This window comes from Microbacterium sp. 22195 (genome assembly GCF_052056515.1).
GTDB lineage: Bacteria > Actinomycetota > Actinomycetes > Actinomycetales > Microbacteriaceae > Microbacterium.
Genome location: NZ_JBQEPE010000004.1, coordinates 111,017 through 316,368, shown reverse-complemented (window position 1 = coordinate 316,368; position 205,352 = coordinate 111,017). Strand labels below are relative to the sequence as shown.

The 205,352-nt window shown below is 69.9% G+C and carries 197 protein-coding genes, 1 tRNA gene and 1 pseudogene (1 of these 199 cut by a window edge); 121 read left to right on the top strand and 78 right to left on the bottom strand.

The genetic code is table 11. From position 1 onward, the window contains the following. Window positions 1–34 precede the first annotated feature (34 nt). The 8 genes from ACTJJ4_RS14135 to mshB all read right to left on the bottom strand — a co-directional run bounded on the left by ACTJJ4_RS14135 (window position 35) and on the right by mshB (window position 11,487). Window positions 35–2,830, bottom strand: coding sequence for a PIG-L family deacetylase (locus tag ACTJJ4_RS14135; RefSeq protein ID WP_440943921.1), 2,796 nt, complete (start codon window positions 2,828–2,830; stop codon window positions 35–37). A gap of 163 nt (window positions 2,831–2,993) precedes the next feature. After that, on the bottom strand, window positions 2,994–3,878 hold the full coding sequence (locus ACTJJ4_RS14130; RefSeq protein WP_440943920.1) for an ROK family protein: 885 nt from the start codon (window positions 3,876–3,878) through the stop codon (window positions 2,994–2,996). A 17-nt stretch (window positions 3,879–3,895) separates the two neighbouring features. Next, complete coding sequence (gene argH / locus ACTJJ4_RS14125) at window positions 3,896–5,401, bottom strand: argininosuccinate lyase (protein ID WP_440943919.1); 1,506 nt, start codon at window positions 5,399–5,401, stop codon at window positions 3,896–3,898. A gap of 57 nt (window positions 5,402–5,458) precedes the next feature. Further along, entirely contained in the window at window positions 5,459–7,201 is a 1,743-nt protein-coding gene (locus tag ACTJJ4_RS14120; RefSeq protein WP_440943918.1) for an ABC transporter permease, read from the bottom strand. Further along, window positions 7,201–8,286, bottom strand: coding sequence for an ABC transporter ATP-binding protein (locus tag ACTJJ4_RS14115; protein ID WP_440943917.1), 1,086 nt, complete (start codon window positions 8,284–8,286; stop codon window positions 7,201–7,203). The genes ACTJJ4_RS14120 and ACTJJ4_RS14115 overlap by 1 nt, the downstream gene beginning before the upstream one ends. An 8-nt stretch (window positions 8,287–8,294) precedes the next feature. Then, window positions 8,295–9,395 (bottom strand): extracellular solute-binding protein, encoded by a 1,101-nt coding sequence (locus ACTJJ4_RS14110; protein ID WP_440943916.1) that lies wholly within the window; start codon window positions 9,393–9,395, stop codon window positions 8,295–8,297. Window positions 9,396–9,466: 71 nt separating this feature from the next. Then, entirely contained in the window at window positions 9,467–10,585 is a 1,119-nt protein-coding gene (locus ACTJJ4_RS14105; RefSeq protein ID WP_440943915.1) for an ROK family protein, read from the bottom strand. Beyond that, the gene (mshB, locus tag ACTJJ4_RS14100; protein WP_440943914.1) at window positions 10,585–11,487 is read right to left on the bottom strand and encodes an N-acetyl-1-D-myo-inositol-2-amino-2-deoxy-alpha-D-glucopyranoside deacetylase; all 903 of its coding nucleotides are present in this window, start codon (window positions 11,485–11,487) and stop codon (window positions 10,585–10,587) included. The genes ACTJJ4_RS14105 and mshB overlap by 1 nt, the downstream gene beginning before the upstream one ends. 144 nt (window positions 11,488–11,631) lie before the next feature. Between mshB and ACTJJ4_RS14095 the strand changes: the two genes are divergently transcribed. The 3 genes from ACTJJ4_RS14095 to ACTJJ4_RS14085 are packed head-to-tail and all read left to right on the top strand — an operon-like array spanning window position 11,632 to window position 14,365. Then, window positions 11,632–12,648 carry a metal ABC transporter solute-binding protein, Zn/Mn family gene (locus tag ACTJJ4_RS14095; protein ID WP_440943913.1) on the top strand — a complete coding sequence of 339 codons (1,017 nt, stop codon included), beginning with the start codon at window positions 11,632–11,634 and terminating at the stop codon, window positions 12,646–12,648. After that, window positions 12,645–13,511 (top strand): metal ABC transporter ATP-binding protein, encoded by an 867-nt coding sequence (locus ACTJJ4_RS14090; RefSeq protein WP_440943912.1) that lies wholly within the window; start codon window positions 12,645–12,647, stop codon window positions 13,509–13,511. Before ACTJJ4_RS14095 ends, ACTJJ4_RS14090 begins: the two co-directional genes overlap by 4 nt. A gap of 5 nt (window positions 13,512–13,516) precedes the next feature. Next, window positions 13,517–14,365 carry a metal ABC transporter permease gene (locus tag ACTJJ4_RS14085; RefSeq protein ID WP_440943929.1) on the top strand — a complete coding sequence of 283 codons (849 nt, stop codon included), beginning with the start codon at window positions 13,517–13,519 and terminating at the stop codon, window positions 14,363–14,365. 25 nt (window positions 14,366–14,390) lie between these two features. Here ACTJJ4_RS14085 and ACTJJ4_RS14080 read toward each other — a convergent pair whose 3' ends face one another. Next, on the bottom strand, window positions 14,391–15,077 hold the full coding sequence (locus ACTJJ4_RS14080; RefSeq protein ID WP_440943911.1) for a DUF899 family protein: 687 nt from the start codon (window positions 15,075–15,077) through the stop codon (window positions 14,391–14,393). Between the two features lie 75 nt (window positions 15,078–15,152). Here ACTJJ4_RS14080 and ACTJJ4_RS14075 point away from each other — a divergent pair, with 75 nt between their 5' ends. From ACTJJ4_RS14075 to ACTJJ4_RS14045, 7 genes are all read left to right on the top strand, one after another. Beyond that, a complete protein-coding gene (locus ACTJJ4_RS14075; RefSeq protein ID WP_440943910.1) occupies window positions 15,153–15,725 on the top strand; it encodes a TetR/AcrR family transcriptional regulator in 573 nt (190 codons plus the stop codon). Between the two features lie 186 nt (window positions 15,726–15,911). Beyond that, window positions 15,912–17,327 carry a DivIVA domain-containing protein gene (locus tag ACTJJ4_RS14070; RefSeq protein ID WP_440943909.1) on the top strand — a complete coding sequence of 472 codons (1,416 nt, stop codon included), beginning with the start codon at window positions 15,912–15,914 and terminating at the stop codon, window positions 17,325–17,327. A 193-nt stretch (window positions 17,328–17,520) separates the two neighbouring features. Then, window positions 17,521–17,946, top strand: coding sequence for a Fur family transcriptional regulator (locus ACTJJ4_RS14065; RefSeq protein ID WP_292704147.1), 426 nt, complete (start codon window positions 17,521–17,523; stop codon window positions 17,944–17,946). Window positions 17,947–17,963: 17 nt separating this feature from the next. Then, window positions 17,964–18,998 carry a permease gene (locus ACTJJ4_RS14060; RefSeq protein WP_440943928.1) on the top strand — a complete coding sequence of 345 codons (1,035 nt, stop codon included), beginning with the start codon at window positions 17,964–17,966 and terminating at the stop codon, window positions 18,996–18,998. A 4-nt stretch (window positions 18,999–19,002) separates the two neighbouring features. Beyond that, entirely contained in the window at window positions 19,003–19,770 is a 768-nt protein-coding gene (locus tag ACTJJ4_RS14055; RefSeq protein WP_440943908.1) for a TIGR03943 family putative permease subunit, read from the top strand. Next, on the top strand, window positions 19,760–21,757 hold the full coding sequence (locus tag ACTJJ4_RS14050; RefSeq protein ID WP_440943907.1) for a hypothetical protein: 1,998 nt from the start codon (window positions 19,760–19,762) through the stop codon (window positions 21,755–21,757). Before ACTJJ4_RS14055 ends, ACTJJ4_RS14050 begins: the two co-directional genes overlap by 11 nt. 32 nt (window positions 21,758–21,789) lie before the next feature. Beyond that, complete coding sequence (locus tag ACTJJ4_RS14045; protein WP_440943906.1) at window positions 21,790–22,494, top strand: DNA-3-methyladenine glycosylase; 705 nt, start codon at window positions 21,790–21,792, stop codon at window positions 22,492–22,494. Between the two features lie 36 nt (window positions 22,495–22,530). Here ACTJJ4_RS14045 and ACTJJ4_RS14040 read toward each other — a convergent pair whose 3' ends face one another. Then, window positions 22,531–23,535, bottom strand: a complete 1,005-nt coding sequence (locus ACTJJ4_RS14040) for a LacI family DNA-binding transcriptional regulator (RefSeq protein ID WP_440943905.1) — start codon at window positions 23,533–23,535, stop codon at window positions 22,531–22,533. Continuing rightward, the gene (locus ACTJJ4_RS14035) at window positions 23,525–24,733 is read right to left on the bottom strand and encodes a Gfo/Idh/MocA family protein (RefSeq protein ID WP_440943904.1); all 1,209 of its coding nucleotides are present in this window, start codon (window positions 24,731–24,733) and stop codon (window positions 23,525–23,527) included. The genes ACTJJ4_RS14040 and ACTJJ4_RS14035 overlap by 11 nt, the downstream gene beginning before the upstream one ends. A gap of 190 nt (window positions 24,734–24,923) precedes the next feature. On the opposite strand from ACTJJ4_RS14035, the gene ACTJJ4_RS14030 reads away from it, so the two are divergent. The 8 genes from ACTJJ4_RS14030 to ACTJJ4_RS13995 all read left to right on the top strand — a co-directional run bounded on the left by ACTJJ4_RS14030 (window position 24,924) and on the right by ACTJJ4_RS13995 (window position 31,570). Next, window positions 24,924–26,186 (top strand): ABC transporter substrate-binding protein, encoded by a 1,263-nt coding sequence (locus tag ACTJJ4_RS14030; RefSeq protein ID WP_440943903.1) that lies wholly within the window; start codon window positions 24,924–24,926, stop codon window positions 26,184–26,186. Beyond that, entirely contained in the window at window positions 26,183–27,112 is a 930-nt protein-coding gene (locus ACTJJ4_RS14025) for a carbohydrate ABC transporter permease (RefSeq protein WP_440943902.1), read from the top strand. The genes ACTJJ4_RS14030 and ACTJJ4_RS14025 overlap by 4 nt, the downstream gene beginning before the upstream one ends. Further along, window positions 27,109–27,993 carry a carbohydrate ABC transporter permease gene (locus tag ACTJJ4_RS14020; protein ID WP_440943901.1) on the top strand — a complete coding sequence of 295 codons (885 nt, stop codon included), beginning with the start codon at window positions 27,109–27,111 and terminating at the stop codon, window positions 27,991–27,993. The genes ACTJJ4_RS14025 and ACTJJ4_RS14020 overlap by 4 nt, the downstream gene beginning before the upstream one ends. A 159-nt stretch (window positions 27,994–28,152) precedes the next feature. After that, entirely contained in the window at window positions 28,153–28,389 is a 237-nt protein-coding gene (gene rpmB / locus ACTJJ4_RS14015; protein WP_285638363.1) for a 50S ribosomal protein L28, read from the top strand. Next, window positions 28,389–28,559 carry a 50S ribosomal protein L33 gene (gene rpmG, locus ACTJJ4_RS14010; protein WP_045250846.1) on the top strand — a complete coding sequence of 57 codons (171 nt, stop codon included), beginning with the start codon at window positions 28,389–28,391 and terminating at the stop codon, window positions 28,557–28,559. Before rpmB ends, rpmG begins: the two co-directional genes overlap by 1 nt. 3 nt (window positions 28,560–28,562) lie before the next feature. Further along, window positions 28,563–28,868: a 30S ribosomal protein S14 gene (rpsN, locus tag ACTJJ4_RS14005; RefSeq protein ID WP_292704185.1), complete on the top strand. Its 306-nt coding sequence runs from the start codon at window positions 28,563–28,565 to the stop codon at window positions 28,866–28,868. A gap of 258 nt (window positions 28,869–29,126) precedes the next feature. Continuing rightward, the gene (locus ACTJJ4_RS14000) at window positions 29,127–29,414 is read left to right on the top strand and encodes an HU family DNA-binding protein (RefSeq protein ID WP_285638350.1); all 288 of its coding nucleotides are present in this window, start codon (window positions 29,127–29,129) and stop codon (window positions 29,412–29,414) included. A 149-nt stretch (window positions 29,415–29,563) separates the two neighbouring features. Then, window positions 29,564–31,570, top strand: a complete 2,007-nt coding sequence (locus tag ACTJJ4_RS13995; RefSeq protein ID WP_440943900.1) for a cytochrome c oxidase assembly protein — start codon at window positions 29,564–29,566, stop codon at window positions 31,568–31,570. A 21-nt stretch (window positions 31,571–31,591) separates the two neighbouring features. Here the strand turns inward: ACTJJ4_RS13995 and ACTJJ4_RS13990 are convergent, their stop codons facing one another. Continuing rightward, window positions 31,592–32,665: a hypothetical protein gene (locus tag ACTJJ4_RS13990; RefSeq protein ID WP_292697173.1), complete on the bottom strand. Its 1,074-nt coding sequence runs from the start codon at window positions 32,663–32,665 to the stop codon at window positions 31,592–31,594. Window positions 32,666–32,735: 70 nt separating this feature from the next. On the opposite strand from ACTJJ4_RS13990, the gene ACTJJ4_RS13985 reads away from it, so the two are divergent. From ACTJJ4_RS13985 to ACTJJ4_RS13960, 6 genes are all read left to right on the top strand, one after another. Continuing rightward, window positions 32,736–34,118 carry an ATP-dependent DNA helicase gene (locus ACTJJ4_RS13985; protein ID WP_440943899.1) on the top strand — a complete coding sequence of 461 codons (1,383 nt, stop codon included), beginning with the start codon at window positions 32,736–32,738 and terminating at the stop codon, window positions 34,116–34,118. A gap of 62 nt (window positions 34,119–34,180) precedes the next feature. Continuing rightward, window positions 34,181–35,464, top strand: a complete 1,284-nt coding sequence (locus tag ACTJJ4_RS13980) for a serine hydrolase domain-containing protein (RefSeq protein ID WP_440943898.1) — start codon at window positions 34,181–34,183, stop codon at window positions 35,462–35,464. A gap of 157 nt (window positions 35,465–35,621) precedes the next feature. Then, window positions 35,622–36,215, top strand: a complete 594-nt coding sequence (locus ACTJJ4_RS13975; RefSeq protein ID WP_440943897.1) for a hypothetical protein — start codon at window positions 35,622–35,624, stop codon at window positions 36,213–36,215. Window positions 36,216–36,343: 128 nt separating this feature from the next. Further along, window positions 36,344–36,913 (top strand): copper resistance CopC family protein, encoded by a 570-nt coding sequence (locus ACTJJ4_RS13970; RefSeq protein ID WP_440943896.1) that lies wholly within the window; start codon window positions 36,344–36,346, stop codon window positions 36,911–36,913. Between the two features lie 113 nt (window positions 36,914–37,026). Continuing rightward, window positions 37,027–38,043 (top strand): magnesium/cobalt transporter CorA, encoded by a 1,017-nt coding sequence (gene corA, locus ACTJJ4_RS13965; protein WP_440943895.1) that lies wholly within the window; start codon window positions 37,027–37,029, stop codon window positions 38,041–38,043. Beyond that, on the top strand, window positions 38,040–39,224 hold the full coding sequence (locus ACTJJ4_RS13960) for a hypothetical protein (protein ID WP_440943894.1): 1,185 nt from the start codon (window positions 38,040–38,042) through the stop codon (window positions 39,222–39,224). The genes corA and ACTJJ4_RS13960 overlap by 4 nt, the downstream gene beginning before the upstream one ends. Before the next feature lie 21 nt (window positions 39,225–39,245). Here ACTJJ4_RS13960 and ACTJJ4_RS13955 read toward each other — a convergent pair whose 3' ends face one another. After that, complete coding sequence (locus ACTJJ4_RS13955) at window positions 39,246–40,313, bottom strand: YeiH family protein (protein WP_440943893.1); 1,068 nt, start codon at window positions 40,311–40,313, stop codon at window positions 39,246–39,248. Between the two features lie 83 nt (window positions 40,314–40,396). Between ACTJJ4_RS13955 and ACTJJ4_RS13950 the strand changes: the two genes are divergently transcribed. The 15 genes from ACTJJ4_RS13950 to ACTJJ4_RS13880 all read left to right on the top strand — a co-directional run bounded on the left by ACTJJ4_RS13950 (window position 40,397) and on the right by ACTJJ4_RS13880 (window position 54,654). Further along, a complete protein-coding gene (locus ACTJJ4_RS13950; RefSeq protein ID WP_440943892.1) occupies window positions 40,397–41,329 on the top strand; it encodes a LysR family transcriptional regulator in 933 nt (310 codons plus the stop codon). 9 nt (window positions 41,330–41,338) lie between these two features. After that, the gene (locus ACTJJ4_RS13945; protein ID WP_440943891.1) at window positions 41,339–42,019 is read left to right on the top strand and encodes a sirohydrochlorin chelatase; all 681 of its coding nucleotides are present in this window, start codon (window positions 41,339–41,341) and stop codon (window positions 42,017–42,019) included. Window positions 42,020–42,175: 156 nt separating this feature from the next. Beyond that, window positions 42,176–43,894, top strand: coding sequence for a nitrite/sulfite reductase (locus tag ACTJJ4_RS13940; protein ID WP_440943890.1), 1,719 nt, complete (start codon window positions 42,176–42,178; stop codon window positions 43,892–43,894). Then, on the top strand, window positions 43,891–44,634 hold the full coding sequence (locus ACTJJ4_RS13935) for a phosphoadenylyl-sulfate reductase (protein ID WP_440943889.1): 744 nt from the start codon (window positions 43,891–43,893) through the stop codon (window positions 44,632–44,634). The genes ACTJJ4_RS13940 and ACTJJ4_RS13935 overlap by 4 nt, the downstream gene beginning before the upstream one ends. Further along, entirely contained in the window at window positions 44,631–45,542 is a 912-nt protein-coding gene (gene cysD, locus ACTJJ4_RS13930; RefSeq protein WP_440943888.1) for a sulfate adenylyltransferase subunit CysD, read from the top strand. The genes ACTJJ4_RS13935 and cysD overlap by 4 nt, the downstream gene beginning before the upstream one ends. Then, window positions 45,542–46,951 (top strand): sulfate adenylyltransferase subunit 1, encoded by a 1,410-nt coding sequence (locus ACTJJ4_RS13925; protein WP_440943887.1) that lies wholly within the window; start codon window positions 45,542–45,544, stop codon window positions 46,949–46,951. The genes cysD and ACTJJ4_RS13925 overlap by 1 nt, the downstream gene beginning before the upstream one ends. A gap of 58 nt (window positions 46,952–47,009) precedes the next feature. Further along, entirely contained in the window at window positions 47,010–48,077 is a 1,068-nt protein-coding gene (locus ACTJJ4_RS13920; protein WP_440943886.1) for an ABC transporter substrate-binding protein, read from the top strand. Beyond that, window positions 48,077–48,937, top strand: coding sequence for an ABC transporter ATP-binding protein (locus tag ACTJJ4_RS13915; protein ID WP_440943885.1), 861 nt, complete (start codon window positions 48,077–48,079; stop codon window positions 48,935–48,937). Before ACTJJ4_RS13920 ends, ACTJJ4_RS13915 begins: the two co-directional genes overlap by 1 nt. Then, window positions 48,927–49,820, top strand: a complete 894-nt coding sequence (locus ACTJJ4_RS13910) for an ABC transporter permease (protein ID WP_440943884.1) — start codon at window positions 48,927–48,929, stop codon at window positions 49,818–49,820. The genes ACTJJ4_RS13915 and ACTJJ4_RS13910 overlap by 11 nt, the downstream gene beginning before the upstream one ends. Then, window positions 49,817–50,614 carry a uroporphyrinogen-III C-methyltransferase gene (gene cobA, locus ACTJJ4_RS13905; RefSeq protein ID WP_440943883.1) on the top strand — a complete coding sequence of 266 codons (798 nt, stop codon included), beginning with the start codon at window positions 49,817–49,819 and terminating at the stop codon, window positions 50,612–50,614. Before ACTJJ4_RS13910 ends, cobA begins: the two co-directional genes overlap by 4 nt. Window positions 50,615–50,629: 15 nt before the next feature. Beyond that, window positions 50,630–52,009, top strand: coding sequence for an FAD-dependent oxidoreductase (locus ACTJJ4_RS13900; RefSeq protein ID WP_440943882.1), 1,380 nt, complete (start codon window positions 50,630–50,632; stop codon window positions 52,007–52,009). Beyond that, window positions 52,006–52,335 (top strand): ferredoxin, encoded by a 330-nt coding sequence (gene fdxA / locus ACTJJ4_RS13895; RefSeq protein WP_440943881.1) that lies wholly within the window; start codon window positions 52,006–52,008, stop codon window positions 52,333–52,335. The genes ACTJJ4_RS13900 and fdxA overlap by 4 nt, the downstream gene beginning before the upstream one ends. After that, window positions 52,328–53,251 carry an NAD(P)/FAD-dependent oxidoreductase gene (locus tag ACTJJ4_RS13890; protein ID WP_440943880.1) on the top strand — a complete coding sequence of 308 codons (924 nt, stop codon included), beginning with the start codon at window positions 52,328–52,330 and terminating at the stop codon, window positions 53,249–53,251. The genes fdxA and ACTJJ4_RS13890 overlap by 8 nt, the downstream gene beginning before the upstream one ends. Window positions 53,252–53,336: 85 nt before the next feature. Next, window positions 53,337–54,113 carry an aspartate dehydrogenase domain-containing protein gene (locus tag ACTJJ4_RS13885; protein ID WP_440943879.1) on the top strand — a complete coding sequence of 259 codons (777 nt, stop codon included), beginning with the start codon at window positions 53,337–53,339 and terminating at the stop codon, window positions 54,111–54,113. A 4-nt stretch (window positions 54,114–54,117) separates the two neighbouring features. After that, window positions 54,118–54,654, top strand: coding sequence for a hypothetical protein (locus ACTJJ4_RS13880; protein WP_440943878.1), 537 nt, complete (start codon window positions 54,118–54,120; stop codon window positions 54,652–54,654). A 12-nt stretch (window positions 54,655–54,666) separates the two neighbouring features. Here the strand turns inward: ACTJJ4_RS13880 and ACTJJ4_RS13875 are convergent, their stop codons facing one another. Then, a complete protein-coding gene (locus ACTJJ4_RS13875) occupies window positions 54,667–55,125 on the bottom strand; it encodes a phage tail protein (RefSeq protein WP_440943877.1) in 459 nt (152 codons plus the stop codon). A gap of 53 nt (window positions 55,126–55,178) precedes the next feature. Here ACTJJ4_RS13875 and ACTJJ4_RS13870 point away from each other — a divergent pair, with 53 nt between their 5' ends. Both ACTJJ4_RS13870 and ACTJJ4_RS13865 read left to right on the top strand, forming a co-directional pair. Next, window positions 55,179–55,820, top strand: a complete 642-nt coding sequence (locus tag ACTJJ4_RS13870; RefSeq protein ID WP_440943876.1) for a LysE family translocator — start codon at window positions 55,179–55,181, stop codon at window positions 55,818–55,820. A gap of 99 nt (window positions 55,821–55,919) precedes the next feature. Further along, window positions 55,920–56,777 (top strand): NmrA family NAD(P)-binding protein, encoded by an 858-nt coding sequence (locus tag ACTJJ4_RS13865; RefSeq protein ID WP_440943875.1) that lies wholly within the window; start codon window positions 55,920–55,922, stop codon window positions 56,775–56,777. A gap of 103 nt (window positions 56,778–56,880) precedes the next feature. Here ACTJJ4_RS13865 and ACTJJ4_RS13860 read toward each other — a convergent pair whose 3' ends face one another. From ACTJJ4_RS13860 to ACTJJ4_RS13845, 4 genes are all read right to left on the bottom strand, one after another. Beyond that, on the bottom strand, window positions 56,881–57,225 hold the full coding sequence (locus ACTJJ4_RS13860) for a winged helix-turn-helix transcriptional regulator (protein ID WP_440943874.1): 345 nt from the start codon (window positions 57,223–57,225) through the stop codon (window positions 56,881–56,883). Window positions 57,226–57,313: 88 nt separating this feature from the next. Next, on the bottom strand, window positions 57,314–57,973 hold the full coding sequence (locus ACTJJ4_RS13855; RefSeq protein ID WP_440943873.1) for a TetR/AcrR family transcriptional regulator: 660 nt from the start codon (window positions 57,971–57,973) through the stop codon (window positions 57,314–57,316). A 33-nt stretch (window positions 57,974–58,006) separates the two neighbouring features. Continuing rightward, on the bottom strand, window positions 58,007–60,448 hold the full coding sequence (locus ACTJJ4_RS13850; protein ID WP_440943872.1) for a beta-glucosidase family protein: 2,442 nt from the start codon (window positions 60,446–60,448) through the stop codon (window positions 58,007–58,009). Between the two features lie 78 nt (window positions 60,449–60,526). Continuing rightward, a complete protein-coding gene (locus ACTJJ4_RS13845; RefSeq protein ID WP_440943871.1) occupies window positions 60,527–61,873 on the bottom strand; it encodes an MFS transporter in 1,347 nt (448 codons plus the stop codon). 172 nt (window positions 61,874–62,045) lie between these two features. Here ACTJJ4_RS13845 and ACTJJ4_RS13840 point away from each other — a divergent pair, with 172 nt between their 5' ends. Beyond that, window positions 62,046–62,795 (top strand): sulfite exporter TauE/SafE family protein, encoded by a 750-nt coding sequence (locus ACTJJ4_RS13840; RefSeq protein ID WP_440943870.1) that lies wholly within the window; start codon window positions 62,046–62,048, stop codon window positions 62,793–62,795. A 28-nt stretch (window positions 62,796–62,823) separates the two neighbouring features. Here ACTJJ4_RS13840 and ACTJJ4_RS13835 read toward each other — a convergent pair. Continuing rightward, window positions 62,824–62,897 (bottom strand) — tRNA-Gly (locus ACTJJ4_RS13835). 293 nt (window positions 62,898–63,190) lie between these two features. Here ACTJJ4_RS13835 and ACTJJ4_RS13830 point away from each other — a divergent pair. Genes ACTJJ4_RS13830 through ACTJJ4_RS13815 form a run of 4 tightly spaced genes read left to right on the top strand, consistent with a single transcriptional unit; the run spans window position 63,191 to window position 66,916 of the window. Beyond that, window positions 63,191–64,135 carry an ABC transporter ATP-binding protein gene (locus ACTJJ4_RS13830; protein WP_440943869.1) on the top strand — a complete coding sequence of 315 codons (945 nt, stop codon included), beginning with the start codon at window positions 63,191–63,193 and terminating at the stop codon, window positions 64,133–64,135. Further along, window positions 64,132–64,941 carry an ABC transporter permease gene (locus ACTJJ4_RS13825; protein ID WP_440943868.1) on the top strand — a complete coding sequence of 270 codons (810 nt, stop codon included), beginning with the start codon at window positions 64,132–64,134 and terminating at the stop codon, window positions 64,939–64,941. Before ACTJJ4_RS13830 ends, ACTJJ4_RS13825 begins: the two co-directional genes overlap by 4 nt. 23 nt (window positions 64,942–64,964) lie before the next feature. After that, on the top strand, window positions 64,965–66,236 hold the full coding sequence (locus ACTJJ4_RS13820) for a sensor histidine kinase (protein WP_440943867.1): 1,272 nt from the start codon (window positions 64,965–64,967) through the stop codon (window positions 66,234–66,236). After that, window positions 66,233–66,916, top strand: coding sequence for a response regulator (locus ACTJJ4_RS13815; protein WP_440943866.1), 684 nt, complete (start codon window positions 66,233–66,235; stop codon window positions 66,914–66,916). Before ACTJJ4_RS13820 ends, ACTJJ4_RS13815 begins: the two co-directional genes overlap by 4 nt. Before the next feature lie 61 nt (window positions 66,917–66,977). On the opposite strand, the gene ACTJJ4_RS13810 is transcribed toward ACTJJ4_RS13815, so the two are convergent. From ACTJJ4_RS13810 to ACTJJ4_RS13790, 5 genes are all read right to left on the bottom strand, one after another. Then, window positions 66,978–68,207, bottom strand: a complete 1,230-nt coding sequence (locus ACTJJ4_RS13810) for a sensor histidine kinase (protein ID WP_440943865.1) — start codon at window positions 68,205–68,207, stop codon at window positions 66,978–66,980. Further along, the gene (locus ACTJJ4_RS13805; protein ID WP_440943864.1) at window positions 68,200–68,910 is read right to left on the bottom strand and encodes a response regulator transcription factor; all 711 of its coding nucleotides are present in this window, start codon (window positions 68,908–68,910) and stop codon (window positions 68,200–68,202) included. Before ACTJJ4_RS13805 ends, ACTJJ4_RS13810 begins: the two co-directional genes overlap by 8 nt. A gap of 50 nt (window positions 68,911–68,960) precedes the next feature. Continuing rightward, window positions 68,961–70,802, bottom strand: a complete 1,842-nt coding sequence (locus ACTJJ4_RS13800) for an Ig-like domain-containing protein (RefSeq protein WP_440943863.1) — start codon at window positions 70,800–70,802, stop codon at window positions 68,961–68,963. 148 nt (window positions 70,803–70,950) lie between these two features. Then, window positions 70,951–71,568, bottom strand: a complete 618-nt coding sequence (locus ACTJJ4_RS13795; protein ID WP_440943862.1) for a signal peptidase I — start codon at window positions 71,566–71,568, stop codon at window positions 70,951–70,953. Window positions 71,569–71,645: 77 nt separating this feature from the next. Continuing rightward, on the bottom strand, window positions 71,646–72,212 hold the full coding sequence (locus ACTJJ4_RS13790) for a TasA family protein (protein WP_440943861.1): 567 nt from the start codon (window positions 72,210–72,212) through the stop codon (window positions 71,646–71,648). A 164-nt stretch (window positions 72,213–72,376) separates the two neighbouring features. Here ACTJJ4_RS13790 and dcd point away from each other — a divergent pair, with 164 nt between their 5' ends. From dcd to ACTJJ4_RS13775, 3 genes are all read left to right on the top strand, one after another. Further along, window positions 72,377–72,982 carry a dCTP deaminase gene (dcd, locus tag ACTJJ4_RS13785; protein WP_440943860.1) on the top strand — a complete coding sequence of 202 codons (606 nt, stop codon included), beginning with the start codon at window positions 72,377–72,379 and terminating at the stop codon, window positions 72,980–72,982. Window position 72,983: 1 nt separating this feature from the next. After that, window positions 72,984–73,652 carry a hypothetical protein gene (locus ACTJJ4_RS13780; protein ID WP_440943859.1) on the top strand — a complete coding sequence of 223 codons (669 nt, stop codon included), beginning with the start codon at window positions 72,984–72,986 and terminating at the stop codon, window positions 73,650–73,652. An 85-nt stretch (window positions 73,653–73,737) separates the two neighbouring features. Then, window positions 73,738–74,937, top strand: a complete 1,200-nt coding sequence (locus tag ACTJJ4_RS13775) for an MFS transporter (protein ID WP_440943858.1) — start codon at window positions 73,738–73,740, stop codon at window positions 74,935–74,937. 192 nt (window positions 74,938–75,129) lie between these two features. Here ACTJJ4_RS13775 and ACTJJ4_RS13770 read toward each other — a convergent pair whose 3' ends face one another. The 3 genes from ACTJJ4_RS13770 to ACTJJ4_RS13760 form a co-directional block, all read right to left on the bottom strand. Next, window positions 75,130–76,002: a helix-turn-helix transcriptional regulator gene (locus ACTJJ4_RS13770; protein WP_440943857.1), complete on the bottom strand. Its 873-nt coding sequence runs from the start codon at window positions 76,000–76,002 to the stop codon at window positions 75,130–75,132. Between the two features lie 41 nt (window positions 76,003–76,043). Beyond that, a complete protein-coding gene (locus ACTJJ4_RS13765) occupies window positions 76,044–76,532 on the bottom strand; it encodes a hypothetical protein (RefSeq protein ID WP_440943856.1) in 489 nt (162 codons plus the stop codon). Window positions 76,533–76,632: 100 nt separating this feature from the next. After that, complete coding sequence (locus tag ACTJJ4_RS13760; RefSeq protein ID WP_440943855.1) at window positions 76,633–77,328, bottom strand: MarR family winged helix-turn-helix transcriptional regulator; 696 nt, start codon at window positions 77,326–77,328, stop codon at window positions 76,633–76,635. Window positions 77,329–77,414: 86 nt separating this feature from the next. Here ACTJJ4_RS13760 and ACTJJ4_RS13755 point away from each other — a divergent pair, with 86 nt between their 5' ends. Further along, on the top strand, window positions 77,415–77,927 hold the full coding sequence (locus ACTJJ4_RS13755) for a MarR family winged helix-turn-helix transcriptional regulator (RefSeq protein WP_440943854.1): 513 nt from the start codon (window positions 77,415–77,417) through the stop codon (window positions 77,925–77,927). Window position 77,928: 1 nt separating this feature from the next. Here the strand turns inward: ACTJJ4_RS13755 and ACTJJ4_RS13750 are convergent, their stop codons facing one another. Continuing rightward, a complete protein-coding gene (locus ACTJJ4_RS13750; RefSeq protein ID WP_440943853.1) occupies window positions 77,929–78,831 on the bottom strand; it encodes an alpha/beta fold hydrolase in 903 nt (300 codons plus the stop codon). A 67-nt stretch (window positions 78,832–78,898) separates the two neighbouring features. On the opposite strand from ACTJJ4_RS13750, the gene ACTJJ4_RS13745 reads away from it, so the two are divergent. Then, window positions 78,899–79,564 carry a TetR/AcrR family transcriptional regulator gene (locus ACTJJ4_RS13745; RefSeq protein ID WP_440943852.1) on the top strand — a complete coding sequence of 222 codons (666 nt, stop codon included), beginning with the start codon at window positions 78,899–78,901 and terminating at the stop codon, window positions 79,562–79,564. A gap of 19 nt (window positions 79,565–79,583) precedes the next feature. On the opposite strand, the gene ACTJJ4_RS13740 is transcribed toward ACTJJ4_RS13745, so the two are convergent. Next, complete coding sequence (locus ACTJJ4_RS13740; protein ID WP_440943851.1) at window positions 79,584–81,011, bottom strand: MFS transporter; 1,428 nt, start codon at window positions 81,009–81,011, stop codon at window positions 79,584–79,586. Window positions 81,012–81,097: 86 nt separating this feature from the next. Next, window positions 81,098–81,949 carry a serine protein kinase RIO gene (locus ACTJJ4_RS13735; RefSeq protein ID WP_440943850.1) on the bottom strand — a complete coding sequence of 284 codons (852 nt, stop codon included), beginning with the start codon at window positions 81,947–81,949 and terminating at the stop codon, window positions 81,098–81,100. Between the two features lie 220 nt (window positions 81,950–82,169). Between ACTJJ4_RS13735 and ACTJJ4_RS13730 the strand changes: the two genes are divergently transcribed. The 8 genes from ACTJJ4_RS13730 (at window position 82,170) to ACTJJ4_RS13695 (ending at window position 88,556) form a co-directional block, all read left to right on the top strand. Next, window positions 82,170–82,775, top strand: a complete 606-nt coding sequence (locus tag ACTJJ4_RS13730) for a GNAT family N-acetyltransferase (protein WP_440943849.1) — start codon at window positions 82,170–82,172, stop codon at window positions 82,773–82,775. A gap of 129 nt (window positions 82,776–82,904) precedes the next feature. Beyond that, complete coding sequence (locus ACTJJ4_RS13725) at window positions 82,905–83,366, top strand: DUF3817 domain-containing protein (protein ID WP_285638283.1); 462 nt, start codon at window positions 82,905–82,907, stop codon at window positions 83,364–83,366. A gap of 93 nt (window positions 83,367–83,459) precedes the next feature. Beyond that, window positions 83,460–83,783, top strand: coding sequence for an NIPSNAP family protein (locus tag ACTJJ4_RS13720; RefSeq protein ID WP_440943848.1), 324 nt, complete (start codon window positions 83,460–83,462; stop codon window positions 83,781–83,783). Between the two features lie 18 nt (window positions 83,784–83,801). Continuing rightward, window positions 83,802–84,434 carry an ATP-dependent endonuclease gene (locus ACTJJ4_RS13715; RefSeq protein WP_440943847.1) on the top strand — a complete coding sequence of 211 codons (633 nt, stop codon included), beginning with the start codon at window positions 83,802–83,804 and terminating at the stop codon, window positions 84,432–84,434. Window positions 84,435–84,595: 161 nt separating this feature from the next. Continuing rightward, window positions 84,596–86,458, top strand: a complete 1,863-nt coding sequence (gene dnaK, locus ACTJJ4_RS13710; protein ID WP_292697110.1) for a molecular chaperone DnaK — start codon at window positions 84,596–84,598, stop codon at window positions 86,456–86,458. Between the two features lie 2 nt (window positions 86,459–86,460). After that, a complete protein-coding gene (gene grpE, locus ACTJJ4_RS13705) occupies window positions 86,461–87,096 on the top strand; it encodes a nucleotide exchange factor GrpE (RefSeq protein WP_440943846.1) in 636 nt (211 codons plus the stop codon). A 7-nt stretch (window positions 87,097–87,103) separates the two neighbouring features. Further along, window positions 87,104–88,087, top strand: a complete 984-nt coding sequence (locus ACTJJ4_RS13700) for a DnaJ C-terminal domain-containing protein (RefSeq protein ID WP_440943845.1) — start codon at window positions 87,104–87,106, stop codon at window positions 88,085–88,087. Window position 88,088: 1 nt separating this feature from the next. Next, the gene (locus ACTJJ4_RS13695; protein WP_440943844.1) at window positions 88,089–88,556 is read left to right on the top strand and encodes a heat shock protein transcriptional repressor HspR; all 468 of its coding nucleotides are present in this window, start codon (window positions 88,089–88,091) and stop codon (window positions 88,554–88,556) included. 245 nt (window positions 88,557–88,801) lie between these two features. Here ACTJJ4_RS13695 and mgtE read toward each other — a convergent pair whose 3' ends face one another. Next, a complete protein-coding gene (gene mgtE, locus ACTJJ4_RS13690) occupies window positions 88,802–90,157 on the bottom strand; it encodes a magnesium transporter (RefSeq protein ID WP_440943843.1) in 1,356 nt (451 codons plus the stop codon). 245 nt (window positions 90,158–90,402) lie between these two features. Between mgtE and ACTJJ4_RS13685 the strand changes: the two genes are divergently transcribed. From ACTJJ4_RS13685 to ACTJJ4_RS13665, 5 genes are all read left to right on the top strand, one after another. Further along, window positions 90,403–91,068: a GntR family transcriptional regulator gene (locus ACTJJ4_RS13685; protein ID WP_440943842.1), complete on the top strand. Its 666-nt coding sequence runs from the start codon at window positions 90,403–90,405 to the stop codon at window positions 91,066–91,068. Between the two features lie 109 nt (window positions 91,069–91,177). Then, window positions 91,178–92,143 (top strand): tripartite tricarboxylate transporter substrate binding protein, encoded by a 966-nt coding sequence (locus tag ACTJJ4_RS13680; protein WP_440943841.1) that lies wholly within the window; start codon window positions 91,178–91,180, stop codon window positions 92,141–92,143. A gap of 53 nt (window positions 92,144–92,196) precedes the next feature. Continuing rightward, the gene (locus tag ACTJJ4_RS13675; RefSeq protein ID WP_440943840.1) at window positions 92,197–92,724 is read left to right on the top strand and encodes a tripartite tricarboxylate transporter TctB family protein; all 528 of its coding nucleotides are present in this window, start codon (window positions 92,197–92,199) and stop codon (window positions 92,722–92,724) included. Further along, entirely contained in the window at window positions 92,721–94,370 is a 1,650-nt protein-coding gene (locus ACTJJ4_RS13670; RefSeq protein ID WP_440943839.1) for a tripartite tricarboxylate transporter permease, read from the top strand. The genes ACTJJ4_RS13675 and ACTJJ4_RS13670 overlap by 4 nt, the downstream gene beginning before the upstream one ends. Further along, window positions 94,367–95,236 carry a dihydrodipicolinate synthase family protein gene (locus ACTJJ4_RS13665; RefSeq protein WP_440943838.1) on the top strand — a complete coding sequence of 290 codons (870 nt, stop codon included), beginning with the start codon at window positions 94,367–94,369 and terminating at the stop codon, window positions 95,234–95,236. The genes ACTJJ4_RS13670 and ACTJJ4_RS13665 overlap by 4 nt, the downstream gene beginning before the upstream one ends. 88 nt (window positions 95,237–95,324) lie before the next feature. On the opposite strand, the gene ACTJJ4_RS13660 is transcribed toward ACTJJ4_RS13665, so the two are convergent. Continuing rightward, window positions 95,325–96,293 carry a hypothetical protein gene (locus tag ACTJJ4_RS13660; RefSeq protein WP_440943837.1) on the bottom strand — a complete coding sequence of 323 codons (969 nt, stop codon included), beginning with the start codon at window positions 96,291–96,293 and terminating at the stop codon, window positions 95,325–95,327. 76 nt (window positions 96,294–96,369) lie between these two features. On the opposite strand from ACTJJ4_RS13660, the gene ACTJJ4_RS13655 reads away from it, so the two are divergent. The 6 genes from ACTJJ4_RS13655 to ACTJJ4_RS13630 all read left to right on the top strand — a co-directional run bounded on the left by ACTJJ4_RS13655 (window position 96,370) and on the right by ACTJJ4_RS13630 (window position 102,697). After that, on the top strand, window positions 96,370–97,521 hold the full coding sequence (locus tag ACTJJ4_RS13655; RefSeq protein WP_440943836.1) for a DUF4185 domain-containing protein: 1,152 nt from the start codon (window positions 96,370–96,372) through the stop codon (window positions 97,519–97,521). A gap of 143 nt (window positions 97,522–97,664) precedes the next feature. Continuing rightward, window positions 97,665–99,038: an ABC transporter substrate-binding protein gene (locus ACTJJ4_RS13650; protein ID WP_440943835.1), complete on the top strand. Its 1,374-nt coding sequence runs from the start codon at window positions 97,665–97,667 to the stop codon at window positions 99,036–99,038. A 69-nt stretch (window positions 99,039–99,107) separates the two neighbouring features. After that, window positions 99,108–100,034 carry a carbohydrate ABC transporter permease gene (locus ACTJJ4_RS13645; protein ID WP_440943834.1) on the top strand — a complete coding sequence of 309 codons (927 nt, stop codon included), beginning with the start codon at window positions 99,108–99,110 and terminating at the stop codon, window positions 100,032–100,034. Beyond that, window positions 100,034–100,933, top strand: a complete 900-nt coding sequence (locus ACTJJ4_RS13640; protein WP_417555254.1) for a carbohydrate ABC transporter permease — start codon at window positions 100,034–100,036, stop codon at window positions 100,931–100,933. The genes ACTJJ4_RS13645 and ACTJJ4_RS13640 overlap by 1 nt, the downstream gene beginning before the upstream one ends. A 98-nt stretch (window positions 100,934–101,031) precedes the next feature. Further along, entirely contained in the window at window positions 101,032–101,559 is a 528-nt protein-coding gene (locus ACTJJ4_RS13635) for a hypothetical protein (RefSeq protein ID WP_440943833.1), read from the top strand. A 28-nt stretch (window positions 101,560–101,587) separates the two neighbouring features. Continuing rightward, on the top strand, window positions 101,588–102,697 hold the full coding sequence (locus tag ACTJJ4_RS13630; protein WP_440943832.1) for a DUF4185 domain-containing protein: 1,110 nt from the start codon (window positions 101,588–101,590) through the stop codon (window positions 102,695–102,697). A 27-nt stretch (window positions 102,698–102,724) separates the two neighbouring features. On the opposite strand, the gene ACTJJ4_RS13625 is transcribed toward ACTJJ4_RS13630, so the two are convergent. From ACTJJ4_RS13625 to ACTJJ4_RS13590, 8 genes are all read right to left on the bottom strand, one after another. Beyond that, the gene (locus tag ACTJJ4_RS13625; RefSeq protein WP_440943831.1) at window positions 102,725–103,174 is read right to left on the bottom strand and encodes a hydrolase; all 450 of its coding nucleotides are present in this window, start codon (window positions 103,172–103,174) and stop codon (window positions 102,725–102,727) included. Continuing rightward, window positions 103,171–103,674 carry an N-acetyltransferase family protein gene (locus ACTJJ4_RS13620; protein WP_440943830.1) on the bottom strand — a complete coding sequence of 168 codons (504 nt, stop codon included), beginning with the start codon at window positions 103,672–103,674 and terminating at the stop codon, window positions 103,171–103,173. Before ACTJJ4_RS13620 ends, ACTJJ4_RS13625 begins: the two co-directional genes overlap by 4 nt. Window positions 103,675–103,678: 4 nt before the next feature. After that, a complete protein-coding gene (locus ACTJJ4_RS13615; protein WP_440943829.1) occupies window positions 103,679–104,224 on the bottom strand; it encodes a hypothetical protein in 546 nt (181 codons plus the stop codon). Further along, the gene (locus ACTJJ4_RS13610; protein ID WP_440943828.1) at window positions 104,217–104,804 is read right to left on the bottom strand and encodes a DUF2441 domain-containing protein; all 588 of its coding nucleotides are present in this window, start codon (window positions 104,802–104,804) and stop codon (window positions 104,217–104,219) included. Before ACTJJ4_RS13610 ends, ACTJJ4_RS13615 begins: the two co-directional genes overlap by 8 nt. A gap of 66 nt (window positions 104,805–104,870) precedes the next feature. Next, window positions 104,871–106,406 carry a DUF4185 domain-containing protein gene (locus ACTJJ4_RS13605; RefSeq protein WP_440943827.1) on the bottom strand — a complete coding sequence of 512 codons (1,536 nt, stop codon included), beginning with the start codon at window positions 106,404–106,406 and terminating at the stop codon, window positions 104,871–104,873. A 53-nt stretch (window positions 106,407–106,459) separates the two neighbouring features. Beyond that, window positions 106,460–107,560 carry a DUF4185 domain-containing protein gene (locus ACTJJ4_RS13600; protein WP_440943826.1) on the bottom strand — a complete coding sequence of 367 codons (1,101 nt, stop codon included), beginning with the start codon at window positions 107,558–107,560 and terminating at the stop codon, window positions 106,460–106,462. A gap of 1 nt (window position 107,561) precedes the next feature. After that, a complete protein-coding gene (locus ACTJJ4_RS13595; RefSeq protein WP_440943825.1) occupies window positions 107,562–108,308 on the bottom strand; it encodes an SDR family oxidoreductase in 747 nt (248 codons plus the stop codon). A 1-nt stretch (window position 108,309) separates the two neighbouring features. Continuing rightward, on the bottom strand, window positions 108,310–109,422 hold the full coding sequence (locus ACTJJ4_RS13590; RefSeq protein ID WP_417555248.1) for a glycoside hydrolase family 172 protein: 1,113 nt from the start codon (window positions 109,420–109,422) through the stop codon (window positions 108,310–108,312). Window positions 109,423–109,541: 119 nt separating this feature from the next. On the opposite strand from ACTJJ4_RS13590, the gene ACTJJ4_RS13585 reads away from it, so the two are divergent. The 4 genes from ACTJJ4_RS13585 to ACTJJ4_RS13570 all read left to right on the top strand — a co-directional run bounded on the left by ACTJJ4_RS13585 (window position 109,542) and on the right by ACTJJ4_RS13570 (window position 116,397). Next, window positions 109,542–110,519 carry a LacI family DNA-binding transcriptional regulator gene (locus tag ACTJJ4_RS13585; RefSeq protein ID WP_440943824.1) on the top strand — a complete coding sequence of 326 codons (978 nt, stop codon included), beginning with the start codon at window positions 109,542–109,544 and terminating at the stop codon, window positions 110,517–110,519. A 132-nt stretch (window positions 110,520–110,651) separates the two neighbouring features. Continuing rightward, window positions 110,652–112,175: an FGGY-family carbohydrate kinase gene (locus ACTJJ4_RS13580; RefSeq protein WP_440943823.1), complete on the top strand. Its 1,524-nt coding sequence runs from the start codon at window positions 110,652–110,654 to the stop codon at window positions 112,173–112,175. Continuing rightward, window positions 112,172–114,739, top strand: a complete 2,568-nt coding sequence (locus ACTJJ4_RS13575) for a GH116 family glycosyl-hydrolase (RefSeq protein WP_440943822.1) — start codon at window positions 112,172–112,174, stop codon at window positions 114,737–114,739. Before ACTJJ4_RS13580 ends, ACTJJ4_RS13575 begins: the two co-directional genes overlap by 4 nt. A gap of 26 nt (window positions 114,740–114,765) precedes the next feature. Further along, on the top strand, window positions 114,766–116,397 hold the full coding sequence (locus ACTJJ4_RS13570) for a fucose isomerase (protein WP_440943821.1): 1,632 nt from the start codon (window positions 114,766–114,768) through the stop codon (window positions 116,395–116,397). A gap of 75 nt (window positions 116,398–116,472) precedes the next feature. On the opposite strand, the gene ACTJJ4_RS13565 is transcribed toward ACTJJ4_RS13570, so the two are convergent. After that, window positions 116,473–117,039 carry a TetR/AcrR family transcriptional regulator gene (locus ACTJJ4_RS13565; RefSeq protein WP_440943820.1) on the bottom strand — a complete coding sequence of 189 codons (567 nt, stop codon included), beginning with the start codon at window positions 117,037–117,039 and terminating at the stop codon, window positions 116,473–116,475. A 71-nt stretch (window positions 117,040–117,110) separates the two neighbouring features. Between ACTJJ4_RS13565 and ACTJJ4_RS13560 the strand changes: the two genes are divergently transcribed. Continuing rightward, window positions 117,111–117,683, top strand: a complete 573-nt coding sequence (locus ACTJJ4_RS13560; protein ID WP_440943819.1) for a dihydrofolate reductase family protein — start codon at window positions 117,111–117,113, stop codon at window positions 117,681–117,683. 1 nt (window position 117,684) lies between these two features. Here the strand turns inward: ACTJJ4_RS13560 and ACTJJ4_RS13555 are convergent, their stop codons facing one another. Beyond that, on the bottom strand, window positions 117,685–118,269 hold the full coding sequence (locus ACTJJ4_RS13555) for a hypothetical protein (protein WP_440943818.1): 585 nt from the start codon (window positions 118,267–118,269) through the stop codon (window positions 117,685–117,687). A gap of 148 nt (window positions 118,270–118,417) precedes the next feature. On the opposite strand from ACTJJ4_RS13555, the gene ACTJJ4_RS13550 reads away from it, so the two are divergent. Then, window positions 118,418–119,596: a glycosyltransferase gene (locus ACTJJ4_RS13550; protein ID WP_281862085.1), complete on the top strand. Its 1,179-nt coding sequence runs from the start codon at window positions 118,418–118,420 to the stop codon at window positions 119,594–119,596. Window positions 119,597–119,695: 99 nt separating this feature from the next. Then, window positions 119,696–120,325 carry a hypothetical protein gene (locus ACTJJ4_RS13545; RefSeq protein ID WP_440943817.1) on the top strand — a complete coding sequence of 210 codons (630 nt, stop codon included), beginning with the start codon at window positions 119,696–119,698 and terminating at the stop codon, window positions 120,323–120,325. On the opposite strand, the gene ACTJJ4_RS13540 is transcribed toward ACTJJ4_RS13545, so the two are convergent. After that, window positions 120,320–120,811, bottom strand: a complete 492-nt coding sequence (locus tag ACTJJ4_RS13540; RefSeq protein WP_440943816.1) for a hypothetical protein — start codon at window positions 120,809–120,811, stop codon at window positions 120,320–120,322. The two genes, ACTJJ4_RS13545 and ACTJJ4_RS13540, sit on opposite strands and share 6 nt — an antisense overlap. 25 nt (window positions 120,812–120,836) lie before the next feature. Next, a complete protein-coding gene (locus tag ACTJJ4_RS13535) occupies window positions 120,837–120,998 on the bottom strand; it encodes a hypothetical protein (RefSeq protein WP_281862080.1) in 162 nt (53 codons plus the stop codon). Between the two features lie 97 nt (window positions 120,999–121,095). On the opposite strand from ACTJJ4_RS13535, the gene ACTJJ4_RS13530 reads away from it, so the two are divergent. After that, a complete protein-coding gene (locus ACTJJ4_RS13530) occupies window positions 121,096–122,076 on the top strand; it encodes a GlxA family transcriptional regulator (protein ID WP_440943815.1) in 981 nt (326 codons plus the stop codon). 145 nt (window positions 122,077–122,221) lie between these two features. On the opposite strand, the gene ACTJJ4_RS13525 is transcribed toward ACTJJ4_RS13530, so the two are convergent. Beyond that, window positions 122,222–122,929 (bottom strand): NRDE family protein, encoded by a 708-nt coding sequence (locus ACTJJ4_RS13525; protein WP_440943814.1) that lies wholly within the window; start codon window positions 122,927–122,929, stop codon window positions 122,222–122,224. Between the two features lie 164 nt (window positions 122,930–123,093). On the opposite strand from ACTJJ4_RS13525, the gene coaBC reads away from it, so the two are divergent. Continuing rightward, entirely contained in the window at window positions 123,094–124,299 is a 1,206-nt protein-coding gene (coaBC, locus tag ACTJJ4_RS13520) for a bifunctional phosphopantothenoylcysteine decarboxylase/phosphopantothenate--cysteine ligase CoaBC (protein WP_440943813.1), read from the top strand. A gap of 2 nt (window positions 124,300–124,301) precedes the next feature. Here the strand turns inward: coaBC and ACTJJ4_RS13515 are convergent, their stop codons facing one another. Then, window positions 124,302–124,868 carry a TetR/AcrR family transcriptional regulator gene (locus ACTJJ4_RS13515; RefSeq protein WP_440943812.1) on the bottom strand — a complete coding sequence of 189 codons (567 nt, stop codon included), beginning with the start codon at window positions 124,866–124,868 and terminating at the stop codon, window positions 124,302–124,304. 9 nt (window positions 124,869–124,877) lie between these two features. Continuing rightward, window positions 124,878–125,483, bottom strand: coding sequence for a hypothetical protein (locus tag ACTJJ4_RS13510; protein ID WP_440943811.1), 606 nt, complete (start codon window positions 125,481–125,483; stop codon window positions 124,878–124,880). Between the two features lie 138 nt (window positions 125,484–125,621). Here ACTJJ4_RS13510 and ACTJJ4_RS13505 point away from each other — a divergent pair, with 138 nt between their 5' ends. After that, on the top strand, window positions 125,622–127,772 hold the full coding sequence (locus ACTJJ4_RS13505) for an ATP-dependent Clp protease ATP-binding subunit (protein ID WP_440943810.1): 2,151 nt from the start codon (window positions 125,622–125,624) through the stop codon (window positions 127,770–127,772). A gap of 25 nt (window positions 127,773–127,797) precedes the next feature. Here the strand turns inward: ACTJJ4_RS13505 and ACTJJ4_RS13500 are convergent, their stop codons facing one another. Together ACTJJ4_RS13500 and ACTJJ4_RS13495 are read right to left on the bottom strand one after the other, a co-directional pair. Then, entirely contained in the window at window positions 127,798–128,862 is a 1,065-nt protein-coding gene (locus ACTJJ4_RS13500; protein WP_440943809.1) for a lipase family protein, read from the bottom strand. Next, window positions 128,814–130,238, bottom strand: coding sequence for a M28 family metallopeptidase (locus ACTJJ4_RS13495; protein ID WP_440943808.1), 1,425 nt, complete (start codon window positions 130,236–130,238; stop codon window positions 128,814–128,816). Before ACTJJ4_RS13495 ends, ACTJJ4_RS13500 begins: the two co-directional genes overlap by 49 nt. A gap of 87 nt (window positions 130,239–130,325) precedes the next feature. Between ACTJJ4_RS13495 and ACTJJ4_RS13490 the strand changes: the two genes are divergently transcribed. After that, window positions 130,326–131,309 (top strand): AsnC family transcriptional regulator, encoded by a 984-nt coding sequence (locus tag ACTJJ4_RS13490; RefSeq protein WP_440943807.1) that lies wholly within the window; start codon window positions 130,326–130,328, stop codon window positions 131,307–131,309. A gap of 34 nt (window positions 131,310–131,343) precedes the next feature. On the opposite strand, the gene ACTJJ4_RS13485 is transcribed toward ACTJJ4_RS13490, so the two are convergent. After that, window positions 131,344–132,657 carry an MFS transporter gene (locus tag ACTJJ4_RS13485; RefSeq protein ID WP_440943806.1) on the bottom strand — a complete coding sequence of 438 codons (1,314 nt, stop codon included), beginning with the start codon at window positions 132,655–132,657 and terminating at the stop codon, window positions 131,344–131,346. A 92-nt stretch (window positions 132,658–132,749) separates the two neighbouring features. Further along, window positions 132,750–134,117 carry a glucose-6-phosphate dehydrogenase gene (locus tag ACTJJ4_RS13480; protein ID WP_440943805.1) on the bottom strand — a complete coding sequence of 456 codons (1,368 nt, stop codon included), beginning with the start codon at window positions 134,115–134,117 and terminating at the stop codon, window positions 132,750–132,752. Between the two features lie 82 nt (window positions 134,118–134,199). Here ACTJJ4_RS13480 and ACTJJ4_RS13475 point away from each other — a divergent pair, with 82 nt between their 5' ends. Next, complete coding sequence (locus tag ACTJJ4_RS13475) at window positions 134,200–135,990, top strand: glycoside hydrolase family 15 protein (protein WP_440943927.1); 1,791 nt, start codon at window positions 134,200–134,202, stop codon at window positions 135,988–135,990. A 114-nt stretch (window positions 135,991–136,104) separates the two neighbouring features. Here ACTJJ4_RS13475 and ACTJJ4_RS13470 read toward each other — a convergent pair whose 3' ends face one another. The 4 genes from ACTJJ4_RS13470 to ACTJJ4_RS13455 form a co-directional block, all read right to left on the bottom strand. Continuing rightward, window positions 136,105–136,692 carry a nitroreductase family protein gene (locus ACTJJ4_RS13470; RefSeq protein ID WP_440943804.1) on the bottom strand — a complete coding sequence of 196 codons (588 nt, stop codon included), beginning with the start codon at window positions 136,690–136,692 and terminating at the stop codon, window positions 136,105–136,107. A 176-nt stretch (window positions 136,693–136,868) separates the two neighbouring features. Then, complete coding sequence (locus ACTJJ4_RS13465; protein ID WP_440943803.1) at window positions 136,869–137,981, bottom strand: ABC transporter permease; 1,113 nt, start codon at window positions 137,979–137,981, stop codon at window positions 136,869–136,871. Next, a complete protein-coding gene (locus ACTJJ4_RS13460) occupies window positions 137,978–138,871 on the bottom strand; it encodes an ABC transporter ATP-binding protein (RefSeq protein WP_440943802.1) in 894 nt (297 codons plus the stop codon). The genes ACTJJ4_RS13465 and ACTJJ4_RS13460 overlap by 4 nt, the downstream gene beginning before the upstream one ends. 122 nt (window positions 138,872–138,993) lie before the next feature. After that, window positions 138,994–140,172 (bottom strand): benzoate/H(+) symporter BenE family transporter, encoded by a 1,179-nt coding sequence (locus ACTJJ4_RS13455; protein WP_440943801.1) that lies wholly within the window; start codon window positions 140,170–140,172, stop codon window positions 138,994–138,996. 132 nt (window positions 140,173–140,304) lie between these two features. On the opposite strand from ACTJJ4_RS13455, the gene ACTJJ4_RS13450 reads away from it, so the two are divergent. Continuing rightward, on the top strand, window positions 140,305–140,868 hold the full coding sequence (locus ACTJJ4_RS13450; protein ID WP_292697001.1) for an NADPH-dependent FMN reductase: 564 nt from the start codon (window positions 140,305–140,307) through the stop codon (window positions 140,866–140,868). 112 nt (window positions 140,869–140,980) lie between these two features. Here the strand turns inward: ACTJJ4_RS13450 and ACTJJ4_RS13445 are convergent, their stop codons facing one another. Together ACTJJ4_RS13445 and ACTJJ4_RS13440 are read right to left on the bottom strand one after the other, a co-directional pair. Next, a complete protein-coding gene (locus ACTJJ4_RS13445; protein WP_440943800.1) occupies window positions 140,981–141,661 on the bottom strand; it encodes a response regulator in 681 nt (226 codons plus the stop codon). A gap of 80 nt (window positions 141,662–141,741) precedes the next feature. Continuing rightward, a pseudogene (locus ACTJJ4_RS13440) lies at window positions 141,742–142,848 on the bottom strand (sensor histidine kinase); the annotation flags it as partial. A gap of 257 nt (window positions 142,849–143,105) precedes the next feature. On the opposite strand from ACTJJ4_RS13440, the gene ACTJJ4_RS13435 reads away from it, so the two are divergent. The 4 genes from ACTJJ4_RS13435 (at window position 143,106) to ACTJJ4_RS13420 (ending at window position 146,219) form a co-directional block, all read left to right on the top strand. Beyond that, window positions 143,106–144,296 (top strand): MFS transporter, encoded by a 1,191-nt coding sequence (locus tag ACTJJ4_RS13435; protein ID WP_440943799.1) that lies wholly within the window; start codon window positions 143,106–143,108, stop codon window positions 144,294–144,296. A gap of 95 nt (window positions 144,297–144,391) precedes the next feature. Continuing rightward, a complete protein-coding gene (locus ACTJJ4_RS13430; RefSeq protein WP_440943798.1) occupies window positions 144,392–144,832 on the top strand; it encodes a VOC family protein in 441 nt (146 codons plus the stop codon). Window position 144,833: 1 nt separating this feature from the next. Continuing rightward, window positions 144,834–145,514: a winged helix-turn-helix transcriptional regulator gene (locus tag ACTJJ4_RS13425; protein ID WP_440943797.1), complete on the top strand. Its 681-nt coding sequence runs from the start codon at window positions 144,834–144,836 to the stop codon at window positions 145,512–145,514. A gap of 81 nt (window positions 145,515–145,595) precedes the next feature. After that, complete coding sequence (locus ACTJJ4_RS13420; protein WP_440943796.1) at window positions 145,596–146,219, top strand: dihydrofolate reductase family protein; 624 nt, start codon at window positions 145,596–145,598, stop codon at window positions 146,217–146,219. A gap of 20 nt (window positions 146,220–146,239) precedes the next feature. Here ACTJJ4_RS13420 and ACTJJ4_RS13415 read toward each other — a convergent pair whose 3' ends face one another. The 6 genes from ACTJJ4_RS13415 to ACTJJ4_RS13390 form a co-directional block, all read right to left on the bottom strand. Then, complete coding sequence (locus tag ACTJJ4_RS13415; protein ID WP_440943795.1) at window positions 146,240–146,641, bottom strand: RidA family protein; 402 nt, start codon at window positions 146,639–146,641, stop codon at window positions 146,240–146,242. 84 nt (window positions 146,642–146,725) lie between these two features. Further along, window positions 146,726–147,682, bottom strand: a complete 957-nt coding sequence (locus ACTJJ4_RS13410; RefSeq protein WP_440943794.1) for a sugar kinase — start codon at window positions 147,680–147,682, stop codon at window positions 146,726–146,728. Beyond that, a complete protein-coding gene (locus ACTJJ4_RS13405; protein WP_440943793.1) occupies window positions 147,679–148,941 on the bottom strand; it encodes an alanine racemase in 1,263 nt (420 codons plus the stop codon). Before ACTJJ4_RS13405 ends, ACTJJ4_RS13410 begins: the two co-directional genes overlap by 4 nt. Before the next feature lie 173 nt (window positions 148,942–149,114). Beyond that, entirely contained in the window at window positions 149,115–149,927 is an 813-nt protein-coding gene (locus tag ACTJJ4_RS13400) for an HAD family hydrolase (RefSeq protein WP_440943792.1), read from the bottom strand. Then, the gene (locus tag ACTJJ4_RS13395; protein ID WP_440943791.1) at window positions 149,924–150,769 is read right to left on the bottom strand and encodes an exodeoxyribonuclease III; all 846 of its coding nucleotides are present in this window, start codon (window positions 150,767–150,769) and stop codon (window positions 149,924–149,926) included. The genes ACTJJ4_RS13400 and ACTJJ4_RS13395 overlap by 4 nt, the downstream gene beginning before the upstream one ends. Before the next feature lie 54 nt (window positions 150,770–150,823). Continuing rightward, window positions 150,824–151,360, bottom strand: coding sequence for a YbhB/YbcL family Raf kinase inhibitor-like protein (locus tag ACTJJ4_RS13390; RefSeq protein ID WP_440943790.1), 537 nt, complete (start codon window positions 151,358–151,360; stop codon window positions 150,824–150,826). Window positions 151,361–151,425: 65 nt separating this feature from the next. On the opposite strand from ACTJJ4_RS13390, the gene pyrE reads away from it, so the two are divergent. Continuing rightward, window positions 151,426–151,986, top strand: coding sequence for an orotate phosphoribosyltransferase (gene pyrE, locus ACTJJ4_RS13385; protein ID WP_440943789.1), 561 nt, complete (start codon window positions 151,426–151,428; stop codon window positions 151,984–151,986). A 146-nt stretch (window positions 151,987–152,132) separates the two neighbouring features. Here the strand turns inward: pyrE and ACTJJ4_RS13380 are convergent, their stop codons facing one another. After that, window positions 152,133–152,702, bottom strand: coding sequence for a YdeI/OmpD-associated family protein (locus ACTJJ4_RS13380; protein ID WP_440943788.1), 570 nt, complete (start codon window positions 152,700–152,702; stop codon window positions 152,133–152,135). A gap of 84 nt (window positions 152,703–152,786) precedes the next feature. Here ACTJJ4_RS13380 and ACTJJ4_RS13375 point away from each other — a divergent pair, with 84 nt between their 5' ends. The 4 genes from ACTJJ4_RS13375 (at window position 152,787) to ACTJJ4_RS13360 (ending at window position 157,093) form a co-directional block, all read left to right on the top strand. Next, on the top strand, window positions 152,787–153,836 hold the full coding sequence (locus ACTJJ4_RS13375; RefSeq protein WP_440943787.1) for a LacI family DNA-binding transcriptional regulator: 1,050 nt from the start codon (window positions 152,787–152,789) through the stop codon (window positions 153,834–153,836). A gap of 89 nt (window positions 153,837–153,925) precedes the next feature. Beyond that, entirely contained in the window at window positions 153,926–155,218 is a 1,293-nt protein-coding gene (locus ACTJJ4_RS13370; RefSeq protein ID WP_440943786.1) for an ABC transporter substrate-binding protein, read from the top strand. A gap of 70 nt (window positions 155,219–155,288) precedes the next feature. Further along, window positions 155,289–156,179, top strand: coding sequence for a carbohydrate ABC transporter permease (locus ACTJJ4_RS13365; protein WP_440943785.1), 891 nt, complete (start codon window positions 155,289–155,291; stop codon window positions 156,177–156,179). Beyond that, a complete protein-coding gene (locus ACTJJ4_RS13360; RefSeq protein ID WP_440943784.1) occupies window positions 156,176–157,093 on the top strand; it encodes a carbohydrate ABC transporter permease in 918 nt (305 codons plus the stop codon). Before ACTJJ4_RS13365 ends, ACTJJ4_RS13360 begins: the two co-directional genes overlap by 4 nt. A 9-nt stretch (window positions 157,094–157,102) precedes the next feature. On the opposite strand, the gene ACTJJ4_RS13355 is transcribed toward ACTJJ4_RS13360, so the two are convergent. Beyond that, window positions 157,103–157,270, bottom strand: a complete 168-nt coding sequence (locus tag ACTJJ4_RS13355) for a hypothetical protein (RefSeq protein WP_285638146.1) — start codon at window positions 157,268–157,270, stop codon at window positions 157,103–157,105. 117 nt (window positions 157,271–157,387) lie between these two features. On the opposite strand from ACTJJ4_RS13355, the gene ACTJJ4_RS13350 reads away from it, so the two are divergent. Then, entirely contained in the window at window positions 157,388–158,770 is a 1,383-nt protein-coding gene (locus ACTJJ4_RS13350; protein ID WP_440943783.1) for an FAD-binding oxidoreductase, read from the top strand. A 61-nt stretch (window positions 158,771–158,831) separates the two neighbouring features. Here the strand turns inward: ACTJJ4_RS13350 and ACTJJ4_RS13345 are convergent, their stop codons facing one another. Beyond that, complete coding sequence (locus ACTJJ4_RS13345; protein WP_440943782.1) at window positions 158,832–159,464, bottom strand: metal-dependent transcriptional regulator; 633 nt, start codon at window positions 159,462–159,464, stop codon at window positions 158,832–158,834. A 1-nt stretch (window position 159,465) separates the two neighbouring features. After that, the gene (locus ACTJJ4_RS13340; RefSeq protein WP_292696963.1) at window positions 159,466–159,792 is read right to left on the bottom strand and encodes a hypothetical protein; all 327 of its coding nucleotides are present in this window, start codon (window positions 159,790–159,792) and stop codon (window positions 159,466–159,468) included. Window positions 159,793–159,955: 163 nt separating this feature from the next. Here ACTJJ4_RS13340 and ACTJJ4_RS13335 point away from each other — a divergent pair, with 163 nt between their 5' ends. Then, window positions 159,956–162,496: a rhamnogalacturonan lyase gene (locus tag ACTJJ4_RS13335; RefSeq protein ID WP_440943926.1), complete on the top strand. Its 2,541-nt coding sequence runs from the start codon at window positions 159,956–159,958 to the stop codon at window positions 162,494–162,496. An 88-nt stretch (window positions 162,497–162,584) separates the two neighbouring features. Here the strand turns inward: ACTJJ4_RS13335 and ACTJJ4_RS13330 are convergent, their stop codons facing one another. Next, window positions 162,585–163,892, bottom strand: a complete 1,308-nt coding sequence (locus ACTJJ4_RS13330) for an Nramp family divalent metal transporter (protein ID WP_440943925.1) — start codon at window positions 163,890–163,892, stop codon at window positions 162,585–162,587. 252 nt (window positions 163,893–164,144) lie between these two features. On the opposite strand from ACTJJ4_RS13330, the gene ACTJJ4_RS13325 reads away from it, so the two are divergent. From ACTJJ4_RS13325 to ACTJJ4_RS13305, 5 genes are all read left to right on the top strand, one after another. Next, complete coding sequence (locus tag ACTJJ4_RS13325) at window positions 164,145–164,783, top strand: TrmH family RNA methyltransferase (RefSeq protein WP_440943781.1); 639 nt, start codon at window positions 164,145–164,147, stop codon at window positions 164,781–164,783. Window positions 164,784–164,874: 91 nt separating this feature from the next. Continuing rightward, window positions 164,875–166,086 (top strand): sensor histidine kinase, encoded by a 1,212-nt coding sequence (locus tag ACTJJ4_RS13320; protein WP_440943780.1) that lies wholly within the window; start codon window positions 164,875–164,877, stop codon window positions 166,084–166,086. Next, window positions 166,083–166,736: a response regulator gene (locus ACTJJ4_RS13315; RefSeq protein ID WP_440943779.1), complete on the top strand. Its 654-nt coding sequence runs from the start codon at window positions 166,083–166,085 to the stop codon at window positions 166,734–166,736. Before ACTJJ4_RS13320 ends, ACTJJ4_RS13315 begins: the two co-directional genes overlap by 4 nt. Before the next feature lie 203 nt (window positions 166,737–166,939). Then, window positions 166,940–168,064 (top strand): hypothetical protein, encoded by a 1,125-nt coding sequence (locus ACTJJ4_RS13310; protein ID WP_440943778.1) that lies wholly within the window; start codon window positions 166,940–166,942, stop codon window positions 168,062–168,064. A gap of 215 nt (window positions 168,065–168,279) precedes the next feature. Continuing rightward, entirely contained in the window at window positions 168,280–169,995 is a 1,716-nt protein-coding gene (locus tag ACTJJ4_RS13305) for an acyl-CoA dehydrogenase (protein ID WP_440943777.1), read from the top strand. A gap of 432 nt (window positions 169,996–170,427) precedes the next feature. On the opposite strand, the gene ACTJJ4_RS13300 is transcribed toward ACTJJ4_RS13305, so the two are convergent. Together ACTJJ4_RS13300 and ACTJJ4_RS13295 are read right to left on the bottom strand one after the other, a co-directional pair. After that, a complete protein-coding gene (locus ACTJJ4_RS13300) occupies window positions 170,428–171,762 on the bottom strand; it encodes an MATE family efflux transporter (protein ID WP_440943776.1) in 1,335 nt (444 codons plus the stop codon). A 355-nt stretch (window positions 171,763–172,117) separates the two neighbouring features. After that, the gene (locus ACTJJ4_RS13295; RefSeq protein WP_440943775.1) at window positions 172,118–173,623 is read right to left on the bottom strand and encodes a DUF222 domain-containing protein; all 1,506 of its coding nucleotides are present in this window, start codon (window positions 173,621–173,623) and stop codon (window positions 172,118–172,120) included. 182 nt (window positions 173,624–173,805) lie between these two features. Between ACTJJ4_RS13295 and ACTJJ4_RS13290 the strand changes: the two genes are divergently transcribed. From ACTJJ4_RS13290 to ACTJJ4_RS13240, 11 genes are all read left to right on the top strand, one after another. Further along, the gene (locus ACTJJ4_RS13290) at window positions 173,806–174,369 is read left to right on the top strand and encodes a DUF1992 domain-containing protein (RefSeq protein WP_440943774.1); all 564 of its coding nucleotides are present in this window, start codon (window positions 173,806–173,808) and stop codon (window positions 174,367–174,369) included. Window positions 174,370–174,734: 365 nt separating this feature from the next. Further along, window positions 174,735–175,145 carry a prepilin-type N-terminal cleavage/methylation domain-containing protein gene (locus ACTJJ4_RS13285; protein ID WP_440943773.1) on the top strand — a complete coding sequence of 137 codons (411 nt, stop codon included), beginning with the start codon at window positions 174,735–174,737 and terminating at the stop codon, window positions 175,143–175,145. 75 nt (window positions 175,146–175,220) lie between these two features. After that, entirely contained in the window at window positions 175,221–175,619 is a 399-nt protein-coding gene (locus tag ACTJJ4_RS13280) for a type IV pilus modification PilV family protein (RefSeq protein WP_285638111.1), read from the top strand. Beyond that, the gene (locus ACTJJ4_RS13275) at window positions 175,616–176,164 is read left to right on the top strand and encodes a type II secretion system protein (protein ID WP_440943772.1); all 549 of its coding nucleotides are present in this window, start codon (window positions 175,616–175,618) and stop codon (window positions 176,162–176,164) included. Before ACTJJ4_RS13280 ends, ACTJJ4_RS13275 begins: the two co-directional genes overlap by 4 nt. Then, window positions 176,155–177,774 (top strand): hypothetical protein, encoded by a 1,620-nt coding sequence (locus ACTJJ4_RS13270; RefSeq protein WP_440943771.1) that lies wholly within the window; start codon window positions 176,155–176,157, stop codon window positions 177,772–177,774. The genes ACTJJ4_RS13275 and ACTJJ4_RS13270 overlap by 10 nt, the downstream gene beginning before the upstream one ends. After that, the gene (locus tag ACTJJ4_RS13265) at window positions 177,771–178,667 is read left to right on the top strand and encodes a prepilin peptidase (protein ID WP_440943770.1); all 897 of its coding nucleotides are present in this window, start codon (window positions 177,771–177,773) and stop codon (window positions 178,665–178,667) included. The genes ACTJJ4_RS13270 and ACTJJ4_RS13265 overlap by 4 nt, the downstream gene beginning before the upstream one ends. A gap of 25 nt (window positions 178,668–178,692) precedes the next feature. Beyond that, complete coding sequence (pilM, locus tag ACTJJ4_RS13260; protein ID WP_440943769.1) at window positions 178,693–179,760, top strand: type IV pilus biogenesis protein PilM; 1,068 nt, start codon at window positions 178,693–178,695, stop codon at window positions 179,758–179,760. After that, window positions 179,760–180,419, top strand: a complete 660-nt coding sequence (locus ACTJJ4_RS13255; protein ID WP_440943768.1) for a PilN domain-containing protein — start codon at window positions 179,760–179,762, stop codon at window positions 180,417–180,419. The genes pilM and ACTJJ4_RS13255 overlap by 1 nt, the downstream gene beginning before the upstream one ends. Further along, window positions 180,419–181,138 (top strand): hypothetical protein, encoded by a 720-nt coding sequence (locus ACTJJ4_RS13250; protein ID WP_440943767.1) that lies wholly within the window; start codon window positions 180,419–180,421, stop codon window positions 181,136–181,138. Before ACTJJ4_RS13255 ends, ACTJJ4_RS13250 begins: the two co-directional genes overlap by 1 nt. Window position 181,139: 1 nt before the next feature. Further along, on the top strand, window positions 181,140–182,273 hold the full coding sequence (locus ACTJJ4_RS13245) for a type IV pilus twitching motility protein PilT (protein WP_440943766.1): 1,134 nt from the start codon (window positions 181,140–181,142) through the stop codon (window positions 182,271–182,273). Next, on the top strand, window positions 182,273–183,511 hold the full coding sequence (locus ACTJJ4_RS13240) for a type II secretion system F family protein (RefSeq protein ID WP_440943765.1): 1,239 nt from the start codon (window positions 182,273–182,275) through the stop codon (window positions 183,509–183,511). Before ACTJJ4_RS13245 ends, ACTJJ4_RS13240 begins: the two co-directional genes overlap by 1 nt. Before the next feature lie 57 nt (window positions 183,512–183,568). Here the strand turns inward: ACTJJ4_RS13240 and ACTJJ4_RS13235 are convergent, their stop codons facing one another. Together ACTJJ4_RS13235 and ACTJJ4_RS13230 are read right to left on the bottom strand one after the other, a co-directional pair. Next, entirely contained in the window at window positions 183,569–185,236 is a 1,668-nt protein-coding gene (locus ACTJJ4_RS13235) for a GspE/PulE family protein (protein WP_440943764.1), read from the bottom strand. Window positions 185,237–185,457: 221 nt separating this feature from the next. Then, window positions 185,458–186,849 (bottom strand): APC family permease, encoded by a 1,392-nt coding sequence (locus ACTJJ4_RS13230; RefSeq protein ID WP_440943763.1) that lies wholly within the window; start codon window positions 186,847–186,849, stop codon window positions 185,458–185,460. Between the two features lie 86 nt (window positions 186,850–186,935). On the opposite strand from ACTJJ4_RS13230, the gene ACTJJ4_RS13225 reads away from it, so the two are divergent. The 3 genes from ACTJJ4_RS13225 (at window position 186,936) to ACTJJ4_RS13215 (ending at window position 190,691) form a co-directional block, all read left to right on the top strand. Next, window positions 186,936–187,571, top strand: a complete 636-nt coding sequence (locus tag ACTJJ4_RS13225; RefSeq protein ID WP_440943762.1) for a TetR/AcrR family transcriptional regulator — start codon at window positions 186,936–186,938, stop codon at window positions 187,569–187,571. A gap of 69 nt (window positions 187,572–187,640) precedes the next feature. Then, complete coding sequence (locus ACTJJ4_RS13220) at window positions 187,641–189,605, top strand: M13 family metallopeptidase (RefSeq protein ID WP_440943761.1); 1,965 nt, start codon at window positions 187,641–187,643, stop codon at window positions 189,603–189,605. Window positions 189,606–189,731: 126 nt separating this feature from the next. Further along, the gene (locus tag ACTJJ4_RS13215; RefSeq protein ID WP_440943760.1) at window positions 189,732–190,691 is read left to right on the top strand and encodes a serine hydrolase; all 960 of its coding nucleotides are present in this window, start codon (window positions 189,732–189,734) and stop codon (window positions 190,689–190,691) included. A 48-nt stretch (window positions 190,692–190,739) separates the two neighbouring features. On the opposite strand, the gene ACTJJ4_RS13210 is transcribed toward ACTJJ4_RS13215, so the two are convergent. Beyond that, the gene (locus ACTJJ4_RS13210) at window positions 190,740–191,264 is read right to left on the bottom strand and encodes a hypothetical protein (RefSeq protein ID WP_440943759.1); all 525 of its coding nucleotides are present in this window, start codon (window positions 191,262–191,264) and stop codon (window positions 190,740–190,742) included. A 183-nt stretch (window positions 191,265–191,447) separates the two neighbouring features. On the opposite strand from ACTJJ4_RS13210, the gene ACTJJ4_RS13205 reads away from it, so the two are divergent. Together ACTJJ4_RS13205 and ACTJJ4_RS13200 are read left to right on the top strand one after the other, a co-directional pair. Next, the gene (locus ACTJJ4_RS13205; RefSeq protein WP_440943758.1) at window positions 191,448–191,834 is read left to right on the top strand and encodes a hypothetical protein; all 387 of its coding nucleotides are present in this window, start codon (window positions 191,448–191,450) and stop codon (window positions 191,832–191,834) included. 295 nt (window positions 191,835–192,129) lie between these two features. Beyond that, window positions 192,130–192,528 carry a hypothetical protein gene (locus tag ACTJJ4_RS13200; RefSeq protein ID WP_440943757.1) on the top strand — a complete coding sequence of 133 codons (399 nt, stop codon included), beginning with the start codon at window positions 192,130–192,132 and terminating at the stop codon, window positions 192,526–192,528. Between the two features lie 13 nt (window positions 192,529–192,541). On the opposite strand, the gene ACTJJ4_RS13195 is transcribed toward ACTJJ4_RS13200, so the two are convergent. After that, a complete protein-coding gene (locus tag ACTJJ4_RS13195; RefSeq protein WP_440943756.1) occupies window positions 192,542–194,011 on the bottom strand; it encodes a peptide MFS transporter in 1,470 nt (489 codons plus the stop codon). Between the two features lie 70 nt (window positions 194,012–194,081). Between ACTJJ4_RS13195 and ACTJJ4_RS13190 the strand changes: the two genes are divergently transcribed. From ACTJJ4_RS13190 to ACTJJ4_RS13180, 3 genes are read left to right on the top strand one after another with little or no spacing between them, the layout of a single operon-like run. Next, a complete protein-coding gene (locus tag ACTJJ4_RS13190) occupies window positions 194,082–195,419 on the top strand; it encodes an alpha-hydroxy-acid oxidizing protein (RefSeq protein ID WP_440943755.1) in 1,338 nt (445 codons plus the stop codon). Window positions 195,420–195,453: 34 nt separating this feature from the next. Next, window positions 195,454–196,065: a hypothetical protein gene (locus ACTJJ4_RS13185; protein WP_440943754.1), complete on the top strand. Its 612-nt coding sequence runs from the start codon at window positions 195,454–195,456 to the stop codon at window positions 196,063–196,065. A 57-nt stretch (window positions 196,066–196,122) separates the two neighbouring features. Continuing rightward, a complete protein-coding gene (locus tag ACTJJ4_RS13180) occupies window positions 196,123–196,812 on the top strand; it encodes a GNAT family N-acetyltransferase (protein WP_440943753.1) in 690 nt (229 codons plus the stop codon). A gap of 3 nt (window positions 196,813–196,815) precedes the next feature. Here the strand turns inward: ACTJJ4_RS13180 and ACTJJ4_RS13175 are convergent, their stop codons facing one another. Continuing rightward, window positions 196,816–197,232, bottom strand: a complete 417-nt coding sequence (locus ACTJJ4_RS13175) for a VOC family protein (protein ID WP_440943752.1) — start codon at window positions 197,230–197,232, stop codon at window positions 196,816–196,818. A gap of 134 nt (window positions 197,233–197,366) precedes the next feature. Between ACTJJ4_RS13175 and ACTJJ4_RS13170 the strand changes: the two genes are divergently transcribed. Both ACTJJ4_RS13170 and ACTJJ4_RS13165 read left to right on the top strand, forming a co-directional pair. Further along, a complete protein-coding gene (locus ACTJJ4_RS13170; protein ID WP_440943751.1) occupies window positions 197,367–198,752 on the top strand; it encodes a glycine--tRNA ligase in 1,386 nt (461 codons plus the stop codon). A 325-nt stretch (window positions 198,753–199,077) separates the two neighbouring features. Continuing rightward, window positions 199,078–199,818, top strand: a complete 741-nt coding sequence (locus tag ACTJJ4_RS13165; protein ID WP_440943750.1) for a hypothetical protein — start codon at window positions 199,078–199,080, stop codon at window positions 199,816–199,818. A 33-nt stretch (window positions 199,819–199,851) separates the two neighbouring features. Here the strand turns inward: ACTJJ4_RS13165 and ACTJJ4_RS13160 are convergent, their stop codons facing one another. The 3 genes from ACTJJ4_RS13160 to ACTJJ4_RS13150 form a co-directional block, all read right to left on the bottom strand. Then, complete coding sequence (locus ACTJJ4_RS13160; protein WP_440943749.1) at window positions 199,852–200,748, bottom strand: RNA polymerase sigma-70 factor; 897 nt, start codon at window positions 200,746–200,748, stop codon at window positions 199,852–199,854. Further along, window positions 200,745–201,338: a carboxymuconolactone decarboxylase family protein gene (locus ACTJJ4_RS13155; protein ID WP_440943748.1), complete on the bottom strand. Its 594-nt coding sequence runs from the start codon at window positions 201,336–201,338 to the stop codon at window positions 200,745–200,747. The genes ACTJJ4_RS13160 and ACTJJ4_RS13155 overlap by 4 nt, the downstream gene beginning before the upstream one ends. A 116-nt stretch (window positions 201,339–201,454) precedes the next feature. Further along, window positions 201,455–204,451, bottom strand: a complete 2,997-nt coding sequence (locus ACTJJ4_RS13150; protein WP_440943747.1) for an alpha-mannosidase — start codon at window positions 204,449–204,451, stop codon at window positions 201,455–201,457. An 88-nt stretch (window positions 204,452–204,539) separates the two neighbouring features. On the opposite strand from ACTJJ4_RS13150, the gene ACTJJ4_RS13145 reads away from it, so the two are divergent. Next, window positions 204,540–205,352: the 5' portion of a LacI family DNA-binding transcriptional regulator gene (locus tag ACTJJ4_RS13145; RefSeq protein ID WP_440943746.1), read on the top strand. The gene runs 213 nt beyond the window's last position; 813 of the gene's 1,026 nt are visible here — the first part of the coding sequence; it begins with the start codon at window positions 204,540–204,542; its stop codon lies off the right edge, out of view.

Below are 205,352 nucleotides of genomic sequence, written 5' to 3'. Positions count from 1 at the left end.
TCCGGGAAGCGGCGCACCTCTCTGCGAGCAGGCCTCAGACCGAGCGGCCGCCCAGCGGGGCCTTGGCCGCGTACACGCCGCTGCCCGACTCGAACGAGACAGCCAGCACCGGCGACGCCTTGGTGCCCACCAGGCTGTCCCCGTTGCCGGTGGCGGCCGTGCGGGCTCCGAAGCGCAGCTCCGCCCGGCCCGACTTCACCTGCGCCTCAGCGCTGCCGACGACCTGCTCGCCGTCCCACAGGAACACCCGGGCCGTGCCGGCGCGGGGCGTCTGCAGTGCGACGGTGACGATGCCGGCCGCGATCGACGACTTCAGCACCTTGAGCGGGTGGTCGGTCGGCGAGAAGCCTCCGAGGGGGACCTGATCGACGGCGGACTGCAGGATGGACTGCGGTGAGCCGACCGAGCGGGCCGCGGTGTCGGGCAGGATCGGCTTCTTCGGCTTCGACCCGGCATCCTGCACGCCGTCGAGGGTGATGATGCCCCAGCGCCACGGGTCGGCGCGCATGCCCGGGAACGTCGACCAGCCGACACGGTTCTGCGCGGCCTTGTTCTGGGTGTCCGAGTCGTTGATCACGACATTGAAGCCGACGTGCTGCGGGTCGAGGTTGTCGGGGAGCACCGCGAACGGGATCTTCACCTCCATGTCGTAGCCGGTGTACTCGGCCGTGGTGGAGGCCATCTTCACCTGGACCTGCATCCCCGGCGCGGTGACGGCGGCCTCGCCCTGCCAGTTGTCGCGGTCGCGGCCGACTCCGGGCGCGCCCGTCATCGAGTCCATCGACGGCATGATGCCGGCGATGAAGGTCTGCGCCGTGTTGCCCGCCGTGCCGCGAGGGTCGATGTAGATCTCGACGGAGTCCGTGCGCCGCTGGCGCTTGTTGTCGGAAGCAGGGAGGATCGTCCCGCGGATGTCGTCGAGGACCGAGATGAACAGGTAGAAGTTCGCGTCGTCGTGCGTGATCCACGTCTTCGCGCTGATCGTCGGGTTCTTGCCGCCCATCGGGCTGCCGTCCCAGATCGTGTCGACGGGGATCGCCTCGCCGGGGTACTCGCCTTCGCGCCGGACGGCGTCGATCACCGGAGCGGATGCCGTGCGCTGCACGGCGTAGGTGGGCACGAGGTTCATGGTGACGGCGCGCTCGGCGCTGCCGGCCTCGCTCGTCGCGGTCACCGTCACCGGCCAGCTGCCCTTGTTGGGGGCGCGGTTGGCGGTGGGGATCGAGGTGTCGGTGTTGGTGACCTCGAAACTGACGGTGGTGGTCGCGCCGGCGGCGAGGCCCGAGTACGACTGCTGCGCCGGCGAGGCGGCGAAGCCTGCGGGCAGCGTCAGCGAGACCGAGCCGGAGCGGCTCTGCGCGGAGAAGTTCTCGACGATCACCTCGAGCGTCCGCGTCCGGCCCTGACCCACGGGGAACAGCTCGGGGACCAGCACGTCGAGGTGCTTCATCCCCAGTCCGGCGGTCCAGGAGCGGAACTTCTGGATCTCCTCGAGCGGACGGATCGTCGCCTCCACGGCTCCCGCGACGCGCAGCTGCGCGAAGGTGGTGCCGCTGGCCCCGCCCGCGGTGAGCGTGGCATCCACCCGCACCTGCGTGCCGGCGACGGCATCCGATCCGGCCGTGAGCCGGAACGTCGCCCGGTGCGACCGGCCCCGGTTCAGCGCCGGCACGTCGACCGCGCCGCCGGCGGACCATCCGGTGGGAGCGCCGAGCGCGAGCCGCCCGGCGGGGAGCTTCGCATCGGCAGGGGCGGTCACCGTCACCTGGATCTCGACGTCCTCTCCGGCGACGACCTCGAACCGCGCGGGGCGCACATCGATCAGCGTGCCGAACGGGAGCCCGCCGTCGATCGGCAGGGCGGCGCCGCGCAGCGCCGCGTCTCCGCCGGAGCGCGGGTCGGCGAGCGGGGAGCGGGAGTGGATGACCGTGAACCACGAGTTCGAGATCTTCGCGGGATCGGTCGTTCCCGGCGCGAACTCGGCCCAGCCCTGCGTCACGTACGCCCACCGGGCGAGGTCGAGCATCTCGGACCAGCGCTTGCCGTTGCGCTGGCTGGGAGTGCCGTTCCAGCAGCCGAACACGACGTCGGAGGCCACGGTCGGGGTGTAGCCCGCGGCGACGCCGCCCTCGCCCGCCGCGCCCGAGCCGTTGGCGCCCGCGCGCAGGATGCGGCGCGGCTGCCACGGCTCGAAGCCCTCGGCGAAGTGCTCCGGATAGCGCTGCGGGTCGCCCGCCGCGAGGTAGGCCTCGACCGCGAACATGGCCGCCTGCTGGTGGTTGCCGTGGTTGCCCTCGACCGCCGACGGGTTCATCGTCACGATGACGTCGGGGCGCGTGGCGCGCACGACGCGCACGATGCGGCTGAGCACCGCGGCGCCGTCCCACACCTGGTACGACAGCGGCGCGCTCGCGGTGTAGTAGAAGTCGAGACCATCCAGATTGAACACGTTCTCGATACCGGCGTAGCCGACCGCCTTGCGCTCCTCGGCCTCGCGCATCATGCCGAGGGGCGGTCCCTCCTCGAGGCCGACCGCGTTGCCGCCGCCCTCGCCGCGGGTCACGGTGATGACGCCGGCCTTCATGCCCAGGTATTCGTTCCACTGGCCGAAGACGCCGAGGTTCCCCGCCTCGTCGTCCGGGTGGGCGCCGATGAAGAGCACGTTGAGCTTGACGGCATCGCGCGGGGCGTCCGCGAGCGCCTGCTCCGCGGCGGTGAGACCCGAGACCTGCGCGCCGGTGAAGGCGGCGGCGATGCCGAAGGCGCCTCCCGCCTTGAACAGGTTCCGACGCGTCAGAGAGAAGCCGGAGACTTCCTGAAGATCGTTCATTGGGGGACCAGACCTTTCACACGGGCGCACCTCGATGTGGCGCTCCATGCCGTCGATGAGAGGGGGAGCAACACTTATTTTCTGAACAGAAATAAGTGTTGCTCCCATTCCACTGGTCGGCGGGCGGGCCGTCAACGGCGGAAAATAAGTCCTGATCGCGGGTCTAACGCGGGCGGTGGCCCTCTCGCGCCAGCATCACGGCGCCGCGCAGCGAGGCATCGGGACCGAAGTCCGACAGCACGAGCTCGGGCGGGTACGGGAGCGCCCTGACGAGGCACTCGGTCAGCGGCTCGAGCAGCGCACCGCCCGCCCGGGTCATCCCGCCGCCGACGGCGATCCGCGACGGGTCGACGGTCAGAGCCGCCGTGACGAGATGCCTGGCGATCTCGTCCACCGCCTCCGCCCACATCCGCGCTGCGGCGTCGGAGTGCGCGGCCTCGGCGACGAGACCGGCCGTGTCGGTGGCCGTGACCTCGGGGGAGGCCGCCACGCGCCCGTCCAGTCCGAGACCCCCGGCGAACTCCTCCAGGGTGAGCGTCGGCCTGCCCCGGTCGCGCACCGGACCCACGATGCCGTAGCCCACCTCGCCCGCGGCGCCGTGCGCGCCGCGCAGAACGGCTCCGCCGATGACGGGGGCGATCGCGATGCCGGTGCCGAGATTGACGTACATGCCCACGTCCACGCCCTGCAGGCGACCCTCACGGCATTCTGCGAGGGCGGCCGCCTTCACGTCGTTCTCGATCGTGAGTGCGGTGACTCCGAACTCGTCGCGCAGCCGCGTGCCCAGCTCGAGATCGGACCAGCCGATCACGTTCGGCGCGAGCTCGACACGATCCTCGAACACGATGCCGGGCGTGGAGACGCCGATCGCCCCGATCGGCCCATGGCGCTCCGCCAGCGCGCGGGCGCAGTCGAAGGCGCGATCGAGCACGCTGTGCGCCTGCTCGCCCCGTGCGATCCGCAGGCGGGCCTCGTCGGATCGCCCCTCCGAGGTCTCCACCCGAAGCGCCACCTTCGTGCCGCCGAAGTCCATCCCGAGGACGTTCATGCCCGGACCCTCCGCGGTCACGCTCGAAGCTCGGACGCCGCCGCGACGAGGTCATCGGACACGGCGTCGAGGTGCGCGCGGACGTCCGAACGCCACCGGCGGAACTCCTGTGCGGTCTCCTGGCGTGCCGCTGCCATCCGGGCCACCTCGCTCGGAGCGGCACCTCCGGTCGACGTGCGCACGGCGACGAAGTTGTCCGCGTCGAGCGCGCGCGCCAGGTCCTCGGGCGTGAGCGAGACGTCGCGTCCGGCCACCTCGGTCGTCACCTCGTGCACGCGGGCCGGGTCGATCGAGCGGATGTCGGTGATGCCGGCGGCATCCGCCTCGCGCACGATGCGGGAGACGATCGTGTGCGCCTGCGTGAACGTCAGGCCGCCGTCGCGCACCAGCGTGTCGGCCAGCTCCGTCGCGTTCGCGAAGGAGGCCAGGGCGCGCTCGCGCATCACCGCCGTGTTCACCTGGATGGTGCCGAGCACTCCGGTGAGCAGCTGCAGCACGTCGGTGAGCGTGTCAACGGCGCGCCACGCGTACGGCTGCAGGTCGTCCTCCGTGTCGACGATGTCACCGAAGGGAGTGTTGTGCATCATCGTCAGGACCGTCGCGGCGCTCGCGGACGCGGCCGACAGCAGCGACCGCGAGTGCTCGATCGAGACGGGATTCCGCTTCTGCGGCATGATCGACGAGATCTGCACGTAGGGGGCGGCCACCCGGTAGAGCCCGAACTCGGCCGTGCACCACGTCAGGAAGTCGACGCAGCTGCGGCCCGTGTCGATGGCCATGAGCTGCAGGGCGATCGCCGAATGCGCGATGTAGTCGGTCGCGGCGACCGCATCGTACGAGTTCTCGACCAGGCCGCGGAAGCCGAGCAGACGCGCCATGTGCTCGCGGTCGATCCCGAAGCCCGTGCCGGTGAGCGCGGCACCGCCCATGGGGGAGTGGTCCAGGCTCTCGTAGGCCTGCTCGACGCGACGGATGTCGCGGCCCAGCACGTCCGCGATCGCGAGGAAGCGATGCCCCAGGATCGACGGCTGCGCGGGCTGGGTGTGGGTGTGCTCCAGCGACAGCGTGTCGGAGTGCTCCGCACCCAGGCGCACGAGCGTCTCGTACAGCTCGCCCGCGGCATCCAGCACCCGCAGCAGCTGGCGGCGCATGACCATGCGGTACAGCGTCATGCCCATGTCGTTGCGACTGCGGGCCGTGTGCAGGCTGCCGGTCACCTCGCCGCCGATGCGCATCATCTCGTGCTCGACGGTGAAGAACAGGTCCTCGAACTGACCGGTGTACTCGCTCGCGGCCAGCGCGTCGAGGTCGAGCTCGTCGATCGAGCGCGCGATCACCGCGGCATCCGCGTCGTTCAGGATCCCCGCCTCGTGCAGCATCACCAGATGCGCACGGTGGATCTCGATCATCGACGGCAGCAGCATCCGCTTCGCCTGGTCGTAGGCGGGACGGAGCACGGCAGTGGTGTAGCTCTCGCCGGGGAAGGTGTCTCCATCGCGCTGGATGATCTCGTCGCGGTTCATTCTTCTTCTCTCTCAGATGGACGGTCGCCGACGTGTCGCCGGCATCCGGGGGATGTGTCAGAGGGCAGGGGCGAGGGCCTGCTTCGCCTCCATGCGGCGGGTGACGATCAGCACGCCGAGCACCAGGAGCACCTGGATCATGCCGTACACCGATCCGGTGCCGATGTTGCCCTGGTAGTTCTCGTTGTTGATCGCGATCGACAGGGGGACCCAGGCCGGCGTGTAGATCAGGATGCTGGCGACGAACTCGCCCACGCCGTCGACGAACGCGAGCAGCGCGCCGGCCATGATGCCGCGTGAGATCAGCGGCAGCACGACCCTCCGGAAGGCGTACCACCAGCTGGCGCCGAGGCTGCGCGCGGCATCCTCGATGTTCGGGTCCAGCTGCGAGAACGACGCGAACGTGGAACGGAAGATCAGCGGGTTGAACCTCACGAAGTAGGCCAGCGGAAGGATGGCGAACGTGCCCACGAGCACCTGGCCGAACGCGAACGGCGAGGGGCTGGAGAACGCGGTGATCAGGTTGATCGCGACGACGGTGCCGGGCAGCGCCCAGGGGAGCATGATCGCGATGTCCAGCGCGAGCTTGCCGCGGAAGTGCATGCGGCTCATCACGTAGGCGGCACCCGCGCCGAGGATCATCGCGCCGCCGACGGCGATCACGCTCATCAGCAGGGAGTTGGTCACCGGTCGCCAGAACTCGGCGCCGTCGAAGAGCTGCGCCCACCACTCGAGGGTGTAGCCCGTGGGCAGCACGCTGCGCAGCCAGCCGCCCTTCGCGGTGAACGAGAGCACCGCGATCATGATGATCGGCAGCACCAGGAACACGGTCGTGGGCACGGCGATGACGAACAGCAGCACCTTCACCGGGGCGGAGGTGACCGTCGAGCGCTTGCGTCCGCCGCCCTTGGACTGCGTGCGGTAGACCTTGCGCTGCTCGTACGAGCGGATGATCGCGAGGAACACGATGGAGATGATCGCGAGCGTGGTGGAGATGATCGATGCCAGGCGCATGTCGCCGTTGGTCTTCGCGATCACGATCTGCTGCGTCATCACGTCGGTGTACTGGAACAGCAGCGGGGCCGTGTACGACGACATCGCCGACATGAAGGTGATCAGCGACCCGGCGACCAGCGCCGGGGTGAGCATCGGCAGCACGACCTTGGCCCACACCCGGGCCCTGCCCGCGCCCATCGACTCGGCCGCCTCCTCCAGGGACGCGTCGGCGTTCGAGAGCGCCGCGGAGACGGTGAGGAAGAAGTAGGGGTACATCGTCATGGCGTGCACGATGAGGACGCCGGCGAGTCCCTGCAGCCAGAACATCTTCTGGTCCATGCCGAACCACTCCTGCATGGCGAACGGGATGCGTCCGCCGACGCCGAAGAGCAGCTTGAACGACCACACGCCCATCAGCGGCGGCAGCGCGATCGGCAGCAGCGCCAGCACCTGGCAGACGCGGCGGCCGGGGAACTCCCACCGCGTGAGCAGGATCGCCACCAGGGTTCCGAGCAGGCCCGCGCACAGCACGGACAGCAGGGACAGCACGATCGACCCGCCGATGGCGGACGTCTGCGTGGGATTCGCGAAGAAGTCGCTCCACGCCTTGAACGAGAAGCCCAGCACCGCGGCCTTGTCCTGGGAGACGCTGCGCCGGGCGGTGGCGATCATGGGCCCGATCACATAGCCGAGCAGCACGACCATCAGCAGGATGAGCGTGAGCACGGTGGACCAGCGGCGCCGGATCCACGGCGGGCGCTTCGACGGGCCGGTGACCCGCTGCGCGTTCGTCAGCGTCGTCATCACTGCTCCGCCGGGACGCAGTACGCGGCATCCGCCGGCAGCACGACGCGCAGGGCGTCGCCGCGCTGCGGCCGGGCGTGGGTGCCGGTCAGGTCGACCTTGATGCGGCCGAGCGGCGTGTCGAGCTCGCAGGACAGCGAGTACCCGACGAAGTCGATGTCGGCGACCGTGCCGGAGACGACGTTGGCCGTCTCTCCGGATGCCGCCGGGCGCAGGCTCTCCGCGCGGACCGTGGCGATCAGGGCGGAGCCGGGCTCGAAGGAGACCCCTGGCGCCGCGTTCTCGACGAGCACCTCCAGCGCGCTGCCGTCGGAGAGCTCGAGAGAGGCGCGCCCGCCGTCCACTCGGCGGACGGTCGCGGGCAGGAGGTTGTTGCGCCCGAGGAACCCAGCGACGAACGCGGTCCGAGGACGGCTGTACACCTCGTCGGGCGTTCCGACCTGGTGCACCACCGCGGTGTTCATCACGGCGATGCGGGTCGACATCGCGAGCGCCTCCGCCTGGTCGTGCGTGACGTAGACCGAGGTGATCCCGGTCTCGGCGTGCAGGTCGCGCAGCGCCCCGCGCATCTCGAGACGCAGCTTGGCGTCGAGGTTGGACATCGGCTCGTCCAGCAGCAGCAGCTGAGGCCGGAAGACGAGCGCCCGGGCGAGCGCGACGCGCTGCTGCTGCCCGCCCGAGAGCTCGTCGACGCGGGCGCCCGCCTGAGCGGACAGCCCCACCTGTGCCAGAACGTCGCTGATGCGACGCGAGGCCTCGGCCTTCTGCACCTTGCGCACGTCGAGTCCGAATCCGACGTTGCGGGTGACGGACATGTGCGGGAACAGCGCGTAGTTCTGGAAGACCAGACCCACGTCGCGCTTGTTCGCCGGCGCGTACGTCACGTCGCGGTCGTCGAAGTGGATCGTGCCGTCGTCGGGCTCCTCGAACCCGGCGATCATCCGCAGCGTCGTCGACTTGCCGCATCCCGACGGCCCGAGCAGGGTGAAGAACTCCCCGTCGGCGATCGTCAGGTCGATGCCGTCGACGACGGTGCCCGAGCGGGCGAACGACTTGCGGAGCTGGTGCAGTGTGACCGAGACCATGCGTCAGATCAGCCCTTGTCCTTGATGTTGTCGGCCCAGTACGTCATCCACTCGTCCTGGTGCTCCGCGAACACGGCCCAGTCGATCTTCATCTCCTTGAGCTTGAAGTCCTTCATCCAGTCCGGCTGGTCGGCCGAGGGGATGTCCATCGCGGGGATCTGGTAGTAGTCCGTGGCGAGCTTGGCCTGCATCTTGGGCTCCATCAGGAAGTCCATGAACGCCTGGGCGGCGGCCTGCTGCTTCTCGTTCTTGATGATGCCGACGCCGTCGACCAGCACCGGAGCGCCCGACTTCGGCATGACGTAGCCCCACGGCCGGTTGTTCTTCAGCGGCTGGATCAGGGCGTCCTGCATGTTCCAGACGGTGACCTGGCCGGTGCCCTGGTCGAGCTGGGTGTACATGTCATCCGGGGTCGCGGCGTAGGACACCGTGTTCGCGTCGATCTTCTTCAGCAGGTCGTAGCCGGCGTCGGGCTTGCTGTCCTTAGCGAACGCCGAGTAGACCATCGAGGCGTAGATCGTGCGCATCGTGCCCGAGGGCATGACGTCGCGGATCACGATCTTGTCCTTCCACTCCGGCTCGGCGAGGTCGGCCCAGTCCTGCGGCGCGGACTTCTCGTCCAGCAGGTCGGAGTTGTAGATGATGACCTCGGGCAGCAGCATCTCGGCGATCCACTGGTTCTTCGGGTCCTTGTACTTCGCGTCGACCGCGTCGCCGTTCTTCGGCTCGTAGGCGGCCAGCAGGCCCTCCTTCGCCGCCTGCTCGAACTGCTGCTGCGTGCCTCCCCAGAGGAAGCCGGCCTGCGGGTTGCCTGCCTCGGCGCGCATGCGGTCGAGGTTGTCCTGGGCGCCGGCGATCACCGTGGTGACCTTGCCCGCGTAGTCGGGGTTGGCCTTCTCGAACTCCGAGACGACCCAGGCGACCTCGTCCTTGTCGCGACCCGTGTAGATCGTCAGGCTCTCGCTGGGCGTGACCTTCGAGCCGCCGTCGGTGGGCGCCTCGCTCTTGGGCGGGGCGACGTCGCCGGCGCAACCGCTCAGCAGCAGGGCTCCGGCGGTGGCGATCGCGGTGACTGCCGCCAGACGGCGGCGTGTGATGTGTGCCTTCATGTTCTTCCTCGTCGAAGTGATGCGGCGGGTGCCGCGGGATGGATGGTGATCGGTGCGGGTGGGATGGATGCTCATAGACCTCCGGCCAGGAGCTGCTGCCAGCAGCGGTTGAGCGCGGCGTCGAGGATGGCATCCGGTTTCGGGTGGGCGGATCGGACGTCCGGGAGGAACGGGAGCTCGCCGCGCAGCGGCTCGAGCATCTCGCGGTGCTCCGCCTCGCGGAACGCCCGGGCATGGCCGCCCAGGAGGATGACGTGCGGGTCGAGCAGGGCCGTGATCACGGCGATCGCGTGCGAGAACGCCGTCAGCACGTCGGCGCGGATGCGCACGGCGGCGGGGTCGCCGGCATCCGCGAGCGCGAGCAGTCGATCCACCGCGGGCTCGGATCCGGTGTGCCCCGCGGCCTCCAGCCGTGCCGCGATGGCGAGGGTGGAGGTGGTGTCCTCGAAGTCTGTGCGGTCGTTCGCGCTCAGCGGCGACAGGCCGATCTCGCCGGCCGCGCCGTGGTCGCCCTCGATCAGGCGCCCCGCGGCGATGATGCCGGCACCGATTCCCCGGGCGCCGAGATAGAGGTAGACGGCGTTGCGGGCCGCGCGACCGTCCAGGGTGCGCCGCTCCGAGGCCATCATGAGGTTCACGTCGTTGTCGATCGTGACGACCACGCCGAACCGCTCCCGCAGCATGGTGCGCAGCGGGACCTCCTCGCTCCAGCCGAGGTCGGGGGCGGCGCTGACGTTCCCGGTCTCCGCGTCGACGACGCCCGGGACGGCGACGCCGATGCCGAGCACGCGCGGCGTGCGAGCGATCAGCTGCGCGACCGTCTCGATGATCGACTCCGGGCTCACCACCCCCGCGATCGGATCGGCGCTGGTCTCCGCGATGATGCCGCCGTGGAGGTTGACGCAGCGGGCCCGCAGCCCCTCGGCCGTGCACGACACCGCCAGCAGGGCGCCGTGGTCGCGGACGACCTCCAGACGCACGGGCGGGCGCCCGATCGCCTGGGCCTGAGCGCCGACCTCGCGCAGGATGCCGTCATCGATCAGCCCTCGCACGAGCCGGGTGATCAGCGAGGAGCTCACTCCGAACTGCTCGACCAGGTCGGAGCGGCTCTTGCGCTGCTCGTGCAGCGCGCCGACCACCCGCGCGCGCTGCGTGCTGCGGTCGTCGAGGGCGAGGGTGGAGCGGGGCATCAGCGGGCCTCCGGTTCCGTGGTCGGCTGCTCAGGGAGCAGCTCGGTCTCGTATCCGGGGGTTCGGCGCCGCCCGCCCTTCACGCGGATGAACCACTCGCGATCCTGGATGCGCATGCCTCGGCCCGAGGCCAGCACCCAGTAGTCGCCCTTGACGGTGAGCTGGGTCCGGTGGCAGGCGAGTGCGGCGGTCTTCGCGGCGAGCTGCGCGGAGACGTCGAACTCGACGTCGATCTCGTCGTCGTCGTGCACGCCGTCGGGGTACTCGGCGGGGTCGGGGTCGACCCAGAGCCCGAGCTCCGCGGCGTGCCCGGCGAGTTCGGTCAGGTCCGCCACGATCAGCTCGCGCGGAACGGCCGTCCAGTAGACGAACGGCACGTCCCACACCGGAAGGACGGATCGGGCGGCGGGGTCGGCGGCGAGCTCGATGCCCCGCATGGCGACGCGGTGGGTCTGGATGTGATCGGGGTGCCCGTAACCGCCGTTCGGGTCGTAGGTGATCACGGCGGTCGGCCTGGTCTCGCGGATGATCTCCGCCATGAGAAGGCCCGCCTCGTCGAGGTCCGCCTGCCAGAAGGCATCGGGCCGGTCGTTCGCGGGGATGCCCATGCGCCCGGAGTCGCGGAAGCGGCCCGCCCCGCCCAGGTAGCGGTGATCCGTGACGCCGAGCGCGGTCATGGCGTCGCTGAGCTCTCGCGCGCGCTCCGGGCCGAGCTGATCGTCCTCGTCGACATACAGGTGCTGCAACTCGGGGACGGCGATCCGGCCCTGCTCGCCCTGGGTCGATGTGACCACGGTGACGCCGTGTCCTTCGGCGACGAGGCGGGCGATGGTGCCGCCGGTCGCGCAGCTCTCGTCGTCGGGATGCGCGTGGGCGAGAAGCACGTGCGGGACGTCTGCCATGGCGATCTCCTCTGATCATCGGGGGCTGCTTCGGGGGAGCTGACTTTGATTCTGACAGCAAGAATCAAAGTGCGACAGGCTGGAAAATAAGTCCCCGACCACCTCAAGTTGATAATGGTTCTCATTAACGATTAGCATGAGGGCATGCGAAAGATCCTGGTCTCCGCGGCGCTCGCCGCCTCATCCCTGCTCGTCCTCGCCGGTTGCGCGGCCGGTCCCGCCGACGGATCGAAGGACGGCGGGACCGGCGATGGCCGGGTTCAGGTGGTCGCCTCGACCAACGTCTACGGCGACATCGTGCGGCAGATCGCCGGTGACCGGGCTGAGGTCACCAGCCTGATCGATGACGCGGCCAAGGACCCGCACTCCTACGAGGCCACCGCCCGCGACCGGCTCGCCGTGCAGAAGGCCGACCTCATCATCGAGAACGGCGGCGGCTACGACTCGTTCATGGAGACCCTGCGCGAGGGCTCCGACGCCCCGGTCATCGTCGCGGCGGAGTTCTCCCACGACTACCCGGGCGACCCCCACGAGCATGAGGACGCATCGACGCCGGAGCCCACGGGCGACGCGCACGACGAGCACGACGACCACGCCGACGCGGATGACGACCACGCCGGTCACGATCACATCGAGGGCTTCAACGAGCACGTCTGGTTCGACGTGCACACCATCACCCACGTCGTGGAGCAGGTGACCGCCGACCTCGTGAAGCTCGATGCGGCAGGCAAGGCCGACTACGAGGCGGCCTCGGAGAAGTTCATCGGCGAGCTCACCGGCTTCGAGACCCAGCTGGAGGGGCTGCACGCCGAGCTCGAGGGCACGAAGGTCGTGATGACCGAGCCGCTGCCCGGGCTGCTGGCGGCGGCCGCAGGGCTCGACGATGTGACTCCGGAGGGCTTCGCATCCGCTGTGGAGGAGGGCAACGACGTGCCGCCGGCCATCCTGCTCGAGACCACGCGTCTCATCTCCTCCGGAGAGGTCAAGGCCGTGCTGGCGAACGCGCAGACCGGTGGCGGCGAGACCGACAAGGTCGAGCAGGCCGCGAAGGACGCCGGCGTGCCCGTGCTGACCTTCAGCGAGCTGCTGAAGTCGGATCAGACGTACGCTGAGTGGATGCACGCCGCGATCACGGACCTCGCCGCCGCTCTCCACCGATGAGCCGCGCTTCCGCAGCCGCCGACGCCTCGGGCGCGGCCGCACCGGGAGCACCCGTACTCGGCATCTCGGCCGCCGCGCTGCATCGCGGTGGCCGGGAGCTGTGGGCGGGGCTCGAGCTGGAGGTGAACCCGGGGGAGTTCATCGCCGTCCTCGGCCCGTCCGGTTCCGGCAAGACCACCCTGCTGCGCAGCATCCTGGGTCTCCAGTCGCTGTCGGCCGGGAGCATCCGCGTCGGCGGGACGCCGGTGCGGCGGGGTGACTCCCGCATCGGCTACGTGCCCCAGCAGCGTCCGCTTCCCCCCGACACGAGCATGCGGGCGCGGGACCTGATCGCGCTGGGCGTGACGGGAACGCGGTTCGGGCTTCCCATTCCTCGCCGCGACGACCGCGCGCGCGTCGACGCCCTGCTCGAGGGCGTGGGCGCCGCGCACTACGCCGATCGCCGGGTGGGCCTGCTCTCGGGCGGTGAGCAGCAGCGGCTGCGGGTCGGGCAGGCGCTCGCCGATCAGCCCATGCTGCTGCTGTGCGACGAGCCGCTGTCGAACCTCGACCTGGCCAACCAGCGCGGCATCACCGAGATCATCGACAGGCAGCGCCGCGAGCACGGAGCCGCCGTGCTGTTCGTCACGCACGACGTCAATCCCATCCTCGGCCTGGTCGACCGCATCCTCTACATCGCGGGCGGCCGGTTCGTGCTGGGCACGCCCGACGAGGTGCTGCAGACCAGCGTGCTCAGCGCGCTGTACGGCACACCGGTGTTCGTGATGCGCACGGGCGGGCGGCTCGTGGTGGTCGGCGTGCCGGATGCCGAGCCGCATCACGACCATGACCACGAAGAGCCCGTCTCGGGAGGTGCGGCATGATCCCGATGCTCGACTGGGGCGACATCTTCTCGTTCCAGGACTACGGCGACCTGCTCGTGCTCCTGACCAACTCCCTGATCGCCGGCGCCGTGCTCGGCATCGTCGGCGGGCTGGTCGGCGTCTTCGTCATGCAGCGGGACCTGGCCTTCGCGGTGCACGGCGTGAGCGAGCTGTCGTTCGCGGGCGCCGCGGCGGCCCTGCTGTTCGGCGGGAGCGTCGTGCTGGGGTCGATAGGCGGGGCGCTCGTGGCGGCCATGCTCATCGGGATCCTCGGTTCCCGTGCCCGCGACCGCAACTCGATCGTGGGCGTGCTCATGCCCTTCGGGCTCGGCCTGGGCATCCTGTTCCTCTCTCTGGTGCAGGGGCGCACGGCCAATCGCTTCGGACTGCTCACCGGGCAGATCGTCGCGGTCTCCAGTCCCGATCTGGGCTGGCTGATCGGCATCAGCCTCGCGGTGCTCGCGGGCCTGCTGCTGATGTGGCATCCGCTGCGCTTCGACTCCCTCGATCCGGAGTCCGCCGCCGCGCGCGGCGTGCCGGTGCGCGCGGTCAGCCTGCTGTTCATGGTGCTGCTCGGGCTGATCGTGGCCGTGAGCGTGCACATCATCGGGGCGCTGCTCGTGCTGGCGCTGCTCGTCACGCCCGCGGCCGCCGCCATGCGCGTGTCGGCGGGGCCGGTGGCCGTGCCGCTGCTGGCTGCGCTGTTCGGATTCGTGTCGGCGGTGGGCGGCATCCTGCTCGCGCTGGCGGGAAGCCTGCCGGTCAGTCCCTACATCACGACGATCTCGTTCCTCATCTATCTCGGATGCTGGGGAGCGCAGCGCCTCCGCACCCGCGTGCGGCGTCTGGCCTGACGCGGGTGCGGGCGCGGGTGCGGACTCAGGCGTCCGGGTCGCCGTACATCGCGGCGACGTCCTTCGAGGAGAGCCATCGCTTGTACGTCTCCTCCTGGGGCCAGCCCTCGGGCACGTCCTGCCACTCCTCCTGACGTCCGTAGGGCAGCACGTCCGCGATCGCGAACGACAGCATGAACTGCTCGGCTCCGCGCCCGGTCGTGGTCCAGGTGCGGTAGACGTCGTCGCCGTCGCGCAGGAACACGTTGTAGGCGAAGCCCTCGCCCGGACCCGCGTCGACGTCGGCGCCGAAGGTGCTGCCGGCGGAGGAGAACCACGTCATCTGGTTCCCGACGCGCTTCTTGTAGGCGAGCACCTCGTCCATCGGCCCGTTCGTGACGATCACGAACCGCACGTCCAGTTCCGAGAGCAGGTCCGGGCGGGTCCAGGATGCCGTGGCGCCGGTGCATCCGGGGCACTGCCAGCGGTTCCCGTCGCTCCACATGTGGTGATAGGTGACCAGCTGGCTCCTGCCGTCGAACACCTCGGCGAGCGTGACGGTCGAGCCGTCCTCGGCGGTCAGCCGGTACTCGGGCAGCTTCACGGCGGGCAGGCGGCGGCGGGCCGCGGCGATGGCGTCGAGCTCGCGGGTGGCGGCCTTCTCGCGCACGCGCAGCTCGGCCAGCGCCTCGCGCCACGTCGGCTCATCGACGACAGGGGGCAGTGCGGTCATGATCACTCCTATGTTCACGGTGTCCACATCTGATATGTTCACACCGTACACATCCGTCGGCGAGAGGACAAGGGGTTGGCCTATCATCACGGCGACCTTGCAGTCGCACTGGTCGACGCCGGGCTCGAGCTGACCCGCGACGGCGGCCTCGAGGCGCTCACCCTGCGCGAGGTCACCCGTCGCGCCGGTGTCTCGCCGAACGCCGCCTACCGGCACTTCCCGAATCTGGATGCGCTCCGCGAGGCGGTGGCCGACGCAGTCCTCGCCCGCGTGGCCGAGGGCATGACCCGATCGACGGATGCCGATGCCTCGGCGCGCCTGCGCACGGTCGGCCTGGCATACATCGACTTCGCGCTGGCCGAGCCGGGGTGGTTCTCGGTCGCGTTCTTCGGCGGCCGTCGGCTCGGGCCGGGCGACGTGGCCGCGACCCCCGCGTTCCGGGCTCTCGCCGACGCGCTCTCCGACCTGGTGGAGGCGGGCGAGGTCGCCGCGGACACCGCGACCTCCGCAGCCTGGTCGTGCTGGGCCACCGTGCACGGGTTCGCCGAGCTCTGCCTGCACGGTCCGCTGGCCGCTCTGCCGGCATCCGAGCAGCGCCGCCTGGCGGCATCCGCCGTCGACGCGATCATCTCCGGCATCCGCTCCTGACGCAGCTGTCCTGACGCCGCCCGGCCCCACCGCGGCGTCGACTGCACGACATCTCGCCCAGTGCACGGCTCGTTCGCGCGAGGTTCCCGTGCGCTCGGCGAGGTCCCGTGCTCTCGACGAAAGGAGGGGGTGCGGGATGCCATCATTGACGCGGGGGAACGACTGCTTCAGAAAGGGTGACGTCCGGTGACCGAGACGCACGAGTCCGACAACGCGCAGAGCGGCGACTTCTTCGACCAGCTGCTGACGTCCGCCCCCGGCAAGGAGCATGCGTCGTTCACGCAGGCCTTCCGCGGCTACGACAAGGCCGAGGTGGACGCCGCCCTCGCGACCCTGCGCGACCAGGTCGCGCGCCTCAGCGCCGACCGGGAGACCGCGGATGCCCGCCACCGCGATGCCCTCGAGGCGCTGCGCGCCGACCACGCGCGTGCGCTCGCCGACGCCGTCGCCGGCAACGACGCCCGCCTGGCCCGGCTGGAGGACGAGCTCGCCGCTGCCAGGGCGCAGGCAGAGGACGCCGCCGCGCAGGTGAGCACCCTCGCGACCGAGCTGAGCGACGGGCCCAAGGGCGCCGACGAGCCGCAGAGCCGTCAGCAGTTCGAGGCCGTGCTGCGCGTGGCCGAAGACCAGGCGAGCGTGCTGATCCACAACGCCGCCACCCAGGCCGAGCGCCTGCTGCAGGCGGCGCGTGAGGAGGCCGAGTCGAAGCGGGCCGAGCTCGCCGCCGATGTCGCCCGCATCACCGCGCAGGCCGAGCACGACGCGGACCAGGTGCGGCTGAAGATCGACACCGAGCTGACCGCGCACCAGGCGCGCCTCGAGCGCGAGTCCTCGCACGCGGCCGAGAAGGTCACGCAGGCGGAGCGCGAGGCCGCGACCGTGCGCACCGAGGCCGAGAAGGGCGCGGCCGCGCTGCGCGCCATGGTCACCCGCGAGACCACCGACCAGCGATCGGATGCCGAGCGCGAGGTCCGCGAGATGAACGCGCGCGTGCTGGAGTTCGAGGAGACCCTCACCCGCCGTCAGGACGACGCGCAGCAGGAGTTCCTGGTGCTGCACAACCAGGCCGTCGCGCACGCCGAGCGCATCACCACCGACGCCAACGAGCAGGTGGCCGCGTCGCTCGAGCACGCGCAGCGCATCTCGGCGAAGGCCGAGGACTACGAGCGCCTGATGCGCAGCCAGGCGCAGGCCATCGAGGCCGAGGCGCAGGTGAAGGCGCGCGAGACCCTCGACCGCGCCCGCGCCAAGGCGCAGAAGATCATCGATTCGGTCACCGGCCACGCCACCGCCGCACTGCGGGATGCCGAGGACCGCACCCGCCAGCTGCGCTGGCAGCAGCAGCAGCTGAACAGCTTCATGGCCGAGGTGCGCGAGCTGATCCGCCCCGAGGGCGTGCTGGCGAAGCCGGCATCCGCTCCCGCGCCTGAGGCCGTAGCGCCCGAGGTCGCCGAGGTCGAGGCGGATGCCGAGCGCGACGACGCCCTGGAGGCGGAGTTCGACGCCCTGGTCGAGGACGAGGCGACCGACGAGGACGGCTCCGACGAGGCCGAGGCCGAGGCCGACGTCGAGCTCGAAGAGGACGAGACCGCCCGCGCCTGACCGCCGCGCGCTGCGCAGCCGCGTGTCCCAGAAGCGGCGGGTGCGGCGAGTCGTCACCCGCTCGTAGTGGCACATGGCTGCCTGCGTGTCCCAGAACGGGCAGGTGCGCGGCTTCAGCACCCGCCCCTTCTGAGACAGGCATCCGGGCGATCGTCCCGGAGCGGTTCACAGGCGCCCGTCCTAGACTCGAGGCATGGCTCAGCGGAACACCTGGCAGCGGGAGCGCGTGCGCGATGCGCTCACCGACGCGCGCGGTTTCGTGAGCGCACAGACCCTGCACGCCGATCTGCGACAGGCCAACACCGGCATCGGCCTGGCCACCGTGTACCGGGCGCTCGCCGGGCTCGCCGCATCCGGTGAGGCGGACTCCCTGCAGAGCCCCGAGGGAGAGGCGCTGTACCGCGCCTGCTCGACCCAGGGGCATCACCACCACCTGATCTGCCGCTCGTGCGGACGCGCGGTCGAGATCGAGGCCAAGGACGTCGAGCAGTGGGCGCAGCGCACCGCCGCGGCGTACGGCTTCACGCAGGCCGAGCACGTCGTCGACATCTTCGGCCTGTGCGCCGAATGCGCGGCCCGGCTCGCGAGCGAGACAGAGCCATCGGGAGCGGGCGAGTGACCTCAGCCCCGTCCCGGATGCCGCAGACGGCATCCACCGGTGCGGTGCACGCCCATCGGCATCCGCCCCGGCGCATCCCCACGGGGCAGGCGATCGGGATCGGGGTCGGCATCCTCGCGGTGCTGGTGCTCATCGACGTCTTCGTGCCGAACCTGTTCGCGAAGGCACTGCCCGATCGTGCTCAGGACGGGCTCACCCTCACGCTCAGCGTGCTGATCGAGGCGCTGCCGTGGGTGATCCTCGGCGTGGTGCTGTCGATCGTGGTGCAGGTGTGGCTGCCCGCGGACGCCGTGCAGCGCTGGCTGCCGCAGAACGCCTGGGTGCGTCGCGCCGTGCTGTCGCTGCTGGGCATGTTCATCCCGGTGTGCGAGTGCGGCAACGTGCCGTTCGCCCGTGGCCTGATGATGCGCGGTCTCGCGCCGGCCGAGGCGCTGACCTTCCTCGTGGCGGCTCCCATCGTGAACCCCATCGTGATCCTCACCACGCACGCGGCGTTCGGCTGGGACGGCGGCATCCTGATCGCGCGACTGGTGGGCGGCTACCTGATCGCGAACCTGATCGGCTGGATCTACAGCCGCCACCCCGACCCGCAGGCCCTGCTCACGGAGCGGTTCGTGGAGACCTGCGAGCAGGTGGTGCACGAGCCCGGTTCGCCGACGCGGCGCAGCCTGATCCAGTTCCTGGTCGAGCTGCGCGCCGTCATGCCGGCGCTCGTGATCGGCTCGGCGCTGGCCGGGGCCGTGCAGGTGCTCGTCCCTCGCGACGTGCTGCTGGCGATCGGATCGAATCCCGTGCTGTCGATCCTGGCCATGGTGGCGCTCGCGATGACCGTGGCGATCTGCTCGAACGTCGACGCGTTCTTCGCGCTGTCGTTCGCGTCGACGTTCTCGTCGGGGGCGATCATCGCGTTCCTGCTCGTCGGGCCGCTGGTCGACGTGAAGATGCTCGCCCTGCTGCGCACGACCTTCGTCGCGCGCGTGCTGGCCGGACTCGTGGGCCTGGTCGTGCTCAGCGCCTGCGCCATCGGGATCGGGGTGAACGTCTTTGGCTGATCACGTGGACGAGCCCCGTCGCCTGCACGCCCTGGCCTCCCGCTGGCTGGGGCTGGGCCTCGCGACCGTCGTCGCGGTCGTGACGCTCGGACTCGCCGTCGTCGGCCGGCTGACGATGTACATCAGCCCCGACACCGTGTGGTTCGCGTGCCTTGCGGCGATCGTGATGCTCGCGGTCGCGGTCTGGTCGTGCACCCTGCCGCTCGGCGTGGAGGGCGACCACGACCACACTCACGGAACCTCCGGCCCGGATGCTGCGGCGCATCGCCGCCGCGCGCTGCAGACGGCGGGCGTGGTCGCCGGCGGCATCGTGTCCTCGGCGGTCGTGCTCGCCGCGCTGCTCCTGCCGCCGGCATCCCTCTCCGCCCAGCTCGCGGTGTCGCGGGCGGGGGAGAATCCGGTGCTCTTCGCGGGTGCGGATGACGTGACGCTGGGCGTCGCGGACACCACGACGTTCGGCGTCGGCGACTGGGCGAGCGCCTTCGCCACCTCGACCCGCCCGGAGGAGTACGACGGCGCCTCCGTGACCCTGACCGGCTTCGTCACGCCGGGTAAGGGCGGAGAAGCCGGTCTCACCCGCATGATCATCACGCACTGCGTGATCGACGCGCAGCCCGCCACCGTCCCCGTCGGCGGTGTCGCGGGCAAGTACTCGACCGGGCAGTGGATCGAGGTCACGGGCACCGTGCGAGCGGAGGCCGACGGCACGCTGCGCATCGAGCCGACGTCGGTGAAGAAGGTCGCCGAGCCGAAGGACCCCTATGAGTACTGACGGCGAGGCTCCGCTCACCCGGGCGCAGCTGCGTGCGCTGCGCGCCGCGGCGGAAGCCGATCCGCGGGTCCTGAGCGAGCGCAGCGAGACGAAGGGCGCTGAGGAGCCTGAGGCCACTCGCGCGGCCGAGCCCAACGAGGCTGAGGCGGAGGCCCCGGCAGCCCGTGCGGAGGAGCTGACCGCTGCACCCCCGGCTGCGCCGCCCACCATCCGGCATCCGGTCACCGCTCCCGGGGCCGCACCGCGCCCCGTGGCACCGGCACCCGCCGCGCAGCATCCCGAGCCGCAGCACCCGCATCCGCATCCGACGCCCGCGTCCGCTGACGCCCCTTCCGGTCACACTCCGGGGGCCGACACGCCAGATGTCGGACCGATTCGCGGGATCCGTCCGGAATCCGGCGTGTCGGCCCCCGATCCTGACACCGCGCCGGACGCGCCCGCCGACCGGCATCCGCTCCCGGCGATCCCCGCTCCCACCTCGCCCATCACGACCGGCCTCGCCGTACCCGAGCCCGGTCCCCGGGAGCCCGGCGTGCCTGGACCCGTCCGAGGCCGCCGCTCGACGCACACGGAGCTCGCTCCCGAGCCCGCATCGACTCGCGCCGCGGCTGAGCCCCGCAGTCGACGCTTCGCCCTGGCGCTGTTCTCCGTGCTCGGTGTGCTCGCGCTGGTGGTGGCGGCGCTCGGTGTCGTCAGCCTCACCCAGGGTCCGCGGATCTCGTCGACGTCCGTGAACGCCGCACAGGCGATCCAGACCTCGGGCAGCCGCCTCACCCTCACGCTGAACCAGCGGGTCGACTCGCTCGACGCGAAGCAGGTCAGCGTCACGCCCGCTGTCCCGTTCACGGTCGACGCGGCGGGGCGCAGCATCGGCATCCGCTTCACCACGGCGCTGAACGACGACACCACGTACTCCGTGAAGGTGTCCGGCGTCGTCGGCGCGGGAGGCGGACCGGCGTCCGACCTGGCGACGACGTTCCGCACTCCGGCTTCCCGCATCCTGCTGCTGCAGCGTGCGCCCGGCGGCAAGGACGACAAGATCTTCAGCACCGACCTCACCGGCGAGCGGGCGAGGCCGGTGTTCGAGCACCCGCGCATCGACGACTACCGCGTCAGCGGGAACAGCCTGGTCGTGGCCGTCGAGGAGAAGGGCGGCTCGCGCCTGATGGTCATGGATCTCGACGGCTCGCATCAGCGCGAGCTGAAGCTCCCCGGCGTCGGCTACGTGTCCTCGGTGCAGCTCTCCGACCGCGGTGGTTACGTCGGCTACAGCTACTCCGACCGCGACCTGACCGAGACCTCCGGGCGGGCGAGTGTGCTGGTCACGCAGTCGTTGAACGGCGCCGGGAAGCCCCGCATCGTGGAGGTGGGCGGCAAGGAGGCCAGCGTCGCCGAGTGGCAGTTCGTGCCGGACACCTCGTCGCTGCTTTTCGTCGACTTCGACGGCGCCCTGGGCCTGCAGGATGTCCGCTCCGACGGCGCCGTGAAGTCCATGGGCGTCGCCGCCAGCATCCTCGGCGTGAGCCGCGGCACCTACACGGCCATCGTCGAGCGCGCCGACGGGACCATCATGCAGGTCGACCTGACGGACGGATCGGAGACGCCGCTGCCGGCCTCCACACCGGACTACGGCGATGCCGACGCGATCGTGCCGTTCCCCGGCGGCACGGTGCGTCACGTCACCCAGCGCGATGAGGGCGGCATGCCCACCGGCCAGGCCGTCGTGCGTGTCGACGACAAGGGCGCCGCGAAGGTCGTCGCCGAGGTCAGCGGCTCGGATGCCATCGTGCAGACCTGCGTGTCGCCCAGCGGGCAGTACGCGGCCGTCGTGGTCGCCCCCGACCTGCCGAGCAACCCCTACGACGAGCTGCTGCTGCCCCTGCCGGGGACGCTGCACACGCAGCTGATCGACCTCGACGGCAAGCGGGAGCTGCCCACGCTGAACGGCTTCGACATCTCCTGGTGCGCGCAGGCGCCCCACCCGTGAGCACCCGCAGCACCGACCGCAGAGGAGGTGACATGACGCATCTCGCCGATCGCGCCGAGCTGGTCGACCTGCCTGTGGACGTGGCCCCGCGGCTGCTCGGCGCGCACCTGATCACCGCCGTCGACGGCGTCGAGACCCGGCTGCGGATCACCGAGGTCGAGGCGTACCACGGCAAGGGCACCGGCGCCGTGCCCGATCCCGGCTCGCACGCGCGGATGGGACCGACCGCGCGCAACGCCACGATGTGGGGCGAACCGGGGCACCTCTACGTGTACCTCAGCCACGGCATCCACTCCTGCGTCAACGTCGTCTGCGGCCCGGAGGGCGAGGCGGGAGGTGTGCTGCTGCGCGCCGGGGAAGTGGTCGAAGGGACGGATGCCGCCGCTGCGCGCCGCGGCGTCGAGACGCCGCTCGGGCGGACGGCGCTGCGCGACCTCGCCCGCGGCCCGGGGCGGCTGGGCCAGGCCGTCGGCCTGCGGCACGCGCTGCACGACGGCATCGACTTCGTGTCCGGTGCCGAACTGAACGGGGCCGTGGCGCGGCTGCTGCTGCTCGACGAACCCCTGTCGGACGTGTCCGCCGGCCCTCGCGTCGGTGTGGCCGGCGTCGCGGGGACCAGCGCGTTCCCCTGGCGCTTCTGGATCACGGGCGACCCGACCGTGTCACCGTTCCGGTGGGGACGCGGTGCGGCCGAGGCCGCCGCTCTGCGGGACGAGCTCGGCGATCCCGTGGCCTGAGCCGCGCTCGGACGCGGTCGCGTTCGCGCGCGGGGGTCAGGCGGATGCCGTGCAGCCGCAGGATTCGCGGATGCGCAGCCGCGTGCGGAACGCGCGGTGATCGCGCACGGCATCCGGCTCCAGGAGCAGTCGCACCGCGGCATCCGCCATCTGCTCCAGCGGCTGCACCGCCGTGGTGAGCCGCGGCCACACGAAGTCGGCGACCACGGTGCCGTCGAAGGACACGATCGCGATGTCGTCGGGCACGCGGATGCCGCGCTCGCCGAAGGCGGCGAGCATGCCGATCGCGATCTGATCGGATGCCGCCAGCACCGCACGGGGCCGTACCGCCCCCTCGAGCAGCTCCACCGCCGCGTCGTACCCGCCGTGGTACGTGAACGGGGTGTGCACGAGCGGACCCAGCGGGAGGTGCGCGGAGATGAGCGCCTCGCGCCAGCCGCGCTCGCGTGCGTCGTACCGGGCCGCGCTGCCGGCGAACGCGATCTCGCGGTAGCCGTGGCCGATGAGGTGCTCGGTCGCCTCGCGGGCGCCCACCGAGAAGTCCACGCCGACGCTGTGCAGGCCGTCGGTCTCGCCGAACTGCCCGATCACGACGGCCGGGATGCCGAGCGACTCCACCAGCGACTGCTCGCCCGCGGTGAGCACGTCGGCGATGATCAGCCCGCCGATCTGCCGCGACACCAGGTCGCGGATCTGCTCGGACGTGGAGGTCTGCGTGCGGTCGGAGTTCACGATCAGCAGCGATCGGCCGGCATCCGCCGTCGCCTGGTCGAGGGCATGGCAGAGCTCGGCGAAGAACGGGCTGCGGTTGTCGTGCACGAGCAGGCCGAACATGTCGGCGGAGCCCATCGACAGCGCGCGGGCGGCGGCGTTCGGGCGGTAGCCCAGCACGCGCACGGCGTCGAGCACGCGTTCTTTCGTGAGCGGGGCGACGGCCTTCGGGCCGTCGTTGAGCACGTAGCTGACGACCGCCGTGCTCACCCCGGCGTAGCGCGCCACATCGGCGCGGGTCACCGAGCGCGAACGGCGCTCAGCGGGCATCCGGGTCTCCCATGTCGGGGATCGCGAGGCGCTCCCCGCCGCGACGAGCGGACTCGTGCGCGATCACTCCGGGAAGGGTGAATCTCGCCGCCTGCCAGGCGTTCACCGGCGGCAGTGTGCTCTCGTTCACGGCCCGCACGAAATCGTCCACGAGGAAATGGTGACTGCCCTCGTGTCCGTTGTGCAAGGGGATGAGCTCCGCGGGGATGCGGGCGCGCTCGGCCTCGTGGATCGCGGCGTAGCCGGACACGAACGCATCGCGCAGTGCGGGAGCCACGTGCGCGAGTGACGGATCGTCGTGCGCCACGGACGCGTGCGTGTCGATGAGGTGCGAGATGTCCTCCACGCCGGTCTTGTCCTGCCACACCGTGGTGAGCGCCAGTTGCTCGAACGAGCCCTCGGTGCCGAACCAGCGGAACCGCGACTCGCGCAGGTGCGAGGGGTAGCCGACGCGGCGGAACTCGTTGACGCGCATCGATCCGCCGGCGGCGAGCTCGAACAGCGCGGTCGCGTTGGAGAAGTCGTTGTCGAACTGGCTCACCGCGCGGTCGAACACCCCGTCGCCGCGCTGATCCACGACGCCGATGGCCGAGACCGCCGTGGCGTAGGTGGGCCAGGCGCCGAGCACCCCGCCGATCGAGTGGGTGGGGTACAGCAGCGGCGGGTAGCTGGCTGTGGCCTTCCAGTTCTCGCCGCCCGAGTACTGGTACGCCTCGTAGAAGCCGAGATCCATGTCATGGACGTAGTCGCCCTCGCCGTAGAAGAGCCGCCCGAAAGCGCCCTCGGCGAGCTTCTGGCGGGCGAACACGGTGGACGGGTTGTAGTAGCTGGTCTCGCCCATCATGTAGGTCAGCCCGGTCTCGCGGACCGCGTCGATGATGGCGGCGATCTCGTCGGCCGAGATCGCCATCGGCACCGCCGAGTAGACGTGCTTGCCCGCGCGCAGCGCCTGGACGACGAGCGGCCCGTGCGTCCAGCGCTGCGTGAAGATGGCGACGGCGTCGACCGCGGGGGAGGCGATCATCTCCTCGAAGGAGGCGAAGGTGCCGGCCAGGCCCGCGGCGTGCACGAGCTCATCGGCGCGTGCGGGGATCACGTCGGTGATGTGCACCGCGGACACGCCGGGATGATGGTGGAAGAGCGTCGCGAACTGGCCTGCGAACTGGCCCGCCCCGACGATCCCCAAGGTGAACGCCATGCGCCCGAGTCTTCCATCGAGGGTCTACGGGTGTCAACATGAAAGGAGGCCCCGGAATCGTGCCCCTCAGAACGGTTCCGAGACCCCCTATACCCCAGTGATCTACGCGGGTAACGTATCACGAACAGGGCGAAAGCGCATCAGTTTTTTCCGCCATCGACAGCGACGCCGAGGATAGTGAGGACCAGATATGAAGACATCCCTGAGTTCGAAGCGGCTCCTTGCGGGTGCGGCGGTCGCCACGACCGCGGCTCTCGCCCTGAGCGGATGCTCCGGCGATTCCGGCGGCACCGGGGGTGGCGTCAAGATCGAGATGCAGACCAACTTCGGCGCGACCGACCCGTCCCTGAAGGTGCTGAAGAAGATCACCGACGCTTACGAGAAGGACAATCCGGGTGTCACGATCGAGCTGGTCCCGTCCACCGACACCTACGAGGACGACATCAAGGTGCGGCTCTCGTCGAACGACATCCCCGACATCTGGGCCACGCACGGCTGGTCGCTGCTGCGGTACAGCAAGTTCCTCGAGCCGCTGGACGGTCAGCCCTGGGCGAAGGACTTCAACAAGGCCCTGGCGCCGGCGATGCAGAACTCCGACGGGCAGTTCTTCGCGCTGCCGATCGACACCGACGTCGCCGGCATCGTCTACAACCGCACCGTGCTGAAGGACGCCGGCATCGACCCGGCGACGCTCACGGACTGGACCGCCTTCGAGACGGCGCTGAAGACGCTGAAGGACGCCGGGGTCACCCCCGTCTCGTCCTCAGGCAAGGACAGCTGGTTCGCCGGGAACATCACCGACTTCATCGGCTCGGGGGACTTCAGCGAGAAGGCGCTGGACGGGTTCAAGGACGGCACCTTCGACGAATCCGGGTACACCCGCATCCTCGAGCACCTGTCCACCTGGCAGAAGGACGGCTGGATCAACCCCGACTACTCCTCGGCCACCACCGACGACCTCGGGCGTGCGCTCGCCGAGGGCAAGACCGGCTTCGTGTTCGTGCAGAACTACCTGGTCGCCACCGCGCTGGGCTTCGACCCGAAGGCCGACCTGGGCTACATGCCCATCCCCTCCGAGGACGGCAAGCCGTTCCTGGTCGGCGGTGAAGGTCGGGCGTACGGGGTCTCCAAGACCTCCCCGAACAAGAAGCAGGCCCTGGACTACCTCGCCTACCTCGCCCAGCCCGACAACCTCTCCGAGCTCGCCAGTTCGATCGGCGGCATCCCGGGCCTCACGAACGCGAAGAGCGACCTCGGCATCCTCACCGCCAGCTACGACCAGTTCGTCAAGCCGGGCACCGTGCCGCTCAAGCCGTACTTCGACCGCGTCTACCTGCCCAACGGCATCTGGGACACCATGGTCACCACGACCGACGGCGTGCTCACCGGCCAGATGACTCCGGCGGATGCCGTGAAGCAGATGAAGTCGAGCTACGACTCGCTGCGCGGATGACGACCACCGTCAGGACGGTGCACAGGCCGAAACGGGGGACCGAGGGGTTGGTCCCCCGTTTCGCGAGCCGCGGCCTCAACCTGCTGTACCTGCCTGCGCTCGCCGTGCTCGGCGTGTTCATGCTCTGGCCCCTGCTGAACGGCGTGCTGCTGTCGCTGACGAACTGGGACGGATACTCGCCCGACCGGTCCTTCGTGGGCGCGACGAACTACCTGCGGCTGTTCGAGGATCCCAACTTCCGCACCGCGCTCGGGAACACCTTCCTGTACGGGGTCGGATCGACCGTGCTGCAGCAGGTGATCGGACTGGGACTCGCGCTCGCCTTGGATCGGCATGTGCGGGGGCGCGGCGTCGCCCGGGCGATCATCTACCTGCCCGTGCTCGTGTCGCCGATCGTGATGGGCACGATGTACTACCTGTTCCTCGCCTACAACGGCGGCGGGCTCAACGACCTGGTCATCGCGCTCGGCGGTGAGCGCACCGCGTGGCTCAGCGATTCCGGCACGGCGATCGCGCTGATCGTGGTGGTGAACTCGCTGCAGTTCGTCGGGATCTCGATGGTGATCTACCTCGCGGGCCTGCAGTCGATCCCCACCATGTACTACGAGGCCGCGCGACTCGACGGCGCCGGCGCCGCGCAGTCGTTCCGCAGCATCACGCTCCCGATGCTGCAGCCCGCGTTCGCGACGAGCATCGTGCTCAATCTGATCGGCGGCATGAAGCTGTTCGACGTGATCCAGGTGCTCACCGCCGGCGGGCCCGGATACTCCACGAACTCGGTGTCGACGCTGATCGCCAAGATGTACTTCGGCAGTCAGCGCGCCGGCTACGCCTCCGCGATGGGCGTGGTGCTGTTCCTGATCATCGCGGTGTTCACCCTCGTGCTGAACACCGCGCTGAACCGGCGAAGGCTGGAGCAGCTGTGAGCGCGACGAGCACGGCATCCGTGGTGACCGGCGACGCCCGGCGTGCGACATCCGCTCCGCGCTCGCCCTGGCCGGCGCGACTCGCGATCGGTGCCGGTGTGCTGCTCGCGGTGCTGCTGCAGCTGCTGCCGTTCTACATCACCGTCACCTCGGCGATGAAGGCGCGCAGCGACCTGTCCTCGCAGTGGCTGCCGCCGTTCACCGGCATCCACTGGCAGAACTTCGCCACCGCGATCGAGCAGGGCGGCATCCTGCGAGCGATCGGCAACAGCGCGATCGTCACTCTCGGCGCCACCGTGCTGGTGTGCGTGCTCGGCGCGCTCGCCGCCTACCCGCTGGCCCGGCGCCCCACGATCGGCAACCGGCTCGTGCTGGCAGGTGTGGTGGGGCTCATCATGATCCCGCCGCTGTCGATCCTCGTGCCGCTGTACTCGATGATGAGCCAGTGGCACGCCATCAACACCTACTGGGGCACGATCCTGGTGATGACGGCCACCCAGCTGCCGCTGGCGATCTTCCTGTACACCGCGTTCATGCGCGGGCTGCCGATCTCGATCGAGGAGGCGGCGTCGGTCGACGGCGCGAACGCCGTGCAGGTGCTGTTCCGCGTGGTGGTGCCGATGCTCAAGCCCGTCACCGCCACGGTCGTGATCCTCACCAGCGTGAATGTGTGGAACGACTACGCACTGAGCGTCTACCTGATGCGCAGCCCGGAGATGCGCACGATTGCGCCCGCGACCGCGACGTTCTTCTCCACCACGTCGAGCGACGTGGGTGCCGCGGCCGCGGCATCGCTGCTCTCCGCCTTGCCGGTGCTGATCGTCTACCTCGTGCTGCAGAAGTACTTCATCAAGGGCATGGTCGCCGGTTCGGAGAAGTGATCCGGTTCTGGTAAGCTGACTCCTTGTCTGTGCACACTCCTGTGCGCAGTTCGTGTCCCACTCCTTCATCCCGGCCCTGTGGCCGTGTTCGAGGGTGGGATGCAGACAAGGGATCTTGGGTGAGGCCGTCCGGCCTCACGGTATAGAAGGAGTCACAACATGGCAGCAGTGTGCCAGGTGACCGGTGCTGTTCCCGGCTTCGGTCACAACGTCTCGCACTCGCACCGCCGGACGAAGCGCCGCTTCGACCCGAACGTGCAGAAGAAGACCTACTTCGTTCCGTCGCTCGGTCGCAAGATCACGCTGAACGTGTCCGCCAAGGGCATCAAGGTGATCGACGCCCGTGGCATCGAGAAGGTTGTCGCGGACCTCCAGGCGAAGGGTGTGAAGCTCTAATGGCCAAGAAGGCTCAGGACATCCGTCCGATCATCAAGCTGCGTTCGACGGCAGGCACCGGTTACACCTACGTGACCAAGAAGAACCGTCGCAACACCCCCGACCGCCTCGTGCTGAAGAAGTACGACCCGGTGGTCCGCAAGCACGTCGAATTCCGAGAGGAGCGTTAAGACATGGCCAAGAAGAGCAAGATCGCCAAGAACGAGCAGCGCAAGGTCATCGTCGCCCGCTACGCGGAGCGTCGTGCCGAGCTGAAGAAGACCCTGGTCGACCCGAACGCCACCGACGAGGCCCGCGAGGCCGCTCGCGTCGGCCTGCAGAAGCTGCCGCGCAACGCGTCGCCGGTTCGCGTGCGTTCGCGTGACGCCATCGACGGCCGCCCCCGTGGTGTCCTCACGAAGTTCGGCATCTCGCGTGTCCGCTTCCGTGACATGGCCCACCGTGGCGAGCTGCCCGGCATCACCAAGTCGAGCTGGTAACACCCGCGGGAAGGGGCGAGGATCTTCGGATCCTCGCCCCTTTCGCGTACCCGGAGTCCGTGCCCGGTCTGGTCGTGACGCCGCCACACCTGTGACTGATGTGACTGAAGTGAATGGAAACGCCGAGAAACATGCCAAAACCCGCGAAATGACGCGGTTTTGTCGGTTGTGGTTGATACATTCGAGGCGGTCGATCGACCGACGGGGGGAACTCCGAAATCAACACGATGCGACGGACCGTCGTCGCTGGAGGATGACATGGCTGACAAGTCCATCACCAAGACCGAGCTCGTCGCGAGCATCGCTTCCGCCACCGGCGAGAGCCAGGCCACTGTTTCGCGCGTCCTCGACTCGCTGTTCGGCACCGTCTCCGACGCTGTCGCCAAGGGCAGCAAGGTCTCGATCCCGGGCTGGATCTCGTTCGAGCAGGTGGCCACCGCCGCCCGCACCGGCCGCAACCCGCAGACCGGCGCCGAGATCAAGATCCCCGCTGGCAAGCGCGTCAAGGTGACCGCCGGCTCCAAGCTGAAGGCTGCCGTCAAGTAAGACCGCACCGCCACGAAGGCCGTCCCTCCGGGGGCGGCCTTCTGCGTGCCCGGCGAGTGCCGACCCGCGCGAGCGGGCCCGTGCTCTCCCGCGTTCCGCACGTGCGGTCTCGGATCCGCGGTCACAGGCAACCGCCGTAGGCTGGAGGGGTGAAGTCGTACCGTCTCGTCGGCCTCGCGATCCTCCTCGCCGGCGCGGCGTTCGGCCTGATCGCGGCGCTCGTCGTCGGCGGCGGCGCGGTGCCGCCCAAGCTCCTGGACCCGGGGCCCATCGTGATGTGGGGGCTGCCGGCCGTCAAGCTGGTCGCCAATCTCGCGGGTGCCGCCATGCTGGGCTGCCTGGTGCTCGCGCTGTTCGCGCTGCGGAGCGGTTCGCGTCCCTATGACATCGCCCTGGACACGGCATCCGTGGGAGCAGCGGTCTTCACCGTCAGCTCGGCGATCGCCGCCGGGATGACGCTGCTCGCCGCGTTCAACCCCAAGCTCTCCGCCGACCGCACCTTCGGCGAGCAGCTCGGCACGTTCCTGCTCACGCTTCCGCTCGGTCAGGCCTGGCTGATCACCGTGCTGATGGGGGCCGTGATCACGCTTCTGGCCTTCGGCTGGCGCAGCTGGACAGGCACGCTCATGACCGCCGGGCTCGCCGCGGCATCCTTCCTCCCGCTCGCGACGCAGGGTCACTCCGGCGACGTGGAGGGGCACAACGTCGCGGTCAACGCGATCCTGCTGCACACCCTCGGAGCCGCCGCCTGGGTCGGCGGCATCATCCTGCTCGTGATCCTGCGCAGCGCCACGAACCGGACGAGCGGGAAGGCGAAGAAGGCGGATGCCCTGGATCTGCCGGTCCTCGTCGAGCGGTACTCCTCGATCGCGCTGATCGCCTTCATCGTCGTCGCCGTCTCGGGCATCGCCCGCACGGTCGTCGCGCTCGGCAGCTGGAGCGAGCTGTTCTCGCCCTACGGCCTGATCGTGCTCGGCAAGGCGATCCTGCTGCTGTGCCTGGGCCTGTTCGGCGCCTGGTACCGCCGCCGGCTCATCCCCCGGCTCAGCGGCGCGGACGAGAAGCGGTCGTTCTGGACGCTCATCCTGGGCGAGCTGCTGCTGATGGGCCTGGCATCCGGCGCCGCCGCCGCGCTGGCACGCACGCCTCCGCCGGTCGGCGAGCAGTCTCCCGCCAATCCGACCGCCGCGCAGCGGCTCACCGATTCGCCCCTGCCTCCGGAGCTGACCCTCGACCGCTGGTTCACCTCCTACGACATCGACGTGCTCTGGGCCGTCGTGATCGGCTTCGCCGTGTTCTTCTACATCGCCGGCGTCGTCCGCCTGCGCCGGCGCGGGGACGCGTGGCCCGTGCACCGCACGATCTTCTGGCTGTCGGGGATGCTCCTGCTGCTCTGGGTCACCTCGGGCCCGCTCAACGCGTACCAGGAGTACCTGTTCAGCGTGCACATGGCCGGCCACATGGTGCTGAGCATGGCGATCCCGCTGCTGCTGGTCAGCGGCGCGCCGATCACGCTGGCGCTGCGCGCGATCCACAGGCGCGAGGACGGCACGCGCGGCGCTCGCGAGTGGATCATGTGGGCGGTGCACTCGCCGTACTCCCGGGTGATCACGCATCCGATCGTCGCGGCGGCGATCTTCATCATCTCGCTGTGGGCCTTCTACTTCACCGACCTGGTGCGCTGGTCGCTGTACGACCATCTCGGGCACGAGTGGATGGTCATCCACTTCCTCATCTCCGGCTACCTGTTCGTGATGTCGCTGGTCGGCGTCGACCCGGTGCCGTACCGTCTGCCGCACGCGGGGCGCCTGATCACCCTGATCGCCGTGATGGCCATGCACGCGTTCTTCGGCATGGCGCTGATGATGCAGAACGGGCTCATGGTCGCCGAGTGGTTCGGCTCGATGGGCCGCACCTGGGGCCCGACTCCCATGGAGGATCAGTACATCGGCGGCGGCATCGCCTGGTCGGTGGGCGAGATCCCGACGCTGATCCTCGCGATCACCGTGGCGATCCAGTGGTCGCGATCGGATGACAGGCTGCAGCGCCGCAGCGATCGGGCGGCCGACCGCGACGGGGACGCCGAGCTGGCGGAGTACAACGCCCGGCTCTCGAAGCTGGCCGAGCAGGACCGTCGCGCCGCATCGCGGTCCTGATCCGCTGCGGCCACGGCGCTGCTACTCGGGGTCGATGTTCGGGGAGCCGACCCGGATGGAGGCGGTGCCGTCGGGTTGGATGCTGATCGTGCCGTCGATCTGGAACGGCACGTCCTCGGACACCTTGCGCACCGAGCCGTCGAAGACCGACTTGATCGAGACGTCGATGTGCGCGACGGCATCCGTCGGGGGGATCTTCCAGTTCGCGCCGTCGGGAACCACGGTCACCACGGGCTGCTGGGTGATGGACCACTTGGGCAGCGAGCCGTCCGCGAGGCGGTTGGAGACCTCGAGCCCGAACGGGCAGGCGGTCGGCAGCAGCACCTGCTGGGTGGCGCAGGCGGTGAGGAACTCCCCGACGCGCTGCTGCACGAGCTCGGTGAACTTGGCGGTCGGCTGCGCCTGCACGTCGACCGGCGTGTGCGCGAGCGCCTTGTCCGCGAGCACGCGCACTCCGGGCGTCGCGGCGATCGGCGTGTCGACGGTCACCGAGTACGCCCCGGGAGTGAAGACCAGCAGATGCAGCGGGTCGAGCGGCGAAGCGCCCGCGCCCTTGTCCGACACCTGACGGCGGTCCAGCTCGAAGCCGTTCACCTTGAAGACGTCCGCGCCGCGCACGGTGAGCTCGACCTCGGCGATCGGGCTGCGCTCGAACCGCCAGTTCGGCACCACGCCCACCCAGCCGTCCTGCACCACCCGGTAGGTGGAGGTGCCGCGCACGCCGCCCGCGCGGTACGCGGTCGAGACGCGGTAGACGCCGCCCTTCTGCGTCTCTGACGTGACCGTGTAGTCGGTCAGCTGCGCGAGGGCGGCGGTGCGCAGCAGTGCCTCGGATGCTGTGGCATGGATGTCGGTGTCCTTCTTGATGGACAGGTCCACCGAGACGCCCGGCACCTGAAGCGCGTCGGCCGCACGGCCGGAGGCGAGCAGGTCCAGATAGCGCTGCACGAACGCGGACGGGCTGTACACCTGCTGGTACAGCGACATGCCCCCGGCGCCGAGCGCAGCGATGAGCAGCACCCCCACGACCCCGAGGATCGTCAGGTCGGTGCGGAGCGCAGAACGTCGCCGTGACACCCCCCGACCCTGCATCATGCCGACAAGTCTAGGGAGCGGGGGCTGGGACGGAGCCGAGCGGCGACACAGAGGACTTAACATGGGGTGCGTGTCCGTGACCCTCTCCGATGAACAGCAGGCGCTGTTCCGTCTGATCGAGGACACCGACGAGCACGTGTTCATCACGGGCCGGGCCGGCACGGGCAAATCGACCCTGCTGCAGCACTTCGCCTGGAACACCCAGAAGCAGATCGCGATCTGCGCGCCGACGGGCGTGGCCGCCCTGAACGTCGAGGGTCAGACGATCCACTCGCTGTTCCGCCTGCCGATCGGGTTGATCGCCGAGAGCGAGATCGAGCAGTCGGATGCCACCCGCCGCATCCTCAACGCCATCCAGACGCTCGTGATCGATGAGATCTCGATGGTGAACGCCGACCTGATGGACGCGATCGACCGATCTCTGCGGCAGGCGCGTGGCAAGCGCGGCATCCCGTTCGGCGGCGTGCAGGTGGTCATGTTCGGAGACCCCTACCAGCTGGCGCCCGTGCCGCCGCGGGGCGACGAGCTGCGCTACATCCAGGACCACTACCGGTCGTTCTGGTTCTTCGACGCGAAGGTCTGGACCGGCGGGCTCGCCGGAGACGGCGGCGGGATGCTGGACATCGGCGAGCACGGCGCGAAGCTGCACGTGCACGAGCTGGTGCAGATCCACCGGCAGTCCGACGACGGATTCAAGTCGATGCTGAACGCCGTGCGGTACGGCCGGGTGACCAAGGACATCGCTGACGTGCTGAACGAGCGCGGGGCGCGCACGCCTCCCGACCCCGAGCCGGGGGAGCCGCCGATCATCACTCTCGCGACCCGCAACGACATCGTCAACAGCATCAACAGCCGCCATCTCGCCGCTCTCGCCGGCCGGGAGCAGACCGCGCACGCCGAGGTCAGCGGCGATTTCGGTCGTGGGGAGGGCAACTACCCGGCGGATGCCGAGCTGAAGCTCAAGGTCGGCGCGCAGGTGATGTTCCTGCGCAACGACGTGGGCATGCAGGGCGAGCCGCCGCGCTGGGTGAACGGCTCGATCGGCACGGTCACCCGCATCCTCGGCGGCACCGTGCGGGTGGACATCGACGGCGACGAGTTCGACGTCGAGCCCGCCGTCTGGGAGAGGCTGCGGTACGCCTACAACCCGGGCACCAAGACGCTCTCCCGCGAGGTGGTCGCCGAGTTCACGCAGTTCCCGCTGCGACTGGCCTGGGCGGTGACGATCCACAAGTCGCAGGGCAAGACCTACGACCGGGCGATCGTCGACCTGGGATCGGGGGCGTTCGCGCCCGGCCAGACCTATGTGGCTCTGTCGCGGCTCACCTCGCTCGACGGCCTGTACCTGTCCCGGCCGCTGCGTCCGCGCGACATCCAGGTGGACGAGGACGTGCGCCGCTTCATGCGGGAGGCGTGGGAGGCCAGGCAGACCGAGCAGGTCGCGAAGGCCTGAGCGGCGTGCTCCCAGCATCCGCACTCTAGACTCGGAGGGTCCAACCCCGGGAGAGTCGATACATGCATCTTCGTTCGTCGCGCCGCCTGCGTGCCGCCGTCGTCGGCGCCGTCGCCCTCGCTCTCGCTCTCACCGGGTGCACGGGATCCTCGCAGCCCGAGCTCACCTACACGCCGCCGAAGCAGGCTGCGGGCTCGCTCCCCGACGACATGACCGCGCAGCTGCAGACCGCAGTGCAGCAGGCCATGACGGCCACCGGCTCATCCGGGGCGATCGTGGGCGTGTGGGTGCCGTGGAGCGGGCAGTGGGTGACGGGTCTCGGCACCCAGGCAGCCGGCAACAAGACCAAGGTCACCAAGGACATGTCGTTCCGCATCGCCGCGGTGACCCGCATGATGACCTGCGACGTGCTGTACGGCATGGCGGATGCCGGTGACATCAAGCTCGACGCCAAGGTGCCGAAGTACGTCTCCGGCGTCGCGGACCTGGGCGACATCACCCTGCTCGACCTGTGCAACGGCACCAGCGGCGTCGGCTCCTCGGCGGAGACGGCGAAGCCGTACTGGCTGAACACCCCTGATCGCCAGTGGGCGCCGCTGCAGCTGGCGAGCTTCGGCCTCGGCCAGCAGCGCGGTCCGGCGCACACGGCGTACCGCGACTCCGACGCGAACTACCTCATGCTCGGACTCGCCCTCGAGCGCGAGTCGGGCCTGACCGCCTCGCAGCTCATCAAGAAGTACGTGACGACCCCGCTGGGCCTCGAGTCGACGTCGCTGCCGTCTCCGGCGTCGGCGGAGCCCGAGCCGGCACCGGCGCTGAAGGGCGCGTACCTGCCGCCCGCGGAGGGTGGCGGGTACAACTGCGCCGCGCCGGTCGACATCACCAAGAGCTCGTCGAGCATCGGCTTCACCGATTCCGGCGCGGTCTCCACGATCGAGGACCTGGGCCGCTACGCGCAGGCCGAGGCGCGCCAGGCGCTGCGCGACAAGGATGCCAAGCCCGGCCGGTTCGAGAAGCCGCTGCCGGCCGCAGCGGACGCGCCGGCCTGGTTCCAGGCCACCGGCGGCGCGTACCTCGTGGGCTCGATGGTCGGTCAGCACGGCTGGGTCCCCGGTTACGCGACCGCCGCGTACTCCGACCCTGCGACCGGCTTCACCGTGGCTGTCACCCTGAACGATTCCAGCGCCGGCGGAGCCTTCGCCGCCTACCTGGCGTGGGAGCTCGCCGCGATCGCCTCGAAGGCGCCCGCCGCCAAGGGCGAGACCGCCCCGGACTTCGGCCTGCCGTTCACCGCCGAGCAGTATGCGAAGGCCATCACCGACGGCGCGATCTGCAAGGCCGGCTGACCCCTCGGCCACGAGCCACCACGGAATCCCCGAGCCACCATCCGGATCACCACGATTCGGGTGGTGGCTCGGCGCTTGACGCCCTCGCTGGGGGCGTGAAGGGTTGTGCTGGCGCACCGGTCCGCAGCCCTCGCTAGGGGCGTGAAAAGATGGAGGGGTGCGCCCCTCACGTAGAGTCCCGCTGCTGCGCGGGTTCGTCGGCGCCACGCTCGCGACGTTCGTCGCACTGGCCTCGCACGTCTGGGTCGGCGGCGACATGCCCGGGATGCTGGGCATCGCCGTGCCGTGGCTGCTGTCGCTGACGGCGTGCACGCTGCTGGCCGGGCATCGGCTGTCGCTGCTGAGGCTGAGCGCATCGGTGATCGTGTCCCAGCTGCTCTTCCACGTGCTCTTCGTGCTGGGCAGCATCACGCCGCGGGGCGGCCTCAGCCCCCACGTGCACGGCGTGGTGCCGCTGTCGTTCACGGGCGGCGCTCCGGTGCTGCTGCCGCAGGATGCGGCGATGTGGCTCGCGCACGCTGCTGCGGCCGCTCTGACGATCGCGGTGCTGCACAGGGGCGAGCTGATCGTCCGTGCACTGCTGACGGTCGCACGCACCGTGGGGACCTGGCTCGCCCGCGCCGTGCCGGCGGTCGACGCGGTGCGCACCGTGACGCCGGTTCGGCGTCGATGGGCCGTGCTCACCGCTCCGCGCGTGCGCGAGGTGCATCTGGGCGCTCTGCGCCGACGGGGGCCTCCGCGTCTGGTCTGACATCCGATGCCGCCGCCTTCCGCCCTGTGCGGTTCCGGCGTGCATCCGCCGCGCTCGCGGCATCCGGCGCTCACCCGCGCCATCACAGACGCAGACGCCGCTCAGCGGCATCCGAAGAAAGGTTTCCCATGTTCCGCATCCGCACCGCACTGGTGGGGGCCGCCGTGGCCGTCGCCGCCGTCCTGGCCGTCGCCGCCCCGGCATCCGCTCACGACCAGATCGTGTCGAGCACGCCCGCCGCCGACGAGCAGCTCACCACCGCGCCCGACCAGGTCGTGCTCACGTTCTCGAACAACCTGCTGGCGCTCTCCGACAACAGCGGCACGGCGATGACCGTGGTCGACTCGGCAGGCGAGGACTGGGTGGCCGGCGCTCCGGTGGTCACCGCCGACACGGTCACGGTCCCGCTGAAGAAGGACATGCCCAACGGGGCGTACGACGTGACCTGGAAGGTCGTCTCCAGCGACGGCCACCCGACGTCCGGCGAGTACTCGTTCTCGATCGCCGCGGCCGAGGCGCCGACGCCGAGCGCTGCGCCCTCCGAGAGCGCACAGCCCATGACGCCCGCGAGCACCCAGCCGCCCGCCGAGCCCGCGGAGACGGAGTCCGCGCCGTGGCCGCTGCTGATCGGCCTGGGCGTCGTGCTGCTGATCGCCGTGATCGTCGTCATCGTGATCGCCGCCCGCCGGAAGCGCTGATTCCCGCTCGCTCCCGTATGGGAAAGTGTCGCCCGGAGGCCATCCGGGCGACACTTTCTCATACCGGAACGGGAAGCGGGTGCTGCTGATACGGTCGGGCCGGGAGGAACCGCATGGCGATCATCGACAACGGGATCTATGTGGACGGGGTCCGCACGGAGAACCCGGCCAGCCTGGACGAGACGTTCGAGCTGATGCGCTCCCGCGGCGGGATGGGCTGGATCGGGCTGTACCGACCCGACGGCGACGAGCTGGCCTCGGTCGCGAACGAGTTCGGACTGCACGAGCTGGCGGTCGAGGACGCCCTGGTCGGCCACCAGCGGCCCAAGATCGAGCGCTACGGCGAGCACCTGTTCGTCGTGCTGCGTCCGGCCCGCTACCTGGACGCCGAGGAGGAGGTGGAGTTCGGCGAGGTGCACGTCTTCGTCGGTCCCGACTTCGTGGTCACCGTGCGTCATGCCGAAGCGCCCGACCTCGGCAGGGTGCGGCATCGCCTCGAGTCCGACCCGGAGCTGCTGGCCCGCGGACCGGAGGCCGTGCTGTACGCGATCCTCGATGAGGTCGTGGACCAGTACGCACCCGTGCTCGCCGGGCTCGAGAACGACATCGACGAGATCGAGAGCCAGCTGTTCGTCGAGGACGTCGACGCGACGCAGCGCATCTACGAACTGGGTCGCGAGGTGATCGACTTCCAGCGCGCTGTCCAGCCGCTGACCTCGATGGTCGAGGCGCTGCTGCGGGGCGGCGTGAAGTACGCCGCCGATGAGGAGCTGCAGCGCTACCTGAGGGATGTGCACGACCACGCGATCCGCGTCGCCGAGCGCTCCGCGAGCTTCCGGTCGATCCTCGACAACGCCCTGACCGTGGCATCCACGATCGTCGCCCGACGGCAGAACGACGAGATGAAGCGCATGACGGAGGAGAGCATCCGTCAGGGCGACCAGATGAAGAGGATCTCCAGCTGGGCGGCGATCCTCTTCGCGCCCACCCTGATCGGCGCGATCTACGGCATGAACTTCCGCGTGATGCCCGAGCTGCACTGGACGTTCGGCTATCCGCTGGCGATCGCCGCGATGGTCGCGTTCGGAGGCGGGCTGTACCTGGTGTTCAAGCGCAAGGGGTGGCTGTGAGCACGCCGCCGCGCACTCGCGCGGACCAGCGCGGCGCCGATCTGTGGTTCCGCCTGATGGGGCTGCCGACCTTCGTCCCGCTGCGCAGATGGTTCACCGACCTGCCGCGGCGGGTCGCACCGCTGATCGCGTCGGTGACCGTCGCGCGCTTCCTGCTGCAGGACCTCGTCGACGATGCGATCGAGGTCGCGGTCGAGTTCTTCGGCACCGACGAGTGGGCGATCTTCGCGAGCGTGCTCGTGCTGATCGGCATCGCGCTGGCGATCGCCTGGACCGCCTACGCCCTCCTGCGGGGGCTGCTGCGCCGGCTGCGACCCCCGGTCGGCACGACCGTGGCGACGGCCGCCATCGTGCTGTGCCTGGCCGGGCTGATCGTCGGCGGATACCTGATGACGCCGGATGCCACGGTCGGACCGGTGCTGTCGGCGCTGGCGCTGGTGCTGGGCTGCGTGCTCTTCACAGGCATGGGCGGAGGCGCCCTGCTCACCTGGGCTTCGCGTCTGGCGGTGCGCAACGTCTCGGCGATCGGCTACATGGCGTCGATCGCGCTCCCGGTGATCCTGATGCTCGTGGTCTTCGCGTTCTTCTCGGGCGAGGTGTGGCAGATGGCATCCGCTCTCGGCTGGCGGTCGATCTGGACGGTGGCCCTCGTCGTCGGCGCCCTCGCGGTGGTGGTCGTGCTGAGCGTGTGCGCCAAGGAGCTCGACGACGACATGCACGTGCAGGGTCACGAGCACCGGCTGGCGCTCGTCGTCGGCACGCCGGCCGAGGGCTGGATGCGGGAGAGCACTCCGCATCGTCCCCTGCACCGCGCCCAGCGGATCAACCTGCTCCTCGTCATGGCGGTGGCGCAGGTGCTGCAGGCGGTCTTCTTCGCCGCACTGCTCTGGATGCTGCTGGTGGTGATCGGTGCGATCGCGATCCCGTACGGTGTGGTCGAGCTGTGGGTGGGAGCCGGGTCGGCTTCGATGCCGTTGGAGGTCGTGCGCATCGAGGTGGCGTCGGCGACGCTGCCGATCACGGTGAATCTGCTGAAGGCCGCCGCTCTGCTCTCGGTGATCGCGACGCTTCCGTTCGTGTTCTCCGCGGTGAGCGAGGCGCGCTATCGGGAGCGCTTCTTCGATCCGATCATGGCCGACATGCGCCGTGCGATCGCGGTGCGCGACGCACTGCGGGCGTGACGCCGGTACGCGGGAGAGCGTTCAGCCGCGCAGGGCCGCGGTCGCGGCGATGGTCGCCAGGGCGGTGAGGGTCACCAGCACCCACAGCATCCCGCCGAGCGCCAGCGGACGCCAGCCGGCGCGGCGCAGCGCCGGGATGTCGGTGGACAGGCCGATGCCGGCCAGAGCCATCGCGATCAGGAACACGCTCGCGTGCACGAGCGCCTGGCGCGGGGCGTCGGGGATCAGGCCCGTGGAGTTGATCAGCGCCACGACGACGAACCCGATCAGGAACCATGGGACGAGCTTCGCGATGCGCCGGCCGGTCAGCCTCTGGCCGTCCGCGCTGCGGCGCGCCTCCATGACCGACAGGCCGACGCTGATCGGGATGATCATGAGGGTGCGCACGAGCTTGACGACCACCGCATAGCCCAGTGCCGAGGTGGCGAACACTCCCGCCGCCGCGACCACCGAGCTGGTGTCGTTGACCGCGGTGCCCGCGAACAGACCGAACGTGTGCGGGTCGAGGTTCAGCGCGTGGCCGATGAGCGGGAAGATCAGCACCGCGAGGATGTTGAACAGGAAGATCGTCGAGACGGCGTAGGCGATCTCGGCGCTCGCCGCGCCGATCACCGGCGAGACGGCGGCGATCGCGGATGCCCCGCAGATGCCGGTACCCACGCCGATCAGGGTGGTCAGCCGCCGCTCGGTGCCCAGCATCCGCCCCAGCAGCCACGCGCCCACGAGACACGCGGTGAGGGTGGTGAGCATGATCGGCAGCGACTCCAGGCCGACCTTCGCGATCGAGCCGATCGACAGCTGCACGCCCAGCACGACCACGGCGAGCTGCAGCAGGAACTTGCCGGAGTAGGCGATGCCGGGCTGGATGCGGGCATCCGCCTTCTCACGCCCCGCCATGATCCGCGGCCGCAGCACCGACAGCAGCACCCCGATGACGATCGCCGGCACCGCCGAGCCGAGCACCGGCCAGATCGTGCCGATGCCCGTGGAGACGAGGGCGATGGCCGCTGTGAGGAGAACGCCGGGGAACACATCGATGCCGCGTCGGGCGAGCCGGGTGGGGAGGGTCTGCACGGGGGAGAACTGCACCATTCCACCTTCGGCCGCCGGGCTGATGCGTGGTAGACGGCACGTTCCGATAGGGGTACAGGCTGGAGTTGTAGCATGGCGGGATGCGTGACGTCCCCGATCTCGGTGCGCTCCAGCTGCTCGACGCGGCCGTGCGCACCGGCTCCATCTCGGCGGCGGCGCGGCAGTGCGGGGTGTCGCAGCAATCGGCATCCGCTCGGCTGAGGGCTGTGGAGCGGATGCTGGGTCTCGAGCTGTTCCTGCGCACGCCGCGGGGCGTCGCGCCCACCGCCGACGGCGAGGCCGTCGCCTCCTGGGCCGCCGATGTTCTCGCCGGCGTCGAGCGGTTCCGCGCCGGCGCCGAGACCCTGCGCGATGTGCGTCGCCGTGAACTCGTCGTCGCGGCCAGTCAGACGGTCGCCGCCCACATGATTCCGCGGTGGCTGGTCGCGCTGCGCGAGCGTCACGTGCGCGACGGACGGACCCCGACGGCCGTGCGGCTCCTGACGGCGAACAGCGCCGAGGTCGTGCAGCTGGTGCGCGACGGCCGAGCCGAGCTGGGCGTGATCGAGTCGCCAGTCATCCCGCCCGGGCTCGCGCACACCACGATCTGCACCGATGAACTGGCGCTGGTCGTCGCCCCTGGGCATGCCTGGGCCACGCGGCGGGTGATGCTGGAGGATGTCGCGGACGCGCCCCTGGTCGCGCGCGAATCCGGCAGCGGCACTCGTCAGGCGTGGGAGGACGAGGTGCGCTCACGTCTGTACCGGGAACCCGCCGATCCGGTCGCGGTGCTGTCGAGCTCGGCCGCCGTGCGCTCCGCGGTGGCGGAGGGGCTCGGCCCGGCGGTGCTCTCCCGGAGGGCGGTCGCCGACGACATCCGGCTCGGGAGGCTGGTAGAGGTGCCGCTGGCGGATGCTCCGCTGCTGCGCCCCATCACCGCCCTGTGGCGCGGCGGGACGCGCGACCTGACGCCGACCAGCCGTGAGCTGATCGAGGTGGCCGTTCGTCAGCCGCCCGGCCCGGAGCGCGGTTAGAATCCGGAGATGCACCAGCCCGCGCTGCTCGCCGTCTCGCACGGCACGTCGGACGCGAGGGGCGCCGCCGACGTGCGGGCGCTGGTCGACGCGGTTCGCGCGGCCGCCCCGGAGCTCGAGGTACACGAGGCCTTCGTCGACGTGCAGGAACCGGATGCCGACGGTGCGCTCGCCGCGATCGATGGGCCGGTCGTCGTCCTGCCGCTGCTGCTCTCGAGCGGCTTCCACGTCTTCCACGACCTGCACGGGATCGTGGCGGGTCGGCCGGATGCCGTGGTCGCCGACCCCCTCGGTCCCGATGCGCGTCTCGCGGAGGTGCTGGCCCGCCGTCTCCCGATGGGGGACGAGATCGTCCTCGCCGTCGCCGGTTCCCGCGACGACCGCTCCGCGACCGACGCCGACGGGATGGCGCAGCTGCTCGCCGCGCGGCTGCGGCGTCCGGTGCGGATCGGCTATCTGGCGGCGCGTGAACCCGAGCTCGGGGCGCTGCTCACGCAGCATCCGGATGCCGTGGTGTCCACCTACCTGCTCGCGCGCGGGTACTTCTTCGATCTCGCCGTGAAGCGCGCGGACGGGCGTCCGATCTCGGCTCCGCTGCTGGACGGCGCCGCGGTGCCGGCCGAGCTCGTGGAGCTGGTCCTGGACCGCTTCCGCACCGCCGCCGCACATCTCCATCACGCGCGCGGATAGCACAGATCCGCCCTCGACCCGCTCTTCTTTCATTTCGTTGCGGGAAGTGACGGCCGTCGACGCAAGATGTCGGCCGATGGTTTGCCGCCGCGATCCAGCTGTTTAGCGTGTCCTCACGTGGCGAGACCTCGCCGCATCAGGTACAGGAGCGAGATCATGACGGTCGAACAGCAGGCGCCCGTGCGCGGGGCGAGGACGCGCACCTCGCGCGCACCGTCCAAGCCGCACGGACAGTGGGCGATCGACGGCAACGAGCCCCTCAACGCCAACGAGGAGTTCAAGCTCGCCGACGGAGGCCTCAACGTCCGGGAGCGCATCGAGCAGGTCTACGCCAAGGGGGGCTTCGCCTCGATCGATCCGACCGACCTGCACGGCCGGTTCCGCTGGTGGGGGCTCTACACGCAGCGCAAGCCCGGCATCGACGGCGGGCGCACCGCACAGCTCGAGCCGCACGAGCTCGAGGACGAGTACTTCATGCTGCGTGTCCGCATCGACGGCGGGCAGCTGACCACCGAGCAGCTCCGCGTGATCGGCGGCATCTCCACGGAGTTCGCCAGGGACAGCGCCGACCTCACCGACCGCCAGAACGTGCAGCTGCACTGGGTGCAGGTCGAGGACGTGCCGGAGATCTGGCGCCGCCTCGAGGCGGTGGGTCTGAGCACCACTGAGGCCTGCGGCGATGTGCCGCGCGTCATCCTCGGCTCGCCTGTCGCCGGCATCGCCGCCGATGAGCTCATCGACCCGACGCCGCAGATCCGCGAGATCGCGGATCGCTTCATCGGCGATCCGACGCTCGCGAACCTGCCCCGCAAGTACAAGACCGCGATCACCGGGCATCCCAGCCAGGACGTCGTGCACGAGATCAACGACTGCGCGTTCGTCGCCGTCGAGCACCCCGAGTTCGGCCTCGGCTACGACATCTGGGTCGGCGGAGCGCTCGCCGCGGTGCCGCGGCTGGGGGAGCGCCTCGGCGCCTTCGTCGCCCCTGAGCGCGTGGGGGAGGTGTGGCACGGAGTCACGCAGATCTTCCGCGACTACGGCTACCGCCGGCTGCGCAACAAGGCGCGGCTGAAGTTCCTGCTCGCCGACTGGGGTGTGGAGAGGTTCCGTGAGGTGCTCGAGAACGAGTACCTCGCCTCCCCGCTGCCGGACGGTCCCGCGGCGCCCACGCCGACGACGATCGGCGACCACGTCGGAGTCCACCGGCAGAAGGACGGACGCTTCTACGTCGGCGCCGCTCCGCTGGTCGGACGGGTGTCGGGCACGACCCTCACGGCGCTGGCCGACCTCGCCGAGGTGCACGGCTCGCGCCGCATCCGGACGACCCCGCATCAGAAGCTGCTCGTGCTGGACGTCCCGGCGGACGAGGTCGACGGGCTCGTCGCCGGCCTCGACACGATCGGCCTGTCGTCGCGCCCCAGCCTTTTCCGGCGGGGGACCATCGCCTGCACGGGCATCGAGTACTGCAAGCTCGCGATCGTCGAGACCAAGGCCAACGCCGCACGCGCCATCCGGCAGCTCGAGGAGCGCCTCGGCGCGCTCGAGCCCGAGATCGGCCGCCCGATCACGCTGCACGTGAACGGATGCCCGAACTCCTGCGCTCGCATCCAGGTCGCCGACATCGGGCTGAAGGGCCAGCTGGTGACGATCGACGGCGAGCAGGTGCCCGGATACCAGGTGCACCTCGGCGGCGGTCTCGCCGGAGTGGGCCGGGACGAGGCCGGTCTCGGCCGCACGGTGCGCGGCCTGAAGGTGCCGGCAGACGGCATCGCCGACTACGCCGAGCGGGTCATCCGCCGTTACCTCGCGGATCGCGAGGAGGGCGAGAGCTTCGCGCAGTGGGCGCACCGGGCCGATGAAGAGGCGCTGCAATGAGCGTCAGCCTCGCTCCCCGCGTGCGGACCAGGCGCGGCCGCGAGCAGCTCGCCGCGATCGCCGAGCAGGGCGATGCCGAGCTCGGCAGCCTGACCGACCACGAGGCATCCGCCGCCGAGGTCGTCGCGTGGGCCGCGCGCAATTTCGGTGCGGAGGCGGCCGCCGTCGCCTGCTCGATGGCGGATGCCGCGCTGCCGCACCTCATCGCCGAGCAGCTGCCCGGCGTCGACGTGCTCTTCCTCGACACCGGCTACCACTTCACCGAGACCTACGCGACGCGCGACGAGGTCGCCAGGGCGCTCGACGTGCGCATCGTCGACGTCGCTCCCGAGCAGACCGTCGCCGAACAGGACGCCGAGTTCGGCGCGAAACTGTTCGAGCGGGATGCGGCCCTGTGCTGCGCGCGCCGCAAGGTCGCGCCGCTGCAGCAGGCTCTCGGCGGGTACGAGGTGTGGTTCACCGGGGTCCGCCGCGACGAGGCGCCCACGCGCACGAACACACCGCTGGTGACCTTCGACGAGCGCAACGGACTGGTCAAGGTGAATCCCCTCGCGGCGTGGAGCCTCGACGACGTGCTGGCCTACGCCGCCGAGCACAGGGCGCCGGTGAACCTGCTGGTCGGCTTCGGATACCCGTCGATCGGCTGCCAGCCGTGCACCAGGCCGGTCGCCCCCGGCAAAGACCCCCGTTCCGGCCGATGGGCCGGGCAGGCGAAGACAGAATGCGGGCTTCACGTATGAGCACTCCCACGATCGATTCGCTGTCCGCACTCGACGTGCTCGAGGCCGAGGCGATCCACATCATCCGCGAGGTGGTGGCCGAGTTCGAGCGCCCGGTGCTGCTGTTCTCGGGCGGCAAGGACTCGGTGCTGGTGCTGCATCTGGCAGCGAAGGCGTTCGCGCCCGGCCGGGTGCCGTTCCCCGTGCTGCACGTGGACACGGGGCACAACTTCCCCGAGGTGATCGCCTTTCGTGACGAGACGGTGCGCCGCCTCGGCGTTCGCCTCGAGGTCGCTCGGGTGCAGGACTACATCGACGACGGACGCCTCTCCGAGCGTCCGGACGGCACCCGGAACCCGCTGCAGACCCAGCCGCTGCTCGACGCGATCGCGAACTGGCGCCATGATGCGGTGTTCGGCGGCGCCCGCCGCGACGAGGACAAGGCCAGGGCCAAGGAGCGGATCATCTCGCTGCGCGACGAGTTCGGGCAGTGGGATCCCCGCAATCAGCGCCCGGAGCTGTGGAGCCTTTACAACGGCAGGCACCTGCCCGGACAGCACGTGCGGGCCTTCCCGATCTCGAACTGGACCGAGCTCGACGTGTGGAGCTACATCGAGCGCGAGCGCATCCCGCTGCCGCCGCTGTACTTCGCGCACGAGCGCGAGGTCTTCCGCCGTGACGGCATGTGGCGCGCGGTCGGCGAGGTCTCGCAGCCCCGCACCGGCGAGAAGGTCGAGCGCCGCGTGGTGCGCTACCGCACGGTCGGCGACATGAGCTGCACGGGCGCAGTGGAATCGGATGCCGCGGACGCGGCCTCCGTCGTCGCCGAGGTCGCCCGGTCGACCATCACCGAGCGCGGCGCGACCAGGGCGGACGACCGCATCAGCGAGGCCGCCATGGAGGACCGCAAGAAGGACGGGTACTTCTGATGACCATCACCGAATACGCTTCGCTCCCCACGCCCCACTCCGAGCATCGCTCCGCGCTGCCCGGAGCCTCGGGGGCGCGTGGGCCCGGTTCAGCGACCCATGAGGCCGGGCCCCTGAGCCCGTCGAAGGGCACCCTGTTCCGGTTCGCCACCGCCGGATCGGTGGACGACGGCAAGTCGACGCTGGTCGGCCGGCTGCTGCACGATGCGAAGGCGATCCTCGCGGATCAGCTCGAGCAGGTGCAGGCGGTCAGCAGGCAGCGTGGCTTCGCGCACGGCGACTTCGACTTCGCGCTGCTCACCGATGGCCTCCGCGCCGAGCGCGAGCAGGGCATCACGATCGATGTCGCATACCGCTACTTCGCGACCGATCGGCGCAGCTTCATCCTGGCCGACTGCCCCGGGCACGTGCAGTACACGCGCAACATGGTCACGGGTTCGGCGACCGCCGACGCCGTGGTGGTGCTCGTCGATGCGCGCAACGGCATCGTCGAGCAGACCCGCAGGCATCTCGCCGTGGTCTCGCTGCTGCGCGTGCCGCACGTTATCATCGCCGTGAACAAGATCGACCTGATCGGCTTCGATGAAGACGGCTTCCGCGACATCGAGCGCGAGGCGCTGGCCGTCGCCGATCAGCTGGGACTGCGCGATGCGCACGTGCTGCCGGTCTCGGCCCTCGAGGGCGACAACATCGTGGAGCGCTCCGAGCGCACGCCCTGGTACGACGGCGACACCCTGATCGGGCTGCTGGAGACGCTCCCCGGCGCGGGTGAGTCCGACGCCGCGACATCCCCTCTGCGCCTGCCGGTTCAGCTCGTGCTGCGGCCGCAGGGCGGGCTTTCGCCCGAGATCCGCGCTCCCGAGCGCTACCGCGACTTCCGCGGCTTCGCCGGGCGCATCTCGTCGGGTCAGTTGGCGGTCGGCGACCGGGTCGAGGTGTTCCCTGGCGGGCACACGACCATCGTCACCGGCATCCTCGTCGCGGGGGAGCGCGCGGAGGCGGCGGTCGCGACGCAGTCGGTCGCCGTGACGCTCGCACATCAGCTGGATGTCGCGCGCGGCGCCGTCATCGTGGCGGCCGGAACGCTGCCCGCAGGCCGACGGGAGGCCGTCGTCGAGCTGTTCCAGCTGGATGCGCGCGAGGTGATCGCCGGATCTAAGGTGCTCGCCAAGCACGGCACCGCGACCGTGCAGGCGCTCATCGTCGAGGTGCTGGACCGACGGGATCTCGAGACGCTGGCGCACGAGCCGGCAGCGGTGCTCGCCGTCAACGAGATCGGCCGGGTGCGGCTGCGATTCGCCGCCGACCTGCCGCTCGTGCCGTACACGGCCGATCGCGCCGGCGGTTCGCTCGTGCTGATCCACCCGGGCGACGGGGCGACGCTGGCCGCCGCGACCGTCGTCGACTGAACCCACCGATCCCGAGCCGTCGCAGGACACGGCAACCGAACGCTGAGGAGGCGAAACCGTGAAGACCACCCGCAGGACCACCGCTCTGACCGCCCTTGGACTGGTCGCGATGATGCTCACCGGCTGCGCCTCGGCATCCGCCGATTCCGGCGCCGCGAAGAAGGATGACCTCGCCGAGGTGCGCCTGGGCTACTTCGCCAACGTGACGCACGCGCCGGCGCTGGTCGGCGTGTCGGAGGGGCTCTTCCAGGACGCGCTCGGCGACGTGAAGCTCAGGACCGAGGTGTTCAACGCGGGTCCCGCCGCCATCGAGGCGCTCTCAGCCGGAGCGATCGATGCGACGTACATCGGACCGAACCCCGCGATCAACACGTTCATCCAGTCCGGCGGGCGGTCGGCCGCCATCGTCGCCGGTGCGACCTCGGGTGGCGCGGCGCTGGTCGTGAACGACGACATCAAGACGGTCGACGACCTCAGGGGCAGGAACATCGCGACCCCGCAGCTCGGCAACACGCAGGACGTCGCGCTGCGCAGCTGGCTCGCCGAGGAGGGCTTGAAGACCTCCACCTCGGGTGGCGGCGACGTCACCATCACGCCGACCGAGAACGCCCAGACGCTCACGCTGTTCCAGGACGGCCAGGTCGACGGGGCCTGGCTGCCCGAACCGTGGGTGTCGAGGCTCGTGATCGACGCGGGTGCGCACGTGCTCGTCGATGAGAAGGACCTCTGGAAGGGCGGGAACTTCCCGACCACCGTGCTGCTGGTACGCGAGGACTTCGCTGCGGAGCATCCGAAGATCGTCGACGAGCTCCTCGAGGGGCATGTCGCCGCGGTGCAGTGGTTCGACGACAACGCGGCCGAGGCACCGGCGGTCATCAACGGGGCCCTGAAGGAGGCCAAGGGCAAGGGTCTCTCTGAGCAGGTGCTGACGCGCGCACTGCAGAACGTCAGGTTCACGGTCGACCCGCACGCCGAGACCTTCGAGACGCTCGTGAAGAACGGCCTCGCCGCCGGTACGCAGAAGAAGGGCTCGATCGACGGGCTGTTCGATCTGCGGGCGCTGAACGCACTGCTCGAGAAGGACGGCCGTGAACCCGTCTCGGCCGCCGGACTCGGGGAGGACTGATGGGCGCGCTCACCGAACGGGCAGTGGTCGGGGCCCTGAGCCTCGAGGCTGAAGTCCTGGAACTGTCGACGGGCATCGATCGGAACGCCCTGGCGGACTCGACGACGCACGCCGGGCTGCCGCAGGCGCCCGCGGTGCGGCTCTCCCACGTCGTCAAGCGATACGGCGCCGGCCCCGTGGTGCTCGAAGATATCTCGCTGGACATCGCGCCGGGCGAATTCGTGTGCCTGCTCGGGGCATCCGGCTGCGGCAAGTCGACGCTGCTCAACCTCATCGCCGGCCTCGAACCGCTCACCTCCGGCGAGATCACCGCGCCGGAGGGTGGAGCCGCCGTGATGTTCCAGGAGTCCGCTCTGATGCCATGGCTCACCGCGCGGAGGAACGTCGAGCTGGCGCTGCGCTTGCGCGGCGTGCCACGGGGCGAGCGCCGGCCGGAGGCCGAGCGTCTGCTCGCCACCGTGAACCTGGCTGAGGCCGCCGACAAGCGGCCGCACGAGCTCTCCGGCGGGATGCGGCAGCGCGTCGCGCTCGCTCGGGCCCTCGCGCAGGACCGATCCGTGCTGCTGATGGATGAGCCCTTCGCCGCGCTCGACGCCATCACCCGCGACCTGCTGCATGAGGAGCTGGAGCGCGTCTGGCGCGCGACCGGCCGCACCATCGTGTTCGTCACGCACAACGTGCGCGAGGCAGCCCGTCTCGGCCAGCGTGTCGTGCTGCTCTCCAGCCGCCCCGGCCGGATAGCGGGCGAATGGCGCCTCCGGAACACCGTCGGCCGCCGGATCGAGTCGCCCGAGGTGGCGGCGCTCGCCGCCGAGATCACCGCCGAGCTGCGGAAGGAGATCGCCCGCAATGCCGCTTGATGTCGCCGAGGGAGCTCCGGCAGCCGACCTCGACACGCTCTCCGCCGGCCTCGACCGGCTCCAGTCCGACGCCGTCGAGCGTCGTGCACCCGTGCGCGACGCCCTGTCGAAGACGCTGCCGCCCGTCGTCCTGCTGGTCGCGCTGCTCGTCGTCTGGCAGCTCTACGTCGTGATCGCCGAACCCCGCCCCGACAAGGCGCCCAGCCCTGGGCAGGTCGCGGCCGCGCTCGGCGACGCCTGGGCATCCGGCCGGCTGCAGGAGGCCGTCGCGACCAGCCTCGAACGCGGTGTGATCGGCTTCCTCATCGCCATCGTCGTCGGCACGCCGCTGGGGCTGCTGCTGGCGGAGTGGAAGCCGCTGCGGCGTGCCGCCGGCCCCCTGATCTCAGGCCTGCAGGTGCTGCCGTCGGTGGCCTGGGTGCCCGCGGCGATCATCTGGTTCGGGTTGTCGGACGCGACCGTCTACTTCGTGATCCTGATGGGGGCGATCCCCTCGATCGTGAACGGTCTGCTCTCCGGCATCGACCAGGTGCCGCCGCAGCTGCGCCGGGTGGGCACGGTGCTCGGCGCCAGCCGCCGGCAACTGGCCACCGAGGTGGTGCTGCCCGCATCCCTGCCCGGTTACATCGCCGGCCTCAAGCAGGGCTGGGCGTTCTCCTGGCGGTCGCTGATGGCCGCCGAGATCATCGCCACCGGAGGATCGATCGGCTTCGGGCTCGGCTCGATGCTCGACCAGTCGCGTGAGCTCGCCGACCTGGCGGCCGTGCTGGGCACGATCATCCTGATCCTCGCCATCGGGATCCTGATCGAACTGGTCGTCTTCGGACCCCTCGAGCGGCGGATGCTGCGCAGCAGAGGGCTTCTGCTGGGAGGTGCCCGGTGACCGGTCGCGTCACGCTCGTCGGGGCGGGTCCAGGGGATGCCGGGCTGCTCACCCTGCGCGGCCTGCGCGCGCTGCAGGAGGCGGACGTCATCGTCGCCGACCGGCTCGGCGCCCGAGCCGTGCTGGAGCAGCTCGCCGCGGAGGGGGTCGCGCTCGGTGCCGAGGTCGTCGACGTCGGCAAGCTGCCGGGCCATCACCGCGTTCCGCAGGAGGGAATCAACGCCCTCCTCGTGCAGGAGGCGCTGGCCGGCCGCAACGTCGTGAGGCTGAAGGGCGGAGACCCGTACGTGCTCGGGCGCGGGCGCGAGGAGCAGCTGCACTGCGAGGCGGCTGGAGTGCCGGTCGTCGTCGTTCCCGGCGTGACCAGCGCAGTGTCGGTGCCGGCCGCCGCAGGCATCCCGGTGACGCATCGCGGAGTCGCCGATTCGTTCAGCGTCATCAGTGCGCACGATCAGCTCTCGCAGGTGCCCGGTGGGCCCGACCACACCGTGGTGCTGCTGATGGGGGTGAACACCCTCGGCCATTCAGCTCATGTGCTCGCCGCCGGCGAGCGCAGTGACGACTGCCCGGTGGCGATCGTCGAAGACGGCTACGGGGAGCGCCAGCGCGTCACCATCGGCACCCTCGCCACGATCGCCCACCTCGCCGCAGCACGCCAGGTGCGCTCGCCTGCCGTCGTCATCGTCGGTGACGTGGTGCGACTCGCGGCGGCAGGTTCATCGACCCAGGATGTCGGGGCCCTGACGCCCGCGAACGACTGGACCGATGCGCTGCTCACCCTCTCGACGATCTGAGTACGAAAGAACACCATGACCTCTCCTCTGAACCTGCGCGTCGCGATCGTCGGGGCGGGCCCGGCAGGCATCTACGCCGGCAATCTGCTTGCGAACGCCGTCGCCGAGCGCTCCGGGCGCGTCGAGATCGATCTGTTCGAGTCGCTCCCCGCGCCGTACGGGCTGATCCGATACGGGGTCGCTCCCGATCACCCGCGCATCAAGGGCATCGTCAACTCGCTCCACGACATGCTGGATGCGCAGCCCGAGGGCGCCGATCGCCGCACCATCCGGTTCATCGGGAACGTCGAGGTGGGGAAGGACCTGGCGCTCGACGAGCTGCGCGAGCGCTACGAGGCCGTCATCCTCGCCACCGGCGCCATCCGCGACGCCGCGCTGGATGTCCGTGGCGTGGACCTGCCCGGTTCACATGGCGCAGCGGACTTCGTGGCCTGGTTCGACGGTCATCCCGACGTCGCCCGCACCTGGCGTCTGGAGGCGACGTCCGTCGCGGTGATCGGCAACGGCAACGTCGCGCTCGACGTCGCGCGCATGCTCGCGAAGCACGCGGAGGATCTGCGCACCACGGAGGTGCCCGACAACGTGCTGGCGGGCCTGGAGGCATCCGCCGTCACCGATGTGCACGTGTTCGGCCGGCGCGGTCCCGCCGACATCAAGTTCACGCCGATCGAGTTGCGCGAGCTGGGTGAGGTGCGCGACGTCGACATCGTTCTGCACGACGAGGACTTCGACGGCGTGGACCCGGCATCCGCGTCGACCAACCAACTGAAGGTCATGCTGCGCATTCTGAGCGGGTGGCGCGAGCGTCCCGTGGGCGAGGCATCCCGGCGTCTGCATCTGCACTTCTGGCACGCGCCGGTGGAGATCCTCGGAGACGGGCGGGTGGAGGGCATCCGCTTCGAGCGCACGCGCGCCGGTGAGGACGGCACACTGGAGCGCACGGGTGACCACCGTGACTACGACGTGCAGGCGGTCTACCGCGCCGTCGGCTACTACGGCACCCGGGTCGCCGGCGCACCCTTCGACGAGGGGCGGGGCGTGGTGCCGAACGAGGCCGGGCGCGTCGACGGGGAGCCGGGGCTGTACGCGACCGGGTGGATCAAGCGCGGTCCCGTCGGCCTGATCGGGCACACGAAGTCGGACGCGCTGGAGACGGTGACGAACCTCGTGGCGGATGCCGAAGCGGGACTGCTGTCGTCGATCCGTCCGGCTGCCGACATCCTCGACCTGCTCGACGAGCGAGGCACCGAGTACACCACGTGGGACGGCTGGCTGGCGCTGGACGCCCACGAGCGGCAGCTCGGCGAGACCCACCAGCACACTCGAGAGCGCGTCAAGGTCGTCCCCCGCGAGGAGCAGGTCGCCCTGTCGCGCGATGAGGCGCTCGCGCGATGACCTACGTCATCGCGCTGCCGTGCGTGGATGTGAAGGACCGCGCCTGCATCGACGAGTGTCCCGTGGACTGCATCTACGAGGGCGAGCGGTCGTTGTACATCCACCCCGACGAGTGCGTCGACTGCGGTGCCTGCGAACCGGTGTGCCCTGTGGAGGCCATCTACTATCAGGACGACATCCCGGATGAGTGGCAGGACTACTACGCCGCGAACGTGTCGTTCTTCGACGAGATCGGCTCGCCGGGAGGTGCGGCGAGCTCGGGGCCGTTCGCCTTCGACCCTCCGCTCATCGCCGCGCTCCCTCCGCAGGCGGGCGGCCATGACTGACGAGTACGACGTGCTCATCGTCGGCGGCGGTCCCGCCGGGCTCTCCGCCGCGCTCAACCTGGGGCGCGCACTGATGCGCGTGCTGCTGGTCGACGCCGATCGTCCGCGCAATGCGGCGACGCTGGTCTCGCACGGCTTCCTCACACGAGACGGCGTACCGCCGCACGAGCTGCGCCGGATAGCCCGCGAGGAGCTCGCGAGCTATCCGAATGTCGAGGTGCGCACGCGGCAGCGGGTGTTCGGCATCGCGGAGGGCGCTGCGGGGTTCGAGGCCCTGGCGGGTCGCCGCGAGCCGGCCGAGCAGGTCACCGCCAGGATGGTGCTCCTCGCGACAGGGCTGCGTGAGCACCTGCCGGACGTTCCGAACCTGCGCGGCTTCTACGGCGTGAGCCTCTTCAGCTGCGTCGCGTGCGACGCCTGGGATCTGCGCGATCGGCGGCTGGCGCTGATCGGAGAGAGCGATGATCTCGCCTCCCGGGCGCGGCTGATCGCGCGCTGGACAGCACAGCTGACCGTGTTCACGCACGGGTCCGACGTGATCACCGCGGATGAAGAGGCGGAGCTGGTCGCGCTGGGCGTCGACGTCCAGCGCTCGCCGATCGTCGAGCTGCAGGGTGAGAAGGGCATGATCACCGGCATCCGCCTGGCGGACGGCGGCGAGCACACGGTCGATGGCGGCTTCGTGCAGCCGCAGTGGGATGCCGACCTCGGATATCTGCGGGGGATCGCTCCCGATGCCGACGAACGGGGGCACCTGATCGTCGATCGTTCCGGTCGTACGTCCCGACCGGGCGTCTATGCCGCGGGCGATATCGCCGCACCGGGACCGCAGCAGCTCATGGTCGCCGCCGGCGCGGGTGCCCGTGTCGCGGCTGTGATGGTGCACGACTCCGTCGGCATCACGACCACCCACTGACCGGCGCGGCCGGCCGCGGTCGCCATGGCTGGCGACGATGAGTGCACCTTCGCGCGGGATCGGCCTGACGACGTAGGGTCGAGGCATGACTGAGCTGCGGGTCGGGTTCCTCGGCGACGGGCACATCAACTCCGTGCTGCGGGCCGTCGTGCACGACTCGCGCCCGTACCGCGTGGTCGGGTCGTTCGGGCGGCACTCCGCGCTGCCGGATGCCGCGGACGTCGACGTCATCGTCGAGGCGGCGACCCAGCAGGCCGTGCGCGAACGCGTGCCCGGACTGCTGGATGCCGGGATCGACGTGATCCTGCTGTCGGTCGGCGCGCTGGCGGATGCTGCGCTTCGCGAGCGACTCCTCGGCTCGGCGACGGGCCGGCTGATCGTCTGCACGGGCGCGATCGGAGGGCTCGATCAGGTGCGCGCCCTGCGCGCCGCGGGAGCGTTGAGCGAGGTGTCCATCGAGAGCCGCAAGCTGCCGGCATCCCTGATCCAGCCGTGGATGCCCGAGGCGCTGAAGGCCGATCTGCGCAGCCGCACCACCGAGCTCGTCCTGGCGGACGGGCCCGCCGGTGACGTGGCGCAGCGCTTTCCGGCATCCGCCAACGTCGCCGCCTCACTCGCGCTCGCTGCGGATGCCTGGGACTTCGCGACCGCGCGGATCGTGGCCGATCCGGATGCCGCGCAGACCCGCCATGAGATCCGCGCGGTGGGCGCGCTCGGTGAGGTGCGGGCCGTGGTCACGAACACGCCGTCAGCGGACCGGCCGCGCTCCAGCGCCGTGGTGGCCTGGGCGGCTCTGCGCTCCCTGGACGACTACGCGCGCCTGCGCGGGTTCGAGAGCCCGGGCGGGTCGGCATTCCTCTGAGACCATGAGCGCCCGATACCACTTCGTCAGCATGTTCCGAGTCGTCGGCGATCCGGAGCGGGTCTGGCAGGTGCTCAGCGATGTCGAGGACTGGGGCCTCTGGTGGGGATGCCTCGAGCGCTCCGAGGCGGTGTCCGCGGCGCCGGAACACCGAGGATCGCCCGCCGTGGGATCCGAATACCGGCACACGCTGCGCTCACCGCTCGGCTACCGCCTGCGGTACGTGATACGCATCGCCGGGATCGAACCGCAGCGATCGGTGGATGCCGAGGCATCGGGCGATCTGGTCGGCCGCGGCAGGGCGGTCGCCGAGGTGGCGGGGGACGAGGCGACCATCCGCTTCCTGTGGCTCGTCGAGCTGTCGAAGCCGTGGATGCGATGGCTCTCGCCCATCGTCCGCCCGGCGTTCACCTGGGCTCATCGCCGGCTGATGGCCGACTTCGGGGCGGGGTTCACCGCGGCATCCGGGGCACGGCTCGTCTCGACCGAGCACGTCGCGCTGCGCCCAGGGGACGCGTCGTTCTGGGTGATGCCGGAGTAGCGTCGCAGCCGCTCAGTACTCGCCCTTGATCACGAAGTACGAGCCGCGGATGGTCCCGGCGAGCTTGGACTTCTGCCGCGCGAACTTGAATGCGCCCAGTTCGTCGGGCACCTCCATGCCGTCCGACAGCTTGAAGCCCACGGCGCGCTTGCCGCCTTCGGCCAGCTCGTAGAGCACGTTGATCGCCAGGCCCGATTCGTAGAAGACGTACGCCCAGCGGATGCCGGGAACCGGCGGCTCGGCGACCTCGAGCGCGGGGGAGGAGATGACGATGCCGCGCTCGTCGGCGAGCACCTTCGTCACCCACGTCAGGGTGTCGGTGCCCTCTGCCGGCTCGGTCGTGAAGTCGATCTCGTACTTGTTGCGGAAGTAGCGCGCCTCGTTCGCGCGGAGACCGGCGAGTGCGTCCGCGACAGGAGAGGACTCCAGCCCGGCGGTGGACACGGTGGTGAAATCGACGACGTACGACATGGGCCAACGCTATACCGGCGGCGCGGTCGCCGCGCCAGAACTAGGATCGATCCGTGATCCAGGTGCAGCCGCTCTTCGCCTTCGCGGTGGTGGCGGCCCTGCTGACGATCGTCCCCGGCATCGACACCTCGCTCGTGCTGCGCGGCGCCCTGACCCGCGGCCACCGCTACGGGTTCGCCACTGCGATCGGCATCTGCTGCGGTGCGCTGGTCTGGGGCGTGGCGGCGGCGATCGGGGCATCCGCCCTGCTCGCGGCATCCGAGCTCGCCTACCGCGTGCTCACGCTCGCCGGCGCCGGGTACATGCTCTGGCTGGGCGGCTCGCTGATATGCAAGTCGTTCCGGCGGGGAGCGGATGCCGCCGCGCACGACCTCCCCGCGATGCGCACCACGGACTCGCTCGGCCGGGCCTGGCTGGTTGGCTTCGGCACCAACCTGCTCAACCCCAAGGTGGGCGTCTTCTACCTGGCGACGATCCCGCAGTTCATCCCCGCAGGCACGTCGCCCGCCCTGATGGGCGTTGCGCTGGCCGCCGTGCACGCGCTGTTGTCGATCATCTGGTTCGCCGTGATCATCCTCGCGACGGCCGTCGTCTCGCGTTGGGTGGGTAGGCAGCGCGCGGTACGCATCATCGACCGGATCACCGGCACGGTGCTCATCGGATTCGGCGTGAAGCTGGCGGCGTTCCCGCACTGAGGGAAGAACGCCCGGCCATGGCGAGTCCGCGAAGCGGATGACGTGCACATGCATTAGTGCACTTGACGTAACCGGTGCATATTATGCACTAATGGTTTCATGACCTACATCATTCACGGCGCCACCGGCGCACAGGGCTCCCCAGTGCTCAACCTCCTCCAGCAGGCCGGACATGAGGCGGTTGCGGCCGTACGCGATCCCTCCGGACTTCCTGCGGCTGCAGCGTCCGTTGCTGTTGATCTTTCTGATGCGGCTGCTCTTGCTGAGGCGTATCGCGGCGCTGACGGTGTGTTCGTCCACCTCCCCATGGGCGCGCCCGCGGATGGGCGCGGGCAGGCCGCGGCGATCGCTGCGGCTGTTGCCGAGGCGCGGCCCGCGCGGGTCGTGATCTCAACGAGCGGGCAGATCGTTGACGCCCCGGAGTCGCCGCTCCAGGCTGCCCCTGACAGCGCGATCATGACGCTGATCGATTCCGTGACCGCGACGGGGGTGTCGACGGCAGTCGTGGCTCCGCGCTTGTACCTGGAGAACCTCCTGCTCCCCGTCGTCCTGGGGCCGGCTCGAGGAGAGGGCGTGCTTCGCTATCCGCTGCCCGAAAGCTTCCCTGTTTCGTGGAGCTCCCATCTTGATGTCGCCGACGTCGTGGTGCGACTGCTGCTGGACGCTTCGGTGACGGGGACGGTCGCGGTCGGTCATCGTCCCGGGCTGGTAGGTGCGGATCTCGCGGGAGCGTTCTCGACGGGGCTGGGCAAGGCCGTCGGGTATGAGGGCATCTCGCCGACGGCCTTCGGAGCGCTCATCGCGCCGATGTTCGGTCCGGCCGCCGCTCCGGTGGTCGGCCTCTACCAGGCGCTGAACGCCACGGACGGCAACGTGATCGGCGAGAACAACGCCCAGGCGCTTCTGGAGCTTGCCCCTCGTCCGGTCTCGCAGTGGTTGGCGGATCTGGGTATCTGACACGACGGTGATCGCGCTTGTGCCCCATTGCACTCGGTGGGGCACAGGCGCGACGTCGTGCGCTCGACGATTCAGCTCGAGCCGACGGTTCGTGTGGTCGGAATCAACCCCGCTGGTCAGCGGAAACGAATGCAGACAGGGGTGCTTCAATTCCCCAGGCGTACATCGCATCGAGCACGGGTCGCAGACTCCATCCGAGGTCTGTCAGTGCGTAGACGACGCGAGGCGGGATCTCGGCGAACGCCGTACGGGTGACGATGCCGCGCGCCTCGAACTGTCTTAGCCGATTGGTCAGTGTGTGGGCGCTGATCCCCGGCAGCGCATCACGCAATTCGCCGAAGCGCTGCTCGCCGTGCATCAGCTCGCGCACGATCAGAGTCGCCCACGGGCCCTCGAAGAGCAGAAGGAATCGAGCCACGCCGCATTCCGGCAGGTCCGCTTCATCCATGGCGTTGATCTTACCCTTCAGTGCAGATGGCGGCGCTGGTGCAGAAGATGCACTGAAATCCCGAACCGCCGGTTCCCGACGGCTTGAGTCACCGAATCTGCACTTCGTGCGACGGGTGTGTCCCCCACGCCGCCCTGAGGTCGTCGACGTGCTGGCGCAGGTGCTGTACGAGTGGCACCGTGTTCGGGGCCAGGAGCCATTGCTGCTGGATGCCGTCTTGAACAGCGATCGTGTTGCCTACTATCAGTGCTGTCGGTGCCTCCGGCGAGAACTCGCCGGAGGCGATGCCCGACTCGACCGCGTCGGTGAGCCACCGACGTGCACCGTCGTAGTGCGCGACAAGCCAGTCATGCCCGGGGTGGTCCTCTTCGGTCGCCTCGGCAGCCACCCGGACGAACACGGCGACCCAGTCGGGCCTGGTTGTGTTACGGGCAGCCAGCGAGACGAGCGCTTCGAAGGCATCCCAACCCAACGGAACCTGACCGTCGCCGAAGAGGAACTCCCGGTCGTCCTGCTCACGCTGCTCGAGGACTGCGGCCAGCAGCGCAGCGCGCGAGGGAAAGTGATGAAGAAGACCGGACTGGGAGATACCGGTCCGCTTCGCGACATCGGCGAGCGTCATCTTGTGGAATCCGACCTCGGCGATCTGTGCGACGGCGGCACGGATGGCTTGTTCGCGGGTCTGCTCCGCCGCCTGACGGGGACGGCGTTTCCGGACTTCGGATGCATACTGCGAAGGAAACGACACTCTGATACTCCTGAATTACTCGTGCATGCCCGGTCAGTGCTGTCCTGTCGATAGGGGTACGGAAATCGTAGCTCGAACGTCTCCCAAGCCTCTGGCGATGACGAGCTCCACATCGGTCATCGGTGTCCACCCAGCGGCCTCTACGTCCCATCGACGCAGGACACGTGGATCGCAATGGACTTCGACGACAGCGTCGTCTCCCGGAGCGAGTTCAACTTGGGACCACCCTGCCAGGCGAATCGGTCCCACGACGTCCAGCGGACGCGCGTACACCTGGACCGTTTCGCGTCCAGGGTGAGCGCCGGCGTTGCGCACTCTCATGCGCGCGCCGACCTTGCCGTCTGAGGTGCGAAGGGGCTCTGCGTTCGTGTACTCCCACTCGGTGTAGCCGAGCCCATGTCCGAACCAGAAGGCGGGCTCAGTGCTTGAGCCATGCCAACCGCGGTACCCGACGGTTGAGCTTTCGATGTACTCGAGGTCCCCGCGCTTGGGGATGACGTTCCAGGCGGGACCTTCACCGTCATGCGCGGGGAAGGTCGTCACCAGTCGTCCTTCGGGCAGGCATTGTCCCGTCAGTGCTGCTGCGACCGCGTCACCCGCTTCCTGCCCGGGCAGGCCCGCAAAGAGGACGGCATCGACCAGGTCCAACCAAGGCATCAAGACAGGGGTAGCCGCGTTGACGACGACGACGGTCTTCTTCGCTGCACCAGCGACAGCGGCGACGAGTGCATCCTGATCGCCCGGTAGCGCGAGTGTTGTCTTGTCCAGGCCTTCTGTCTCCTGGTCGGGGGTGAAGCCGACGACGACGATGGACAGTTCCGCGTCCCGAGCGGCGCGCACTGCATTGGCGATAGTGGCGGCAGCGGGCCGTGGAGCCGTGGTGAGCACCAGGCCGAGAATACGCGGCAGCGCACCGCGACGGACTGTGGCGGTGACGACGTCCCCGGGGGAGAGCATGACCGAGGTTGCGTGGCTCTTCGGGCGGAAGAACCCGCCGCCGGGGCCCTCGTGATACGTGATCTCGAACTCTTCCCGGTGATCCGGCGCGGTTACGGTCCACTCGCCGGGGCCTCTGGCGCCCAGTCGCATCCGAGTCGGCTCGGAAAGCTGAACTGCCGCTTCGAGCTCGATCCGCTCGGCGTCCTGCAACCATCCGTCCTGGCTGTCTTCGAGCTCGGCGAGATCACAGTGGCGACTCTCCACGAGCTCGCCCGTCTGGTCGTAGGCACGGATTCGGACCCCCGGAATGCCCGTTTCAGGGTCGCGCAGCTGTGTGGGGTCTGCAGCGGGGAGTGTGTTCCGGGTCTCAACGCCATCGGTCACTGTCAGAAGCGCCGGATCGACGACTCTTGACAGCCCCTCAGCTACGGAGACGACATGAGGCGGCCTCACCTGCGCGGACCCACCGCCCTGAGCGATCGTGTCGATGGCATGGCGTCCGATCAGAGCGATGGTCTGGTCCGACCGCAAGGGGAGCACCGCGCCGTCGTTCTTGAGGACGACCATGCTCTCCGCGGCAAACCGCTGCAATTGCTCTCGCCGCCTCAGGGAGGAGGGCTTCGGGAGGGCCTGGTGCCATGTTCGCTTGGACTGAAAAGCGCCGACGCGCGCAGCGAGGCGAAGAAGCCGGCGAACATGGTCGTCAATGACCTGTGATGGCACCAGGCCGGATTCCACGCTGCTCACCAGGGACTGAGTCCAGGGGGTGTCAGGTCCGGGCATGACGAGGTCGAGGCCGCCGTTCGCGCTTTCCACCGTGTTCTGAGTCGCCAACCAGTCAGACATGATGAGACCGTCGTACGCCCATTCGCCCTTGACCACGCCATTAATCAGCGGATCTTGTTCAGTTGACGGCAGTCCGTTGATCCGGTTGTATGCAGCCATCAGCGCCCAAGGTTCGGCATCTTGCACCACGATCTCGAAGGGCAGAAGGTAAGCCTCCCGCAGCCCGACGTCGTCGATCACGGCGTTCACGGTCGTCCGCTGTGTCTCGGACTCGTTCCCGAGGAAGTGCTTCGGGGTGGCAGCGATCCCGTGGTCTTGAATGCCTCGCACATAGGCGACGGCGAGGTGGCCGGTCAGTAGTGGGTCCTCGCTGAAGGCCTCGAAGAGTCGACCGCCCAAGGGTGAACGGTGCAGGTTGATCGTCGGGCCGAGAACCACATGCGTCTGCTGATCGATGGCTTCCTCAGCGAGGACGCCGCCGACCTCCGTGAGCATCTCGAGGTTCCAGGACTGGGCCAGCAGGCTGGCATTGGGTAGAAGGCAGCCGATTCGACCGCCGACAACGATCGGACCCCGAACGCCGGTCGGTCCGTCGGAGAGAACGACGCCGTCCAACCCGATCTGTTCGTCCGGATGGAGGGAGAACGAGTCGGCGCCGGACAGGAGGCGCACCTTCGCCTCAAGCGTCATGGACGCGATCGTTGTCTCGATGAAGCTCTCGGCTTCGTGGCCTTCGCTGTAGGCGGTCATATCTCTTTCCAAAGCTCGTTGTCGTCACCGGTGTGGGAGGCCTGACGGGAAAGGGCACTCCCGTCAGGCCCGACGGTGCTATCGCACCGATTTCACCGGCAGGATCAGGACTGCACCGACGATGGCGAAGATCGTCGCGCCGACAAGCATCACCGAGTAGTTCTGCCCGCCTCCGGCGCCGATCAGCCATGCTGCGACGCCGGGTGCCAGTACCTGGGGTGCTGTCATTGCGATGTTGAACACCCCGAGGTCCTTGGCGGCCTCGTCCGGGTTGGGCAGGACATCGATCACCAGAGCCAGGTCGACGGAGACGTAGGTGCCGAAGCCGATGCCGAGCACGATCTCGGCCAGGTAGAAGTGCATCGGGTCGGTTGCGAAGCTCAGTGCGAACATGCCGAGCCCGAACAGAATCGCTGAGGCGATGATGAAGACCTTGCGGCGCTTGATGCGGTCAGAAAGCCAGCCGGCAAGCTGTCCGGCGACGATCAGAGACACGGTGTAGCAGAGCACGCCCGTAGCCATGACCTTGGTCGCCTCCACCGGCGTCAGCCCGAGATCGTGCTGGATCCACAGCAGCCGGAACGTGGTGAACATGAAGTTGGCGAGCACGAGCAGGAACCTCGAACCCCAGGCCCAGGCGAAGTCGGGGTGCTTCCTGGGGCTCACCCAGAAGGTCTTCCACACCGTCGACCACCCGGACTCGGACTCCGGCCGGTGGGGGAGTTGCTTGTCGGGGAGGGCCACGGCATACAGCGTGACCAGCACGAAGCCGATGATTCCGGGAATCATGAACAGCAGAAGCAGGTTCGGTGCGACGGCAGCCGCTGTGAAGGCCGCGACATAGCTTGCCGCCTGTTGCGCAATGCCCACCGCACCGCTCACCTTGCCGCGCTGAGAGGGCGGAAGCTGATCGGCGATCGTGGCAGTATGAGCGGAAACCGCCGCATTGCCCAGGATCTGCCCGAGCACCCAGAAGACGCCCAGCATGACGACGGAAGTCGACATCGACATCGCAACCAGGGCGATCGCGAGCGCCAGCGCTCCGAAGATCATCCATGGTCGGCGCCGTCCGAAACGTCCGGTGGTGCGGTCGCTGAGCCGCCCGAAGATCGGGTCGAAGACCAGTGCCCCGAGCGCCCCGATCGACGTCACAAGACCCAGCGTGCCCACCACGGCTTCTGGGGAGACGAGCGACTGGAGCTTGAGCACCAGGCCGGCAGTGAGCGGGGCCGACAACGCGGTCATGATCCCGAGACGAGCGAGCACCATCGTTGCGATGACGCGGAACTTCGCCTTCTCAGTGGGCGCGGGGATGAGTGGGTCCGGCTTTGCGAACGCGACGGCCGACAGCCCGGTCTGAGCTGCGGCTGACTTACGGATTGCCATGAGGGTCTCCTCGTTGAGAATGATAGATGTCGGGTACAAACCGTGCGCTCGGTCGGTATGACAATAGCCCCCGGCTTGCGGCAGTGCAAGAGGTAATCTTCGGCGCCGTCAAGGCCTGCTCGGGGACGAGCAAGTGTACTCTATACAAACCGTGCGCACGGTCGGTATAATTGTGCTCTCGCCACTTGCGGCGTCAGCTTTCGGAGGTTGCATGATTATCGGCGTCATAGTGCTCGGGCTCGCGATCGGGCTCCTCACCGGTTTCGCCGGTGCCGGTGGCGCGATCATCACCGTCCCTGCCCTGGTCTATCTGATTGGGCTGCCGCTTGACCAGGCGATCTCGACTTCGCTTGTGATGGGCGCCGTTGCCCCAATTGCAGCGCTCGCACCGCGGATAAGACAGCGCCTGGTCAATTGGCAAGTCGTTCTGTTCGTGGTCGTGACAGGCATCCCTGCGGCTTTCGCCGGCACTGCTGTGGGGAAGCTCATCCCACAGAACATCCTGCTCCTGGCTTTCGCCGCGTTGATGGTCGCCGCTGGCGTGCAGATGCTTCGTCCGCGCCCGTCTCAGCCGAGCAGCGAGAGGCCGCGATATTGGGTGCTCCGAGCTCTCCTCATCGGTGCGTTCGTCGGCTTCCTGACCGGAATATTCGGAATCGGCGGCGGCTTCATCACGGTCCCGGCTCTCGTGCTTCTCCTCGACATTCCGATCGGCATCGCCGTTGGGACGTCGCTGGCAGTTGCGTTGATCAATACTCTCGCCGGCCTGATCGCGCACGCCGGCGCGGCGGATCCGAACTGGGCCGTCGCGGTCGCGTTCACGGTCCCCAGCATGATCGGCGCCTTCCTCACTGCCCGGTTGGCACACAAAGTCAACCCGGTGCTTCTGCAGCGGAGCTTCGCGATTCTGGTCTTGATGATCGCAGTTCTCACCGCTATCCAGGTGATCCTTGCATGGTGAGGGTGAGCCCGCTTGTGTCGGATCTTGGTGGAGGGGCTGACGGGAATCGAACCCGCGCTGTCTGCTTGGGAAGCAGAAGTTCTGCCATTGAACTACAGCCCCGCACGCCTTGCGGCGCCTGGCCAGCATAACAAACCTCTGACGCGTCCCGTTTCGTCTCGCTGCGCTCACTTGACGACCGGATGCCGCGCGGCCGGCGTGGCACAACCGCGCAGATCCGCATGCCTCAGCATCCGATCGCCGGAAACTCTGCGGAGGTGTGCAGATCTGCGCAGTTGCGACGGCGCGCAAGCGGCGGATGCCGGGTCCGTGGCACCAAAGTGCCACAGACCCCCGCACAGGTTCATCCCGCAGGCGGACGCGGCGGCGGCATCCGCCGAAATAGCGTCGAAGGCATGATCACAGCAGAGGGCCTCGGGAAGAGGTACGGAGACAAGGTCGCCGTGGACGACGTGTCCTTCACGGTGCGGCCGGGGAGCGTCACGGGATTCCTGGGGCCGAACGGCGCAGGCAAGTCCACCACCATGCGCATGATCGTGGGCCTGGACCGGCCCACGACGGGCCGGGTGACCATCAACGGACAGGACTACCGCAGACTCAGGGCACCGCTCACCGAGGTGGGCGTGCTGCTGGACGCCAAGGCGGTCCACACCGGAAGAAGCGCCCGCAACCACCTGCGTGCGATGGCAGCCACCCACGGCATCCCGAACTCGCGTGTCGACGAGGTGATCGACATCACCGGCATCGGCTCGGTCGCCCGCAAGCGCGCCGGCGGCTTCTCGCTCGGGATGGGCCAGCGCCTCGGCATCGCGGCGGCCCTGCTCGGCGACCCGCACACGCTGATCCTCGACGAGCCGGTCAACGGCCTCGACCCCGAGGGCGTGCGCTGGGTTCGCGAGTTCGTCCGCCACGCGGCATCCGAGGGACGCACCGTGCTGCTCTCCAGCCACCTGATGAGCGAGATGGCGCAGACCGCCGACCACGTGATCGTGCTCGGCCGCGGCAAGGTGCTCGCCGACGCCGCCCTGCCCGACCTCGTGCGCGCCTGGACCACCGCCCGCGTTCACGTCCGCAGCCCGAGGGCAGCGGAACTGGCGGATGCCGTCGCCGGGCGCGACGTCGAGATCGTCACCGCCGATCCGTTCACGCTCGACGTGACCGGACTGCCCGCCTCCCGCATCGGCGACATCGCCGCCGAGCGCGGCATCCCGGTGCACGAGCTCACCCCGACCAGCGGCTCGCTGGAGGACGCCTACCTCGCCCTCACCGGCGACTCCGTCGAATACCGCACCCGCGCCGTCCCGCACACGGACGCCCCGCTCGAAGGAGCACTCGCATGACCGCGATCCAGGCTCGCGCCACCCACATCCCCGCTCCTGCAGGCCGGCTGAGCTTCGTGCGCCAGCTGCGCAGCGAGTTCATCAAGCTGGTCACCGTCCGCGGCACGTGGTGGTCGGTCGTGATCGTCGCGGCGATCACCATCGGCATCGCGTTCATCGCGACCTCCGCGATGTCGGCCCCGGTCGACAACATGGTGATGGCCGTCGTCTCGCCCGTGCAGTTCACGATGATGCTCGCCGGTATCCTCGGCGTCATCTCCGTGACCGGCGAGTACTCCACGGGCATGATCCGCTCCACCTTCACGGCCGATCCGGTGCGCGGCTCGGTGCTCGCCGCCAAGGCCGTCGTGCTCGGCGCCTTCATGTTCGTCGTGTCGCTGATCATCTTCGGGATCGCAGCTGTGGGCATCAGCCCGCTCGCCGCCTCCAAGGACATCGCCCTGGACTGGTCCGACCCGTCCAAGACGATCGTGCCGATCCTCGCGGCGTCCGCGACCATGGCCCTGTTCGCCCTGCTCGGCGTCGGCCTCGGCTTCCTGCTGCGCTCCGGCGCCGGTGCGATCGCCGTGACCGTCGGCATCCTGTTCGTGCTGCCGATCATCGTCTCGATGCTCGGGATGTGGCTGCACGACGTGGAGTGGATCACGAACCTGGGCCGCTACCTCCCGGCCGCCGCCACGCAGAACGTGATCCTGCCGTTCGACGGCGCCGCGCTCACCGTGCCCGAGGGCTGGGTGACGCTGGCCGCATGGCCCGCCGCCGCCCTGCTGGCAGCCTGGGCCGTTGTGCGCGGACGGGATGTGTGACCCGCGCACGTAGAGTCGACAGCGTGACCCCCAGCCGCAGCTCCGCCGTCCCCCGGGACGAGGAGCTGCGGCTGCCGCGTCCGCCCGGCGTGATCCGGCGGTTCTGGGCGCGGCATCCGCTGTTCGCCGACATCCTCATCGCCGTGCTCTGCCTGCTCGTCTCGGTGGGCACCAGCACGATCCCCGCTCCCGGGACGCCACCGGCACCGCCCGGCGAGGTGGTGTTCGCGGTGCTGATGGTGATCGGATCCTGTGTGCTGCTGGTGTGGCGGCGCCGCTGGCCGGTCGCTGTCCTGGTCGCGGCGATCGCCACCGATGTGACACTGCTGTTCGTCATGCGGTCGGCGGGCGCACCGCTGTTCGCCCTCGCGCTGTACGCGCTCGCGGTGTACCGCTCGGTGCGGGCCGCGTGGATCGGCCTGGGTGCCGGCACCCTCGTCGTCACCGGTCTGGCCTTCGCCTGGCTCGGCTTCGGCGGCATCGACCTGCAGACCGCGGTCAACACGGCGCTGTCCGTCGCCGTGCCCGGCCTGATCGCGGCCCTGATCGGCATCAACGTCGGCAACCGCAAGCGCTACGTGGAGGCGATCATCGACCGCTCGCGCCAGCTGCTGGTCGAGCGGGATCAGCAGGCCCAGCTGGCCGCCGCCGCCGAGCGCGAGCGCATCGCCCGCGAGATGCACGACATCGTGTCGCACTCGCTGACCGTCGTCGTGGCGCTCTCGGAGGGCGCCGCCGCGACCCCCGATCGGGATCGGGCGAGGGATGCCTCGGCGGCCGCCGCCGCCACGGCCCGCAACGCGCTCGCCGAGATGCGCTCCATGCTGGGCGTGCTGCGCGACGGCGATGCGGATGCCCCGCTCGCCCCGCTCGAGCCCGCGAGCCCCGCCGACACCGTCGCCGCCGCCCGGACCGCAGGCTTCACCGCATCCCTCGCCGTCAAAGGCGAACCCGACACCGCGCCCGCCCTGCGGTTCGCGATCGGCCGCATCGTGCAGGAGGGCGTCACCAACGCCATGCGGCACGCCCCGACGACGCACGCCATCGACGTGCGCATCGACTACGACGCCGCCCCGATCGTCGTCGAGATCGTCAACGACGGCGCCGCGGATGCCGCTGCCGAGGGCGGCTTCGGTCTCCGCGGACTCGCGGAGCGCGCCGCGCTGCTCGGCGGCATCCTCGTCTCCGCTCCGGCCGGGGGAGGGCGATGGATGCTGCGCGCCGAGCTGCCGCACATCGCCCCCAGTCCTTCGGCGGACTCGGAGATCCAGGAGATCTCGCAGGAGGAATCATGACCGACCCGATCCGCGTGCTGCTCGTGGACGACCAGGCGCTCATCCGCATCGGCTTCCGCCTGGTGCTCGAGGCCGAGCCCGACATCCTCGTGGTCGGCGAGGCCGGCGACGGCGCCGCGGCTCTTGCGCAGACCGCCGCGCTGTGCCGTGATGGAGCAGGGCCCGACGTGGTGCTGATGGACGTGCGCATGCCGGGTATCGACGGCATCGCCGCGACCGCGGAGATCGTGCAGCGGCATCCGTCGGTCCGGGTGCTCGTGCTGACGACGTTCGACCTGGACGAGTACGCGTTCGGTGCGATCCGCGCCGGGGCCAGCGGGTTCCTGCTGAAGGATGCCGAGCGCACCGAGCTGGTCGCCGCCGTCCGCGCCGTGCACCGCGGCGACGGCGCCCTGGCTCCCCGGGCGACGCGGGCGCTGCTCGATCAGCTCGCCCCGCACCTCGGTGAGGCCGCTCGGCCGGCGGCATCCGATCCTCTCGCCGAGCTCACCGAGCGCGAGCGGGACGTGTTCCACGCCATCGCGCAGGGCCTGAGCAACATCGAGATCGCCGAGCGCCTCTTCCTCAGCGAGTCGACCGTGAAGACGCATGTCGGGCGGGTGCTGGCGAAGCTGGATGCCCGCGACCGCGTGCACGTCGTGATCCTGGCCTATGAGTGGGGGCTCGCCGGCACGGCCTGAGCCACCGTGCTCGCGGGACTGGGACATGGCGCCGGGCTCCGCGCGGGCCGCCAGCCCGTGGTCAGCCGCGTGCCGGGAGGATCAGCGAGAAACGGGTGGTCTCGTCGCCCTCGAGCAGCAGGTGCCCGCCGAGCGACTCCGCGAGTTCCGCCGAGAGCGCCAGGCCGATGCCCTCACCGGAGGTGGCGGTGCGCTGCTCCGGCCGGCGCTGGAAGATCGAGTTCCCGCTGGGCCGCGGGCCCTCGTCGGCCACCTGCACGGTGACGTACTCGGCGCGCCGCACGGCGGTGATCGTGATGGTGCCGCGGCCGTGCTTGATGGCGTTGTGCAGCAGGACGTCGAGGATCTGCGATGCCGCCGCGGGCGCCGATCCGAGCGCCTCGTCGAGGGCGTCCGTGCGGATGCTGCGCCCGGTCGCGTTCGCCTGCTGCCGCCACCGCTCCGCCGCGCCGCGGATCGTCTGCTCGAGTGGCGCAGTTGCGGATTCCGCGGCCGCCTCGCCGCGGGCCAGCGCCAGCAGCTGCGTGATGGCGTCGGCGAGCCGGTCGATCTCCTGCACGGCGTGTTCGAGCTGCGCGCGCACGACCGGCGGGGTCTCGCCCCACAGTGACAGGTCCTCCAGCTCCAGCCGCACGGCCGTGATCGGGGTGCGCAGCTGGTGCGAGGCGTTGGCGGCGAACTCGTGCTCGCGGCGGATACGGCGCTCGAGTGTGTCGGCGCTGTCGCGCAGCGCCCGGTCGATGGCCGCCGCCTCGGGGAAGCGGTACTTCTCGGGCTCCGAGCTCAGGCCACCGGCGCCGAGATCGCGCGCGGTGCCGGCGAGCTTGACGAACGGTCGCGAGAGGTTGCGCCCGAGCAGGATCGCGCCGAGCACCGAGACGAAGAGCAGCACGACGCCGATCAGGATGACGGGCGTCACCGCGTCGCTGACCAGCTGCGTGACGTAGCTGCCCGAGCGCGTCACCGTGAGGGTGCCGCCGCCCTTCACGTCCACGGTCTTCCGCAGATCGTCGGCGTCCGCACTCGCGCCGAACCGCACCGTGTCGCCGTCGGCGTCGACATAGGTGACGCCGTCCTCCGGGCGCAGCAGCGACTCGAACAGGTCGGGCGTCACAGGGCCGACGCGCTCGCGCTCGGACACCAGCGCCGAGAGCAGAACGGCCATCCGATCGACGCGCTGAGCCTGGGAGGACTGCACGAGCTCCGCCGTCATGACGGCGCGCGGGACGCCGTACAGGGCGATGATCATCACCGCCATGCTGACGAAGGCGACGATCAGCCGTCTACGCATCCGGCGCGGCCTCGTCGAGACGGAAGCCCACCCCGCGCAGCGTGGTGATCCGCACGTCGGCGCCGGATTCCTCCAGCTTCTGCCGCAGCCGGGCGATCGTCACGTCGAGGGTCTTCGTCGAGCCGAACCAGTTCTCGTCCCACACCTCGTCCATCAGCCGCTCGCGCGTGACGACGGCTCCCCGGCGCGCGTCGAGCTGGGCGAGCAGATCGAACTCCTTGGTGCTCAGCGGCACCTCCCGCCCAGCCGTCGTGGCGCGGCGGGACTCGACGTCCACCAGCAGAGCGGATGCCTGGGGCGCGGCGCGCACGGCATCCGTCGGCTCCTCCTTCGCGACCGCACCCGCTCGACGCAGCAGCGCGCGCAGCCGCGCGAGCAACTCGGCCAGCGCGAACGGCTTGGCGATGTAGTCGTCCGCTCCGACATCCAGGCCGACCACGCGGTCCAGCTCGCCGTCGCGCGCCGTGAGGATGACGATGCCTCCCGCGAAGTCCTGCTCGCGGAGGCGCCGGCACACGTCCAGGCCGTCCATGTCGGGCAGTCCCAGATCGAGCACGACCAGATCGACGTCATCGCCCGCGCGCTCGAGAGCGGCCGCACCCTCGGCAACCCGTTCGACCACGTATCCCTCACGGTCGAGCGTGCGCATCAGCGGTACCGCGATGCCGTCGTCGTCCTCCACGACCAGGATGTGTCGTCCCACGTGGTCGAGGCTATCAAGGTCGTCGTCATCCGATATGCCGGTGTGCATCATCAGAACTCCCTGTCCGCGGCGCCGGTCTCGGAGACCGGTGCGGTCGAGCATGCTGCGCCCGAGAGGTCGGTGGCCGAACCCGAAGGCGACCAGATCATGGTGGAGGCGGTGGTCACCGTTCGCAGAGCACCGCCGCTGATCAGCGACCCGACGGTGACGGTGACGACGGTCACGGGCGATCCGTTCACCGTGGCGGTGGTGGCCACCATGGTCGCGTTCGACGTCGACGTCTTGCCTGACTTCACGTAGTCGCCGCGCAGGTTCACCGTGCCGAGCGCCACAGGCGTGCTCCCGGCCAGCACGTCGATCGTGTCGCCGGCATTGCCGGTGCCCATCAGGCCGCCGTCGCGCAGCCGCAGGGTCACCGGGGTCGCGGCCCCGCTCCAGCCGGGCAGGATGCTGCCGAGCGTCATCTGCTTGCTGAAGGTGTACGTGATCGTGTCGCCGGCGTCCAGTCGCCCGGCGATGCCGGTGGTGTTCGCGGTCTGCACGTCGGCGCCGCGCACGGGGGTGTTGTCGATGCGCCGGCCGGTCACCAGCGTGGAGATCGTGAGCTTGCCCGTGCCGTCGACGAGCACCGCGCGCAGGTCGTACAGGCCGTCGGGCAGCGAGGTGGTGTCCCAGGTGCAGGTGTACGGCGACTGGGACGTGGCGCAGATCGTCGTCCAGGTGGAGGTGCCGGTGGGAGCGTACTGGGTGGTCACCGAGGTGACGCCGGCGGTCGAGTTGGCGTCGACCGTGAGCGACGCCGTGCCCCCGAGGTAGGCGCCCGGGTCGGCCAGCGACACCGAGGAGATCGTGTTGTCGACCTGGCGGTTGGTGACGCTGGCGGAGGTGGTGGTGTTGCCGGCGACGTCGGTCGCGATGGCGCGGAAGGAGTAGGCGCCGCGGGCGAGCGCGGTGGTGCTGAACCGGCAGGAGTACGGGGCGCCGGTGAGCGTGCACGCCGTGGTCCAGGTGGAGCTGCCGTTCGGTGCGTACTGGATGGCGACCGTGGCCATGCCGGAGTCGGCGTCGGACGCGGATGCGGCGAGGGTGACCGTGCCGCTGAGCGGCGAGCCCGGGTCGGTCATCGTCACGGCCGGCCGGGTGTTGTCGACGATCACGTCGCTGAAGACGGCCGAGTAGACCACGGCCGAGGGGTTCAGTACGGGGCTCGCGACCGCTCGGAGGTCGTAGCTGCCGCTGGCCACGCCGGTCGTCGACCACGTCTGGGTGCAGTTGGCGGACCCCAGGATGCTGAGGCATCCGGCGATCTGGGTCCAGGCGCCCGTGCCGCCGGCGGAGTACTCGAAGCGGATGTTGTACAGCCCGAGCAGGTTCGCGTTCTGCAGGGTCGCCACCAGGGAGACGCTGCCGCGCAGCGCGTCGCCCGGGTCGGTCATGATGATGCCGAAGGCGTTGCTGACGAGCAGGCGCACCGAGGCGGAGGTCGTCGAGTAGCCTGCGCGGTCGGTCGCGATCGCGCGCAGGTCGTAGGAGCCGTCGGCGTCGGCGACGGTGTTCCAGGCGCAGCTGTAGGGCGCGGTGGTGGTGGTGCAGAGCGTGACCCAGGTGCCGGAACCGGTGACCTGCTTCTGCAGCACGACGCTCGCGACGCCGGTCTCGCCGTCGGACGCGGTCGCGGTGATCGTCACGGCGCCCTTGAGCGGGGTGCCGGGGTCGACGATGCCGACGGTCGGCGGGGTCCAGTCCGCCGCGGCGGATGCCGTGCTCGCGCCGTTCGCCGACTGCGCCGTGTACATGGCCGAGGAGAACTGCGCGCCGCTCAATGCGGACGCGGCGATGAGGATGCACGCCAGCGCGGCCAGGGCCGTGTTGCGCAGTGCGGTGCCGATCATCGCTGCTCTCCTTCCATGTCGTACTCACGACGCTACGAGGCGGCCGGTTACAGCCCGGCTACAGGCGTGCCTCAACGCGGACACAGTCCCGACGCGATCGCGTCGGGACTGTTCTGTCGTGCCCGGGCTGCCTGTCGGCAGCAGTTCGTCACGACGTGGCGGTGGTCTCGAGGACCACGGCGGTGGATGCCGTGGTGGTCGCCGGCTCGGATGCTGCGTCTCGCCGTCGCGGCCGGTTCCCTCGCAGCCCCCTCATGAGGTCACGCAGGAACAGCAGGGCGATGAACGCGGCGGGAACGCCGATGACCAGCATCCGCACGAACGGCATCGACAGGGCGATGAACACCCAGCCGATGGCGGGTGCCCAGCCCACGACGCGGGGCTGCGTGTGCGCGGCGAGCGTGAACGTCCAGGGGTCGGCGCTCGCGTTCGCGTCGCCCTTGGTGTGGAAGACGCGGCCGCCGGGAGCCGACGCGTCCCGTGTGATCGACTCGATGCGGTGGGTCACCAGCTCGGAGACTCCGGAATCGGCTGGCGGCAGGTAGGTGATGACGTCGCCGACCTTCAGCTCCGAGACGGGCACCTGTCGTTCGAAGACCAGGGTGCCTCGCTCGAAGGTGCCCGACATGGACCCGCCCGTGATGACGTAGCGGTCCAGACCGAGCAGGCCGGGGACGAGCATGAGCGCCACGATCCCCATCGCGATGATCGCGACGATCGTGATCAGCGAGTTCGCGAATCGTCGTGTCCTCTGCGTGGCGCTCATGCTCGTCCTCTCTTCCGGTCTTCGGGTGACCGGTTTCAGAGTGATCGGGGCGCGGGGGGTTGCGCCCCGATCACTGGTCACTGGTTGGTCGTGCTCGCAGCGGTCTGCGTCGAGTTCCAGGTGTACGTGGCCGAGGCGGTCTTGCCCTGCTCGGCGTTGCTCGCGGACTGCACGAGCGTGGTGCTGAAGGTGTAGTCGCGGGCCTCGCCGGGAGCGAAGGTGCCGAGCTTCAGCGGGCCGGCGGCGGTCAGGTCGCCGAAGGTGCCGGACCACACGGGCGTCGCGGAGCCGGCGCGGGTGATCACGAGGCCCAGGTCGGCCTTGGTGACGAAGCCGTTGGTGGCGTTCTCGGTGAGTGCGAAGTCGGCAGGCAGGCTGCCCGAGTTGGTGATGGTCACGGTGCCGTTGAGCGTGTCGCCCGGCTTGAGGTTCGCGGCGTTGAAGATCGCGGTGCCCGACTTGGAGTTGCTCTGCGTCAGGGTGCCGGTGCTGAACGCGTTGGCCGAGTTGACGGAGTTGGCGACGAAGTCGGCGCCGGATCCGACCGTGACCGCGGCGGCGATGAGCAGGCCCGCGAGCGGCACGATCAGGCGCTTGCGCGAGCGGGTCGGGGTCTCGTTCTGAGCGGTGATGCTGTCGTTCATCAGGGATTCCTTCTCGTTGAGGTGGTGTGCCGAGCGGTGGGGGGAAGCTCGTAGGACTCAAGCTACGGAGGCGCGCGCAACGCCCGATCCACGGCCGGGTAACACGGATGCCAGCGTTCGGACACAGCTCTGCGGTCCGGCAACAGCACCGTTACGCTGAAGACGTGCTTCTCAGCGACCGCGACATCAAGGCAGAACTCGCATCGGGCCGCATCGGGCTGTCCCCGTACGACGAGGAGATGGTGCAGCCGTCGAGCGTGGACGTGCGCCTGGACCGGTACTTCCGGCTGTTCGACAACCACAAGTACCCGTTCATCGACCCCTCGGTGGAGCAGCCCGAGCTGACCCGCATGATCGAGGTCGACCCGGATGAGCCGTTCATCCTGCACCCCGGGGAGTTCGCGCTCGGGGCGACCTTCGAGCAGGTCTCGCTGCCCGACGACGTCGCCGCACGACTCGAGGGCAAGTCGTCGCTCGGCCGGCTGGGCCTGATCACGCATTCGACGGCCGGCTTCGTCGACCCCGGGTTCACCGGGCACGTGACCCTGGAGCTCGCGAACGTGGCGACCCTGCCGATCAAGCTGTGGCCGGGCATGAAGATCGGCCAGTTCTGCTTCTTCCGGCTCACCTCGCCGGCAGAGAACGCGTACGGCTCAGGCCCGTACGGCAACCGCTATCAGGGGCAGCGGGGACCCACGGCATCCCGTTCGTTCCTGAACTTCCACCGCACCGACGTGGGCACGACCGATGCGGGAGCGATCGGAGGCTGACATGGCAGATCCCGACGAGGGCGCGCAGGAGCCGGACGCCGCGAAGGCAGGTGGAGCCGAGGGTGCGGCACCGCCGTCGGGGGATGGTTCCGGTGCCGGTGGGTTGACGGAGCCGGGAACTGAGGCGACGGGCGCGCCGGTTCCGGATGCGGATGTGCCGGAGCTGCAGGGTGCGGGTGCCTCGGTGGCGGGCGCCGAGGTTCCCGATCCGGAGATCCCGGACGCCGAGACGGTCGTCCCCGACCTCGAGATCCCGGATGCCGATGTCCCGGAGCTGGATCAGCAGGAGCCGGTGATCCCGGACCCCGTGCTGCCGGAGTCGTTCCTGACCGAGCCGGTGATCCCGCCGCCTCCGCCGGACGACCCACCGGTGGCGCGCCAAGCGTGGCGTTCCGATCGCGACTACCCGGCCGGATCCGGAACACGGGTTCCTGAAGGCGCGCCATCGGTCACGCGGGCCACCCGACGCGCAGCATCCGATTCTCTCCGCTCTCCGTCGGCACCCGCACCCGATCCCCGGCTGACCGCGCCGGATCCCGACCCGGCCGTGGTGCCGCCGCCCTCGGGTGCGACATCCGGCGGGTATCGCGGTCTGACGATTGCGATCTACGGTGTCCTCGGGGCGCTGCTGATCGGCGCCGTGGTGCTGATCTCCACGCTGCTGCGCTGAGCGCTCCCGGACGTCCCGGACGATCGGTCGGATGCTCCGGACGTGTGGTCGGGTGCGGCATCCGCTCTTCGGGAACGCTGGAACCATGACCACCACCGCACCCCTGCCGACCGTCACCGAGACGGTGCGGCGCATGCCGTACGCCGCGCTGCTGACGATGATGGCGATGAGCTTCCTGCTCGTCAGCGCCGAGTTCCTGCCCAACGGCGTGCTCACCGAGATCGCGGCCGAGCTGGGCGTGACGCCCGGACAGGCGGGGCAGCTGGTCACGGTCACCGCGCTCGCGGGGCTGATCGTCGCACCCACGATCGGGCTGGCGCTTCCGAGGCTGGACCGGCGCACCCTGCTGGTGTGGATGGCGGTGCTCGCCGCGATCTCGAACCTGGTTGTCGCGATCGCGCCCAGCCTGGTGCTCATGCTCGTGGCGCGCGTGCTGCTGGGTGCCGCGCTCTCTGGCTTCTGGACCATGTCGATCACGGTGGCCGCTCGTATCGCCGGGCCTGAGCGGCTGGGGCGCGCGGTGATGTTCACGTCGGCCGGCACGTCGCTGGCGACTGTCGCCGGTGTTCCGGTGGGCGTGATGCTCAGCGAGCTGCTCGACTGGCGCGGCGTGTTCGGGATCGCCGCGGGTGCCACCGCGCTGCTCGCGATCGGCCTGCGCACTCTGCTGCCGTCGGTCCCCGCCGAGAACGCCGCGCGCATCTCGGTGCTCGTCGAGACGCTGCGTCGGCCGGGCATCGGACTCGGGGTCGTGGGGCATGTGCTGGTGATCTTCGGGCACGCGCTGGCGTACACCTACATCCGGCTCGCGCTGGAGCGGGTGCAGGCCGACGGCGTCGCGATCGACGAGGGCACGATCATCGTGCTGCTGGCGGTGTTCGGCATCGGCGGGTTCATCGGCAACCTCGTGATCGGCGCGGGGATCGACCGCACCTATCGAGTGCTGGCGGTGGTCACTCCGCTGGTGATCGCCGTGGCGGTGCTCGTGATCATCCTGGGCGCCGGGTCGCTGTGGACCGTCGGGGTCGTCGCGTTCGTATGGGGCTTCGTCTTCGCCTCGTGGCTGCTGATCGTGAACACCTGGGTGGGGCACCGGATGCCCGATCGCCTGGAGGCGGGCGGCGGACTCGTGGTGGTGGGGTTCCAGGCCGCGATCATGCTCGCCGCGGGTGTCGGCGGGATGCTGGTGGATGCCATCGGCATCGAGCTCGCGTACGCCGTGGGCGCCGCGATGCTGACCGTGGGGGCGGTGCTGTTCGGGATCTCCGGCCGCCGCGGGCGCTGACCCGGTAGGACGCCGCGCCTGAGGGGCCGCGGTGGAGGGGGCCGCGTCGGGGGCGTGTCCCAGAAGAGGCGGGTGCGCGCCGGCCGGACGGGCCCCTTCTGGGACACGCTGCGAGCCGTGTCTCAGAAGGGGCGGCCAGGATGCGGCAGCACCCGCCGCTTCTGGGACACGGCGTACGAGCGGGGTGGTGGATCAGGCGGATGCCAGGGCGCCGCGCATGCGGAATGCCGAGGGCGTCATGCCGGTGTGGCGTCGGAAAGCGCGGCTGAAGCCCTCGTCGGAGCCGTAGCCGAGCTCACGGGAGACTTCGCTCACGCCACGGCCGTCGATGAGCAGGGCGCGGGCCGCGCGCATCCGCACCTCAGCGACGTACTGCGCGGGGGAGATGCCGAAGGCGAGGCGGAAGCGCTCCGCGAAGACGGTGCGTGAGAGGGCGCTGACGGATGCCATCTGCTCGACGCTCCACTCACGGCCGGGGTCGGCGTCGATCGCACTGACCACGCGATCCAGGAACGGGTCGTTCGACCGCGACGGCCAGCCCTGCGGGGCGCATCCGACGCTCGACCACGCGCGGATCACGGACTGCAGCAGCGTGGTCGCCATCATCCGGCAGATGACCAGGTCGCCGCTGCGCTCGCAGACGGACGGCGCGTCGCCGCCCATATGGTGGGCGAGTGCCGCCGCCGCGGGCTCGAGCTCGTCGAAGCGCCGGATCCAGGCGGTGTCGGGCAGCAGCGCGCCCAGGTGCGCGGCGCTGTCGGCCCACGCGAGCCGCGAAACGAGCACACCGGAACCCGCCGGGATGCGCAGAGTCAGCGAGCGGTCGGCGACGAGCAGCGCATCACCGGCGCGAAGATCGTCGGGGAGCCCGGCATCCGTCGGTGTCCCGATGCCGCCGCGCAGCACGTACACGAGAGAGAGGCCGTCGAGGACGACGGCCTGGTCGGCATCGGGCAGGATGCGATGCTGCGAGCGGATGCTGATCGCGACCTCGCCGAGCACCCGTTCCAGCGCGTCGCTCGACGGCGACGGCGTGGGCAGGATGCTCAGGACAGGACTGCTCATGAACAGGGCAACCTGCGTGCGCGCGCGACTATTCCGTGCCGTCAGTCGGCGTTCGGGCCGTTGACAAGCATCGATGCGACTTCGCGGATGCGGGCGTGGACCTCCACCACCGAGCCGATGATGCCGTCCTGCGCGATGTCCAGATCGTCGTCCAACGCGGCGAGCCGGTTCACGAGGTCGGAGGAGCTCTCGTGGTGGAACCGCGTGTGGACCCAGCGTGTCAGATCTCGCTCACCGATCTCGCCCGTCAGCATGGCTCTGGCCAGGCGTCGCACGCCGAGCATCTCCTGATCCGCGCTCAGTGCGCGGTCCAGGCCCAGTTCCGCAATCACCCTTGCGACGAGAGCATCCACGGCGAACGGGCTCTCGTCTCCGGGGATGCCGGCCAACTCTGCGAGGGCTTCGCTTTCCGCCCCGGCGACGAGTGCTTCCGTTGCGGCGTCGGTCAGGACGCGTCGGCCGTCCGCGTCTCCGATCCGCCACCAGGCGATCGCCTCGGCGAGACTCGCGTGCACATCGTCGCCCGTCATCCGGCAAGTCTGCCGTATCCGTGAGCGTCGGTGAGGTCTGCGGAACGACCAAAAGCACCCGGACCGCAGGGCTCGGATGCTTTCGAGTGTGGGACACGGCTCAGCCGTGCGTGTGGATGTGGATGTGAGTGGCCGGGGCGCCGTGACGGTGGTGGCCGTGGGCGAAGCCTCGGCCCATCTCGCGGTGGCGGTGGCCCTCGGTGTGGTGCTCGAAGCCGTGTCGGTGCTCGGAGCCGTGGTGGTTCTCTGACCCGTGCTCACCGAAGCCGTGGCCGCGGTCGAAGCCGTACTCACCGGAGTGGCGCCCGCGACCGAAGCCGTGGCCGTGGCCATGGCCGGGGAAGCCATGGCGGTGCCCGAACCGGGAGGCGGGGCCGTGACCGTGCCCGGCGCGGCGGGGGAGGCGCTTACCCTCTTCCCAGCCGAACTCACGGGCGATCTTCTCGAGGGCGGCCGTCATGGTCGCGTACTCCTCGGCGGAGACGGCTCCGGCGACGCGGGCGCGCAGCTCGTCGACGGCGGTGCCCAGGCGCTGCTTGGCCAGGGTGCCGGCGTCGGTCAGGCCGAAGCCCTCGCGGGTGCGCTCGACCCAGCCGAGCTCGAGGAGCCGGTGCACCTTGCGCGGATGGACGGGACGGTCGTCGGGGACCGTGCCGTCGATGCGGTTCAGCATCCGCCAGTCTCGGCGGGTGATGCCCTCGTCCTCGAAGACGGTGGCGAATTCGGCGCGCATCAGGCGGTCGACCGCGGTGATCCAGTAGCCGAAGGGGCGGGTGTTGTCATCAGTGGTGTTCATGGGAATCCTTTGTATGTCATGTTGCATGTACATGCAGTGTGACATGCAATGTCAATGCATGTCAAGTCGCATGTAAAATCGGATGCATGAACGACGCGCAACCGGATCCCGCCGACGCCATCGCCGCGGCACTGGCGCGTCTCCGCGGGCGGCGCGGTCCGCACCAGCATCCGCACGACCGTGGCGGACGTGAACACGGTCCGCACGGCATGCGCCCGCATGGGCGCGGCCCGTGGGCGGGGGACGTCGGGATGCGTCACGGCGGTGCCCCGGCCGTGCTGCGGATGCTGGATGCACTGGCGCAGGCATCCGAGCCGCTCAGCGTGAGCGGCCTCGCCGAGGCGATCGGCGTCGATCAGCCGCGCGCTTCACGGCTGGTGCAGCAGGGCGTCGATCGCGGCTGGGTCCGCCGCGAGGCCGACCCGGAGGACGCCCGGCGCACCCGCATCGCCCTCACCGACGAGGGCACGCGGATGTTCCGTGGCATGCGCGGTGAACGGCGCGAAGCGCTCGGCCGCGCGCTCGCCGCCTTCACCGACGAGGAGAGCGCAGAACTCGCCCGGCTGCTGACGAAGCTCGCCGACAACTGGGGGTCCTGACTCAGGCGCCGCGCACCCCGCGCTGCTCGCTCGCATCCGCCTGATCGAAGCCGTGCGGTCCGTCCGCGGCGAAGGCGATCACAGCGTCGAGCACGCGATCGGCCCCGAGGATGCGATTGTGGCCGAGTCCCTGAGTCACCAGAAGGCGAGCCCGTTCGCCGTGCGCCCGATGCAGGGCGCGCGCGTTCTCGATCGTGACGCGGGGATCGTCCTCATCGTGCACGATGAGCAGCTCCGCATCCGCTGGCAGCGGATGCGTGACGGAGTCGAAGCGGGCGACCCCCTCCTCGCGAGAGATGCCGAGCCGGCGATGAAAGGCGCGCTCGAACGCCTCGCTCGCGCGAGGTGACAGGCGCAGCATCCGCTCGAACTCGTCGTGGAACGCCTGGATGGAGCCCGCCGCCGAGATGGTGATCACTCGCCGCGCCTGCACGCCCTCCCGCACCGCCGCGAGGGATGCGAACCCGCCGAAGGAGTGCCCGATGACGAGTTCGAAAGGACCCTCGGACGCGGCGAGCTGCTGGGCTGCGGCGACCCAGTCCCTGGCGTCGGTGCGCTTCCCCGAGGAGTCGCCGTGCGCGGGCGCGTCGAAGGACACGACGCGCCACCCCTCGGCGACCAGGTCGCGCACCAGCGTCGCGAACTGGGAGGCGCGCCCGTCCCAGCCGTGCATGAGCAGAGCGGCGCGCGCGCCTGATCCCCAGTGGTAGGTCGCGACATCCGCTCCGCTGACCCGGATGGTCTCGCGGCGCGCCGTGTCATGGGTGGCGCGATCGCCGTCGCGCACGCGCATCTGCCGGGTCGTGGCGAAGAACGCGACGTTCGCGACGCGGCCGGTGAGGCCGGGCGACACGGCGTCGATCCGGCGGATGCTGCTCACGAGGGCGTCTCTCAACGAAGTCATGCCGAACTCCTGACTATACGAACGATCGTACATAGAGTATCCGAACGATCGTTCGTAGACTAGGGGTATGTCCGATCCGGTCACCGAGCAGCAGGTCGCAGATGGGCGGCGCCTGCGCGGTGACGCCTCTCGTCACACGGTGCTCGCGCACGCGACCGACCTCGCCTCGGTGGAGGGGCTGGACGGGCTGAGCATCGGGCGCCTCGCCGAGGCATCCGGGCGCAGCAAGAGCAGCATCGCCGGGCTCTTCCAGAACAAGGAGGGGCTGCAGCTCGCCACCGTCGATGCCGGCCGCGCCGTGTTCGTCTCGGTGGTCGTCGAGCCCGCGCGCAGCCGGCCCCGCGGGCTTCCGCGCCTGGTGGCGCTGATGAGCAATGTGATCGAGTACTCCCGAAGCCGCGTCTTCGCCGGAGGATGCTTCTTCGCCGCGATCTCAGCGGACTACGACTCCAAGCCCGGGCCGGTGCGCGATGCCGTCCGCTCGGCGATCGAGCAGTGGTACGGGTACCTCGAGATCCAGGTGCGTGCGGCCGCTGGAGACGGATCGCTGGACCTGGATGACGAGGGGATCGAGCAGCTGGCGTTCGCGCTGCCCGCCCTGTACGAGCAGGCCAACGCACGCTCGCTGCTCTACGGCAGCGAGCGTCCCTACACGCTCGCGGCCCGGGGCATGCGCGATCTCCTGCTGCAGGCCGGGGCGGATGCATCGGCCCTGACCGCGCTGCCGGTCTGACGGAGGGCGCCGCGGGGGCTCAGACCCCGACGTCCTTCGGGAAGCGCACGAACAGCAGCAGCACCAGGCCGATGAGCAGGATCAGCCCGATGCCCAGCACGCCGTACACGATCCCGCCGAACCAGGCGAGGAACAGCGACCAGGCGAGCGGCGACAGGAACGAGGCGACGCGACCGGTCGTGGCATACAGACCGAAGATCTCGCCCTGCTGGCTCGGCGGAGCGAGCCGCGTGAGCAGGCTGCGGCTCGCGGCCTGGGTGGGGCCGACGAAGGCGCACAGCAGCAGGCCGCAGATCCAGAAGACGATGGTCCCGTAGTCCTTGAGCGCGAAGACGACGAAAGCCATGACGACCAGGCCGGAGAGCGCGATCACGATCAGACGCCGAGGTCCGATCGCGTCGTCGATGCGGCCGGCCAGCAGCGTCGAGACCCCCGCGACGAGGTTCGCGGCGAGGCCGAACACGATCACCTCCAGGAACGAGAAGCCGAAGCCCTGCGCCGCGAGCACGGCGCCGAAGGCGAACACGCCGGCCAGCCCGTCGCGGTAGACGGCGGCCGACAGCATGAACCAGAACGTCGGGCGGTTGTCCCGGAACAGCTTCACGATGTTCCTCGCCAGCACGACGTAGGAGCGGAAGAATCCCACCTTCTCGGAGCTCGCGTACGCGGGCGACTCGGGCACATTGCGGAACAGCGGGATCGAGAACACGATGGTCCACACCGCGCAGATCACCGCGACCAGCTTGAAGGCGAGGGGCTGGTCCTGCCCGATCAGGAACAGCACGGGGATGCAGACGATCAGCGCGACGACACCGCCGATGTAGCCCAGGCCCCAGCCCAGCCCCGAGATGCGGCCGACGTTCTTGGGCGTGGAGACCTCGGACAGCATCGCGTAATAGCTGACGTTGCCGATCTCGCTGATCACGGCCGCGATCGCCACCGCGAAGGCGCCGAACCAGAAGAACTTCGGGTCGGCCTCCACGAAGAACAGTGCGAACTGCAGCAGCGCGACGCCGATCGTCGCCCCGATCACCCACTTCTTCTTGTTGCCCCGCGCGTCGGCCTGCTGGCCCAACACCGGTGCAAGCACCAGGATCACGATGCCGGCTGCGAAGTTCGCCCAGCCCCACCACTCCGAGAGGTCGGTGAGCTCGCTGCAGTACGCGGAGCCGAGATACTCCGACTTGTTGCAGTTCATGTAGCTGCCGTTGGCGAGCAGCCCCGAGGCGCGGACGTCGGGGTCCAGGAACATCCGCGAGGTCAGGTACAGCGCGATCCAGACGAAGGTGAGGACGACGGTGTTGAACGGCTGCAGAGCCCAGTCCCACATCGCCCACGAGATGACCTTCTTGCGGGAGGCGGGCGCCACGTCGTCGTGCTCGCGCCCGAATGCGGTCATCGCGGCGGTGTTGATGGGTGTACCCGCCGCGGAGTGATCGTCGCTCATGCTTCGAAGTCTGGCCGTCACCGGTGAACGGCCGGTGACGGCGCGCCGTGCGGGATGCCGTGCTCGGGCATCCTCAGGCGGCGTCCTCACCCGAACGACGCCGCGAGCAGCTCCGCGAACAGCTCCTCCGGGTCGCGCTCGAGCCGACGCCGCGTGAACCAGCCGCAGATGTTCACGCAGTCGCGGTGCAGCAGGTCCAGGCCCTGCGGGTTCGCGACGGTGTCCACGATCTGCGGCAGATCGATCACGCGCACGCGCCCCTCGTGCACTAGCAGGTTGTAGGCGGAGAGGTCGCCGTGCGCGAAGCCGGCGGCGGCGAAGATGCGCATGAGATCCACGATCTGCTCGAACAGGTCGGCGAGATCCACGGCATCCGATCGCACCTGCGCGAGCCGTGGCGCCGCGGCCTGGCCGTCGCCGAGGAACTCCATCAGGATCTCGGTGCCGTCCACCTGCACCGGATACGGCACCGGTGCGCCCAGCTCGTGCATCCGGCTGAGCGCGGCGAACTCCGCGAACGACCATTGCGCGGCGGCGACCTCGCGGCCGTGCGCCGACTTCTTGGCCAGGGCGCGGGCGTCGCGGGTGTTCTGAGTGCGCCGCCCCTCGGTGTACGCCGACGAGCGCTGGAAGCTGCGGTGGTCGCTGTCGCGGTAGCGCTTGGCCGCCAGCAGCGTGCTCTGAGCGGGGTCGTCGGGGACGGACCGCTCGATGAGGAACACGTCGGCCTCCTTGCCGGTCTTGAGGATGCCGAGCTCGGTGTCGACCGCGGCGGCACTGGTCACCACCCAATCAGGGCGGGGCAGCGGTCCGCGTTCGGTGGGCATGGTCGCCGGCCAGGTCGACCAGCGCTGGTTCTCCTGCAGCACGGTGTCGGCGAAGGCGAGGGTGACGTCGAAGGGGGAGGCGTCGAAGGACGCGGGGATCTGATTGTTCACGGGAGTGGCTCCGGACGGGAGGCCACCCGCGGATCAGGAGCGGGCGGCCTCGAGGATGAGGATGTCGGTGGCGGTGGGCGCGACAATGACGGTGTTCATCGTGGGCTCCTTCCGCTCGCATCCTCCGGGCGCTTCCCGGTGCACTGTCGTCGATCGTACGTCACTCTGGCCGAGCGCGCGAGGGCGTGTCAGTCTGGTCGCACGGATCGGAGGGCGCGCGATGGAGGATCGGTTCACCACCCGACTGCTGGATGCCCGGACCTGGCCCGACTTCGCAGCACTGGTCGAGGCCAGCAACGGCGTGTGGGGCGGATGCTGGTGCATGGGCTTCCACCCCGAAGGCGTCGGCCGGCCGGGCCAGACCGCCGAGGTCAATCGGGCGGCGAAGCAGGCGCACGTCCGGGCCGGCACCGTGCACCAGATCCTGGTGTACGAGGGGACCGACTGCGTGGGGTGGTGTCAGTTCGGCTCACCCGCCGAGCTGCCGAACATCCAGAACCTGCGCGCGTACGAGGCCGCCGGCGCACCCGCGCCAGCGTGGCGCATCGGCTGCATCTTCACCGCGTCGAAACGGCGAGAGCAGGGCGTGGCGCGGGCGGCGGTGGCTGCGGCGCTGGAGGAGATCCGGAAGGCGGGAGGCGGTGTGGTCGAGGCATATCCCGAGCAGACCGCCGATCGCAAGCCGCAGCGCGGGGCGTACCTGCACACCGGCCCTGAAGAGCTGTACACCCAGTTCGGCTTCGTCCGCGACCGGCGGATCGCCAAGTGGCGCTGGGTGATGCGCACGGAGATCAGAGCCGAAGAACGAGCGGTCGAGCAGCTCTGACGTCCTGGATGCGCCACGATCTCCACCTTTCGGATGATCTTCCTGTTCCAGGGCCCCTCAGGGCCGGAATTCCAGGGGACGGAAGGCAACGGTCGCCTAGCGTGGAAGCAGATCGACCCGAGGAGATCCATGTTCCGCAGTCCTGCCCGTCTGTTCCGCGCGCTCGCGATCGCCGAGGCGATCACCTGGACCCTGCTGATCGGCGCGCTCATCGCCCGTGCCGTCGGCGCAGCGCCGGTGCTGGTGACGATCGCCGGGGGGATCCACGGCTTCGTCTTCCTCTCCTACGGCGCGACGGCCGTGCTCCTGGCCTTCCATCAGCGCTGGCACGTCGGCGTGGCGATCACTGCGATCGCCAGCGCGATCGTCCCCTACGCGACCATCCCCGCCGAGATCTGGCTGCACCGCAGCCGGCGCCTCGAGGGCGACTGGCGACTCACCGAGACCGACGACCCGCGCGACCGCACCTGGTACGACCGCACCATGCGCTGGTTCCTGCACCGCCCGTGGGTGCTGGCGCTGCTGATCCTCGTCGCGGTCGCCGCGATCTTCAGCATCCTGCTGCTGATCGGTCCTCCCGGCGGGAAGTGATCACTCCTCGGGCTGAGGCGCGGCACCCTCGCGCCGCCGCCCCGTGCGTGCGAGGATGGCCAGCGCCTACCGGCCCTCACGATCGGAGTCACCATGCCCGTTCTCGAGATCCGCTCCTACGTGCTCGAACCCGGCACGCGCGAGCGCTTCCACGACCTCTTCCGCACCAAGGTCATGCCGCAGCTCACTGACGCCGGCATCCGCGTCGTGCGCTCTGCACCCAGCGAGCACGACGACGTCTCGTACGTGCTGATGCGCGCCTTCGACTCGCTCGCGCACCGCGACGAGCAGGAGGACCGGTTCTACGGCAGCGCGGTCTGGCGAGAGGGGCATCGCGAGGAGGTGCTCAGCATGATCGCGTCCTATCAGGAGGTCGTGCTGACCCTGGATGCCGCTGCCATCGACGCGCTGCGCTGAATCGACGGACGTCTCGCCATGCCGGGCGCTGAAGCGGGGTCTGCGGCACTCATCGTCGTGCTGGTCGAGGGCCGGAGCGATCGGCTCGCCGTCGAGGCCCTCGCGCGTCGCCGCGCGGAGTCGCTGGCGGGGGCTGACCCGCTCGACGGGGTGGAACTGCGGGAGCTCGACGGCATCACGAACCTGCGCAAGGCGCTGACCGCACTGCGGGGCGCGTCGACTCGAGTCCTCGGGCTGTACGACGCGGCGGAGCGTCGATACGTGTGGCGGGTCCTCGCGGGCCTCGGGATGCTCGACGAGTCGGGGCCGGCCGGCGATCTCGCGGGTCCTGCGCCCGGCATCCCCGAGACCGACCAGTTGGATGCGCTGGGCTTCTTCGGATGCGAGCGAGACCTGGAGGACGAGGTCATCCGGGCAGCCGGAGCCGACCTCGTGCTCGAGACGCTCGACGCCCGGGAACTGGCGCGGTTCCGCCGGTTCCAGCGGCAGCCGGCGCAGCGCGTGCGCAGCATCGAGGAGCAGCTGCACCGGTTCGCGGGCACCGCAGCCGGCCGCAAGTCCCGCTTCGCGGCGGATGTCATCGATGCCGTGCCCCTGGAGCGGACGCCCGCGACGCTCAACAGGCTGCTCGACCGCGTGGGCGGTCGCTGACGCATTGAGCGGAGGGTCATGACCCAAACCTGAGTCGACCTCTATCAACTTTCTTGACAGCATCCGACGTCGCCGTTACACTTGAGTCATCGCGACTCAGGTTTTCTGGGTCGCCCCGGAACTCACTCAACTTCACCGCTTCAACACACAAGGAGAATCACATGGCACGTGCTGTCGGAATCGACCTCGGAACCACCAACTCCGTCGTCAGCGTCCTCGAGGGCGGCGAGCCCAAGGTCATCGCTAACGCCGAGGGCTTCCGCACCACCCCCTCGGTGGTCGCATTCACCAAGGACGGCGAGGTGCTGGTCGGCGAGACCGCCAAGCGCCAGGCCGTCACCAACGTCGACCGCACCATCTCGTCGGTCAAGCGCCACATGGGCACCGACTGGTCGTTCGACGTGGACGGCAAGAAGTGGACGCCGCAGGAGATCTCCGCGCGCATCCTGATGAAGCTCAAGCGCGACGCCGAGGCGTACCTCGGTGACACCGTGACGGATGCCGTCATCACCGTCCCCGCGTACTTCAACGACGCCGAGCGCCAGGCCACCAAGGAGGCCGGCGAGATCTCCGGTCTGAACGTGCTGCGCATCATCAACGAGCCCACCGCCGCTGCTCTGGCCTACGGCCTGGACAAGGGCAAGGAGGACGAGCTCATCCTCGTCTTCGACCTCGGTGGCGGTACCTTCGACGTCTCCCTCCTCGAGGTGGGCAAGGACGACGACTTCTCCACCATCCAGGTGCGCGCCACCGCCGGTGACAACCGGCTCGGCGGTGACGACTGGGACCAGCGCGTCGTCGACTACCTGATCAAGCAGTTCAAGGACTCGACGGGCGTCGACGTCTCGGGTGACAAGATCGCCCTGCAGCGTCTGAAGGAGGCTGCGGAGCAGGCCAAGAAGGAGCTGTCGAGCTCGACCAGCACCTCGGTCAACCTGCCGTACCTGTCGCTTACCGAGTCGGGCCCCGTCTCGCTCTCCGAGACGCTGACCCGCGCCAAGTTCGAGGACCTCACCAAGGACCTGCTCGACCGCACCAAGAAGCCGTTCGAGGATGTCATCCGCGAGGCGAACATCAAGGTCGGCGACATCGACCACATCGTGCTGGTCGGCGGTTCGACCCGTATGCCGGCCGTCGCCGAGCTCGTCAAGCGCGAGACCGGCAAGGAGGCCAACAAGGGCGTCAACCCGGACGAGGTCGTCGCCGTCGGCGCCGCCCTGCAGGCCGGTGTCCTGAAGGGCGAGCGCAAGGACGTCCTGCTGATCGACGTCACCCCGCTGAGCCTCGGCATCGAGACCAAGGGCGGCCGCATGACCAAGCTCATCGACCGCAACACGGCCATCCCGACCAAGCGCAGCGAGACCTTCACCACCGCCGACGACAACCAGCCGTCGGTCGCGATCCAGGTCTTCCAGGGCGAGCGCGAGTTCACCCGCGACAACAAGCCGCTCGGCACCTTCGAGCTGACCGGCATCGCCCCGGCTCCCCGCGGCATCCCGCAGATCGAGGTCACCTTCGACATCGACGCCAACGGCATCGTGCACGTGTCCGCTAAGGACAAGGGCACCGGCAAGGAGCAGTCGATGACCATCACCGGCGGCTCGTCGCTGTCGAAGGACGACATCGAGCGCATGGTGCGCGAGGCCGAGGAGCACGCCGCCGAGGACAAGAAGCGCGCCGAGGCCCTGGAGCAGCGCAACCAGGCCGAGTCGCTCGCGTACTCGATCGAGAAGCTCATCAAGGAGAACGAGGACAAGCTGCCCGAGGACGTCAAGTCCGAAGTGCAGGGCGACGTCGACGCTCTGAAGACGGCTCTCGCCGGTGAGGACGACGACGCGGTCAAGGCCGCGTTCGACAAGCTCAACGCGTCGCAGGGCAAGCTGGGCGAGGCCATCTACGCTCAGTCCCAGGCGGATGCCGCATCCGGCGCTGCCGCTGGTGACGCAGGCGCCTCCGCTGACGCCGGGTCCGACGAGGACGTGGTGGACGCCGAGGTCGTGGACGACGAGGACGAGAGCAAGTAACCATGACGGACAAGAACTTCGACGAGAACGACGAGGTTCAGCCTGAGGGTGCGGGGTCGGATGCTGCGGCATCCGGCCCCGAGCCGCAGGTGAACCAGGACTCCGCCGAGGCCTCCGCGGCCGAGGGCTCGGACGACGACTTCACGGTCGACGACATCCTGAACGCCGAGCAGACGCCTGAGGCGTCCAGCGAGGACGGTTCGGATGCCGGCATCGTGGACGCCGAGCACGCCTTGCTCAACGACCTGAAGCGGCTGACCGCGGAGTACGCCAACTACCGGCGCCGCACCGAGGAGCAGCGCCACGTCGAGATCGCCCGCGCCAAGGGCGAGGTGGCCAAGGGCCTTCTCCCCGTGCTGGACGACCTCGACCGCGCGCAGCAGCACGGCGATCTGGAGGAGGGCTCTCCCTTCGCCGTGATCTCCGAGAAGCTGCGCGGCGTGGTCGAGAAGCTCGGCGTCGTCGCTTACGGCGAGAAGGGCGACGAGTTCGACCCGCAGCAGCACGAGGCGATCTTCCAGCAGCCCACCCCCGGTGCCACCACCTCGACCATCCTCGAGGTCGTCGAGGTCGGCTACCGGCTGGGCGATGTCGAGCTGCGCCCGGCGAAGGTCGTCGTCGCCGTCCCTGCGGAGTAGGTGATCGATGGCCAGCCAGGATTGGTTCGACAAGGACTTCTACAAGACGCTCGGCGTCTCGAAGGACATCTCCGACGCGGAACTGAAGAAGACGTACCGCAAGCTCGCGCGCAAGTACCACCCGGACTCCAACCCGGGTGATGCGGCGGCCGAGGCGAAGTTCAAGGAGATCAGCGAGGCGTACAGCGTGCTCAGCGATGCCGAGCAGCGTCGCGAGTACGACGAGATCCGCGCGATGGGCTCGGGGGCGCGTTTCACCGCGCCCGGCGGCGGTGGCGCGGGCGGCTTCGAGGACGTGTTCAGCCGGTTCGGGCAGGGCGGCGGCCGTCAGGCCGACTTCGACGACATCTTCTCGATGTTCAACCAGGGCGGCGGCTCCTTCGGCAGTGGCCGGTTCGGGCAGTCGTCGGGCGGATTCCGTGGCTTCGGCGGCCCGCAGAAGGGCGCCGACGTCACGGCCCGCACCACCCTGGACTTCGTCACCGCCGCGCAGGGCGAGACCATCACCCTGCAGGCCGAGGACGGCAAGCCGTTCAAGATCAAGGTGCCCGCGGGCGTCGCAGACGGTCAGAAGATCCGTCTGCGCGGCCGAGGCCGCCCCTCGCCCGACGGCGGGGAGCCCGGCGACATCGTCGTTCAGGTCACGGTGCGCCCGCATCCGGTGTTCACCCGCGAGGGACTGAACCTGCGGCTGACCGTGCCCGTCACGTTCACCGAGGCGACGCTCGGCGCGACCATCGAGGTGCCCACACTGGGCGGCGAGACGGTCAAGCTGCGGGTCGCCCCGGGCACGCCCTCCGGGCGCGTGCTGCGCGTCAAGGGCAGGGGCATCGCGTCGGCGAAGAAGGGCACGGGCGACCTGCTCGCGGAGTTGCAGGTGGCCGTGCCGACGCACCTCGACGACGCCGCGCGCGAAGCGCTGCAGCGCTTCCACGAGCTCGAGCCCACCGAGAACCCGCGGGCCGAGATGATGGCGAAGGCCAAGGCCTGACATGGATGCCGAATCCCCTGTCTTCGCGATCGCAGTCGCCGCCGAGCTGGCCGGCATGCACCCCCAGACGCTGCGGCAGTACGACCGCATCGGCCTGGTGGTGCCCGGCCGCACGCGCGGCGGCTCGCGGCGCTACTCGATGCGCGACATCGAGCAGCTCCGCGAAGTCGCGCAGCTGTCGAGCGAGGGGATGAGTCTCCCGGCGATCGCCCGGCTGCTCGACCTGGAGGACGAGGTGCGGATGCTGCGCTCCCGCGTCACCGAGCTCGAGGGCGCTCTGCGCGCCGAACGGGAGAGCCGCCCCGGCGTTCGCGTCTTCGCCGCCGGGGCGACCGGGTCGATCGTCTCGCTGGCATCCGGCCGGCGCATCCGCCGCTCCACCGAGGTTGTGCTGTGGCGTCCACGGCCGGTCCCGGCGCCCGAGGACGACGCGGATGCCGACGACGAGGCTCCGCGCGGCGGAGCCTGAGAACCGCCGCGGTCGAGGCGACACTACGATTCCCTTCCAGGTCGCGATTTGTCCCGTTACCGGCATTCCACCTTCCTCCAGGTCGCGATTCGTCCCGCTATCAGCACGCGATACCGGGACGAACTGCGACCTGAACGCGTGGGGCCGCTGTCACAACGGGACGAACTGCCACCTGGACGTCAGCTGACCCACTCGCCGAGTGCTCGAGACCTACAGCTGATCCGACGAGCGGACCGTGCTGAGCCTCACAGGCCCAGCACGGTCTTCGCGATCAGGAAGTAGATGACCAGCCCGGTCGCGTCGACGAACGTCGTGATGAACGGGTTGGAGAACACGGCCGGGTCGACGCGGATCGCACGGGCTGCCAGGGGCATCATCCCGCCGACGGATGCCGCGACCGTGCAGACCGCGACCAGGGTGAGGCCGATCACCAGGCCGACGTGCCATTCGTAGACCAGGCCCGCGATCACGAAGCCGAGCGCCCCGAGCAGCAGCCCCAGGCAGAATCCGACCCTGATCTCGCGGGAGAGCACCCGCAGCACGTCGCGAGGCGTCACTTCACCCAGTGCGAGCGACCGCGTCACCGTGGTCGCGGCCTGGTTGCCCGTGTTGCCGCCGGTGCCGATCAGCAGCGGCACGAACAGCGCGAGCACCGTCATCTGCGCGAGCGTCGCCTCGAAGGTGTCCAGCACCTGCACGGTCAGCGTCGCGCCGACCGCGAGCACCAGCAGCCACACCACGCGCGAGCGCACCAGCTGACGGATGGGCGTCCCCAGGTACGAGCGGCGCAGCGGCTCCACGCCGCCCTGGCGCGCGGCATCCTCGCTCTCCTCCTGCTTGAGGATGCGCGCCGCGTCGTCGATGGTAAGGATGCCCACCAGCCGCTGCTCGCCGTCCACGATCGGAAGGGCCAGCAGGCTGTAGTCGGTGGCGCGGCGGGCAGCGGTCTCGGCGTCCTCCGTCACCTCGGCGACGTGCGGCTCGCTCATCACGTCGGCGATCACGGCATCCTCATCCGCCGACATCAGATCGCGCAGACTGACGACCCCCACCACGCGGCGGGCGTCGGTCACCGGCACGGTGTACACGGTCTCGGCGCTGTCGAGCGCGGCGCGGATGCGCGTGAACGTCTCACGGACGGTCAGCTGCGGGTGCGTCGTCACGAACTCCGGGCTCATGCGGCGCCCGATGGAGTCCTGCGGGTAGCCGAGCATCCCGGAGGTGAGGTCGCGCTCCTGCCGGGTGAGACCGCGCAGCAGCTGGGGTGCCACCGACGCCGGCAGCTCGTCGAGCAGCCAGACGCGGTCGTCCGGATCCATCTCGGCGAACAGCGCGGTGATCTCGACGTTGCGCAGCGCCTGCACCAGGTCGCCGCGCGTGCCGGGGGAGAGGGCCTCGAACACTTCGAGGGCGCGGGTCTTGGCGAGCAGGCGGTACACGATCGCGGCATCGTCGATGGGGAGCCGGTCGACGAGCTCGACGACCTCGGGAACGGCGAGCGGGGTGAGTACGGCGGACGCGCCGGGCAGGTCACCCTGCGCGATGAGGCGACGGATCTCGTCGGCGGCCTCGGAGACGGTCTGAATCTGGGTAGGAGTCATGGGCGTGCCTTAGGAAGGCACCGCCGCACTGAGCGGGGTCATGAGAACGCCGTGGCGCGCGTCGCAGCAGACGCCGCCGCTCAGCCGAGCGGTGCGGAAGCGGAGGGGATGACGTGTCTGCGACTATGACTGTCACTCGACATGATGAACCACCTCGCTTCCTGGTGCTCGGGGAAGGATCCTCGTCGATCCTAGACCCGTTGGCGGAGGATGTACCCTGTCAACAGTCAACAAGGGGAGTGCCGGTGTCCGACACAGTCAGAAGGGGCGAGTCTCTGGGTGCGCAGATCGCGAACGTGCTGCGCCAGCGCATCGTCCGAGGGGTGCTGGCCCCGGGGGAGCGGATCACCGAGGAGGCGCTCGCCGAGGAGTTCGACGTCAGCCGCGGACCGGTGCGCGACGCTCTCACCCAGCTCAGCTTCGAGAAGCTGGTTCGCATCCAGCGGCCGCGGGGCGTCTTCGTCGTCGGGCTGACCGGCGACGACGTCGATGAGCTCTACAGTCTGCGCGGTGCGCTCGAGCAGCTCGCGCTGTCGCGGGCGATCCGCGTGTCGGACGACGCCCGCTGGCGGACGATGGGGGATGCCGTGCAGCGGATGGCGGAAGCCGCGGATGCCGGCGACCACGCCGCCTTCGTGGAGGCCGACCTCGACTTCCACTCGCAGATCTACGTGCTCGCGGACCACGCCCGCCTCGAGGGCGCCTGGAAGCAGTACCTGCCGACGTTCACGGCTCTGCTCGACGTCACGATCAACCACGACGACGATCTGCACGACTCCGCGAGCGACCACGTCGTGCTGATGGACGTCATGCGCAGCGGCGACGCCGTGCGCGCGGCCGAGGTGCTCACGGCGCACCTGGACGGCGCCCGCGACCGCATGCTCAGCGAGCTCCCGCAGCAGACGTCCTGATCCGGCCCCGCTGTCTGCGCGGGAGCCGTCTCGGTGTTGACTGTTAACAGTGAACACTGCTACGCTCGCCAGCGTCGACAACACGGTCGACCAGCACCGAGGAGCAAAGATGCCCCGCATCCGCATGTCCCGAGCGGCCGCAGCCATCGTCGCCGTCACCGCAACCGCGCTCGTCCTGGCGGGCTGCACCAAGGTCGAAGAGGGAGGTGCCGAGTCGGCCTTCCCCGAGAAGGACATCCGCCTGATCATCCAGGCGAACCCGGGTGGCGGCTCCGACCTCTCCTCGCGTGCCCTCGCCACCGAGCTCGAGAAGATCCTCGACGTGAGCGTCGTCCCCGAGAACATGCCCGGCGCTGCCGGCGCCCTCGCCATGGAGTACGTCGGCAGCCAGAAGGCCGACGGCTACGTCATCGGCTTCGCGCCCGTCGAGATCGCGATGCTCAACACCACCCAGGGCGCCAAGGTGCTGCCCGAGAACTACGACCTGCTCGGCCAGATCATGCTCGCGCCGGGCGTGATCACCGTCGGCGCGAACAGCGGCATCGACTCGCTCGAAGCGCTCGTCGCCAAGGCGAAGTCCGGTGCGGTGACGGTCGCGAACTCCGGTGCCGGCTCGATCTGGGAGGCCGCGACCGTCGGCCTCGCCGACGCCACCGGCGCCCAGTTCTCTCCCGTCCCCTACGACGGCGGCGCCACCGCCGTCGGCGCTGCGGCATCCGGCGAGACGGTCGCCGCGGTCTCGGGTCTCGGCGAGGCCCTCGCACAGGGCGACGCCGTGAAGATCCTGGCCGTCATGCACGACGAGCGCCACCCCGACGCGAAGGACGTCCCCACCGTCGAGGAGGCCATCGGCGAGAAGGTCGAGTTCGGCGGCTGGGGCGGCATCTACACCGCCAAGGGCCTGCCGGACGACGTGCACAAGACCCTCGAGGAAGCCGTGAAGAAGGCCGTCGAGTCCGACGGCTACCAGAAGTTCCAGACGGAGGCCGGAAACCTGGTCGTGTACCGCGATTCGGCCGAGTGGACCTCGTTCGTGAAGGACCAGTTCACCCTGTTCAAGGACCTGCTGGGCTGAGCATCCCGGGGCCGGGTCCACGCACCCGGTCCCGGCCTCTCGAGAGGACACCCATGTCGACCACCGACACCCCCGTCGAGGATGAGTACCAGAGCGCGACGCCGTCGCACGGGCTCGAGATCGCCTTCGCCGTCGTCTCCCTCGCGTTCGCCGCGGGCTACCTGTTCCTGGCCACGCAGATCCCGCTGCGCCGCGAGGCCGCGGCCGGGCAGATGGATGCCCGGTTCTGGCCGACCGTGCTCGGAGTCGCGGCCGTCGCCGTCGCCGTCATCCTGCTCGTCATCGCGATCACCCGGCAGGCGTCGAGTCGCGAGGACGTCGAGCGCATCCAGCCCGGCGGCGTCCTGCGCATGGCCGCCACGCTGGCGATCGCCTGCGCCTTCGTCGCGCTCTGGTCGCTGGGGTCGGTGGTGCTGCTGGGCTACCGCATCGAGATCTTCCCGATCGCCGCGGGCCTGCTGATGGCCTCCCTGATGCTCGTCTACGGCCACCGCCGCTGGCTGAGCCTGATCATCTACACCGTCGCGGTCACGGCGTTCGTCTACGTCGTGTTCGGCATGCTGCTGAGGATTCCCCTGTGAACGCTTTCGCCGAGGGCCTGAACGCCCTGCTGGACATCCAGATCCTGCTGAACATGGGCGTGGGTCTCGTGCTCGGCTTCATGGTCGGCGCCTTCCCCGGCATCACGGCCACCATGGCCGTCGCCCTCGCGGCGGGCTTCACCATGACGCTCGAGCCCGTGCAGGGCCTGGCCGTGATGCTCACCATCTACGTCGCCGCCAACTTCGGCGACCGCGTGCCGTCCATCCTGATCAACACCCCGGGTACGCCGGCCTCCATCGCCACCACCCTCGACGGGTATCCGATGGCCAAGCAGGGCAAGGCGGGACTCGCCCTGACGGTCTCCGCGATCGTGTCCGCGATCGGCATCCTGGCATCCCTCGTGCTGTTCTCGGTCGCCGCCGTCCCCATCGCCAGCTTCGCCCGAGACTACTTCCGCTCGCCCGAGCTGTTCGCGCTGGTGATCTTCGGCATCGCCATCATGATCGGCATCTCGTCCAAGTCGATGGTGAAGGGCATCCTCGCCGGTCTCTTCGGTCTGATGCTGGGCACGGTGGGGACCTACGCCGCCACGGCCGACCAGCGCTTCACCTTCGGCTCACTGGAGCTGGTGGAGGGCGTGAACTTCATCGCCGTGATCATCGGCCTGTTCGGCATCGCGGAGCTGTTCGACCAGTTGCTGACCCATCGCAAGAACCGGGTGCGTCCGATCTCGAGCCTCGGCCGCTGGTGGCCGACCTGGGGCGAGATGAAGCAGACCGGTCGCGCCACCGCGATCTCTGGTGGGGTGGGTCTCGGCGTCGGCCTGATCCCCGCGGCCGGCGGCGACATCGCCGGGCTCATCGGCTGGGAGCAGGCGCGCCGTGCATCCAAGCATCCGGAGCGCTTCGGCAAGGGCTCGATCGAGGGCGTCGCGGCATCCGACACCGCCTCCAGCGCGACGCTCGGCGGTTCGCTCACCACGACCATGGCGCTGGGCATCCCGGGCGACTCGGTCATGGCGGTCATGATCGGCTCGATGATCATCTGGGGAATCACCCCGGGCCCGACGCTCTTCACCAACCGTCCCGACCTCGTCGTCTCCATCGTCGGCATCATGCTCCTCGCCACGCTGCTCTCGCTCGGCCTGAGCCTGGTGCGCATGAAGGGCATGGTCAAGCTGCTCGACGTGCCGCAGCAGTACCTGTGGAGCGGCATCCTGATCTTCTGCATCATCGGCACCTACGCCACCTCCAACAGCCTGTCGACCGTGATCACGATGCTCGTCTTCGGCGTGGTCGGCGTGCTGCTCAAGCGGATGCAGGTGCCTGCGGGCCCCGTCGTCCTCGGCCTGCTGCTGGGCCCGCTCGCGGAGGAGAACCTCGCCCGCACGATGGCGATCCTGCCGACCAAGCCGTTCTTCTCGGTGGTCAGCCCCATCGCGATCGCGCTGCTGGTGCTCGCGGTGCTCTCGATCGCCCTGCCGGCGATCCGTGCCGCCCGCAAGCCGCGCGAGCAGCGTGCGTCGCTCGAGGAGTCGATCCTGCCGGCGTCCAGCGTCGAGCAGATCGCGCACGCCCGCGAGGAGCTCGCGCAGGACCCCGAACTGCTCACGTCCACCGTTCGCAACATCGAGAAGAAGGGCGCGCGTCGTGCGCGCCGCACCGACAAGGAGAACGAGAAGTGACCCGCTACGACATCCTCACCGCGATCCCCACGGCCTTCGGGCGCGATGGATCGCTCGATCTGGAGGGGTCGCGCGCGATCTTCCGCTACGTCGGGAAGTCCGGCAACGAGGGCGCGTTCGTGCTCGGCACGACCGGCGAGTTCCCCGCCGTCGACGTCGATGAGTTCACCGCCCTCGTCTCGGCGGCACTGGATGAGCTGAAGGACCGGATGCGGGTCGTCGTGCACGTCGGACGCCCCAGCGCCTTCGAGGCCGTGCGACTCACCCGCATCGCCGGGGAGCTGGGCGCGACCGAGTTCGCGGCGCTGACGCCGTACTACCTGCGCTCCTCCGACGACGCGGTGTTCGACTACTTCCGGCAGGTGTCGGATGCCGTGGGCGACGGGCGCCTGTACGTGTACATCTACCCGGCACGCAGCGGGAACCAGGTCTCGCCCGAGCTGCTGGTGCGGCTCGCGGGGCTTCCGAACGTGGTCGGCGCGAAGGTCAGCGAGCTGTCGCTCGACGAGCTGGCCGCCTATCGCGCCGCCGTGCCGGCGGACTTCGAGCTCTACACGGGAGCCGACCGCGACCTCATCGCCGCGGTCGACGCCGGCGCGCAGGGAGTCGTCTCGGGCGTCTCCTCCGTCACGCCCCAGCCGTTCCGTGCGCTGGCGGATGCCGGCCGCTCCGGGGACGCCTCGGCGATCACCGCCGCGCAGTCAGCCGTCGACGAGGTCGTCGCCCTGATCGGAGGAGACATGGCGCGCATGAAGGAGGGCTACCGCGTGCTCGGCGTCGCGGACTCCTATTGCCGGATGGCGCTGGACGAGCCGACGGATGCCGAGCGCGAGGCCGTCGCGCGCGTGGTGGCCGCGTACGCCTGAGTCGGCTCGACACCTCGAGAGACCACCCCGCGCATGAGAGAACATGCGCGGGGTGGTCTCTCATGTCGGGCGGGATCTCGCGCCGGCGTCAGTCCAGGGGCTCGACGGCGAATCGGAAGCCGGCCCCCTGGCGGAAGGGCTCGGATATCTCGAAGTTCTCGAACGCCGGACCGCCCGGTATCTCCGAGGCGCTCGCCCAGTACGACCAGCGAGCATTGACGAGCACCTCGAGCTCGGGGTGCGGGTCATCGACGCGCCAGGTCTGTCGGGACCGCAGGCCCACGAACCGCCAGTGCTCCGCCGTGTCGTCGGCATAAGCGACCGACCACGGATCCTCCTCATCGCCGATCGCGCTGACCACCGCCGTCCGCCCCTCCCGGCGCAGCTCGGACAGTCCGAACCGCCCGTGCTCGGTGAATCCGGTCCCCTCGAATCCGGGCCAGAGCTCGGCCGGGGTGACGGTCCGGTCGGCCAGCTCGAGCCGGCGCAGTCGCGCCCAGTTGCCCATGGTCGCAGTGAGCACCAGGCGCTGCAGCGGTACTGACCCCTCGTTCTCGAACCCGGCGACCTCCACCTCGCGCGGGCGGTCCGCGCGGAATCGCACGCGCACCCGCACGTCCGCCCCGTTGTCGAACCGCTCCACCCCGATCCACACCGTCAGCGTCTCGACGCCGTCGATCGTCTCGACCACGCCGCGGCTCGGTGCGAGCGGATCCCTCGGTGCGGCGAGCCCGTCGGGCTCGTCACCGGACCAGAACCGTTTGCCGTTCTCACCGGGGTCGAGCGAACTCGGCTCCAGCTCGGAATATCCCCGCCGGTCCTCACCTCGCGGGATGGGCTCCACAGCGATGAAGTTCACGAGCCGCTCGCGCGGGTGATCCAGGTACGGCGTGAACACCCGCAGCAGCCCCCGCGGGCCCGGGGTCGGATGGATGCCGATCTGCATGCCGTCCGTATGCCCCCAGCGCGGCTCGGCGGCCGCGGCCCCGGTGGGCCGCAGCCAGATGCCGTCCGCAGTCGCCGGTTCCGCTTCCGTGAAGCGCTCAGCCGAGCTCATCAGGTCTCCTTCTGCATTGAAATCGATTTCGCAATGGTATCGATTTCAGTAGAGTGTGGCCAGATCAAGGAGGATCATGAGCCATCCCACGTCACCTCGGCGCACGCTCGCGACGGTCGCCGTCGCGGCATCCGCGCTCGCCCTCGGCGCATGCTCTGCGAGCGGCCCGACCGCGGTGGACCCGAACCCCGACAAGCCGTTCGTGCTCGCGGGGGTCTCCGATGTCACGGAGATCGCGCAGCTCACCGGACCCGGTGCCATGAACGACACCGCCGCGGTCGGCGTGGCGGGCACCGACCTCGGATCGATGGTCAATGTCGGCGAGAAGACCTTCTTCCTGTTCGGGGACACGTTCGGCGAGCGGGATCCGGATTCGATCGGCGGTCAGGGCGGGTTCTGGCGCTCGAACGTCGCGGCGTGGACCACCGATGACGATCCGACCGACGGGATCACGTTCGACGGCTGGCACGTGGATGACGTAGGTCTGGCCGCGGCGCTCATCGAGGGGGACCACGACTCGAACGACATCGGCGGGGAGGTGACGAAGATCCCCACCTACGGATTCACCGTCGGCGACGACATGTACGTCTCGTACATGTCCGTGTCCCACTGGGGCGACCCCGGCGCCTGGGATGCGAACCACTCCGCGCTGATCACCTCCTCCGACGGCGGGGAGAGCTGGCATCCGGTCCCCGGGGTGCGCTGGCCGGGCGACTCGAACTTCGTCCAGTTCGCCACGGCGCACGTCATGGACGGCGGCAGCGACTACGTGTACATCTGGGGCATCCGCTCCGGCCGGTTCGGCGGCGTCCAGCTCATGCGCGTCCGGTCGGAGCGCAGCGCCGTCGAGTCGCAGTCGGGCTACGAGTACTTCGCCGGCGCCGACGGCGCGACCCCGCACTGGAGCGCCGACATGGCGGATGCGGTGACCGTCCTCGAGGGCACGATCGGCGAGCTCTCGGTCATGTGGTCCCGCTATCTCGACCGCTGGATCATGACCTATTCGGACGCGGGGAACGCCTACATCCGCGAGGGGGCGACGCCCTGGGGTCCCTGGGGTGAGCCGATCGAGCTGGCATCGGCGAGCGACTACCCGGGCCTCTACTCGCCCTATCTGAATCCGCGGTACACCTCCGCCGACGGGCGCACCGTGTACTTCGCCATGTCTCTCTGGGGCCCGTACAACGTCTTCTGGTTCTCCGCCCGACTTGATCGCAGAGCACCGTGAGTGAGATCCCTTGTGCTTGAAATCGATTTCGTCTAACGTGACCTCTACCCGGTCGGCGCGGCCCGTTCGCCCGCCCGTGTCCCTCGGCACCAGCCGAACACAGCCCCGATTCGACGACGATTCGTGTTCCTGAGGAGGAACCAATGGCAATCAACACTTCTCGCAAGAGGCGGATGATCCTCTCCGCCCTCGGTGCGGTCACAGCGGTCGGCCTTCTCGCCGGCTGCGGGTCGAGCACTCCCGGCCAGGGAGCCGGCGACGGCGACGGCGGCAGCGGCGGCGCCACCACGGTGCAGTTCTGGCACCGCACCTTCACCCCGGTGGAGAACGCCTGGTACAAGGACATCGTCAAGAAGTTCAACGCCTCGCAGGACAAGATCAAGGTCGTCGACACCGAGGTGCCGGCCGATGCGTGGGACCAGAAGATGAAGGCGGCGCAGGCCGCGGGCAAGGCTCCCGACATCTACACGCACTCCGGCAGCATCCAGGACGCCGTCAATGCCGGTCAGCTCTACGAGCTCAACAAGGTCGTCGATCAGTCCAAGCTGGACGAGATCATCGATGCGGCGAAGCCCGTCTCCGAGATCGGCGGCAAATACTACGCGTATCCGCTGCTGCTCGAGGCGCAGACCGTGCTGTTCTGGAACAAGGAGATGCTGACCAAGGCCGGCGTCGACGCCGAGGCCGGTCCCGCCACCTGGGACGAGCTGCTCGCGGACTGCGCCAAGATCCAGCCGACGCTCGCGAAGGGCACGTACTGCATCTCCCCGGCATCCGACGCCGTGACCTTCGCCTGGTCCACGGTCGGACAGCAGTACAACTTCTCCGGTCACACCGCGCTGACCGACGACTGGACCAAGCCCGACATCAACAACGACGGCTACAAGAGCCTGATGCTGAAGTACAAGGAGCTCTGGGACAAGGGCTACATGGCCAAGCAGGCGCTCGACGCGTACGTGGGCGGCAAGGACTTCGGCGAGAAGAAGGTCGCCTTCAAGGTGTCCGGCTCGTGGATGATGTCGCAGATCGGCTCCGACTACAAGGACATGCTGACCAACACCGGCGTCGGCGCGTTCCCGAACGCCTCCGGCGCCGACGACCGCACGGCGACCACGCTCGGCAACTTCAAGTGGGTGATCGACGCGAAGAGCAAGAACCCCGAGGCCGCGGGCAAGTTCCTGGAGTGGGCGCTCGCCGGTGACACCGCCAACCTCGTGCCGTTCTTCGTGCAGACCCAGTTCACCAAGGTGCCGGTCCGCAAGTCGGTGCAGGATGCCGTCGCCAAGGACGAGGCCGCTGCGAAGGCGCCCTGGTCGAAGGTCGTCGTCGACGACATCGCCCCGACCGCCATCCCCGAGCCGACCTACCCGTGGGACGTGTCCCTCGCCGTCGGCACCGCGATGGAGTCGGTGATGAAGGGCGCTGCCACTCCGGATGCCGCGATCGCGACCGCCGAGAAGGCGATCCAGACCGTGATCGATCGCGAGAAGCTGCCCGAGAAGGCGCCGAAGAACTGACATCCGAGATCCGGGAGCCGGCCGACTGGAGCCGGCTCCCGGAACCATGCCGACAGGACGGGACCACCGATGACCATCGCTGAGAGGGGCGTGCGGCGCCAACAGCGTCAGCGCCATGACCGCTACCGCTACCGGGACACCAAACTCGCGCTGCTGATGCTCGCGCCGGTGCTGATCCTGCTGGGGATCTTCGTGATCTGGCCGGCCTTCTACGCGGGATTCCTGTCCTTCCAGGACTGGAGCTTCTACAAGGAGCCCGTCTTCGTGGGGTTCAAGAACTTCACCGACGTGCTGAGCGACCCGCTGTTCATCGCGACGATCGGCCGCGGCTTCGTGTTCGTGCTGATGACGGTGCCGCCGATGCTCGTGCTCGCCTACCTGTTCTCCAGCCTGGTCGTCGCGGTGTCGCGCCGCTTCGCCAGCATCCTCAAGGTCAGCATCTACATCCCGACCATCATCTCGGGTGTGATCACGTCGATCATCTTCGTGCTGATCTACGACTACTCCGGCGGTCTGCTCAACGCCTTCCTCGGCACCTTCGGCATCGATCCGATCGCCTGGATCGGCGATCCCGCCTGGGCGCTCCTGGCGATCGCGATCCCGGCCGTCTGGCTGGGCATGGGATTGACCTCGCTCATCATGGTCGCCGCGATGGTCGACATCCCGACCGAGTACTACGAGGCGGCGGCGATGGAGGGCGCCGGCTGGTGGCAGAAGACCTTCTACATCACCATCCCGCAGATGAAGAACGTCTTCCTCTACCTGCTCGTGACCGGCTTCGTCGCGGCGATCCAGCAGTTCGAGCTGCCCCTCGTCATGACCGGCGGCGGGCCGCTCGACTCGACCACGCTGCCGAACCTGTTCATCTTCAACCACTTCCGGAACGACATCAACGTCGGCTACTCGATCGCCGCCGCACTGCTGCTGTTCGTCGTGCTGGGCTCCGTCTCGGCCCTCGTGTTCAAGTTCGTCAACTCCGAGAGGCTGGTCGACTGATGGCCGTCATGCAGGGTGAGACCACCCGTATCGTGCTCGCGGGCAAGGAGCCCTCCGGCCGATCCAGGCTGCCGCGGACGTCGAGCGGCTGGCTCGCGCTGGCCGGAAAGGTCGTCGTCGGCCTGATCTTCCTCGTGGCCGCGCTCTTCCCGCTCGCCTGGATGGTGATCGCGGGCTTCAAGTCCAAGACCGAGGTCGTCTCGACGCCGTTCCAGTTCTTCCCCGAGGTGTGGCGCTGGCAGAACTACGCGCAGATCCTCGCCGACCCGACGTTCTCGCGGACGATGCTGTGGACGTTCCTCGGCGCCGTGCTCTTCACGGTGCTGAGCCTGACCGTCAACTCGCTCGCGGCGTACGCGTTCGCGCGCCTCAACTTCCGGTTCCAGCGCACGCTGTGGGTCGCGGTGATCACGACCATGTTCATCCCGGGCATGACGATCCTGCTGACGAGCTTCATCGTGGTCACACGCCTGTCGATGCTCGACACGCTCGCGGTGCTCGTGATCCCGGGGGCCGCGAGCGCGGGAGCGGTGTTCTTCATCCGGCAGTTCTACCTGAACATCCCGGCCAGCCTGGAGGAGGCGGCCATGCTCGACGGATGCGGTCGCTTCCAGATCTTCTGGCGCATCTTCCTGCCGCTGTCGAAGCCGCCGTTCGTCGTGATGGGGATCACCGCCTTCCTGGCCTACTGGAACTCCTACGTGTGGCCGATCATGACGATCACGACCCCTGAGCGATTCGTGGTGCAGCAGTACCTCGCGACGTTCCGCTCCGAGCGCAGCACCGAACTCGGCCTGCTGATGGCGGGCTCGGTCCTCGCCGCGGCTCCGGTCGTGATCCTCTTCCTCATCTTCCAGCGCCAGATCATCGGGAACATCAAGATGGCCGGACTCAAATGAGCGGAGGACCAGGATGCTGCTGTCGGTGACGGGCGCGAGCGGTACCGGCAAGTCGACCGCCCTCGACCTGCTGCGCGAGGTCGACTTTCGGGACTCCCGTGGTCTGCGTCGAGTTCGACTCGATCGGCGTGCCCGAAGGGGCGGACACGGCCTGGCGTCACGACGCCACCGAGCGCTGGGTCCGCTTCGCCCTCGAGGCCCAGTCGCGGGGAGAGCACGTGCTGCTGTTCGGCCAGGTGCCGCCCGGTGAGCTGCTCGCCGTGCCGTCCGCCGAGCAGCTCGACGGCATCGCGATCTGCGTGCTGGCGGCGTCACCACAGGTGCAGGAGGCGCGCCTGATCGGGCGGGGCGAACCCGCCGACTCGCTGGTGCACCACCTGCGGTTCGGGCAGTGGTTCCGACGCCACTCGGAGGATCCGCAGCATGCACCGGAGGTCATCCGCGTGGACACGCCGGTGCCGATGGACTGGCCGCGCTGGGAGACGCTGAGCGGCGACGATCCGCGCTGGCCGGTGACGGTGCTGGACACCGATGCGCTCTCGGCCGGAGAGGTCGCCGAACGGATCGAGGCATGGGCGAGGGAGAACCTGGCCGACGTCGAGTCGGCCGAACCACGAGGCCGTTGAAGCCGACCTCACGACGAAGGAGTCGAGCATGACCGAGCAGTACCGTCAACCATGGATGAGTCGTCGCGCACTGCTGCAGGGCGCCCTCGCTGCGGGGGCGGTGGGCGCGGCATCCGCCGTCGGCATCACGGCCGCACCGGCCGCGTCGGCGGCCGGGCCGCTGACCGTCACGCGGATGAAGGTGCTGGCGGGTACCCAGACGAGCGTGCAGTACGGCGTCGGGGCGACCGACCTGGGCATCCCAGCGCGCACCCCCGACGGGCGCCTGCTGTTCGTGTTCGGCGACACCTGGGCCGACCACGTCGGCGGTGCGAACTGGCGCTCACCCGTGGCCCTGTACTCGTCGACGACGAATCTGGCAGCGGGCGTGACGTTCAACGGATGCGCCGGCGCCGGGACGGCGACGACCGGCGTGGCCCCGCAGCTCTGGTACTACCCGCATGACGCCTACTTCAAGACGGTCATCCCCTCGGATGTCATCACCATCGGATCGCGGATGTACCTGCATGCGATCGTCAACGGTCCCGAATTCGGCATGGTGCGATGGACCGAGCTGTGGGCATCCGACGACAGCGGAGCCACTTGGTTCCACACCGGGCTGAAGTTCCCGGCGGACATGGCGGGCGGGCGCTTCCAGTGCATCACCTGGGGCCTGGGCAACGACGGGTACGTCTACATCTACGGGACGGGGTTCCAGCGCGACAAGGGAATCGTGCTGTACCGCGTGGCATCGAGCCAGATGACGCAGTTGTCCGCCTATCAGCCGTGGGGATTCGCGAACGGGGCGTGGGGGTGGGGCAACCCGGCCACCGAGGTGCTGCCAGGCAAGTTCGGCGAGATGTGCCTGCGACCGCTGGGCGGCAAGTGGATCCTCACGTGGTTCAACGCGGCCGACTACCGGATCGACGCGATGGTGCTGAACACGCCGACCGACAACCTCTACACGGCCGCGAAGACGACTCTGCTCTGGGGCGGAAGCTGGGGATTCGAGGATGCCACGCACGTCGCGCAGCTCTACGGCGGCTACATCATCCCCGGCTCCACCCTGGGCGACCTGCATCTGAGCGTGAGTCAATGGAACACCGGCAACAGCAGCGTCTATCACTCCGAGCAGTTCCGGGTGCAGGGGCTGGCCTGACAGCGACGTCACGTGCGTCGGGCCGGATCAGGCCGAGCCGGCCCGGCGCATCCGAACCACCCCGATCAGGTGCCGGTATCGGGGGTCTGCCGCGAAGCGGCCGAAGGGCCATACGACGGGCGTCTTCTCCGATGAGCACAGGTGGAGAAGCTCGTCCGGCCCCATCTCAAGGGCGACGTGCGCGCCCCAGGCGGTGTCGGTGTCGTTGAACAGCACAAGGTCCAGCGGCTCGGCGCCCTCCCGTTGCGGATGATCATAGGACGGGTCGGCCCACAGCTCGCTGGAGCGATGGGGTTTCGGTCGTCGGCCGAAGAGGTCGAGGACCGCGTAGGCGTACAGCTGGCAGTTCGCTCCCTCGGCCACCGTTCCGATGTCGGCCGAGCCCGGATGTCGCGCGCCGTCGTACTCCACGCGCCACAGCCACTCCGGCCACCCTCCCGGCGGTGCGGGCCAGTGGCGGGGGACCGTCGGCGTCATCTCAGCGTCCTGGTGAGTGCGAGGACCGGTTCGTCGTCGAGCGTGATCATGGTGCCCGGCGGCACGGGTTCTCCGTCGATGCTGACGCCGCGGCCATCGGGCAGATACCCTCGGCGCGCGTACATCTGCTGAGCGATGCCGTAATCGGCGTACAGACCCACGCGAAGGCCGGCGGCGCCCGCTCTCGTCGCGATGCGTCTCTCCGCCTCGTCGAGCAGCAGGCGACCGAGCCCGGCACCGCGGTGCGCGTGCAGGACGTTGAGGTCGGAGATCTCCGGGATGCCCGCTTCTCGGAATGGCGGATACGCGGATTCCCAGACGATCAGACAGTATCCGGCCGGATTCTCGTCTCGTCGCGCAACCAGCACGTCGATCCGGCCGGCTCGCCGCTCATCGAGGTAGTGCTCGAAGAGCGCGGCTGGCTTGGGCCAGTCGCGGAACGCATCGGCGAGGCCGGCAACATCGGCGGACTTTGCATCCGCCACCTCGACGTCTGTCATGCGGTCACCACCCGGCGGCTTCGATGACGCGCTCGGCGACCGCTCGCGGGTCCAGGCCGTCGACGTCGATGATGTGATCGTCTAGATCCGCCGCATCGAGAGCGTGGGTGAGAGCGTCGTGCCCGGCGAGAAACCCGTCGAGCTCCCACGCAGTCTCCGTGGCGTGCCGGGCTCGGAGCCGCTGCTCGACGACGTCGCGCGACGCTCGAAGCCGGATCAGCGGTGCCTCGGAGGCGGAGGCGGCTCCGAGCGCTTCCCGACAGCCGTCCAGATGCGCCCGGTCGGTGAACACGTGGGCGACCACGACGCGGTCGATGCCGCTGCGTCGGTAGTTCACCGACACCGCGGCCAGGTTCGCACGCGCGATCCTGCCGCCCCAGGGGTCGTCGTGCGGTCGCGGCCACGACAGCGTGAGGAAGTCGAGATCGACGAGCGCATGCGCGACGGCCTTCTCGCCGAGCAATGCACCGAGTTCCTGAAGCGTGCGCGACTTTCCGACGCCCGATGCCCCGTTCAGGATCAATCCCCGGGTGGGCTTGGAGTCACTCATCCTCATTGTTCATCTCCGATCGGGATGTGGGGACGTTCGCGTTCACCGTGCGGATGATCTCCACGACTTCGATACTCCCGTCGACGAGCGTCTCCATGATTGGTTCACCGTCGCCGTCGTACTCACCTTTCGACCAGTACCTTCTGGCGAGTTCCAGATTCGCGGCTCGATCAACGGTGCCCGCGAAGCAATTCCGCGCGTCGCCGCTGAACCATCGACCGACGACCTTGAGACGCACGATCTGATATGTCGGCCGGCCCCACTCGATGAAGAGTGAGCACCAGCCCTCGGCATCCGCCAGCGTCCCCGATACGTAGAGGCTGCTGAGCCTCGACGGATACTCCGGGAACTCCTCGGCTCGTACCTCCTCCAAAGCGAGCTCACGGAATGCGACGGCGAGGTGATGATCGAGCGAAGGCAGTGGACTGGTTGCAGCGTCCGCGTAGATCTGAACGACCTCGGCTGCGCGTTCATGTACACGCCGCCAGACTCCGCTGCGATTGTCCTCATCGAAGACGATCTGCTGGCCTACATGCATCGGTCGGTCTGTCACCACATGGAACGCGTGCGTCATCGCCATGATCTGCTCCTTTCACGTCACGGGTGCGGTGGGAGGGCCCGTGCAGGCCCTCCCACCGTGTCATGCTCAGGGCACCTTCGTCAGTGAGACGTCGTCCAGCTGCATCCAGATGTCGCCGCTGTTGGTCCACACGCCGCCGAAGACCTGCACGGCGTCGCGGTCGCCCGCGTCGAACTCGACGGTGAACCGCGTCCACGCGCCGACGGAGTGGAAGTTGATCTCGCCGATCGGTACGCCGTCCAGCGTCCGGGCGCCGAAGAACCCGTTGTCGCTGTTCACCGAGGTGCGCAGGAACCCGGTGAGCCGGTACTTCGCACCGCGTTCGACGGGCACGTCCTGCCAGATGTCCCGCCATCCGCTGTTGTACCGGACGAACGCGCGGTGATCCCCGGTGAAGCCGGCGGCCGGAGCGTTGTCGATGCCCGAGTTCGGTTTCGCCGCCCACGTCCCGTTGGTGCCGTCGCCGAGCGTCGTGGAGCGCTCGAAGCTCGCGTCGGTGACCAGGTTCGGGTCGATGATGTTCCCGTCGCGGTCGATGCGCAGGCGCATCAGGTAGACGTTGTACGGGTTCCACTGCGACATCGTGAAGTAGATCTCGCCGTCCTTGTTCCACGGGTGGAAGTACCCGCCGTACAGCGCGGGGTAGTCGGTGGAGCTCGCCACGGTCTGCGCGGGAGTCCACGGGCCCTCCGGGGCGGTCGCGGTGCGCATGATGATGTCCTCGCCTGAAAGCGTCATCATCAGGAACCGCTTGCTGTACGCGTCGTACTGCACCGACATCTCGCTCATCGGAGCATCCATCACCGGAACGGCGTCGGACTCCTTCTTGCTCCAGTCCGTGCCGTCCCAGTATCGGAAGGCCGACTTGTCCAGCAGTTTCGACGCGGGCACCTTGGCCACGGATGCCGGGCCGTTGCGCCCGTTCTGCGTGCCGAAGACGTAGATCGTGCCGCCCTTCTGCACCCACGCCTGCATCTGGAACGGGTCGTGTCCGTCGGCGTTCTCCCACCGCGTGTCCGACACCTTCCAGGTGCCCCCGCCGTCGTCCGAGTAGGCGATGCCGGCGAAGTTCGTGTCCCACACCCCCGGCGGGCCCCACTGCTTCACCGACATGAAGCCGAGGTACTGCCGCTTGCCGACCGAGATTCCGGTCGTGGGGATCGTCGTCATCTCCACGCCGTTGATCTTCTTCGACGGGATGATCTCGCGTGCGACGCCCTGCGGCCCCTGGGCCGCCCAGTCGAACAGCATCCCGTCGGCGAGATCGCCGTCGCTGGAGCGCACGAGCACGTTGCTGCGCCAGTTGCCGTTGGGCGGCGCACCGCCGCCCGGTCCCGTCCACGCGTTGCCGAACGTGTCGCCGAACGCCGTGAGCACATGCCCCGCGCCGTCGTCCCACATGATGCCGAGGTCGGTCGCCTTGATGTCCCAGCGGCCCCAGGTGTTGTTCGGAGCATCAGGTCCGGTCAGCTTCTCGACGACGGTCGCCGGCGTGCGCGCCGTGGTCGCCTCCGCCGGTGGCGGTGCTGCGGCCACCGCGAACGCGACGGTCGCGAGGGATGCCGCGGCGGCACCCGCCACGATTCTCTTCAGGGGCGTCATTGCCTCTCCTTTCTCAGGTCGCCGTGCGGCGACGTCTCAGCGGACTCGGACGCTCAGTCCGGGAGCGTCATCTGCCTGAGCCCGAACCAGTACGAGGTCACGCCCGCGGGGGCGCAGGGGCAGACGTTGGACTGCACCCACGCGGTCTTCTCGTCATCCGAGACGAACTTCGACGGCACGGTCGTGGCGTAGCCGCCGATGCGATCCGCCTGCCACGGGTACGTGCCGAAGTCCTCCGAGAGCACGGGCGTCCACGGCCCCCAGGGCTGAGGTGCCTCGTAGAACTCGAACGTGTACTCGGTCCACGACGTGTAGAGGTAGCGGCCGCGCTTCGGCAGGTACGTGACCCCGCCCTGCGAGATCACGCTCATCCCGTGGGCGGTGCGCCGGTCGTCCACCAGGACGGCCTTCTTCGCAGCGATGTCGCTCGTCCAGGTGGCCTCTGCGGCGCCCGGCTCGCCGGCGAAGAACTCCCAGCTCGCGCGATCCTGAACCGAGGCGATCGGCACCCGGGCCAGGAACAGCTCGGTCGGATCCGGCACGACATCGGTGAACGAGTCGCGCCAGTTGCCGTCGATCCCGAAGGCGTAGACGTAGTCCTTCTCGGGCCGGCGCTCGGCATCCATCCCGTAGTCGGCGAACCAGACGGTGGTGAACACCCCGCCCCCGAACATGGGCGCGCTCGTGTCCCAGGACCAGGTCCTGCCGTGGTCGTCGCTGCGCGCGATCGTCGCGTTCGGGGCGGCGTCGAAGTCGGGTGAGAGATCCTGCACGGCCAGGTACAGCGTGCCGGCTGTGCACAGCATCCCGGTCGGCTTGCGCGTGTACCCCTCTGCATCCGTCCAGACCTGGCCGAGAGCGTCGCCGGTCGCGAGCCCCTCGCCCGCCAGATCATCGGATGCCGGGGTCCCGGTGATCCGGTTCATCACGATGTCGCCGAACGTGCTGCCGAACCCCGAGCCGTCGCCGTTCGCGGCATACAGCGCACCGTCATCCGACCAGCAGCTGGGCCACAGGTCCCCGTCGGAGACGCCGATCGCCGTCGGCGCATCCGCGACGGTCACGGCCTCGATCGGAGCGGATGCCGCGGAGCATCCGGCCAGCAGCACGGCGCTCACTGCGAGGATCGCGATCGAAGCCGGCCGCCCGTTCATGTCACCAGACCGTGTACCCGCCGTCGGCGACCACGTCGGAGCCGGTCATGAAGCTCGACTCGTCGGAGGCGAGGAACAGGATCACCGAGGCGACCTCGTCAGGGGTCCCGAGCCTTCCCATCGGCGTCCGCTCCCGCCAGACGACGCCCAGTTCGGGCTCGCGCTCCAGCAGCGCTCCGGTCAGATCCGTGCCGATGTAGCCGGGCGAGACCGAGTTCACCCGCACGCCGCGGGCGGCCCACTCGCCCGCGAGGGTCTTCGTCAGGTGGATGACGCCGGCCTTCGCCGCGTTGTAGCTGGACTGCTTCTGCGGGAAGTTGCTGATGATGCCGCTCATCGACGCGATGTTCACGATCGACCCGCGTCCGGCCTCGAGCATGAGCCGGCCGAACGCCTGACACACGTAGAACGTGCCGGACAGGTCGATGTCGACCACCTGCCGCCAGTCGTCGACCGACATCTCCTCCGCGCTCGACGAGCGCACGATGCCGGCGGCGTTGAGCACGACATCCGGGGTGCCGAATCGGTCGGCGATGTCGGATGCCGCGGCTGCGACGGCAGCGGCATCCGTCACGTCCGCCTTCACGAACTCGACGTCCACGTCGTCGACGGTCATCGCGAGGTCGAGCACCACGACGCGGGAGCCCTGCTCCAGGAACCGCCGCACGGTCTGCAGCCCGATGCCGCGCCCGCCGCCGGTGACGACCACGAGCCGGCCGGACAGCGAGGGGTATGTCGCGTGCGTCATGTCACACCCTCGGAGGAGTCGCGCCGAGGTCGGGAACGGGAGCCGTTCCTAGGTGGACCTCCATGTCGTCCGCCGACGGGCTCTTCGGGCGTCGCGCGGTCGGGCGGTCGAGGTAGAACATCGCGGTCGATGCGATGTCGTCGCGCAGCGGGAGGTAGCGCCATCCGCTGCGCCAGCCGAGCGCCTGGATGTCGACCTTCGGGATGCCCGTGGCGAAGTGGATCGGGTCCTGCAGGTGCCAGCGGTACATGCCGAAGCGCTGCTGCGACACGTACAGCCCGTCAGGGCGGATCACCTGCGGCATGCCGAGGTAGGGCGTGGAGAACTCGGTGTAGCCCTTGCCCGGGATGTCGAAGTTCCAGGCGCCGCCGAAGTAGTCCTCGGTGCCGGTGCCGCAGATCGTCGGGTGGTCGGTGTCGTCGTCGAGGTAGAACTTGATCTCGCCCTCGCCCCACCATCCGTTGGAGTTGACGCCCCAGGCGATGTAGGTGCCGACGTAGTGTCCCTCTCCCTCGATGCCCTCCAGGAGCACGTGCGGCGTCAGCTCCTCCAGCGGGTTGGAGCGCCGCCACTGCGCGTGGAAGTAGGCGTCGTTCGAGTGGTCGCCGCCGATCTCGTAGGTCACCTGGTAGTAGACCCGCACGTCGACGACCGAGGTGTTCTCGATCGTGAGACGCGCACCGTCGCGGAACGGCATCGGCCAGTAGGAGTTGAAGCCGCCGTGCGGGTTGGCCGCGATGGCCTGCGAGTTCACCTGCGCGAAGACACCCCAGCCGTTGCAGAAGAAGTCGCCGTACGGCACCTCGACGGCGGGTTCCTCCGCGCCGTCCCAGAACGCCCGCAGGATCAGGGTGCGCCAGTTGTCGGTGTGCGTCGTGATCCAGATGTGCGTGATCTTCCCCGCTCCGGCGATCGAGGCGAGCTCGAAGGTCTCGCCGGCCTTGATGTCGACGCTGGGCGAGATCTTCCAGCCGGGGCCGAGGTCCCGGGCGCAGTCCGCGCCGGTGCCCTCGGTGGCTCGTCCGCCGCCTCCGGCCGCGCCGTCGAAGTTCTCCGGTGAGATCGAACGCGTCTGCACCTGTCGCAGGGCGGCGATGGAGTTGAGATCGGGCATGCGTGCACTTCCTCGTGTCGGCGTGTGGGTGTTCCGTCACAGTACCTATTCGCCGCGTCTGTTGCAATCGATTTCAACACGCTAACCTGTCGTCACAGGAGTTTCATGCGAGGAGACACGTGGCCACGATCTATGACGTCGCGCAGCTCGCCGGCGTGTCACCGGCGACGGTCTCGCGCGTCTTCAACGGGGTGGGGGTCTCCGAGGCGAAGACCACCGCGGTGCGCCATGCCGCCGAGCAGCTGAACTTCACGCCGAACCGTGCCGCCCGCACGCTGCGCCGGCAGAGCTCCGAGGTGATCGCCCTGGTGATCCCGGACATCGAGAACCCCTACTTCACCGAGATGGCCCGCGGCGTCGAGGACGTCGCCAGCGAAGCCGGCTACTCGGTGGTGCTCTGCAACAGCGACTCCCAGGTCGACAAGGAGTCGACCTATCTGCGCATCGCGATGGCCGAGAACATGTCGGGGGTGATCCTGGCCGCGGCATCCGATCACACGAGTCTCGACGAGATCCTCGCGACCGGAAGGCCGGTCGTGGCGGTGGACCGCAGCACCGGCTACGACATCGACGGAGTCGTGATGGCGAACCGCGACGCCGGGCGCATGGCGACCGAGCACCTGCTCAAGACCCATCGGCGAGTGGCGTACATCGGCGGCCCGGAGCACATCGAGACCTCGAGCGACCGTGCCGAGGGGTGGCGGGTCGCGCACCGCGCGGCCGGCATCGAGCCCCCCGTCGACCTGCTCACCTTCTCGTCGTTCCGCGTCGACGGCGGTCGTGATGCCATGGAGCGACTGCTCGCGCTGCCCGAGCCACCCGATGCGGTCGTGGCGGGCAACAACCTGATCGGGGTGGGCGCGATCCAGGTGCTCACCGAGCACGCGCTGACGCCTCCGGCGATCGGGGTCGCCGTGATCGGCGGTCTTCCGTTCACCACGCTGTCGCCCAGCGCGGTCACCGTCGTGCGCCTGCCGGCGCGGCACATGGGCGTCACCGCCGCACGCATGCTGCTCGAGCGCATCCGCGGCGATCAGCAGCCCGCGCGCACGATCGTGCTGCGCAACGAAGTGCGCGCCGCCAGCGCCTCGCGCTGACGCTCGGGAGCGCGAGGCGCCGGATTCCCGGCCCGTTCCTCGGCGATGCGTCCGTCATCCGGTTGCGTCATGAAATCGATTTCGCTTACGCTGAGGTCGCGGGAGAACACAGCATCGGCCGAGGAGGACCACATGCGCTGCACCCTCGGGGTCGACATCGGCACATCCAGCAGCAAGGGCGTGCTGGCGGCCGAGGACGGGTCGATCCTCGCCACTGCGACGCGTGCGCACGACGTCGATCGCCCCCGTACCGGCTGGGTGGAGATGGACGGCCGCATCTGGTGGGACGAGTTCGTCGCCATCTCGCAGGAGCTGCTCGGCTCGGTCCCGGACGCCGAGGTCGTGGGCGTCGGCGTCAGCGGGATGGGCCCCTGCGTCCTCCTCGCCGACGAGGACGACGAGCCGGTGCGCCCCGCCATCCTCTACGGCGTCGACACGCGCGCCACCGCGCAGATCGCCCGCCTCACCGCCGAGCTCGGCGAGGACGAGATCACCCGTGTCGGGGGCTCGTCGCTCACCTCGCAGGCCGGCGGCGCGAAGATCGCCTGGGTCGCGGAGGAGGAGCCGGATGCCTGGGCTCGGGCGAGGCGGCTGTTCATGCCCGCCTCCTGGCTCGCGCGCAGGCTGACCGGCGCCTACGTGCTCGACCACCAGTCCGCCAGCCAGGTCTCGCCGCTCTACGACGTGGAGGGCGAGCGCTGGCACGCGCCCTGGTGGGACGCCTACGCCGCCCGCATCGAGGCGCCCCCGCTGACCTGGGCCGGGGACATCGCGGGCGCGGTCACGGCCGAGGCATCCGCCCTCACCGGCATCCCCGAGGGGACACCGGTGATCACCGGCACGATCGACGCCTGGACCGAGGCGGTCAGCGCGGGGGCGCACGGCATCGGCGACCTGATGCTGATGTACGGCACCACGATGTTCCTGGTGGCGACCGTCGCCGAGACGCTGCGCACGCCGTCGATGTGGACGACCGCCGGGGCCTTCGAGGGCACCAGGAACCTCGCCGGCGGCATGTCGACGTCGGGGGCGCTCACCGCCTGGCTCAAGGATCTGACGGATGCCGACTACCCGCAGCTGCTCGCCGAGGCTGCCGACTCCGGCGTCGGCGCGCGGGGCCTGCTGCTCCTGCCGTACTTCGCGGGCGAGCGCACTCCCATCCAGGATCCCGACGCCCGCGGCGTGATCGCCGGGCTCACCCTCCGTCACGGGCGCGGCGACCTGTACCGCGCCGCTCTCGAGGCCACCGCGCTGGGGGTTCGTCACAACGTGGAGACCATGCGCGAGGCGGGGGCGGACATCCGCCGCATCGTCGCCGTCGGCGGAGGCACGCAGGGGCGGCTCTGGCTGCAGATCGTCTCGGACGCCACCGGGCTCGTGCAGGAGGTGCCGGCCACGACGATCGGCGCGAGCTACGGCGCCGCGTTCCTCGCCGCCACCGCCGTCGCGCCCGCCGGCGCCGCGCCGCGCATCGAGGACTGGAATCCGGTCGTGGATCGCATCGAGCCGGACCCGGGCAGCCGTGCGGCCTACGACGAGCTGTTCGACCGCTACCTTCGCCTCTACGCGGGCACCGCCGAGGTCGTTCATGAGCTCGCGGAGTCGCAGCGGGGCGCGGCGCACCGGGACGAGGCCCACCGGGACGGCGACCGATGAGCCGCCGCGCCCGCCCGATCCCGCACACCGCGGAGAGCGTGGCGTTCCCGCTCGGCGGGATCGGCACGGGCAACGTGTCCCTCGGTGCGCGCGGGGAGCTGCGCGACTGGGAGTTCGAGAACCTGCCCGACAAGGGGCGGCTCAATCCGCGATCGTTCTTCGCGATCCATGCCGCCCCGCAGGGCGGCCCCGCAGTCACCCGAGTGCTCGAGGCGCGGAGCGACGGCAGGCACGACCGGGACGCGGGCTACGGGTTCGACGAGCTCGCCGGCCTGCCGCGGCTGGAGTCCGCCGACCTGCACGGCGAGTACCCCGTCGTCGACATCGACTTCACGGACGCGACGCTGCCCGTGACCGTGTCGCTGCACGCCTTCACCCCGCTCGTGCCGCTCGACGCCGACGCCTCGGGGATCCCCGCCGCCGTGCTGCGGTACCGGGTCGCCAATCCCGGCGACGCACCGGTGGCCGTCACTGTGGTCGGCAGCATGAGCCACACGGCCGGCCGGGGGACGCCCGGGCCGGATGCGCCCTGGGGCATGCGCGGTACGCAGTCGGTGCGCTGGCGCGAGAGCGACGGCATCCGCGGTCTCGACTTCGACATCGACCTGGATCACGACGACCCCGGGTACGGGACCATGAGTCTGACGACGACCGACTCGTCGACGACCGCCAAGCCGCAGTGGGTCACCAGCTACTGGCCCGACGGCGCGCGGCTGTTCTGGGACGACCTCGCCGACGACGGCCTGCTCGCGCCCGAGCCGCGGCTGACCCTGGAGGACAAGCCGCGCGGGCTGTTCGCCGAGCGGGATGCGGATCCGGACGCGCCGGCGCTCACCGAGGAGCAGATGCTCGCCAAGCTGCCTCGTGTGCGCACCGGATCGCTCGGCATCGTGCACACGCTCGCACCCGGCGAAGAGCGGGACTTCGAGTTCGTGCTCGCCTGGAGCTTCCCCAACCGCCGGCGGGGATGGCATGGCCACATCATTTTTGACGATGCTCTGGAGTCCGGGACGCGCGACCTGCGCGAGGAGCTCGGCCCCGTCGTGCGCAACCACTACGCGGCGCTCTGGCCGGATGCCTGGGCTGCGGCCGCGCAGCTGCACCGGGACCTGCCGGCTCTGGAGGGCGCGACCGACGCCTTCGTCGAGACGCTCTACGGCGGGAGCCTCGACCCCGTGCTCGCGGACGCGGTCGGCGCCAACGTCGCCGCGCTCCGCTCGACCACCTGCTTCGTGCTGGAATCGCCCACGCCCGAGTTGGGTGACGGGCCCGTCTTCGCGGCCTGGGAGGGATCGTTCGACCACGGCGGCTCCTGCGAGGGCACCTGCACCCACGTCTGGTCGTACGCGCAGACCGCGGCCTGGCTCTTCCCCGGCCTGGAGCGCAGCGCCCGCCGCGCGGAGTACCTGCTCGAGACCGATGAGTGCGGAGCGCAGAAGTTCCGCGGCAACAGGATCTTCGGGGCGCCCCGCTGGTTCATCGGCCCCGCCGTCGACGGACAGCTCGGCACCTTCCTGCGCCTGCACCGGGAGTGGCGCTTCTCCGGCGACGACGACTTCCTCCGGGAGCTGTGGCCCGCCGCGGCGCGGACCCTCGACTATGCCGCCCGCGAATGGGATCACGACGGCGACGGGCTGCTCGACGGCGAGATGCACAACACCTACGACATCGAGTTCCATGGTGTCGAGCCGCTCTCGAACGTCATCCATCTCGCCGCGCTGCGCGCCGGCATCCGCATGGCGGAGCATCTCGGCGACACGGCGCGCGCGCAGGAATGGGCGCTGCGGGCCGACCACGTCGCGGCCGCGATCGAGAGCGTGCTCTGGAACGGCCGGTATTACCGGCAGGTGATCGATGACGTCGATGCCCACCGCTACCAGTACGGCGACGGCGTGCTGTCGGATCAGCTGCTCGGCCAGTTCCACGCCTTCCTGGGCGGTCTCGGGTACCTGCTGCCCGAAGCTCATGTGCGCTCCGCACTGGACGCGATCGTCCGGCACAACCACCGCAGCGACCTGCGCGACCACGAGAGCACCCAGCGGGTGTACGCGCTGAACGATGAGGGCGGCCTGCTGCTGGCATCCTGGCCCGAAGGCGGACGCCCCGCCCTCCCGTTCGTCTACGCGGACGAGGTGTGGACGGGCATCGAGCACCAGGTCGCGGTCTCGCTGCTCTTCGCCGGGCGGTACGACGAAGCGCTGCGCATCGAGCGCACGCTGCGGGCGCGCTACGACGGGGCGCACCGCAACCCGTGGAACGAGATCGAGTGCGGGAACCACTACGCCCGCTCGCTCGCTTCCTGGGGCCTGCTGATCGGCGCCAGCGGCGCGCAGTGGGATGCCGGCGCGCGCACGCTCTCGTTCGATCCGGCGCTGCCGGGGGACGCCCGCTTCCTGTTCACCACCGGGACCGGATGGGGCGGCGTCGAGATCGGCGAGGACGCGATCACCCTGCGGCTCCACGGTGGCGTGCTCGACCTCGACGAGCTGCGGCTCCGCGGCGAGGTCGCCGGTCGCGGCATCCATCTCGATGCGGGCGAGACCCGCACCCTCACTCTCAACTGAACCTCACACCCACAACGGAGAATCCCATGAGCTACACCCTCCCCACCCCGGTCGCCCGCCCCGAGGCGGCGCCCAAGACCGCCTACCTGATCACCTCCGGCGACCTGCGCGAGTCCGCGAACGTCGCCGGCTGGCCGACCCAGGTCGAGCTCGAGACCGGTGTGACCGGCGTGCTCGAGGGCCTCGGCTGGTCGGTCATCCGGCCCTTCGGCGTCGACCCCGCCACCGGGCACGGCTTCATCTCCAGCCAGCGCATGGGCATGGAGGTGTTCAAGAGCATTCCGGTCGACGCCCCGCTCGTCGTCGCCATCGCCAACTGGCAGTACTCGCACCACGTCCTCGCGGGCCTGCGCACCCACCGCGGTCCGATCCTCACCGTCGCCAACTTCGCCGGTGACTGGCCGGGCCTCGTGGGCCTGCTCGGCCTGAACGCGGGCCTCACCAAGATGGGCAAGGAGTACGCCACCACCTGGTCGGTGGACTTCACCGACGACTGGTTCACCGGCGGCATCCGCGAGTGGACCGAGACCGGCCGCATCACGCACGACGCCTCGCACGTGCGCGCCCTGCCCGCGCTCCCGGACTCCGCCGAGAAGCAGCTGGGTCAGGCGCTCGCCGCCGAGCTGCTCGCCGACAAGGCCATCATCGGCGTGTTCGACGAGGGCTGCATGGGCATGTACAACGCGATCTTCGACGATGAGCTGCTCAACACCATCGGCATCTACAAGGAGCGCCTCTCGCAGTCGGCGCTGTACGCCGAGATGCTCGAGGTGACCGAGGCCGAGGCCGACGCCGCCTACGACTGGCTGGTCGACCACGGCATGACGTTCAAGTACGGCGAGGACGCGGCCACCGAGCTCACCCGCGAGCAGGTGCAGTGGCAGCTGAAGATGTACATCGCCGCCCTCCGCATCGCCGACGACTTCGGCCTCGACGCCGTCGGCATCCAGTACCAGCAGGGGCTGAAGGACCTGGTGCCGGCCTCCGACCTCGCCGAGGGCATCCTGAACTCCACCGAGCGCCCGCCGGTGACCTCGCGCGACGGCTCCCGCGTGCTGCACGAGGGCCGCGCCTTCCCGCACTTCAACGAGGCCGATGAGGGCGTGGCGGTCGATGCGCTGATCACCGACCGGGTGTGGCGCGCGATGGGCCTGGTGCCGGACAACACCCTGCACGACGTGCGCTGGGGCGAGGAGCACGACGGCGAGTTCGTCTGGGTCTACGAGATCTCCGGCTCCGTGCCCGCCTCGCACCTGGGCGGCTGGGACAAGGCCGAGGGCTGGCGTCAGGGCCACGTGTTCTTCCCGGCTGGCGGCGCCACCATCAACGGCGTCTCCAAGCCCGGCGAGGTCGTGCTCTCGCGGGTGTTCATCGCCGACGGGATCCTGCAGGCCGACATCTTCCGGGCGTCCGTCGTGGAGCTCCCCGAGGCCGAGACGCAGCGGCGCAAGGACGCGACCAACCCGGAGTGGCCGATCGCGCACGTCGTGCTGCACGGCCAGAGCCGAGACCAGTTCATGGCCCGTCACAAGGCGAACCACGCGCAGCTGGTCTACGCGCCCGACGCCGAGACGGCCGACAAGGCGCTGATCGCGAAGGCCGCCATGTTCGACGGCCTGGGCATCAAGGTCAACCTGGTGGGCGACGTCACGATCTGACCCACGGCATCCGCCGTCGAGAACCCGCCTCCCGCGTCCGCGCAGGGGGCGGGTTCTTCGTGGTGCCCGATCCGGTCAGCGCAGCAGTCCCGCGACCAGGTCGTCCACGATGTCGTCGGTGGAGGTGCCGGGGTCGATGGGGGAGGTGAGCCGGTCGAAGACCAGGCCGTCGATCGCGTAGTGGAAGAGGGTGATCTCGCGGCGTCCTCCGGGAAGCCCGGCGGCCTCGTTGAACGCGACGTCTCCGTCCAGCGCCTGATGCTGCCACTCCCGCATCGGGGGGGCCAGCTCGGGCCGCCGCGCCACCTCGAGCCGCAGCTCGAACAGCGCCAGGGTCACATCGCGGTGCGTGGTGAGCCGCCGGACGATGTCGCGCACGTAGTCGGCGAACAGTTCGCGGGTCGGGGCGTCGGATGCCCGGGCCGCGAGGTCCTCCGGAGTGGGGGAGAGGCGGATGCCGATGCGCTCGACGAGCCCGGCGATGAGCTTCTCGCGACTGCGGAAGTAGTTCGACGTGGTGCCGAGCGGCACGCCGGCCTCGGCGTCGATCGCGCGGTGCGTGAGCCCGCGCGAGCCCTCCCTGGCCAGCACGGTGATGCCCGCATCGGCCAGCGCGTTGCGTCGTGCCTCGTTCTTCGCCATGATCCGAGACTAGCGCAACCACTTCACCTGTTGTAGTCTCAAACCACTGCACATGTCGTGATTGGAATCAGATGCGAGAACTCACCTACTTCGTCGCCGTCTCCGTGGACGGCTTCATCGCCGGGCCGAACGGAGAGTTCGACCGGTTCCTCGCCGAAGGCGACCACATGGACGTGATCGGCGAGAAGTACCGCGGCACCGTTCCGACGGTGCTCGCCGATCGTGCCGGCGTGCCGGCCGACGGCAGCCCCTTCGACACCGTCGTGATGGGCTGGAACACCTACGCGGTCGGCCTGCCCATGCTCCCGGACCCGTACTCCCACCTGCGGCAGGTGGTCTTCACCCGCTCGCACGACGCCCCGGAGGGCGCCGAGGCCGTCGAGTTCACCGATCGCGACCCCGTCGAGGTCGTGCGCGAGCTGAAGGCCGAGCCGGGCTCCGGGATCTGGCTCTGCGGCGGAGGGTCGCTCGCCGGCGCGCTCATCGACGAGATCGACCACCTGGTGCTGAAGATCAGCCCGGTGCTGCTCGGCGACGGCGTCCGGCTGTTCGGCGACCGCTCCTACGCCCCGACCGGCATGATGCCCGATGCGGTGACCCGCTTCGAGTCGGGCGTCGTGATCGCGGAGTACTCCCGGGGGTGAGTCAGGCGGGCGGGAGCTGCAGGACGTTCGACTCGCCGCCGGTCAGGTCGGCGGCGATGCGGATGCTGCGGGCCAGGTCGTCCAGCTGCTTCTCCAGCGTGCCGAACCGCTCACGGTCGCTGCACACCGCGGTGAGCGTGATCAGGTGCGTGCCCGTGTCCCAGGTGTAGGTCGCCGACGGCGGCGACGCCGGGTTCGCGGGCATCGGCATGAGCAGCTTCTCGCCCACCCCGAGCGGGGTCGGGAAGCTCTCGGTGTCGTCGTACTCGATGGGCATCATCGCCCGCATGGTGCGCAGCTGCGGGGTGAGCTCCTGCACGTTCGCCATCGCCACGACCAGCTCGGGTTCGGCCTTCCACGTCCAGGCGAGCACCCGGCCGTCGGCCTTGCGCATCGCCAGCGGGATGGCCTGGCTCGCCAGCCACGCCCCCACCCGGGAGCCCGGGCGGCCGTCGCGCCCCATCGCCGTGTTGGCCTGCGCCATCAGCATCCGGATCGCGGCCTTGCGGTGCCGTCGGCCGGTGAAGCCGAGCGAACCGGTGACGGGGATCCACAGCGACGGGTCGGCGGAGGAGATCAGGCGCATGCCACCACCGTAGGGCCGATGGCACGGCATCCGCTGGGAGCGGCCGGGCCTCCCTCTCCGGCTCAGCCCGCTCGGGTAGAGTTACTGCGCCCGAGCGGGCCGGCGCACGACGCCGCGACCCTGAGCTACAGATAGGCAGCATCCTTCCTTGACTCCCGGACGTCCTCTGAAGATCCTCATCGGCGCCGACACCTTCGCGCCCGACATCAACGGTGCCGCCCGCTTCGCCGAGCGGCTCGCCGCAGGCCTCGTGCAGCGCGGCCACGACGTGCACGTCGTGGCGCCGAACACCGCCTACCGTCGCTCCGCAACCCACACCGAGATCATCGAGGGCGAGCCGCTGACCATGCACCGGCTCCCCGCCGTGCGCTGGCTGCCGCACGACTGGCTGCGGTTCGTCTGGCCGTGGCGCTCCAAGCACTACGCCCGCAAGGTGCTCGACGAGGTGCAGCCGGATGTCGTGCACATCCAGTCGCACATCGTGATCGGACGCGGGCTCACCCGCATCGCCCACCAGCGCGGCATCCCGGTGATCGCCACCAACCATGTGATGGCCGAGAACATCCTCGACCACACCACCATGCCGGACTTCCTCAACCGGCCCATCCTCAAGCTGGCCTGGGACGACGCCAAGCGCACCTTCGACATGACCCGTGCGGTCACCACGCCCACGCGCAAGGCCGCGGACTTCCTTGAGCACACGATCGACATCAAGGGCGTGGTCCCGATCAGCTGCGGCATCGACCGCCGCAACTACACGCCAGTGATCGGCCCGCGCGAGCAGAACCGCATCCTGTTCGTCGGGCGCCTCACCGGCGAGAAGAAGGTCGATGTCGTGCTGCACGCGCTCGCGAAGCTCGACCCCGCTCTCGACGTGCACTTCGACATCGCCGGCGGCGGCGACCAGCGCAAGGCGCTCGAGGCGCTGACCGCCCAGCTCGGGCTGAGCGATCGCGTCACCTTCCACGGCCGCGTCACCGACGAGCAGCTGCGCGAGCTGTACTCCCGGGCATCCCTGTTCGCGATCGCATCGATCGCCGAGCTGCAGTCGATCGTGACCATGGAGGCCATGGCATCCGCCCTCCCCGTGGTCGGCGCGAACGCGGTCGCTCTCCCGCACCTCGTGCACGACGGCGAGAACGGCTACCTGTTCGAGCCGGGGAACGTCGACGACCTCGTCGACAAGCTCACTCGCGTCCTGACGGCCGCGCCCGAGGAGTACGAGCGGATGCAGCAGGCCTCGCTCGACGGCGTGGCCGTGCACGACATCAACCGCACGCTCGACACGTTCGAGGCGCTGTACCGGGACGAGCCGCTTCCGGAGTGAGTCCGCGACGGTCCGCCTTCGCGATGTCTGCGCCGACGATGGCCTCGCGCCTACGATAGGTCGTGCCGTCGCCGACGACGGCGGAATCGGGGGATGGGCATGTCCGAGGCAGTGCAGGAGCCGCAGGGGGCGGCATCCGGTGCCGGAGCGCCGGGATCGCAGCCGGATGCCGTGACGGCGGGGGCCGCGCGACCGACGTTCCGCGAGCGACTGGCCCTGTGGGCGGACGCGTTCAAGGCGATCAAGTGGAAGCGCGTGCTGATCCTGGGCGGGATCGGGATCGTCGTCGCGGCCATCGCCGTGGTGCTGATCGTGAACTTCGTGCCGGTGGGCTGGTCCCGCTTCATCGGGGACTTCGCCCAGAACGACGCCGGGCGGGCGATCCTGGTGGGGCTGATCGTGGGGTTCTGCTTCACGCTCGTGCCGCTGATGGTGCTGCTGCTGCTCGCCTACCGTTCGCCCGCGTGGGTGAAGGTCGTCCTGGTGGTGCTCGCCGTGCTGCTGGCGACGCCCAACCTGCTGACGCTGTGGATCCAGACGGGGGCGTCGGGATCCGTGCATGCCGCCGACCGCATCATGGACACCGAGGCCTATGGCTTCAGCGGCGCGAGCATCTGGGGCGCAGTGATCGGGGCGCTCGCGTTCCTCGTGTGGGCGTGGCTGTTCATCTCCAGCCGGCTGACGAAGAGGAAGCTCAGGACGCTGCGCGACACGCCCGCGGGGTCATAGCAGCACGCCGTACAAGAGGTTCGAGAGCAGCGAGAACACCACTCCCAGCGCCTCGACGCCGCCGACGCCGATCGCGATGCCGGCCAGCACCGGCTGGGAACCGCGACGCGCGGCGATGACGCCCAGGATGAGGGCGGTCGCCCCGAGGGCGAGGCCCAGCACCGAGCGGGCGAGGGAGATGACCTCGTAGAGGCCGTACTGTCCGCGCATGCCGGCGATGACGATCGGCGACATGATCACGAACAGCAGTCCCAGTGCGGCCGTGATCAGGGCGATGATGAACGCCGTGCGGCCGAGCGAGCCGGGGCCGGATGCCGGGGCGACGCCGTAGCCGGACTGCGGGCCCGCTGTCTGCGGGTAGCCCGCGGGTGCGGGATAGCCCTGGCTCGCGGCGGGCTGCGCGTACGGGGACTGCACGGGCCCCGGCTGCCCGTACGGCGGCTGGTTGGGCTGTGCGGGCTGTTGAGGCTGCTGCGGATCGCTCATGCGCAAGAGACTACGGGGCGCGCGGTCAGAGATGCGCGGGTCTTGACTCCCCGCGTGCCGTGCGCTCGCTCTCCGCGACGCGGTTCCAGTCGGTCGGCGTGCGGCGGAATCCGTCGCGGCGCAGCTCGACGATCGTGGCGATGACGGCCCACAGGGCCAGGGCTGAGAGGACGATGACGATGAACATGGCAGAAATGCTATGGTCAGCGTTAAACTGTCACGAGTGGCAGTGAAGACAGCGAGCGTAGGATTACTGCCACATCGCGTGTGATCGAGGAGGACCCATGAAGACCGTCGCCTGCGTGATCGACAACGGCTTCGCGCCCTTCGAGTTCGGGGTGGCGTGCGAGGCCTTCGGCCTGGACCGCTCGGATGACGGGGTGCCGAACTTCGACTTCCGCGTGGTCGCCCCCGATCCCGGCCTCGTGCGCTCCAAGATCGGCTTCTCCATCGAGGTCGAGAACGACCTCTCCTTCGCGTACGAGGCCGACCTGGTGATCTTCTGCCCGATGCCGCGGGAGTACTGGGGTTCCATGGACCCCCGGCTGATCGATCTGGCCCGGGACGCCGTCGCCCGCGACGCGTGGGTGATGAGCGTGTGCAGCGGATCGTTCGTACTCGCCGCCGCGGGGGTGCTCGACGGGCGCCGCGCGACGACCCACTGGATGTACGCGCACGTCCTGGCCGACATGTACCCGCGGATCGACGTGGACCCCGACGTGCTCTTCGTGCAGGACGGGCGCATCATCACGAGCGCCGGGACCGCGGCGGGCATCGACGCCTGCCTGCACCTGCTGCGCATCGAGCTCGGCGCCGAGATGGCCGGGCGCATCGCCCGCCGCATGGTGGTGCCGCCCCAGCGCGACGGCGGCCAGGCGCAGTACGTCGACCGCCCCCTCCCGGTGGTGGCGAGCGGATCACTGGCATCCGTCGCCGACTGGGCCGTGCAGAACATCCGCGATGAGCTCTCGATCGATCAGCTCGCGGGACACGCGCACATGTCGGCGCGCACCTTCGCGCGCCGGTTCAAGGCCGAGTTCGGCGCGACCCCGGCATCCTGGCTCACCCGGCAGCGGGTGATCCACGCTCAGCGGATGCTGGAGCGCACCGACCTCGGACTGGACCGCATCGCCGAGGAGTGCGGCTTCGGGTCGGCCGCCGTGCTGCGGCAGAACTTCGCCCGCGTGCTCGACACCACGCCCACCGCGTACCGCGCGCGGTTCTCCTGCCGCGACGAGCGGATGCCCGAGCCCGTGCCGGCCTGAGCCGGTCCTGGGCGTCTGGTCCTGGCAGCCCCGGGTCGCAGTCGGTCACGCCATCGACCGGCTTTCGAGGTCCAGGTCGCAGTTGGTCCCTCTATCCGTCGTCGATTCCGGGACGAATCGCGACCTGGGCGCGAGAGTGCAGCGGTCAGCCCCAGTGGCCCGGCTCGGCCAGCACGTGCGAGCGCACGCTCGCGGCTTCCGCCGACACCTCGGCCGTGCAGTACAGCAGCGACTCGGTGGGGTAGCCGTGCGCGTTGTTGTCGCGGATGATCGCCCGGTCGTCCTCAGGAGACAGCTCGGCGCTGCGTGCGAGCAGCTCCACCCAGCGATCCGCCCAGTTCTCATCGTTCGGGCTGGCCTCGTGATCCGGCCTGGCCTCCGCGAAGCTCGGCAGCCAGGCCTCGATGCGGGCGGTGCGCGGGTCGTCCAGGTCGTCGTGCGCGATCATGTGCACACCATGCGTCACCGGTGTCTCGCGCAGCGTGTCGCCGTCCCAGTGCAGCACCCGCGAGCCGGTCGGCGTCACCTCGAGCAGGTTGAACCCGTGCATCCGCAGCGGTGCCTCGGGGGATCGGCCGGCCACCGACTCCAGCGCGAGCGAGCCGCGTGACAGCACCTCGGATTCCGGCAGCTTCAGCACGTCGGCGCGGTTCAGCAGCACGGCCAGCCGATGCGTCCTCGGGTCGAGCGCCAGCCAGGCGCCGCCCGCACGGCGGTCGTGGATGCCGATGACGCCGGGGTACGCGTCAGGCCACCATTCGCCCAGGTCGTCCCACGCACGCTGCGGATCCTCGTCCCGCACGGCCAGCAGCCGGGCCCCGGCATCCGCCACATCGATCACCACGGTGCACACGTGCACGAGTCTAGGGCGGCCGCAGACGCCGGGCTCCGCGGCACAACTCCGGAGATGTGCAGAACTTCGGATGCTTTCGCTCCGCGGCATCCGCGATGCTGCACTTCTCCGCGGTTCTGCACGCCCGGCCCCGCCGCGTGCACGCGCTGGGGCAGAATCGAGGGGTGAACATCGTCGTGGGAGTCACCGGCGGCATCGCCGCATACAAGGCGGTGCACCTGGTGCGCCTGCTGATCAAGGACGGGCACGACGTGACCGTCATCCCCACCGAGGACGCGCTGCGCTTCGTCGGCCTGCCCACCTGGGAGGCGATCAGCCGCAACCCGGTGACCACGAGCGTGCACGAGGACGTCGCGAAGGTGCGGCACGTCGCGCTCGGCCAGGCCGCCGAGCTGGTGATCGTGGCGCCGGCGACCGCCAACACGATCGCCAAGATGACCGCGGGCCTGGCCGACGACCTACTCGGCACCACACTTCTCGCCACCACCGCGCCCGTCGCGATCGCTCCCGCCATGCACACCGAGATGTGGCGGCATCCCGCCACCCAGGCCAACATCGACACCCTGCGCGAGCGCGGGGTCGCGATCCTCGGCCCCGCCGAGGGCGAGCTCACCGGCGGCGACTCGGGGCTGGGGCGGATGCTGGAGCCCGAGCAGATCGCGGAGCGGGCGCTCGCGCTGATCGGCGACCGCGACCTCGATGGCCTGCGCGTCGTCGTCTCGGCCGGCGGGACCCGCGAGCCGCTCGACCCGGTGCGCTTCCTCGGCAACCGCTCCAGCGGCAGGCAGGGCGTCGCGCTGGCGCTCGCCGCGGCCGACCGCGGCGCCGACGTCGTACTGGTCGCCGCGCACATCGACGGTGCGGTGATGGCGGATGCCGCGCAGCATCCGCTCATCCGCATCGAGCGCGCCGGAACCGCCGTCGAACTCGGCGACGCGATGCGCCGGGCGGCCGAGGACGCCGCCGTGATCGTGATGGCCGCCGCGGTCGCCGACTATCGCCCGGCCGAGGTCGCCGACGGCAAGCTCACCAAGGAGTCCGGCCTGCTGGAGAGCATCGAACTGGTGCAGAACGAGGACATCGTCGCGGGCCTCGCCGCCCGCCGGCATCCGGGTCAGATCGTCGTGGCGTTCGCCGCGGAGACCCCCCAGGACGGCGAGGAGATGATCGCCCGTGCCCGCCGCAAGCGCGAGCGGAAGGGCGTGGACCTCCTGGTCGTGAACGAGGTGGGCTGGGAGCGCGGCTTCGAGGCCTCCGAGAACGCCGTGCAGGTCATCGGTGAGGGAGGCGCGGTGCTGGCAAAGGCGTCGGGCTCCAAGCGCGCCGTCGCCGACGACATCTGGGACGTGATCGCCGCGAATCTCGGCTGAGCTCAGCCGCCGAGTTCGGCGAGGATCGCGTCGACCCGGCGGCGGATGAGCGCCCCGGCGCGTGCCGGCGGCATCCGGCCGGGCTCGTCGAGCACGGCGATGGTCAGGCCGTCGGCCAGGGCCAGCAGTTCGCCGGCCGCGTCGTCCAGGGCTGATGCCGCAGCGCTCGGGGCCGCGGATGCCAGCAGCCCGACGACTCCGGCGTGGGTCCGGGCCCAGAGCTGCTCGTAGCGGGCGCGCACCTCGGCATCCGCCACCGCATGCGCGGCGAACGCGATCCAGACGCGGGAGACGGGACTGGAGGGGTCGGCGGGGACGAGCAGCTCGGCGACGGCGCGCACCCGGTCGGCGGGATCGGTCAGCGAGAGCCGTGCGGCCGATGCCTCCGCTGCGATCTGGGCGGTGCGGTCCATCGCCGCCAGCAGCATGGCCTGCTTGGTGGGGAACCAGTGCTGCACTGTGCCGATCGCGACGCCGGCTCGGGCGGCGACGGTGCGGATGCTGAGCCCCGCCATCCCGTCGGCGGCGATGACGTCGACGACGTGATCGAGCATGCTCTCGCGGGACATCCTTCGATGCTACCGACGAGCGTCGTCGCGCCGGCCGGGAGGCTGTTCGGCACGCGGGCGCCGCAGTTCGTCGTACGCCCTCCGCGCGATGCGGATCACGCCGTGCAGCGGCTCCGGGCCGGCATCACGGCCACTGACGACCGCGATCGCCACCAGCAGGATTCCGGCGCCGAGCAGCCCGAACTGCAGGGTGTCGAGTGCCATCACGGCGAAGAAGCGCGTGGCGCCCTCGAGGTCGCCGAGGTCGAGGGGCATGAGACGCATCGCGATGCCGAGGGCGGCGGCGGTCGCGCCCCCGAGAGCGAGAGGGAACCGGGGAACGGCACGCCCGGGGCCGACGCACACGGCGACGAGCAGCAGGACGAGACCGCCCGCCACCAGTCCGAAGCGGAGCAGCCCCCATCCCTCCAGACGTTCGAGCACACCCTCCATCCCGTCGCTCCCGAGCCACGCGGCCCGCTCGCTGAGGAACTCCGCGACGGTGCCGAGGCTCGCGAGCGCCGCGCCGGCCATGCCGATCGCGGCCGGAAGGGGCGCGCGGCGGCGGTGCACGATCAGCACGGCCAGGGCGGCGAGCGGGGCGAGCATCCCGACGAGTCCGATGATCTTCGACATGATTCCTCCATACGAGTGTATGACCATCACTATACGCGCGTATGGCAAAGAGAGAAGGCTTTGCCTGGAAAGGAATGTGTGGCTAAACTTGAGTCATCACCACTCAACTTTGAAGGAGAGGCTCCTCAGGAGGAACGAATGACCAACCCCGCACAGAACAACGAAGAGCAGCAGAGCGCGCTCGAGCAGTTCGGCATCAACCTCACGGATCGCGCCCGCCAGGGCAAGCTCGATCCGGTGATCGGCCGTGACAGCGAGATCCGCCGTGTGAGCCAGGTGCTCACCCGGCGCACCAAGAACAACCCCGTCCTGATCGGGGAGCCCGGCGTCGGCAAGACCGCCGTGGTCGAAGGGCTCGCTCAGCGCATCGTCGCGGGAGACGTCGCCGAATCCCTCAAGGACAAGGAACTGGTGAGCCTCGACATCTCCGCCCTCGTGGCCGGTGCCATGTACCGCGGCCAGTTCGAGGAGCGCCTGAAGAGCGTGCTCAAGGAGATCACCGAATCCGACGGCCGGGTCATCACGTTCATCGACGAGCTGCACGTGCTCATGGGAGCCGGCGGCGGGGAGGGGTCGGTCGCTGCATCCAACATGCTCAAGCCGATGCTCGCCCGCGGCGAGCTGCGCATGATCGGCGCGACCACGCTCAACGAGTACCGCGAGTTCATCGAGAAGGATGCCGCTCTGGAGCGCCGCTTCCAGCAGGTGTACGTCGGCGAGCCCTCGGTGGGCGACACCATCGCGATCCTGCGCGGGCTGAAGGGACGCTACGAGGCGCACCACGGGGTGACCATCTCGGACAGCGCGCTCGTGGCATCCGCAGCGCTCTCCAACCGCTACCTGCCCAGCCGGCAGCTGCCCGACAAGGCCATCGACCTGATCGACGAGGCCATGTCGCGGCTGAAGATGGAGATCGACTCCTCGCCGGTCGAGATCGACGAGCTCAAGCGTCAGGTCGACCGGATGAAGCTCGAGGAGCTCGCCCTCAAGCGCGAGAAGGACGCCGCCTCCAAGGAGCGCCTGGCCACGCTGCGCGAGCAGCTGGTCGGCCTCGAGAAGGAGCTCGCCGCCCTCGAGGAGCGCTGGGCGCGGGAGCGCTCGGGGCTGAACCGCGTGGGCGAGCTGAAGAAGCAGCTCGACGACGCCATCACGCAGCGCGACCTCGCCATGCGCAACGCCGACTACACCAAGGCGTCCAAGCTCGAGTACGAGACGATCAAGCGCCTGGAGCGCGACATCGCCGAGGCCGAGCAGACCGAGGCCGCCGTCTCGGACGAGGGCCGGATGGTCAACGAGCAGGTCACCGACGAGGACATCGCCGCCGTGATCGCCGCGTGGACCGGCATCCCCGTCGGCCGGCTGCTGCAGGGCGAGAGCGAGAAGCTGCTGCACCTGGAGAGCGAGCTGGGCAGGCGCCTGATCGGTCAGAAGGACGCCGTGAAGGCCGTGTCGGATGCCGTGCGGCGCTCGCGCGCAGGCATCAGCGACCCCGGTCGCCCCACCGGGTCCTTCCTGTTCCTCGGTCCGACCGGCGTCGGCAAGACCGAGCTGGCCAAGGCGCTCGCCGAGTTCCTCTTCGATGACGAGCACGCCATGGTGCGCATCGACATGTCGGAGTACGGCGAGAAGCACTCGGTCTCGCGGCTGGTCGGCGCCCCTCCGGGATACGTCGGCTACGAGCAGGGCGGTCAGCTGACCGAGGCCGTGCGCCGGCGGCCGTACTCGGTGGTGCTGCTCGACGAGGTCGAGAAGGCGCACCCCGAGGTGTTCGACGTGCTGCTGCAGGTGCTTGACGACGGCCGGCTCACCGACGGGCAGGGTCGCACGGTCGACTTCTCGAACGTGATCCTGATCCTGACCAGCAACATCGGCTCGCCGATCCTGATCGACCCCGTCATGTCGCCCGACGACAAGCGCGAGGCCGTGATGGCGCTGGTGCGGCAGTCGTTCCGCCCCGAGTTCCTGAACCGCCTCGACGACATCGTGATGTTCTCGGCGCTGTCGCAGGACGACCTGGCGCAGATCGTGGAGCTGTCGGTGGATGCCCTGCAGCGGCGCCTCGGCGATCGCCGGCTCACGCTGGCGGTCACCCCGGATGCCCGGTCCTGGCTCGCCGAGCGCGGCTACGACCCGGTGTTCGGCGCCCGTCCGCTGCGCCGCCTCATCCAGACCGAAGTGCAGAACCGCCTCGCGACCGCGCTGCTCTCCGGCAGTGTGCACGACGGGGACACCGTCCGCGTGGACGTGGCCGCCGACGGCAGCGGCCTCGCCCTCACGAGTCAGGCCTGATCCCCGGCATCCGGAGGACACCGGCTCAGCGCAGGCGGTCGACGATCCAGTCGGCCGCCTGCGCCGGCGCCTGCCCGGCGTGCATCACACCCGAATGGTGCGTCGGCCACCACCGCGCCGTGAGGTCGGCTCCTGCGTTCCTGTAGCGGCGCAGCAGCGCGGCCGACAGCGGTGACGGCGCGACCTCGTCGAAACGGGCCGCGTCGATCCGCACCGGGGCGCGGAAGCCCGACAGCGCGCCGACCTCGTTCTCGCGGAACGACGCGAAGAGCCTCCCGAACAGCTCGGCGCCATCGCGTCCGCCGATCCGCCCCGGGGCCAGAGCGCCCCAGGACCCCGGCGCCGCCAGTTCGGTCAGGCACAGACGATCCAGGTCCGCCCATCGCGCCTTCGCCGCCGGGCTCAGGCCCTCGGCCGCGATGAGCGCCTGCATCCGCTCGTCGGTGGTGGCCGCCCCGCGCACCATGAGCGCGATGAGGGCGGACACGACACCGGAGCCGGGAAAGCGCGCGGCGACCCGGGTCGCCCAGCGGATGCTGAGATCCATCCGCGTCACCGGCGCGAACGCGGCCGTCCCCGCCAGCCGGGAGCGGGGATCCGGCTCGGGAAGCGCCGACGCGTGCAGCGCGGCGACCGCGCCCTCGGAATGCCCCGCGGCGATCCAGGTGTCGCCGAGGCGCTCGTCGAACGTGCGGCGGGCGCGCATCATCGCCCGCATCGACTCCGCGAGCGAGACGCCGATCAGGTAGGGGTGGATGCCCGGTCCGCCGATGCCCTCGTAGTCGGGGCGCAGCACTGCGACGCCGCGGTCCACGAGCGACTGGCAGAGCACGTCGCCCTGCGACATCCGCCGCCATTCGGGATGCCCCGGTCCGCCCGTGCTCGGCGCGGCCGAGGCGGCGCCGCCCGTGGTCATGTGCCCGAAGACCACGATCGGATACCCGCCGGCCGGCGCGGGAGACGCCGGCAGATGCAGGATGCCGGTCTGCGCCTGCTCCGCCCCGTCGATGCTCCGGGCGGGGAACGAGACCGCCCGGCCGATCACCAGCGCCCCCGCGGCAGCATCCGCCTGATCCGCGCCGGAATCCACCCGAGCAGCCGTCCGTCGCGCCGATCCGCATCGTCGACGAGGTCGGCGAAGAAGCGCGCCACGGGCTCCAGCTGCTCGACGTCGATGCGGTCGATCGTGTCGGCGTCGTCGTACAGGTACAGCGGGCCGGAGATCAGGCTGATCGTCGGCACCCCGGAGACGAAGGTGAAGGAGGCGTCGGTCGGGATGCCGCCGGCGAAGAACTCCAGCGGCCCCGCGCCCATCAGGCTCGTGCCGTGCAGGCGGTGACGCCGCACCGCGCGGGCGATGCGTGCGGTGAACGCGGGGTTCACGTTCACGAAGATCCCGCGCGGCTCGGTCTCACCCGTCGACGCGAAGCCCCCGTCCGCGCCCTCCACGGCTCGCAGCCCGATGTGCTCGATCGTCGCGTTCAGCACGATGTTCCAGGGGGCGTCGCGCGAGAGCACGTGCTGCGCGGCGAACGCGCGGTGCGCCTGATAGCCGGTGAAGTGCGTGTCGAAGGTGACGAACAGCAGGGTCTTCTCGCGGACGGCGCCCGTGCTCGCCGCCGCGCCGTAGTGCTCGGCCAGGGCGATCACCTCGGCCGTGCCCGAGGCGTCCTCCACGGCGCCGGGGCCGATCGAGTCGTGGTGCGACTGGATCATGACCGCATCGGTCGTCCGCCCGGGCAGCACCCCGATCACGCTGCGCGAGGTGACCTCGCGGCGTTCGACGTCCAGCGTCAGGTGCGCGCGCGATCCGCCGGCTCGCAGCAGGTCGCGCAGCCGCGCGCCCTCGGCCCGTGTGACCCAGGCGCCGGGCAGGGGGAACAGCGTCCGGCGGTAGTACTCGTTGTGGTAGTTCCGCGAGTCGGGGTAGTCGCGCAGCACGCCGATCACGCCGACGGCACCCGCCGCCGCGGCATCCCGCATGGTCCGGGCGAGTGAGGTGACGTACGGATTGCGGCTGCCGAGCACCTCTCGACGCAGCACGCGCCGACCCGGGTCGTGCAGGTACATCGTGAGCGGCAGCGAATGGGCGACGGTCATGTCGAAGGTCAGGTCGAACAGCACGATCGCGCCGCGCACGTCGTGCCGGCGCACCCGGTCGGCGCCGATGTCGACGACGGGCGCGTCGATCCGGTGCTCCGCGTCTCCCGTCCAGTCGTGCGCCGCGAGCCCGGAGTGCAGGACCGGTGCGCAGGAGATCTCGGCGTCGTCGACGCGGATGCCGCACTGCACGGCCCGCCAGGAGTACGACGGCACCTCGAGCACCTGAGTCTGCAGTCCCGCGGCGGCGAACCGGTGCTCGACGTACTCGGCCGCCGCCCGTCCGCCGGAGGTGCCCGTGGCGCGCGGAGCCATCCCGACGAGGTCCGCGATCGTCGCCGACATCGATTCGCGCGTCATGCTCATGTGCCGAGACTATGCAGAACGCGAGGATCCTCGACCTGCTGAGCCGGATCCATCATCAGAGGCGGAGGAATGCATACGATTCGTCGCATGGACACCCCTGAGACGGAGTCGCTGGGCGAACTCGACCTCGCCATCGTGCACGCCCTGCAGATCGACGCCAGGGCGCCGTGGACGAAGATCGCCGCGACGGTCGGCGCGGATGCCGCCACGGTCGCGAGGCACTGGCAGGCGATGAGCGAGGAGTCGCTGGCCTGGCTCACCGGGTGGCCGACGCCGGAGCGCTGGTCGACGACGACCGACGTGGCGATGGTGCTGCTCGACCGCAGCGCCGACGACCAGGTCATCGAGCGGATCGCCGGCATGCCCTGGGCCCTGGGGATCGATGACACGTCCGCGGGGTTCCTCGTGCTCGTCGCCGCATCGAGCGGCCTGGCCGTGCTCGGCGACCGGGTGCGCGAGCTCGAGGAGGCCGGTGCCACCGTGCTGCGGATGGACGTGGCCGCCTCCATCGCGGCCGAGGACTCCTCCTGGCGGCTCGCGGTGCTCTCCCGCAGCCAGCAGCGCGTCATGCGCCAGCGGCGGGACGACGACGGCAGCAGGGCTCCGCGACCCGAGGTGGTCGCAGAGGTGGCGGATGCGCTGGACGCCGACCCGCGGATGCCCGCAGCGACGCTCGCGCGAGCGCTCGGCGTCTCGGAGGCCACGGCACGGCGCACGGTCGACCGCTCCATCGCCGCAGGCCTCCTGCGCCTCGGCTGCGACGTGGCCATGCCCGCGGCCGGCTACCGGCGCGGAGCCGTGCTGTGGGCGAGGGCCGATGACGTCGACGACGCCGCCGTGCGGGCCCAGCACACGGCGCAGACCCACCGGGTGGGCGTGCTGGTGGGCCCCGCGCCGCTGTTCGTGTGCGTGCGCGCCCGCACTCTGACGGCTCTGACCGGCATCGAGCGCGACTGGGGTGAGGGCATCGAGGTAGTCGACCGATGGACGGTGCTGCGCGGGATCAAGCGCAACGGGCACCTGCTCGACGCGGCGGGGCGCACCCGCGGACGCGTGCCGCTGACCTGGTGAACGCGCCGCAGCCTCAGGCCGCCGCGCGCATCCCTCAGGCCGCCGCGCGCATCGCATCGTCCAGGCGGTAGCGCGACAGCGGGATGAGACTGATCGCGCACAGGACCGCGGGGATCGCCGACACGCCCAGCACGATCGCCCACTGCGCGGTGCCGGACTGCGCGACGCCGTCGCCGGTCGACGCGACGTACCCGCCCACGCTGAGCACCAGTCCCAGCAGCGCCGGTCCCAGCGCGTAGCCGAGCAGTTCGAAGCCGGACCAGACGCCCGAGATCATCCCGATCCGGTTGGTGCCGCTGCGCTTCGCATCGTCGGCGGCCAGGTCGGGCAGCATCGCCAGAGGGAAGAGCTGCCCGCCGGCGTAGCCGACGCCCACGATGCCCGCCGCAATCAGCAGGGGCACCGCCTCCCCGCTGCGCGCGCCGAGCAGCCCGATGAAGCCGACGGTCTCGACGACTGTGGCGACCGCGAAACCGCGCCGCTTGCCGATGCGACGCGCCAGCGCCGACCACGCCGGCGTGAGCACCACCGCTGGTGCGACGAAGCAGACGAACGCGAGGGTGGCGATGCCGGGATCGTGCGTCACGTGGCGGGCCACGTAGACGACCCCGCCGAGCACCATCCCGATCGCGACGGCCTGCAGCACGAAGCTGAGGATCAGCATCCGCGCATCGCGGTTGCGCAGCACCACGCCGAGCTGCTCGAAGAGCCGCCCGCCGGCCGTCTCGCTCCGGGTCAGCGGCACACCGCGCGTTCCCCACCACACGCCGACCGCGCCGATCAGGATGAGCACGGCCATCGCTCCCGCCATGACGCGGTATCCGGTCGCACCGCCGAACGTCTCCACGAGCAGCGGGGCCGTGGCGCCCGACACCAGGATCGCGAGCGTGAACACGATCACCCGCCAGGTGATCAGCCGGGTGCGCTCGTCGTAGTCATCCGTGATCTCGGCCGACATCGCCAGGAACGGCACCTGGAAGAACGCGTAGACGGTGGCGGTGGTCAGGAACAGCAGCAGCACCCACAGCGCCGCGGCCACCGGCGGAGCCGTGGGCCCGAAGAACATCACCAGGAAGGCGATGGCGAGCAGGATGCCGGCGCGCAGGATGAACGGCCGCCGCCGGTCACGCGGATTCCGTGACCGATCGCTGATGCGGCCCGCGAGCGGGTTGAGGAAGAAGTCCCACGCCTTCGGCGCGAAGACGATCATGCCGGCGATCGCCGCCTGCACGCCGAGCAGGTCGGTGAGGAAAGGCATCAGGATCAGCCCCGGCACGGTGCCGTAGGTGCCCGAGGCGATGCCGCCCAGCGCGTAACCGGCGCGGGTTCGGCGCGGAAGCGCTGTCATGGAGCCGATCGTAGGGGCGTCCGTCATCCGAGGAGCACGGATGCGCTCATTCCGTCAGTGCCGCCGCGGTGGATGGGACGATCCGCCGTCCGTCAGGACTCGTGCGAGGTCGCCCAGGCATCCGGGCCGGTCGAACCGGCGGGATACTCCTCGAGGGGCACGGCCTTCGCCGCCCACGCATCCCGGATCGGCTGGATGATCCGCCAGCACTCCTCGGCCTCGTCGGCACGCACCGACAGCGCCACGTCGCCGTCCAGCAGTTCGTCCAGGACCTCCTCGTAGGACCGCTGCTGGCCTTCGCCGAGGTCGGCGACCAGGTCCTCGTGCCGCAGGGCGAACGGATCGTCGCCGCCGGTGACGTGAAGCCGCAGGTGCATCTCGTCGGGACCGAGCGAGAACGTCAGCCTGCCGCCGTCGACCGGGGTGCCGTTCAGCCCCGGCGGCACGTGCCGCACGGGCTTGAAGGTCACCACGATCTCGGAGTGCTTGCGGTCCAGGGCCTTGCCGGAGCGGAGCACGAACGGCACGCCCGCCCAGCGGTCGCTGGCGATCTCGAAGGTGACCTCGGCCAGCGTCTCGGTCTGCCGGTCCGGGTCGACACCCTCCTCGTCGCGGTAGGAGGGCAGCTCGCGATCGCCCTGCGTGCCCGCGGTGTACTGGGCGCGTCGCGACGCCGTCGCCGGGTCATCGCCCATCACGTGCGTGGCGCGCAGCACGGCCGCCTTCGCATCGCGCAGGTCGCGCTCGCCGAGGGTGGAGGGCGGATCCATCGCCACCAGGGCCATCACCTGCAGCAGGTGGCTCTGGATCATGTCGATCATGGCGCCGGCCTTGTCGTAGTACCTGGCCCTGCCCTCGAGAGCCACGCTCTCGTCGAAGCGGATCAGCACCTGCTGCACGTGCTCGGCGCGCCACACCGGCTCCCAGATGCGGTTCGCCAGGCGCACGCCCAGTAAGTTCAGCAGCGTCGACCTGCCCAGGAAGTGGTCCACGCGGAAGATCTGCTGCTCGGGCACCAGCGCCAGCAGCTTGCTGTTCAGCTCGCGAGCGGAGGCCTCGTCCTCGCCGAACGGCTTCTCCATCGCCAGGATGGTGCCCTCCGGCAGGGTGAGCCCCTCCATGGCGTCGATCGCGGCCGCGGTGACGGCCGGCGGCAGTGCGAAGTAGAGCACCGTCGAGGGGCCGAGGCCCTTCACCAGCGAGGCGACGTCGTCGGCATCCGTCACGTCCGCCTTCACGTAGTCGGCGATGTCGACGTGCTCCAGCGCCTGCGGCGAATCGGCGAACGCCTTCTCGACGGCGGAGCGCCAGGTGCCGGCATCCCAGTCCTCCGTGCCCGAACCGCGCAGCGCGACGCGGCGCTTCGGCTCCTTGCACAGCAGCGACGCCAGCGACGGCAGCAGAAGACGGGAGGTGAGGTCGCCGGAGGCGCCGAGGATGTAGAGCGTGGTGGTCGGCATGAGATCGACGCTAGTCCCACGTCCCCTGAAAGCAAGGGGCTGGATTCGGCATGGCGCGAGTGCGAGACTGCCGGGCGTGGCCATGCGGATCGAGGACTATGCACTGCTGAGCAACTGCCGCACCGCGGCGCTGGTCTCGAGGGAGGGGAGCATCGACTGGCTCTGCCTTCCGCGTCTGGACTCCGCCAGCACGTTCGGCGGGCTTCTCGGAGACGACTCGCACGGCAGGTGGTCGCTGCGCCCCGCCGATCCGGATGCCACGGTCACGCGCCGCTACGACGAGGACACCTTCGTGCTGATCACGCGGTGGGAGAGCGCGGATGCCGTGGTGGAGGTGCACGACTTCATGCCCATCGATCCGGACGCCGCCGTCGACATCCGCCGCACCGACCTCGTCCGCCGTGTCGTCGGCGTGCAGGGCACGATGCACCTGGAGCAGCGGATCAGCATCCGCTTCGACTACGCGCGGGCGATGCCGTGGGTGCGGCAGACCGGAAGCGCCCACCACCCGCGGCTGGTGGCGATGGCGGGTCCGGATGCTCTCGCGCTGCGCGGCGCGGCGGTGAAGGCCGCCGATCACGAGCACCGGGGCGACCTCACGGTCGCGGCCGGGGAGGTGCGGGACATGCAGCTGACGTGGTTCCCGTCGCACCTGGACGTGCCGGAGCCGCTCGACGTCGACGCCGAGCTGGAGCGCACGAAGGCCTGGTGGCAGGGCTGGGCCGACACGATCGAGCACGACGGCCGGCACCATGACGTGGTCGTGCGATCGCTGCTGATCCTGCGCGCGCTCACCAACCACGAGACCGGCGGCATCGCGGCGGCGGCGACGACGTCACTGCCCGAGGACTTCGGCGGCGAGCGCAACTGGGACTATCGCTACGTGTGGCTGCGGGATGCCGCGCTCACGCTGGAGGCGCTGCTCGACCACGGCTTCCTCGCTCTCGCCGACAGGTGGCGCGAGTGGCTGCTGCGAGCGGTCGCGGGCGACCCGGCCGACCTGCAGATCATGTACGGACTGGCCGGCGAGCGCGACCTGACCGAGCGCGAGGTCGGCTGGCTGCCCGGCTTCGCGGCATCCACGCCGGTGCGCATCGGCAACGGCGCCGCGGCGCAGTACCAGGCCGATGTGGTGGGCGAGGTGCTGGTGACGCTGTCGGCCGCGCGCTCGGCGGGACTGGAGGATTCGAAGTTCTCCTGGCCGCTCGAGCGGCAGCTGCTGCGCTTCGCCGCCGAGCAGCTCGACCGGCCGGATCAGGGGCTGTGGGAGATCCGCGGCGACCCGCACATGTTCACGCACTCCCGCGTGATGATGTGGGCCGCGTTCGACCGCGGTGTGCGGGCGGTGGAGGAGTTCGGCCTGGATGGACCGGTGCAGCGCTGGCGCGAGCTGCGCGAACGGCTGCGCTCCGAGATCGACCGCGGCGGCGTGACCGACGGGTACTTCACCCAGTACTACGGCAGCGGCGAGGTGGACGCGTCGCTGCTGCTGCTCCCGCAGGTGGGGTTCTGCGCGCCGGACGATCCGCGGATGCTGAAGACCGTCGAGCGCATCGAGCAGACGCTCATGCACGACGGACTCCTGCACCGGTATCGCACCGGCACGGGCGTCGACGGTCTCGCGGGGGACGAGAGCCCGTTTCTGGCCTGCTCGTTCTGGCTGGTGGAGCAGTATGCAGTGACCGGCCGCGACGACGAGGCGCAGGAGCTGATGGACCGGCTGTGCGCGCTGCGGAACGACGTCGGGATGCTGTCGGAGGAGTACGACCCGGTGCGGGAGCGCCAGGTCGGGAACACCCCGCAGGCGTTCTCGCATCTGGCTCTGGTGCGGGCGGCGGATGCCCTGATGACGACGGAGCACCGGCCGCGGTGATGCGGGGTGCATCGTCGCGCCGAAAGCAGAAGGATCGCCGAGAACAGACAGGATGCTGTGCAGAGCATCCTGTTCTCGGCGATCCTCCTGGTCCGGGGCGTGCCCGGAAGCGGGTCAGGCGCTGAGCAGCACCGTGTCGCCGATCGGGCGGCGCACGCGCGGCGCGGTCTCGCGCTGCGCGAGCACCTCGGGCAGGGCGTCGATGTCGCCGAGCTCGCCCAGGGCGATGACGGTCATCGGGGCGAAGCGCTCGTCCAGGCCCGCGAGCTCACGGATCTGCTCGGGCAGGAAGCCGCTCATCTGGTGCACGAGCAGGCCGTCGTAGTGCGCCTGCACGGAGAGGTGCGCGATCGACTGGCCGAGGTCGTAGACGGCGTGGGTGATCGGGGTGCCGTCCTCGGTGGCGGTCTCGGCGACGGCCACGATCAGCACGGCCGCGTTTCCGGCCCAGGCCTGGTTGAAACCCATCAGGGCGGCGTGGATGCCCTCGTGCAGCGCACTGCCGCGGCGAGCGACGATGAAGCGCCAGGGCTGCATGTTGTTGGCGCTGGGCGACCAGCGGGCGGCCTCGAGGGCGGAGGCGAGCTTGGCCTCGTCGATCGGGGTCTCGGCGTCGAACGCGCGCGGGCTCCAGCGATCGGCGAGCACGTCGAGGACGGGGTGCTCGGTCTGGGCGGTGCGGTCGAGGACAGGAGTGCTCATCTGGATGAGGCCTTTCAGGTGGTGCGGATGCTGTCGGACCTCATCGTCCTGCTGGCACAACCAGTCTATGCGCGTGCATATTCCCGCATCCCTTCGTCTCGTCGCTGCGCTCCTCGCTCAGGGACCGGAACCGGAGCTGGAACCCGGCCCCTGAGCGAGCGGAGCGAGACGAAGGGTCAGCCGCGCAGTGCCTCCCCGAGCTTGACCCTGGCGCCCATGCGCAGCAGCGAGTTCTCGTAGATCTTCGCGCCGATCAGGATCGCGCCCACGCACGCGGCCAGCAGCAGCGCCAGGCTCAGCAGCGGCTCCCACCACTGCGCCTCGCCGACGAACAGACGCACCGGCATCGCCACCGGGGCCGAGAACGGGATGTACGACAGGATCGTCATCACCAGCGGGTTGTCGTTGAAGACGATCACCAGGATGTACGGCGCCATGACCAGCATCATCAGCGGCATCGTGGTCGAGCCGATGTCCTCCTGCCTGGACACCATGGCGGCGGCGCCCGAGTAGAGCGACGCGAGCAGGATGAAGCCGAACAGGAAGAAGACCGCGAACCACAGCACCGGTGCCCCGATGCCCGCGAGCAGCTGGTTCTGCCCCGTGACGATCAGGCCGATCACGGCTATCGCGGCGAGCAGCACGATCTGCGCCATCGCCAGGATGGTGTTGCCGAGCACCTTGCCCGCCAGCAGCACGCGGGTGGGGATGGCCGAGATCAGCAGCTCGACGACGCGGGTCTGCTTCTCCTCCACCACGCTCTGCGCGATTGTCGCCCCGAACGTGGACGCCGCCATCAGGAACACCACGCCGAAGCCGATCGCCACGAGGTAGCGCACCAGCGAGTTCGTCGCGGCGGGTTCGAGGATCTCGACCTTCGGCGAGATGGACAGCGACATGACGAGGCTCGTCGGCGCGTCCTTCTTGGCGAGGATGACGACCCCGGTCGGTCCCTCGCCGGGCAGCACTGCTGCGGTGACCTCGTCGTCGCGCACGAGCCTCTCGGCTGCTGCGCGGTCGGCGACCTCGGTCACCTTCACGTTCGGCAGCGCCTCGACGACCTTCGCGGTCTGCGAGGTCGCGGCGATGGCGTCGGGCGTCGGCGACTTGCTGGAGAACCCGCCGATCAGCACGCCGGCCAGCGCGACCAGCAGCAGGATGCCGGTGGAGATCAGGAAGGCCTTGCTGCGCAGCTTGGAGCCGATCTCGCGCTCGGCGACCAGCCAGACCAGGGACGAGGTGTTCCTGTTCACCGGGACCTGAGGGGTTGAGTTCGTCGGAGTGCTCATCGGATGACCTCCTTGAAGATCTGGGCGAGGGACGGATGCTGGGGGGCGAAGTTCGAGACCTCGCCGCGGCCGACCGCCTCGCGCAGCACGCGCTGGGCGGTGTCGGGGGTGTCGACGTCGAACAGCGCCGATCCGCCCTCGAAGTCGATGACCGTGACGCCCGGCTCGCCGCGCAGCCAGCCCGCGTCTCCCGCGGAGTCGAGCTGGTAGCGCAGCGTGGAGTGCTGGGCACGCAGCTGCTCGCGGGTGCCGGCGGCGCGGATCGTGCCCCCGGCGATGATGATCAGGTCGTCGCACAGTCGCTCGACGACGTCGAGCTGGTGTGAGGAGAACAGGATGGAGGCGCCCTGCGCTGCACGGCGCTGCAGCACGTCGGCGACCACGTCGACCGCGAGCGGGTCCAGCCCCGAGAAGGGCTCGTCGAGGATGAGCACCTCGGGGTCGTGCACGAGCGCGGCGGCGATCTGCGCGCGCTGCTGGTTGCCCAGCGACAGCGACTCGATCAGGTCGTTCAGGCGCTCGCCGAGCCCGAGCTCGTGCAGCAGCGCGGTGGCGCGCACCGTGGCATCCGCCTTGCCGAAGCCGTGCAGCCGGGCGAGGTAGACCACCTGCTCGAGCACCTTCATCTTCGGGTACAGGCCGCGCTCCTCGGGCATGTACCCGAACCGCCGGCGGTCGGCCGTGGTGACGGGCGCGCCGTCGAGAGTGACCGTGCCGCCGTCCGAGGCCAGCACGCCCAGGATGATGCGCATGGTGGTCGTCTTGCCGGCTCCGTTGCCGCCGACGAAGCCGGTCAGCCGGCCCGGCGCCACATCGAATCGGATGTCATCGAGCACGGTCCGCGAGCCGTAGCTCTTGGTGATGCCCTGCAGATGCAGTTCGCCTGTCACTTCGTCTCTCTCCGTTCGCTCAGTACGTCGCATGCCTCCACGCTACGAACCGGGCCCGGTCCGGGGCATCCCCCCTGCGGCGGATTCGCGCGATCATCCCCGGGACGGAGTCCGCATCCGGCTCAGCGCCGGCCCGCATGCAGCACGCCGCGCACGACGAGCCCGGCGATCAGCGCCCAGAACGCCGCGCTGATGCCGAGGAGCGCGATGCCGGACGCCGCCACCAGGAACGTGATCACGGCGGGCATCCGCTCGCCCGGGTCGTCGATGGCCTGCTGCACGGCCGAGCCGAAGGCGCCGAACAGGGCGAGACCCGCCACGGCGGGGATGACCGCGGCGGGCGCGAGGAGCACGAGCGCCGCGAACACCGCCGACAGCCCGCCGAGCACGAGGTACGACACCCCGGTGGAGACGCCGGCGATCCACCGTCGCGCGGGGTCGGGTTCGGCATCCGGTGCCGCGGCCAGCGCCGCACTGATGGCGGCGAGATTGATGGCGTGACCTCCGGCCGGCGCCCCGAGTGCCGAGCCGATGCCGGTGACGAGCATCGCGGGCCGCCAGGGCACCTCGTAGCCGAAGCTGCGCATCACGGCGATCCCGGGCACGTTCTGCGAGGCCATCGTGACGATGAACAGCGGCAGCGCGATGCCCACGATCGACCCGATCGTGAAGGTCGGCGCGGTCAACTGGAACGCGGGCAGCAGCACCGCCGGGTCCACCGTGGTGCCCGTGCGGGCGATGCCGATCACGACGACGACGGTCGCCGTGACGAACGCGGCCGGCACGGCCCACCGCGGCGCGAGGCGGGCGAACAGCAGCCAGGTGACCACCACCGGGATCACGCCCCACGGGTTCGCGACCAGGCCCGTGACGGGCGCGAGGCACAGCGGCAGCAGCACGCCCGCGAGCATCGCCTGCGCGATGGACGGCGGAATGGCGGCGATGAGGGTCCCGAGCCTCGGCACGAGCGCGGTCAGCAGGATCAGTGCCGCGACCACGAGGAACGCCCCGACCGCGGCGCTCCAGCCGCCCTCGACCGCGCTGCTCGCCGCGAGCAGCGCGGCGCCGGGCGTCGACCAGGCCGCGGTGATCGGCATCCGATACCGCCAGGCGAGCACGATGCAGGCCGCGCCCATGGTCAGGCTCAGCGCGAGCAGCCCGCTCGCCGCCTGCGCCGGGCTGGCGCCGACGGCGTCCAGGCCGGTGAGCACGACGGCGAACGAGCTCGTGAAGCCGACGAGGGCGGTCACGATGCCTGCGGTGACGGGACGCGACAGGGGGCGGCGGGCGGTGGCGGTCATCGGCTCCTCATCGGGCGGGATGATCCGAGGGTAGCGGCTGCTCTCAGAGGATTTTTATATGCGGCGGAATAGAGTCGACGCGCGGCGGGTTGAACCCCGCCGTACCCCTGCATCTTTCGAGAAGGATCCCCAATGACCACCATCGGCTACATCGTCGGCAGCATCTCCAGCACCTCCATCAACCGCACGCTGGCCGAGGCCCTGGCGAAGCTCGCCCCCGAGGGCGTCGAGTTCCGCGAGATCGCGATCAAGGACCTTCCGTTCTACTCGCCCGACCTCGACGGCTCCTTCCCGCAGGTCGCCCTCGACTTCAAGCAGGCCATCGCCGACGTCGACGGCGTCCTGATCGTCACCCCCGAGTACAGCCGCTCCATCCCCGGCGTGCTGAAGAACGCCCTCGACTGGTCGGCCCGCCCCTACGGCCAGGCCTCCTTCGACGGCAAGCCCGTCGCCGTCATCGGCGCCTCGGGCGGCGGCATCGCCACCGCGGCCGCTCAGCAGCACCTGCGCGCCATCCTCGGCCACTACAACGCCGTGACCATGGGTCAGCCCGAGGGCTTCATCCAGCTCACCCCGGGTCTCATCGACGCCGACGGCAACGTCACGGTCGAGAGCACCAAGGAGTTCCTCGGCTTCTACCTGCAGTCGTTCCTGACGCTGATCGCCCGCGTCGAGGCCGCTCGCAAGCACGCCTGACCTTCCAGCCGCGCCGGAATGCGCGACGATCGGATGCCCCGGTGCCTCGCGGCCCGGGGCATCCGGTGTCTTCGGGCTTTCTGAAGGTCGCGACGATCGGATGCTTCGGCTGTCAGGTCAGCCCGTGCCGGTGCGCGAGCACGATCGCCTGCACCCGGTCGCGGGCGCCGAGCTTCTGCAGCACGCGCGAGACATGCGTCTTCACCGTCGCCTCGCCGATGAACAGCGCGGTGGCGATCTCGGCGTTGCTGCGGGCATCCGCCATCAGCGCCAGCACCTCGCTCTCGCGCTCCGTGAGCGGCTCGGCCAGCACGGAGACGGCGCTGGGGGTCCGGGGCGGCGTCTCCTGCGCCACCGGAACCGGCGGCGACGCGGCTGCGAACCGCGCCAGCACGCGGCGCGTCACCTCGGGCGCGAGGATGCCGTCGCCGGCGGCCAGCGCGCGGACCGCCGTGATCAGCTCCTCAGGGCCGGCGTTCTTCAGCAGGAACCCGCCGGCGCCGGCGTCCAGGGCCTGGAACAGGTACTCGTCGCGGTCGAAGGTGGTCACGATCGCGACGGACGCGGTGATCGCCGGGTCCGCGACGATGCGCCGGGTGGCCTCGATGCCGTCCATGTCGGGCATCTGCACGTCCATCGTGATGACGTCCGGCATGAGCTGTGCGGCGAGAGCCACGGCATCCGCTCCCGTGCCCGCCTCGCCCACCACCTCGATGTCGGGCTGCGTGCCGAGGATCGTGCGGAATCCGGCCCGCAGCATCGCATGGTCGTCCACGAGCAGCACGCGGATCATCGGGTGGACTCCTCGGTCTTCGTGAGCGGCACGCTCGCGCGCACCCGGAACCCGCCCTGCGGGCGGGGGAGCAGCTCGATCGTGCCGCCGGATGCCAGGGCGCGCTCGCGCATGCCCAGCTGGCCGAGGCCCGGGCGCAGTGCGCCGATCGCGCGGCCGGTGTTCACGACTTCGAGCTCCACGGCATCCGGTTCGTACCGCACCCGCACGTCGGCCGTCGCCCCGACGCCGGCATGACGGCGGGCGTTGGTGAGTGCCTCCTGCGCGATGCGGTACAGGTTCACGCCGACCGTGCTCGAGACGGGGACCGGCTCGCCGATCACCGCGTAGTCGGTGGGCAGCCCGGCATCGCTCGAGGACTGCGCGAGCCGCTCGATGTCCTCGAGGCCGAACGTCGAGGGCGCCTCGTCGCCGAGGGCGTCGCCGGGAGCGCGCAGCGTCTCCAGCAGCTGCCGGAAGTCGCGGATGGCCTCACGGGAGGCGTCCTCGATGCCGGCCAGCATCCGCTTCGCCTCCGCCGGGTCCTGCTCGGCGACCAGTCGGGCCGCGCCCGCCTGCACGCCCATCACGGACACGTGATGGGCGACCACGTCGTGCAGCTCGCGGGCGATGCGCACCCGGTCGAGCGCCACGGCCTGCGCGGCGGTGACCTCGCGCTCGGCCTCGAGCTCGCGGGTGCGCCCCTCGAGCGTGTGCCGCTGCGCAGCCGCCTGCCAGGAGCGCTCGCCGAAGTAGTACGCGCCGCCGAAGTACAGCACGTTCAGCAGCAGCTGGAGCATCATCATCGCGATATAGGGAGAGAACAGCCCCGCCGCCATGTCGGCCTTGCCGGCCTCGTCGATCGCGTCGCGATACATCACGAACAGCAGCCAGATGAACATGCCGGCGATGATGCCGATGCGCACCAGCGTCGCGGCCCGGCGGTCGTTCATCCAGGCCCCGACCGTGTACAGCGCGATGAACATCGAGATGTTCGTGACGTACATCTCCGGCACCCGCAGCGTCACGCCCACGAACATCGCCAGCGCCACGAACACCGCGACCGCGGCGGGGCGGCGACGGCGCAGCGCGAGGGGAGCGGAGACGGCGAGCACCAGGATGAGCGCGGTCCACATCGGCGCCTGAGTCTTGCCGTAGAGTCCGGCGACCGTGGAGAGCCCTGCGCTGATCACGCCGCCGACCAGCATGACGCCCGCGAGCAGCAGATCCTGGCGCAGGTCGCGCTCGGTCGGCGTGCGCGTGAAGGGGGAGTCCGGCATCCTCCCACCGTAGGCGGAGCGCGGAGGCCGCACATCCGCCGTGCGGCGGATGCGGGCGGTCGCGTGGTCTGGCGTCAGGACGCTCCAGGTATCAACTTCTGCTGTTATGTGGCGGGTTGAAACAGCAGAAGTTGATACCTGGGTGGTCCTTGGGTTCCGGGAAGTCCGGGGTGCGAGAATCGAGCGTGACCGTCACGCGACCGCGCCTCGCGCCCCTGTACCTCGCCGGCTTCACGACGGCGTTCGGCGCCCACGGCATCGCCGCAGCGCTCGGCGCCGAGACCGAGGACATCGGCTGGACTCTGCTGGCCTTCGGGTTCACGCTCGCGCTGTACGACCTCGCCGAGGTGCTGCTCAAGCCGGTGTTCGGGGCGCTCAGCGACCGCATCGGCGTGCGTCCGGTGATCGTGGCGGGCCTGCTGGCGTTCGCCGCCTTCTCGGCGGTCGGCGCGCTCGTCCCCGGCACGGTCGGCCTGATCGTGGCCCGCTTCGGACAGGGGGCCGCGGCATCCGCCTTCTCCCCGGCGTCGTCGGCCGCGGTCGCCCGCCTCACCGACGGAGCCTCCCGGGGCGCGTACTTCGGCAGGTACGGCTCCTGGAAGAGCCTCGGCTACGCGCTCGGTCCGCTGATCGGCGCCGTGCTCGTGGTGTGGGCGGGCCTGCCCGCGCTGTTCTGGGCGCTCGCAGCACTGGGGCTCGCTGCCGCCGCCTGGGTGCGCTTCTCCGTGCCGGCCGTGCCGGTGCTCCCGCGCAAGCGGGTCACGCTCGCGGATCTCGGCCGAGAGCTCGCCGCGCCCGGCTTCCTGGTGCCGACGCTCGTGCTCGCCGCGACCACCGGCGCGCTCGCCGTGGCCGTCGGCTTCCTGCCGCTGCTCGCCAGACAGGCCGGTTTCGGCACGGTCGCCAGCATGGCGCTGGTCACGGTGCTCGCGATCGTGTCCAGCATCGTCCAGCCGCTGACCGGCGCCTGGCACGATCGCGGCCGAGTCTCGGTGCGCCTCGGCGCCATCGGCGGCCTGGCGCTCATCGCGGTCGGCATCGGCGTCGCGGGAGGGGTCGCGCTGGCATCCGGAACGATGCAGGCCGGGATGCTGCTGATCGTCGCACTGCTCACCACCGCGCTGCTGGTGGGCGCGGGCGTCGGCCTCGCCACGCCCGTGGCGTTCTCGCATCTCGCGGCCTCGACCCCGGAGGAGCGGATGGGGCGCACCATGGGCTCCGCTGAGCTCGGCCGTGAGCTGGGCGATGCGGGCGGTCCGCTCGTCGCAGGCGCGGTGGGCACGGCATCCGTCCCCGGTGTCGGACTGATCGTGGTCGCGGCGCTCACCGCCGGGGCCGGAGCGCTGGCGCTGGTCGGGATGCGCCGGCGCAGCTGATCCGAACTTGCTATTGACAAGCAAGGTTGCTTTTTGCAAGTATCGAGGTCATCGGGGCCGGCGACTGCCGGGCCGCCATCGACAAGGGAGTCATCATGACCAAGATCTTCGTCAACCTGCCCACCTCCGACCTCGAGCGCGCCAAGGCGTTCTACACGGCGCTCGGCTGCGAGATCAACCCGCAGTTCACCGACGAGAACGCCGCCTGCGTGGTGTGGAGCGAGGACATCTACTTCATGGTGCTGACGCGCGAGTTCTTCGCGACCTTCACCGACAAGCCGATCGCGGACCCGCAGCAGACCCTGCAGGTCTCGTCGTCGTTCACCTGCGACTCGCGCGAGGAGGTCGACGCGATCGTCGACAAGGCTCTCGCGGCGGGCGGCACCGAGCCCAAGCCCGCACAGGACTACGGTTTCATGTACTCGCGCGACATCGACGACCCGGACGGCAACTCGCTCGGCTTCCTGTACATGGTCCCCGAGGCGGCCGAGAAGGGCCCGGAGGCCTACATGGCGGAGCAGGGCGCCGCATCCTGACATGGCGGCGCGCAGCTACGGCCAGTACTGCGGAGTCACGACGGCCGTCGAGCTGATCGGTGAGCGGTGGGCGCTGCTCATCGTCCGCGATCTGCTCGTGGGTCCCCGCCGCTACACCGACCTGAAGCAGGGGCTGCCACGCATTCCCACGAACATCCTCTCCACCCGGCTGAAGGAGCTGCAGGAGGGCGGCGTCGTCAGGCGCGTGCCGCTGCACAACTGCGGCCTGGTGTACGAGCTCACGGACTACGGGCGGGCGCTCGAGCCGATCGTGCTGGCGCTCGGGCGCTGGGGGTTCCAGGCGATGGGTGACCCCGGCGAGGACGACGTCGTCACTCCGGACTCGCTGACGATGGCGCTGCGCACGTCGTTCCGCGAGGCGTCGGCTCGCGACCTCGACGTCGAGCTGCATGTCGGCGACGTGGCCCTGCGCGTCACCGTGGCTGCGGGGGAGCTGGCCGTCGCGCAGCTCGCGCCGCCCGCGCCGCCGGTCGGCGGGCGGATGCCCGACTCGGATCCGGATGCCGTGCTGGTCGCCGGCCCCGGCATCCGGCACCTCATCGGCGGACGGGTCACCGCCCGGGAGGCGCTGGCATCGGACCTCGTGCACATCGCACGCGGCGATGCCGGCGCGCTCGAATCCTTCGCGGAGACCTTCCGCATCGACCCCGTCGCGGCGTAGCGTCGCACCGGGCCCCATGCATGCAGGACCCGGGTGAGACCGGACATCTCAAGAATCGAACCATCGAACGAGGAGAGCATCATGACCGGACGCGTCATCATCGATCTGTTCACCACCCTGGACGGCGTCGCGCAGGCGCCGGGCGGGGCGGAGGAGGACACCAGAGACGGCTTCCCCTATGGCGGCTGGCAGGCCGGCTATCCCAGCGAGGCCGTCGGGGCGAGCGTGACCAAGGGCATGGAGACCCTCGACGCGCTGCTGCTCGGCCGACGCACCTACGACATCTTCGCCGGCTACTGGCCGCAGCACACCACCGGCCCGGAGGGGTTCATCGGGCAGCTGTTCGACCGGGTCCCGAAGTACGTCGCCTCGCGGGACGCCGACATCCGGCTGGACTGGCAGGGCTCGACGCGGATCGGTGCCGATCTGGCGTCGGAGATCGCGGCGCTGCGGGAGAAGCATCAGGACGTGCACGTGATCGGCAGCATCGACCTGGTGCAGACCCTGCTCGCCGAACAGCTCTACGACGAGCTGCAGCTGTGGGTGTACCCGGTCGTGCTCGGCCGAGGCCGGAAGGTGTTCCCCGACGGTGCGGCGCCCTCGAACATGCGGCTGCTGAGTGCGGAGTCCGGCGACGGCGGCACCCTCTCGCTGCGCTACGCGCCGCTGCCGGGTGAGGTGCGCACCGGCACGATGGGGTCGTGACCGGCGCGCGCGTCAGCCCGTCAGAGCACGGCCAGCGCGTCGATCTCGACGAGCATCTCCGGGTGGGGGAGGCCGACGAACACGGTGGTGCGGCACGGCAGCATGCCACTGGGCACGTGCTTCTGGACGAACTCGCCGTACGCCTCGTTCATCGCGGGGAACAGGTCCTGCGAGGTCAGGTACACGCGGAACATGATCACGTCCTCGACCGAGGCGTCGCCCGCCTCGAGGATGGCGCGGATGTTCTCGAGTGTGCGGATGGTCTGCGCGTGCACGTCGCCCTCGGCGATGTACTTGTTGGTGACGGGGTCCATCGGGCCCTGTCCTGAGACCTGCAGCATGTTGCCCTTGCGCAGGCCCTGGGAGAAGACGTGCGCGGGGGCGGGGGCCTCGTCGGTGCGGATGACGGTGGTGTCGGACATGTCTGCTCCTTGCGGATCGGATCGGATCGGATCGGTTGCGGTTCGGGGTTGCGGTCGGGTGGCGGTCGTCGGGGACGGCTCGGGTCAGCGCAGGATGTCGGGTCCGCCGACATCCAGATCTGCGAGCCGGGGGAGGCCCTCCCAGTCTCCGGGGAGGGTGACGGAGTGCGCGGCCACGCGGCCGGCGAAGTCGAGCCGGATCTGCGGCGCGGAATCGACCAGCACGCCGTGCAGGTAGCCCGCGGCGAAGGCGTCGCCGGCTCCCACAGGGTCGCGTTCGACGACGGCGGTGACGTTCTGCTCGAAGACCTCGCCGTCCACCAGTGACAGGGCGCCGTCGGCTCCGCGCTTGACGACCACCTCGGCCGGGCCGAGCGCGGCGATGCGACGGGCGTACGCCGCATCGTCCCCGCCGTCGTGCGCGTCGCCCAGCAGCACCTGCGCCTCATCGGCGGTGGCGAACACCAGGTGCGAGAGCTCGGTGAGCTCGCGCAGCGCGGGGCCGGCCTCCTCTGCGCTCCACAGCGTCGCGCGGTAGTTGAGGTCCAGGCTCACCAGGACGCCGGCGTCGTGGGCGGCATGCGCGGCCGCGACCAGTGCCCGGTGCGGGCCCTCGCCGAGTGCGGCGGTGATCCCGGTCAGGTGCAGGATCCGCGCGCTGCGGATCTCATCCAGCGGAAGGTCCTCGACGGCCAGCTGCGCGCCCGCGCTGCCGAGGCGTGCGTACTGGACGGAGCTGCGCCCGAACCCGCGCTGCGCGCGCACCATCATGCCGGTGTGCGTCGGACCGGTCAGCCCGCGGGTGCGCACGCCTTCGGCGCGCAGCTCCCGCTCGATGTATCGGCCGATCTCGTCGTCGCCGAGGCGGCCGACCCACAGGGCGTCGTGCCCGAGCCGGGCGAGGCCGATCGCGACGTTCGACTCCGCACCGCCGAAGGAGAGATGGAACGCGGGGCCCGACACGAGCGGCATTCCCAGCGGGGCGAAGAAGAGTCCCATGGACTCGCCCATGGTGACGAGGTCGGGAGCGGAGGCGGTCATGCGAAGTGCATCCGGATCAGGTCGACGATGCGCGCCTCGTCGTCGACGAGCGGGACCAGACCCCAGCGGTCGAGCGTGGTGCAGGGGTGGGAGATCCCCAGCTCCACGAGGTCGCCGACGCGCGGTGCCTCGCCGTCCGGATCGAACGCGATGAAGGCGTGCTGATCGGCGAGCTGCGTGATCGTGCCGTTGAACGGGCGGCGATTGGAGCCGTCCCGGCCGCGGGATCCGTGCACCACGGGCAGCCCCTGATCGAAGCCGACGTCGCGCCGCCCGCAGAGCACGATCGCGAGACCGGGCTCGGGGATGCTGAGCACCGGCGCCCACACGGTGATCGCGGGGCGCAGCGCGGGCGCGGCGGTGTTGCCGCGGGCGAGCGGTGTCAGCCGGGAGTAGAACCCGTCGTCATGCGTGAGGTAGGCGCCGCTGCGCAGCAGGATCCGGTGCGCGGCGATGCCGCCCGAGATCAGCCCGTCGACCGCGGCGTCGAAGTACGCGCTGCCCCCGATCGACACCGTGCAGTCCCCGGGGACCAGCTGCGCCTCCTCGAGGCGCCCCACGATCTGACCGAGATGCTCGGCGAAGGCGACCACCCGGGCGGCGCTCTCCTCCGGGGTGTCGCCGCCGAGCGTGCCCTCGTACGTCGCGATGCCGACGACGCGGATGCCGGGGGTGCGGGCCGCGTGCTCCGCCAGCGCGCGCAGTGCATCCTCGTCGCGGGCGCCGGTGCGGCCGCCGGGGTTGCCCGCCTCGAGCAACACGGAGAGCGGGCGGTCCCCGTCCGCAGCCGTCGGATCGGCGAGCAGGTCCAGGCCCGCGATGGAGTCCGCGTAGACGAGGCACTCGAAGTCGGGGTCGGCGTCGAGCTCGCCGCGGATCCAGGCGATCGCGCCCGGCTCGACGAGCTGATTGGCCAGCAGCAGCCGGGGCAAGCCGGCGGCGCGGTACACGCGCAGCTGGAAGGGCGTCGCGGCGGTGATGCCCCACGCGCCGGCGTCGAGCTGCTGCTGAGCGAGCTGCGGCGACATGGCGGTCTTGCCGTGCGGGGCGATGGACACCCCGCGGTCGCGGACGTAGTCCATCATGGCGCTGACGTTGTGCGCGATGGCGGGCCCGTTCAGCGTGAGCTGCGGGAAGTCCCGGTCGGCGGCGAACAGCGAGCTGCCGATGAGCTGCGCCGGGTCGTCGTGCGCCAGAGCGGGACCGAGCCCCTTGGTCAGGCTCAGCGGGGGCTGCGGGTATTCGGACTGCGTCGTCATGCGAATGACCTCCGTGCGGAAGCGGGGGCGCCCATGCGCCGGGAGATGTCGGCGGCCGCGCAGGAACAGGCCGGCGACCTACTCACCATCATGCCGTCCGCGCGGGCAGTTCTCGTCCAGCAACGGCGCACTCGCTCTGCGACCGCTGGTGACCGCGGGGGAGTAGCCGGGCGTCAGCCCGCCAGCATCCGCTCGATCACCTGCGCGACGCCGTCGTCGGCGTTCGACGGCGCCACCTCGTCGGCGGCGTCCCGCACCACGTCGATCGCGTTGCCGACGGCGACGCCGCGGCCCGCCCAGCGCAGCATCTCGAGGTCGTTCAGCGCGTCGCCGAAGGCCAGCACCTCACTGCGGTCGATGCCGAGCCGCGCGCACACCTGTGCGACGCCGGTCGCCTTGGTCACACCCTGCGCCATCACCTCGACGAAGGGCGCCCCCGACAGCGTGGCCTCGAAGCCGGTCAGGCCCAGCGACTGCAGCGCGGCGTAGATGTCGGGGATCGAGACCGACGGATGCCGGATCACGAGCTTCAGACTCGGCGCGGCCAGCACGTCGGCCAGCGGCACGCCGCCCATCGTCTCGGGAGCGCGCTTGTGGTCGCTGGCCTGCGCGAGGGCGGCGTAGCCCTCCTGCGCGACGAAGCCCTCGCCGGCATCCCGCACGCTCGCGTAGACGAGGCCGGGCAGCACGCTGTTCAGCGCCTCGGCGAGCTCCTGCTGCACGGCAGGCGGGATCTCCTCGGCGAACAGGTGCTCACCGGTGGTCAGGTGCACGCCGTACGCGCCGTTGCCGCACAGCGCCCAGTCGGTGAAGCCGGCCTGCGCGGCGATCGGCCGCAGCCCGATCGGCTGACGCGCGGTCACCGGGATCGTCGCGATCCCGGCATCCCGCGCCGCATCCAGCGCCGCACGCGTGCGAGGCGAGACCCCGCCGTCGTCGCCCAGCAGAGTGCCGTCGAGATCGGTCGCGATCAGGCGGATGCTCACGCGAAGATCATCGGCAGGTCGTCGTCCTCCTCCGGCCCGCCGAGGTCGAGCTCGACCACCACCGGCACGTGGTCGCTGGGCTGCTCGCCCTTGCGCTCGTCGCGGTGGATGGATGCTCCGGTCACCGCGCTCGCGAAGGCGTCGGAGCCGAGCACGAAGTCGATGCGGATGCCCTCGTTGCGGGGGAACTTGAGCCGCTGGTAGTCCCAGTACGTGAAGCCCTCCGGGATGAGCGGGCGGACGACATCGGTCAGGCCGGCCGACTCCAGCGCGAAGAACGCCGCGCGCTCCTCGGGCGAGACGTGCGTGGAACGGCCGACCACGATGTCGGGGTCGCCGTTGTCGTGGTCGAACGGGATGATGTTGAAGTCACCGACGAGGGCCAGCGGGCGGCTCGGGTTCGCGGCGATCTCGGCGGCGGTCGCGGTGCGCAGCGCGTCGAGCCAGTGCAGCTTGTACGCCAGGTGCGGGTCGTCCAGCGAGCGTCCGTTGGGCACATACAGGCTCCACACCCGCACGCCGCCGACCGTCACGCCCAGCGCACGCGCCTCGAGCGGGGCATCCGGCCCCTCGTGACCCTTCGCGAAGCCTGGCATGCCCGCGAACGCGGTGGACACCTCGGTGATCGGCTCACGGCTCGCGATCGCGACGCCGTTCCACTGGTTCAGACCGTGCACCTCGACGTGGTACCCGGCCTCCTCGAACGGCGCGTAGGGGAACTGCTCGGGCTTGCACTTGATCTCCTGGAACGCGAGCACGTCGATGTCCTCGCGGACCGCGAAGTCGACGGCGCGCCCCACACGCGTGCGGATCGAGTTGATGTTCCAGGTGGCCAGACGCATGCGTCCAGCCTATTCGGGGTCTCCGACGTCACTCGCCCCGACCCGGCCGCGCCCTCAGCGCTCGGCCGGGTCGGCGGTGCCGATCATGATGCCGCGCGCGAGCGTGTGGAAGTGCCGGTTGAATCCGAGCGTCGCCGGTGTCTCGTCGCCGTCGAGGTCGAGGTTCTCGACATCCAGGGCGTCGATCACGAAGAAGTAGCGGTGCACGCCGGTGCCCGCCGGCGGTGCGGAGCCGATGTAGCGCTCCAGGCGCGCCTCGTTCGGCATCACCTTCGCGCCCGCGGGCAGGGACGCGGCATCGCCGTCGCCGGCCTCGAGACGGCGCAGGTCTGCGGGCAGATCGAACGCGGCCCAGTGCCAGAAGCCGGAGCCCGTCGGCGCGTCCGGATCGAAGCACGAGATCGCGAAGCTCTTCGTGCCGGCCGGCGGCTGCGACCATTCCAGGGTGGGATGCCGGTCCTCACCGCCCCGGCTGGAAGACCAGGCGAACAGGGGCATCGCGCCGCCCGCCTCGAGCTCGGGACTGGTCAGCTCGAGCGGCGGCACGGGGCGCAGCTCGGCGAGGGCGGCGTAGGGATCGTACGAGAACATGAGACCTCCGGATGCCACGCTAATCGCGCACACGCGGCGGAACCAGCCCCGAATACACTGGACCCGTGACTGATCTCGCCGCCGACCGCCAGGCCCTGCTCGACCTCATCACCGCCGAGGCGGTGTTCCACGGCGACTTCACGCTCTCCAGCGGCAAGAAGGCGACGTACTACGTCGACATGCGCAAGCTCACCCTCGACCACCGCGCGGCTCCCGCGATCGGGCGCATCATGCTCGACCTGATCAAGGACCACGACGTCTCCGCGGTGGGCGGTCTCACGCTCGGCGCCGACCCGATCGCGAACTCCGTGATGCACGCCTCGGTGGGCACCGACCGCCCGCTGGACGCGTTCGTCGTGCGCAAGGAGCCCAAGGACCACGGCCGCGGCCGCCAGGTGGAGGGCGCGAGCGTCGAGGGCAAGCGCGTCATCGTGCTGGAGGACACCTCCACCACCGGCCAGTCGGCGCTCAAGGCCGTCGAGGTGCTGCGCCGCGAGGGCGCCGAGGTGCTCGCCGTCGCCGTGATCGTCGACCGCAAGACCGGGGCACGGGCCGCCATCGAGGCCGAGGGCCTGCAGTGGCTCGCCGCGTTCGACCTGGACGACCTGGGCCTCGACCCGCAGTAACCCCGTCCCGGCATCCGCTCCCGCACAGAACGGGGCCGACACGCTAGATCACGGACGAATCCAGCGAGAACGTCCGTCATCCGGCGTGTCGTCCTGCAAAGCGTGCCGTCGGCACGCGGCCACAGGGCAAGCGGGGCTCCGCGTGATCAGGGGCGCTTGCCCACCGCGGCATCCGCCACGATCTTCGCGATCCGCGCGTCACGCGTCTCGGCGCGCTTGGCGGTCGCGATCAGCGTGAGCCCCTGCTTCTTCACCGACTTGGGGAAGCCGTCCCAGGCCGCGCGCGCTTCGGGGACGGCGTCCAGGGCGGCGGTGAGCTCGGGCGGCTCGATGCCGGCCTCGGGACCGTCGAGCACGGTCCATGACCCGTCGGCCTTGGCCGCCTCGATCACGCGGATGCCGGCGGGCGCCAGCAGGCCGGCGGCCTCCAGCTCCGCGAGCCGGGCCTTGTTGGTCGCGGCCCAGCCGCTGCCCTTCCGGCGCGGTGAGAACCACTGGCCGACCGAGTTCTCGGCGAAGGTGCGCACCGGGCCGTCGATCCACCCGAAGCACAGGGCGTGCCGCACCGCGTCCTCGTAGTCGATGCCGCTCGCCGCCGATCCGCGCACGTTCAGCAGCCACACACCTGACGCGGTGGCGTGGTTGGCCTCCAGCCAGTCGCGCCAGGCCGTGGCATCCGCCGCCGTCACCTGCTCGCCCTCGTCGAGAACGCCCATCCGCACCTCCGTGTCGCTGTGGGCCCAGCCTAGGCCGCGCCGCCGACATGGACTTGGCAACGTTTTCATGGGATTGTTCTCCGTATGGCGAAGTCAAGCGACGAGAGCGCGGATGCCGCGGGCCGCCCGACCATGAAGGATGTCGCGTCCCGCGCGGGTGTCGGGCTGTCGACCGTGTCGCGCGTCGTCGCGGGCAAGGGCGGCGTCAGCCGGGCCAAGTCGAAGGCGGTCGAGCGCGCCATCGCCGAGCTCGGATACAGTCGCAACGACTTCGCGCACACCCTGCGCACCGGGTCGACGCGCACGATCGGGGTGGTCGTGACGCGGATCTCCGACCCGTTCTACTCCGAGCTCGTCTTCACGATCGAGCAGCGTGCGCAGGAGCGCGACCTGCTCGTGCTGGTCGCCTCCGGCGGTGACGACCCGATCGAGGGGGAGCGGGTGCTGCGGCGGATGCTGAGTCGCCGGCTGGACGGCCTGATCGTCGTCGCGCACGAGGAGGTCGACGTCTCGTTCCTCGCTGCCGAGAAGGCTGCGGGCACGAAGATCGTGTTCGTCGACCGGCCGCCGCAGGGCCTGCACGCCGACCTGATCGTGGTGGACAACGAGCGCGGCGCAGCGGATGCTGTGGCCCACCTCGTGCAGGCCGGGCACCGCAGCATCGCCTGCCTCGCGCACATCTCCGGCCGCTACACCTCCGAGCGGAGGCAGGCCGGGTTCCGGCAGGGCATCCGGGATGCCGGGCTGCCGGTGCGACCCGAGCTGATCGTCGCGGTCGACGACGACGTCGACGCGTGCGTCGAGGCGCTGAGCGAGCTCGCCTCTCTGGACGACCCGCCCACCGCGCTGTTCACCACCAACAGCCGCACCACCAAGGCGGTTCTCAAGGCGCTGCGGCTGCTCGACGCGCATCCAGCTCTGGTCGGCTTCGACGACTTCGAGCTGGCCGAGCTGATGAGTCCGCCGGTGACGACCGTCGCGCAGGACCCGTGGGCGATCGGCGAGGCCGCCGCCGACCTGCTGTTCGACCGGATCGCGGGTCTCGTCGGCCCGGACCGCCGCATCGTGCTGGGCACGCGGATGGTCGAGCGCGGTTCGGGCGAGACGCCGCCGGTCGCCGTTACCGGGTTGTGACCCGACCCCCGTTGCGTTTGGCAACGTTTTCAGATTCGATGACAGAAGGCCCGCGCACAGCAGGCCGTCTTCATCCGATGGAGGATCACATGCGCAAAGCGCTCGCAGCAGTAGCGGGTCTCGGTGTCGCGGCTCTCGTTCTGGCAGGCTGCTCCGGCAGCCCCGGCGACAGCGGCGGCAAGGGCGGCGGCTCCGACGATGCCAGCCAGGTCGAGGTGTTCACCTGGTGGGCATCCGGCTCCGAGAAGACGGGCCTGGACGCGCTCGTCAAGGTCTTCGGCGAGCAGTTCCCGAAGACGAAGTTCGTCAACGCGGCGGTCGCCGGCGGCGCGGGTTCGAACGCGAAGAACGCCCTCGCCTCGCGTCTGAAGGCCAACAACCCGCCGGACTCGTTCCAGGCGCACGCCGGTGCCGAGCTCACCGACTACATCGAGGCGAAGAAGATCGAGGACCTCAGCTCCTTCTACAAGGACAACGGCCTCAACGACGTCTTCCCGAAGACGCTGCTCGACCGCCTGACCGTCGACGGCAAGATCTACTCGGTGCCCAGCAACATCCACCGCGCCAACGTCGTGTGGGTCAACAACGAGGTGCTGACCAAGGCCGGCATCGACCCGAAGACGGCGCCCGCCGACATCGACGCCTGGCTCGCCGACATGAAGAAGCTCAAGGATGCCGGCGTCGAGACCCCGCTCTCAGTGGCGACGGACTGGACCCAGGTGCAGCTGTTCGAGAACGTGCTGCTCGCAGACCTCGGCGCCGACGGCTACACGGGCCTGTGGGACGGCAAGACCAAGTTCGACGACGCCAAGGTCACCAAGGCGATCGAGGACTACACCTCGCTGCTCTCGTACGCGAACACCGACGGCACCGGTCAGGACTGGCCGGTCGCGACCGACATGGTCATCGACGGCACCGCCGCGTACAACGTGATGGGCGACTGGGCCCTGGCCGAGTTCGACGCCAAGAACAAGACCTACGGCACCGACTACACCACCTGGCCGACGCCCGGCACCGACGGCACGTTCGACTTCCTCGCCGACTCCTTCACCCTCCCGGTCGGTGCTCCGCACGCCGGCGGTGCGAAGAACTGGCTGAAGACGATCAGCTCCGCCGAGGGGCAGAAGGCGTTCAACCTCGCCAAGGGCTCGATCCCGGCGCGCACCGACGCGGTCGCGGCCGACTACCCCGAGTACCAGCAGGGAGCGATGGCCTCGTTCGCCAAGGACACCGTGGTCAGCTCGCTGGCGCACGGCGCGGCCGTGAAGGTCTCCTGGCTGAACGACATCACCTCCGCGATCGGGCAGTTCGTCTCCACCAAGGACGGCAAGGCTCTGCAGGACGCTCTCGTCCAGGCGCAGACCAAGGGCCTCGGCAAGTAACATCCATCCTCCGAGCGGGGCGGCGCACCGGCGCCGCCCCGCTCGCATCCCCGTCTGAAGGAGGGCGCCGATGCGCAAGGGCATCCGCAACTGGGGGCCGCCGCTGCTGCTGATCTCGCCGACGATCGTGCTGCTGGGCATCTTCGTCTACGTGATGATCGGCCAGAACTTCTACACGGCCATGACCAAGGACTCCGCCCTGTCGGCATCCGAGTTCGTCGGTCTGCAGAACTTCACCGACCTTCTGACCGAACCGCGGTTCCTGCACTCCCTGGCCAACCTCGGCATCTTCACGGTGTTCTTCATGGTCGGGACCATGCTCTTCGGGTTCCTCTGGGCCTGGATGCTGGACAAGGGCGTCACGGCCGAGGGCGTGTTCCGCTCGGTCTACCTGTTCCCGATGGCCGTCTCGTTCGTGGCATCCGGTGTCGTCTGGCGGTGGCTGCTCAGCTCCGCACAGGGCGACCGCGCCTCGGGGCTGAACCGCCTGCTCGAGTCCGTCGGGCTCGGCGGTCTGCAGAACGACTGGTACAACCAGCCGCTGTGGGGCATGGCCGCCATGGCGATGCCCGCCATCTGGCAGCTCTCCGGCTACGTGATGGCGCTGTTCCTCTCCGGCTTCCGCGGCATCCCCGAGGAGCTGCGCGAGGCCGCCCGGATGGACGGCGCCAGCGAGTGGAAACTCTACCGCCACGTGATCTTCCCGCAGCTGCATCCGGTCGCCCTGTCGGCGCTCGTGATCGTCGCGCACATGTCGCTGAAGGTCTTCGACCTGATCATGGCCGTCACCGGTCCGGTGTACATCACCGAGGTCCCGGCCACCTACATGTGGACCGCGCTGACCGGCGGCGAGTACGGCAAGGCATCCGCCATCGCCACCGTCCTGCTGCTGCTGGTGTGCATCTTCATCGTGCCGTACCTGATCTCCACGGCCCGCGCCGAGAGGAGGGCACGCAAGTGACCGTCGCAACCGGAATCGAGCGCCGCACCACCACCGCCGGCAGCATCCCGACCGCGCATCGCACCCGCGCGCGGATCGGCCGCACCACCAAGTACGTGCTGCTCCTGCTCTTCATCGTCATCGTGCTGATGCCGGTGTACGTGCTGGTGGTCACCAGCCTGAAGCCGCCGTCCGACGTGAGCGCCGTCACCTCGTGGGCGTGGCCGTCGCGCTGGCCGTGGCAGGCCGACGGCGACGGTGCCACCGGGTTCGGCAACTGGGCCACCGCGTGGGAGGCGCTGGCCGCGCCGCTCGGACGCACCTTCCTGCTCGCGATCCCCGCGGCCCTCGTCTCGGCCATGCTCGGCTCGATGAACGGCTTCGTGCTCTCGCGGTGGAAGTTCCCCTACGCGAACGTGGTGTTCACGCTGATCCTGTTCGGCATGTTCATCCCGTATCAGGCGATCATGGTGCCGCTGGTGCAGATGAAGACCTCGCTGGGGCTGCCGTCGAGCATCGTCACGCTGCTGTTCGTGCACATCATCTACGGTCTGCCGATCTGCACCCTCATCTTCCGCAACTACTACGAGGGCGTGCCCGAGGAGCTCATGGAGGCGTCCCGCATGGACGGAGCCGGCATGCTCGGCTCGTACTGGCGCATCATCCTGCCGCTGTCGCTGCCCGGGTTCGTCGTGACGATCATCTGGCAGTTCACCTCGGCGTGGAACGACTACCTGTTCGCACTGTTCCTCTCGGATGCCAATCAGGGGCCGGTCTCGCTGTCGCTGGTGAACCTGTCGCAGGGCGCGCAGCTGTCGAACTACGGCGCGTCTATGGCGGGCGCGCTGATCGCGTCGATCCCGACGCTGCTCGTGTACATCCTGCTCGGCAAGTACTTCGTCGGCGGACTGATGAGCGGGTCGGTCAAGTCCTGACCCGTCGGTTCAGCCGTTGTGGGGGCCTCTCGGACGATCGTCGTCGTCCCAGGGGCCCTCGTACCACTCGCCCTTCTGATCGCGCTTGGGGCGCTTGAGCAGCTGCAGGGTCAGCACGGTCAGGCCGGTCAGGCCGATGACGAGCATGACCAGGAAGAGCATGTCCTGCTGAGTCATCGGCGTCCTCTCTCGATGCGACCAGCCTAGGCGGTGCGACTCGGCGGATGCTGTGGGAGCAGGATCTCCGTGTTCTCCGGGATGCCGCGGGATGCGGATGCGGCGCACACTCGAGCCATGACCATCCTCACGCCTGCCCTGGACCCGGCCGCGCTGCGCGCGATCGCGGGGCTGATGCTGCCCGGCGACCCCGGATACGACGAGGCCCGCACCCCCTGGAACCTGGCTGCGGACCAGCATCCGATCGCCGTCGCGGAACCGACGACGATCGCCGACGCGGCGCGCATCGTGGGCGCCGTCGCGGCGCTCGGGCTGCGCATCGCCCCGCAGGCGAGCGGGCACGGTGCGATGCCGCTCGCGGAGCGGGGTCTGTCGGATGCCGTGCTGCTGCGCCTGCATCGCCTGACGGGCGTCTCGATCGACGCCGAGCGCAGGGTGGCCCGCGTGGTCGGCGGCACGATCTGGCGGGACGTGGTCGACGCGTCCGCGCTGCACGGGCTCGCGGCGCGGCACGGGAGCTCGCCGGACGTGTCGGTGTCGGGGTACGTGCTCGGCGGCGGGCTGTCGTTCTACGCACGCGAGCACGGGCTGGCCGCGCATCACGTGCGCGCGTTCGAGATGATCACCGCGGACGGCGACCTGGTGCGGGCCTCCGCGGACTCCGAGCCCGAGCTCTTCTGGGCGCTGCGCGGCGGTGGCGGCAGCTTCGGAGCGGTCGTCGCCATGGAGATCGAGCTGCTGCCGGTCGCCGAGGTGCACGCCGGCATGATGCTGTGGGACATGTCGGCGGCGCCCGCCGTGCTGCAGGCCTGGCGCGACTGGACGCACGACCTGGACCGCTGCGCGACGACCAGTCTGCGGCTGATGCGGTTCCCGCCGATCCCCGAGCTGCCTCCGTTCCTGAGCGGCCGCGCGGTGGTCGTGATCGACGGCGCCGTCCTCGCCGACGAGGCGCGATCCTCCGCCCTCCTCGCACCGCTGCGCGCGCTCGGCCCCGAGCTGGACACGTTCGCGCGGATGCCGGCGGCGGGGCTGGTCGACGTGCACATGGACCCGCCCGTCCCATCGCCCGCGGTCGGCGATCACGTGATGCTCGGCGAGCTCGACGACGCGGCGCTCGCGGCCCTGCTCGAGGCGGCCGGACCGGATGCCCGCGATGCGCCGCTGTTCGCCGAGCTGCGGCATCTGGGCGGCGCGCTCGCCGAGACGGCGGATGCCGCTGTGCCCGGCTTCGCGGGAGAGTACGCGCTGTTCGCGGTGGACCTCGTGCCGGTGCCGGAGCTCATCCCTGCGGCGGCCGCGCGGGTCGGCGCCATCGCCGACGCGATGCGCGGCTGGGCTCACGGCACGCCGTACCTGAACTTCCTCGACCGCATCACCGACACGAGCACCGCGTACGCACCCGACACGATCGAGCGGATGAGGCGCGTGCGAGACGCCTTCGACCCCGCACGCACCTGGCTCGCCGCGCACCCCGTGCCGGAGGGCGCTCCGGCCTGAGGTCGCTGCGGCGCGACGGTGACCTGGCCCTCAGGATGCCCGGCCCTGACGGTGCGTCGCGTCAGGCCGTGAGCCAGATCGCTTCGACGGCGCCGTCGGGGAGCGCGGTGGCGGTGCCGTCGACGCGGATGCCCTCGGCGGACGCCGTGAGCTCCACTCCTACGGCGACGCCGGCGTCCTCGAGCGCCTGCAGCAGCTCGGGGTCGCGGTCGCTCACCCGGAGCACGCGACCGGAGTGGCCGTCGACGGCGTCGGCGAGCAGCACGAAGGGCTCCCGCTCGATCCGGCCCTCGGCGTCCGGGATCGCGTCGCCGTGCGGGTCGAAGCGCGGGCGGCCCAGTCGCTGGTCGATGCCCTCGAGCAGCCGGTCGCTGATGGTGTGCTCGAGCACCTCGGCCTCGTCGTGCACCTCGTGCCAGGCGTAGCCGAACTCGCGCACGAGCCAGGTCTCGATGAGGCGGTGGCGGCGCAGCATCTGCAGGGCGCGCTCGCGCCCGGCATCCGTCAGCCGCACCGCGCCGTACGGCTGGTGCGAGACGAGTCCGGCGGCGGCGAGCTTCTTGACCATCTCGGTCACGCTCGAGGGGGCGATGCCGAGCGCCGTCGCGAGCTGCGAGGGCGTGATCGGGGCATCCTGCCACTCGGTGTGCGCGTAGACCGTCTTCAGGTAGTCGTCGAACGCGGGGGAGGGCATGTCAGCCTCCCAGCGCCGCGAGCACGCCGAAGGCGGCGCTCCCGGCGAAGAACATGATCGCGAAGCCGGCCATGGCGGCCAGCAGAGACAGACGGCCGTCGTAGTCGTTCACGCCCCTCGTGCCGATCGCCCGGGCGCGGAACGCGAGGAACAGGGTCATAGCGCCGAGCACCAGCTGCACCCATGGGCCGCCGGCGGGCAGCAGGCGCGGCCAGGCGATGAGCACCACGCCCAGCGCACCGGCGATCAGCGCGAACCAGGTGCACAGCCGCATCGCGCGACGGGCCTGGGAGTCGTCGCGGTGCTTCTTGGCGGGGGCGGAGGGCATGGGTCCGAGCCTACCCGGGACGTTCGGGCACGCTGACGTCGACCTTTGTACATCGATGTAATGAATCGTCTCAAATCTCTTGATCCCCGACGCCTGGAGCGGTAGTTTCGGGCTCGCGTGGAAAGCGCTATCCAACGCGGCCCAGCCCAGAGGAGTTTCAATGATGAATCCCAGATCCCTTCCCTTCCGCACGTCGCTGGCCGTGGTGGCGGTCGGATGCCTGCTCGCCGGCGGCGTGCAGTCGGCGTCGGCATCCACCCCCACCGCGGCCCCGCAGGCGCGATCCAGCGCACCGCAGCTGGAGACGCTCGACCGCGGCCTCGTGGCCGTCTCGACGAGCGACGGCGTCTTCCTCAGCTGGCGTCTGCTCGCATCGGAGGTCGCCGGCACGACCGACACCGGTCAAGCCGGACCCGACTTCGCCGTCTACCGTGACGGCGAGCGGGTCGCCGTCGTCACCGACAGCACGAACTACGCGGATGCCGACGGAACAGCATCCTCGAAGTACACCGTCGCGCCCGTCGTGAACGGCGTCGAGCTGGCGGCATCCGAAGCCGTCACCGCCTGGGCGCAGGGGCACCACGACCTCCCGCTGCAGAAGCCGGCCGACGGCGTCACGCCCAAGGGCGAGTCGTACACCTACTCCGCCAACGACGTGTCGGTCGGCGACGTCGACGGCGACGGGCAGTACGAGTACGTCGTGAAATGGGACCCGTCCAACTCCAAGGACGTGTCCCAGCGCGGGTACACCGGCAGCGTCTATCTCGACACCTACGAACTCGACGGCACCCTGCTGAACCGGCTCGACCTGGGCGTGAACATCCGCGCCGGAGCGCACTACACGCAGTTCCTCGTCTACGACTTCGACGGCGACGGCAAGGCCGAGACCATGCTGAAGACCGCGCCCGGGACCAAGACGATCCGCTACGCCGCCGACGGCTCGATCGCCTCCGAGCGGTACATCACCATGCCCAAGAGCGACGTGAAGGCGGGGTACTCCAACACCGACGACTACCGTCTCAGCGCCGCCGACTACGAGCAGCACCTCGTCGACATGTTCCTCGGCTGGAGCTCGCGCCCCGAGGTCGTCTCCGGTCAGTGGCCCGCGACGCTCGAGGAGGCGTGGGGGATGCCTGTCACGCACGAGTACCCGCTCAGCCGTTCGGATGCCGAGGAGCTCGCCGACACGTTCATCGACGTCTACGCGCCGAGCCGCAGCGCCAAGAACCTGCTGCGCGAGTTCGAGGGCTTCATCGTGGACGGCCCGGAGTACCTGAGCGTCTTCGACAGCGCGACAGGCAAGGAGCTGCAGACCATCGCGTATCCCACCGAGCGCGGGGACGACGGTCTGCTCTGGGGCGACTACGCGATGGCCCGCATCGAGCCGGCCAACCGCGTCGATCGCTTCCTCTCGGGTGTCGGCTACTTCGACGGACAGCATCCTTCGGCCGTCTTCGCCCGCGGCTACTACACGCGCACCACGATCACCGCGCTCTGCTGGGACGGCAAGCGCCTCACCCAGCGGTGGCAGGTCGACAGCGGTCAGGTGCCCATGACGAACCCCTTCAACGACTCCCCGCACGGGCGGGACGGCACCGACCCGGTCTTTGGCGGCATCACGACCCAGGGCGATCATTCGCTGAGCCTGGCCGATGTCGACTCCGACGGAAGGCAGGAGCTCGTCTACGGCTCCGCGACGATCGACGACGACGGCGGCCTGCTGTACAGCTCGCACGACGTCCTCCCCGAGGGCAGCGCCGATCCCGGAGCGGACGTCCGTCTCGGCCACGGCGACGCCATGCACGTGACCGACATCGATCCGAGTCGTGACGGCCTGGAGATCTGGACGGCGCACGAGGGCGGCGCGTACGCGCCGTACGGCTCGGTGCTGCGCGACGCCGCGACCGGCGAGGCCCTGTTCGGCGCGTACTCCGGCAAGGACACCGGCCGGGCGATGATCGGCGATGTGCGGCCCGATGTGCCGGGCATCGAGGTGTGGTCGAGCATGCCCGGAGGCACGGATGCCAGCGGCCTGCTGAGCGCCAAGGGCGAGATCCTCTCGACGGCGACTCCCGGCACCAACATGTCCATCCGCTGGGCCGGCGACCTGACCACGCAGATCGTCAACGGCAGCGGCACCCAGACGCCGACCATCGACGACTGGACGCGCGGCCGACTGCTGACCGCGGACGGCACGCTGACCAACAACGGCACGAAGGGCAACCCGTCGCTCGTCGCCGATGTGCTCGGTGACTGGCGTGAGGAGCTGCTGGTGCGCACCGCCGACTCCAGCGCGCTGCGCTTCTACACGACCACCGAGCCGACCTCGCACAAGCTGGCGACGCTGATGCAGGACGTGCAGTACCGCGTCGAGACCGCGCGGCAGCAGACGGTGTACAACCAGCCCGCGTACACGTCGTTCTACCTCGCCAGCGACATCGACTGGGCGAAGGCTCCGGTGCCGACTGCGCCGGTCACGCCTGCGGCTCCGGTTTTCAAGGACAGGCCGGGCGCCGCGCATGACGAGGTGCAGCTGCCTCGCGTCACCGGCGTCACGTTCTACGTGAACGGCGTGAAGGCCGACGCGGCGAACGCCAAGGTGCGCGCCACCGGCGAGGTGTCGGTGGTCGCGGTTCCGGATGCCTGGTACCGCATCGCTGACGGCGCCGCATCGCAGTGGACGGCGACCTTCGGCGACCGCTGATCGGCTGACCTCCGCCTGAGGCGTCTCGCTCCCGTCGCACGAGCCTGTGCGACGGGAGCGAGTGCGCGTCGGCCGGCCGCGGGACGGATCAGCCGGTCGCCACCAACCACAGCAGCACCGCGTTCAGGACGATGATCAGCACCGAGAACAGAATGCCGAGCAGCGTCGTCAGGCGGCGGTTGGCGTGCTCGCCGAGCGTGCGCCGCTGGGCGGTGAGCGCGACCAGCGGGATCAGCGCGAACGGGATGCCGAACGAGAGCACGACCTGGCTGAGCACCAGCGCGAGCGTGGGGTCGAAGCCGATGCCGAGGATGACCAGCGCCGGGATCAGCGTGACGAGTCGGCGTGCGAGCAGCGGGATGCGCACGGTGAGCAGTCCGTGCATGATCTCGGCGCCCGCATAGGCGCCCACCGACGTGGAGGCGAGGCCAGACGCGAGCAGCCCGACCGCGAACAGGGTGCCGATGAGCGGGCCGAGGTTCGCGGTGATCGCCGCGTGCGCGCCCTCGAGGGAGTCCGTGCCCTCGACGCCCGCCAGGTTGGCGGCGGCCACCAGGAGGATGGCGAGGTTCACGGAGCCGGCGATGAGCATCGCGATCGTGACGTCCCAGCGGGTGGCGGTGAGAAGGGTCCGGATGCTGTGGCTCCCCCGCGCGCGCATGGCCGAGCCCGCGTCCTGCGTCACCGAGCCGACGACTGCCTGGGTCGCTGAGCCCGTCGAGGCGTCGCCCGCCGCCCCGAATCGGTCCCTGGCCAGGGCGCTGTGCGCGTAGATCGCGTGCGGCATGATCGTCGCACCCAGGATGGATGCCGCCAGCAGCACGGAGCCGCTGTCCGCGAAGCGGGGCAGCATCCCGCCGACGACTCCCGCCGGGTCCGGCGGGGCGACGACCAGGCCCGCGACGAAGCCGACCACGATCAGGGCCATGAGGCCGATGATGACGAACTCGAAGTGCCGGGCGCCGCGGCGCGAGTGCACGGCCAGCAGCACGATCGAGACGGTTCCCGTGATCACTCCGCCCAGCAGCAGGGGGATGCCGAACAGCAGGTTCAGTGCGACGGCGCCGCCGAGCACCTCGGCGATGTCGGTGGCCATCGCCACGAGCTCGGCCTGCAGCCAGTAGGCGCGACGCGCCCACGGGTTGCGGATGCGGGTGCCGAGAACCTCGGGCAGGCTCCTGCCGGTGACGACGCCGAGCTTGGCCGACAGGTACTGGATCAGCCAGGCCATCACGTTGCCCGCCAGCACGACCCAGACCAGGAGGTAGCCGTAGCGCGCGCCGGCGGTCATGTTGCTGGCGACGTTCCCCGGGTCGAGGTACGCGACGCCGGCGACGAGCGCAGGTCCGAGCAGGCTCAGGCCAGTCCACGGCACGCGGATGCCCCGTCGGGGCATCTCCTGGTCGACCCCGGGCTCCTCGATCCGCGCTGATTTAGGCATACCGAAATCATATGCGTTTTTCGGTGCACCTAAAAGTCTGAGGGTCGGGTCGCGTTCGGTGTCGCTTCCACGGCATTCCGGATGCCCGGGTCGCAGTTGGTCCTGCTCTGGCGCGCGCATTCCGGGATGGACTGCGACCTGGGCGACCGGACCAGCCCGGTTCCGCTGGCGAACCGCGACCGGGATGCTGCCCGATAACCTGGCGGAGTGGAAGAACAGGCCCCCGACCCGACTCCCGAGCGCACGACGCACGGCGTCGGCCCGTGGCAGGGGGAGTGGCCCGTCGAGGACTGGTACGACCCCGAGCTGCTGGAGCACGGCGACACCCGTAACGTGATCGACCGGTACCGGTACTGGCGGATGGATGCCATCGTCGCCGACCTGGATCTGCGGCGGCATCCGTTCCACGTCGCCATCGAGAACTGGCAGCACGACATGAACATCGGCTCGATCGTGCGCAGCGCGAATGCGTTCCTCGCCGACACCGTGCACATCATCGGCCGTCGCCGCTGGAACAAGCGAGGCGCGATGGTCACCGACCGCTACCAGCACGTCGTGCACCACCCGGACGTGGAGTCCTTCGCCGCCTGGGCTGCCGGTGAGGGCATCCCGATCATCGCGGTCGACAACGTGGGCGACGCCGTCCCCGTCGACCGGGCCGAGCTTCCGGAGCGCTGCGTGCTGCTGTTCGGCCAGGAGGGCCCCGGGCTCTCCGAGGAGGCGCTCGCCGCGGCATCCGGGCACATCGAGATCACCCAGTACGGGTCCACCCGATCGATCAACGCGAGCGCGGCGGCGGCCGTCGTGATGTACGAGTGGTGCCGCCGGTACGCCCGGCAGTCGTGATCGCGCACCGGCGCTAGCCCGCGACGGCGCAGGGCGGACCTCACCCGCGCGGGTGATCCGCTCACGCAGGGCGCGTGAGAGCATGAGGGCGATGTCGACGTCGTCCGCCGCCGCGGCCCGCCCCTCCGGGTGGGCGTTCTGGCTGCGTCCCGACGTGCTGATCGCGGTCGGTGCGATCGTGCTGCTGCTCCCCGCCAGCATCGCCGCGCTGGTGCAGCTGGACGTGCCGGCCGACGCCACCTCGACCGTGGCGGTCGCCGCGCTGCTCGCGCTGCTGCTGGCCGCGCCGCTGCTCGCCGTGCGGCATCCGTTGGCGGGCTTCGCCGGCGCCACCGCGGTCATGGCGGCGCTCGCCGTGCTGCCGCCGGCCGTCGCCGTCTCGGCGGCGCTCTACCCTTCGGGGGTCGGCTATCTGCTGTGCCTGGGCCAGGTCGCGTCGCGGTCGCCGCGGCCATGGATGCTGGCCGCCTGGGGGAGCGGCATCCTCGGGGCGGGGCTGATCGCGCTCACGACCCTCGAGTTCGTCGCGGGCACACCGGCGGATGCCGGACTGCGGATGGGCGCCTTCGCGGGTCTCGCCGCCGCCGTCACGGCTGCCGCTGCGGTGGGTCTGCTGCTGCGCGCTCGCCGTACGCAGGCCGAGGAGCGCACGCAGGCGCGGGTGCGTCAGGCGATCGACGACGAGCGGATGCGGATCAGCCGCGACCTGCACGATGTGGTCGCGCACTCCATGACGGTGATGATCGCGCAGGCTGATGTCGCCCGCGCGCTGCTGCGCGACGACCCCGTACGTGCGGACGCGGCGCTCGCGACCGTCGCCGACACGGGACGGGAAGCGCTGCGCGGGATGCGATCGGTCGTGCGCACGGATCCGGATGCCGCCAGGGCGCCCGCTCCCACCCTCGACGATCTGCAGGCGCTGGTCGACGCCGTCCGCAGTCCGGTCTGCGAGGTCGCCCTGGAGGAGCGCGGCGCGCGTCTGCCGCTGCCGGCGCCGGCCGTGGTCGCCGTGCATCGCGTGGTGCAGGAGGGCCTCACCAATGCGGTGCGTCATGCCCGGCATCCGGTGCGGATCGACGTGGTGCTGGAGTGGGCGGATGCCGAGCTGCGGGCGACCGTGACCGACGACGGCGGCGCCGGTCCCGCGGACGCGGATCTCGGCACCGGGGCGGGGCTGATCGGACTCGCCGAGCGCCTCGAGTCGGTGGGCGGCACGCTGACCGCCGGTCCGGTGCCGTCCCGCGGGTGGGCGCTGACCGCGCGGATCCCGCTGACCGAACCCGACCGAAGGGCATCCCGATGAGCGTGCGCGTGCTGATCGTCGACGACCAGGAGCTGTTCCGCGACGCGATCGCGCTGACGCTCGGCCGTGACGAGCGCATCGCCTCGGTCGTCGCCGTGGCAGGGGGAGCCGAGGCGATCGAGCATGTGCGCGCGCATGGCGTCGACGTGGTGCTGATGGACATCCGGATGCCCGGGATCGACGGCATCGCGGCGACGCGCGAGGTCCTGCGGATGCGGCCCGGTGCGCGCGTGATCGTGCTGACCACGTTCGACCTCGACGAGTACGTGTACGAGGCGATCCGTGCGGGCGCGAGCGGGTTCCTCACCAAGGACGTCTCGCCGGCCGAGCTCGCGGATGCGGTGATTGCGGTCGCCGCGGGCAACTCGGCCATGTCGGAGAGCGCCACGCGGGCGCTGCTCGGATTCGTGCGCGGAGGCGCCCCCGCCGTGGCATCCGAGGCGCTCGACGTGCTCAGCGCGCGCGAGCAGGACGTGGCGCGCGCCCTCGCGACGGGGGCGTCGAACGAGCAGATCGCGCAGCGGCTGTTCCTCTCCGAGAACACCGTCAAGACGCACGTGAAGGCGGTGCTGGCGAAGCTCGGGCTGCCGGATCGCGTGCACGTCGTGATCTGGGCGTACGAGAACGGCGTGCTGAGGCCCGGTTCCTGACGGCGTGCTCATCTGGCCGGCTGCAGCGCTGCCCGTCGCAACGCTCGTCGTCGTGCACGCCGCGTCGTCTGCTGCGGACGGTCCCGCATGCACTGCGGTGCGGTCTGCCGTGTTCGCCGTCTCCCGGCAGGATCACCCGCAGGGGTGAGCGGATGCCCCGCGCGGGCGATGGCACGGTCTCGCCGGTTCTCGAGCATGGAGTCATGAACACTCGACTCCGCATCCCTGTCCTCGCAGTGGCTGCCGTCGCCGCGGCATCCGTCGCCGTCGTCAGCCTGCTGCGGCTGCTGCTGCCCGGCGCGCTCGGCCCTCTCGACGACCTCGATCCGGGCGTCATCGGCACGCTGGCCGGTGTCGTGGCCGAGCAGGCCGCCGGGCTGACCGGCGGTCTGGCCGTGGTCGCCGTGGTCGTGGTGGCGCTGGCATCCGCCTCGCGCGGCGCTTCGCGAAGCGCCTGGCCGCAGCGGGTCGCCGCGGTGCTGGCGGGCGTGCTGGTCGCGCTCACCGCACCGGGAGGGATCATCCCGCTGGCCGGCTATCTCTTCGCTTTCTCCGTGCTCGGCGGGATCGTCGTGGCCGTCGTGCTGCTGGTGCTGCGCCATCCGGTGATCGGCGTCATCGTCGCCGGGTTCATCGCCGCCGTCGTGGCGGTGGCCGTGCTCGGCTTCGACGCGCCGGCGCTGTTCGCCTCGGTCTCCGGCGGGTTCGTCGCCGCCATCCCTGCCATGCTCGTCTCCGTCGCACACATCGGCGCGGCCGCGGCGATCGTGCTGTGGACGATGCTCGACGCCGGAGCCTCGCGCAACGGGTTCGCCGCCTGGGTGGTCCGTCACCGGGTCGCGATCACGGTCGCGGCGGCGCTGTGCGCGGCGCCGTACGTGATCGCCCGTGCCAGCTGGCTCACGCCGTGGCCGCTGTTCGCACCCAACGCCGAAGTGCTCGACGCCGATCCGTCGATGCGGCTGCTGGGGCTGGTGCTCGGCCTCGGGATGCTGACCGGCGGCGTGCTCACGCTCGGTCTGGTGCGGCCGTGGGGCGAGCGGTTCCCACGCTGGATGGCCGGTCTGGGCGGACGCCGGGTGCCCGTCGGGCTGGCGGTCGTGCCGGCGAGCCTGGTCGCGGTGCTGTTCACGTTCGGCGGGATCGACTTCCTGGTGATGGCCGCGACGGGTCCGAAGGTGGTCGCCGGGGTGCTGGAGATGGCGCTCATGCTCCCGTTCTGGCTCTGGGGTCCGCTGCTCGCGCTCGCCACGTGGGGCTACGCGATGCATCGCCGGGTCGAGCGTCCGCAGCCGGGGCGCCCCGTCCAGGCGGTGGCGGCCGGCTGAACCACCTGCGGCGGCCGGCTGAACCACTGCGGCGGCTGCCGAGGCATCAGCGCGTCGACGTCTGAAAGGGACGATCGACGCGCTGGTGCATGCCTGGGGGACGATGCGCTTCGCGTTGCGGAGGGGTTCACCGGGGTCGGAGGGGAACACCTCGTTCCATTGAGACGCAGTTCCGCGTAAACTGACGCTCAGTCTCAAACGGATTGGAGTCCGCCATGGCATCCGACTACACCCCGCCGGTCGACGATTACCGCTTCCTGTTCGGCGAGGCGTTCGGCCTCGACCTGGTCGCGCGCGGCACGGGTGGCGCGTTCAGCGCCGAGGACGCCACCGAGATCATCGCGGGTGCGGGCGAGTTCGCGGCATCCATCCTGGCTCCGCTCGAGACCGTCGGCGATCGCGTGGGCGCGCGCCTCGAAGACGGCCAGGTGCACCTGCCGGCCGGTTTCGCCGAGGCGTATCAGGCGTTCGTCGAGGCGGGATGGGTCAGCGCCGAGGCGCCCGAGTCCGCCGGCGGTGACGGGCTGCCCGGCTCGATCCGTGCGGGGCTCGGCGAGATCTGGAACGGCTCCAACGCGGCGTTCGCGCTGTGCTGGCTGCTGACGGCGGGCCAGATCCACGCGCTGGATGCCGCGGCATCCGACGAGCTGCGCGAGACGTACCTGACCAAGCTCGTGGCCGGCACCTGGACCGGCACGATGAACCTCACGGAGCCCGACGCCGGAACCGATCTGGGCGCGATCCGCACGATGGCGACGCCGCGCGCCGACGGCTCGTGGGGCGTCAGCGGCCAGAAGATCTTCATCACCTGGGGCGACCACGACGTGGCCGAGAACATCGTGCACCTGGTGCTCGCGCGCACGCCCGACGCCCCCGCCGGGGCCAGGGGGCTGTCGCTGTTCGTGGTGCCCAAGTTCCTGCCCGATGCCGCCGGTGACCCGGGCGAGCGCAATGCGGTCACGACGGTGGCCGTCGAGCACAAGCTCGGCATCCACGGCAGCCCGACCTGCGTGCTGGCCTACGAGGACGCCACGGGGTATCTCGTCGGCGAGGTCGGCGGCGGGCTCGCCGGCATGTTCGTGATGATGAACTCCGCGCGCGCGGGGATGGGGTTCCAGGCGACCGGGATCTCGGACCGCGCCTATCAGCAGGCTGTCGCGTACGCGGATTCGCGTCTGCAGGGGGCGGTGCTCGACCGCCCCGCGGGTACGCCGATCGCCGGGCATCCGGATGTGCGCCGCCTGCTGCTGTCGATGCAGAGCCGTCTGTTCGCGATGCGCGCGCTGGGCGTGTACCTGGGTGACCTGTTCGACCGCGCGGACGCTGACGGGACGGGCGCGCTCGCCGAGTTCTTCGTGCCGATCCTGAAGGGGTGGGCGACGGAGGATGCCGTGGCGCTGACCAGCGACGCGATCCAGGTGCACGGCGGCATGGGCTTCATCGAGGAGACCGGCGTCGCGCAGCACTACCGCGACGCGCGCATCATGCCGATCTACGAGGGTACGACGGCGATCCAGTCCAACGACCTGATCGGCCGCAAGGTGATCCGCGACGGCGGCGCGACGGCCGAGCAGCTGTTCGAATCGATCGCGTCGACGGTCGCCGATCTGCGCGGCCTCGACAACCCGGTCGCGGCGCGCACGGCCGACCGTCTGGAGCGCGCCGTCGCCTCGGCGCGTGCGGCGACGGCATCCGTGGTCGGCTTCGGCCAGACCCGCGACGCGTACGGTGTGAGCGTGCCCTACCTGATGCTGCTCGGCACGCTCTCCGGTGGCTGGATGCACGGGCTCGCCGTCGTCGCCGTGCTCGCGCACGCTTCCGTCGATGAGGCGGATGCCGCCCGCCTGGTCTCCGCGGACTTCTACGGCGCCCATTACCTGCCGCGCGTGCACATGCTGGCGGAGACGGTGGCGGCGGGCGAGGTCGCCTGACTCGGGTCTCGGCTCTCGGCTCTCGGCTCTCGGCTCTCGGCTCTCGGGTCGCGGCTCTCGGGTCGCGGCTCTCGGGTCGCGGGGTCGCGGGTCGCGTCGGCGAGCCACCATCCTTTCGTCGAGCCACCATGTGATTTGGAGTGAATCGCATGGTGGCTCGGCGCTCGTTTGGCGGCGCAGCGTTCGCTTGGTGCCGCGGTGATCGCTTGGTGCCGTCACAGTGACCGGCCCCTGGGCGGATCCAGGTCGAATCAACGGCAGCGGCCGGTGACCTCGGGCTGGTCCGCGACATTGACGCGCAGATCAGTACACTCACGTCCAGGCTGCTCAGCTGGGTCCTGGTGGCCGGCTCACTTCCATCTCACGCGTTGATCGCGCAGGTAGCCGAGCAGGGATCGGCATCCCGGTGCATGCCCGGCATCCGGGTCCTGCTCAGGCGACGGCTTTGGTCCACTGGTCGGTGCGGACACGCCAGCCGAGTGTGCCGAGGCGGGCGAGCAGGTAGACGCCGAAGAACGCGACGGCCAGCCAGAGCAGGCCGACGGCGCCGTCGATGCCGGTGGCGGAGATGATCCACAGTGCGGGCAGGAACGGGATGAGGTTCAGCCCGCCCGCGATGGCGAGGTAGCGGGCATCGTTCGCGCCCATCAGCACGCCGTCCAGCACGAAGACGATGCCGGCGACGGGCTGGGCGACGGCGAGCACGATCAGCGCCGGCTGCACGAGGGCGGCGATCGCGGCATCCCCGGTGAAGACGATCCCCAGCACTCCGGAGAGTGCCGCGATGAGCGCGCCGACGAGGACGCCGAACCACGCGCCCCAGGCGGTGGTGCGGCGCAGCACGCGATGCACCTGGGTGAGGTCGCCGGAGCCGAGGCTCTTGCCGATCAGGGCCTGTGCGGCGATCGCGAGCGCGTCGAGTGCGAAGGCCGCCGTGGAGAAGATCGTGAACGCGATCTGCCAGCCGGCGAGCTCCTGCGTGCCGATGCCGGTCGCGATGGCGACGGTGGCGAGCAGAGCGATGCGCAGGCTGACGGTGCGCAGGAACAGCCAGCCGCCGGAGCGGGCGGTGCCTCGGATGCCTTCGCTCTGCGCCTTCATCGAGGCGCCGTGCCGGATGGCGAGGCGGCGGATGACGAGCACGTAGGCGGCGACCATCCCCCATTGCGCGGTGACGGTGCCGAACGCGGAGCCGGCGATTCCCCAGCCGAAGCCGTAGATGAAGATCCAGTTCAGCAGGGCGTTGGCGCCGAAGCCGAGGCCGGCGATCCAGAGCGGGGTGACGGTGTCCTGCATGCCGCGGAGCAGGCCGGTGGCGGCGTAGACGATGAGCATGGCGGGCAGGCCCCACATGGAGATCGTCAGGTAGGTGCGGGCTTCGACGGCGACGGCGTCAGCAGCGCCGAACAGGCTGACCAGCCAGGGGGTGGTGAGGGCGCCGACGATCGCGAGGACGGCGCCGAGGCCGAGGGCGAGCCACATGCCGTCGATGCCGACGGAGACGGCGTCGCCGGGGCGGCCGGCGCCGAATCGGCGGGCTACGGCAGGGGTGGTCGAGTAGGCGAGGAAGATCATCAGGCCGACGATGGTCTGCAGGACGGCGCTGGCGATTCCGAGGCCCGCGAGCGGGGTGGTGCCGAGGTGGCCGACCATCGCCGCGTCGAGGATGAGGAACAGCGGCTCGGCGACGAGTGCTCCCAGCGCCGGTACCGCGAGGAGCAGGATCTCGCGGTTCAGCGACGGGGGAGCGGATGCGGGGGATGCCACCTCACGAGCCTAGGGCGTACGGACGGAGGGGCGTCTCCAGCCGGAGCTCCGCTGCCGGTCCGGTCGCCGGTCCGGTCGCGGGTCGCCGGTCCCGGGGATCGCCGTTCGCTGGTGCCGCTTGCCGGTCGCCGGTCCCGGGATCGCTGGGCGCGTGGTCAGGCGGTGATGTCTGTGGGCGCGCCGGTACTGCTGTTGTGCGCCGCTCACCCCGCATGCATCCGTGCGATCGGCGCTGCCGATCCGCGGTGCGCTTCGTCGCAGCCCGGCGCGAGCATGGGTCTGTCGCCGTCGGCCTGTGCACCGTCGTCGGAGGGTCAGGTGCTCAAGCCAGCGATATGCCCAGCTGGCCACACGCTCAGGCCGCGATGTCGTAGCGGGCGCGCCCGCCGAGCTGCGGAGTGCGGGTGGGGTCGATGTGGGCGGGTGGAATGAACCAGACCTTCCCGTGCACGTTGACTCCGGTCCCTCGCCTTCGCCGCGTGCCGGCGGTGTCGCCCGTGCCCGCGTGGTCTCCGGGTGGGTTGTCGATTCTGATGTCCCACCCGTTGTCGTGGATGCGGTGGTGGCAGGACTCGCAGAGCAGGACCCCGTTGGACAGGTCGGTCGGCCCCGCATCCCGCTTCCACCACTTCAGGTGGTGGGCCTTGGTCATGTGAGGCGGGAGCCCGCACCGTGCGCACCCGCCGTCGCGTTCGACGAGGGCGAGCTTCTGCGCTCTCGTGAACAGGCGGTTCTCGCGCCCGAGGTCGAGGATCTCTCCGGCGCCGTCCAGCACGCAGGGGATGACGCCGCCGGAGGCTGCCATCCGCCGGATCGCAGTCACCGACAGGGGCTGGTCGGTCCCGTCGATGGTGCCATATCCGGCGCCGCTCTCGAGGTCGTCGAGGTTGACGCGCACGATCACGGTCGCGCCTGCCACGGGAACAGATGTGTCGCAGCCGAGCACATGCCCGCAGAACAGGGCGAGCGCGTCGGCGCGCATCATCGCGACCGTCCGCCGGTCCTCGTCCACACCGTCGGCATCCGCATTCGCGAAGCCGCCAGAGCGAGGCGTACCTGCCGCGCCGTGGGCATCAGTCCCGGCGTCCTGAGCATCCGCACGGCGCGCGGCGACCGCCGCGGCCTCGGCGTCTTTGCGGGCCTGGAACTGGGCGGTGACGTATCCGTCGATCGCGGTGCGGATCGGTGCGCCGGACTCCACGTCGGTGACAAGGCTGAGGTGCAGCATCCCGTCGCGCTCGAAGAACGTCAGCGACCGGGACGCCCGGCGCTCCTCTTCGCGTGCTTCGAGTCTGTCCTGCTCCAGCAGGATCTCGGCGCGCTTGACGAGCCGGCGCACGTCATCCAGTGACAGCCCGACCGCGCGTTCCACGAGCCGCGCCTCCACGTCCGCGACGACGTCTCGGTCGCGTCCGATGCGCGCGCGGTCCAGGAACTCCACGATCACCGCAGCCCCGGCCGCCCCCACAGCACCGGCGGACAGCGCCGTCTCGACAGCGGGGTACTTCGCCGGCATCCGCTCGCCGACCAGATCCACCCGGGGCGCCACTGCCTCCCCGACTTTCACCAACCGCGCGGCGTCCCCTGTCGAGACGCCGGTCGTCGCGGCGATCAGAGCCGCGGGCGTCCGGAACCCGGCCTGCTTCGCCAGCGACTCCGCGCCCAGCTCCGCACGCGACTCATGCGCGATGCCGGCCGCGACCCGTGCCTGCAAGGCGTCCAAGGCCCGTCGAGCCGACCCGATCGCCGCGTTCAAGGCCATCAGATCGGCTCGAGCCAACCGGTCATCATCGTCAGCATCCGCCCATACCGCGTCGAGGACCGACACGGCCTCGTGCAGGTTGACCAGGGGAGCTGACATACCTCAACGATACGGACAGTGGCCAACGGTGTCAAGCATTTCTTCGAGAAAAGATTCAAAATCATGACGTGAATTCCGAATATAAATACGAAGAAGAACGGTCGCTCGTCAGCGCGCTTCGAACGCTATCCGCGCCTCCCGACACGGCGGTCGCATACCCTGGAAGCACCGGAGGTGATCCGATGTCCGACGCGATGAGCAATGCCGCCCGCTATCGAGCGCAACGGGACGCGGGGGAGCAGCCAGAGCCCGAGCCGCCCGCCGAGGCGCCGATGGTGCTGAACGCGCAGAACAAGTCGGAGTTCGTCGAGACGGCGATCCAGCTCGCGATCCGGCAGGGCGTGTTCGATGATCTGCCTGGTGCCGGCAAGCCGATCGAGGGCCTCGGCACGCATCACGATCCGGACTGGTGGATCCGCAGGAAGATCGAGACCGAGAACCTCTCGGGTCTCGGCCCGCCGGCGCTGATGCTGCGGGTCGAGGACCGCGGACTCGACGACGAACTCGACCGGCTCGGACGTGAGGAGGACGTCCGCAGCGTGCTCGAGGACTTCAATCGCCGTGTCATCGAGGCGCGCCGCCAGCTGCTCGGTGGTCCGCCGGTCGTCACCAAGACCCGCGACGTCGATGCCGAGGTGGCGGCATGGCGGGAGCGTCGCACCGTCGCGCGGGCGGTCGCGGATGCTGCGGAGCAGATGGATGCGGAGCCGCGACGTCGTCGCGGATGGTGGCGGCGCTCCGAGTGACGGGCGACCGGCTCAGCCCATGACGACGAGCTGAGCGGGACGTCCTCCTCTCGTCCCTCGGCGCGGTCGCAGGATCACCCAGGCCACGTCTTCGGCTCCCCGCGATGACGCGGATGGGTGCGCTCCCACAGTGTCGGATGGATGCTGGACTCGATCCAGCTCGCGCACGTGACCCGACCGTGACTTTTGGGTCTTGCGGAGCGGATGCTGTGGGTCCAATATGTGCTCAAGGAGCCGCTCAATACTGGGATGGCGGCGGCTCCGAACTCTGGGGACCGGGACTGACGGTATTCGACAGGCGCTGCTGGGGCGCGCCGGCGCACAGAGGGTTTTCCCCTACCCGCCGTCCCGGAGGGAACTCTGTCATGGGCACTATCCACCGCCTCATCGAGGCAAAGAAGGCTGAGCGGCAGGAGCAGGGCAAGGATGCCGGCTTCTCGCTCATCGAGCTGATCGTCGTCGTCGTGATTCTGGGCATCCTGGTCGCGATTGCGATTCCTGTGTTTAACGGAATTCAGCAGCAGGCGAAGCAGTCGGCACTCGACACCATCACCGCGAATGCTGCAACGCAGGCAGCTACCGGTTACGCGAAAACGCCGGTCGTTGCCCCAAGCTTTACGAACTTCACCTCGGAGGCAAACGCGCCCGCTGGGCTTGCATTGACCGTGACGGCGACCGCTGGCAAGGAACTCGACACGTTTTGCGTCACCGGCAAGGCCACCGGGCTGACTGACGCTACATCGGGCCCTGGATGCACTGCGCCCGCAGCGCCCTAAACGAGGACCCCAATTCTGACTGAAGCGGAGGTTCTTCTTGGGCCTCCGCTTCGGCAACCTCTTCGAGGACTTCTCATGTCTCCGCATTCCCGAGCGGATGACGGCTTCGGCCTGGTCGAGGTCATCATCGCAATGGTGCTCCTGGCCATCATCGCCATGGCGCTGCTGCCTGCGCTGTGGAACGGTATCCGCTACTCGGCCGAGCAGTCGAGCGTCGCCACGGCCACCCGGCAGGTGAACGCGGTCGTCGAGCAGATCCGGGGATATGAGAAGCCCACCTGCACGGACATCCAGCACGAGCTCGATCTCGCCGCGGTGGCGAAGCCGGACGGGCGCAACGGATCGATCACGGTGCGGCTGAAGGACGGGCAGGCGCTCAGCTGCACCCCGGGAAACCTCATCGACCTTCCGCTCGAGGCGATGCTCGACGGCAAGAGCATCGCGAGCGTGCACGGCAAGGTGTTCGTGCCATGAACCTCCAGGATGACGACGGGCTCTCGCTCATCGAGCTGATCATCGTGGTGCTCCTCATCGGCGTGCTGGGGGTCGTGATCGGCATGATCTTCATCAACTCCGTCAAAGCGCAGGACACCGTGACCACCACCACCGAGGCGACCAACAGCGGTCAGCTGTACGGGCAGAGCATCGAGCGCGCGATGCGCAACGCTCAGGCGTTCGACGTGACGGACGGCGGCCGGATGCTTCGCGTGCAGACCAGCCTCGCCGGGGCCAAGCAGTGCCAGGCGTTCTGGATCACGGCGCCGTCGGGCTCTTCGGACGATGCGCTGTACATGACTTCGAGCGCATCGGCGCTGCCGGGAGCGCTCACCTCCTCCTGGCCGAAGCCCTGGCATGAAGTGGGAGGCGTCGCAACAGGCGGCAGCGGCGTGTACTTCGCCAGTGGCGGGGATCGCGTCTCGTTCTCCTTCAACATCAAGACGGATGCTGCGCCGGTGACCATCACGGGGTCGGCAGCGCGTCGGTTCCCCTCGACGGGAGGCGCGAACACATGCTGGTGATCAAACGCAGGTTGCAGGCGTGGGCGCGGCGCACCGCGGGGAGCGAGGAGCGCGGCGCGATCCTCGTGGCGGTCGTCGTCGTGATGCTCGTCGGCTTCATCATCGCGGCGACGGTCGCTGCGGCGGTGATGTTCACGATCAGCGCGAACGCCGACAACCGCAGCAGCACCCAGGCCTTCATCGCGGCCGAGTCGGGGCGGGATGCCGTCGTGTCCCAGATCGCGGACGGCTGCGCTTCCGACAGCAGGATGACGGCTTCGTCCGCATCGCCCGAGTACGTCGCGAACGCATACCCAGTGGCCTCTGACGGCCAGATCAGCACGACGGGTCTGACTCCGACCTGCCCGACCGCCGACACCGCGTACGTCCTCATCGAATCGACTGGGACGGGCCCGAACGGCGACAGGACGACGATCCAGGCGGTGTATCGCTGGTCGGCGTCGTTCAGCAGTGTGCCCGGCGGTGTCGTCACCTACTTCTCCGGCAACGTCTCCCAGGGTGTTTCTCATTACACGGGCGACATGGTGCTGCGGAACGGCAACTGGTCGTGCACGGTCGACGGCACGCTCGACGGCGACCTGTACGTGCTCTCGGGCACGGTCTCGATGAGCAACAACTGCACGATCAAGGGCGACATCTGGGCTGCCAAGTCGGTATCGAGCAACTCCAGCAGCTGGAAGGTATCGGCGAATCCCCGGACCGGCGCGCACGGCGACATCACGACGAACAGCTTCGTGAACTTCAGCTCCAACGGGAATCCGTCGATCGACGGCCGGATCTCGGCGAAGGAGCGGATCGACCTCGTCGCAGGTGGTGGTGGTCATGCCACTGTCGGAGGCACCGTGACATCGTCCGTCGCCGCAAACGTCGACACGACGGCGTGGACCACGGGAACCAGAAGCGGCAGCGGGCCCGCACCGACCTTCATCCCGCCGCTGGACTGGCTGCTCCAGGCGACGAAATGGCTCGACCTGAACAACACGTCGGGCTGGGGGACCATCACGCCGGGTGACTGCTCCAAACTCCAGAACTCGGGCACGGCATCGCCGTACGTGACGGGACTTGTCGGTGCAGGAACCACGCCCCTCGTCCTCGACTTCACCGGCTGCACGAAAGCGCTCGACATCAAGCTGACCTCCAGTGCGAAGCTCACCCGTGACGTGACGATCATCGTGCCGCCCGGGCAGCGGATGCTGGTCGATCTCGCCGGAACCACGAGCGACGGCGCGCATCAGCTTTTCCTCGTGCACTCCGACGCCAGCCTGACCGACGTCGATGCCGACGGCTTCCCGAAGCCGACCTGCGGCAACGGCAATCAGAACGACAGCTTCGGCACATCCGCAGTCGTCAGCAGCAACCTCAAGGTGATGGTCTACTCGCCGTGCGGTCTGACAGGCACCGTGACGGCCAGCTTCTCCGGCCAGCTCTACTCGAACGACACCACCAACTTCCACGCCGGTTCCTCCTACACCTGCGCCACCATGTCGTGGCCGGGTGCGCTCGAGAAGCTCGGCTGCACGATCAAGGGCGATGACGGTGTCGGAGGAGACACGACCCTGGTGCAGAAGCTGGGCGCGCGGGTCGTGCAGCGTGAGGTGCCCAACCCATGACCCCCGCCATCCTCTTCATCACGGTCTTCGCGATCCTGTTCGGGCTCGCGATCGGATCGTTCCTGAACGTGGTCGCGTATCGCGTTCCGGCGGGGATCCCGCTCGTGCGGGAGAGCCGGTGCCCGCGGTGCGACACGGGCATCCGCTGGTATCAGAACGTTCCGGTCGTCTCGTGGTTCGCACTGCGGGGCAGGTGCGCGAGCTGCGGGCGGAGCATCTCGCCGCGCTATCCGATCGTCGAAGCCCTGACAGCCGTCTTCTTCGCGCTGGTGGCGGTGGGCGTGACCCTCGGCCGGCCGTTCGATCTTCGACCGGTCGACGGACCGCTGTGGTTCGGATCGGGGGAGTTCTGGGGCACCCTGATCATGCTCGAGGTCTTCGCCGCGCTCAGCGTGGCGCTCACGCTCATCGACCTCGACGTCAAGCGACTTCCCGATGCGATCGTGCTGCCAGGATGGGCGGCCATCGTCGTGCTGCTGCTCATCACCACACTGCTCGCGGGGTTCGAACCGGTGAGCGGCGACGCTTCGACAGGCTCAGCGACCGCCGGCATCGACTGGTGGCCGTTCCTCCGCGCGCTCATCGGCGGCGCGGCACTCTTCCTCTTCTACCTCATCGTCCGCCTGATCAGCCCCCGCGGCATGGGCGGCGGCGACGTGAAGCTGGCCGGCCTGGTCGGCACGGTGCTGGGATGGTTCGGCTGGGGAGCCCTCGCGTTCGGCGCCTTCGCGGCCTTCCTGCTCGGCGGGATCTTCGGCGGCATCCTGCTGCTGACCCGACGTGCGAAGCGAAGATCGGCCATCCCCTTCGGCCCGTGGATCATCGCGGGCGCGTGGGTGGGGATCGTCGTGGGCGAGCCGGTGGGCCGCTGGTATCTGGGACTCATGAGCTGAGGGGCTCGAGAAGGGGAGAAGGGGAATGAGCAGCACGAGTGTCGGTGTGGAGATCACCGAGGAGAGCGTGCGGGCCGTCGAGGTGAGCACCGGCAGATCGCCGCGTGTGCTCGCGTACGGCGAGGTGGCGCTGCCACCGGATGCCGCCAAGGACTCCGAGATCGTCGACGAGGGCGCCGTGGCCGTCGCGCTGCGCCAGCTCTGGACGGGTGCGCGCATCAAGAGCCGCTCCGTCACCCTGGGCATCGCGAGTCGCCGCGTGCTCGTGCGCGAGTACAGCACCGCGGTGATGCCGCCCGACGTGCTGCGGCGGGCGCTGCCGTTCCAGGTCCAGGACCTGCTTCCGGTCCCCGTCAATCAGGCGGTGCTCGACTACTACCCGACGACGCAGCAGGGCGATCAGCTGCACGGTCTGCTGGTCGCCGCCGTCGCCGAGACCGTCGAGCAGCTCATCGCCGCGTTCACCCGCACCAAGATCCGCGTGCAGAGCGTCGACCTCACCGCCTTCGGACTCGCCCGCGCCGCCCGCGTCACCGCCCCCGAGGGCACCGTCGCGGTCGTCCACGTCGGCGACCACACCACGCAGGTGGTGATCATGCGCGACGGCATCCCCGAGTTCGTCCGCATCCTCCCCGCCGACCTCGAGACGGCTGCGGTCCGCCGCCGCTCGGCCCTCCTGTCGATCACCGACGACGGCCGCCCGATCTCGACCGTGACCGACATCGCCAACACGGTCGACCCGGCACGGCTGCACAACCTGGAGGATGCCGTCGGCGCCGCCGGCATCGTGCCGCGCGGCGCGCTGCGCGCCGACGTCGGCGGGCGGCCGGTCGCCGACCTCATCGCCCGCCTGCGCAGCACGCTCTCCTTCTATCTGAACCGCCCCGGCGCCACCGCGATCCAGCAGGTGCTGCTGACCGGCGGGGGCGCCGCCGTCGAAGGCATCCACACCGGCCTCGCGGAGCGCGCCGACGCCCCCGTGCGGGTCATCTCCCTCACCGACGTCGCGGCGGTCAAGGATGCCGCACCGGTCGGCGACCTCGCCATGAACCTGGTGGGCACCGCCGGCCTGGCCTTCGGAAAGGACAGCTGATGTCCCGCACCGCACCCGCCTCGACACTCGGCATCCCCCGAGTCAATCTGCTGCCGCCCTCCGAGGTCGCCCGACGTGAGCGCGAGACCCTCGCCGGCCGCTGGATCTGGGTCGGCATCGCCGCCGTGGTCCTCTCGGCGGCGCTCGTCGCCGGCGCATGGCTGTGGAACCAGCTCGCGCAGCAGCAGCTCGTCGCCGAGCAGAACCGCACCACGACCCTCGTGCAGCAGATCGGCGCGCTCTCCGATGTCAGCGGCGCGCTCGCCGCGGACCGCGACCTGCGCGCCTACCTCGCCGAGGCGATGGGCTCCGACATCGTCTGGCAGGACGTGCGCTCCTCCGTCGAGTCCGCCCTTCCCGGCGGCGTCACGCTGATCGGGTTCGAGCTCACCCCCGGCGCCCCCGCGGCGACCAAGCTCAGCGACGACGCTGCGAAGGCGGCCGTGGGGCTGACCGGCACGGTCACGCTCGACAGCCCCAACACCCTCGACATCGCGGCGATCGCCGAGCGGCTGCGCACGGTCGGCGCCGTCATGCTCAGCGACGCGAACGCGATGGTCGAGAGCACCACGCAGGACGGCCACTACACCTACACGATCGACGTCTCGTTCGACCAGCGCATCTACACCGGACGTTTCGCCGCAGAGGGGAAGAAGTGATGACCAAGCAGCTGATCACCCTCATCGGGGCGCTCATCTCGGCGGCCGTGATCGTCGCCGCCGTGCTCGTGGGCGTCGTCCCGCTCATCGGCGGCGTGGTCTCCGCCGACAGCCAGCGCGAGCAGGTCGCCGCGACCAACGCCGGGTTCGAGTCGCAGATCGCCTCCCTCACCGCGCAGAAGGCGCACCTGGCCGACATCCAGGGCGCCGTCGCGCAGCTGCGCGGGCAGATCCCCGAGCAGCAGCTCCTCAACCAGGTGTTCGAGCGCATCTCCCGCGCCGCGACCGATGCCGGGGTGACCGTGACGGATGCCAGCCGCGGCGACCTCGAGACCTTCACCACCCGCACCGGATCGAAGGATGCCGCGGCAGCGGCACCCGCTCCGGCGCCGACCCCGACCCCGACGACCGGGACGCCGATCGACGCGGCCAAGGACACGGCCGGGCAGGCGAACGCGAACGCCGCGGCGACGGATGCTGCGAGCGGGGCGACCCCGGCGAAGGGCGCCCCCGCTCCTACGGCGTCCACCCGGCAGCAGGTGCAGCTCAGCATCCGCGTCTCGGCCCCGGACATCGCCAGCACGTTCGCCTTCCTCGACGGGCTGCGCGCGGGCCCCCGCGCCATCGCGATCGACACGGCGACCACCACCGAGTCGGGCGGCGCGTTCGAGATGCAGATCACCGCGATCGCCTTCCTGCAGAGCAGCGGAGGCGAGTGAGATGACCACCCTCACCGAGCTGCTCCGCATCGGCGCCCGCTCCGGCGCATCCGATGTGCACATCACCGCCGACGCCGTCCCGCTGATGCGCGTCGACGGCGACCTGGTCGGCATCCCCGGGCATCCGGACGCCGTCGGCGAGGACTGGGTGCGCGACGCCGCCTTCGGACTGATGAACACCGGCCAGCGCGCCGACTTCGAACGGCACCACGAGGTCGACCTCGCCCACGCGGCGGAGGGCATCGGCCGATTCCGCGTGAACGTGTTCCGTCAGCTCGGCGCCATCGCCATGGCCCTGCGCTTCATCCCCGACCGGGTCTTCACGCTCGAAGAGCTCGGGGCGCCCGCCATCGCCCGCGACCTGGCCCTGCGCCCGCGCGGTCTGGTGCTGCTCACCGGCCCCACCGGGTCGGGCAAGTCGACCACGCTCACCGCCATGGTCGACATCATCAACAGCATCCGCCCGGTGCACATCGTCACCATCGAGGATCCGATCGAGTTCCACCACACCAGCCGCCGCGCGCTCATCCACCAGCGCGAGGTGGGCAGTGACACGAACTCGTTCGCCGAGGCGCTGCGCCGCGTGCTGCGGCAGGACCCCGACGTGATCCTGGTCGGCGAGCTGCGCGACCCGGAGTCGATCATGACGGCCCTCTCCGCCGCGGAGACCGGGCACCTTGTGCTCTCCACCCTGCACACGCAGGGCGCCGCGAAGTCGGTCAACCGCATCGTCGACGTGTTCCCGGCCGACCAGCAGCACCAGATCCGCACCCAGCTGGGCGACACGCTGCAGGGCATCATCAGCCAGACGCTGCTGCCGCGCGCGCAGTCGAACGGCCGCACCATCGCCACCGAGGTGCTCATCAACAACCCGGCCGTCGCGAACCTCATCCGCGAGGGCCAGGTCGCCCAGCTGTACACGGCCATGCAGGCCGGCGCCACCGACGGCATGCACACCCTCGACCAGGATCTGCGGCGCCTGGTGGGGGAGGGCGCGATCTCGGCCGCCGTGGCCCGCACCTTCGCCACCGACCCGGCATCCCTGGACGGCGTGTTCGTGCGGCCGACCGATCTGGATGCCGAATCCTGGTCGCACTACGCGGTCGAGCAGCAGCTCGAGGAGTGGGGTTCCTGATGGCCACCATGCAGGAATGGCAGTACCAGGCGATCGATCCCGCCACCACGCAGACGGTCAAGGGCACGATGGATGCCACCAGCGACAGCGCCGTCACCGCCAAGCTCAGGGCGCAGGGCCTCATGCCCGTGCAGGTCGCGCTGGTGGAGAAGACCGGCCTGCGCCGGGAGATCACCCTGCCCAGCTTGAACCGCGGCATCTCCGCGAAGACGCTCGCGATCTTCGCGCGGCAGATGTCGGCCCTGATCAACGCCGGTCTGCCGCTGATGCGCACCCTGAACGTGCTCGCCGATCAGACCTCGGACAAGCGCCTCAAGGCGGTGCTGACCACGGTGTCGGCCGATGTCGAGAGCGGTTCCTCGCTGTCGGCGTCCCTGCAGCGGCATCCGCTGATCTTCCCCCCGCTGATGGTCTCGATCGTCCGCGTCGGCGAGTCCGGCGGATTCCTGGGCGCCGCCCTCGACTCGATCGCCGAGAACTACCAGAAGCAGGCCGAGCTGCACGGCAGGATCCGCTCGGCGACCACTTACCCCGCCGTCGTGCTCGTGATCGCCATGATCGGCGTGCTGGTGATGGTGACCTTCATCGTGCCGGTGTTCGAGAAGATGTTCGCGGGGCTCGGCGGGCAGCTGCCGCTGCCCACGCAGATCCTGGTGACGATCTCGCACAACATGATCTGGATCCTCCCGGTGCTGGCCGTGGTGATCGTGATCGCCTGGATCTGGTGGGTGCGCAACCGCTACACCGACGGCTACCGGCGCGTGGTCGACCCGGTCAAGCTGCGGCTGCCGATCTTCGGCCCGCTGATCACCAAGATGGCCGTCGCCCGGTTCAGCCGGAACCTGTCGATGATGCTGGACGCCGGCGTTCCGATCATCCAGGCGCTGTCGATCGTCGGCCAGGCGTCGAACAACTGGAAGATCGAGCAGACCGTGCGCGACATCCAGGAGTCGATCCGCGGCGGTCGCTCGTTCGCCGTGCCGCTGGCGAAGGCCGGGGTCTTCCCGCCGATGGTGTCGCAGATGGTCGCGGTCGGTGAGGAGTCCGGCACCCTCGCACAGATGCTGGGTAGCATCGCCGACTTCTACGAGGACGAGGTGGAGACCGCCACCGAGCAGCTGTCCTCGCTGATCGAGCCTGTGCTGATCGTCGGCCTGGGCGTGATCATCGGCGGCATGGTGATCTCGCTCTACCTGCCGATCTTCACGCTGTACGGCGACATCGCGAAGCAGGGGTGATCCTTCGTCCCGCTGCGCTCGCTCACGAACCGGTGCCACGGGACCGGGTCGAGCGCCTCACACCGAGACGCGCAGCACCTCTTCGATCGTGGTGATGCCGTCGGCGACCTTCACCCAGCCGTCGTCCCGCAGCGCGACCATGCCCTGCTCGAGGGCGAGCTCGCGCAGGTCGGCTCCGGTCGCGCGCGCCACCAGGCGCTGCTCTATCTCGTCGGTCACGGTCATCACCTCGTGCAGGGCCACGCGTCCGCGGTAGCCCGTGTTCGAGCAGGCCGAGCATCCGGCGGCGGTGTGCACCTGGGCATCCGCGATCATCTCCTCCGGCATGCCCACCTGGCGCAGCGTCTCGGCGTCGCCGTCGAACGGCCGGCGGCACTTCGTGCACAGCCGACGGGCCAGGCGCTGCGCGACCACCGCGCTCAGCGCGGTCGCCACCAGGAACGGCTCGGTGCCGATCTCGGTGAGCCGGGTCAGAGCGCTCGGAGCGTCGTTCGTGTGCAGCGTGGAGAGCACCAGGTGGCCGGTCAGTGCGGCCTCCACCGAGATCGCCGCGGTCTCGCGGTCGCGGATCTCGCCGACCAGCACCACATCCGGGTCGGAGCGCAGGATCGACCGCAGCGCGGTCGCGAAGGTGAGCCCCGCGCGAGGGTTCACCTGCACCTGGTTGATGCCGGGGATGCGGTACTCCACCGGGTCCTCGACCGTGATCACGTTCACGCGCGGGTTCGCCACCGTGCGCAGAGCGGTGTACAGCGTGGTCGACTTGCCGGATCCGGTCGGTCCCGTCACCAGCACCATGCCGTGCGGACGGGTTATCGCCTCGTGGAAGCGCTCGCGGTTCGTGGGCGCGAAGCGCAGATCCTCCATCGTCATCACCTGGCCGGTGTTGTCGAGGATGCGCATCACGATCTTCTCGCCCCACACCGTCGGCAGGGTCGCCACGCGCAGGTCGACCGAGCGCCCCTCGTGCAGCACCGTGATGCGGCCGTCCTGCGGCACGCGCCGCTCGGCGATGTCGATCGACGACATGATCTTCAGACGCGAGATCACGCCGTCCTGGATGCTGCGGTCGGCGCTCTGCATCTCATGCAGCACGCCGTCGATGCGGAACCGCACGGTCAGCCGGTGCTCGCCCGGCTCGATGTGGATGTCGCTGGCCCGGTCGTTGATGGCCTGGGTGATCAGCAGGTTCACGAAGCGGACGACGGGTGCATCGGCATCCTGGTCGTCGAGATGCTCGGTGAAGACGACATCGGATGCCGAGGACGATTCGCCGATCTGCTCGGACAGGTCGGTCAGCTCGCCGTCCGAGCGCAGGAAGCGCTCGAAGGCCTGCGCCAGAGCATCCGCCGCCGCTACGACCGCCGTCACCCGCAGGTCGGTCAGGCTCGCCACGTCGTCGAGCGCGATGATGTCGGTCGGGTCGAGCATCGCGACCGTCAGCTCGTCGCGCATCAGCCGCAGCGGGAGCAGGCGGTACCTGCGGCACAGGTTTCCCGGCACCAGGGCGATGATGTCGGGATCCAGGTCGTAGGTCGACAGATCGACGTAGCGGTGGTTGGTCGCCAGCGCCACGGCCTCGGCGACCTGGGCATCCGTCACCGCGCCGGATCGCACCAGATGCGGTGCGAGCTGATCGCCGTCGCCGACCTCCGCGAGCGCGGCGGAGACGTCCTCCGCCCGGGCGGCCCCGGTCAGCACGAGAGTATGCGCGAGTCCTCGCACGATGGCCCCATTCCCGCAGGCGTCCCCAGCCTGCAGACGCCCGCATCCCCAGCAGAGCGCACGTCGTGGCATCATCTTACGGCGGTGGGGCGGTTCCGAACAGGGGCGCTGGCCACCTGAGCAGGGCGCGGCGCATCAGACTGGATCAATCGTGCACCTGCCGAGCCATTCTCCGGTGCGTTTCTGATCCGGCCTGCGCCGACAGCGCAGCATCCGCCGGCTCAGGCCCCTACGCGCACCACGCCGGTCGGCAGGTCCTCGGCCTCCTCGAACGCCACGTCCGGGGTCGGCCGGCGGAAGCCCCGCGTCAGCCACAGCAGGTACAGCGCGCCGATGCCCGACCAGATCAGGCCGACGGTCATCGCCAGCTGATCCAGGCTCAGCCACAGCCACACGTTGATCAGGAACCCGATGCCCGGGATCAGCGTCCACCCGATCGACGATCCGTGCGTGTGCTCGGTGCGGCGGTGGCGGATCCAGAACGCGATCACCGACAGGTTGACGAACGCGAACGCCGTGAAGGCGCCGAAGTTGATCAGTGAGGTCGCCGCGTTCAGATCGAGCTGCAGAGCGGTCAGCGCGATCGCGCCCACCAGCACGATGTTGATCACGGGCGTGCCCAGCCGCGGATGCACGTAGCCGAACAGCCTGCGGGCGATGATGCCGTCGCGGCCCATCGCATACAACAGGCGCGAGGCGCTCAGCTGCGAGGCCAGGCCGGAGGAGACCACCGACACCGTCGCTCCCGCCAGGAAGATCGTCTGGAACAGGATGCCGCCGATGAACAGCGCGATGTACGGCGAAGCGCCCTCGATGTCGGGGGTGATGGCGTTCAGGGCATCCAGATCCGGCACCAGCGTCTGCATCACGTAGGTGACGGAGACGAAGAACGCGGCACCCAGGGCGGCGATCCACATGATCGCCCGCGGCACGGTGCGACGCGGGTCGACGGTCTCCTCCGACAGCGTGGTGACCGCGTCGAAGCCCAGGAACGCCAGGGCCAGCACCGAGGCGCCGCCGACCAGGCTCGCCATGTCGGCGCTCACCGAGTAGAACGGTGCGAACGTGAAGGCCAGCGCGTTGTCGGAGAGGATCGCCCGCACCGTCAGCACGACGAACACGATCGCCAGGAGCGCCTGGAACACCACCATGATCATGTTCGCCACGGCGCTGACGCGGACGCCGATGATGTTCAGCACCGTGATCACCAGGATCAGGCCGACGATCCACATCCAGTCCGGCACCCCGGGGAACTCCGCTGAGAGGTAGATCTTCGCCAGCAGCGCGTTGATCATCGGCAGGAACAGGTAGTCCAGCAGCGACGCCCAGCCGACCAGGAATCCCACCGGAGCGGCGATCGTGCGACGCGTGTACGTGTAGGCGGAGCCCGCGGACGGGTAGACGCGCACCATCCTGGCGTAGCTGAACGCGGTGAACAGCACGGCGATCGTGATGATGATGTACGACATGGGCACGTGGCCCTTCGTCGCCTCGGACACGATGCCGAACGTGTCGAACACGGCGAACGGCGACATGTAGGCCAGTCCGATGAAGACGACGTGCCGCTGCCTGAGGTTGCGATGCAGTCCCGCCGGGGTGCTCGTGAGGGTCATGATTACCTCCTTGTAATCGTGCGGACGTCGGGTGGAGCCGTATTGATCATATGATCAATACGCAATGTTCCTACACTGGAGTCACCATGTCAACGCCCGGAACCCGAACCCGCACGCGCAAGAGTCCGCACGAGCGCTCGGCGGAGATCCACAGCGCAGCCGTCGACATCGCCCGTGAGAACGGCCTGTCGGCGCTGACGCTGCGGGCCGTCGCCGCGCGCGCAGGCGTCGCTCCGGGGCTGGTCGCGCACTACGCCGACAGCATGGACGACCTGGTCGCGCGCGCGTTCCGGGAGCTCGTGGCGTCCGAGCTCGAGCAGGTGAGGGCCGAGGTCGCGCTCGTCGAGGATCCGCCGGCCCGTCTGGCGCGCATGATCGCGACGGTGCTCGCCAGCGATCACGACGACATCACGCTGGTGTGGGTGGACGCCTGGTCGCTGGGCCGGGGGAGCGCGGCGCTCGGCGCCGCCATCGACGAGCAGATGGGCGCGTGGCAGGCCTTCATCTCGGGGATCATCGAGGACGGCCGCGCCGGAGGGCTCTTCCGCACCGACGCACCGGAGGCCGTCGCCTGGCAGATCCTCGCCATGATCGACGGCATCTCCGCTCACGCGCTCACGCGCGGCACCGACGCCGCGGCCTTCGCGATGCGTCTCGCGCAGGCCTGCGAGACGCTGGTGGGGACGGAGCCGGGCGCGATCGTCGCGCGTCTCGCGCGCTGAGCGCAGGGCATCGCAGCATCCGGCGTCGAGTCTTCTTCGATGTCCGCGCGGATGCCTAAGCTGGACCGCATGACTGACGTTCTGCCCTCGGGTCTCGCCATCAGCGAGTTCGACTCCGACATCCGCCCCCAGGACGACCTCTACCGCCACGTCAACGGCACGTGGCTGGAGTCGGCCGAGATCCCCGCCGACAAGGCGCGCTGGGGCTCCTTCCACCTGCTCGCCGAGCAGGCCGAGAAGGACGTGCGCGCGATCATCGAGGAGTCGCAGGATGCCGAGCCCGGCACCCTGAACCGCAAGGTCGGCGACCTGTTCACCAGCTTCATGGACACCGAGCGCATCGCCGCGCTGGGCCTCGCCCCTCTGCACGAGCAGCTGGCGAAGGTCGACTCGATCGACAGCATCGGCTCCTTCCTCGCCACGGTCGGCGCATTCGACCGCGAGGGCGTCGCCGCCCTCATCGGCGTGTTCATCGAGCCCGACCCCGGCAACCCCGAGCGCTACGTGCCGTTCGCACTGCAGGCCGGCCTGTCGCTGCCCGACGAGAGCTACTACCGCCAGGACAGCTTCGAGGGCACCCGCACCGCGTACCGCGCCCACCTCGAGCGCATCCTGACCCTCGCCGGCGTCGCGGATGCGGCGGGCACCGCGGATCGCGCCTTCGGCCTCGAGCACGAGATCGCCGGGCACCACTGGGACAACGTCGCCTCGCGCGACGCCGTGAAGACCTACAACCTGAGGACCTGGGACGAGTTCCAGACGCTGGTCGGCGTCGACCTCACTCCGTGGCGGGACGCCGTGTCGGTGGCCAACCCCACCGCCTTCGACGAGCTGGTGGTCTACCAGCCCAGCTTCTTCGAGGGCCTGGGCGGCCTGCTGGTCGAGGGGCGCCTGGACGACTGGAAGGCATGGCTGCGCGCCAAGGTCGTGCACGGGCTGGCCGGCTTCCTCACCGACGACATCATCGACGAGAACTTCTCGTTCTACGGCACCGAGCTCACCGGCACCCCGTCGATCCGCGAGCGCTGGAAGCGCGGCGTCTCGCTGGTCGAGGGATCGCTGGGCGACGCGGTCGGCAAGATCTACGTCGAGCGGCACTTCCCCGCGGCATCCAAGGTCGCGATGGACGAGCTCGTCGCCAACCTCATCGAGGCCTACCGGCAGAGCATCGAGAAGCTCGAGTGGATGAGCGCGGAGACCCGCGAGAAGGCGCTGGCCAAGCTCGCCACCTTCCGCCCGAAGATCGGTCACCCCGACGTATGGCGCGACTACTCCGCCGTCGAGATCGACGCCTCCGACCTGATCGGCAACGCCCGTCGCGCCACCGTCTTCGAGCACGACCGCCAGGTCTCCCGCATCGGCGGTCCGATCGATCGCGACGAATGGCACATGCCGCCGCAGATGGTCAACGCGTACTACAACCCGCTGATGAACGAGATCGTGTTCCCGGCGGCGATCCTGCAGTACCCGTTCTTCGACCCGAACCGTGACGCCGCCGCCAACTACGGCGGCATCGGCGCGGTCATCGGCCACGAGATCGGCCACGGGTTCGACGACCAGGGAAGCCGTTACGACGGCGACGGCCGCCTGCAGGACTGGTGGACGGATGCCGACCGCGAGGCGTTCGAGGAGCGCACCAAGGCGCTCATCGCGCAGTACGACGCGCTGGTGCCGGTCGGGCTGAGCGACGAGAACCATGTCAACGGCGCTCTCACCATCGGCGAGAACATCGGCGACCTGGGCGGCCTCGGCATCGGCCTGAAGGCGTACGAGCTGTCGCTGGGCGGCGCCGAGGCGCCGGTGATCGACGGCTACACCGGGGTCCAGCGCCTGCTGCTGAGCTGGGCGCAGGTGTGGCAGCAGAAGAGCCGTGACGCCGAGACGATCCGTCTGCTGACGATCGACCCGCACTCGCCGAACGAGTTTCGCTGCAACCAGATCCTCAGCAACATCGACGCGTTCTACGAGGCGTTCGACGTGACCGAGGGGGACGCCCTGCATCTTCCGGAAGACCAGCGCGTCACGATCTGGTGAATGCTTCGACCCCGCCGTCCGCTCAGCCGGGCGGCGGGGTTACGATAGCCCAGTCGGTCGAAGATCCCGCTCCCCCCGCACGGATCTCCGGTCACCGATGCCTACTCCACCCGTGAGGAATCCTGCGTGAGCTCCCCCTCCGCTTCGGTACCTGACCCCTCGCGTGGCACACCGCGCGTGCCCGCCGATGGGGTCGCCACCGCATCGCATCGATCGCAGCGCGGCGGTCGGCGCACACCGCGACGGGCGGCTGTCGGCCGCCGTTCGTTCGGCTCCGCCCTCCGCGCGCTCGAGGAGCTCGCGGCATCCGGGGCCCAGGTCTCCGTGCACGTCGCCGACCTCGACACCGGCCGCAAGATCCTCGCCGGCGACGACCACGTGCCGCTGCCGATCGCGGGCCTCGGCTTCGTGCCCGTGCTCGTCGAGACCGCCGCGGCGCTGGATGCCGGCACGCTCGACCCGCTGCGGATCGTCGACCGCACCACCGAGGGGTTCGTCGCCGGCTCAGGCCTCTGGCGCAACCTGCGGGTGCCGGCGCTGCCGCTGATCGACCTGGCCGTCCTCGCGGCTGCCACCGGCGACCCGAACGCCGCCAACGCCCTTCTCGACGCCGTCGGGCACGAGCAGGTGCGCGCCCGGATGGTGAGTCTCGGGATGCCGCGCAGCGCCGTGCTCGACCACTTCCGCGACAAGCGCGGCCCCGACGACGCCCCGCATGTGGCGGTCGGGACCACCCGGGAGTTCGCGCACCTGTTCGCTGCTCTCGTGAACGCGTCCGTCGTCGACGCGGCGGTCAGCGCACAGGTCTCGGAATGGCTGAGCCTGAACCAGGATCTCAGCCTCGTCGCGGCGGCGACCGGGCTCGATCCGTTCGCGCACGATCACGACGCGCACGGCCTGCTTTTCGTCAACAAGACCGGCCGAGACCGCGGCGTGCGCGCCGAGGCCGGTGTGCTCGCAGGCCCGCGGGCGGGCATCGCCTATGCGCTGACGGTGTGCTTCGACGACCTGTCGATCAGCCACCGGCTGCGCGCGCACGACGCGTTCCGCATCCTCGGCACCGATCTCATGGAGTACACGCACTGAGGTCTTAGAAACCCCCAGCGATTTTCCTGCGTTGTGTATATGGCCGGCTCACCGCCAGCTCGGAGGACATCCGCCCTTCTGAAGCTTGACCGCAGCCCCGAAGTCATCGACCTTCTTCCATGTTCCGTAGCCCGTCGTCCGGCCGATGTTGTTCATCGTCGAGTACGAGTTCCAGAACATGCCCCCTTCGGAGGCACCGCAGTACCCATTCGGCACCCAGAATGCATCCCAGTCATACTCCGGCCCCATGGCCGTTGCCCGACCGCCTGGAAGCACGTTCATAGTGTGGGCGCCCGCTCCCGTCGATGTCGGCGAGACGTACTTGGTGGTGACCTTGATCGTGAGGCCACCATCGTTCTTGATGGAGCCGCAGATGATCCCAATGTCGCAGATCGCGGCCTTGGTCGTTACGTCGCCCGCCGGGCTAACGGCACCACTTCCACTGTCCCCCGTAGTTGAATGCTGAACGTCGATGCCATCCCCCGGCTCAGCCGCAGCCGCAGGTGTAGCGAACGCGGCCAGAAGCGCGGCCACACCCACCACGGCCAGTACCGATCCGCGCAGTTTCCCCATTGACGACCGAATCATTTAATCCCCCCCTGATATATCGATTCGGAGCCCAGTGCTCGAAATTCCGCCCACCATACGAGGCGCAATTGAGAGCCGTCAAGCACTCTCTGCGACGAAGAAAGGCCCGTTTGCCGACGTGATGCAGCCATGCTTGTGACAGGCTGTGCCGTGAGCTAGCGTTTGGACATGCGTCAAGTGGGGTGGGTCATTCTGGTGATCGTCGCAGGACTGGGTGGAGCAACCATCACATTGCTCGAGTTGGCCGGGGCGGTGCCTGCGACGTGGTACATCGTGCCAATTGCGGTCGTCCCGCTGCTCTGTTTCTGGGCGGCATTCTTCGGACTAATGCTGTCTGACTCGATTTCTTCCTCACTAATTGTTGGCCTTTCCGCCCTGCTCTTCCCGGTTCCCGATATCTGGATTCATTCGGAACTGGCTGGAAACTTCGATGACGCGCGCGGCCAGGGCCTCGTCACCGGCCTCGCGCTAGCCGCCGCCGGAGTGATCGCCTTTGTGATCATCTCCAAGAAGAACACCACCGCGAGGGCGAGCGCCACGCTCGCGACTGCCTAGCGCATTCCCGCTTCGCCGCTCGTCGGCGGTCTGACCTCGGTGCCTTCTCGGCGCTGAGCAGATCCGATTCTCGGACGCGCTCGATCACGAACGCCGGTGGTGTACACGCGGGAGTGATTGGGTGGCGCATCTCGCGCGGAGCCGAGACTATTCCGGAGGCCCTTCTTCGATGCCCTCCGCGGATCGGCTACCTTCGGCGCGGGGTTCCGGGCGAGATCACCGCAGGCGCCAATCTCCCGGCTCAGTTGGCACTGAGATCGCTGGTGCGCGTGGGCTCGTCGGCTACGGTCGAACCATGCTTCCCGACGACTGGACCCCGCACCGCCGCGACGACGGAGAACTGCTCGGCTGGATCCGCCCCGAGGGCGAGGACTGGGTCGCGATCGACGTGCTCGGCCGCACGGCATCCGCTCCCGTCGACTGGCTCGACGCCGAGGCCGCGCTGGAACGGGTCGGGCTGGCCTGGCTCGCCGACATCTGGATGCTGGAGGGGGAGGCGCCCGAGCCGCTGCGCGTGCGGTTCGTCGAGGTGACGCCTTCGGAGGGGGCGGCCGCCGGACGCGTCGTCGTCAAGGTCGACGACTTCGGCGACATGCAGCGTCCACCCGCCGAGCGCTTCACGCTGCCCTGGCCGGCGCCCTCCCGCCTGCGCCCGGTGCGCCCCGGCGACCCGGACGGCCGCACGCTGGGCTGACGAGGCCTCCGCGTCAGCTGACGCCCTTCATGAGCTTCAGCACGGGCTTGGCCGACAACGCCAGGCCCAGTCCGACGACGACCGCGATCGCACCGAGGATCGAGAAGTACGGCACCTCGTTCTGCGGGTCGTAGAACTGCACGAGCCAGCCGGAGATGGCCGTGCCCAGCGAGATCGACAGGAAGAACAGCGCGACCATCTGCGCCTTGAAGTGCGAGGGCGCGAGCTTGGTCGCCGCCGACAGGCCGATCGGCGAGAGCAGCAGCTCGGCGATCGTGAACACCAGTAGGATGCCGACGATCGCGAGCAGCGGCGTGGAGCCCTCGCCACCGTTCGCGAACGGCAGGAACAGCAGGAAGGCGCCGCCCATCACGATCGTCCCCAGCGCGAACTTCATCGGGGTGGTCGGCTGCCTCTTGCCGAGCTTGGTCCACAGCGCGGCGAACACCCCGGAGAGCACGATGATGAACACCGGGTTGATCGACTGCACCCACACCAGCGGCATCTCCCAGCCGAGGATCATGCGGTCGAGGCGCTTGTCGGAGTACACCGTGAGCACGGTGAACTGCTGCTGGTACAGGGACCAGAACGCCACGCTCGTGATGAACAGCGGCACGAACGCCCACACCCGCGAGCGCTCGGTCGCGTCGACGTGACGGCTGGACAGGATGATGGTGAAGTACGCGAGCGTCGCGACCAGGGCGCCGACGATGACGATGTTCGCGAGGTTCTCGGGGCGGATCACGCCGACGAGCGTCAGTACCACGATCAATGCGATCGCCGCGACGGCGATGCCGATCACCAGCGGATAGCGGCGCGCGGGCAGCGGGTTGGGCACAGTGGAGGCCGCGGCCGGCAGGTTCCGGCGCCCGAAGCTGTACTGGATGAGTCCCGCGGTCATGCCGACCGCCGCGAGGCCGAAGCCCCAGTGGAACCCGACGGTCGACTGCAGCAGACCGGTCAGCACGGGGCCGAAGAAGGAGCCGAGGTTGATGCCCAGGTAGAACAGCGAGAAGCCGGCGTCCCGCCGGGTGTCCTCCTCGGAGTACAGCGTGCCGACCACCGAGGTGGCGTTGGCCTTCAGGCCGCCCGAGCCGAGGGCGATCAGCACCAGGCCGACGCCCACCCCCACGAAACCGGGGAGGAGGGCGAGGGCGGCGTGCCCGGCGACGATGACCACCGCGCTGAAGAACAGCACCCGTTCCGAGCCGAACAGGCGATCCGCCAGCCAGGCGCCCAGGATCGTGGACAGGTACACCGACCCGCCGTAGGCGCCGACGATGCCGCCGGCGATCGCCTCGGGCATGCCCAGACCGCCCTTGGCGACACTGAAGTACAGGTAGATCAGCAGGATGCCCTGCATGCCGTAGAAGCTGAACCGCTCCCACATCTCGACGCCGAACAGGTTCGCGAGCGCGCGCGGCTGCCCGAAGAATCCGTGCTCCGGGGCCGTCGGCTCGGTGGTGCTCGGCGAAGAAGTCATCCCTCCAGCTTACGTGCCGGCCGATCCGCGACCCTGTCCGGGCCGATCCGCGGCGGCTAGGGTGGGCGCCATGAGCAACGTGGCTCCGAACGACCCGGCTGCGGCGCGAGGCATCTCGCGTCGCACTCAGTCCGACATCTTCCGCGCCGGCATCAGCGGAGATCGTCCCGCCGTCCCGATCGGCGTCGACGCGCTGGATGCCGAGGCCGAAGCCGCCCTGTCGAAGGAGGCATACGCCTACATCGCCGGCGGGGCGGGTTCCGAGGCGACTGTCGCGGCGAATCGTCGCGAGTTCGAGCGCTGGCAGGTGTGGCCCCGGTCGCTGCGGGACGTCTCGTCCCGCGATCTGTCCGTGGAGTTCCTCGGGCGAACCCGCCCCACCCCTCTGCTGCTCGCGCCGCTCGGGGTGATGGAGCTCGTGCATCCGGAGGCAGACCTCGCCGTCGCCAGGGCCGCGGCGTCCGCCGGAGTGCCGTACACGGTCTCGAACCAGGCGTCCTTCCCCGTCGAGCGCATCGCGCAGTCGGCGCCCGGCGCGCCGCGGCTGTTCCAGCTGTACTGGTCGGCCTCCGATGAGCTGAACGCGTCGCTGCTGGGCCGTGCCGAGGCGGCCGGATGCGAGGCGATGGTCGTCACGCTCGACACCCACCTGCTCGGCTGGCGCACCCGCGACCTCGATCTGGCGTACCTGCCGTTCACCCGCGGGATGGGCATCGCCCAGTACACCTCGGATCCGGTGTTCCAGGCGCTGGTGCGGGAGCGCGCGGGAGCCGCGTCGGCCGGCCCTGCGAACCGGACCACGGAGGCGGGCGTCCGCGTCACCCCGAGGACGATCGCCGCCGGTGTGTCGATCGCCCGCAAGGGCGCCGGCCTGACCGGGAGCCGCAGTCTTCGCGAGAACCTGCGCTCGCCGCTGCCGCGCACCGCCGTCGAGACGTTCCTCGATGTGTTCTCCACACCCACCCTCACCTGGGACGACCTCGCCAGGGCGCGCGAGTGGACCTCGCTGCCGATCATCCTGAAGGGGATCGTGCACCCCGACGACGCGGAGCGGGCGGCGGATGCCGGGGTGGACGGCGTCTGGGTGTCCAACCACGGCGGCCGGCAGATCGACCGATCCGTGCCGACCCTGGCCGTGCTGCCGGAGATCGCCGAGCGGGTGGGCGGGCGGATGCCGGTGGTGTTCGACTCCGGCATCCGCAGCGGGGCGGATGCCGCGATCGCCCTGGCTCTCGGCGCGGACGTCGTGGCGCTCGGGCGCCCGTACGCCTACGGTCTCGGGATCGCGGGGGAGCGCGGCGTGCGGGAGGTGATCCGCAACGTGCTGGCTGAGCTCGACATCACGCTCGGCCTCGCGGGGCTCACCTCGATCGCCGAGCTCGACCGGGACGCGCTGCGGGCCGTGTGATCGCCGGCCTCGGATGCCGTGATTGCATGGACGCATGACCGAGTACGAGCAGCATCCGGCCGACACCGCCTTCCACGCCCGACTGCCGATCGGCGAGCGGATGGACGCCACTCCACTCACCGAGGGCCTGCCGTGGGCGTTCGAGCAGATCACGATGCGCCCGCTCGAGCCGATGCTCGTTCCCGAGCAGCCGCGCGGCGGCGAGCTCGAGCCCGAGAACTGCTCGTCCTGCAGGCCGAGCGAGCACACCATCTGGCAGGACGAGCTGTGGCAGGTGCGGTCGGGGTGGGACGCCAACGGTCTGCCGTTCGTCGGGGCGATCTCCCCGCGCGAGCACTGGCTGCTCGAGGACGCCCCGCACGAGGTGCTCGCGGCGTACGGCCCGCTGATGCAGCGCATCTCGCAGGCGGTCAAGAGCATCCCCGGTGTCGCCCGCTGCCATTTCGCCCGCTGGAACGACGGCTCCGCGCACCTGCACCTGTGGGCGCTGGCGCGGCCGGCCGGCATGATGCAGGGGCGCGGCGCCGCGCTCGCGTTCTGGGACGAGATGCTCCCACCCATGCCTGCGGAGATGGCCGCGGAGCACCTGCGCATCGTCGCCGACGCGCTCGCCGCGGGCGGCGGGCAGGCGTTTCCGAACCGCTGAGCCGCTCCACGGCCCGCCGCGTTTCGCGTTCCGCACCGCGAGGGGCAGACTGGGATCGTGCGAAGCATCCGCGAACTCGACACCGTTGAACTGATCATCGACGCCCAGGGCCTGCTGGATTCCATCCGCGGCGCCAACCGCGTCATCGACGCCGGCACGCTGCGCGCGCTGCAGCAGTCGGGCAACTACGTTGTCGGGCTCTTCGACGACTCCGAGGGCGAGGACCGGATGGTGGGCGCCTCGATCGCGTTCTTCGGCGAGCCGGGCAAGCGCACCATGCACTCGCACATCACCGCGCTGCTGCCCGAGTACCGCGGACGCGGGTGGGGCCGCGAGCTCAAGGAGCACCAGCGCCAGTGGGCGTTCTCCCGCGAGGTCGGCCGCATCACGTGGACCTTCGACCCGCTGGTCGCGCGCAACGCGCACTTCTTCCTCACCGTGCTCGGCGCACGCGTGACCGGATACACGGTCAACCGCTACGGCATCTTCGGCGGCGGAGACGCGGGAGACGAGAGCGACCGGCTGGACGTGGAGTGGGCTCTCGCCGACATCGCCAAGCCTCCGGCATCCGATGCCGTGGTCGCGACCGTCGAGATTCCGACCGACGTCGAGGGCATGCGCGAGACCGACCCGGCCGCCGCGCACGAGTGGCGCCTGCGCCTGCGCGCCGACATCGAGGAGCAGCTGTCCCAGGGGCGCCGCCTCGCGGGGTTCGAGACCGGCCGCGGCTACCTGTTCACCGCGTGACCCTCAGGCCGGCGGCAGCACGAACGCGCCGGTCTCTCCCGGGTTGATCGCGATCTCCCAGCGGAAGCCGTCGGGGTCGGCGAAGTAGCCGGAGTACCCGCCCCAGTCGCGCCGGGTCGCGGGCGAGACCGTGGCGCCCAGCGCCTCGGCCTCGGCCAGCACGGCATCCACCTCCGTCTCGGTCGCGAGGTTGTGCGCGAGGGTGATCGGGGCGACGCCGGATGCCGGGGGCTCCCCGATCTCGGCGGTGAATCCCTCCACGCTCCACAGCGAGAGGATCAGCCGGTCGGCGACGGGGAGCATCAGCACCTCGCCCTCGGCCTCGAAGATCGGCTCCCAGCCGAGTCCGTCGACGTAGAACGCCCTGCTGCGGTCCACGTCCGCGACGGCGAGGGTGATGAAGCTCACGCGCTGTTCCATGCGCACCACCCTGCCACCGGCATCCGACAGAGGGAACCGGCATCCCGGTCGATTCGCCGCGCAGACCGCGCGGATAGAATGGGGATGCCCGTGATCACGGGCGTTTCCCGCAGCATGCGACCATTGGAGCCACCGTGGCCGAACAGTCCCGTCTTGACAAGGTCATCGCCCTCGCCCGCCACCGCGGGTTCGTGTTCCAAGCGGGTGAGATCTACGGCGGTTCCCGTTCGGCATGGGACTACGGCCCCCTCGGCACCGAGCTGAAGGAGAACATCCGCCGGCAGTGGTGGCAGACCTTCGTGCGCGGCCGCGGCGACATGGTGGGCCTGGACTCGTCGATCATCCTCCCCAAGCGCGTGTGGGAGGCGTCCGGCCACGTCGCGACCTTCACCGACCCGCTGGTGGAGTGCCTCAGCTGCCACAAGCGCTTCCGCGCCGACAACCTGATCGAGGACTTCGAGGCGCGCAAGGGCCGCAAGGCCGAGAACGGCCTGGCCGACATCCCGTGCCCCAACTGCGGCAACAAGGGCCAGTACACCGAGCCCAAGGCGTTCTCGGGCCTGGTGAAGACCTACCTCGGCGTCGTCGACGACGAGTCGGGCCTGCACTACATGCGCCCCGAGACCGCGCAGGGCATCTTCGTGAACTTCTCGAACGTGCTCACCGCCTCGCGCAAGAAGCCGCCGTTCGGCATCGGCCAGGTGGGCAAGGCGTTCCGCAACGAGATCACCCCCGGCAACTTCATCTTCCGCACCCGCGAGTTCGAGCAGATGGAGATCGAGTACTTCGTGCCGCCGGCCGAGGCGCAGGAGTGGTTCGAGCACTGGGTCGAGGCCTGCTGGAACTGGTTCATCGATCTGGGCATCGATCCCGAGAACATCCGTCAGTTCGACGTGCCGAAGGAGGACCGCGCGCACTACTCCGCCGGCACCATTGACGTCGAGTACCGCTTCGGCTTCGCGGGCAAGGAGTGGGGCGAGCTGATGGGCGTCGCCAACCGCACCGACTACGACCTGTCCAGCCACACCGAGGCGTCCGGCCAGAGCCTGACGTACTTCGACCAGGCGTCCGGTGAGCGGTACACCCCGTACGTGATCGAGCCCTCGTTCGGGCTCACCCGCGCGATGATGGCGTTCCTGGTCGACGCGTACCAGGAGGAGGAGGTGCCGAACGCGAAGGGCGGCACCGACACCCGCACCGTGCTCAAGCTCGACCCGCGTCTGGCGCCGATCAAGGTCGCCGTGCTGCCGCTGTCGCGCAACGAGCGCCTCTCGCCGCTGGCCCGCTCGGTGGCCGACGGCCTGCGCGGTCAGTGGACCGTGGACTTCGACGACGCGGGCGCCATCGGCCGCCGCTACCGTCGCCAGGACGAGGTCGGCACCCCGTTCTGCGTCACGGTCGACTTCGACTCGCTCGACGACAACGCCGTGACGGTGCGCGACCGCGACACCATGGGCCAGGAGCGCGTGCCGCTGGACGACCTGCACGCCTACCTCGCCGAGCGCCTGCGCGGCGCCTGACGTCGGACACACGAAGGCCCCGATTCCCCCCGCGGGAATCGGGGCCTTCGTCTGCGCTCGTCGGTCGAGCGCTCAGAGGCGAGTGCTCAGAAGTCCTCGCCCTCGGCCTGCGAGGGGTGCTTGTCGAACCAGTACGGGCGGCCGATGTGCAGCAGCGCGTCGGTGTCGAAGAGGTCGTGGGTGTCGGTGACGTTCATGAGTGCTCCTAGCGTGGGGGTCTCCATCCAGCATCCGATAGAGAATCGCGCTCTTGCGAGGAAATTCTCGCGAAAGAAGCGCGGATCCTTCACCCAGCGCAAGGACCGTGTCGCGCTAGGGTGATCGCGTGGGGGAATCGGATGCCGAAGGCACGCGCGCGCGTGCCTCGATGATGCGCCCGGCGGCGCTGGTCTCCGCACTGTCCGTGCTGGTCGCATTGATGCTCGTGCTCGTCGAGCCGAGCGACTACGACGGAGCCTCCGGCCTGCTGATGCTGTTCGGGGTGCCGGCGCTGTGCGTGGCGGTGCTGTGCATCGTCGTGGCGACGCGGGCGGGCATGAGCGGGGCGTTCGGCGGTGACCGGCGCTGGCTGTGGTGGCCGCTGTGCGTCATGCCGGCCGGCGTGCTCGCCGCGCTCGCGGTGAGCGTGCTGCGCAGCCCCGACTACTTCATCGGCGAGGACTCGCCCTGGATGCTGTTGTGGATGCCGGTTCTCCTGGGCGCGGCGATGCTGCTGGGCACCCTGGTGGCGGCCTTCTGGCTGGGGCCCGTCGTCGCGCTGTGCTTCACGGTGAGGGCGATCGTCCGCGGGCAGGCCAAGCCGAGTGCGCTCATCATGCCGCTGGTGTGGCTGGCCGTCGGCGTGCTGATCCTGATCGCTGCGGCATCCGTGCAGGCCGACGGCGTCGGGCGGATGGCCCCCGGCAACCTGATCCTGGCCTTCTTCGGGCTGCCCGGCGCGTACACGATCACGTGGATGCCCGGACTGTGGATCGTGCGCGCGATGGTGCTCGCACTGGTGCTGTTCTTCGCCGTGCCCGTGTGGCGCGGGCGCCGGGCCGAGCGGGCGAGCGCCGTGGGAGGCTGACTGCGCGCACTGGTCGCGCGCAGCACTCGCCCGTCACCGCACCAGCTGGGTCTCCGCTCCCAGCGCCTCGAGCTTGCGCGGGTTGGCCATCGAGAACACCCGGGAGATGCGCCCGTCCTCGACCTCGAAGCTCACCGCCGCCATCAGCACGCCGCCGACCTCGATCCGCGCCGCGAGCCGGCCGTTGACGGTCATCGCGGACACCCGGTAGGCGATGTCGAGCTTGGCGATGCTGCCGCGCAGGAACGCCACCACCCTGTCCGCGCCGAAGAGCGGGCGACGGGCGGCGTGGCGCACCAGGCCGCCGCTGTCGGTGGTCGACACCACGTCCGGCGCCAGCACGTCCATCAGCCCCTGCATGTCGCCGGAATCGAGCGCGGCGATGAAGCGCCGCACCACGCGGTCGTGCTCCGAGGAGTCCACCTCCATGCGCGGGCGGCGGGCGGCGACATGGTCGCGTGCCCGGTGCGCGATCTGACGCACCGTGGCCGCGGTCTTGTCCACGGCATCCGCGATCTCGTCGAAGGGCACGTCGAACACCTCCCGCAGCACGAACACCGCGCGCTCGGTCGGGGTGAGCGTCTCGAGCACGGTGAGCATCGCGAGCGAGACGCTCTCCGCGAGCACCACGTCGTCGGCGACATCGGGGGAGGTCAGCAGCGGCTCGGGCAGCCACGGCCCCACGTACTCCTCACGCCGGCGCGACACCGTCCGCAGCTGGTTCAGCGACTGCCGCGTGACGATCCGCACCAGGTACGCCCGCGGATCGTGCACGCGTGCGCGGTCGACATCCGCCCAGCGCAGCCACGACTCCTGCAGCACGTCCTCGGCATCCGCCGCGGAGCCGAGGATCTCGTAGGCGACGGTGAAGAGCAGCCCGCGGTGGACGACGAACGGGTCCTCGGATGCCGGATCGGGGGAGCCGTTCATGAGTGCGACGCTACCCCCGCGGCGGTCGCCGTGGCCAGCGGCGCCAGCCCGCAGGCATCCGCGAGTCCGTCGGAGTGGACGCCGAGGGCGACGTTCATGCGAGCCGTGGCGTTGAGGTATCCGACCTTCGCGGCCAGCTCCAGCAGGGCGGGCGCGCCGAGCTCGGCGAGCAGCTCGGCGGAGAGCTCGTCGGTGACCGCCGGCGGGGTCTGGCTCATCGCCTCGGCGTACTCCATCACGCGGCGCTCCAGCGGGGTGAACCGCGTCGATTCGCGCCAGATCGGCACCTCGCGCGCCTTCTCCTCGGCCAGGCCGTGGTCGCGCGACATGAAGTAGTGCAGATCCAGGCAGAAGCTGCAGCCCACCGTCGCGGCGCACGCCATGGAGGCCAGCGTGCCGAGGCTCCGGTCCAGCTCGTGCCACTTCTCGGTGCGGCCGCCGAACCTCATCATGTCCATCATCACCGGGCGGTGCTGCCACATCACCCCGAGGGAGTCGGGCACCTTGCCGAGCATCTTCCTGGCGGCAGCCTTCACCACTGCGCCGTACAGGCCGGTCACCGGGATGGCGGGAATGCGGGTCTCGTTCATGATCGCTGCTCCTCAGCCGGCACGTCTCTCATGCCGTCGGCATGAAGACACCGCCCGCCCCGGAAGTGTGACATCCGGGGCGGGCGGTGGCGGTCTGAGAGAGCGGATGCTGCGCCTCAGGCGCGCGCGATGCGGAGCGTCCGCACCTCGAACGGCTTGAGCGACAGCTCGCCGCCGGTGCGCGGAGCATCCAGCTCGTCCTCGATCAGGCTCACCTCGCGGATGCCGGTGTGCTCGAAGCCGACGGTCAGCGCGCCGGTCGTGCGCCGTCCGAGCGACTCGTACACGCGCACGATCACGTCTCCCGAGCGGTCGTCGGCGAGCTTGACGCTGGACACGACGATCCCGGCGCCGGTCGCCGAGACGAGCGGCTCGACCTCGTTCGTGCCGCGCACCACGTGCGCGGGAGCATTCAGGCGGATGCCCTCGGCCGTCGCGATCTCCGCATCCGCGCCGATCACGAGGCCGACCTCGATCTCGTGCCGGCCGTGGTCGGTGTCCGGGTCGGGGAAGCGCGGCGCGCGCAGCAGCGACAGGCGCACGGTGGTGGTGACGTCGTCGCCGTCCACCTCGCGGGACGTGTCGTAGCCGTAGATCGAGTCGTTCACGAGCGCGACGCCGAAGCCGTCGTCCTCCTGCGCGAGCACGAAGCGGTGCATCGAGGTCTCGAACTTCGCGGCCTCCCAGCTGGTGTTCACGTGCGTGACGCGGCGCTGGAAGCCGAACTGCGTCTCGGCCAGTGTCTCGCGGGCGAACACGTCGAGCGGGAACGCGAGCTTGAGCAGCTTCTCGGTCTCGTGCCAGTCGATGTCGTTCTGCAGCAGCAGGGTGCGCGAGCCCGGGCGCAGCGTGATCGTCTGCGTCAGCCGCGACTCGGAGAACGCGCGCTCGACCACCACGACGGCGGCGCCGTCGACCACGGATGCCGAGATCGACGAGACCGCGGTGAGGTCGTCGACCCGGTTCTTGTAGTACCGGTCGATGTCCCACGCGTCCCACATGTTCGGGAAGTCCTGGTGCAGTTGGAACAGGTTCGCCGGCTTCCCCGCGGGGATCGCCTCGCGGCCGGTGGCCTTGTCGACGGCCGAGGTGATCAGGCCCTCGGGCGAGAGGGTGACGGTGACGAGGCCGTTGGAGAGCACGAAGCCGTCCGGCGACTCGGTGAGGGCGACATCCTCGGTCTCGCCGCGCTCGCTCAGGAAGCCCGCGCCCAGCGCGCGCCCGCCGCCGACCGAGGTCGGGGTGAACACCAGCTCGCGGTCGCCCTCGCCGGCCAGCGCCTTCCGCGCCTCCGACGACAGCTTCTCGGCATCCGCCAGCACCCCGGAGAGGACCTCCACGGCCTCGCGGTGCACCCACGCGATCGAGGTGCCGGGCAGGATGTCGTGGAACTCGTGCAGCAGCACGGTCTGCCACAGCCGGTCCAGCTCGTCATGCGGGTACTCGGCGCCCAGCTGCACGGTCGCGGTCGCGGCCCACAGCTCGGCCTCGATCAGCGCCTGCTCGGCCCACCGGTGCAGGGCTTTGGTGGCGTGCTGGCTGGTGAGCGTTCCGCGGTGCAGCTCGAGGTACAGCTCGCCGACCCACACGGCGGGGTCGGTCAGCTCGGCCCTGGCGTCGTCGAAGAAGTCGTCCGGATGCTTCCACTCGACCTGCGCGGCGCCCTCCAGCGACGCCATGCGGGCCGCCTTGCCGGTCATCTCGCGGGTCGTGCCGCCGCCGCCGTCGCCCCAGCCGACCGGTGCGATCGACATGGTCGCCTTGCGGTTCTCCTTGAACTGCCGGCTGGCCTTCGCGACCTCTGAGCCGCTCAGCTGCGAGTTGTAGGTGTCCATCGGCGGGAAGTGCGTGAACATCCGCGAGCCGTCGATGCCCTCCCACAGGAACGAGTGGTGCGGGAAGACATTGCGCTGGTTCCAGGAGATCTTCTGCGTGAAGAACCACTCGAAGCCGGCCCGGCGCATCAGCTGCGGCAGAGCGGGGGAGTACCCGAAGCTGTCGGGCAGCCACACCCCCTTGGAGCGGATGCCGAACTCGCGCTCGAAGAAGCGCTGGCCGTGCGAGAACTGGCGCACCAGCGACTCGCCGGTGGGCATGACCGTGTCGGACTCGACCCACATGCCGCCCAGAGGCAGGAATCGGCCGGCCGCGACCGCGTCCTTCACGCGCGCGAACACCTCGGGGCGGTGGTCCTTGATCCAGGCGTACTGCTGCGCACTGGACATGCCGTAGAGGAAGTCGGGCTGCTCGTCGATCAGCGTCGTCATCGACGAGGTGGTGCGAGCGACCTTGCGGATGGTCTCGCGCACCGGCCACAGCCAGGCCGAGTCGATGTGCGCGTGACCGATCGCGGCGATGCGGTGCGCGCTGGCATCCGCCGGTGAGGCGAGCACGTCCGCCAGCCGGGCGCGCGCATCGGGAGCGGTCTCGACGATGCGCTGCAGGTCGAGCACGTCCAGGGCGTCGTCGAGGGCCTGCAGGATGCGCATGCGGCGCGGGCTGGTCTCGGGGAGCTCCGCCTGCAGCTCGATCAGCACCTCGAGGTCGAGGGCGAGCTCGAACACCGCCTCCTCGAACACGGCGAGATCCATGTGCCGCACGCGGTACAGCGGCTCGGGGGAGGAGGTGCGGATGTCGCCCTCCTGGGTGGGCAGGAAGGGGTGGTAGTCCAGCAGCACCGGGTTGGCGGCGCCCTCCAGGTAGAACTCCACGGCGCCGCCCGGCTCGGCCTCGATCGCCACCCACTGGTTGCGCGGGTTGATGCTCTTCAGCGGTGTGCCGTCGGGGCGATAGGCGAGCGCCTCGCACTGGAAGCCGGGCATGTTGATGTCGAAGCCGAGGTCGATGAGGGCCTCGACCCGCCTGCCGGACCACTCCGCGGGAACCGAGCCGCGCACGCGGAACCAGGTGGTGCTCCAGGCGGGCCCCCACATGCTGCCCGCGGTGAACGGCTCGAACTCGAGCGCGAGTCCCTCCGCCGGGGTGATCGGCTCGCCGGGCAGCTGGTGCGCCGCGATCTCGAGCGGCACCCGGGAGGAGTGGATGGCGGGGCGCACGCGCTCGGTGAGCACGCGGTTCACGCGGCCGACGGTGAGGGAGGTCTCTTCGTGCACGGGGCTCCTTGCAGATGGAAGAATGAGGCGATCGGCTGCGGGGTTCAATGGGACGGCCGATACTAAAACGATCTAGTACGGTGAGTCTATGTCACGGTCCAAGCGTGTCACCATCGCGGATATCGCGCGACAGGCGGGAGTGTCGCCCGGCGCGGTGTCCTTCGCCCTGAACGGGCGCCCCGGGGTGAGCGAGGAGACGCGGCAGCGCATCCTGGCGATCGCGGACGAGCACCAGTGGCGGCCCAGTTCCACCGCCCGCGCGCTGGTCGGTGCGAGGGCGGGGGTCGTCGGCTTCGCGGTGAACCGCCCGGCCCGCACTCTCGGCACCGAGGCGTTCTTCACCGACCTGATCGCCGGGGTGCAGTCCGCGCTCGCCGCCCGTCGCATCGGCCTGCAGCTGGTCGTCGTGCCCAGCATGGACGAGGAGATGGAGACGTACCGGCGGTGGCGCCGGTCCAATCAGGTCGACGGCGTCCTCGTGCTCGACCCGCGCGTCGACGACCCGCGCCCCGGGCTGCTGCGCTCGCTCGGGCTGCCCTCGATCACGATCGGCGGCCAGCCGTCCCCGGATGACATGCACGCCACGCTGTGGCTGGACGACGCGGATGCCGCCCGTACGGTCTTCGGCTACCTGGCGGGCCTGGGCCATCGCAGCATCGTCTACATCTCCGGCCCCGCCGAGCATGAGCACGTCCGGCTGCGCAGCAGTGTCCTCGCGGGGATGGGCGAGCGGGACGTCGCCGGCGAAGTCATCCAGACCGACTACTCGCCCGCGCAGGTGTCCACGATCATGCGCACCCTGCTCAGCCGCGCCGAGCGGCCGACCGCGGTCGTGTTCGACAACGACATGATGGCGATCGCCGGGCTCCGCATCACCCAGGAGATGGGCGTCGCCGTGCCG

Coding starts and splice junctions, on each gene's coding strand:
- ACTJJ4_RS14135 (WP_440943921.1), bottom strand. CDS start 2,830: ATGAACGATCTTCAGGAAGTCTCCGGCTTCTCTCTGACGCGTCGGAAC.
- ACTJJ4_RS14130 (WP_440943920.1), bottom strand. CDS start 3,878: ATGAACGTCCTCGGGATGGACTTCGGCGGCACGAAGGTGGCGCTTCGG.
- argH (WP_440943919.1), bottom strand. CDS start 5,401: ATGAACCGCGACGAGATCATCCAGCGCGATGGAGACACCTTCCCCGGC.
- ACTJJ4_RS14120 (WP_440943918.1), bottom strand. CDS start 7,201: ATGACGACGCTGACGAACGCGCAGCGGGTCACCGGCCCGTCGAAGCGC.
- ACTJJ4_RS14115 (WP_440943917.1), bottom strand. CDS start 8,286: ATGGTCTCGGTCACACTGCACCAGCTCCGCAAGTCGTTCGCCCGCTCG.
- ACTJJ4_RS14110 (WP_440943916.1), bottom strand. CDS start 9,395: ATGAAGGCACACATCACACGCCGCCGTCTGGCGGCAGTCACCGCGATC.
- ACTJJ4_RS14105 (WP_440943915.1), bottom strand. CDS start 10,585: ATGCCCCGCTCCACCCTCGCCCTCGACGACCGCAGCACGCAGCGCGCG.
- mshB (WP_440943914.1), bottom strand. CDS start 11,487: ATGGCAGACGTCCCGCACGTGCTTCTCGCCCACGCGCATCCCGACGAC.
- ACTJJ4_RS14095 (WP_440943913.1), top strand. CDS start 11,632: ATGCGAAAGATCCTGGTCTCCGCGGCGCTCGCCGCCTCATCCCTGCTC.
- ACTJJ4_RS14090 (WP_440943912.1), top strand. CDS start 12,645: ATGAGCCGCGCTTCCGCAGCCGCCGACGCCTCGGGCGCGGCCGCACCG.
- ACTJJ4_RS14085 (WP_440943929.1), top strand. CDS start 13,517: ATGCTCGACTGGGGCGACATCTTCTCGTTCCAGGACTACGGCGACCTG.
- ACTJJ4_RS14080 (WP_440943911.1), bottom strand. CDS start 15,077: ATGACCGCACTGCCCCCTGTCGTCGATGAGCCGACGTGGCGCGAGGCG.
- ACTJJ4_RS14065 (WP_292704147.1), top strand. CDS start 17,521: ATGGCTCAGCGGAACACCTGGCAGCGGGAGCGCGTGCGCGATGCGCTC.
- ACTJJ4_RS14060 (WP_440943928.1), top strand. CDS start 17,964: ATGCCGCAGACGGCATCCACCGGTGCGGTGCACGCCCATCGGCATCCG.
- ACTJJ4_RS14050 (WP_440943907.1), top strand. CDS start 19,760: ATGAGTACTGACGGCGAGGCTCCGCTCACCCGGGCGCAGCTGCGTGCG.
- ACTJJ4_RS14045 (WP_440943906.1), top strand. CDS start 21,790: ATGACGCATCTCGCCGATCGCGCCGAGCTGGTCGACCTGCCTGTGGAC.
- ACTJJ4_RS14040 (WP_440943905.1), bottom strand. CDS start 23,535: ATGCCCGCTGAGCGCCGTTCGCGCTCGGTGACCCGCGCCGATGTGGCG.
- ACTJJ4_RS14035 (WP_440943904.1), bottom strand. CDS start 24,733: ATGGCGTTCACCTTGGGGATCGTCGGGGCGGGCCAGTTCGCAGGCCAG.
- ACTJJ4_RS14030 (WP_440943903.1), top strand. CDS start 24,924: ATGAAGACATCCCTGAGTTCGAAGCGGCTCCTTGCGGGTGCGGCGGTC.
- ACTJJ4_RS14025 (WP_440943902.1), top strand. CDS start 26,183: ATGACGACCACCGTCAGGACGGTGCACAGGCCGAAACGGGGGACCGAG.
- rpmB (WP_285638363.1), top strand. CDS start 28,153: ATGGCAGCAGTGTGCCAGGTGACCGGTGCTGTTCCCGGCTTCGGTCAC.
- rpmG (WP_045250846.1), top strand. CDS start 28,389: ATGGCCAAGAAGGCTCAGGACATCCGTCCGATCATCAAGCTGCGTTCG.
- rpsN (WP_292704185.1), top strand. CDS start 28,563: ATGGCCAAGAAGAGCAAGATCGCCAAGAACGAGCAGCGCAAGGTCATC.
- ACTJJ4_RS14000 (WP_285638350.1), top strand. CDS start 29,127: ATGGCTGACAAGTCCATCACCAAGACCGAGCTCGTCGCGAGCATCGCT.
- ACTJJ4_RS13990 (WP_292697173.1), bottom strand. CDS start 32,665: ATGATGCAGGGTCGGGGGGTGTCACGGCGACGTTCTGCGCTCCGCACC.
- ACTJJ4_RS13980 (WP_440943898.1), top strand. CDS start 34,181: ATGCATCTTCGTTCGTCGCGCCGCCTGCGTGCCGCCGTCGTCGGCGCC.
- ACTJJ4_RS13970 (WP_440943896.1), top strand. CDS start 36,344: ATGTTCCGCATCCGCACCGCACTGGTGGGGGCCGCCGTGGCCGTCGCC.
- corA (WP_440943895.1), top strand. CDS start 37,027: ATGGCGATCATCGACAACGGGATCTATGTGGACGGGGTCCGCACGGAG.
- ACTJJ4_RS13950 (WP_440943892.1), top strand. CDS start 40,397: ATGCGTGACGTCCCCGATCTCGGTGCGCTCCAGCTGCTCGACGCGGCC.
- ACTJJ4_RS13945 (WP_440943891.1), top strand. CDS start 41,339: ATGCACCAGCCCGCGCTGCTCGCCGTCTCGCACGGCACGTCGGACGCG.
- ACTJJ4_RS13940 (WP_440943890.1), top strand. CDS start 42,176: ATGACGGTCGAACAGCAGGCGCCCGTGCGCGGGGCGAGGACGCGCACC.
- ACTJJ4_RS13935 (WP_440943889.1), top strand. CDS start 43,891: ATGAGCGTCAGCCTCGCTCCCCGCGTGCGGACCAGGCGCGGCCGCGAG.
- cysD (WP_440943888.1), top strand. CDS start 44,631: ATGAGCACTCCCACGATCGATTCGCTGTCCGCACTCGACGTGCTCGAG.
- ACTJJ4_RS13925 (WP_440943887.1), top strand. CDS start 45,542: ATGACCATCACCGAATACGCTTCGCTCCCCACGCCCCACTCCGAGCAT.
- ACTJJ4_RS13915 (WP_440943885.1), top strand. CDS start 48,077: ATGGGCGCGCTCACCGAACGGGCAGTGGTCGGGGCCCTGAGCCTCGAG.
- ACTJJ4_RS13910 (WP_440943884.1), top strand. CDS start 48,927: ATGCCGCTTGATGTCGCCGAGGGAGCTCCGGCAGCCGACCTCGACACG.
- ACTJJ4_RS13900 (WP_440943882.1), top strand. CDS start 50,630: ATGACCTCTCCTCTGAACCTGCGCGTCGCGATCGTCGGGGCGGGCCCG.
- fdxA (WP_440943881.1), top strand. CDS start 52,006: ATGACCTACGTCATCGCGCTGCCGTGCGTGGATGTGAAGGACCGCGCC.
- ACTJJ4_RS13890 (WP_440943880.1), top strand. CDS start 52,328: ATGACTGACGAGTACGACGTGCTCATCGTCGGCGGCGGTCCCGCCGGG.
- ACTJJ4_RS13885 (WP_440943879.1), top strand. CDS start 53,337: ATGACTGAGCTGCGGGTCGGGTTCCTCGGCGACGGGCACATCAACTCC.
- ACTJJ4_RS13880 (WP_440943878.1), top strand. CDS start 54,118: ATGAGCGCCCGATACCACTTCGTCAGCATGTTCCGAGTCGTCGGCGAT.
- ACTJJ4_RS13875 (WP_440943877.1), bottom strand. CDS start 55,125: ATGTCGTACGTCGTCGATTTCACCACCGTGTCCACCGCCGGGCTGGAG.
- ACTJJ4_RS13865 (WP_440943875.1), top strand. CDS start 55,920: ATGACCTACATCATTCACGGCGCCACCGGCGCACAGGGCTCCCCAGTG.
- ACTJJ4_RS13860 (WP_440943874.1), bottom strand. CDS start 57,225: ATGGATGAAGCGGACCTGCCGGAATGCGGCGTGGCTCGATTCCTTCTG.
- ACTJJ4_RS13850 (WP_440943872.1), bottom strand. CDS start 60,448: ATGACCGCCTACAGCGAAGGCCACGAAGCCGAGAGCTTCATCGAGACA.
- ACTJJ4_RS13840 (WP_440943870.1), top strand. CDS start 62,046: ATGATTATCGGCGTCATAGTGCTCGGGCTCGCGATCGGGCTCCTCACC.
- ACTJJ4_RS13830 (WP_440943869.1), top strand. CDS start 63,191: ATGATCACAGCAGAGGGCCTCGGGAAGAGGTACGGAGACAAGGTCGCC.
- ACTJJ4_RS13825 (WP_440943868.1), top strand. CDS start 64,132: ATGACCGCGATCCAGGCTCGCGCCACCCACATCCCCGCTCCTGCAGGC.
- ACTJJ4_RS13815 (WP_440943866.1), top strand. CDS start 66,233: ATGACCGACCCGATCCGCGTGCTGCTCGTGGACGACCAGGCGCTCATC.
- ACTJJ4_RS13810 (WP_440943865.1), bottom strand. CDS start 68,207: ATGCGTAGACGGCTGATCGTCGCCTTCGTCAGCATGGCGGTGATGATC.
- ACTJJ4_RS13800 (WP_440943863.1), bottom strand. CDS start 70,802: ATGATCGGCACCGCACTGCGCAACACGGCCCTGGCCGCGCTGGCGTGC.
- ACTJJ4_RS13795 (WP_440943862.1), bottom strand. CDS start 71,568: ATGAGCGCCACGCAGAGGACACGACGATTCGCGAACTCGCTGATCACG.
- ACTJJ4_RS13790 (WP_440943861.1), bottom strand. CDS start 72,212: ATGAACGACAGCATCACCGCTCAGAACGAGACCCCGACCCGCTCGCGC.
- ACTJJ4_RS13780 (WP_440943859.1), top strand. CDS start 72,984: ATGGCAGATCCCGACGAGGGCGCGCAGGAGCCGGACGCCGCGAAGGCA.
- ACTJJ4_RS13775 (WP_440943858.1), top strand. CDS start 73,738: ATGACCACCACCGCACCCCTGCCGACCGTCACCGAGACGGTGCGGCGC.
- ACTJJ4_RS13770 (WP_440943857.1), bottom strand. CDS start 76,002: ATGAGCAGTCCTGTCCTGAGCATCCTGCCCACGCCGTCGCCGTCGAGC.
- ACTJJ4_RS13765 (WP_440943856.1), bottom strand. CDS start 76,532: ATGACGGGCGACGATGTGCACGCGAGTCTCGCCGAGGCGATCGCCTGG.
- ACTJJ4_RS13760 (WP_440943855.1), bottom strand. CDS start 77,328: ATGAACACCACTGATGACAACACCCGCCCCTTCGGCTACTGGATCACC.
- ACTJJ4_RS13755 (WP_440943854.1), top strand. CDS start 77,415: ATGAACGACGCGCAACCGGATCCCGCCGACGCCATCGCCGCGGCACTG.
- ACTJJ4_RS13750 (WP_440943853.1), bottom strand. CDS start 78,831: ATGACTTCGTTGAGAGACGCCCTCGTGAGCAGCATCCGCCGGATCGAC.
- ACTJJ4_RS13745 (WP_440943852.1), top strand. CDS start 78,899: ATGTCCGATCCGGTCACCGAGCAGCAGGTCGCAGATGGGCGGCGCCTG.
- ACTJJ4_RS13740 (WP_440943851.1), bottom strand. CDS start 81,011: ATGAGCGACGATCACTCCGCGGCGGGTACACCCATCAACACCGCCGCG.
- ACTJJ4_RS13730 (WP_440943849.1), top strand. CDS start 82,170: ATGGAGGATCGGTTCACCACCCGACTGCTGGATGCCCGGACCTGGCCC.
- ACTJJ4_RS13725 (WP_285638283.1), top strand. CDS start 82,905: ATGTTCCGCAGTCCTGCCCGTCTGTTCCGCGCGCTCGCGATCGCCGAG.
- ACTJJ4_RS13720 (WP_440943848.1), top strand. CDS start 83,460: ATGCCCGTTCTCGAGATCCGCTCCTACGTGCTCGAACCCGGCACGCGC.
- ACTJJ4_RS13715 (WP_440943847.1), top strand. CDS start 83,802: ATGCCGGGCGCTGAAGCGGGGTCTGCGGCACTCATCGTCGTGCTGGTC.
- dnaK (WP_292697110.1), top strand. CDS start 84,596: ATGGCACGTGCTGTCGGAATCGACCTCGGAACCACCAACTCCGTCGTC.
- grpE (WP_440943846.1), top strand. CDS start 86,461: ATGACGGACAAGAACTTCGACGAGAACGACGAGGTTCAGCCTGAGGGT.
- ACTJJ4_RS13700 (WP_440943845.1), top strand. CDS start 87,104: ATGGCCAGCCAGGATTGGTTCGACAAGGACTTCTACAAGACGCTCGGC.
- ACTJJ4_RS13695 (WP_440943844.1), top strand. CDS start 88,089: ATGGATGCCGAATCCCCTGTCTTCGCGATCGCAGTCGCCGCCGAGCTG.
- mgtE (WP_440943843.1), bottom strand. CDS start 90,157: ATGACTCCTACCCAGATTCAGACCGTCTCCGAGGCCGCCGACGAGATC.
- ACTJJ4_RS13680 (WP_440943841.1), top strand. CDS start 91,178: ATGCCCCGCATCCGCATGTCCCGAGCGGCCGCAGCCATCGTCGCCGTC.
- ACTJJ4_RS13675 (WP_440943840.1), top strand. CDS start 92,197: ATGTCGACCACCGACACCCCCGTCGAGGATGAGTACCAGAGCGCGACG.
- ACTJJ4_RS13660 (WP_440943837.1), bottom strand. CDS start 96,293: ATGAGCTCGGCTGAGCGCTTCACGGAAGCGGAACCGGCGACTGCGGAC.
- ACTJJ4_RS13655 (WP_440943836.1), top strand. CDS start 96,370: ATGAGCCATCCCACGTCACCTCGGCGCACGCTCGCGACGGTCGCCGTC.
- ACTJJ4_RS13650 (WP_440943835.1), top strand. CDS start 97,665: ATGGCAATCAACACTTCTCGCAAGAGGCGGATGATCCTCTCCGCCCTC.
- ACTJJ4_RS13645 (WP_440943834.1), top strand. CDS start 99,108: ATGACCATCGCTGAGAGGGGCGTGCGGCGCCAACAGCGTCAGCGCCAT.
- ACTJJ4_RS13640 (WP_417555254.1), top strand. CDS start 100,034: ATGGCCGTCATGCAGGGTGAGACCACCCGTATCGTGCTCGCGGGCAAG.
- ACTJJ4_RS13630 (WP_440943832.1), top strand. CDS start 101,588: ATGACCGAGCAGTACCGTCAACCATGGATGAGTCGTCGCGCACTGCTG.
- ACTJJ4_RS13625 (WP_440943831.1), bottom strand. CDS start 103,174: ATGACGCCGACGGTCCCCCGCCACTGGCCCGCACCGCCGGGAGGGTGG.
- ACTJJ4_RS13620 (WP_440943830.1), bottom strand. CDS start 103,674: ATGACAGACGTCGAGGTGGCGGATGCAAAGTCCGCCGATGTTGCCGGC.
- ACTJJ4_RS13615 (WP_440943829.1), bottom strand. CDS start 104,224: ATGAGTGACTCCAAGCCCACCCGGGGATTGATCCTGAACGGGGCATCG.
- ACTJJ4_RS13610 (WP_440943828.1), bottom strand. CDS start 104,804: ATGGCGATGACGCACGCGTTCCATGTGGTGACAGACCGACCGATGCAT.
- ACTJJ4_RS13605 (WP_440943827.1), bottom strand. CDS start 106,406: ATGACGCCCCTGAAGAGAATCGTGGCGGGTGCCGCCGCGGCATCCCTC.
- ACTJJ4_RS13600 (WP_440943826.1), bottom strand. CDS start 107,560: ATGAACGGGCGGCCGGCTTCGATCGCGATCCTCGCAGTGAGCGCCGTG.
- ACTJJ4_RS13595 (WP_440943825.1), bottom strand. CDS start 108,308: ATGACGCACGCGACATACCCCTCGCTGTCCGGCCGGCTCGTGGTCGTC.
- ACTJJ4_RS13590 (WP_417555248.1), bottom strand. CDS start 109,422: ATGCCCGATCTCAACTCCATCGCCGCCCTGCGACAGGTGCAGACGCGT.
- ACTJJ4_RS13580 (WP_440943823.1), top strand. CDS start 110,652: ATGCGCTGCACCCTCGGGGTCGACATCGGCACATCCAGCAGCAAGGGC.
- ACTJJ4_RS13575 (WP_440943822.1), top strand. CDS start 112,172: ATGAGCCGCCGCGCCCGCCCGATCCCGCACACCGCGGAGAGCGTGGCG.
- ACTJJ4_RS13570 (WP_440943821.1), top strand. CDS start 114,766: ATGAGCTACACCCTCCCCACCCCGGTCGCCCGCCCCGAGGCGGCGCCC.
- ACTJJ4_RS13565 (WP_440943820.1), bottom strand. CDS start 117,039: ATGGCGAAGAACGAGGCACGACGCAACGCGCTGGCCGATGCGGGCATC.
- ACTJJ4_RS13560 (WP_440943819.1), top strand. CDS start 117,111: ATGCGAGAACTCACCTACTTCGTCGCCGTCTCCGTGGACGGCTTCATC.
- ACTJJ4_RS13555 (WP_440943818.1), bottom strand. CDS start 118,269: ATGCGCCTGATCTCCTCCGCCGACCCGTCGCTGTGGATCCCCGTCACC.
- ACTJJ4_RS13545 (WP_440943817.1), top strand. CDS start 119,696: ATGTCCGAGGCAGTGCAGGAGCCGCAGGGGGCGGCATCCGGTGCCGGA.
- ACTJJ4_RS13540 (WP_440943816.1), bottom strand. CDS start 120,811: ATGAGCGATCCGCAGCAGCCTCAACAGCCCGCACAGCCCAACCAGCCG.
- ACTJJ4_RS13535 (WP_281862080.1), bottom strand. CDS start 120,998: ATGTTCATCGTCATCGTCCTCTCAGCCCTGGCCCTGTGGGCCGTCATC.
- ACTJJ4_RS13530 (WP_440943815.1), top strand. CDS start 121,096: ATGAAGACCGTCGCCTGCGTGATCGACAACGGCTTCGCGCCCTTCGAG.
- ACTJJ4_RS13515 (WP_440943812.1), bottom strand. CDS start 124,868: ATGTCCCGCGAGAGCATGCTCGATCACGTCGTCGACGTCATCGCCGCC.
- ACTJJ4_RS13510 (WP_440943811.1), bottom strand. CDS start 125,483: ATGTCGAAGATCATCGGACTCGTCGGGATGCTCGCCCCGCTCGCCGCC.
- ACTJJ4_RS13505 (WP_440943810.1), top strand. CDS start 125,622: ATGACCAACCCCGCACAGAACAACGAAGAGCAGCAGAGCGCGCTCGAG.
- ACTJJ4_RS13495 (WP_440943808.1), bottom strand. CDS start 130,238: ATGAGCATGACGCGCGAATCGATGTCGGCGACGATCGCGGACCTCGTC.
- ACTJJ4_RS13490 (WP_440943807.1), top strand. CDS start 130,326: ATGGACACCCCTGAGACGGAGTCGCTGGGCGAACTCGACCTCGCCATC.
- ACTJJ4_RS13485 (WP_440943806.1), bottom strand. CDS start 132,657: ATGACAGCGCTTCCGCGCCGAACCCGCGCCGGTTACGCGCTGGGCGGC.
- ACTJJ4_RS13480 (WP_440943805.1), bottom strand. CDS start 134,117: ATGCCGACCACCACGCTCTACATCCTCGGCGCCTCCGGCGACCTCACC.
- ACTJJ4_RS13475 (WP_440943927.1), top strand. CDS start 134,200: ATGCGGATCGAGGACTATGCACTGCTGAGCAACTGCCGCACCGCGGCG.
- ACTJJ4_RS13470 (WP_440943804.1), bottom strand. CDS start 136,692: ATGAGCACTCCTGTCCTCGACCGCACCGCCCAGACCGAGCACCCCGTC.
- ACTJJ4_RS13465 (WP_440943803.1), bottom strand. CDS start 137,981: ATGAGCACTCCGACGAACTCAACCCCTCAGGTCCCGGTGAACAGGAAC.
- ACTJJ4_RS13455 (WP_440943801.1), bottom strand. CDS start 140,172: ATGACCGCCACCGCCCGCCGCCCCCTGTCGCGTCCCGTCACCGCAGGC.
- ACTJJ4_RS13450 (WP_292697001.1), top strand. CDS start 140,305: ATGACCACCATCGGCTACATCGTCGGCAGCATCTCCAGCACCTCCATC.
- ACTJJ4_RS13445 (WP_440943800.1), bottom strand. CDS start 141,661: ATGATCCGCGTGCTGCTCGTGGACGACCATGCGATGCTGCGGGCCGGA.
- ACTJJ4_RS13430 (WP_440943798.1), top strand. CDS start 144,392: ATGACCAAGATCTTCGTCAACCTGCCCACCTCCGACCTCGAGCGCGCC.
- ACTJJ4_RS13425 (WP_440943797.1), top strand. CDS start 144,834: ATGGCGGCGCGCAGCTACGGCCAGTACTGCGGAGTCACGACGGCCGTC.
- ACTJJ4_RS13420 (WP_440943796.1), top strand. CDS start 145,596: ATGACCGGACGCGTCATCATCGATCTGTTCACCACCCTGGACGGCGTC.
- ACTJJ4_RS13415 (WP_440943795.1), bottom strand. CDS start 146,641: ATGTCCGACACCACCGTCATCCGCACCGACGAGGCCCCCGCCCCCGCG.
- ACTJJ4_RS13410 (WP_440943794.1), bottom strand. CDS start 147,682: ATGACCGCCTCCGCTCCCGACCTCGTCACCATGGGCGAGTCCATGGGA.
- ACTJJ4_RS13405 (WP_440943793.1), bottom strand. CDS start 148,941: ATGACGACGCAGTCCGAATACCCGCAGCCCCCGCTGAGCCTGACCAAG.
- ACTJJ4_RS13395 (WP_440943791.1), bottom strand. CDS start 150,769: ATGCGTCTGGCCACCTGGAACATCAACTCGATCCGCACGCGTGTGGGG.
- ACTJJ4_RS13390 (WP_440943790.1), bottom strand. CDS start 151,360: ATGTTCTCGTACGATCCCTACGCCGCCCTCGCCGAGCTGCGCCCCGTG.
- ACTJJ4_RS13380 (WP_440943788.1), bottom strand. CDS start 152,702: ATGGGCGTTCTCGACGAGGGCGAGCAGGTGACGGCGGCGGATGCCACG.
- ACTJJ4_RS13375 (WP_440943787.1), top strand. CDS start 152,787: ATGGCGAAGTCAAGCGACGAGAGCGCGGATGCCGCGGGCCGCCCGACC.
- ACTJJ4_RS13370 (WP_440943786.1), top strand. CDS start 153,926: ATGCGCAAAGCGCTCGCAGCAGTAGCGGGTCTCGGTGTCGCGGCTCTC.
- ACTJJ4_RS13365 (WP_440943785.1), top strand. CDS start 155,289: ATGCGCAAGGGCATCCGCAACTGGGGGCCGCCGCTGCTGCTGATCTCG.
- ACTJJ4_RS13355 (WP_285638146.1), bottom strand. CDS start 157,270: ATGACTCAGCAGGACATGCTCTTCCTGGTCATGCTCGTCATCGGCCTG.
- ACTJJ4_RS13350 (WP_440943783.1), top strand. CDS start 157,388: ATGACCATCCTCACGCCTGCCCTGGACCCGGCCGCGCTGCGCGCGATC.
- ACTJJ4_RS13345 (WP_440943782.1), bottom strand. CDS start 159,464: ATGCCCTCCCCCGCGTTCGACGACTACCTGAAGACGGTCTACGCGCAC.
- ACTJJ4_RS13340 (WP_292696963.1), bottom strand. CDS start 159,792: ATGCCCTCCGCCCCCGCCAAGAAGCACCGCGACGACTCCCAGGCCCGT.
- ACTJJ4_RS13335 (WP_440943926.1), top strand. CDS start 159,956: ATGAATCCCAGATCCCTTCCCTTCCGCACGTCGCTGGCCGTGGTGGCG.
- ACTJJ4_RS13330 (WP_440943925.1), bottom strand. CDS start 163,892: ATGCCCCGACGGGGCATCCGCGTGCCGTGGACTGGCCTGAGCCTGCTC.
- ACTJJ4_RS13320 (WP_440943780.1), top strand. CDS start 164,875: ATGTCGACGTCGTCCGCCGCCGCGGCCCGCCCCTCCGGGTGGGCGTTC.
- ACTJJ4_RS13315 (WP_440943779.1), top strand. CDS start 166,083: ATGAGCGTGCGCGTGCTGATCGTCGACGACCAGGAGCTGTTCCGCGAC.
- ACTJJ4_RS13310 (WP_440943778.1), top strand. CDS start 166,940: ATGAACACTCGACTCCGCATCCCTGTCCTCGCAGTGGCTGCCGTCGCC.
- ACTJJ4_RS13305 (WP_440943777.1), top strand. CDS start 168,280: ATGGCATCCGACTACACCCCGCCGGTCGACGATTACCGCTTCCTGTTC.
- ACTJJ4_RS13295 (WP_440943775.1), bottom strand. CDS start 173,623: ATGTCAGCTCCCCTGGTCAACCTGCACGAGGCCGTGTCGGTCCTCGAC.
- ACTJJ4_RS13290 (WP_440943774.1), top strand. CDS start 173,806: ATGTCCGACGCGATGAGCAATGCCGCCCGCTATCGAGCGCAACGGGAC.
- ACTJJ4_RS13285 (WP_440943773.1), top strand. CDS start 174,735: ATGGGCACTATCCACCGCCTCATCGAGGCAAAGAAGGCTGAGCGGCAG.
- ACTJJ4_RS13280 (WP_285638111.1), top strand. CDS start 175,221: ATGTCTCCGCATTCCCGAGCGGATGACGGCTTCGGCCTGGTCGAGGTC.
- ACTJJ4_RS13275 (WP_440943772.1), top strand. CDS start 175,616: ATGAACCTCCAGGATGACGACGGGCTCTCGCTCATCGAGCTGATCATC.
- ACTJJ4_RS13270 (WP_440943771.1), top strand. CDS start 176,155: ATGCTGGTGATCAAACGCAGGTTGCAGGCGTGGGCGCGGCGCACCGCG.
- ACTJJ4_RS13265 (WP_440943770.1), top strand. CDS start 177,771: ATGACCCCCGCCATCCTCTTCATCACGGTCTTCGCGATCCTGTTCGGG.
- pilM (WP_440943769.1), top strand. CDS start 178,693: ATGAGCAGCACGAGTGTCGGTGTGGAGATCACCGAGGAGAGCGTGCGG.
- ACTJJ4_RS13255 (WP_440943768.1), top strand. CDS start 179,760: ATGTCCCGCACCGCACCCGCCTCGACACTCGGCATCCCCCGAGTCAAT.
- ACTJJ4_RS13250 (WP_440943767.1), top strand. CDS start 180,419: ATGACCAAGCAGCTGATCACCCTCATCGGGGCGCTCATCTCGGCGGCC.
- ACTJJ4_RS13245 (WP_440943766.1), top strand. CDS start 181,140: ATGACCACCCTCACCGAGCTGCTCCGCATCGGCGCCCGCTCCGGCGCA.
- ACTJJ4_RS13240 (WP_440943765.1), top strand. CDS start 182,273: ATGGCCACCATGCAGGAATGGCAGTACCAGGCGATCGATCCCGCCACC.
- ACTJJ4_RS13230 (WP_440943763.1), bottom strand. CDS start 186,849: ATGACCCTCACGAGCACCCCGGCGGGACTGCATCGCAACCTCAGGCAG.
- ACTJJ4_RS13225 (WP_440943762.1), top strand. CDS start 186,936: ATGTCAACGCCCGGAACCCGAACCCGCACGCGCAAGAGTCCGCACGAG.
- ACTJJ4_RS13220 (WP_440943761.1), top strand. CDS start 187,641: ATGACTGACGTTCTGCCCTCGGGTCTCGCCATCAGCGAGTTCGACTCC.
- ACTJJ4_RS13210 (WP_440943759.1), bottom strand. CDS start 191,264: ATGGGGAAACTGCGCGGATCGGTACTGGCCGTGGTGGGTGTGGCCGCG.
- ACTJJ4_RS13205 (WP_440943758.1), top strand. CDS start 191,448: ATGCGTCAAGTGGGGTGGGTCATTCTGGTGATCGTCGCAGGACTGGGT.
- ACTJJ4_RS13200 (WP_440943757.1), top strand. CDS start 192,130: ATGCTTCCCGACGACTGGACCCCGCACCGCCGCGACGACGGAGAACTG.
- ACTJJ4_RS13195 (WP_440943756.1), bottom strand. CDS start 194,011: ATGACTTCTTCGCCGAGCACCACCGAGCCGACGGCCCCGGAGCACGGA.
- ACTJJ4_RS13190 (WP_440943755.1), top strand. CDS start 194,082: ATGAGCAACGTGGCTCCGAACGACCCGGCTGCGGCGCGAGGCATCTCG.
- ACTJJ4_RS13185 (WP_440943754.1), top strand. CDS start 195,454: ATGACCGAGTACGAGCAGCATCCGGCCGACACCGCCTTCCACGCCCGA.
- ACTJJ4_RS13175 (WP_440943752.1), bottom strand. CDS start 197,232: ATGGAACAGCGCGTGAGCTTCATCACCCTCGCCGTCGCGGACGTGGAC.
- ACTJJ4_RS13160 (WP_440943749.1), bottom strand. CDS start 200,748: ATGAACGGCTCCCCCGATCCGGCATCCGAGGACCCGTTCGTCGTCCAC.
- ACTJJ4_RS13155 (WP_440943748.1), bottom strand. CDS start 201,338: ATGAACGAGACCCGCATTCCCGCCATCCCGGTGACCGGCCTGTACGGC.